This is a genomic window from Arthrobacter sp. RT-1 (assembly GCF_003367205.1).
GTDB lineage: Bacteria > Actinomycetota > Actinomycetes > Actinomycetales > Micrococcaceae > Arthrobacter.
In genome coordinates, this window is sequence record NZ_QRGQ01000012.1 from 227,807 (window position 1) to 433,351 (window position 205,545).

Annotated in this window: 201 protein-coding genes and 4 tRNA genes; 79 read left to right on the forward strand and 126 right to left on the reverse strand. The window is 65.2% G+C overall.

Translation table 11 applies throughout. From position 1 onward, the window contains the following. Window positions 1-80 precede the first annotated feature (80 nt). Window positions 81-584, forward strand: a complete 504-nt coding sequence (locus DXK94_RS12165) for an Lrp/AsnC family transcriptional regulator (RefSeq protein WP_079597362.1) — start codon at window positions 81-83, stop codon at window positions 582-584. Window positions 585-596: 12 nt separating this feature from the next. Here DXK94_RS12165 and DXK94_RS12170 read toward each other — a convergent pair whose 3' ends face one another. Further along, on the reverse strand, window positions 597-1,847 hold the full coding sequence (locus DXK94_RS12170; protein WP_115525158.1) for an MFS transporter: 1,251 nt from the start codon (window positions 1,845-1,847) through the stop codon (window positions 597-599). A gap of 152 nt (window positions 1,848-1,999) precedes the next feature. On the opposite strand from DXK94_RS12170, the gene DXK94_RS12175 reads away from it, so the two are divergent. The 3 genes from DXK94_RS12175 (at window position 2,000) to corA (ending at window position 4,018) form a co-directional block, all read left to right on the forward strand. Beyond that, the gene (locus tag DXK94_RS12175; RefSeq protein ID WP_115525159.1) at window positions 2,000-2,497 is read left to right on the forward strand and encodes an Lrp/AsnC family transcriptional regulator; all 498 of its coding nucleotides are present in this window, start codon (window positions 2,000-2,002) and stop codon (window positions 2,495-2,497) included. 65 nt (window positions 2,498-2,562) lie between these two features. Beyond that, the gene (locus DXK94_RS12180) at window positions 2,563-2,988 is read left to right on the forward strand and encodes a DUF1761 domain-containing protein (protein WP_079597365.1); all 426 of its coding nucleotides are present in this window, start codon (window positions 2,563-2,565) and stop codon (window positions 2,986-2,988) included. Window positions 2,989-3,022: 34 nt separating this feature from the next. After that, window positions 3,023-4,018, forward strand: a complete 996-nt coding sequence (gene corA, locus DXK94_RS12185) for a magnesium/cobalt transporter CorA (RefSeq protein ID WP_079597366.1) — start codon at window positions 3,023-3,025, stop codon at window positions 4,016-4,018. Between the two features lie 7 nt (window positions 4,019-4,025). On the opposite strand, the gene DXK94_RS12190 is transcribed toward corA, so the two are convergent. From DXK94_RS12190 to galU, 5 genes are all read right to left on the reverse strand, one after another. Then, on the reverse strand, window positions 4,026-4,706 hold the full coding sequence (locus tag DXK94_RS12190; RefSeq protein WP_115525160.1) for an HNH endonuclease family protein: 681 nt from the start codon (window positions 4,704-4,706) through the stop codon (window positions 4,026-4,028). Window positions 4,707-4,771: 65 nt separating this feature from the next. After that, window positions 4,772-4,844: transfer RNA gene (locus tag DXK94_RS12195), tRNA-Ala, on the reverse strand. 171 nt (window positions 4,845-5,015) lie between these two features. After that, complete coding sequence (locus DXK94_RS12200; protein WP_258868535.1) at window positions 5,016-5,954, reverse strand: hypothetical protein; 939 nt, start codon at window positions 5,952-5,954, stop codon at window positions 5,016-5,018. Window positions 5,955-6,035: 81 nt separating this feature from the next. Continuing rightward, window positions 6,036-6,656: a GNAT family N-acetyltransferase gene (locus tag DXK94_RS12205; RefSeq protein WP_115525162.1), complete on the reverse strand. Its 621-nt coding sequence runs from the start codon at window positions 6,654-6,656 to the stop codon at window positions 6,036-6,038. Between the two features lie 4 nt (window positions 6,657-6,660). After that, window positions 6,661-7,566 carry a UTP--glucose-1-phosphate uridylyltransferase GalU gene (galU, locus tag DXK94_RS12210; protein WP_079597370.1) on the reverse strand — a complete coding sequence of 302 codons (906 nt, stop codon included), beginning with the start codon at window positions 7,564-7,566 and terminating at the stop codon, window positions 6,661-6,663. 110 nt (window positions 7,567-7,676) lie between these two features. Between galU and DXK94_RS12215 the strand changes: the two genes are divergently transcribed. From DXK94_RS12215 to DXK94_RS12225, 3 genes are all read left to right on the forward strand, one after another. Further along, the gene (locus tag DXK94_RS12215) at window positions 7,677-8,318 is read left to right on the forward strand and encodes a 5-formyltetrahydrofolate cyclo-ligase (protein ID WP_115525163.1); all 642 of its coding nucleotides are present in this window, start codon (window positions 7,677-7,679) and stop codon (window positions 8,316-8,318) included. Window positions 8,319-8,434: 116 nt separating this feature from the next. Further along, a complete protein-coding gene (locus tag DXK94_RS12220; protein WP_115525164.1) occupies window positions 8,435-8,707 on the forward strand; it encodes an FmdB family zinc ribbon protein in 273 nt (90 codons plus the stop codon). Window positions 8,708-8,828: 121 nt separating this feature from the next. Further along, on the forward strand, window positions 8,829-9,566 hold the full coding sequence (locus DXK94_RS12225) for an RcpC/CpaB family pilus assembly protein (RefSeq protein WP_115525165.1): 738 nt from the start codon (window positions 8,829-8,831) through the stop codon (window positions 9,564-9,566). A gap of 38 nt (window positions 9,567-9,604) precedes the next feature. Here the strand turns inward: DXK94_RS12225 and DXK94_RS12230 are convergent, their stop codons facing one another. The 7 genes from DXK94_RS12230 to DXK94_RS12260 all read right to left on the reverse strand — a co-directional run bounded on the left by DXK94_RS12230 (window position 9,605) and on the right by DXK94_RS12260 (window position 20,610). After that, a complete protein-coding gene (locus DXK94_RS12230) occupies window positions 9,605-13,837 on the reverse strand; it encodes a DUF4011 domain-containing protein (RefSeq protein WP_115525166.1) in 4,233 nt (1,410 codons plus the stop codon). A gap of 130 nt (window positions 13,838-13,967) precedes the next feature. Next, the gene (gene guaA / locus DXK94_RS12235) at window positions 13,968-15,557 is read right to left on the reverse strand and encodes a glutamine-hydrolyzing GMP synthase (RefSeq protein ID WP_079597375.1); all 1,590 of its coding nucleotides are present in this window, start codon (window positions 15,555-15,557) and stop codon (window positions 13,968-13,970) included. 107 nt (window positions 15,558-15,664) lie between these two features. Beyond that, a complete protein-coding gene (locus DXK94_RS12240) occupies window positions 15,665-16,168 on the reverse strand; it encodes a DUF3817 domain-containing protein (protein ID WP_115525167.1) in 504 nt (167 codons plus the stop codon). Continuing rightward, window positions 16,165-17,016: an SURF1 family protein gene (locus DXK94_RS12245; RefSeq protein WP_115525168.1), complete on the reverse strand. Its 852-nt coding sequence runs from the start codon at window positions 17,014-17,016 to the stop codon at window positions 16,165-16,167. The genes DXK94_RS12240 and DXK94_RS12245 overlap by 4 nt, the downstream gene beginning before the upstream one ends. 79 nt (window positions 17,017-17,095) lie before the next feature. Beyond that, a complete protein-coding gene (locus tag DXK94_RS12250; protein ID WP_079597378.1) occupies window positions 17,096-17,584 on the reverse strand; it encodes a PTS sugar transporter subunit IIA in 489 nt (162 codons plus the stop codon). A 40-nt stretch (window positions 17,585-17,624) separates the two neighbouring features. After that, the gene (locus DXK94_RS12255) at window positions 17,625-19,364 is read right to left on the reverse strand and encodes a glycerol-3-phosphate dehydrogenase/oxidase (protein ID WP_115525169.1); all 1,740 of its coding nucleotides are present in this window, start codon (window positions 19,362-19,364) and stop codon (window positions 17,625-17,627) included. Between the two features lie 109 nt (window positions 19,365-19,473). Further along, window positions 19,474-20,610: a GuaB3 family IMP dehydrogenase-related protein gene (locus tag DXK94_RS12260; protein ID WP_115525170.1), complete on the reverse strand. Its 1,137-nt coding sequence runs from the start codon at window positions 20,608-20,610 to the stop codon at window positions 19,474-19,476. Between the two features lie 109 nt (window positions 20,611-20,719). Between DXK94_RS12260 and DXK94_RS12265 the strand changes: the two genes are divergently transcribed. The 3 genes from DXK94_RS12265 to DXK94_RS12275 all read left to right on the forward strand — a co-directional run bounded on the left by DXK94_RS12265 (window position 20,720) and on the right by DXK94_RS12275 (window position 22,613). Beyond that, the gene (locus DXK94_RS12265) at window positions 20,720-21,364 is read left to right on the forward strand and encodes a hypothetical protein (RefSeq protein WP_115525171.1); all 645 of its coding nucleotides are present in this window, start codon (window positions 20,720-20,722) and stop codon (window positions 21,362-21,364) included. 3 nt (window positions 21,365-21,367) lie between these two features. Then, window positions 21,368-21,979 carry a hypothetical protein gene (locus DXK94_RS12270; protein WP_115525172.1) on the forward strand — a complete coding sequence of 204 codons (612 nt, stop codon included), beginning with the start codon at window positions 21,368-21,370 and terminating at the stop codon, window positions 21,977-21,979. Between the two features lie 88 nt (window positions 21,980-22,067). Beyond that, complete coding sequence (locus DXK94_RS12275) at window positions 22,068-22,613, forward strand: hypothetical protein (protein WP_115525173.1); 546 nt, start codon at window positions 22,068-22,070, stop codon at window positions 22,611-22,613. 16 nt (window positions 22,614-22,629) lie between these two features. Here the strand turns inward: DXK94_RS12275 and DXK94_RS12280 are convergent, their stop codons facing one another. The 7 genes from DXK94_RS12280 to DXK94_RS12310 form a co-directional block, all read right to left on the reverse strand. Continuing rightward, window positions 22,630-24,489, reverse strand: coding sequence for an ABC transporter ATP-binding protein (locus DXK94_RS12280; RefSeq protein ID WP_115525174.1), 1,860 nt, complete (start codon window positions 24,487-24,489; stop codon window positions 22,630-22,632). 135 nt (window positions 24,490-24,624) lie between these two features. Continuing rightward, complete coding sequence (gene guaB / locus DXK94_RS12285; RefSeq protein ID WP_115525175.1) at window positions 24,625-26,136, reverse strand: IMP dehydrogenase; 1,512 nt, start codon at window positions 26,134-26,136, stop codon at window positions 24,625-24,627. A 227-nt stretch (window positions 26,137-26,363) separates the two neighbouring features. Continuing rightward, on the reverse strand, window positions 26,364-28,436 hold the full coding sequence (locus tag DXK94_RS12290) for an acyltransferase family protein (RefSeq protein WP_395929256.1): 2,073 nt from the start codon (window positions 28,434-28,436) through the stop codon (window positions 26,364-26,366). Window positions 28,437-28,522: 86 nt separating this feature from the next. After that, window positions 28,523-29,641, reverse strand: coding sequence for an NAD(P)/FAD-dependent oxidoreductase (locus tag DXK94_RS12295; RefSeq protein WP_115525176.1), 1,119 nt, complete (start codon window positions 29,639-29,641; stop codon window positions 28,523-28,525). Continuing rightward, the gene (locus tag DXK94_RS12300; RefSeq protein ID WP_115525177.1) at window positions 29,638-29,982 is read right to left on the reverse strand and encodes a hypothetical protein; all 345 of its coding nucleotides are present in this window, start codon (window positions 29,980-29,982) and stop codon (window positions 29,638-29,640) included. The genes DXK94_RS12295 and DXK94_RS12300 overlap by 4 nt, the downstream gene beginning before the upstream one ends. A gap of 94 nt (window positions 29,983-30,076) precedes the next feature. Continuing rightward, window positions 30,077-31,711 carry a helix-turn-helix transcriptional regulator gene (locus DXK94_RS12305; protein ID WP_115525178.1) on the reverse strand — a complete coding sequence of 545 codons (1,635 nt, stop codon included), beginning with the start codon at window positions 31,709-31,711 and terminating at the stop codon, window positions 30,077-30,079. Between the two features lie 84 nt (window positions 31,712-31,795). Continuing rightward, on the reverse strand, window positions 31,796-33,319 hold the full coding sequence (locus DXK94_RS12310) for an ATP-dependent DNA ligase (RefSeq protein ID WP_115525179.1): 1,524 nt from the start codon (window positions 33,317-33,319) through the stop codon (window positions 31,796-31,798). Window positions 33,320-33,387: 68 nt separating this feature from the next. Between DXK94_RS12310 and DXK94_RS12315 the strand changes: the two genes are divergently transcribed. Both DXK94_RS12315 and DXK94_RS12320 read left to right on the forward strand, forming a co-directional pair. Next, complete coding sequence (locus DXK94_RS12315) at window positions 33,388-33,999, forward strand: dihydrofolate reductase family protein (RefSeq protein WP_115525180.1); 612 nt, start codon at window positions 33,388-33,390, stop codon at window positions 33,997-33,999. Next, window positions 33,999-34,598, forward strand: coding sequence for a dihydrofolate reductase family protein (locus tag DXK94_RS12320; protein ID WP_115525181.1), 600 nt, complete (start codon window positions 33,999-34,001; stop codon window positions 34,596-34,598). The genes DXK94_RS12315 and DXK94_RS12320 overlap by 1 nt, the downstream gene beginning before the upstream one ends. A gap of 62 nt (window positions 34,599-34,660) precedes the next feature. Here the strand turns inward: DXK94_RS12320 and groL are convergent, their stop codons facing one another. Both groL and groES read right to left on the reverse strand, forming a co-directional pair. Continuing rightward, a complete protein-coding gene (groL, locus tag DXK94_RS12325) occupies window positions 34,661-36,277 on the reverse strand; it encodes a chaperonin GroEL (RefSeq protein WP_115525182.1) in 1,617 nt (538 codons plus the stop codon). A 77-nt stretch (window positions 36,278-36,354) separates the two neighbouring features. Beyond that, window positions 36,355-36,648: a co-chaperone GroES gene (groES, locus tag DXK94_RS12330; protein ID WP_003805290.1), complete on the reverse strand. Its 294-nt coding sequence runs from the start codon at window positions 36,646-36,648 to the stop codon at window positions 36,355-36,357. 225 nt (window positions 36,649-36,873) lie between these two features. Here groES and DXK94_RS12335 point away from each other — a divergent pair, with 225 nt between their 5' ends. Beyond that, on the forward strand, window positions 36,874-37,791 hold the full coding sequence (locus DXK94_RS12335) for a DMT family transporter (protein ID WP_115525296.1): 918 nt from the start codon (window positions 36,874-36,876) through the stop codon (window positions 37,789-37,791). Here DXK94_RS12335 and DXK94_RS12340 read toward each other — a convergent pair. After that, window positions 37,731-38,111, reverse strand: a complete 381-nt coding sequence (locus DXK94_RS12340) for a hypothetical protein (RefSeq protein ID WP_115525183.1) — start codon at window positions 38,109-38,111, stop codon at window positions 37,731-37,733. The genes DXK94_RS12335 and DXK94_RS12340 overlap by 61 nt on opposite strands. Window positions 38,112-38,164: 53 nt before the next feature. Here DXK94_RS12340 and DXK94_RS12345 point away from each other — a divergent pair, with 53 nt between their 5' ends. Continuing rightward, window positions 38,165-39,403 (forward strand): class I SAM-dependent methyltransferase, encoded by a 1,239-nt coding sequence (locus DXK94_RS12345; RefSeq protein ID WP_115525184.1) that lies wholly within the window; start codon window positions 38,165-38,167, stop codon window positions 39,401-39,403. Window positions 39,404-39,408: 5 nt separating this feature from the next. On the opposite strand, the gene DXK94_RS12350 is transcribed toward DXK94_RS12345, so the two are convergent. Beyond that, complete coding sequence (locus tag DXK94_RS12350) at window positions 39,409-40,227, reverse strand: shikimate 5-dehydrogenase (protein WP_258868537.1); 819 nt, start codon at window positions 40,225-40,227, stop codon at window positions 39,409-39,411. A gap of 88 nt (window positions 40,228-40,315) precedes the next feature. Further along, window positions 40,316-41,749, reverse strand: coding sequence for a glycoside hydrolase family 3 protein (locus DXK94_RS12355; protein WP_115525186.1), 1,434 nt, complete (start codon window positions 41,747-41,749; stop codon window positions 40,316-40,318). 386 nt (window positions 41,750-42,135) lie between these two features. Here DXK94_RS12355 and DXK94_RS12365 point away from each other — a divergent pair, with 386 nt between their 5' ends. Next, window positions 42,136-43,287, forward strand: coding sequence for a glutamate--cysteine ligase (locus DXK94_RS12365; protein ID WP_115525188.1), 1,152 nt, complete (start codon window positions 42,136-42,138; stop codon window positions 43,285-43,287). A gap of 110 nt (window positions 43,288-43,397) precedes the next feature. On the opposite strand, the gene tsaD is transcribed toward DXK94_RS12365, so the two are convergent. From tsaD to DXK94_RS12395, 6 genes are all read right to left on the reverse strand, one after another. Next, window positions 43,398-44,501 carry a tRNA (adenosine(37)-N6)-threonylcarbamoyltransferase complex transferase subunit TsaD gene (tsaD, locus tag DXK94_RS12370; RefSeq protein WP_115525189.1) on the reverse strand — a complete coding sequence of 368 codons (1,104 nt, stop codon included), beginning with the start codon at window positions 44,499-44,501 and terminating at the stop codon, window positions 43,398-43,400. Next, on the reverse strand, window positions 44,498-45,004 hold the full coding sequence (rimI, locus tag DXK94_RS12375) for a ribosomal protein S18-alanine N-acetyltransferase (protein WP_395929153.1): 507 nt from the start codon (window positions 45,002-45,004) through the stop codon (window positions 44,498-44,500). Before rimI ends, tsaD begins: the two co-directional genes overlap by 4 nt. Further along, on the reverse strand, window positions 45,001-45,672 hold the full coding sequence (tsaB, locus tag DXK94_RS12380; RefSeq protein WP_115525190.1) for a tRNA (adenosine(37)-N6)-threonylcarbamoyltransferase complex dimerization subunit type 1 TsaB: 672 nt from the start codon (window positions 45,670-45,672) through the stop codon (window positions 45,001-45,003). The genes rimI and tsaB overlap by 4 nt, the downstream gene beginning before the upstream one ends. Next, window positions 45,672-46,361: a tRNA (adenosine(37)-N6)-threonylcarbamoyltransferase complex ATPase subunit type 1 TsaE gene (tsaE, locus tag DXK94_RS12385; protein WP_115525191.1), complete on the reverse strand. Its 690-nt coding sequence runs from the start codon at window positions 46,359-46,361 to the stop codon at window positions 45,672-45,674. The genes tsaB and tsaE overlap by 1 nt, the downstream gene beginning before the upstream one ends. Further along, window positions 46,358-47,578, reverse strand: a complete 1,221-nt coding sequence (gene alr, locus DXK94_RS12390) for an alanine racemase (protein WP_115525192.1) — start codon at window positions 47,576-47,578, stop codon at window positions 46,358-46,360. The genes tsaE and alr overlap by 4 nt, the downstream gene beginning before the upstream one ends. A 149-nt stretch (window positions 47,579-47,727) precedes the next feature. After that, window positions 47,728-48,819: a carbohydrate kinase family protein gene (locus tag DXK94_RS12395; RefSeq protein WP_115525298.1), complete on the reverse strand. Its 1,092-nt coding sequence runs from the start codon at window positions 48,817-48,819 to the stop codon at window positions 47,728-47,730. A 91-nt stretch (window positions 48,820-48,910) separates the two neighbouring features. On the opposite strand from DXK94_RS12395, the gene DXK94_RS12400 reads away from it, so the two are divergent. From DXK94_RS12400 to DXK94_RS12415, 4 genes are all read left to right on the forward strand, one after another. Continuing rightward, entirely contained in the window at window positions 48,911-50,317 is a 1,407-nt protein-coding gene (locus DXK94_RS12400; RefSeq protein ID WP_115525193.1) for a 6-phospho-beta-glucosidase, read from the forward strand. Between the two features lie 93 nt (window positions 50,318-50,410). Next, complete coding sequence (gene mshA, locus DXK94_RS12405; protein WP_115525194.1) at window positions 50,411-51,676, forward strand: D-inositol-3-phosphate glycosyltransferase; 1,266 nt, start codon at window positions 50,411-50,413, stop codon at window positions 51,674-51,676. A gap of 95 nt (window positions 51,677-51,771) precedes the next feature. Continuing rightward, a complete protein-coding gene (locus DXK94_RS12410; RefSeq protein ID WP_115525195.1) occupies window positions 51,772-53,448 on the forward strand; it encodes a formate--tetrahydrofolate ligase in 1,677 nt (558 codons plus the stop codon). A gap of 151 nt (window positions 53,449-53,599) precedes the next feature. Beyond that, window positions 53,600-54,559 (forward strand): DUF559 domain-containing protein, encoded by a 960-nt coding sequence (locus DXK94_RS12415; protein ID WP_115525196.1) that lies wholly within the window; start codon window positions 53,600-53,602, stop codon window positions 54,557-54,559. Window positions 54,560-54,907: 348 nt separating this feature from the next. On the opposite strand, the gene DXK94_RS12420 is transcribed toward DXK94_RS12415, so the two are convergent. The 8 genes from DXK94_RS12420 to glmS form a co-directional block, all read right to left on the reverse strand. Next, on the reverse strand, window positions 54,908-55,993 hold the full coding sequence (locus tag DXK94_RS12420; RefSeq protein ID WP_079597409.1) for an inositol-3-phosphate synthase: 1,086 nt from the start codon (window positions 55,991-55,993) through the stop codon (window positions 54,908-54,910). A 158-nt stretch (window positions 55,994-56,151) separates the two neighbouring features. Further along, entirely contained in the window at window positions 56,152-57,192 is a 1,041-nt protein-coding gene (gene mgrA, locus DXK94_RS12425) for an L-glyceraldehyde 3-phosphate reductase (protein ID WP_115525197.1), read from the reverse strand. A 98-nt stretch (window positions 57,193-57,290) separates the two neighbouring features. Then, window positions 57,291-59,060 carry a malto-oligosyltrehalose trehalohydrolase gene (treZ, locus tag DXK94_RS12430; RefSeq protein WP_115525198.1) on the reverse strand — a complete coding sequence of 590 codons (1,770 nt, stop codon included), beginning with the start codon at window positions 59,058-59,060 and terminating at the stop codon, window positions 57,291-57,293. Next, complete coding sequence (gene treY, locus DXK94_RS12435; RefSeq protein WP_115525199.1) at window positions 59,057-61,387, reverse strand: malto-oligosyltrehalose synthase; 2,331 nt, start codon at window positions 61,385-61,387, stop codon at window positions 59,057-59,059. Before treY ends, treZ begins: the two co-directional genes overlap by 4 nt. Then, window positions 61,384-63,639: a glycogen debranching protein GlgX gene (gene glgX, locus DXK94_RS12440; protein WP_115525200.1), complete on the reverse strand. Its 2,256-nt coding sequence runs from the start codon at window positions 63,637-63,639 to the stop codon at window positions 61,384-61,386. Before glgX ends, treY begins: the two co-directional genes overlap by 4 nt. Before the next feature lie 69 nt (window positions 63,640-63,708). After that, the gene (locus DXK94_RS12445; protein ID WP_115525201.1) at window positions 63,709-65,304 is read right to left on the reverse strand and encodes an NAD(P)H-hydrate epimerase; all 1,596 of its coding nucleotides are present in this window, start codon (window positions 65,302-65,304) and stop codon (window positions 63,709-63,711) included. A gap of 34 nt (window positions 65,305-65,338) precedes the next feature. Next, window positions 65,339-65,686 carry a holo-ACP synthase gene (locus DXK94_RS12450; RefSeq protein ID WP_018760400.1) on the reverse strand — a complete coding sequence of 116 codons (348 nt, stop codon included), beginning with the start codon at window positions 65,684-65,686 and terminating at the stop codon, window positions 65,339-65,341. Window positions 65,687-65,865: 179 nt separating this feature from the next. Then, window positions 65,866-67,758, reverse strand: a complete 1,893-nt coding sequence (glmS, locus tag DXK94_RS12455; protein WP_115525202.1) for a glutamine--fructose-6-phosphate transaminase (isomerizing) — start codon at window positions 67,756-67,758, stop codon at window positions 65,866-65,868. A 109-nt stretch (window positions 67,759-67,867) separates the two neighbouring features. Between glmS and coaA the strand changes: the two genes are divergently transcribed. The 3 genes from coaA to mscL are packed head-to-tail and all read left to right on the forward strand — an operon-like array spanning window position 67,868 to window position 70,166. Next, window positions 67,868-68,863, forward strand: coding sequence for a type I pantothenate kinase (coaA, locus tag DXK94_RS12460; protein ID WP_181884819.1), 996 nt, complete (start codon window positions 67,868-67,870; stop codon window positions 68,861-68,863). A 5-nt stretch (window positions 68,864-68,868) separates the two neighbouring features. Continuing rightward, the gene (locus DXK94_RS12465) at window positions 68,869-69,738 is read left to right on the forward strand and encodes a D-alanyl-D-alanine carboxypeptidase family protein (RefSeq protein ID WP_115525204.1); all 870 of its coding nucleotides are present in this window, start codon (window positions 68,869-68,871) and stop codon (window positions 69,736-69,738) included. 23 nt (window positions 69,739-69,761) lie between these two features. Next, window positions 69,762-70,166, forward strand: a complete 405-nt coding sequence (mscL, locus tag DXK94_RS12470; protein WP_115525205.1) for a large conductance mechanosensitive channel protein MscL — start codon at window positions 69,762-69,764, stop codon at window positions 70,164-70,166. 68 nt (window positions 70,167-70,234) lie between these two features. On the opposite strand, the gene glmM is transcribed toward mscL, so the two are convergent. Next, on the reverse strand, window positions 70,235-71,596 hold the full coding sequence (gene glmM, locus DXK94_RS12475) for a phosphoglucosamine mutase (RefSeq protein ID WP_115525206.1): 1,362 nt from the start codon (window positions 71,594-71,596) through the stop codon (window positions 70,235-70,237). 182 nt (window positions 71,597-71,778) lie between these two features. Between glmM and DXK94_RS12480 the strand changes: the two genes are divergently transcribed. Then, window positions 71,779-73,002, forward strand: a complete 1,224-nt coding sequence (locus tag DXK94_RS12480) for a bifunctional glycosyltransferase family 2/GtrA family protein (RefSeq protein ID WP_115525207.1) — start codon at window positions 71,779-71,781, stop codon at window positions 73,000-73,002. 102 nt (window positions 73,003-73,104) lie between these two features. Here DXK94_RS12480 and DXK94_RS21240 read toward each other — a convergent pair whose 3' ends face one another. Beyond that, complete coding sequence (locus DXK94_RS21240; protein WP_147294373.1) at window positions 73,105-74,541, reverse strand: hypothetical protein; 1,437 nt, start codon at window positions 74,539-74,541, stop codon at window positions 73,105-73,107. A 136-nt stretch (window positions 74,542-74,677) separates the two neighbouring features. Between DXK94_RS21240 and DXK94_RS12485 the strand changes: the two genes are divergently transcribed. Both DXK94_RS12485 and DXK94_RS12490 read left to right on the forward strand, forming a co-directional pair. Next, a complete protein-coding gene (locus DXK94_RS12485) occupies window positions 74,678-75,529 on the forward strand; it encodes a glycosyltransferase family 87 protein (RefSeq protein ID WP_181884820.1) in 852 nt (283 codons plus the stop codon). A 35-nt stretch (window positions 75,530-75,564) separates the two neighbouring features. Next, the gene (locus DXK94_RS12490) at window positions 75,565-77,427 is read left to right on the forward strand and encodes a glycosyltransferase family 39 protein (protein ID WP_115525209.1); all 1,863 of its coding nucleotides are present in this window, start codon (window positions 75,565-75,567) and stop codon (window positions 77,425-77,427) included. Between the two features lie 66 nt (window positions 77,428-77,493). On the opposite strand, the gene rpsI is transcribed toward DXK94_RS12490, so the two are convergent. Together rpsI and rplM are read right to left on the reverse strand one after the other, a co-directional pair. Beyond that, the gene (rpsI, locus tag DXK94_RS12495; protein WP_050054349.1) at window positions 77,494-77,997 is read right to left on the reverse strand and encodes a 30S ribosomal protein S9; all 504 of its coding nucleotides are present in this window, start codon (window positions 77,995-77,997) and stop codon (window positions 77,494-77,496) included. Between the two features lie 38 nt (window positions 77,998-78,035). Beyond that, on the reverse strand, window positions 78,036-78,479 hold the full coding sequence (gene rplM, locus DXK94_RS12500; protein WP_015937805.1) for a 50S ribosomal protein L13: 444 nt from the start codon (window positions 78,477-78,479) through the stop codon (window positions 78,036-78,038). A 387-nt stretch (window positions 78,480-78,866) separates the two neighbouring features. Between rplM and DXK94_RS12505 the strand changes: the two genes are divergently transcribed. From DXK94_RS12505 to DXK94_RS12595, 19 genes are all read left to right on the forward strand, one after another. Continuing rightward, window positions 78,867-79,442 carry a prepilin peptidase gene (locus tag DXK94_RS12505; RefSeq protein WP_115525299.1) on the forward strand — a complete coding sequence of 192 codons (576 nt, stop codon included), beginning with the start codon at window positions 78,867-78,869 and terminating at the stop codon, window positions 79,440-79,442. Between the two features lie 278 nt (window positions 79,443-79,720). Further along, window positions 79,721-79,915 (forward strand): Flp family type IVb pilin, encoded by a 195-nt coding sequence (locus tag DXK94_RS12510; protein ID WP_115525210.1) that lies wholly within the window; start codon window positions 79,721-79,723, stop codon window positions 79,913-79,915. Window positions 79,916-79,938: 23 nt separating this feature from the next. Next, window positions 79,939-80,142 (forward strand): Flp family type IVb pilin, encoded by a 204-nt coding sequence (locus DXK94_RS12515; protein WP_115525211.1) that lies wholly within the window; start codon window positions 79,939-79,941, stop codon window positions 80,140-80,142. Window positions 80,143-80,336: 194 nt separating this feature from the next. Further along, window positions 80,337-80,780: a TadE/TadG family type IV pilus assembly protein gene (locus DXK94_RS12520; protein WP_115525300.1), complete on the forward strand. Its 444-nt coding sequence runs from the start codon at window positions 80,337-80,339 to the stop codon at window positions 80,778-80,780. After that, window positions 80,768-81,802: a Tad domain-containing protein gene (locus tag DXK94_RS12525; RefSeq protein ID WP_115525212.1), complete on the forward strand. Its 1,035-nt coding sequence runs from the start codon at window positions 80,768-80,770 to the stop codon at window positions 81,800-81,802. The genes DXK94_RS12520 and DXK94_RS12525 overlap by 13 nt, the downstream gene beginning before the upstream one ends. Before the next feature lie 104 nt (window positions 81,803-81,906). Next, entirely contained in the window at window positions 81,907-82,617 is a 711-nt protein-coding gene (locus tag DXK94_RS12530; protein ID WP_115525301.1) for a Flp pilus assembly protein CpaB, read from the forward strand. Beyond that, window positions 82,614-83,810 (forward strand): AAA family ATPase, encoded by a 1,197-nt coding sequence (locus DXK94_RS12535; protein ID WP_115525213.1) that lies wholly within the window; start codon window positions 82,614-82,616, stop codon window positions 83,808-83,810. Before DXK94_RS12530 ends, DXK94_RS12535 begins: the two co-directional genes overlap by 4 nt. Beyond that, the gene (locus tag DXK94_RS12540) at window positions 83,807-85,249 is read left to right on the forward strand and encodes a CpaF family protein (RefSeq protein WP_115525214.1); all 1,443 of its coding nucleotides are present in this window, start codon (window positions 83,807-83,809) and stop codon (window positions 85,247-85,249) included. Before DXK94_RS12535 ends, DXK94_RS12540 begins: the two co-directional genes overlap by 4 nt. A gap of 128 nt (window positions 85,250-85,377) precedes the next feature. Continuing rightward, window positions 85,378-86,193: a type II secretion system F family protein gene (locus tag DXK94_RS12545; protein WP_258868538.1), complete on the forward strand. Its 816-nt coding sequence runs from the start codon at window positions 85,378-85,380 to the stop codon at window positions 86,191-86,193. A gap of 9 nt (window positions 86,194-86,202) precedes the next feature. Then, window positions 86,203-87,105: a type II secretion system F family protein gene (locus tag DXK94_RS12550; protein WP_115525216.1), complete on the forward strand. Its 903-nt coding sequence runs from the start codon at window positions 86,203-86,205 to the stop codon at window positions 87,103-87,105. Between the two features lie 265 nt (window positions 87,106-87,370). Beyond that, complete coding sequence (locus DXK94_RS12555) at window positions 87,371-87,577, forward strand: Flp family type IVb pilin (protein WP_115525217.1); 207 nt, start codon at window positions 87,371-87,373, stop codon at window positions 87,575-87,577. 108 nt (window positions 87,578-87,685) lie between these two features. Next, window positions 87,686-88,060 carry a TadE/TadG family type IV pilus assembly protein gene (locus DXK94_RS12560; RefSeq protein ID WP_115525302.1) on the forward strand — a complete coding sequence of 125 codons (375 nt, stop codon included), beginning with the start codon at window positions 87,686-87,688 and terminating at the stop codon, window positions 88,058-88,060. Next, window positions 88,048-89,088 carry a pilus assembly protein TadG-related protein gene (locus DXK94_RS12565; RefSeq protein WP_115525218.1) on the forward strand — a complete coding sequence of 347 codons (1,041 nt, stop codon included), beginning with the start codon at window positions 88,048-88,050 and terminating at the stop codon, window positions 89,086-89,088. The genes DXK94_RS12560 and DXK94_RS12565 overlap by 13 nt, the downstream gene beginning before the upstream one ends. 28 nt (window positions 89,089-89,116) lie before the next feature. Further along, on the forward strand, window positions 89,117-89,866 hold the full coding sequence (locus DXK94_RS12570; RefSeq protein ID WP_115525219.1) for a Flp pilus assembly protein CpaB: 750 nt from the start codon (window positions 89,117-89,119) through the stop codon (window positions 89,864-89,866). Beyond that, the gene (locus DXK94_RS12575) at window positions 89,863-91,059 is read left to right on the forward strand and encodes an AAA family ATPase (RefSeq protein WP_115525220.1); all 1,197 of its coding nucleotides are present in this window, start codon (window positions 89,863-89,865) and stop codon (window positions 91,057-91,059) included. Before DXK94_RS12570 ends, DXK94_RS12575 begins: the two co-directional genes overlap by 4 nt. Then, window positions 91,059-92,579 carry a CpaF family protein gene (locus DXK94_RS12580; RefSeq protein ID WP_115525221.1) on the forward strand — a complete coding sequence of 507 codons (1,521 nt, stop codon included), beginning with the start codon at window positions 91,059-91,061 and terminating at the stop codon, window positions 92,577-92,579. The genes DXK94_RS12575 and DXK94_RS12580 overlap by 1 nt, the downstream gene beginning before the upstream one ends. Before the next feature lie 8 nt (window positions 92,580-92,587). Then, window positions 92,588-93,520, forward strand: a complete 933-nt coding sequence (locus tag DXK94_RS12585) for a type II secretion system F family protein (protein WP_115525222.1) — start codon at window positions 92,588-92,590, stop codon at window positions 93,518-93,520. Window positions 93,521-93,527: 7 nt separating this feature from the next. After that, complete coding sequence (locus DXK94_RS12590; protein ID WP_115525223.1) at window positions 93,528-94,412, forward strand: type II secretion system F family protein; 885 nt, start codon at window positions 93,528-93,530, stop codon at window positions 94,410-94,412. A 91-nt stretch (window positions 94,413-94,503) separates the two neighbouring features. Then, a complete protein-coding gene (locus DXK94_RS12595; RefSeq protein WP_115525224.1) occupies window positions 94,504-94,965 on the forward strand; it encodes an Hpt domain-containing protein in 462 nt (153 codons plus the stop codon). Between the two features lie 7 nt (window positions 94,966-94,972). Here DXK94_RS12595 and DXK94_RS12600 read toward each other — a convergent pair whose 3' ends face one another. Continuing rightward, the gene (locus tag DXK94_RS12600; RefSeq protein ID WP_115525225.1) at window positions 94,973-95,773 is read right to left on the reverse strand and encodes a response regulator transcription factor; all 801 of its coding nucleotides are present in this window, start codon (window positions 95,771-95,773) and stop codon (window positions 94,973-94,975) included. A gap of 253 nt (window positions 95,774-96,026) precedes the next feature. Here DXK94_RS12600 and DXK94_RS12605 point away from each other — a divergent pair, with 253 nt between their 5' ends. Then, window positions 96,027-97,691 (forward strand): cell wall metabolism sensor histidine kinase WalK, encoded by a 1,665-nt coding sequence (locus tag DXK94_RS12605; RefSeq protein ID WP_115525226.1) that lies wholly within the window; start codon window positions 96,027-96,029, stop codon window positions 97,689-97,691. A gap of 56 nt (window positions 97,692-97,747) precedes the next feature. On the opposite strand, the gene DXK94_RS12610 is transcribed toward DXK94_RS12605, so the two are convergent. The 8 genes from DXK94_RS12610 to DXK94_RS12645 form a co-directional block, all read right to left on the reverse strand. Then, a complete protein-coding gene (locus DXK94_RS12610) occupies window positions 97,748-98,641 on the reverse strand; it encodes a tRNA pseudouridine(38-40) synthase TruA (protein WP_181884821.1) in 894 nt (297 codons plus the stop codon). 32 nt (window positions 98,642-98,673) lie between these two features. Next, complete coding sequence (gene rplQ, locus DXK94_RS12615; protein ID WP_079596685.1) at window positions 98,674-99,249, reverse strand: 50S ribosomal protein L17; 576 nt, start codon at window positions 99,247-99,249, stop codon at window positions 98,674-98,676. 68 nt (window positions 99,250-99,317) lie between these two features. Continuing rightward, on the reverse strand, window positions 99,318-100,328 hold the full coding sequence (locus DXK94_RS12620; RefSeq protein WP_013601812.1) for a DNA-directed RNA polymerase subunit alpha: 1,011 nt from the start codon (window positions 100,326-100,328) through the stop codon (window positions 99,318-99,320). A gap of 130 nt (window positions 100,329-100,458) precedes the next feature. Further along, the gene (gene rpsK / locus DXK94_RS12625) at window positions 100,459-100,860 is read right to left on the reverse strand and encodes a 30S ribosomal protein S11 (protein ID WP_009358720.1); all 402 of its coding nucleotides are present in this window, start codon (window positions 100,858-100,860) and stop codon (window positions 100,459-100,461) included. A gap of 54 nt (window positions 100,861-100,914) precedes the next feature. Further along, the gene (rpsM, locus tag DXK94_RS12630; RefSeq protein WP_003803743.1) at window positions 100,915-101,289 is read right to left on the reverse strand and encodes a 30S ribosomal protein S13; all 375 of its coding nucleotides are present in this window, start codon (window positions 101,287-101,289) and stop codon (window positions 100,915-100,917) included. Between the two features lie 174 nt (window positions 101,290-101,463). Continuing rightward, window positions 101,464-101,577: a 50S ribosomal protein L36 gene (gene rpmJ, locus DXK94_RS12635; RefSeq protein ID WP_009358722.1), complete on the reverse strand. Its 114-nt coding sequence runs from the start codon at window positions 101,575-101,577 to the stop codon at window positions 101,464-101,466. A gap of 69 nt (window positions 101,578-101,646) precedes the next feature. Beyond that, complete coding sequence (gene infA, locus DXK94_RS12640) at window positions 101,647-101,868, reverse strand: translation initiation factor IF-1 (RefSeq protein WP_009358723.1); 222 nt, start codon at window positions 101,866-101,868, stop codon at window positions 101,647-101,649. Window positions 101,869-102,040: 172 nt separating this feature from the next. Further along, window positions 102,041-103,018, reverse strand: a complete 978-nt coding sequence (locus DXK94_RS12645) for a P1 family peptidase (protein WP_115525227.1) — start codon at window positions 103,016-103,018, stop codon at window positions 102,041-102,043. Between the two features lie 109 nt (window positions 103,019-103,127). On the opposite strand from DXK94_RS12645, the gene DXK94_RS12650 reads away from it, so the two are divergent. Further along, window positions 103,128-103,619: a DUF2975 domain-containing protein gene (locus DXK94_RS12650; protein ID WP_115525228.1), complete on the forward strand. Its 492-nt coding sequence runs from the start codon at window positions 103,128-103,130 to the stop codon at window positions 103,617-103,619. Continuing rightward, window positions 103,619-103,840, forward strand: a complete 222-nt coding sequence (locus tag DXK94_RS12655) for a helix-turn-helix transcriptional regulator (protein ID WP_115525229.1) — start codon at window positions 103,619-103,621, stop codon at window positions 103,838-103,840. The genes DXK94_RS12650 and DXK94_RS12655 overlap by 1 nt, the downstream gene beginning before the upstream one ends. Before the next feature lie 76 nt (window positions 103,841-103,916). Here the strand turns inward: DXK94_RS12655 and map are convergent, their stop codons facing one another. The 23 genes from map to rpsJ all read right to left on the reverse strand — a co-directional run bounded on the left by map (window position 103,917) and on the right by rpsJ (window position 117,178). Next, window positions 103,917-104,744: a type I methionyl aminopeptidase gene (gene map / locus DXK94_RS12660; protein WP_115525230.1), complete on the reverse strand. Its 828-nt coding sequence runs from the start codon at window positions 104,742-104,744 to the stop codon at window positions 103,917-103,919. A 70-nt stretch (window positions 104,745-104,814) separates the two neighbouring features. Continuing rightward, on the reverse strand, window positions 104,815-105,384 hold the full coding sequence (locus tag DXK94_RS12665) for an adenylate kinase (RefSeq protein ID WP_176156829.1): 570 nt from the start codon (window positions 105,382-105,384) through the stop codon (window positions 104,815-104,817). Window positions 105,385-105,389: 5 nt separating this feature from the next. After that, window positions 105,390-106,700 carry a preprotein translocase subunit SecY gene (secY, locus tag DXK94_RS12670; protein WP_079596679.1) on the reverse strand — a complete coding sequence of 437 codons (1,311 nt, stop codon included), beginning with the start codon at window positions 106,698-106,700 and terminating at the stop codon, window positions 105,390-105,392. 217 nt (window positions 106,701-106,917) lie between these two features. Further along, window positions 106,918-107,409 carry a 50S ribosomal protein L15 gene (rplO, locus tag DXK94_RS12675; protein WP_079596678.1) on the reverse strand — a complete coding sequence of 164 codons (492 nt, stop codon included), beginning with the start codon at window positions 107,407-107,409 and terminating at the stop codon, window positions 106,918-106,920. Then, entirely contained in the window at window positions 107,410-107,616 is a 207-nt protein-coding gene (gene rpmD, locus DXK94_RS12680) for a 50S ribosomal protein L30 (protein WP_028269574.1), read from the reverse strand. It lies immediately after the preceding gene. A 3-nt stretch (window positions 107,617-107,619) separates the two neighbouring features. Further along, window positions 107,620-108,348, reverse strand: a complete 729-nt coding sequence (gene rpsE / locus DXK94_RS12685; protein WP_079596677.1) for a 30S ribosomal protein S5 — start codon at window positions 108,346-108,348, stop codon at window positions 107,620-107,622. Beyond that, on the reverse strand, window positions 108,345-108,728 hold the full coding sequence (gene rplR / locus DXK94_RS12690) for a 50S ribosomal protein L18 (protein ID WP_079596676.1): 384 nt from the start codon (window positions 108,726-108,728) through the stop codon (window positions 108,345-108,347). Before rplR ends, rpsE begins: the two co-directional genes overlap by 4 nt. A gap of 2 nt (window positions 108,729-108,730) precedes the next feature. Then, window positions 108,731-109,267, reverse strand: coding sequence for a 50S ribosomal protein L6 (rplF, locus tag DXK94_RS12695; RefSeq protein WP_079596675.1), 537 nt, complete (start codon window positions 109,265-109,267; stop codon window positions 108,731-108,733). Window positions 109,268-109,285: 18 nt separating this feature from the next. Continuing rightward, window positions 109,286-109,684, reverse strand: a complete 399-nt coding sequence (rpsH, locus tag DXK94_RS12700) for a 30S ribosomal protein S8 (RefSeq protein WP_079596674.1) — start codon at window positions 109,682-109,684, stop codon at window positions 109,286-109,288. Window positions 109,685-109,772: 88 nt separating this feature from the next. Continuing rightward, window positions 109,773-110,354: a 50S ribosomal protein L5 gene (rplE, locus tag DXK94_RS12705; protein ID WP_050054317.1), complete on the reverse strand. Its 582-nt coding sequence runs from the start codon at window positions 110,352-110,354 to the stop codon at window positions 109,773-109,775. Beyond that, window positions 110,354-110,716, reverse strand: a complete 363-nt coding sequence (rplX, locus tag DXK94_RS12710) for a 50S ribosomal protein L24 (protein ID WP_013601824.1) — start codon at window positions 110,714-110,716, stop codon at window positions 110,354-110,356. Before rplX ends, rplE begins: the two co-directional genes overlap by 1 nt. A gap of 3 nt (window positions 110,717-110,719) precedes the next feature. Beyond that, entirely contained in the window at window positions 110,720-111,088 is a 369-nt protein-coding gene (gene rplN / locus DXK94_RS12715) for a 50S ribosomal protein L14 (RefSeq protein WP_009358299.1), read from the reverse strand. 737 nt (window positions 111,089-111,825) lie between these two features. Next, window positions 111,826-112,131 carry a 30S ribosomal protein S17 gene (gene rpsQ / locus DXK94_RS12720; protein WP_013601827.1) on the reverse strand — a complete coding sequence of 102 codons (306 nt, stop codon included), beginning with the start codon at window positions 112,129-112,131 and terminating at the stop codon, window positions 111,826-111,828. Then, window positions 112,128-112,457, reverse strand: coding sequence for a 50S ribosomal protein L29 (gene rpmC, locus DXK94_RS21835; RefSeq protein WP_013601828.1), 330 nt, complete (start codon window positions 112,455-112,457; stop codon window positions 112,128-112,130). The genes rpsQ and rpmC overlap by 4 nt, the downstream gene beginning before the upstream one ends. A gap of 2 nt (window positions 112,458-112,459) precedes the next feature. Then, a complete protein-coding gene (gene rplP, locus DXK94_RS12730) occupies window positions 112,460-112,876 on the reverse strand; it encodes a 50S ribosomal protein L16 (protein WP_013601829.1) in 417 nt (138 codons plus the stop codon). Then, on the reverse strand, window positions 112,877-113,707 hold the full coding sequence (gene rpsC, locus DXK94_RS12735; protein ID WP_079596673.1) for a 30S ribosomal protein S3: 831 nt from the start codon (window positions 113,705-113,707) through the stop codon (window positions 112,877-112,879). It abuts the gene before it with no gap. Beyond that, complete coding sequence (gene rplV / locus DXK94_RS12740) at window positions 113,708-114,073, reverse strand: 50S ribosomal protein L22 (protein WP_009358304.1); 366 nt, start codon at window positions 114,071-114,073, stop codon at window positions 113,708-113,710. It lies immediately after the preceding gene. Between the two features lie 38 nt (window positions 114,074-114,111). Next, window positions 114,112-114,393, reverse strand: coding sequence for a 30S ribosomal protein S19 (gene rpsS / locus DXK94_RS12745; RefSeq protein ID WP_003803803.1), 282 nt, complete (start codon window positions 114,391-114,393; stop codon window positions 114,112-114,114). A 12-nt stretch (window positions 114,394-114,405) separates the two neighbouring features. Continuing rightward, a complete protein-coding gene (gene rplB, locus DXK94_RS12750) occupies window positions 114,406-115,245 on the reverse strand; it encodes a 50S ribosomal protein L2 (protein ID WP_066293289.1) in 840 nt (279 codons plus the stop codon). A 29-nt stretch (window positions 115,246-115,274) separates the two neighbouring features. Further along, window positions 115,275-115,580 carry a 50S ribosomal protein L23 gene (rplW, locus tag DXK94_RS12755; RefSeq protein WP_009358306.1) on the reverse strand — a complete coding sequence of 102 codons (306 nt, stop codon included), beginning with the start codon at window positions 115,578-115,580 and terminating at the stop codon, window positions 115,275-115,277. Next, window positions 115,577-116,197, reverse strand: a complete 621-nt coding sequence (rplD, locus tag DXK94_RS12760; RefSeq protein WP_079596672.1) for a 50S ribosomal protein L4 — start codon at window positions 116,195-116,197, stop codon at window positions 115,577-115,579. Before rplD ends, rplW begins: the two co-directional genes overlap by 4 nt. Window positions 116,198-116,201: 4 nt before the next feature. Beyond that, entirely contained in the window at window positions 116,202-116,852 is a 651-nt protein-coding gene (rplC, locus tag DXK94_RS12765; protein ID WP_013601833.1) for a 50S ribosomal protein L3, read from the reverse strand. 17 nt (window positions 116,853-116,869) lie between these two features. Then, complete coding sequence (rpsJ, locus tag DXK94_RS12770) at window positions 116,870-117,178, reverse strand: 30S ribosomal protein S10 (RefSeq protein WP_003803825.1); 309 nt, start codon at window positions 117,176-117,178, stop codon at window positions 116,870-116,872. A 398-nt stretch (window positions 117,179-117,576) separates the two neighbouring features. Here rpsJ and DXK94_RS12775 point away from each other — a divergent pair, with 398 nt between their 5' ends. Beyond that, entirely contained in the window at window positions 117,577-119,016 is a 1,440-nt protein-coding gene (locus DXK94_RS12775) for a GH1 family beta-glucosidase (protein WP_079596671.1), read from the forward strand. A 27-nt stretch (window positions 119,017-119,043) separates the two neighbouring features. On the opposite strand, the gene DXK94_RS21660 is transcribed toward DXK94_RS12775, so the two are convergent. The 9 genes from DXK94_RS21660 to DXK94_RS12815 all read right to left on the reverse strand — a co-directional run bounded on the left by DXK94_RS21660 (window position 119,044) and on the right by DXK94_RS12815 (window position 136,509). Further along, entirely contained in the window at window positions 119,044-119,169 is a 126-nt protein-coding gene (locus tag DXK94_RS21660) for a protein BatD (protein WP_139386233.1), read from the reverse strand. Window positions 119,170-119,198: 29 nt separating this feature from the next. Then, on the reverse strand, window positions 119,199-123,233 hold the full coding sequence (locus DXK94_RS12780) for a hypothetical protein (protein ID WP_115525231.1): 4,035 nt from the start codon (window positions 123,231-123,233) through the stop codon (window positions 119,199-119,201). A 152-nt stretch (window positions 123,234-123,385) separates the two neighbouring features. Then, window positions 123,386-124,576: an elongation factor Tu gene (tuf, locus tag DXK94_RS12785; protein ID WP_050054308.1), complete on the reverse strand. Its 1,191-nt coding sequence runs from the start codon at window positions 124,574-124,576 to the stop codon at window positions 123,386-123,388. A gap of 249 nt (window positions 124,577-124,825) precedes the next feature. After that, on the reverse strand, window positions 124,826-126,940 hold the full coding sequence (gene fusA / locus DXK94_RS12790) for an elongation factor G (RefSeq protein ID WP_079596669.1): 2,115 nt from the start codon (window positions 126,938-126,940) through the stop codon (window positions 124,826-124,828). A gap of 69 nt (window positions 126,941-127,009) precedes the next feature. Then, complete coding sequence (rpsG, locus tag DXK94_RS12795; RefSeq protein WP_026531948.1) at window positions 127,010-127,480, reverse strand: 30S ribosomal protein S7; 471 nt, start codon at window positions 127,478-127,480, stop codon at window positions 127,010-127,012. 1 nt (window position 127,481) lies between these two features. Further along, window positions 127,482-127,856 (reverse strand): 30S ribosomal protein S12, encoded by a 375-nt coding sequence (gene rpsL / locus DXK94_RS12800; protein ID WP_009358312.1) that lies wholly within the window; start codon window positions 127,854-127,856, stop codon window positions 127,482-127,484. Between the two features lie 379 nt (window positions 127,857-128,235). After that, entirely contained in the window at window positions 128,236-132,135 is a 3,900-nt protein-coding gene (locus DXK94_RS12805) for a DNA-directed RNA polymerase subunit beta' (protein ID WP_079596668.1), read from the reverse strand. 106 nt (window positions 132,136-132,241) lie between these two features. Then, window positions 132,242-135,751 (reverse strand): DNA-directed RNA polymerase subunit beta, encoded by a 3,510-nt coding sequence (gene rpoB, locus DXK94_RS12810; protein WP_079596667.1) that lies wholly within the window; start codon window positions 135,749-135,751, stop codon window positions 132,242-132,244. A gap of 287 nt (window positions 135,752-136,038) precedes the next feature. Next, a complete protein-coding gene (locus tag DXK94_RS12815) occupies window positions 136,039-136,509 on the reverse strand; it encodes a hypothetical protein (protein WP_115525232.1) in 471 nt (156 codons plus the stop codon). Window positions 136,510-136,742: 233 nt separating this feature from the next. Between DXK94_RS12815 and DXK94_RS12820 the strand changes: the two genes are divergently transcribed. Together DXK94_RS12820 and DXK94_RS12825 are read left to right on the forward strand one after the other, a co-directional pair. Next, window positions 136,743-137,942, forward strand: a complete 1,200-nt coding sequence (locus DXK94_RS12820; RefSeq protein WP_115525233.1) for an acetyl-CoA C-acetyltransferase — start codon at window positions 136,743-136,745, stop codon at window positions 137,940-137,942. Next, entirely contained in the window at window positions 137,942-138,439 is a 498-nt protein-coding gene (locus DXK94_RS12825) for an aminoacyl-tRNA deacylase (protein WP_115525234.1), read from the forward strand. Before DXK94_RS12820 ends, DXK94_RS12825 begins: the two co-directional genes overlap by 1 nt. A gap of 140 nt (window positions 138,440-138,579) precedes the next feature. Here DXK94_RS12825 and rplL read toward each other — a convergent pair whose 3' ends face one another. The 9 genes from rplL to DXK94_RS12870 form a co-directional block, all read right to left on the reverse strand. Next, window positions 138,580-138,957, reverse strand: a complete 378-nt coding sequence (rplL, locus tag DXK94_RS12830; RefSeq protein ID WP_079596663.1) for a 50S ribosomal protein L7/L12 — start codon at window positions 138,955-138,957, stop codon at window positions 138,580-138,582. Between the two features lie 78 nt (window positions 138,958-139,035). Next, the gene (rplJ, locus tag DXK94_RS12835; protein WP_079596662.1) at window positions 139,036-139,617 is read right to left on the reverse strand and encodes a 50S ribosomal protein L10; all 582 of its coding nucleotides are present in this window, start codon (window positions 139,615-139,617) and stop codon (window positions 139,036-139,038) included. Between the two features lie 293 nt (window positions 139,618-139,910). Further along, the gene (locus DXK94_RS12840) at window positions 139,911-141,029 is read right to left on the reverse strand and encodes a GNAT family N-acetyltransferase (RefSeq protein WP_079596661.1); all 1,119 of its coding nucleotides are present in this window, start codon (window positions 141,027-141,029) and stop codon (window positions 139,911-139,913) included. Between the two features lie 8 nt (window positions 141,030-141,037). Further along, on the reverse strand, window positions 141,038-142,183 hold the full coding sequence (locus DXK94_RS12845) for a GNAT family N-acetyltransferase (RefSeq protein WP_115525235.1): 1,146 nt from the start codon (window positions 142,181-142,183) through the stop codon (window positions 141,038-141,040). A gap of 109 nt (window positions 142,184-142,292) precedes the next feature. Next, window positions 142,293-143,000 (reverse strand): 50S ribosomal protein L1, encoded by a 708-nt coding sequence (gene rplA / locus DXK94_RS12850; RefSeq protein ID WP_115525236.1) that lies wholly within the window; start codon window positions 142,998-143,000, stop codon window positions 142,293-142,295. 181 nt (window positions 143,001-143,181) lie between these two features. Further along, a complete protein-coding gene (gene rplK, locus DXK94_RS12855) occupies window positions 143,182-143,613 on the reverse strand; it encodes a 50S ribosomal protein L11 (RefSeq protein WP_003803853.1) in 432 nt (143 codons plus the stop codon). Window positions 143,614-143,741: 128 nt separating this feature from the next. Beyond that, window positions 143,742-144,563, reverse strand: a complete 822-nt coding sequence (gene nusG / locus DXK94_RS12860; RefSeq protein ID WP_115525237.1) for a transcription termination/antitermination protein NusG — start codon at window positions 144,561-144,563, stop codon at window positions 143,742-143,744. 114 nt (window positions 144,564-144,677) lie between these two features. After that, window positions 144,678-144,962 (reverse strand): preprotein translocase subunit SecE, encoded by a 285-nt coding sequence (gene secE, locus DXK94_RS12865; protein WP_079596657.1) that lies wholly within the window; start codon window positions 144,960-144,962, stop codon window positions 144,678-144,680. An 82-nt stretch (window positions 144,963-145,044) separates the two neighbouring features. Further along, a tRNA-Trp gene (locus DXK94_RS12870) sits at window positions 145,045-145,117 on the reverse strand. 275 nt (window positions 145,118-145,392) lie between these two features. On the opposite strand from DXK94_RS12870, the gene DXK94_RS12875 reads away from it, so the two are divergent. Then, on the forward strand, window positions 145,393-146,610 hold the full coding sequence (locus DXK94_RS12875) for a pyridoxal phosphate-dependent aminotransferase (RefSeq protein ID WP_115525238.1): 1,218 nt from the start codon (window positions 145,393-145,395) through the stop codon (window positions 146,608-146,610). A gap of 135 nt (window positions 146,611-146,745) precedes the next feature. On the opposite strand, the gene DXK94_RS12880 is transcribed toward DXK94_RS12875, so the two are convergent. Then, on the reverse strand, window positions 146,746-147,429 hold the full coding sequence (locus DXK94_RS12880; RefSeq protein WP_181884822.1) for a response regulator transcription factor: 684 nt from the start codon (window positions 147,427-147,429) through the stop codon (window positions 146,746-146,748). After that, on the reverse strand, window positions 147,426-148,862 hold the full coding sequence (locus DXK94_RS12885) for an ATP-binding protein (protein ID WP_115525239.1): 1,437 nt from the start codon (window positions 148,860-148,862) through the stop codon (window positions 147,426-147,428). Before DXK94_RS12885 ends, DXK94_RS12880 begins: the two co-directional genes overlap by 4 nt. Before the next feature lie 124 nt (window positions 148,863-148,986). Between DXK94_RS12885 and DXK94_RS12890 the strand changes: the two genes are divergently transcribed. The 5 genes from DXK94_RS12890 (at window position 148,987) to DXK94_RS12915 (ending at window position 153,173) form a co-directional block, all read left to right on the forward strand. After that, the gene (locus DXK94_RS12890; protein ID WP_115525240.1) at window positions 148,987-150,597 is read left to right on the forward strand and encodes a PspC domain-containing protein; all 1,611 of its coding nucleotides are present in this window, start codon (window positions 148,987-148,989) and stop codon (window positions 150,595-150,597) included. Window position 150,598: 1 nt separating this feature from the next. Beyond that, entirely contained in the window at window positions 150,599-150,898 is a 300-nt protein-coding gene (locus DXK94_RS12895) for a hypothetical protein (RefSeq protein WP_115525241.1), read from the forward strand. A gap of 3 nt (window positions 150,899-150,901) precedes the next feature. Beyond that, window positions 150,902-151,159, forward strand: coding sequence for a PspC domain-containing protein (locus DXK94_RS12900; protein WP_079596651.1), 258 nt, complete (start codon window positions 150,902-150,904; stop codon window positions 151,157-151,159). A gap of 226 nt (window positions 151,160-151,385) precedes the next feature. Continuing rightward, complete coding sequence (locus DXK94_RS12910; RefSeq protein ID WP_079596650.1) at window positions 151,386-152,411, forward strand: ATP-dependent 6-phosphofructokinase; 1,026 nt, start codon at window positions 151,386-151,388, stop codon at window positions 152,409-152,411. Between the two features lie 45 nt (window positions 152,412-152,456). Then, the gene (locus tag DXK94_RS12915; protein ID WP_079596649.1) at window positions 152,457-153,173 is read left to right on the forward strand and encodes a GNAT family N-acetyltransferase; all 717 of its coding nucleotides are present in this window, start codon (window positions 152,457-152,459) and stop codon (window positions 153,171-153,173) included. Here DXK94_RS12915 and DXK94_RS12920 read toward each other — a convergent pair. From DXK94_RS12920 to DXK94_RS12945, 6 genes are all read right to left on the reverse strand, one after another. After that, window positions 153,135-154,652 (reverse strand): DHA2 family efflux MFS transporter permease subunit, encoded by a 1,518-nt coding sequence (locus DXK94_RS12920; RefSeq protein WP_115525242.1) that lies wholly within the window; start codon window positions 154,650-154,652, stop codon window positions 153,135-153,137. The genes DXK94_RS12915 and DXK94_RS12920 overlap by 39 nt on opposite strands. Before the next feature lie 48 nt (window positions 154,653-154,700). After that, complete coding sequence (locus DXK94_RS12925; RefSeq protein WP_115525243.1) at window positions 154,701-155,105, reverse strand: ankyrin repeat domain-containing protein; 405 nt, start codon at window positions 155,103-155,105, stop codon at window positions 154,701-154,703. Then, complete coding sequence (locus DXK94_RS12930; RefSeq protein ID WP_181884823.1) at window positions 155,105-156,187, reverse strand: folate-binding protein YgfZ; 1,083 nt, start codon at window positions 156,185-156,187, stop codon at window positions 155,105-155,107. Before DXK94_RS12930 ends, DXK94_RS12925 begins: the two co-directional genes overlap by 1 nt. 124 nt (window positions 156,188-156,311) lie before the next feature. Continuing rightward, on the reverse strand, window positions 156,312-157,040 hold the full coding sequence (locus tag DXK94_RS12935) for a flavodoxin family protein (protein WP_115525245.1): 729 nt from the start codon (window positions 157,038-157,040) through the stop codon (window positions 156,312-156,314). An 18-nt stretch (window positions 157,041-157,058) separates the two neighbouring features. Then, window positions 157,059-157,667 carry an FABP family protein gene (locus DXK94_RS12940; RefSeq protein WP_079596644.1) on the reverse strand — a complete coding sequence of 203 codons (609 nt, stop codon included), beginning with the start codon at window positions 157,665-157,667 and terminating at the stop codon, window positions 157,059-157,061. Window positions 157,668-157,836: 169 nt separating this feature from the next. Then, complete coding sequence (locus tag DXK94_RS12945; RefSeq protein WP_115525246.1) at window positions 157,837-158,604, reverse strand: permease; 768 nt, start codon at window positions 158,602-158,604, stop codon at window positions 157,837-157,839. 340 nt (window positions 158,605-158,944) lie between these two features. On the opposite strand from DXK94_RS12945, the gene DXK94_RS12950 reads away from it, so the two are divergent. The 14 genes from DXK94_RS12950 to asd all read left to right on the forward strand — a co-directional run bounded on the left by DXK94_RS12950 (window position 158,945) and on the right by asd (window position 172,225). Continuing rightward, the gene (locus tag DXK94_RS12950; RefSeq protein ID WP_079596642.1) at window positions 158,945-159,643 is read left to right on the forward strand and encodes a response regulator transcription factor; all 699 of its coding nucleotides are present in this window, start codon (window positions 158,945-158,947) and stop codon (window positions 159,641-159,643) included. 33 nt (window positions 159,644-159,676) lie between these two features. Next, window positions 159,677-160,660 (forward strand): mycothiol synthase, encoded by a 984-nt coding sequence (mshD, locus tag DXK94_RS12955; protein WP_115525247.1) that lies wholly within the window; start codon window positions 159,677-159,679, stop codon window positions 160,658-160,660. Window positions 160,661-160,776: 116 nt separating this feature from the next. Next, on the forward strand, window positions 160,777-163,026 hold the full coding sequence (locus tag DXK94_RS12960) for an RNA degradosome polyphosphate kinase (protein ID WP_079596640.1): 2,250 nt from the start codon (window positions 160,777-160,779) through the stop codon (window positions 163,024-163,026). An 11-nt stretch (window positions 163,027-163,037) separates the two neighbouring features. Next, entirely contained in the window at window positions 163,038-164,006 is a 969-nt protein-coding gene (locus DXK94_RS12965; protein WP_115525248.1) for an NUDIX hydrolase, read from the forward strand. 76 nt (window positions 164,007-164,082) lie between these two features. After that, window positions 164,083-165,699 (forward strand): hypothetical protein, encoded by a 1,617-nt coding sequence (locus DXK94_RS12970; RefSeq protein ID WP_258868539.1) that lies wholly within the window; start codon window positions 164,083-164,085, stop codon window positions 165,697-165,699. Beyond that, entirely contained in the window at window positions 165,696-166,085 is a 390-nt protein-coding gene (locus tag DXK94_RS12975; protein WP_115525249.1) for a GntR family transcriptional regulator, read from the forward strand. The genes DXK94_RS12970 and DXK94_RS12975 overlap by 4 nt, the downstream gene beginning before the upstream one ends. A 37-nt stretch (window positions 166,086-166,122) precedes the next feature. Further along, window positions 166,123-166,926: a thymidylate synthase gene (locus tag DXK94_RS12980; protein WP_079596638.1), complete on the forward strand. Its 804-nt coding sequence runs from the start codon at window positions 166,123-166,125 to the stop codon at window positions 166,924-166,926. Further along, window positions 166,923-167,507, forward strand: coding sequence for a dihydrofolate reductase (locus DXK94_RS12985; protein ID WP_079596637.1), 585 nt, complete (start codon window positions 166,923-166,925; stop codon window positions 167,505-167,507). Before DXK94_RS12980 ends, DXK94_RS12985 begins: the two co-directional genes overlap by 4 nt. 4 nt (window positions 167,508-167,511) lie before the next feature. Then, window positions 167,512-167,730, forward strand: a complete 219-nt coding sequence (locus tag DXK94_RS12990) for an NF038396 family protein (protein ID WP_115525250.1) — start codon at window positions 167,512-167,514, stop codon at window positions 167,728-167,730. A 119-nt stretch (window positions 167,731-167,849) separates the two neighbouring features. Then, the gene (locus DXK94_RS12995) at window positions 167,850-168,821 is read left to right on the forward strand and encodes a WXG100 family type VII secretion target (protein WP_147294374.1); all 972 of its coding nucleotides are present in this window, start codon (window positions 167,850-167,852) and stop codon (window positions 168,819-168,821) included. 28 nt (window positions 168,822-168,849) lie between these two features. Further along, complete coding sequence (locus DXK94_RS13000; protein ID WP_115525252.1) at window positions 168,850-169,509, forward strand: hypothetical protein; 660 nt, start codon at window positions 168,850-168,852, stop codon at window positions 169,507-169,509. Window positions 169,510-170,117: 608 nt separating this feature from the next. Continuing rightward, window positions 170,118-170,552 carry a hypothetical protein gene (locus tag DXK94_RS13005; RefSeq protein WP_115525253.1) on the forward strand — a complete coding sequence of 145 codons (435 nt, stop codon included), beginning with the start codon at window positions 170,118-170,120 and terminating at the stop codon, window positions 170,550-170,552. A 15-nt stretch (window positions 170,553-170,567) separates the two neighbouring features. After that, window positions 170,568-170,984: a hypothetical protein gene (locus DXK94_RS13010; RefSeq protein WP_115525254.1), complete on the forward strand. Its 417-nt coding sequence runs from the start codon at window positions 170,568-170,570 to the stop codon at window positions 170,982-170,984. A 110-nt stretch (window positions 170,985-171,094) separates the two neighbouring features. Beyond that, window positions 171,095-172,225: an aspartate-semialdehyde dehydrogenase gene (gene asd / locus DXK94_RS13015; protein ID WP_115525255.1), complete on the forward strand. Its 1,131-nt coding sequence runs from the start codon at window positions 171,095-171,097 to the stop codon at window positions 172,223-172,225. Between the two features lie 85 nt (window positions 172,226-172,310). On the opposite strand, the gene DXK94_RS13020 is transcribed toward asd, so the two are convergent. After that, window positions 172,311-173,423, reverse strand: a complete 1,113-nt coding sequence (locus DXK94_RS13020) for a winged helix DNA-binding domain-containing protein (protein ID WP_115525256.1) — start codon at window positions 173,421-173,423, stop codon at window positions 172,311-172,313. A gap of 54 nt (window positions 173,424-173,477) precedes the next feature. Here DXK94_RS13020 and DXK94_RS13025 point away from each other — a divergent pair, with 54 nt between their 5' ends. Then, complete coding sequence (locus DXK94_RS13025) at window positions 173,478-173,969, forward strand: hypothetical protein (RefSeq protein WP_147294375.1); 492 nt, start codon at window positions 173,478-173,480, stop codon at window positions 173,967-173,969. Here DXK94_RS13025 and DXK94_RS13030 read toward each other — a convergent pair. From DXK94_RS13030 to DXK94_RS13070, 9 genes are all read right to left on the reverse strand, one after another. Next, entirely contained in the window at window positions 173,950-175,017 is a 1,068-nt protein-coding gene (locus DXK94_RS13030) for a UDP-N-acetylmuramate dehydrogenase (protein WP_115525258.1), read from the reverse strand. The genes DXK94_RS13025 and DXK94_RS13030 overlap by 20 nt on opposite strands. Window positions 175,018-175,067: 50 nt before the next feature. After that, a complete protein-coding gene (locus DXK94_RS13035; protein ID WP_079596626.1) occupies window positions 175,068-176,345 on the reverse strand; it encodes a sugar MFS transporter in 1,278 nt (425 codons plus the stop codon). A 7-nt stretch (window positions 176,346-176,352) separates the two neighbouring features. Next, on the reverse strand, window positions 176,353-176,790 hold the full coding sequence (locus DXK94_RS13040) for a MaoC family dehydratase (RefSeq protein WP_079596625.1): 438 nt from the start codon (window positions 176,788-176,790) through the stop codon (window positions 176,353-176,355). Window positions 176,791-176,792: 2 nt separating this feature from the next. Next, complete coding sequence (locus tag DXK94_RS13045; protein WP_079596624.1) at window positions 176,793-177,254, reverse strand: MaoC family dehydratase N-terminal domain-containing protein; 462 nt, start codon at window positions 177,252-177,254, stop codon at window positions 176,793-176,795. A gap of 53 nt (window positions 177,255-177,307) precedes the next feature. Then, window positions 177,308-177,532, reverse strand: a complete 225-nt coding sequence (locus DXK94_RS13050; RefSeq protein ID WP_079596623.1) for a DUF3188 domain-containing protein — start codon at window positions 177,530-177,532, stop codon at window positions 177,308-177,310. Window positions 177,533-177,552: 20 nt separating this feature from the next. Beyond that, window positions 177,553-178,494 carry a DUF2797 domain-containing protein gene (locus DXK94_RS13055; RefSeq protein WP_115525259.1) on the reverse strand — a complete coding sequence of 314 codons (942 nt, stop codon included), beginning with the start codon at window positions 178,492-178,494 and terminating at the stop codon, window positions 177,553-177,555. Window positions 178,495-178,523: 29 nt separating this feature from the next. Next, the gene (locus tag DXK94_RS13060) at window positions 178,524-179,387 is read right to left on the reverse strand and encodes a CoA ester lyase (RefSeq protein WP_079596621.1); all 864 of its coding nucleotides are present in this window, start codon (window positions 179,385-179,387) and stop codon (window positions 178,524-178,526) included. Between the two features lie 166 nt (window positions 179,388-179,553). After that, the gene (locus DXK94_RS13065; protein ID WP_079596620.1) at window positions 179,554-180,495 is read right to left on the reverse strand and encodes an aldo/keto reductase family oxidoreductase; all 942 of its coding nucleotides are present in this window, start codon (window positions 180,493-180,495) and stop codon (window positions 179,554-179,556) included. Between the two features lie 16 nt (window positions 180,496-180,511). Further along, window positions 180,512-182,224 carry a glycoside hydrolase family 13 protein gene (locus tag DXK94_RS13070; RefSeq protein WP_079596619.1) on the reverse strand — a complete coding sequence of 571 codons (1,713 nt, stop codon included), beginning with the start codon at window positions 182,222-182,224 and terminating at the stop codon, window positions 180,512-180,514. Between the two features lie 98 nt (window positions 182,225-182,322). Here DXK94_RS13070 and DXK94_RS13075 point away from each other — a divergent pair, with 98 nt between their 5' ends. Beyond that, window positions 182,323-183,528, forward strand: a complete 1,206-nt coding sequence (locus DXK94_RS13075) for an ROK family protein (protein WP_079596618.1) — start codon at window positions 182,323-182,325, stop codon at window positions 183,526-183,528. On the opposite strand, the gene DXK94_RS13080 is transcribed toward DXK94_RS13075, so the two are convergent. The 8 genes from DXK94_RS13080 to DXK94_RS13115 all read right to left on the reverse strand — a co-directional run bounded on the left by DXK94_RS13080 (window position 183,521) and on the right by DXK94_RS13115 (window position 190,777). Beyond that, window positions 183,521-184,180 (reverse strand): SDR family oxidoreductase, encoded by a 660-nt coding sequence (locus DXK94_RS13080; protein WP_079596617.1) that lies wholly within the window; start codon window positions 184,178-184,180, stop codon window positions 183,521-183,523. The genes DXK94_RS13075 and DXK94_RS13080 overlap by 8 nt on opposite strands. A 16-nt stretch (window positions 184,181-184,196) precedes the next feature. Then, window positions 184,197-184,754: a dihydrofolate reductase family protein gene (locus tag DXK94_RS13085; protein ID WP_079596616.1), complete on the reverse strand. Its 558-nt coding sequence runs from the start codon at window positions 184,752-184,754 to the stop codon at window positions 184,197-184,199. Then, window positions 184,747-185,562 (reverse strand): membrane protein insertase YidC, encoded by an 816-nt coding sequence (gene yidC, locus DXK94_RS13090; protein ID WP_079596615.1) that lies wholly within the window; start codon window positions 185,560-185,562, stop codon window positions 184,747-184,749. Before yidC ends, DXK94_RS13085 begins: the two co-directional genes overlap by 8 nt. Window positions 185,563-185,700: 138 nt before the next feature. After that, on the reverse strand, window positions 185,701-186,648 hold the full coding sequence (locus DXK94_RS13095; protein ID WP_147294376.1) for a hypothetical protein: 948 nt from the start codon (window positions 186,646-186,648) through the stop codon (window positions 185,701-185,703). Between the two features lie 297 nt (window positions 186,649-186,945). Beyond that, window positions 186,946-187,019, reverse strand: a tRNA-Met gene (locus DXK94_RS13100). A 61-nt stretch (window positions 187,020-187,080) separates the two neighbouring features. Beyond that, a tRNA-Thr gene (locus DXK94_RS13105) sits at window positions 187,081-187,152 on the reverse strand. Between the two features lie 437 nt (window positions 187,153-187,589). Continuing rightward, window positions 187,590-189,716: a DEAD/DEAH box helicase gene (locus tag DXK94_RS13110; RefSeq protein ID WP_115525261.1), complete on the reverse strand. Its 2,127-nt coding sequence runs from the start codon at window positions 189,714-189,716 to the stop codon at window positions 187,590-187,592. 404 nt (window positions 189,717-190,120) lie between these two features. Continuing rightward, window positions 190,121-190,777, reverse strand: coding sequence for an MOSC domain-containing protein (locus DXK94_RS13115; protein ID WP_115525262.1), 657 nt, complete (start codon window positions 190,775-190,777; stop codon window positions 190,121-190,123). Between the two features lie 159 nt (window positions 190,778-190,936). Between DXK94_RS13115 and DXK94_RS13120 the strand changes: the two genes are divergently transcribed. From DXK94_RS13120 to DXK94_RS13135, 4 genes are read left to right on the forward strand one after another with little or no spacing between them, the layout of a single operon-like run. Further along, window positions 190,937-191,545: a Tat pathway signal protein gene (locus tag DXK94_RS13120; RefSeq protein WP_079596584.1), complete on the forward strand. Its 609-nt coding sequence runs from the start codon at window positions 190,937-190,939 to the stop codon at window positions 191,543-191,545. Between the two features lie 2 nt (window positions 191,546-191,547). Further along, on the forward strand, window positions 191,548-192,759 hold the full coding sequence (locus DXK94_RS13125) for a glutathionylspermidine synthase family protein (protein ID WP_115525263.1): 1,212 nt from the start codon (window positions 191,548-191,550) through the stop codon (window positions 192,757-192,759). Continuing rightward, a complete protein-coding gene (locus tag DXK94_RS13130; protein ID WP_115525264.1) occupies window positions 192,756-194,279 on the forward strand; it encodes an APC family permease in 1,524 nt (507 codons plus the stop codon). Before DXK94_RS13125 ends, DXK94_RS13130 begins: the two co-directional genes overlap by 4 nt. 7 nt (window positions 194,280-194,286) lie before the next feature. Beyond that, on the forward strand, window positions 194,287-195,486 hold the full coding sequence (locus tag DXK94_RS13135) for an acyl-CoA dehydrogenase family protein (RefSeq protein WP_115525265.1): 1,200 nt from the start codon (window positions 194,287-194,289) through the stop codon (window positions 195,484-195,486). Window positions 195,487-195,585: 99 nt separating this feature from the next. Here the strand turns inward: DXK94_RS13135 and DXK94_RS13140 are convergent, their stop codons facing one another. The 6 genes from DXK94_RS13140 to DXK94_RS13165 all read right to left on the reverse strand — a co-directional run bounded on the left by DXK94_RS13140 (window position 195,586) and on the right by DXK94_RS13165 (window position 201,379). Further along, complete coding sequence (locus DXK94_RS13140) at window positions 195,586-196,356, reverse strand: SDR family oxidoreductase (protein WP_115525306.1); 771 nt, start codon at window positions 196,354-196,356, stop codon at window positions 195,586-195,588. A gap of 25 nt (window positions 196,357-196,381) precedes the next feature. Next, window positions 196,382-197,728 carry an MFS transporter gene (locus tag DXK94_RS13145; RefSeq protein ID WP_115525266.1) on the reverse strand — a complete coding sequence of 449 codons (1,347 nt, stop codon included), beginning with the start codon at window positions 197,726-197,728 and terminating at the stop codon, window positions 196,382-196,384. Next, window positions 197,725-198,234, reverse strand: coding sequence for a helix-turn-helix domain-containing protein (locus DXK94_RS13150; protein ID WP_115525267.1), 510 nt, complete (start codon window positions 198,232-198,234; stop codon window positions 197,725-197,727). Before DXK94_RS13150 ends, DXK94_RS13145 begins: the two co-directional genes overlap by 4 nt. A gap of 120 nt (window positions 198,235-198,354) precedes the next feature. Continuing rightward, complete coding sequence (locus DXK94_RS13155; RefSeq protein WP_115525268.1) at window positions 198,355-199,518, reverse strand: cystathionine gamma-synthase; 1,164 nt, start codon at window positions 199,516-199,518, stop codon at window positions 198,355-198,357. A 38-nt stretch (window positions 199,519-199,556) separates the two neighbouring features. Then, window positions 199,557-200,942, reverse strand: a complete 1,386-nt coding sequence (locus DXK94_RS13160) for a cystathionine beta-synthase (protein ID WP_079596577.1) — start codon at window positions 200,940-200,942, stop codon at window positions 199,557-199,559. 17 nt (window positions 200,943-200,959) lie between these two features. Then, window positions 200,960-201,379, reverse strand: a complete 420-nt coding sequence (locus DXK94_RS13165; protein WP_181884825.1) for a VOC family protein — start codon at window positions 201,377-201,379, stop codon at window positions 200,960-200,962. 151 nt (window positions 201,380-201,530) lie between these two features. Here DXK94_RS13165 and DXK94_RS13170 point away from each other — a divergent pair, with 151 nt between their 5' ends. From DXK94_RS13170 to DXK94_RS13180, 3 genes are all read left to right on the forward strand, one after another. Further along, window positions 201,531-202,529: a DNA-3-methyladenine glycosylase gene (locus DXK94_RS13170; RefSeq protein WP_115525270.1), complete on the forward strand. Its 999-nt coding sequence runs from the start codon at window positions 201,531-201,533 to the stop codon at window positions 202,527-202,529. Window positions 202,530-202,642: 113 nt separating this feature from the next. Next, on the forward strand, window positions 202,643-203,611 hold the full coding sequence (locus tag DXK94_RS13175; RefSeq protein ID WP_115525271.1) for an ATP-binding cassette domain-containing protein: 969 nt from the start codon (window positions 202,643-202,645) through the stop codon (window positions 203,609-203,611). After that, window positions 203,611-204,417, forward strand: a complete 807-nt coding sequence (locus DXK94_RS13180) for an ABC transporter permease (protein WP_115525272.1) — start codon at window positions 203,611-203,613, stop codon at window positions 204,415-204,417. The genes DXK94_RS13175 and DXK94_RS13180 overlap by 1 nt, the downstream gene beginning before the upstream one ends. 77 nt (window positions 204,418-204,494) lie before the next feature. Here the strand turns inward: DXK94_RS13180 and DXK94_RS13185 are convergent, their stop codons facing one another. Continuing rightward, window positions 204,495-205,337: a hypothetical protein gene (locus DXK94_RS13185; RefSeq protein ID WP_309544324.1), complete on the reverse strand. Its 843-nt coding sequence runs from the start codon at window positions 205,335-205,337 to the stop codon at window positions 204,495-204,497. Window positions 205,338-205,545: the final 208 nt, after the last annotated feature.

Genomic DNA, 205,545 nt, shown 5'->3' on the forward strand with positions numbered 1-205,545 from the left:
CGGCCGTGCACGCTCATTCGGGCGTGAAAGCGCGGTATCCGCGGTCTAGGATGAACGCACCACCCTTGGAAGGAACCGCAGTGAGCACGAATCCCAGGAACACCAGGCCGGGAGCCCACCTGGAGCCGCTGGACGCCATCGACGAACGCCTGCTGGCTGCCCTCGTGGAGGACGCGAGGATCTCCAACAAGCAGTTGGCCGAACTGGTGGGCATAGCCCCCTCCACCGCCCTGATGCGGACGCGCGCCCTCTCGGAGCGGGGCATCGTGCAGGGCTACGAGGCCAAGCTCAGCCTCTCGGCCATCGGCAGGTCGGTGCAGGCGCTGGTTGCCGTGCGGCTTCGGGCCCACGACCGGGACCAGATTGACCGTTTCACCGCCCGGGTGCCGCACCTGCCCGCCGTGTTGTCCACTTTCCACACCTCCGGCTCCGTGGATTACCTGCTGCACATTGCCGTCGGAAGCACGGAGGACCTGCGGGACTGGGTGCTGGACAACCTCGCAACGGACCCCGTGGTGGGGCATACCGAAACCACGCTCGTCTTTGAGCACATCCAGGGCAACCACGGGCCACTTCCGGAGTAGTGGAGAGTTCGGCTAGCCCCTTCCGGGGTGGCGGCGCACCGTGTGCGCCAGTGTCACGACGGCCAGGGCAAGCGCCGCCGTACCGCACACGGCGACGAAACCGCCCACGGCAGCAACCTGGCCGAATACCCCTGTTGCCCAGCCGAGCCCCAGGACCGGGACGGCACTGCCGAGGTAGGTGATGACGTACACCGTGCTGACAATCTGGGCGTGGCGGGCAGGCTCCACCCGGGCAGCCACCTCGTTGAAGACGGTGCGGAATGCCAAACCCTGGCCGGCACCGGCCGTCGCCGCCGCAAGCACCAGCAGCACAGGACTGTGCCACGCGCCGGCGGCCCCGAGCAGGAAGACTGATCCGCCAAGCACGGCCAGTCCAGCCGGAACGACGTAACGGCCGCGGACAGCCAGCAGCTGGCTGAGGGCTGACGTGCCCAGTGGGAGGCCTGCGAGCAATCCAATAAGGGGCCGGGATTCCGTCCCCAGCACCTGGGCGAAGTAACCGGGAGCCAGCGAGAGGCAGAACCCGAAAACAGCAAAGCTGAGGAAGCCGACGGCGGATGCCAGCCAAAATGCTGCCCGTGCGTTCTGCGACACGGACGGCCGCCGCGGCGCCAGTGCCTGCAGCGGCCTGGACGGCGAGGGCAGCATGATCGCCGGACGGGCCCGGATCAGGTACAGCGGCACCAGAAGCGCGGCCAGCACCACGGAGTACACGGCGTAGGGAGCAGTGGTGGCCGCGGGCAGCAGGGACAGCAGCCCGCCGATGACCGGGCCGGCAGCTACTCCACCGGCCGAGGCCAGCAGGGTGAAGCGGGACGCCCATTCCGGGCGGGACGGCAGCAGTTCGCGCAGGGCCGCCGCGCTCGCACCCGTGGCCAGCGCAACAGCCACCCCTTGGAGCGCGCGCCCGGCACACAGCCCTGCCAGCGACCCCGCCCCGGCGAAGACCCAGCCGCCCGCCAAACCCGTGAGCACGGCGAGAAGGAGTGCAGCGCGGCGTCCGATGTGGTCCGACCAGTGCCCGGCCAGCATCAGCGTGGCCACGAGGGCAAGGACGTAGCTGGCAAAAGCAGCCGTCACGTCCAGGGCGGAGAGCCCCAACCCGGCCTGCAGGAGTGGATAAAGCGGGGTGGCAAGGTTGGCTCCCACAAGAAGGACAAAAATGACAGCGCCCGCCATCACCAGCCGTGCCGTAGTGGAGGCATCCCATCCCGCAGCTGCGGACGGAGCGGGGCGCATACGGAGTTCGCTGAAGACCGTCATGATGCCGCCTTCCGGTTTTGCCTCGGCGGGTGGTCCTTGTGGGAGCCCGGCGCGGCGTGAATAGGTGATGGCTCCAGAATGGAGCACTACTGCTCGTTTGAGCGGAAATACATGGAAGAATTGAGCAGGATCGTCAAAACCTGCACCCGCCGATGATGGAGAGTGACCATTTGGACAAGCTGGACCCTACCGACCTGAAGATCCTCCTGGCGCTGATCCGCGATCCCCGGATCCAGGTGGGCGAGCTGAGCGACTCGGTGGGCGTTGCCCGCAATACCGCCCAGTCCCGGGTCCGGCGGCTCATCCGGGCCGGAGTGCTGCGCCCGGGCGGGCGGGAAGTTGACCTGGAGGCTGTGGGCTATGACGTGGTGGCCTTCGTCACCATCGAGGTGTCCCACCGCGAGCTGGACGGCGTGGTGGCGGCGCTGCGGCTGATCCCCCAGGTCCTGGAGGTCCACGAGATATCGGGCCGCGGCGACGTCTGGTGCCGGGTGGTGGCCACGGATACACACAACCTGCAGGCGTCCCTGCGGCAGGTCCTGCGGATCAAGGGCGTCATCCGGACTGAAACTGTCCTGGCACTGCACACGCACATCCCCTACCGGACCGAGCCCTTGATCAGCGGCCTCGCCAAGGCTGCGGGCAGCTGACCACTCCATGCCCGACGACGCTCCGCATCCCGGCCGGCGGCGGCCGGACGGCTAGGATTTCGAGAATGGATTGGCTCTCTTACGTTTCACAGATCAACTGGCTTGCGGTGCTGCTTGCCTTCGCGGCAACGATGGCCATCGGCTTCGTCTGGTACATGCCGGCGGTGCTGGGCAACCGGTGGATGGCCGCCATTGGCAAGACCGAGGACGACCTGAAAAACATCAGCGGCGGTGCCGGGATCTGGCTGCCCATGATGGTGGCCGCGGCGCTGACTGCCATCCTCCTTGCCGTCCTGATCAGCAAGCTGGGGCTGGACAACGCCCTGGCCGGCGCCTGGTTCGCGCTCGTCGTGGGGCTTGTCTTCAGGGCGGGCGGCCACGCCATCCACAATGGTTTCGCCGGGCGCCCGGCCGCCGTGACGCTGATCGACTCCGGCCATGACCTGGTAGCCATGACAGTCTCAGGGGCCATTATCGGAGCCATGTCCTGAGCATGCGGCCTATGCAGACAGGAGGCACCCGCCCATGACCATCATCGACAACGCTGTTTACGTGGACGGCGTGCGCCATGCCGAACCCGAAAACCTGGAGCAGACGTTCGAGACCCTGGCGCACCACGGCGGTATGGCCTGGATCGGACTGTACCGCCCTACCGCCGAAGAGATGGCGGCAGTGGCCGCTGAGTTCGGGCTGCACTCCCTTGCGGTGGAGGACGCCATCTCCGCACACCAGCGCCCCAAGATGGAGCGCTACGAGGACAACCTGTTTACCGTCCTGCGGCCCGCCCGGTACCTGGATGCAAGCGAGACAGTGGAATTTGGGGAACTCCATATCTTCACCGGAAAAAACTTTGTGGTCACGGTGCGGCATGCGGAAATGGCCGGCGTGGCCCGTGTCCGGAAACGTCTGGAGGCACGTCCGGATCTTCTGCGGCATGGCCCGGAGGCCGTGCTGTATGCCCTCCTGGACAGGGTGGTGGACGACTACGCTCCCGTGGTGGCCGGGCTTGAGAACGACATTGACGAGATCGAGGACCAGCTCTTCAGCGGTGACACAACGGTGTCGCGGCGGATCTACGAACTGGCCCGTGAAGTGATCCAGTTCCAGCGTGCCATCCACCCGCTGCCGGACATGATGCACCAGCTGAAGCGGGGGTTTGCGAAATACGGTGTTGAGACCGAGCTCCAGCACAGCCTCCGGGACGTGGAGGACCACGTGGAACGGGTGATTTCCCGGGCAGACTCCTTCCGGGACCTCCTGCAGAACGCCCTCACCCTGGACGGAACCCTGACGGCCAACCGGCAGAACGAGGCCAGCGCGGAGCAGAACGAGCAGGTGAAGAAGATTTCCTCCTGGGCTGCAATCCTGTTTGCGCCGTCGTTCGTGGCCGGCATCTACGGCATGAACTTCGACCACATGCCCGAGCTGCACTGGGACCTGGGCTATCCGATGGCCATCGGCCTCATGGCGGCGACGGCCTTGGCCATGTACGCCATCTTCAAGAAGAAGGGCTGGCTGTAGCCGGCACCTAAACGCAGCCGGCCAGGATTCCGGCAATGGCGTCGCGCTCCGCCGGGGTCACCCACAGCCGGTACTTCGCCTTCACCGAGGTCTGCCGGGCAACATACTCGCAGCGGAACGCCTTGTTCGGCGGAAGCCACGTCGCGGCGTCCTTGTCACCCTTGGCACTGTTGGTGGGCCCGTCCGCGGCCATCAGGTTCAAGGGGTCATTGGCGAGCTGGCGCCGCTCTTCGTCGTTGAGTTGCCGGGCGCCCTTCTGCCAGGCATCGGAGAGGGCAACGATGTGGTCGATCTGGACCGCGGTGCTGGTGTCCTGGCCGCGGACAAAACTGATGGTGGTGCCGGTGTACTGGTCGGCCAGCGTGCCGGTGGCCACCACACAGTTCCGGGTGCCGGGCTTGAACGTCTCACCCTCCAGGTCGCGGGCGAGGATGTCGTTGCGGGTATCGCAGCCGTTGCGGTCCACATCCGCCCATGCGGGCCCGAACTCGTCGCGGCTGTAGCCGGTCTTCGGTGCCCGGCCCTTGACCGGAATGGTTTCCAGCCGGGCCAGCGCGGCAGCGGCTTCTTCAGGGTTGGATGACGACGGCGATGCCTGGGCTGCAGCATCACAGCCGGCGAGAGTGCCTGCAAGGAGAAGGCTGGTAAGAACGGCTATGGATTTGGCAGCGGAGAAATTAATCGTCATGTTCCTTCACGGGTGCGGCGCGCCCGTGGTGTGGACCGTGCTTTGTGTGGAGACCGTGCATTGTGTGGAGCTAAGGAGATTCGAACTCCTGACCTCTTCGATGCGAACGAAGCGCTCTACCAACTGAGCTATAGCCCCGGAACTGGCCGCCCTCGCGAGTGCGTGCGGAACCGGTGACCCTAGGCTACAAATTTTCCCCGCTCAATGCCAACCGGCGCGCCTACGGATACGCATCCAAGGTGATTGCCGGCGTCGGGCATTGCATCGGGCCCCGCTGCATTTGCATCGGGGGCCCGCGGCACGTGCTTCCTAGGCGCGGCGGCGCTGCAGGACGTCGTCGAGGTTGCTGAGTGCGCTCTGCGCCTTGGTGAGCTGCTGGTCCTCTGCTGCCGCCGGGGCAACAGGCGAAGCGGCTGCGGCACCCTGTTTAAGGGAGGGCTTGCCCACGGCTTTGGGGGCCGCCGGCAGCTCAAGCGGTTCGGGCTCCGGGCGCTCGGCCTTGGCAGCTTCCACGTACACGGGCTTGGGAACCTCAACGGGCTCCCAGGGAGTGCTTGAAGGAGTTTTCGACGCCGCTGCTGCCGCACTGGCATCACCTGCAGCCACGGCTACAGCCAGTGCCGCCGCGCGAAGTTCCTGTGCTGTCAGCTGCTGGGCCTTGGGCTGGTGCGCCTCGGCGTCAAAAAGGGGGCTTTCCGGGCGGGCAGGAGCAGCTTCAGGCTTGGGCGGGATGTGCTCGGTGGCATCAGGGCGCCGTGCCGGTGCACTCATTGCCGAGCGAAAGGCCGCATCGACTTTCGCCTTGCGGTCCCGGATAGCCAGCCAGCGGAGGATGGCGACGGATGCCGCGGTCAGCGCTGCGCAGGTCAGCGGGAGGACGGGCGAGCCGAGCCCGAAGGGCAACAGCACTCCGGAGACAAACGCCGTCAGCAGGGACAGAAACCCGACGAGAGCCAGCGCGGTACGGCCGTAGCGGATACGGAAACGGCCCGCAGGTGCGGGGCCGCCGGCATTGGAAGCCGGTCCGGCGCTCTTCCTGGTTTCCATTGCTTTCTCCTGCTGGGCGGCGATTTTCAGTACCAAACCGGCTGGTGGTTCAGGTCTTTCATCGGCTGGTGCGTCTGCCGGAAAGTCACCGGCGGGCTGGAACTGGTGCCGGCGGTTCCGGAGGACGTACGGGGCAACCCACACAATCCAGAGCACGACGGCAACCACAAGGATCACTGAGCTGCTAAGGGGGAAGTCCACACTCAAAACCGTATGAGCATCACATGGTATGGCGCGGCATTAGCTTCGGTGTGTCGCGGCCCGGCTCGCAAATGAGTGGATTTATGACGGGCGGGACGCCAGCCAGGGGCGGAGCAGGCCGTCCGGGACTTCCTCGGACGTCAGTGCGAAGGACCGGTGGTCAGCCCAGTCGCCGTTGATGTGCAGGTAGCGGGGACGGTACCCCTCGTCCCGGAAACCCAGTTTCTCCACCACCCGCAGGCTGGGCCCGTTTTCCGGCCGGATATTGATTTCCATCCGGTGCAGCCCCAGCGACTGGAAACAATGGTCGGTGACGAGCGCCACCGCAGTTGGGGCGATGCCCCGCCCGGCTTTCGCCTGGTCCACCCAGTACCCCAGCGTTGCCATCATGGCTGATCCCCACACGATGGACGAGACGGTCAGCTGGCCGATGATGACCGGATTCCTGCTGCCGGGCACGCGCTCGGTAATGACGAACGGCAGCGCAGTGGCCTGGGCCGCCTGCGCATTCAGGGAGCGGACCATCTGCCGGTAGTCCGGCAGGCCTCCGCGCGGATCAGGATTGGACGCTTCCCACGGCGCCAGCCACTCGGTGTTACGGGAACGGACTTCAGTCCACTCTTTTTTGTCCCGGTACCTGATGGGGCGCAGGACCAGGTCGCCGCACTCCAGGGTCACGGGCCAGACAGGGCCAAGGCGCATGGTGCTACTTGGAAAGGCCGCTGGTGAAGCCCGGCAGCCACTCCCGCAGGCCGGGACCCAGATCGTCGCTGTCGATGGCGAGCTGGACGCACGCTTTCAGGTAGCTCAGCTTGTCGCCTGTATCGTAGCGGCGGCCGCGGAACACCACGCCGTAGACGCCGTGGCCTTCGCCGTCACCGGTGGCCAGTTCCTGCAGGGCGTCGGTCAGCTGGATCTCGCCGCCACGCCCCGGACCGGTGCGCTCAAGGACGCCGAAGACGGCCTGGTGCAGCACGTAACGGCCAATCACGGCCAGGTTGGACGGTGCTTCGTCGGCGGTGGGCTTCTCCACCAGCCGGTTGATGCGCACGTATCCCTCGCCGTCGATCTCCTGGATATCAGCGCAGCCGTAGGCGCTGATCTGTGAGGGTTCCACTTCGATAAGCGCGACGACGGAGCCCCCGGTTTTGGCCTGCACGTCGATCATGGTGCTGAGCAGTTCGTCCCGGGCATCGATGAGGTCGTCGCCCAAAAGGACGGCGAATGCCTCGTCGCCAACATGCTGCTTGGCGCGAAGCACTGCGTGGCCCAGGCCGTTGGGGTCCCCCTGGCGCACATAGTGGATGTCACCGAGGTTGCTGGCCGCCTGGATGGACGCGAGCTTCTCGGTGTCACCCTTGTCCGCCAGCGTGGACTCCAGCGCCGGGACGCGGTCGAAGTGGTCCTCCAGCGCCCGCTTGTTCCGTCCCGTGATCATCAGGACATCGTTGAGACCTACGTGGACGGCTTCCTCAACCACGTATTGGATGGCAGGCTTGTCCACCACGGGAAGCATTTCCTTGGGCATGGCCTTGGTGGCAGGAAGGAACCTGGTACCCAGCCCGGCAGCGGGGATGACGGCTTTGCGAACTCTCGGGTTACTGGTACTCACCGGACTAATCTAACGTCAGCGTCAAGCATTCAGTAATCTAAGGACCGGCCGCCACCTGCTTGGGGGCGCCACGGAAACCGCCAAACGGCGGGCAACGGAGGACATGCACCATGCCTGAAAAGACGAACACGAGGCACGCCTTCGACGCTGCCGCCAAGGACGGCATCCGCACAGCGCACCGGCGGCGCAGGGCAACACTGACTCCCGCCGATCTGGAGGCCGCCGGGGCTGCCCTCGCCGTCCACGGTGCGGCGTGGGCGGAATCCCTCTCCGGCGGGAAGCCGGCCACGTTCTGCGTGTACTTGGGCATAGGTGTGGAACCGCCCACCCTTCCCCTGATCACCGCCCTCCACGGCAACGGCCACCAGGTCCTGCTTCCCGTCTGCGAACCCGGCAGGGAACTCAGCTGGGTTTTCTGGAGCCCGGAGGCCGGATTCGAGCGCAGCAAGTATGCGCCCATCCTGGAACCTGCCGGGCCCCGGCACGGACCCGATGTGGCGGGCGAAGCGACGGCCCTGTTCATCCCGGCAACCGCAGTGGATCTTGAGGGCAACAGGGTGGGCCAGGGCGGTGGCTATTACGACAAGTTCCTTGGTCATCTTGCGACCGCCGGGAAGGAAATTCCGCTGGCCGCTGTTATCTACGACGATGAACTGCTTCCGGCCGGGCACATTCCCGCTGAAGAGTTCGACCGTCCCGTACCCGCCGTCCTGGCACCGTCCGGGCTCAGGTCGCTCGCCAGCGGAGTTTGAGTCCAGGTGGCGGGGGCGCCGGAGGATGATAGAATTAGCACTCAGGCCCTGCGACTGCTAATGGATTACCAGGTGGCAGCACGGGACCTCTCGTTTGCCCAAGAGGAGGAGCACCAGTGCCAACATATGCTTACGCCTGCAAGGATTGCGGCCATGCCTTCGATATTGTCCAGTCTTTCTCGGACAGCTCATTGACGTCCTGCCCCGAGTGCGAGGGCACCCTGCGCAAGAAGTTCAACAGCGTGGGCGTCGTGTTCAAGGGCTCGGGCTTCTACCGCACCGACTCCCGCGACTCCAAGGGCAGCACCGTGTCTGCAGCGCCTGCGTCCACCGCACCGGCTCCCGCAGCTGCCCCCGCGGCCTCCGTTCCGGCGGCTGCCGCCAGCTGATTCAGCGTCCGCCATTTCGACGGCGGCCCCGCGCCTTGTGACTGGACGTCCCCATGGGACGTTGTCCACATAGGCGCGGGGCCGCTGTCGTTTGCTTTTGCAACGCCCTTAGCGTGGGTTCATGCCTGCACACCCGTTTCGCGCCCGCCGGGACACCCCCCTGTTCCTCCACCGCAACCGGAGGCCCCGTTCTTCCGGCCGTTCCGGGACCAGCCGCCCGGCTGCGAGATTCGCGGGATGGCTGAGCCGCAACCGGCGCCTTGCCGTCGCACTGCTTCTGTGCGCGGCGGCAGCACTCACGGTCCATCAGCTGACTCCGGCACCGGTTTACACCGTGAGCGCACTGGCTGCCGCCCGGGACCTGCCTGCCGGGTCAGCCATGGCGGCGGCAGACCTTGCCCAAGTACAGGTGCCTCCGGGCATGCTGGCGGACGGGTTCCTCCGCGACCAGGCCGAGGCGGCCGGGAAACAACTGGCAGCTCCGCTACGCAAGGGCCAGTTGCTGACGGACGCCCAGCTGGTGGGTCCCGGCCTGCTGACGGGCAGCGCGCCGGGTTCAGCTGCCGTTCCCTTGAGGATGGCCGACCCCTCGTCCATCCAGCTGGTGTCCCCGGGCCAGCTGGTCAACGTGGTACTGACAGCAGCCAACGGCTTCGACCAGCAGGAACCGTCGGAGGTCCTTGCCTCCGGTGTGCCGGTGCTGTGGACGTCCACAAAGGGCGGCCAGGGCGGGCAGTGGCTCGGAACCCAGGAGACCGACGGCCTGATTGTGGTGGCCGCCGATGCGGCACAGGCAGCCCGGCTCGCCGGGGCGTCAACCAAGGGCAAACTGTTTTTCGTCCTGGTGGGACCTCCCTGACCGGCCGCAGAAAACTACTCCCGAGCTACCGCTCGGAGTCAGCCCCAGTGCGGCGGTTTCTGTTCCTTCAGCCAGGCGTCGTGGTCATCCTCGCGGTCGCCCCAGGCGCGGGGATCGTCTTCCGACGCCGTCCTAGGCAGGATTCCTTCGGTACCACCCTGCGCGGGCCCGGGAGCTGGAGCGGCCGCGGTGTCAGCCGATGCCGGCCCGCCGTCGGCAGCGCTGTTGTTCTTCTCTTCGATGGTCATGTGGCCCGCCTCCTTGCTGCTGTCCGTTTCACCCGGTACCGGCTCACCCTGCACCGGCTCACCCTCTACGGGCTCAATCCTGGCGTGCCCGCCGGCAGGCTGCCCAACCTGGGCGTCGGCCATGTCGCCGGCCCGGCGTCCTGAAGCCGGGCGGGTGGAATGCCTTACGTAGGAAACCGGGGCGGGCTGAGCGGCGTCAATATCATTGAGCGCCTGATCAACGTCGTCGTCAAGGAAACCGACAGACGCCGGCCGCGACGGAAGCGCCATCTTTTCCAGGCCCAGGTACCCTGCGATCCGGTCAGCGCAGGCTGACGGATCGGTGAACACCTCAATGGTCCACAGCGGCATGTACCGCCAGCCCAGGCGCTCCAGCAGCTGCGGCCGCAGCCGGCTCCGCTCCCGGACACTCATGGTGCGGTACTGTTCGGTGCCGTCGGACTCAATGGCCACAGGCCACGGGAGGTCGGCGTCGTCCTGGCCCATGGTGTTGAGTGGATCAGCGGCTGCCACCACATCAATGGCGCCGTCGTACTGATGCCACACCCGTGCACCGCGTGCACGCAGGCGGTCCCCCAGGTCCGCAACCAGCGGGTCTGCGCCAAGGGCCTGCTCGCTGGCCGCGGCGCGCGACGCGGGAGTGCCGAGATCGGTGTTGCCCGAAATCTCCCGGTCCAGGAGTGCGTACAGGTCCACGGCTCCGTGCGTCAGCCGGGTGTGGTCCAGGTCCTCCGGCCGGAAGCACGTCAGGACATGCATGGAGCGCCGGGCGCGGGTCATGGCCAGGGCAAACTTTTCGCGGCCTCCCTCGGCCGAGAGCGGCCCGAAGCTGTGCAGGGCACGCCCGTGCGGGGTCCGGCCGAAGCCCGGCGAGAAAATGACATGGTCGCGCACCAGGCCCTGCGCCCGTTCCAGGTCGACCACCCGGAAGGACTCGGGGCCGGCGCCGAAGAATCCGGCGAGGCCCGGATGGTTGGGCAGCTGGAGGCGGATGGACTCACCGATCCGGGCGGCGTGCCGCAGGCTGGCAGTGACCACGGCGAGGGAGGTACGCGGCCGCAGCCGTGCGTGCTCAAAGACCAGCTCCACCACCCGGTTGACTTCTGCCACCACGGACTCGACGCCTTCGTGGTCCGCACTGGGCAGCCCTGTTCCGTCCGGCAGGTATTCCACCAGCAGGGACCGGTCCAGCCCTGTGGCGGACTGGCCCTCCGGCAACCGGCGCAGGCCGCCGTCGTAAAAGTTCTTGCTCAGCTGCAGGACCAGGTCCTCGTCCACCGCACGGTAGACGAAGTTCAGCCGCCACACCGGCAGCACGGCCGACAGGGCAGTGAACGCGCTCTCAACGCGGTGGTGCGCCGACTCCCCCGGGGCCAGGCGTTCCACCCCGACGGTGAAGGTGCGCGGGCTGGCAATCCGGGAGTCGCCGAAGGCGATCACCTGGCGGGCGCGGGCGATGGACGGCAGGACGGCCTGCAGCGAGGTGGCTTCTGCGTCGAGGATGACCACCGCGTCAAAATGCTGTTCGGCCGGAAGCAGTCCGGTCATCAGGTAGGGACTCACGGACCAGACGGGAACCAGGGTCCCGATCAGGTCAGGCGCCTGTGCCGTCAGTGCCGGCAGGGACACCCGGCCGTCCTTGAGCAGGCTGCGCAGGAGGTCGGCCTGGCGGGGCTGGTCCGCGATGGCTGACCGCCACCGCTCTGCGAGGTCCCAGCGAAGACGTGCGGCGCCGCTGGCAATGTGCGCGTTGTCGGCCAGCCGGTACTCGGCTTCCAGTTGCCGGAGGGCATCGCCGTCGGACATCGCCAGGTAGTCATCGCCGCTGATCATCGCTTCGAGGGCAGACTGCCACCAGGCCAGTTCCAGCTCCGCTGCCACGGAGCCCGCGGGAACTTCCCGTTCGGCGAGGTCGGCCAGGAGCTCCCCCAGCCCGTGCTCGCGCATGTTCTCCACCAGGAGCGTGCGTTCCGGCAGGGTCTTGAGCGTGTCGCTGTCCGCCACCAGGCGCTCGAGGCGCTCCATGAGCTCTTCATAGCGGACGCGGGACAGTGCGCCGCCCGCTTCCGTGTGCTTCAGGGCCTCCCCCAGCTGGGTGAGCTGGCGGTCCAGTTCCCGGTACATCGCGTTCATTTCGGCGAGCCCCGAGGGAACAGCAGGATGCCTCTGGGTGGTGGCATAGCCGGCCCACAGTGCCCGCTGCTCCTGCACCAGCACCAGCGAGCTGTGAAGGTCGGCGATGTGGACACCCGGCCGGACGTATTCCTTGGCCACCCTGCGCAGGCGCGACCGCTGCATGGACGTCATCTCGATGCCGCGTTCCCGCCGCCATGCGGACGGAGCGGTAGCGGAGATCAGGTCAGTGACAGGCCTGTCGAAGATGTCCGGAGTGAACTTGTCCAGGCTCCCGCGGACGGCCACCAGCAGCTCGAGCTGTTCGCCCCACTCGGCGAAGGAAGCACCCAGCCGGATTTCCGCGTGCTCGGCGACGGCGTTCATGCGGTCCCGCAGGAGGGGCAGGCTCTTCTCCACGGCGCGGACAAGATCCTGGGCTTCCTCGGTTTCCTTGCGGGTGAGGAGCCGGGCGCCGTGCCACGGGCTGGTGGTGGAGGCTTTGCTGAAGCTGCCCAGCTCTGCCGCCCGGCGGAGCCTGCCGGCGAGCTCGTCGCGGTCGCGGATATTGTCCAGGACGCTCCGCTTCAGCCGCACGGTGGTGGCGGGGGCCGGATGGATGGACGTGAGCTCGGCCAGGGACTGCATGGCCTGGTAGGGCGAGCATCCCCAGCGCTGGCGGACGTTGTGCAGCGATGCCACATGGTCCATCAGGGCGTGGCGGTGTTCGGTCAGCGTGGTGTGCAGGTTCCCAAGCTGGGGCTCCAGGGACTTCTCGTTGCGGACGATGGCCCGCACCAGCTGGGCCTTCAGCTGCTGGGCCGTGACGTTCCCGGACAGCTGGAACAGGATGGACTCGAGGCCGAGGGACTCCAGCTGGCCGGAGACCTCGTTCAGGCTGGCGCGGCGGTCCCCCACCACCAGCACGGTCTTGCCGGCATCCACCAGGGCACCGATGGTGTTGATGGCGGTCTGCGTCTGTCCTGTTCCCGGGGGGCTGCTCACCACCAGGGAGTCGCCGGCGCGGGCGGCGTCGATGACGTACTGCTGGTCCGTGTCTGCGTCCAGCAGGAGGAGTTCGTCCTGGGGGTGCCTGCTGTCCAGGGGCGGGAAGCGGGACGGATCCGGTTCCTCGACGTCCACCACTTCGCCACCCGCGGCGGTGGCCAGGGCGGACACGAGCGGGTTGGTGTCGTTGATCCAGGGATCGTCGAGGTTTCCCGAGAGGTCAGCGAAGGTGGAAACCAGCAGGTTGTGCTGCGCCTCGGCTCCGTGGATGGGCCTGATCAGGGTGCCCAGCCGGTCCAGCACGGGCTGCGGATCGAAGCGGGCGGTGCTGTAGGCAAGGCGGGTGACGGCGTTGACGTCAAAAACGATGCCGTGCACATTTTTGAGGTGCCGCACCAGGGCCGGGTTGATGTGGGCCTGTTCGGTCAGCTGGAGTTCGTAGTCGTCCTCCCCCGGCCGGACGGTCAGGGAGATGGCCGTCAGCATCACCGGCGCCGAGACGCGCTGGGGCTTGCCTCCGACGGCGGATGTCCACACCACGGTGCCGGCGGAGAGGTAGCCGGCGTCGATCCCGCGGTCGTTGGCGAGTTCGAAGATCTTGGACCTGATGTTGCGCGAGGCCCTGGCAGCCACCACGTATTGCTGCCGGTCCCGGATGAGGGTGGACAGCCGGGTGCGGCGCCCGGCCATGAGCTGCGCCAGGCCTGAGGGGTGGGCGTGGGTCAGGTCGATGGAGCCTTCGGGGGTTTTGGTAAAGCGCAGCATCGTGTCTGCCCCGGTGACGGGTTTAAGCCCGGACAGCCATTTGCGAAGCTCTTCCGAGCCTTCCGGGTGGCCTTGACCAACTGACACTACTGCCTTCTTTTCTGCGTTTGCACGTGACGCCCTGGACCATACCGGCATAGGTTCGAGCGTAGCCGCTTCCTAGCCCGGACTGAGAGACCGCAACACTGCAGTGCCCTAATTTGCAGGAGATTTCACCCCGGAACAGCAGTGGCCGGCCTCCTTTGACGGAGGCCGGCCACTCAAAATGCTATTCCCACTCGATGGTTCCCGGCGGCTTGCTGGTGACATCGAGCACCACGCGGTTGACGCCTTCTACCTCGTTGGTGATCCGGTTCGAGATCCTGGCCAGGAGCTCGTAGGGAAGACGCGACCAGTCAGCCGTCATGGCGTCCTCGGAGGAGACCGGGCGGAGGACGATGGGGTGGCCGTAGGTGCGGCCGTCGCCCATGACGCCGACGCTGCGGACGTCCGCCAGCAGGACCACGGGCATCTGCCACACTTCGTTGTCCAGCCCGGCGGCGGTCAGCTCGGCGCGCGCGATGGCGTCCGCCTTGCGCAGCAGGTCCAGCCGCTCCTTGGTGACTTCACCGACGATGCGGATTCCCAGGCCGGGGCCGGGGAAGGGCTGGCGTCCGACGATTTCCTGCGGCAGGCCGAGCTGGGCACCGACGGCGCGGACCTCGTCCTTGAAGAGGGCGCGCAGGGGTTCCACCAGTTCGAACTGGAGGTCCTCGGGAAGGCCGCCCACGTTGTGGTGGCTCTTGATGTTGGCTGCACCTTCCCCGCCGCCGGATTCGACGACGTCCGGGTACAGGGTGCCCTGGACCAGGAACTTGATCTTCTCGCCGTGCGCGGCGGCCTCGGCGATGATGGCCAGTTCCGCTTCCTCGAACGCGCGGATGAACTCGCGGCCGATGATCTTGCGCTTGGTTTCCGGGTCGCTGACGCCTGCGAGGGCGGACAGGAAGCGTTCCTGCTCGTTCGCGACGTAGAGCTTCACGCCGGTGGCGGCAACGAAATCGCGCTCCACCTGCTCCGCTTCGCCTTCACGCAGCAGGCCGTGGTCCACAAAGACACAGGTGAGCTGGTCACCCACGGCGCGCTGGACGAGGGCTGCTGCGACGGCGGAATCCACGCCGCCGGAAAGGCCGCAGATGACGCGGGCGTCGCCGATCTGCTTCCGGATCCGCTCCACCTGCTCCTCGAGGATGTTGCCGGTGGTCCAGTTGGGTTCGATCTTGGCGCCCTTGAAAAGGAAGTTCTCAAGGACCTGCTGGCCATAGGCGGAGTGCTTGACCTCCGGGTGCCACTGCACGCCGAACAGGCCCTTTTCCTCGTTGGCGAAGGCAGCCACTTCGGCGCCCGCCGTCGTCGCGAGGACCTCAAAGCCGTCCGGCGCCTCGTGGACGGAGTCGCCGTGGCTCATCCATGTGTTCTGGTGCTGGGGCATGCCCTCAAGAACGGAACGTCCCTCGCCCAGGATGGTGGTTTCCGTGGAGCCGTACTCCCGCAGCCCGGTCTTGTCCACTTTGCCGCCGAGGGCGTTGGCCATGGCCTGGAAGCCGTAGCAGATGCCGAAGACGGGAACGCCGGCTTCAAAAAGGTCGGCACCCACGCTCGGAGCGCCGTCGGCGTAAACGCTGGACGGGCCGCCGGACAGGATGATGGCGGCGGGGTTCTTGGCGAGGAGCTGCTCGGTGGAATAGGTATGCGGAACCACTTCCGAATACACATTTGCTTCCCGGACGCGGCGGGCAATCAGCTGCGCGTACTGGGCACCGTAGTCAACAACCAGCACCGGCTTCTGGGAAGTCTGGGATGCAGTGGGAGTAGTCACCGTAATAGCCTACTTTGCGCCGTTGCACCGGCGCACCTTGAGAGGCCGTGCTGTGACGCACCAAACGTTGGCGGCACCGCAGAGGCGCCCGGACGCGGGACCGCGGTTCAGTAGCGCTGCGGCGCCTGCGGGTTGGCTGCGAGCTCGGCCTCCACCTCGGCGTGGAACTTCTTCTCCACGATGAAGGACAGGAACGGAACCACGCCGCCCAGCGCCAGCAGGATCAGCTTGAGGAACGGCCAGCGCATGAGCGCCCACAGCCGGAAGTTGGAGATCAGGTACACCACGTACATCCAGCCGTGCACGATGAGGACTGCGACGGAGAGGTTGACCCCGCCCAGCACGCCGTGGGGTTCAGCGTCCGCAAAACCGAAGCCGAAGGGCTGGCCGGTGACCGCGTTGGTGCCACCCGCGAACAGGTACTGCCCGAAGCCGTAGCGGGCGATCAGCTCGGCGCAGAGCAGCAGCAGCATAGCACCGGTGAGGTAGGCCAGGACTTTGTAGAACTTCAGGGCTGAGCGGATCTGGGCCTCGGTACCGCCGAAGCGGCGCTTCTTGCCGGCCGTCTTGCCGGTGGCCTGCGTGGGGGTGGCCGGTTTTGGATCGATCATGGCTGTACCTTTTGCTGGTTCTGTTCAGGGTGCTGGGGCTGCTCTGGGGAGATGGCATCGTGCTCTTCGTCGAGGATGTCCTCGAGGTCCCGGTGGTAGTCGTCCTTGACCAGCCGCCACCAGATGAAGAGGGCGAAGCCGGCGAACACTACCCACTCCAGGGAGTAGAAGAGGTTGAGCCAGTTGATCTGCTGTGCTGGAGGCTGGGGGCCGATGTTCAGTGGCAGCAGGTCGCCCGGCACAGCGGCGGGGCTGACGTCCGCTCCCCCGGCCACCTCGGCGGTGGCGGCCACGAAGCCCGGGTAGCTGCTGACTTCCCAGTAGTTGATCAGTTCCGCCACCGAGACGGCGGTGGCCTCCCCGGATGCGGGTGCCTTGCCGGGCAGCGGGGCTTCGGAGGGCAGGAGCCGTCCGGTCAGCTCGATAACGCCCGACGGCGGTGCTGCCGCGTCACCGGGTTCCGCCACCCAGCCGCGGGCCACGGGGATCCACGTCCGGGGCGAGGCGGCGGCGCCGCTCAGTGCCGGGGCTCCGTCGACGGCGAAGGCGGAGACAACCCAGTAGCCGGTCTTTCCGCCGTGCAGCCGTCCCGGGACCAGGACCTGCTTGTCCGGGTCATAGGTGCCCTGGGCACTGACCATCTGGTCGGCGTCGGTCCCGTGGAAGAATTCGCCCGGCTGCAGGGTGTCCGTCAGCGGCTGGACCTGCTCAGTGGCGGGGTTGATCGGCACCTCGGGCGATGTGGAGCGCCCGAACTGCCACTGGCTGAGCAGCACGAAGACCCCGGAAATGGCGATCGCGAAGACGAAGCCTGCGATCCATCGGGGCTTAAGGGCAGTTTTCCACACGTCTTAACCGTACTTCGTACTTCTGTAGAACAACTAAACGCCGGCCCTGGAAGGTACCCTCGGCCGGCCCGGTACCGGCTCAGTGGTCGAAGAACACCAGGCTGGAGTTGATGAGTTCGGCGATGACCTCGGCGTCGTAGGCGCGGCGCAGTGACTCGCGGAACGATTCCTTGGACAGCGACCGGGCAAGGGTTGCCAGGACCTCAAGATGGTCGGAGAACGAACTGGCCGGGGTGGCGATGAGCAGGATCACGGTGGCAGGCCCGTCCGCCGCGCCGAAGTCCAGCGCGTGGCCGTACTTGGCGATTCCTACGGCGATGGACGTGCGGGAGACGAACTCACTGCGGGCATGCGGCAGGCCGATGCCGCCCGGCAGTCCGGTTGCCAGCTGGTGTTCCCTTGCGTTGACGTGTTTGAGGAACCCCTCCAGGTCCGAGACGCGCCCGGCGGCGAACAACCGCTCTGCCAACTGCGTGGCGGCGTCGGCCTTATCGGATGCCTCAAGTTCCAGGATCACCATCTCGGGGGTGGTGAGGTCGGCATCATACGGGTCAAGTGGTTCCGCCAAGGCGTATCCCTTCGGTCAGCAGTGCTGGGCTATCAGCCCCTCAGCGCAAGGGCACGATGTCTTCCACGCCCAGGCGGGCGGCGTCTGCGGATTCGTCGTCCGGCTGTTGCTGGCTGAGGCGTTCGGCCTCTACACGCGCAATGTAGTGCCGGACCTCATTTTCACGCTGTGCGTCGCTCCAGCCAAGGACGTCACCCATCAGTTTAGCGACAACCGGAACGGCGGACACACCCCGGTCCCAGGCCTCGATGGAGATCCTGGTCCTCCTGGTCAGGACGTCATGGACGTGGCGGGCACCCTCATGGGTGGCGGCGTAGACGGCCTCGGCTTGGAGATAATCGTCCGCGCCCGGGATCGGTTCCGCCAGGGACGGGTCCTCTTCGATGATGGCCAGCACCTCGGGCGTCATGGACCCGTACCGGTTGAGCAGGTGTTCGATCCGGGCCACGTGCACACCGGATTCCTCCGCCGTGCGGTTGCGCCGGTTCCAGGCGGCCCTGAAGCCCTCGGCGCCGAGCAGCGGGATAGTTTCCGTGCAGCTGGGCGGAACCCGTTCGTCCATGGTGCGGGTTGCCTCGTCCACGGCGTCCTTGGCCATGACCCGGTAGGTGGTCCACTTTCCGCCGGCCACCACCACGAGGCCGGGGACGGGGTGGGCCACCACGTGTTCGCGGGACAGCTTGGCGGTGGAGTCGTTTTCGCCGGCGAGCAGGGGCCGCAGCCCGGCATACACGCCCTCCACGTCTTCCCGGGTGAGCGGCCGCTTGAGGACCTGGTTGACGTGCTCAAGGATGTAGTCGATGTCCTTGCTGGACGCCGCGGGGTGGGCTTTGTCCAGGTTCCAGTCGGTGTCGGTGGTTCCGATGATCCAGTGCCGGCCCCAGGGGATGACGAACAGCACGGACTTCTCGGTCCGCAGGATCAGCCCCACGGTGGACTGGAACCGGTCCCGCGGCACCACCAGGTGGATGCCCTTGGATGCCCGGACCTTCAGCTGGCCGCGATCCGTCACCATGGCCTGGGTTTCATCCGTCCAGACCCCGGTGGCGTTGATGACCTGCTTGGCGCGGATGTTGAACTCCGTTCCGTCCTCGCGGTTGACCACCTTGGCCCCCACCACCCGTTCGCCCTCGCGCAGGAAGTCCACCACGGCCATCTGGTTCACGGTGTGTGCACCGTAGTAGGCAGCAGTCCGGATGAGGTTGGCAACGTACTTGGCGTCATCCACCTGGCCGTCGTAGTACCGGATGGACCCCACGAAGGCATCGTTTTTCAGGCTCGGGGCGGCCCGCAGGGTGCCGCGCCTCGTGAGGTGTTTGTGGAAGGGAACACCGCGGCTGTGGCCGCTGGAAATCGACATGGCGTCGTACAGCGCGATGCCCGCGCCCACATAGGGCCGCTCGATGAAGGGCTTGGTCAGCGGGTAAAGGAAGGGTACCGGGCGGGCGAGGTGGGGCGCCAGCTCGGAGAGCAGCAGTCCGCGTTCCTGCAGGGCTTCCTTGACCAGCCCGAAGTCGAGCATTTCGAGGTAGCGCAGGCCGCCGTGGATGAGTTTGGAGGACCGCGAGGACGTGCCGGCTGCCCAGTCGCTCGCTTCAACAATGCCGACGCTCAGCCCGCGGGTCACGGCGTCGAGGGCCACTCCCGTGCCGACGATGCCGCCGCCGACAATGAGGATGTCCAGTTCCTGGCCAGGCTGGGAGGTGTCCCGGAGCCGCTGGATGGATGCTTCCCGGGCTGCCGGGCCGAGGGCTCCTCCGTTTGCAGGAACAGTCTTCATTGAACGCCTCCAGTGCCACTCGTGCCGGTCGTAAAACCACAGTACTTGCTTGCAGCACGCTTGGGCAGGCTGGCCAGGGGCATGTGCAGCCCCTGGCCAACCGCAGGCATCAGTTCCCTGAGTAAGGGGAAACGACGACGTCGACCCGCTGGAATTCCTTCAGGTCCGAGTAGCCGGTGGTCGCCATGGAGCGGCGGAGCGCGCCGATGAGGTTGGACGTTCCGTTGGTGTGGTGGCCCGGGCCGAAGAGGACTTCCTCCAGCGGTCCGACGGTCCCGACGTTGGCGCGGTCGCCGTGGGGAAGTTCCAGGTGGTGGGCTTCCTGGCCCCAGTGCCAGCCCTTGCCGGGGGCCTCTTCGGCGCGCGCCAGCGCGCTGCCCAGCATGACGGCGTCGGCGCCCATCGCGATCGCCTTGACGATGTCGCCGGAGGTGCCCATGCCGCCGTCGGCGATGACGTGCACGTAGCGGCCGCCGGACTCGTCCATGTAGTCGCGGCGGGCGGCCGCGACGTCGGAAATGGCGGACGCCATCGGCGAGTGGATGCCCAAGGCGCGGCGGGTGGTGGTGGTGGCGCCGCCGCCGAAGCCGACCAGCACGCCGGCTGCACCGGTGCGCATGAGGTGGAGCGCGGGCGTGTAGCCGGCGGCGCCGCCCACGATCACCGGAACATCCAGCTCGTAGATGAACTGCTTGAGGTTCAGGGGCGCGTGGTCCTTGGACACGTGCTCGGCGGACACGGTGGTGCCGCGGATGACAAAGATGTCGACGCCGGCGGCGAGGACCGTCTTGTAGTGCTCCTGGGTGCGCTGCGGGGTGAGGGAGCCGGCAACGGTGACGCCGGCTTCGCGCATCTCGGCGAGGCGTGAAGTGATCAGTTCAGGCTGGATGGGTGCCTTGTACAGTTCCTGCATCCGTCCGGTGACGGCAGGGCTGTTGGTCTCGTCCTGCAGCGCGCCGATCTCGTCCAAAATGGGCTGCGGGTCCTCGTAGCGGGTCCAGAGGCCTTCGAGGTCCAGGACGCCCAGGCCGCCCAGCTTGCCCAGGGCAATTGCAGTGGCCGGGGACATGGCGGAATCCATCGGCGCTGCGATGACGGGCATGCTGAACTGGTAGGCATCGATCTGCCAGGAGACGGAGACGTCCTTGGGGTCGCGGGTACGACGGTTAGGGACGATTGCAATGTCATCCAGGGAGTAGGCACGACGCCCACGCTTGCCACGGCCGATCTCGATCTCGTAAGTCACTGCTCTAGGTTATCCCAGCCGTCCTGCTGTTCCGGGACCATGGCAGCTGTCCGCAGGACTCAGTAACCTGAGGTCAACGCCTATAGCAAGGAGCTGGCCTTCAGCCGCCATGACAAGTCAACCCCTTTACCACGCCCGGCCCGCCCATCCCCTCGAGTACTGGCTCTCCCCCGACCTGGCCCGGGTGAGCCAACCCAACGCACCGTCCCGATTGCGGCAACTGGCCGACGCCCAGGGCACCGTGGCAGCAGGCTGGAGCAGCGCGATCGCCGGCGGACCTGTCCTTGCCTTGGCCGGCGCGTTCTACTCAGCTACGTCAGGTAATCCTGCCGCCCTTGCTGTCCTCGGCCCCTTGGGTGCAGCCCTGGCGGCGCTCGGCCTGTTCTTCTGGAAGCGGGTACGCACAACGCTGCCCAATACCGATAAGAGCCTCATTACCCGCGGACCTGGATCAGCCCGGGGCGGCATCGTCATGGTGTCAGTACTGTCGGCCATCATTGGCGGGATCCTCTTGACGCCCCTGCCGGCGGCCGCTGACAGGGGAGAGGGCACTGTGCTGGTACTGGCCGGCACCTTCCTGCTGATCGTGGCCCTCCTGGTGGCCTGCATCCTCGTCCCCTCCGTGGTACTGGGCCGGGCACGGCAATCCTTCCGGCTGCGGATCCAATCGAACCCGGAACTGCGCAGCGCTGTGGAACAGGACCTGGCCGTGTGGCGCGATCCCTACGGCAATGCCGGCTACGGTCCGCTCTGAAACATGGTTAACCGCTGGATTTTTGACGGGCACATTGCCGGCATCGGCACCGCCTCCGGTCTCCGGGCCGTAGCAGGGATCTGGCAGCACTCCCCTTTCGGAGCCTTCGCGGACGTTATGCTCCAGCAGCCTTCCGGGCACCGGCTGCTGTTGGCGCCCACCGGGGAAACGGCTGACTTCATTTCGACCACCTATAGCTTCGACGAAGTCCAGGTTCTGGACATGTCAGCGGAGCTGGACCGTCATCGGCTCACTGTCGACGCCGGGCCCCTGGTGATCCGCGCGGAAGTAGGAGGCAGAACCTTGCTGGGGACCGCGCTGCGGGCAGTCCCGCGGCGCCTCGCTGTGCATCCGCGGTGGCTGAGCAGCGTCAGCCCGCTGGCGGCTTTAGCCGCCCCGGGTGCCCGCACGTTCGGCACCGCCGGCAATGGCAGGCGCGAGTATTACGGGGTGAGCGACCTGCACCACGTCACCTCCGCCGTCGTGACCTGGGCAGGGTCCGACGCCGGGACCCTGGCGCCCATCCGGTCGGCGGTGACGTTTGGGTTCAGCAGTGTCCCGCCGCGTCCCAGCCTGGCGCGGGTGCGCACCACCGTTCTCGACGGGCGGCCCTGAGGGGACAAGTCCCCATCGCCCCGGTTTGAAAAGTGAAATAAGTTTGTCCAGGACTGCTGGACCGCTGCGAACAATATTGGGGGAAACTTTGGCGCCAGGATTTTATGGGGCTGATAGCGATGAGCTCCGGACGCTGTCCCGGGGCAGCCTTGATGCACCGGAATTTGCACTGGGATACGCGCACCGCCGCGCCCGGGTCTTCTGGTTCTGGTGGATGGGAATCATCTTCGCAGTACCCGGCGTGGCGCAGGCAGCCGCATTGGCAGCAACGGGTCAAGACCCGGAAAACGGCCTGATACTCGTAGCCTTCGGCCTCGCCACGTCCGGGATTGGCTGGCTGTTGGCAGTGGGTCCCCGCTTCACCCGCAAGCCTCCGCGCCCGGCAGATGACGTGGCCCGCACGGAACAGTACATCCGCGTTGTTCCAAGTTCCGCCGTCACCATGGTTGTCATCATGCTGGTGGTCGTCGCAGCTTTGAGCTTCCTCACGCCCAAGGGGACATCCCCCGAGGCTCTTCCCATCTCGGCAGTCCTGGCCGTCTTTCCCCTCCCCGTTGCGGCAGGCATGCTTTACTCCAGGCACCTGCACCGTAACCGTGACCGGCTCTATACCGCCTGGCTGCGGCTCCGCTGACCCTGGTTCTGCAAGATCAGACGCCTTCGGCTTCCTCTACGCTGAGCTGGGATTCGAACATCCGGAAGTAGCGGCCGCGGAGCGCCACCAGCTCCCGGTGCGTGCCCTGCTCCACGATCCTGCCGTCTTCGAGCATGTAGACGATGTCCGCCTTCTCAATGGTGGCCAGGCGGTGGCTGATGGCGATGATGGTGCTGCTGCGGTCCGCGAAGAGCCGGGTGAAGATCCGGTGTTCGGCGAGGGCGTCGATGGCTGATGTTGGTTCGTCCATCACCATGAACGAGGCGTCCCGGTAGAAGTTGCGGGCCATGGCCAGGCGCTGCCACTGGCCGCCGGACAGTCCGCTGCCCTTCCGGCCCCGCGGGTCCTCCATCCAGTTGCTGACGTGGTTCTCCAGCCCGTTCGGCAGCTTGTTGATGAAGTCGAGGGCTTCGGCGTCACCTGCGGCCTTTCGAATCCGCGCGTCGTCCCTGGGTGCGTCGACGTCGCCGAAGTAGATGTTCTCCGCGGCCGTGGCGAACTCGTACTTGAGGAACTCCTGGCTCAGCACCGCCAGGTGGCGGTGCCAGGAGGTGACATCGACGGCGGCGAGGTCCACGCCGTCGAGCATGACCTGCCCTGAGTCTGGCCGGTACAGGCCGGCGAGGATGCGGATCAGCGTGGATTTTCCGGCACCGTTCTCCCCCACGATGGCGATGTGCTGGCCTTCGCGGATGGTCATGCTGATCCCGCGGATCACCTCGATGTCACTGCCCGTGTAAGTGAAGCGGATGTCCTTCAGCTCCACCACTTTCGGGGGTCCCAGCAGCGGAGGTGCGTGCTCGGAATGGACCGGCAGGGCCATGAACAGCTCGTAGTCCTTGAGGTTCGCCAGATCCTCGTCGATCGAACTGAGCGAGGACACCAAATTGTTGGCGGTGGACAGGGCCCGGCTGACGATCTGCTGGACGTAGAGGAACTGGCCCACCGGCTGCGCCCGGGCGATGATCTGCCCCACCACCCAGATCAGCGAAACCACCTCGGCGCCGTACTGCAGGGCGTCGGCGGCCAGCTGTTTAGGGATGTACCGCCGCTGGAAATCAAGACGGCGGCGCTCGTCCGCGTCCCGCAGCCGCGAGCGGAGGTCCATCAGGAAGCCGACGATGCCGTAGAGGCGCATCTCGGCAATGTGCTGCGGCCGGAGGAGGTTTTGTTCGATCATCCGCCGCTGCCGCCGGGAGTCCACCTGGGTGTTCCAGTGCGCAATCTGCTCCCGCGACAGCTTGAACTGCAGGTAGACGCTGGGCACGATGGCCACCAGCACAATCACGGCGATCCACCAGCTGACCAGGAGCAGGGCGCCGACGGCGAGGATGACCGAGACCAGCTGCGTGAAGATCGCCGCGATCCGGTCCAGGACCCGCGCGTAGGAGTCGGAGAACCGCTTGGCGCGGTCGTAGAGGTCCACGGTTTCTTTGTCGTCGTACCGCCAGAACTCCAGGGCGAGGAACCGTTCGTACATCTGGTCCCCGACGATGGCGCCCACCTTGAAGCTCATCAGTTGCTGGATGTAGCGGTCAACGCTGGTGAAGGCACCCCAGAAGAGGCCAAGCGCGGCGGTGATGATGACGTACACGATGGCCAGCTGCCCTGCACCGGCGTCCCCTGAGTAGGCGGCCGCGAGTGCCGTGGTGGTGAGGGCCGCAAAGTAGGTGGTGACCAGCGGAAGCACGGCCGAGATCAGCGAACCGAGCACCTTCATGACCACCGCGCCAGGTGACGCGCGGAAACTGACCCGGAGGACCTGTGCGACCGCGCGGGCATAGGGCCGCAGGGCAAGGCGGCGTGAGGGTTCCCGCTTGGGGATCAGTTCCGCCGGATGGCGTGATGGGGGCATGGCTTCAGCCTAGTTGCGGCAGACGCCTGCGGTTGAGCTTGCCGAAATGGGTTTCGACAAGCTCAACCATCGGCTGGGCCCACGGCGCCCGGGTTCCCTGGCCGCAGCGAAGCAAGGTCAGGGAGGCGCCGGGGATTAGCGCGAACCGTAGTTCGGCGCCTCGACCGTCATCTGGATGTCGTGCGGGTGCGATTCCTTGAGCCCGGCCGGGGTGATCCGGACGAACTTGCCCCGGGCCTTGAGCTCGCCGATGGTGGGCGCGCCCGTGTAGAACATGGTCTGGCGGAGACCACCCACCAGCTGGTAGGCCACCGACGCCAGCGGACCGCGGTACGCCACGCGCCCTTCGATGCCTTCCGGGATCAGTTTGTCGTCACCGGACACGTCCGCCTGGAAGTAGCGGTCCTTGGAGTAGGACGTGTTCTTGCCGCGGGACTGCATGGCACCGAGGGAGCCCATGCCGCGGTAGGACTTGAACTGCTTGCCGTTGACGAAGATGAGCTCGCCCGGCGACTCGTCGCAGCCGGCCAGGAGTGAACCAAGCATCACGGTGTCGGCGCCGGCAACCAGCGCCTTGCCGATGTCGCCCGAGTACTGCAGGCCGCCGTCGGCGATCAGCGGAACACCGGCAGGGATGGCTGCCTTGGCGGATTCGTAGATGGCGGTGATCTGCGGGACGCCCACGCCGGCCACCACGCGGGTGGTGCAGATGGAGCCCGGGCCCACGCCCACCTTGATGCCGTCGGCGCCGGCGTCGATCAGGGCCTGGGCGCCTTCACGGGTGGCTGCCTGGCCGCCGATGATGTCCACATGGGCCGCAACAGGATCGGACTTGAGGCGGCGGATCATGTCCAGCACGCCCTGGGAGTGGCCGTTGGCAGTGTCAACAAAGAGGGCGTCGACGCCGGCATCAACAAGTGCCATGGCGCGCTCCCAGCCGTCCCCGAAGAAGCCGATGGCGGCACCCACACGGAGCCGGCCTTCGTCATCCTTCGTGGCCAGCGGGTACTGCTCGGCCTTGGTGAAGTCCTTGGTGGTGATCAGGCCCTTGAGCCGGCCCTGCTCATCAACGAGGGGAAGCTTCTCAATCTTGTTCGTGGCCAGCTTGTGCGAGGCTTCCTCGCGGCTGATGCCCACGTGCCCGGTGACCAGCGGCATTTTGGTCATGACGTCGCTGACCAGCCGCAGCGGGAAATCGGACTCCGGGACAAAGCGGGTGTCGCGGTTGGTGACGATGCCGAGGAGGCGGTTTTCCTCGTCCACCACGGGCAGGCCGGATACCCGGTACTGGGCGCACAGGTTGTCCAGCTCCAGCAGCGTTGCTTCGGGACGGATGGTCAGCGGGTTGGTGATCATGCCCGACTCGCTGCGCTTGACGCGGTCCACCTGGTCCGCCTGGTCGGCGATGGACAGGTTGCGGTGCACCACGCCCAGGCCGCCCTGGCGTGCCATGGCGATGGCCATCCGTGACTCGGTCACGGTGTCCATGGCGGCGGACAGCAGCGGGGTCTGCACGGTGATCCGCTTGGAAATCCGCGAGGAGGTGTCGGCCTCGGACGGAATGACGTCCGTGTGGCCCGGCAGGAGCAGGACGTCGTCGTAGGTCAGGCCGATGAAGCCAAAGGGGTTGTGTTCGGGCTCGGTCATGAGTGCGCCTCTTACCTTGGTTGCTGGGGCGGGCAGGGGTTGCAGCCGATGACCAGCCCGTCATTACGGAACTGGCCTGTGCAGAAGATGGGGACACCGCGATGAACGGCGTTCCGGGGCAGAAAGTGTTGAGTAAATATTAGAACCTCCGCGCCGATCCCCCTATTCCACGGCTGCAATGTGAGCAACCGCACGGCCCGGGCTGTGCAGGCCGGGCCAGCGGCGGCTCAGCTCCAGCCCGTGGCGGCCAGCAGCCGCTGCTCGAACATGGGGATCATGCTTTCCACATAGGTCCGGGTCAGATGGTTGTCGTCCTTGTAGACGTAGACGTTCCCCACCACGGCCGGGCAGACTCCGCGGGCGCAGATGAAGTCGCTCAGGTCCATCAGGTGCAGGCCGTCGAGTTTGCCCCGGTAGCTTTCCAGGGGTGAAGGCTCCACGAGTGACTCGCTCAGGGCAGGGTTGCATTCGGGCGCTTCGGCACCGTTCCGCTGGACGCACTCGGGCATGTTGAACGTGAAGCGCGGGTTGTCCCGGATGCCCACCACCTCGATGCCTGCCTCGGTGAACGGGCGGACGCCGTCCAGGTAGCCGGGAACTTCGGTTTCGAACGGTGCCTCTTCGTGGGTCAGCGAGGCCACGGTGAAGACCGCATCCGGCCGGTGTTCCAGCACGTACGCGGCGCTGGCGCGGTTGTAGGCGTTGCATTCGGCATTCCTGGTTTCCGACTCGGCCCCGAACCGGCAGGCCGGCATCAGCAGGGTGACCAGTTCCCAGCCCCGGGCTTCAGCGATGGGTGCCAGCGCGCCCAGGTACTGCTGGGAATGGGAATCACCGAGCACCACAATCCGCTTGGTGGCACCTTCATCAGGGACCGCCTGCCGGCACCCTTCCAGGATGGGGTCGGCGGTGGCGTTCGCGCCCGCGCAGGGGGCGTGGATGCCGGCCCAGTCATTGTCCAGCGCGGACGGGCCCGGAATGATCTTCGCGTCGGGGGCGGGCAGGGCGGCGTTTTCCGGGCTGAGTGCCGCGGCCCCGGGCGTGAGCTCGCGCGGCTGCGCCGCCGTCGCTGCTTCCTCTGCCGTGAGCGTCGTCTGCCATACGGCCACGGGTCCGGCAAGGACGGCACCGCAGGCAACAATGACGACGGCGGTGCGCCACGCCCGCAGTTTGGGCCAGTGCCAGTCGCGCAGCGGCTTTTCCACGAAGCGCGTGGTGAGGACGGCAAGCACGATGGAGGCCCCGACGATGGCCAGGCCCTGGACAAGGTTGGGCGCCTCGACGCCGGTGGCGGCGAGCGCCAGCACCAGGACCGGCCAGTGCCAGAGGTACAGCGCATAGGAGTTGTCGCCCAGGGCCACGGCCGGCTTGCTGCCCAGGAAGCGGTCCACGCCAAACCGGCTGCCGGTCTGTCCCGCCACGATAATGGCGGCCGCCGCCAGGGTTGGCCACAGCGCCACGAAGCCGGGGAACGACCGGTCCACCGTCAGCAGCAGGCCGCAGGAGACCATGGCCGCAAGGCCCGCCCAGCCCAGGGCCACGCGCAGGGCCCGGCCGGGTTTGAGGTACGGCAGTGCAAGGGCGAGCAGGGATCCCAGGGCGAACTCCCAGAGCCTGGCCCGGGTATCGAAGTAGGCGTATGCCTGGTTGGTGGCCGTCTGCTCCACGGAGTATGCCAGCGAGACCGCGAAGACCGCGCCGAAGGCCAGCGCCAGCAATCCCCGGTAGGTCAGTACGCTGAAGGCCGGCATGCGGTGCAGCAGCGCCAGCAGGACCGCGGCGCCGGCGAAGACCAGCGGCCACAGGATGAAGACCTGGCCCTGGATGGACAGGGACCAGAAGTGCTGCAGCGGGCTGGCGCCGGCATGGTCCTGCGCGTAGTAGTCCACAGCGGTGTTGGCGAGCACCCAGTTCTGGCTGTACAGCAGCGAGGCCCACGCTTGGTCCAGCACCTGCGGCCAGCGGCTTTGCGGAATGATGAGCCACGTCCCGGCCAGGACGCCGAGGATGACAACGACGGCGGCCGGCAGCAGCCGCTTGAACAGGTGCAGCCAGTGCCGCAGGAGGTTGAGCGGGGTGCCGGCTTCGACCTTCCGGACGAAGGACAGGGTGAGCAGGAAGGCCGAGATCAGGAGGAAGATGTCCACTCCGCCGGACACCCGGCCAAGCCACACGTGGTAGGCCACCACCATCAGTACTGCGAGCGCGCGGAGGCCCTGGACTTCGGGACGGAACGTGGGTTTCCGGCGGGAGCCGGCAGTGTCCGCCGGACGGCCCGGTGCAGCCTCTGTTCGCGCAATCAACACAAATGACCCCTCAAAACCGGCTGGCAAAAACATCAAGCCTACGGGCCTGCTGCGCCGTATGCCCAATCATGAGAGACCGGTCACGCTTCCTTTTCTCCTGCGTGGGCACTTTCGCGGGCTGCCATCGGGGGCCGCGGGATTCTGTGGGCCAGGTGGCGCGCGTCACGGGCTGTGCCGGGAAGGGTGGCGGACGCCGCCGCGTACTGGAATTCCTGTCCGAGGAAGAACAGACCCGGCGTCCGCAGGGCGACGCCGCGGTGCTGAGGGGGCAGCGCGCCGCCGTCGAGCATTCCCGGATCGATCCAGCTGAAGTCCTCCCGGTAACCCGTGCACCACACCACGTTGGACACTTCCACACGGGTCCCGTCCGCCAGGACGGGCATCCCGTCCTGCACTCCGGCCACCCGCGGCACGAACTGGACGCCGGCCGCGGCCAGGTCCTTGGACTTGGTCCTGATCAGCGGCGTGGCGTGCGCCTTGAAGGCGGGCGCAGCCTTGCGGCCGAGGGGTGTGCTGAGGGTCAGGACGTGGAGCCCCAGGAACCGCACGATCGGCAGGAAGTAGCGTGCCGCCGTCGGGCCGTGCTTTACCGGGAACTCTCCTCCGGGCTTGCCGGCAACACTTGTGGAATGGGTGCGGCTTACCTCGAGGGCGATTTCTGCCCCGGAGTTCCCCAGCCCCACCACCAGCACCGGGCCGGCCTGCAGTTGCCCGGCGTTCCGGTACTGGCTCGAGTGCAGCTGCACGATGGAAGCGTCCAGGTCAGCGGCATAGCCGGGGACCTTGGGCGCCTGGCTGCAGCCGGTGGCTACGACCACGTTGTGGGCCTCCCAGCGTTGGCCGTTGGAGGCGGCGACGAAACGGTCCGCCTCCCGCCACAGCCGCTCGACGCGGACGCCCCGGATGACAGGCAGCGTGAACCGTTCCGCATAGCCTTCCAGGTACCCTGCCACTTCGTCCTTGGTGGGAAAGGACAACGGATCCGCCGGGAAGGGCACCCCTGGCAGGCCGTCGTACTTGGCGGGGGTGAACACCCGGAGTGAATCCCACCGCTGCCGCCAGGCGTCGCCGGTGCGCGGGTTGGCATCCAGGATGAGGAATGTCCGGTTCTGTTCCTTCAGGTAATGGCCCATGGCGAGGCCGGCCTGGCCGCCGCCGATGATCATGGTGTCCAGTGTTCCTGTCTGGTTGGTGTTCATGACTGTGCTCCTTGATGAATTGCGGGGATATCTGCAGCTGAACCGTCAAGCTGTCCGGCGTCCGCACCTGGTCCTTCATGCCCGTCCTCCCGGTACCGCAGCCACCAGGCGAGCATCAGCGCGGATGCCACGATGTAGGCCAGGTGAAGGACCCAGATGGGACCGGCCGGAAGGTTGAAGACGTAGATGGAATGCACGGCGTTGGCAACGTTGCTCAGGACCAGGTTGCCGAGGCTGTAGGAGGCGAGGTCCCGGGTACGGGCGGCCTTCACCAGCATGGGCAGCATTCCCAAGGCGAACAGCACCGTGGAGAGGGTGCCGGCAAGGACTGGAAGGTTCATGTTTTGAGGCTATGGCCGCGGCCTTCCAGTCCGCGTCGGCCGGATTATGCAAGTGTCCGGCCTGGTCCGGATGGGTAATTATGTGCAGAACCCGTCAGCCCGCGAGTCCGTGCTCAAAGGCGTACCTGGTGGCCGCGGCCCTTGAGGAGAGGCCAAGCTTCAGGAAGATGTTGCTGATGTGCCGGGCCACGGTTTTCTCGCTGAGGAAGAGGTCTGCCGCGATGGCCCGGTTCCCCTGGCCGGACGCCACGTGCCGAAGCACCTCCGCCTCCCTGGGCGTCAGCGGCCCTGGAGTCCCGCCGTCGTCCTTCCGCATGAGCGTGGCAGCCCAGGCAGCGGCCGGAGCCGCCCCCAACTCCAGCAATTCCACGTGCGCCGCCTCGAATTCCATCAGGGCAGACGCCTCGTCGCCGAGCTCGCGGCAGGCCCGCCCGATGAGGACCCGGCAGCAGGCGGCTTCAAAGGGGACACCGAGTCCAACCCACAGGTGCCATGCCTGGCGCAGCGTCTGCGATGCCCCGGTTAAGTCCCCCTCCTCAAGCCGGACAGCGCCGTCGGCCTGTTTCGCTACCGCGCGGATCATGCGCCTGGGGCATTCCCGGGCAAAGGTGATCAGCTCCTCGGCACCCTGCCGGGCCGCGGGCACGTCAGGCACTGCCAGTTCGATCTGCACGAGTGCCGGCAACAAGTGGCGGCGGGTGGCCGCGTCAGCCACCCCGGCCGCCCGCCGGATCATCGACTGCGCCTGCTGTGCGTCCCCGCGTGCCAACTGCAGGAGTGCCAGGCCCGGCTGGGGTTCGTAACCGCTGCGGGCAGCATGGCTGTAGGAAGCTTCGGCGGCATCCAGGTCGCCGCTCAGCCTCTGCACTTCAGCCTGCTGGTAATAGCCGCCGTAGAGCGCCCACGGATCACCCCTGGTGGAGCGCTCCTGGGCGACGGCGGCGGCCTGCAAAGCTTCGGTCCACGCCCCGTGCAGCCGGAAGAGTTCAGCGCGGTGTGCCTGGCATTGGCCGCTGAAGGCCACAGTGTCCGGGCGTGCACGGCACCAGCGGTCCAGCTCCGCGGTCCATTCCAGGGCCCGCTCAAGGTCGAAGGCGATCTGGCAGTTTCCGATGACTGCGCAGTAGATGATGCCCGACGGCACCGCGGACAGTTCGCCGGCAGTGACGGCCACCATGACCTCGTCGAACATCCCAAGGCCTTCTTCGGCACGGCCCAGTGCCAGCGTCGCCTGGCCTGATCCAAGCAAAGCAAGCGCTGACAGGTCCTTGTTCCGGAATTGCCGGCCGAAGTCCGCAGCCTGGGAGAACAGCTCGAGGGCGGCCTGAGGATCCCCGCCGTAGAGTTTGCCCAGTGCAACAGGCACGAGCATAAAGCCTTGCACCGCGTCGGGTTCGGGGAGTTCGCTCAACAGTTTCTGGCCACGGGCCAGCCATCCCCCGGCACGCGCCGCCTCTCCGGCGTTCGCCAGGTGCAGCACCATCCAGGCGGCGCACCGTGCCGCACCCACCACATCGCCAACCATCAGGTATTCCTCGTGGGCACGGGTGAGGGTGTCCAGGCCGGTGCTTGTATTGCCTGTCAGGATCTCCGCCGTTGCCAGCCGTTCAAGGTCCGCCGCCGGCAGTCCGCCCTGCTGGTCCGCGTCACGGAAGTTTTGGAAGGCCTCGGTCCAGCGGTGCTCCTGGAACGCTGACCGGCCCCTGTCAATGCCCGTTTCCGCTGACACCTGGCCTCCTTCCGGATACGCCCGCCCAGCCGGTTAAGCGCCACGGTACGCCCGCTGGGGAACCGGCACAAGCGGCCCTCAGGGCTATGAACGCAGCAGCCCGCGCAGCGCCTGGATGGTGTCAGCCTCCGCCGCCGTCTTGTCATCGCGGTAGCGTTTGACGCGCGCGAACCGGAGGGCGATGCCGCCCGGATAGCGCGTGGAACGCTGGACGCCGTCGATCGCGATCTCCACCACGCTGACAGGCTCCACCCATACGGTGTTCGACGTTCGCCGCACCTCGATCTCCTGGAACCTCTCCGTCTGCCAGCGCAGCAGCTCGTCGGTGAGCCCCTTGAACGTCTTGCCCACCATGACGTAGCCGCCGGGTTCGCCGAACTCGCCGGAAGGGTCGAGGGCGCCGAGGTGCAGGTTCGACAGCAGACCCGTGCGCCGTCCCGAACCCCACTCACAGGCGAGCACCACCAGATCGTAGGTGAGCACCGGCTTCACTTTGATCCAGTTGGAACCGCGCCGCCCGGCTGCGTAGGCCGATCCGACCGCCTTCACCATCACACCCTCGTGGCCCGCGGCGAGCGCCTCGCGTGCCACCCTTTCGGCAACGGCGGGATCCGCCGTGACCTCCCCCGGGATCCGGTGCCCGGGGGCAATGCGCTCCAGCACGCCGATGCGCTCGGACAGCGGTTCCTCCAGCAGGTCCCGCCCGTCGATATGCAGAACGTCGAAGAACCACGGATGCAGCAATGTGGTGCGCACCGCGTCCGCCCCGAACCGGGACATCGTCTCCTGGAAGGGGCGGGGTCCGCCGTCCTCATCGAGCGCGAGGGTCTCGCCGTCGAGGATGACATCGCTCACCGGCAGGCCGCGCACTACGTCCACCACCTCGGGCAGCCGGTGGGTCACGTCGGCCAGGGTGCGGGTGAAGATGCGCACCTCACCGCCGGTGCGGTGCACCTGGATGCGTGCGCCGTCGAGCTTGTATTCCACGGAGGCTTCCCCGGTGACCTCCAGCGCCGCACTGGCGCTGGCCGCAGTGGCGGCGAGCATGGGCTGCACGGGACGTCCGACGACGAGGCCTACCTCCTCGAGTTCCGCTGCCGTACCCGTGAGCGCCAGCAGGGCGGTCGCGCCTAGGTCGCCGGAGAGCATTGCCGCGCGGCGCACGGAGTCCACCGGCCGGTCGGCGGCGCGGGCGATGGCATCCGTCAGCACACCCTCGAGTGCACCGGTGCGCAGTTCACCGAGCAGCACTCCGGCGATGAATGACTGCTCGCGTTTGGTGGCTGCCGCGGTCAGCTCGCGGAGTGTCGCGGCGCGCTCGGCCGCAGATCCGGCGCCTGCGGCGGCGAGCAGCCGGTCCAGTGCAGCATCCACGTCGGCGACGGTAAGGCCCGGCTCGGCGGCCGGCTCCCCCATGGCCGCGGTCATTCCGCGCCAGCCAATCCCTACCCGGCCCTGCCGCGGCCTGGCAATGAGCAGTCCCACGGCAGCCGGGATTTCAGCGGGCTCGAGGCGGCGCAGGAGGCCGGCCAGGAGGTCCACCTTCGCGAGCCGGGAGCGGGTGGACGCGACGGCGTCCGTGGTTGTCACGAGCTCGTCGAGCAGCATGGCACCAGTCTGCCACGCCCATCCCGTCCACTATGGACAGCTCCGGAAGGCAGTTCCAGACTGGACGCATGGGAATCATCGTCGCGAACCTGTTCATCACGCTCGACGGCGTCTACCAGGCGCCCGGTGGCCGCGAAGAGGACACTGAAGGCGGTTTTGGCTTCGGCGGCTGGCAGGCCCCGGTGTCCGATGACGAGGCCGACGCAGCCATCGGAGCGGAGATCGGCCGCATCGACGCCCTGCTTCTAGGCCGGAAGACCTACGACATTTTCGCGGGGTATTGGCCGCAGCAGTCCGACATGGTCGGCACCACGTTCAACCGGGTGCCCAAGTTCGTCGTTTCCAGCAGCCTGACCGCTCCGGGGTGGGTCGGCACCACCGTGCTGCCTGATGCCGCGGCCGCGGGCCGGCTTCGTGAGGATTACGGCGAGGTGCACATGTTCGGCAGCGGCGTCCTCATCCGTTCACTGCTCAAAGACAACGTGATCGACCGCCTCCACCTTTGGCTCTATCCGGTCACCCTGGGGCAGGGCAAGCGCCTCTTCGACGGCGGAACCATCCCCGCCTCCTTCCGCCTCGCCGAGCCGGCGCGAACCTTCCCCAAGGGATCGGTGTCGCTGGTCTACGAGCGGGCGGGCGACGTCAGGACGCAGGACATGCCAGCCACCCAGGGCGCCTGATGGCCAAGGTCATCGCAGCCATCAGTACGTCAGTTGACGGTTACATCACCGGCCCCGACGACGGTCCCAGGTACGGCCTGGGCAAGGGCGGGGAACGCCTGCACTACTGGGTGATGGGCGGCCCCTGGACCTACGACGGCGGACATGACTTCGCGATGCAGGGCCCCGACAAGGATTTCTATGACGAGCTGGAAGCCGGCCTGGGTGCCGGCATCGTCGGCCGGGGCATGTATGACGCTGCAGGGGCATGGGGAGGAACCAACCCGTTCGGCGGGCCGCTGTTTGTGCTCACCCACCGGGTACAGGACCAGCCGGCGGCGGCGTCCGGGTTCACTTTCGTGTCCGGGCTCGATGAAGCCCTGGCGCGGGCGGTTGAGGCGGCAGGGGACAAAGACGTATCGATCGGCGGCGGTGCGGACGTGATCCGGCAGGCACTTGCCGCCGGGAGGGTGGACGAACTCGTGCTCTCGACGGCACCGGTGATCCTCGGTGCCGGTAAGCGGCTTTTTGACGGCTTCGGCCAGGACATCAACCTCGGCATCATCAAGACGGTGAGCTCGGCGTTCGCCACGCACGTGCGCTACGCGGTCAAGAAGTAAAGGGGCACAAAAAACCGGCCCGGCAGATGCCGGACCGGTCTTTGTGGGTGAAACGACGGCAATCAGTGGCTGTGGCTGTGGCCTGCGTGCTCGTCTTCCTCAGTGGGCTTTTCCACAACCAGGGTCTCGGTGGTGAGAACCAGGGCAGCGATGGAGGCTGCGTTGCGGAGGGCTGCGCGGGTGACCTTGACGGGGTCGATGACGCCGGCAGCGATCAGGTCCTCGTACTCGCCCGACTTGGCGTTGAAGCCGTTGTTGGTTTCGAGTTCGGCAACCTTGGCGGTGATCACGTAGCCGTCGAAGCCTGCGTTCTGGGCGATCCAGCGCAGCGGCTGGACCAGCGCGCGGCGGACGATGCCCACTGCAGCGGCGGCGTCGCCTTCGAGTGCCTTGACGGCCGGGTCCTCGTCGAGGGCCTTCAGCGCGTGGATCAGGGCGGAACCGCCACCGGCCACGATGCCTTCTTCGAGGGCGGCGCGGGTGGAGGAAACAGCATCTTCGATGCGGTGCTTCTTTTCCTTCAGCTCAACCTCGGTGGCTGCGCCGACCTTGATGACGCCGATGCCGCCGGCCAGCTTGGCCAGGCGCTCCTGGAGCTTTTCGCGGTCCCAGTCGGAGTCGGTGCGGGTCAGCTCGGCACGGAGCTGGGCAACGCGTGCAGCAACGTCCTCGGCAGCGCCGGCGCCGTCCACAATGGTGGTGTTGTCCTTGGTGACCGTGATGCGGCGGGCGGTACCCAGCACCTCAAGGCCAACGGAGTCCAGGCTCAGGCCCAGTTCCGGAGAGACAACCTGCGCACCGGTGAGGGTGGCGATGTCCTGCAGCATGGCCTTGCGGCGGTCGCCGAAGCCCGGAGCCTTGACGGCCACCACGTTGAGGGTGCCGCGGATGCGGTTGACGATCAGCGTGGACAGGGCCTCGCCGTCGACGTCCTCGGCGATGATGAACAGCGGCTTGGAGCTCTGCAGCGCCTTCTCCAGCAGCGGCAGGAATTCCTGCACCGAGGAGATCTTGCCCTGGTTGATCAGGATGAGGGCGTCCTCGAGGACTGCTTCCTGGCGTTCCGCGTCGGTGACGAAGTACGGGGACAGGTAGCCCTTGTCGAACTGCATGCCCTCCGTGAGGACCAGTTCGGTCTGCGTGGTGGAGGATTCCTCGATGGTGATCACACCATCCTTGCCCACCTTGCCGAAGGCCTCGGCCAGGAGCTCGCCGATCTCTTCGCTCTGCGCGGAGATGGCCGCAACGTTGGCAACCTGGGTGCCTTCAACGGGACGGGCGTTCTCCAGCAGGCGTGCAGCGACGGCTTCGACGGAAACCTCGATGCCGCGCTTGATCTGGCCGGGAGCAGCGCCGGCAGCTACGTTGCGCAGGCCTTCCTTGACCAGTGCCTGGGCCAGGACCGTGGCGGTGGTGGTGCCGTCGCCGGCAACGTCGTTGGTCTTGGTGGCTACTTCCTTGGCCAGCTGTGCGCCAAGGTTTTCGTACGGGTCGTCCAGCTCGACTTCGCGGGCGATGGTGACGCCGTCGTTCGTGATGGTGGGCGCGCCCCACTTCTTGTCCAGGACAACGTTGCGGCCGCGGGGGCCGAGCGTCACCTTGACGGTGTTGGCGAGCTTGTCGATGCCGGCTTCAAGAGACCGGCGGGCAGCGTCGTTAAACGCAAGCTGCTTTGCCATGGTTTTGTCCTTTCAAGACAGAACCCCGCGCAGCTGACCAGCAGTAAGCATGACCAGCGGCACGGGGATCCGGAGAGTTACTTTACGACGATCGCCAGGACGTCGCGGGCGGACAGCACGAGGTACTCGGTGCCGCCGGTCTTGACTTCGGTTCCGCCGTACTTGGAGTAGATGACGACGTCGCCGACGGCTACGTCGACAGGAACGCGGTTGCCATCCTCAAAGCGGCCGGGGCCAACTGCAACAACTTCGCCTTCCTGCGGCTTCTCCTGTGCGGAGTCCGGGATGACCAGGCCGGAAGCCGTGGTCTGCTCGGCTTCGAGCGGGCGGACAACAATACGATCCTCAAGAGGCTTAATAGAGACCGACACTCGGACCTCTCCTTTTCGTCAGCAAATTCGTGGACTGGAAAGCTTTCCGCCGTGGCTGGCAAACCGTCGTCGCGGTGCCGGCAGCAGCCTGGCTGGCAGCTCTTCATGTGTTAGCACCCTCCTAGGGAGAGTGCTAATGAAGACTCTATGTGCGGGTTAGCACTCGGTCAAGGCGAGTGCCAGCGTTTCGTCATCCGCGTACACGGTGGCGTGTACATTGAAGCGGTGCGAGCCGCCGTATACCTGATCCTTGCGAACCTGTTCTGGGCCGGAAACTTCGTGGTGGGCCAAGCCGCGATGCAGACCATGGAGCCGTTGCAGCTGACCTTCTGGCGTTGGGCCCTGGCCGCGGTGCCGCTGCTCCTGCTGGCGCAGGCCGTTGACCGGCCGGACTGGCGCGCCGTGCTGCGCCGCTGGCCGGTACTGCTGCTGCTGAGCGCTCTGGGCATGAGCGGCTACACCCTGCTGCTGTACAGCGCACTGCAGCACACGTCGGCCCTGAACGCTTCCCTGGTGACGGCCGCCAACCCGGCCCTGATCATGGTGCTCGCCGTGGTCCTGCTCAAGGACCGGCCGCGCCCGGTGAGCTGGCTGGGGATCGCACTGGGCCTGGCCGGCGTGCTGATGGTTTTGTCAGGCGGCGACCTGTCCCGCCTGCTGACCTTTTCCATCAACACCGGAGAGCTGCTGATTGTGGCAGCCATCACCGTCTGGGGTTTCTACACGATCATCGCCAGGCGGCTTGCCCTCCCCGCGATCACCGCAACGGCCGTGCAGGTGGCCATGGCTGCAGTGGTCCTGGCACCCATCGCGGCAGCAACCGGGGCCGGGCTGCCGTCCACTCCGGCCGAAGGCTGGTCCCTGGCGTTCATCGCCCTGTTCCCCTCGCTGGGCTCCTACCTGCTGTGGAACCTGGCACTCAAGCGGACTTCTGCGGCCAACGCCGGCAACTACCTGAACCTGATCGCCGTCTTCACCGCCATCATCACCGTGCTGCTCGGCCAGCCCATCACCGCGGCACAGGTGCTGGGCGGAATCCTGGTGATATCCGGGGTCCTGCTGACCAGCGCCGGCCAGCGGCCTCAGCGTCCCAGGTCGTCGAAGTCCACGTCCTCGCCGCCGTCGGAATCCCGCCTTCCCTGATTCCTGCCGCGGTAGAGCACCACGGCCGCAACGGCGGCAGCGAGCAGGGACGCCACCAGGAACACGATGCTTCCCGCCCGTGCGCCGGCATACAACCCGCGGATGTCGCTGGCTTCCTGGGTGTCGTCCTGGATGTCGTTGCCCCCCACGGAATAGACGGTGGCGTTGAAGGTATCCAGGAAGAAAATGATCACCAGCAGCGCGATGCACACCACTGCCACCAGGGAAGCCGCAATGAGGGCGGGACGGGCATACCTGGCGGGACCCCGGTCCGTGGGTTGCTGTTCTCCGGACTGCTGGGGGCCTGCGCTGTCTTCCATGCTTTCAACACTATCGGCATAGCGCCGGGCCCTCCTCCACTAGGCTGGAACCCATGCCCCACGCTCCCCAGGACCAGATCGCACCGCTGCTCACCCCGGAAGGCTGGGAGCTGCTGGCGTCCCTGGGCCCCTACCAGGAGGACTCCTCCTTCGAGCTCAATTCGGCCCTCCGGAAGGCCGGCCACTCCCCCGACCTGGTCTCCGCCGTCCTGACCCAGTCCAGGCTCCGCACCAAGGCCGAAGCAAAATTCGGGGAGTTTTCCCGGCAGATGCTCTTCACCCAGGCAGGTCTGGAACAGGCCACCCGCCTGAACGTTGCCGCCCGGCACGCGCAGCGGTTTGCCGGCGCGGGGATCAGCCATGTGGCAGACCTGGGCTGCGGGCTGGGCGCCGATTCGCTCGCCCTGGCGTCCCTTGACGTGACCGTCACCGCCGTCGAAATGGATGAGACCACGGCGGCCTGCGCCACCGTGAACCTCATCCCGTTTCCGAACGCCACGGTGGTCCATGCGGACGCCACCGCGGTTCCGCTGGACGGCATCGACGGCGTCTGGCTGGACCCCGCCCGCCGGGTCACCTCCACCTCGGGCACCAAGCGCATCTGGGATCCAGAAGCCTTTTCGCCGCCGCTGTCCTTCGTTGAAGCCCTGGCCGCGTCCGGCAAGGCCGTGGGGGTGAAGATGGGGCCCGGCATGCCGCATGACTCCGTCCCGCACAACTGCGAGGCACAGTGGGTCTCGGTGGCCGGCGACGTCACCGAGGTGGCACTGTGGTTCAACGCCGTGCGGCGGCCCGGCGTCCGCCGCGCAGCCCTGGTGCTTGGGCCCAGCGGCGCCGCCGAGCTGACCAGCGGCGAGGACTTCGGGGCCGGGCCGGAAGCGCCGGTGGGTCCCGTGGAAGGCTACCTGTACGAACCCGACGGCGCGGTCATCCGCGCCGGGCTCGTTGCCGACGTCGCACTTGGGCTCGGTGGCCACCTGGTGGACGAGCACATCGCCTACATCTGCGCCCCCGCCCTCGTTGACACCCCCTTCGCGCGGGCCTACAAGGTGCTGGACGTGATGCCCTACAACGTCAAGGTGCTCAAGGCGTGGGTGAAGGCCGAAGGCATCACGGTGCTGGACATCAAGAAGCGCGGCACCGCCGTTACTCCCGAGGAACTCCGGAAGCAGCTCCTGCCCGGCGGAAAAAACCCTGCGAAAAAGGGCGGCACCAAAACGGCAACCCTGGTCCTCACCCGCATCGGGGAGGACCGGGTGGCCATCGTGGTGGAACCCGTTACTGCCTTGTAAGGCCGTTACTGCGCCCGCATGAACTCCTCGGCCGCGCGCACCTGCCCAGGGCTTGGCCGCACTCCGGTGTACAGGACGAACTGTTCCAGCGCCTGGATGGTGGCCACCTCCGCTCCGGTGATCACCGGCTTTCCGGCGGCGCGGGCGGCGCGGATCAGCGGGGTCTCGGCGGGCAGTGCCACCACGTCGAAAACGAGCCGCGCGGCGTCAATGGCCTCGGCCGGGAAGGACAGCGCGTCCGATTCCGCCCCGCCGGCCATCCCCACGGGGGTGACGTTGATGATCACGTCCGCCGTGCCGCCGTCGAGCGCGGCACGCCACCGGAACCCGTATTGCTCGGCCAGCGCCCGCCCTGTCGCTTCGTTCCGTGCAATCACCGTGACGTCGGTGAACCCGGCATCCCGCAGCGCCGCCACGGTGGCCTTGGCCATGCCGCCCGCACCCTGGACCAGGACCGAGTAGCCGGTGGGCACCGGATTGGTGGCAAGCAGCTGTTCGATGGCGGTGTAGTCCGTGTTGTACGCCTTGAGGTGGCCGTCGGTGTTGACGATCGTGTTCACGGAATCGATGGCCTTGGCGGAGGGGTCCATCTCATCCACCAGCGCGATGACGTCTTCCTTGTAGGGCATGGAGATGGCGCACCCGCGGATGCCCAGGCCGCGGACTCCGGCAATGGCCTGCTCCAGGTTGGTGGGGGCAAACGCCTTGTAGATCCAGTTGAGCTCCAGCTGTTCGTACAGGTGGTTGTGGAACCTGGTCCCGTTGTTGCTGGGACGGGCCGAGAGCGAGATGCAGAGAGTCATGTCTTTATTCAGAATGGGCACCCGACCATTAAACCCGCACTCCCCCAACTGGGTAGCGCCAACTGTCGTTTTCAGCCGCCAGAACGACAGTTGACGCTACTTACTTGGGTCAGGCGCAGCCGGTGCCTGCCGGGACGCTTCCGACGGCGGCAGGCAGCTTCCCGGGTGCCGTCGCCTTGCCTGCCAGCACGGCCGCGAGCGCGTCGAAGGCAGCGTCGGTGCGGCCGTACAGCGCCAGCCTGACCGGCGCCGGCGAACCCTGCAACGGCCAGGGGGCGTCCAGGGCCACCTCGATGTCCCCTCCGGCGGGACGCCCGCCGAACCCGATCAGGTTCACCAGCGGCCCTGAGCCCAGGGCAAGACCAGCGCGGGCGGCGGCCGCCTCGAACCGTTCCCGGTCTCCGGGCCCGCCGCCGGCCACCCGGACCGCTCCGGGAACCAGTGGCCCGGTGCACGGCCCGGAGACGACGGTGACGGCGGAGGCCGAGACCCGGGCGGACACGGCGGCGCTGCTGCCTGCGGGGATACCAGCCGCGGGACCCCGCCTGCCCTGCCAGACCATCATGGTGGCCACCCGCCGGGCGGCCTCGTCCAGCCTTTCCGGGGGCAGGCTTCCGGACTTGACCGCCCCCACGATGGCCGCATGCGCCTGTGACACGTCGGCTGGCATCAGCAGCAGGTCCGCGCCCGCCTGGAGCGCCATCACCGCAGCAGACCCGCTGGGGTACTGCTTGGCCACCGCGCCCATGTTCAGCGCATCCGTGACCGCCACGCCCTTGAATCCCAGGCCGCGCAAGGCGGCATAGGTGGGGGCAGAGAGCGACGCCGGGACGCCGGGTTCCAGCGCCGGCACGGCAATGTGCCCGGTCATCACCATGGGTGTCCCGGCGGCGATGGCGGCCTGGAACGGTTTCCAGTCCCTGCCCCGGAGTTCCTCGACGCCGGCCGGCTGCACCGGCAGGCTGAGGTGGGAATCGGCCGTCACTGATCCGTGGCCCGGGAAGTGCTTAACGACCGGAAGGACTCCTGCCGCGAGCATGCCCTGGGAGAACGCCACCCCGTGCACAGCAACGGCGGCGGGGTCCGCGGACATGGCCCGCGCCCCGATGGTGGGGTCCTTGGGCCCCATGGTGACGTCCGTGTCCGGTGCAAAGTCGGTGTTGAAGCCCAGCGGTACCAACTCGCCGGCCAGGCCCTGCCCCGCCTCCCGGGTGAGGCCCTCATTGCCGGCCGCACCATAGCTCATGGGAGCGGGCCACTCCGTCAGCGGCGTGCCCAGTCGCACCACAAGGCCGCCTTCCTGGTCCACCGCGATCATGCCGGGCCAGGGGTCGCCGTCCGCAACGGTGGCCTGCGCGAGCCGTTGGTTGATGGCGGCCATGCCGGCAGCGTCCACCCTTCCCTGCGGGTCCCGCGGAACGTTGTCTCCCATGATGATGGATCCCGCAAGGTGCAGCCGCTCGATGGTGGCCGCGTGGGCCTCCACGTCCTTGCCCGTGAAAAACGGCAGCAGGACCTGCCCGGCTTTTTCCTCGGTTGTCATGCCGGCCACGGCCGCCGCGGCGGCGTCCTGGTCCCGCTGGAGCGGGCCCCAGCCCAGGGGCCGGGAACCCGGATCAGGTGATGGGGACGCGGCGGTGGGGGACGGCGTCGTACGCGGTGTTGGGGTGGGCGACGCGGACGGTGAAGGTGACGCGGTGGTGGCGGGCGACGACGGCCCGGGCGCCGGGGCGGGGGTGCAGGAGGCGAGGGCCAGGGCGGATACTGCCGCGAGGAGGGGAAAGGTTTTGTGGGTACTGTCACGCAGGTGTTGGAACGGGACCATCAATACGATGCTACCCCTGCACTAGACTTGAACCACCCGTTCGCCTGCCGGCAGCAGCCCGTGAGCGGCGTCAGCCAGCGGCAAACCGGACAGTAAGGAAACGCGTGAAGATTGACTTCGCTTCATCGAGGCAATCAACCCTTGGTGTTGAATGGGAGCTCGCGCTGGTGGACGGCAGCACCGGTGAGCTCGCCTCTGTAGCCAACGAAGTGCTCCGCGGCGTGGCCTCCCGCCATCCGGAATTGAACGAGGACGACGAACACCCCCACATCAAGCAGGAACTGCTGCTGAACACGGTGGAGCTGGTCACGGGCATCTGTGAAACGGCCGCCGAAGCCAAGGAGGACCTGAGCCGGTCCCTGGCAGCCGTCCGGGAGATCACGGACCCGATGGGCGTGGAACTCTTCTGCGCGGGCAGCCACCCGTTCAGCCCGCCGCAGCTGCAGCCCGTGACGGACAAGGCCCGCTACGCGAAGCTGATCGACCGTACCCAGTGGTGGGGCCGGCAGATGGTCATTTACGGCGTGCACGTGCACGTGGGGCTGGACCAGCGGGAGAAGGCCCTCCCGGTACTGGACGGGCTGGTCAACTACTTCCCGCACTTCCAGGCGCTCTCCGCGTCCAGCCCGTTCTGGGGCGGCGAGGACACCGGCTACGCATCGCAGCGCGCCCTGATGTTCCAGCAGCTGCCCACGGCCGGCCTGCCGTTCCAGTTCCAGTCCTGGGCTGAGTACGAGTCCTACGTCCAGGACATGTTCACCACCGGCGTGATCGATACCCTGTCCGAGATCCGCTGGGACATCCGGCCGGTCCCGAACCTGGGCACCATCGAAATGCGCATCTGCGACGGCCTGGCCACCCTGGAGGAAGTGGGCGCCATCGCCGCGCTCACCCAGTGCCTCGTGGACGAATTCTCCACCACCCTGGACAACGGCGGCAGCATCCCCACCATGCCGCCCTGGCACATCCAGGAGAACAAGTGGCGGGCCGCCCGCTACGGCATGGACGCCATCATCATCCTCGACGCCGCGGGCAAGGAACAGCTGGTGACGGACCACCTGCTGGAGACCCTGAACCGGCTGGAGCCTGTGGCGGCCAAGCTGGGCTGCGCCGACGAACTCGCGGATGTGGAGAAGATCATCCGCCGCGGGGCCGGGTACCAGCGCCAGCGGAAGGTGGCCGCCGAGCACGGCGGGGACCTCCAGGCCGTGGTGCTGGACCTCGTCAAGCAGATGCGGAACGGCCCCACCGCCTGACCTCCCCCACCGAAACGGGGCACTTCAGCACGGACACGCCGGCCGCCGTCGTGATGTACGACGGCGATGCCCCCAAAGTGCCCCGCGACGGGTCGCCTGGCCAGCAGGCTTCAGGCGGGGAGCGACACCGAGGTGACCGGCATGGACGAGTCCGGCGCGAAGCCGATTCCGCTCGGTTCCACTCCGGCCATCACCAGCTGCGCGCCCAGAGCGGCCACCATGGCGCCGTTGTCCGTGCACAAATCCAGGGGCGGCACGTGGAGCCGGATGCCGGCCGAGGCGCAACGCTGGCCGGTCAGTTCACGCAGGCGTGAGTTGGCCGCAACGCCCCCGCCCAGCAGGACGTCCTTGATGCCGTGCTCCCGGCAGGCCAGGACGGCCTTGGAGGAGATGATGTCCACCACGGCTTCCTGGAATGCGGCGGCGATGTCGGCCACCGGGATGTCCTCGCCCCGGGCTTCGAACTGCTCCACGCACCGGGCCACGGCCGTTTTGAGTCCGCTGAAGGACCAGTCGTAGCGGTGCTTGCCCGGCTCTTCCGCGGTGCCCATGTACTTGGGCTGGCTGAGGCCCCGGGGGAAGCGGATGGACTTCGGGTTGCCGGTGCGGGCCACCTTGTCGATGGCCGGCCCGCCGGGGTAGCCCAGGCCCAGGATGCGGGCCACCTTGTCGTAGGCCTCTCCCGCGGCGTCGTCGATGGTGGAGCCCAGCAGCACGACGTCGTCGGTGATGCTGTTGATCCTGAGGATTTCGGTGTGTCCGCCGGATACCAGCAGGGCGCCCAGGTTTTCCGGGAGCTGCGGGGCCTCGTTGCCGTTACCGTCTTTCCATTTGCCGTCCAGCAGCCCCACGCCCACATGCGCCACCAGGTGGTTGATGGCGTACAGCGGCTTCCCGGTGGCCACCGCCAGTGCCTTGGCGGCGCAGACTCCCACCATCAGTGCGCCTGCGAGTCCGGGGCCGGAGGTGACGGCGATGGCGTCCACCTCGTCCAGGCTGACGCCGGCGTCGGACAGTGCCTGCTCCAGTGTGGGCACGAACGCGTCCAGGTGGGCCCTCGAGGCGATCTCCGGGATGACGCCGCCGAAGCGGACGTGCTCGTCCATGGATGAGGACACGGTGTTGGTCAGGAGCGTGGTCCCGCGGACGATGCCAACGCCGGTCTCGTCGCAGGATGATTCAATGCCCAGGACCAGTGGCTGGGAACGGTTCATGGCTGGCCTCCTTCACGTGTTTCCTCGTCGCCGGTGAGCTGGAGCCTCATGATCAGGGCATCGACGCCGTCGCGGTAGTACCGGGGGCGGACGTGGATCTGCTCGAACCCGAAGCGCAGGTACAGACGTTGCGCCCGCGGGTTGTCCGCGCGGACTTCGAGGAGGAGGTCCGCGGCGTACCGGCGACGGGCTTCATCGATGAGGGCGGTCAGCAGCGTGGTGCCGATCCCCCGGCCTTCATAATCAGGGACGACGGCGATCGTCTGGACGTCCGCGATGGGTTCGATGCACATCAGGCCGGCGTACCCCACGATGCCGTCGGCGCTTTCGGCCACCAGGTAGCGCCGGGTTTCCGGCTGGGCCAGCTCATCCAGGAACATCTGCAGGGGCCAGGCGTCGATGGGGAACAGTTTTTGCTCAAGGACGCTGACGGCGGTTACGTCGTCGAGGGTCATGTCCCGCACGGTAATTCCTGCAGTTCGCGGATCCGGGGTGGTGCTCACAGTGCCCTCTTCCTCGGTCCGGGCACCTGCGCGTCGGATTCGCGCAGGTACAGCGGCGTGGAATCCAGGAGGCCGTTGCCGGAGGCCAGCCGGGCAAGCGCGAACTGGCCCAGATAGAGCGCGTCCGGCTGCTCCTGGGCGAATTCGGGATCTGCGCGCAGCGTGTCGGCGTAGAGCCCGGCGCCGGCCCCAAAGGCGGGAAGGTCCGGCAGGTCCGCGGCGAAGCCGACGTGCGGACCGTCCTCGAGCCGGGGCAGCTTCCCCTCGGCAAGGCTGTAGCGGGCCCAGTAGACCTCCTTGCGCCGCGCGTCGGTCACCACCAAAAATTCGGGGACGGCGGCGGTGGACTCAGCCACTTCCAGGGCCACGGCGTCCAGGCTCATCAGGCCGTGAAGGGGCTTGCCCCAGACAAAGGACAGGGTGCGCGCCGTTGCAATTCCGGAGCGCAGGCCGGTGAACGGGCCGGGCCCCACGCCCACCACCAGGGCGTCGATGTCCTGTCCGGTGACGCCGGCGTCGGCAAGCATGTCCGCGATGCCCGGAGCCAGCACTTCGGCATGGCTGCGGGTGTCCTCGGTGGAGAAGCTGGCAACCACGCCTTCCAGCGCGTCATCCGAAACCAGCGCGGCGCTGGAAACGGCGGAGGTGTCAATGGCGAGGATCAGCATCAGTCTTTCCCTTCCGGGGCGCCGGGCTCTGCTGTCCCGATTTCCGGGGTTCCCGGTTCCGGGGTTCCCAGTTCGGGGGCTGCCGGCCATCGCGGACCGTACCCGCGCATCACAATGGTGCGCGGCTCGTCGGTGTCTTCGGTGTCGAAGTCCAGGGTTCCGGCTCCGTTGCCGGAGGACGTGCCGGCAGCGACGTCGCCCAGGCCAGTGCCGCCCAATCCAGCGTCGCCCAACCCAATGGCGCTGAGTCCGACGGCACGGTGCAGGTCGATCTCGATCCGGCTGTCGCTCAGGTGCTCCACCCGGTCATGTCCCCACTCGACCACCGTCACGGACGAGTCCATGGTGTTTTCCAGGTCAATGTCGTCGATCTCGGCGGCCGAGCCCAGGCGGTAGGCGTCCACGTGCACCAGGTCGGGGCCGCCGGGGCGCGGACCGTCGGGCAGGTTGGGATGGATGCGGACCAGGACGAACGTGGGTGAAATGACTCCGGCACGGACGCCGAGCCCCTCCCCCAGCCCCTGGGTGAAGGTGGTTTTCCCGGCCCCCAGCTCGCCGGACAGCACCAGCAGGTCCCCGGCTTCAAGCACCCCGGCGAGGGCGGCGCCAAACGCGTGGGTCTGGTCCGCCGTCGTCGCCGTGAAGGTCTTTTCCCAGTTGGGCACGGCCGGCGGTTCGAAGGCGTTCACGCTGCTCCCTCCGTGTTGAGGGCGGCGGACGCGTCCTGTTCGTTGACGAAGCGACGCGGGACCCGGGGACTGATGCGGGTGACGATCTCGTAGTTGATGGTCCCGGCGGCGCGCGCCCAGTCATCGGCGGTGGGGCCGCCGTCGTCACCGTTCCCGAACAGTTCGGCCTCGGCACCCAGCAGTCCCGCGCCGGCCGGACCGGCGTCGCCGAGGTCGATCACCATCTGGTCCATGGCGATCCGGCCCACCACGGGGTATGTCCTGCCGGCAACCCGGACGGGGCCGCCGGTGGCAACGCGCGGCACGCCGTCGGCGTAGCCCGTGGGGATGAGGGCCAGGGTGCTGCGCCCGCTGGTGTGATAGCGGAGGCCGTAGGACACCCCTTGCCCGTCCGGTACTTCCTTGCACTGGGACACCAGGGTCCGGAGCGTCATGGCGGGCCGGAGCCCGAGTTCCGCGGAGGTTTGGCCGTCGAAGGGCGAGAGCCCGTAGATGCCCAGGCCTGCGCGGACCAGGTCGAAGTGCGTGTCCGGCCGGGAGAGCGTGGCGGGAGTGTTGGCCAGGTGCCGGACTTCCGGGTCCACGCCCGCGTCTTCGGCAACAGCCAGGGCTTCGCGGAATGCCGCCAGCTGCTGGTCGGTTTCGGGCCGCTCCGGCTCATCCGCGACGGCCAGATGCGAGAAGATGCCCACCACGCGCAGCAGCCCCTGGTCCTGGTACTCCATGGCTTCGCCCACCAGGTGGTCCCAGGTATCGAGGGTGGCGCCGTTGCGTCCCAGGCCGGTGTCCACTTTCAGGTGGATGCGGGCGGGGCGCTCCTGCTCCCGGGCTGCCGCCACAATGCGTTCGAGCTCCCACCCTGAACAGCCAATGTCGACGCCGGCGGCCACCGCGGCCCCGAAGTTGCTGTCCACGGTGTGCAGCCAGGCGAGCAGCGGCGCGTCGATGCCGGCGGCCCGCAATGCAAGGGCTTCGGAGATGTGCGCAACGCCCAGCCAGGCGGCGCCGGCTTCGATTGCTGCCCGCGCCACGGGAACGGCGCCGTGCCCGTAGGCATCGGCCTTGACGACGGCCATGACTTTCGCCGGGGACGCGGCGGCGGCGAGCCGGCGGACGTTGTGCCGGATGGCCTCAAGGTCGATCACGGCGGACCGCTCGTAGCGGGGGTCCTGTCCGGGGGCAGCGCTGAATTCACCGGTTGTTGCGGGGTAAGTCACCTTAGTGATTCTAGTGCGGGCACTTCTTGCCGAATAATCACGGCCGGGCAGCCCGGATTCCGGAACAGGCGGCTGGCCTGAGGCCGTTGCCGAGGGCGCCTCCTGACTGGGATGTTGTCCCGGGCGGCACGGCGCGGCACGTACGTCGGTCAGGCATCCGAAAGGTGCGCGATGGTGGCAGCGGCCCTGCGCTGCGCTGCCAGCGGGACGTCCTGGATAATCTCCGCGAGGAACCCGAAGCGCCGCAGCCACTGGCTCATCTGCCGTTCGGGCCGGGCGTTGGCGCGTTTCCACCAGTCGGCGATGTCCCCCCAGCCGGGTGCTGCAAGCGACCCGCCCACCTCCTGCACTGCCAGCGAGGCGCACAGGTTGGCAAAGCGCAGCCTGTTGCCCAGCGGCCAGCCGGCCAAGCTGCCCACAATGAACGCGGCGTCGAAGCAGTCACCGGCTCCGGTGGGATCGAAAGCCTTCACGGGCAGGGACGGCACCCACTCCTCCTCCCCCGTCTCCGAATCCACCGCCATGGCGCCCTGCGGCCCGAGTGTCACCACGGCCACCGGGACCCGGTCCGCCAGCGCGTACAGGGCGCTCCACGCATCGTCCTTGCCGGTGAAGGCCATGGCCTCGCGCTGGTTGGGCAGGAACGCGTGGAAGTACTGCAGGTTCTCGAGCCGGACGGGCGCCCATTCCCCGGTGGGATCCCAGCCAACGTCGCCGAACAGCTTCACCCCTGCCTGGTGCGCCGCTTTCGCCCAGGGCTCCACCTCAACCCCCACCTCCGCAATGCCGGCGAGCGCGGGAGGAGGGATGCCGATCAGTTCCGAGGACGTCACCGGAGCGGCGTGCCCGTGGGTCACCATGGACCGGTCCTTCTCCACGCAGAGCGAGACGGTTACCGGCGAGTGCCAGCCGGGGACGCGCCGGGACAGGCTGAGGTCCACGTGTTCCTGGCTGGAAAGGATTTTCCAGTTGAAGTCGCCGTAGCCGTCGTCGCCAAACGCGGCAGCCAGGCCGGTCCGGAGTCCCAGGCGGGCGGCGGCGATTGCCTGGTTGGCCACGCCGCCGGGACAGCTGCCCATGCCGTCGCTCCAGATTTCGGTGCCGGGCTCCGGGCTATGGGGAAGGCCCGTGAAAATGATGTCCTGGAACACCGTTCCGGCCAGGAGGAGGTCAAACCCGGGTTCGGAGGGCGAGCGGACGCCGGCCAGGGGATCGAAAGGCCGGGCTGGGATCGCTTCCATGTCCGGCACGATACGCCCTGCCGCTGACATCCGATAGTGGACGCCCTGCTTTGCGCCAGGGACAAGCCAATCCGGGCCTAGACTGCTGGTTATGCGGCTTCTGATTGCCGGCGGCGGGGGTTTCCGGGTGCCGCTTATCTACCGGGCACTGGTCTCGGGCCGCTTTGCCGGCCTGGCCACCGAACTGGTGCTGTACGACGTCGACCCCGCCCGCCTCGACGCCGTCACCGCCGTGCTGCGGAGTATGCCCGCCGGACCGGGTTCCCGTCTTCCGATCCGGGCCACCACCAGCCTTCCGGACGCCCTCGCCGGAACGCAGATGGTGTTCGCTGCCATCCGCCCCGGCGGCACCGCGGGCCGGGTTGCGGATGAACGGGTGGCCCAGGACCTCGGGCTGCTGGGTCAGGAAACCACCGGGGCCGGGGGCATCTCGTACGCCCTGCGGACCATCCCGCGCATGCTGGAACTTGCCCGGCTGATGAAGGACCACTGTCCCGAGGCGTGGCTGATCAACTTCACCAATCCGGCCGGCATGGTCACCGAGGCGCTGCTTCCCGTGCTGGGCCGCCGGGCCATCGGCATCTGCGACTCGGCGGGCGGCCTGGTGTACCGCGCCGCGCATGCGGCCGGATTGGCGCTGCCTGAGGGACGGCTCGACGGCGTGGGCTACTACGGGCTGAACCACCTGGGCTGGCTCTACCGGCTGGAGTCCGCCGGGCGGGACGTGCTTCCGGACCTGCTCGCCGACCCCCGCGCCCTGCAGTCCTTTGAGGAAGGAAGGTTGTTCCCGCAGCCCTTCCTGGCGAGCCTTGGCGCGCTGCCCAACGAATACCTGTACTACTACTACCGTGCAGGGGAAGCACGGCAGGCAATGCAGGCGATGGCCAGCACCCGCGGAGAGACCATCCACAGCCAGCAGCAGGAGCTGTATCCGCGGCTGGCCGCTGCCGGTGGGGAGGCGTACCGCCTGTGGGAAGAGGCACGGCGCTCCCGTGAGGAAGGCTACCTGGCCGAGGCCCGGGCCGAAGGCGAACACCGGGACGAGGACGATCTGGCCGGCGGCGGCTATGAACGCGTTGCGCTGGCCGCCATGAGCGCGCTCTGCGGTGGTGGCATCACGCAGCTGATCCTCAACACCCGGAACTCCCTGCCCGAGGCAGCCGAGCCCGCCGCGGCCGAAGCAGCCGAACCGCGGGCCGCCATCCCGGGACTGCCGGCGGACGCCGTCGTCGAACTTCCCTGCACGGTAACCCCCGACGGCGCGCTGCCGCTGCCCCAGCAGGCACCGCCGGAATCGAAGCGTGAGCTGCTTAACCGGGTCAAGGACGTCGAACGGCTCACGGTCCGGGCCGCCACGGACGGCAACCGGGATGCCGCCCTGCAGGCCTTCGCCCGCCATCCGCTGGTGGACTCGGCGGACCTGGCCGGACAGCTCCTGGCCGGTTACGAGCGCGCTTTCCCTGCCCTGCGGGAGCTGTGGGGCGGGGCCCGGAGTTAACACACATCGGCCGGCGGGAGGGGAGGGAGTAGTGTTTTATCGAATGCGCACTGAACCGGCACCCACTCGCGCCGGCGGCCGGAAGGAGGTCCCGTGGCATTGATCCGCAGGGTCGCTTTGCTCTCCCTCCACACCTCCCCCATGGAGCAACCCGGGTCCGGTGATGCGGGCGGGATGAACGTCTACATCCGGGAACTGGCGTCCGCCTTGGCCGAGGCGGGCGTGGAAGTCGAGATCTTCACCCGCGCCACCTCCGCGGGGCAGCCCGCCGTCGAACATCCCGATCCAGGGGTCTGCGTGCACAACGTCCTGGCCGGCCCGCCGAAAAAGATTCCCAAGGAAGAACTTCCCGGACTGCTGCACAGCATGGTGGCCGAGATTGAACAGATCCGCCGCCGGCAGCCGCACGGCCGGTACGACGTCATCCATTCGCACTACTGGGTGTCGGGCATCGCCGGCCTGGAGCTGTCCGAACTGTGGGGCGTGCCGCTGGTGCATACCATGCACACCATGGCGAAGGTCAAGAACCTGCTGCTGGAGTCCGGCGAGCAGCCCGAGCCGCGGCGGCGCGAGCTCGGGGAGCACCGCATCGTGGACGGCGCGGAGCGGCTGATCGCGAACACCAGCTCGGAGGCGGCGGAGCTGGTGTCGCACTACGGAGCCACGTACGACCGCATCGATATCGCCCCGCCGGGTGTGGACCTCAGTACTTTCACGCCGGCATTCCGGACCCGGTCACGGGCGGAGCGCGGCATCGCACCGGGCACCTTCCACCTGCTGTTCGCGGGGCGCATCCAGCGGCTGAAGGGTCCCCAGATCCTGGTCAAGGCCGCCGCCCTGCTCCGGCGACGGCGGCCGGACATCGACCTCCGGCTCACCATTTTGGGGTCGCTGAGCGGAAACAAGGAGTTCAACCTGCGGCGGCTGGTTGCCGAGGCGGAAATGGACGACGTCGTCACGCAGCTTCCGCCGGTGAAGGCACCGGAGCTTGCGGCCTGGTTCCGCGCGGCTGACGTTGTGGTGATGCCTTCCTTCAGCGAATCCTTCGGACTCGTGGCCCTGGAGGCCCAGGCCTGCGGCACGCCCGTGGTGGCCACCCGGGTGGGCGGACTGTCGCGGGCCATCTTCCACGGCCGGACCGGGCTGCTGGTGGACGGGCACCACGCCGCCGACTGGGCCGACGCACTCGAGGCCCTGTACGACGATCCCGCCACCCGCGAGGACATGGGACGCGCCGCCGCCATCCGTGCCCAGAACTCCGGCTGGGCCCGCACCGCCGCCATCACGCTCGAAAGCTACCATGCCGCCGTCGACCGCCACGTGGGGCCCCGGCTCGTCCCGGCCGTTCCCGCATCCTGATTTTTTCTTGCGGGTGCTGGTGCTGCGGGGCTGTTAGTTTTGGGGCAGGTGCTCCGGCAGGTTCGTGGCGCCAGCCGCTCCAGGAAAGGACAAGGATGTCTGATTTCCCTACCGACCTCGAGATCGCCCGCGCAGCCCGTATCCGGCCCATCGGGGAGATCGCTGCCGCTGCCGGGATCAATGCCGAAGCCGTTGAACAGTACGGGCGGTTCAAGGCGAAGATCGATCCCGCCCGGCTGGACGCCCCGCCTCCCGCCGGGAAGGTAGTGCTGGTCTCGGCCATGTCCCCCACCCCGGCCGGTGAAGGGAAATCCACCACCACCGTTGGCCTTGCCGATTCCCTGGCCCGGGCCGGACACAGCGTGATGATCGCGCTCCGGGAGCCCTCGCTGGGCCCGGTCCTCGGCATGAAGGGCGGTGCCACCGGAGGCGGCTACTCCCAGGTGTTGCCAATGGACGAGATCAACCTGCACTTCACCGGCGATTTCCATGCCATCACGTCGGCCAACAATGCGCTGATGGCCCTGGTGGACAACCACATCTACCAGGGCAACCAGCTGAACGTCGATCCCCGGCGCATGACGTTCAAGCGCGTGCTGGACATGAACGACAGGGCCCTGCGCGAGGTGGTCATCGGCCTTGGCGGGCCCACCCAGGGAGTCCCCCGGCAGGACGGTTTCGACATCACGGTGGCATCCGAAATCATGGCGGTGTTCTGCCTCGCCACGGACTTGGCCGACCTCCGGGAACGGCTGGGACGGATCACCTTCGGCTATACGTTTGACCGCTCTCCCGTCACCGTGGCTGACCTCGGCGTCCAGGGTGCCCTGGCACTGCTGTTGAAGGAGGCCATCAAGCCCAACCTGGTGCAGACCATCGCGGGCACGCCGGCCCTGGTCCACGGCGGTCCGTTTGCGAACATCGCGCACGGCTGCAACTCGCTGATCGCCACGCAGACGGCGCGCCGGCTGGCGGACATCGTGGTGACCGAAGCCGGCTTCGGCGCTGATCTTGGTGCTGAAAAGTTCATGGACATCAAGGCCCGCGTTGGCGGCCTGGCGCCGTCCGCCGTCGTGGTGGTGGCCACGGTGCGGGCTCTGAAGATGCAGGGCGGGGTGGCCAAGGATCAGCTCACGCGGCCGGACCTGGCGGCCCTGGAGGCGGGAGTGGCGAACCTGCGCCGGCATGTGCGGAACGTGGAGAAGTTCGGCGTCACCCCCGTGGTGGCCATCAACCGGTTCTCCTCCGATTCGCAGGAGGAGCTCGACTGGCTCCTGGCGTGGTGTGCCGCCGAAGGGGTTCCCGCCGCTGTTGCAGACGTTTGGGGGCGCGGTGGCGGTGGGGACGGTGGTGATGAGCTGGCCGCGCTGGTGGCGCAGGTGCTGTCCCGGCCCAACAGCTTCCGGCACCTTTATTCACTGGAGCTGTCTGTGGAGGACAAGATCCGGACCATCGTGCAGGAGATCTACGGGGCGGACGGGGTGGATTTTTCGGTCCCGGCTCTGAAGCGGCTGGCCGATATCGAGCGGAACGGCTGGGGCGGCATGCCGGTGTGCATGGCCAAGACCCAGTACTCCTTCACCGACGACGCCTCCCGGCTGGGCGCCCCCAAGGGCTTCACCATCCACGTGCGCGACCTGCTGCCCAAGACCGGAGCCGGGTTCATCGTGGCGCTGACCGGTGCCGTGATGACGATGCCCGGCCTCCCCGCCGTCCCGGCTGCCCTGCGCATGGACGTGGACGACGCCGGCAACCCCGTAGGCCTCACCTAACCCAACGCCCCATCACCTCCCGCCCCCACTCCACCAACGCCCCATCACCTCCCGCCCCCACCCCACCAACGCCCCATCAGATTTCGCAGCTGTCCGCTCCACCTGTTGATAACTTCTGCAGGGATTCGCATTTTGGGCAACACTGGCCAACATGCACAGGCCCATTGATCTGCCACCGCTCTTGGCTGGCGCACCATTCACCTTTACCGCTGCTCAGGCCCTGGGCGTCAAGGCCAGCAGACTTCGGGCCAGTGACCTAGCTCATGTGAGCCGGGGACTCTATCGTCCGGCGGGCTGGAGCTTTGATCTCGAAACAGCCGCACGGGCTCTATCCGAGGTGTCACCTGGAGCTTGGATTTCCCACGTCACGGCGGCGCGGCTCCATTGCCAGCTGCTGCCGCCTTGGCTATCCGACTCGACCGAGCTGCATCTGAGCAAGCCCAAGAGTCTGCCGCAAGTGCGCAGGAAAGGCGTCATTGCACATTCCGTCATAGCAACGGGTGAGGAAATTGAGTGCGTTGGAGGTATCCGCATCAGTACGCGTTCGCGAACTTGGCTCGATCTGGCCCGCCGATTGTCCTTAACGGACTTGATCTGTCTGGGAGATCAGATCATTCGCGTCCCCCGTGCACAATTCGAAGGCAGGTCAGAGCCTTTCGACACACTGGACGGGCTCCGCGCCTTGGTTGGACGACACCCCAACCTTCAAGGCGTCGTCCGCGCCCGGGAAGCCCTTGAGCTGATGCGGGTTGGAGCTGATTCGGCGCCGGAATCCATGCTCCGACTAGCCCTAGCTGATGCACATCTGCCGGAGCCTGACCTCCAAATTGCGCTTCGGCCGGATGAAGTCGCCTCGCCCACTGCCGATCTTGGTTACCGTCACCATCGCCTCGCCATACAGTACGACGGCGGGCATCATCTGCTCGATGCCCAGCAATTTAGCGACAGACGGCGTGACAAGGCCTTCGAATCGGCAGGCTGGACGGTCCTAGTGCTGAAGTCAGAGGACCTCGCTGAGGGTTTCGAGCGAGCCGTAGGGCTAATCAAGAGGCACCTTCGCACGGGGTGGGTGGATCATCCGTTCGCAGCAGGTTTCGTCAGTACCGGGTGAGGAAGCGCGGCGGCACACCTGGTAGAGCGTTCTGGAAGAACCAGCAGGAGGTGAAGGGGCGTACCAGGAAACCCTGCAGAAGGTGATGGGGCATCCCAGAAAACCCCACAGGAGCTGATGGGGCATCCCGGAGAAACCCACAAGAGGTGATGGGGCATCCCAGAAAACCCCGCAGAAGCTGATGGGGCATCCCAAAAAACCCGCAGAAGGTGATGGGGCGTCCCGGGAAAACCTGCAGGAGGTGAGAGGGCGTCCCGGGAAAAGCTGCAGGAGGTGAGAGAGCGTCGGATACGGCAAACGCTCCCCCACCCGAAGGTGAGGGAGCGTTGTGGCACCGGCAGGAGGGGGTTAGCGCTCCAGGTCGCCGCGGATGAAGGCTTCCACCTTTTCGCGGGCGAGGTCGTCGTTGAACTGCTCCGGCGGCGACTTCATGAAGTAGCTCGAAGCGGAGAGCAGCGGGCCGCCGATGCCGCGGTCCAGGCCGATCTTTGCAGCGCGGATGGCGTCGATGATCACCCCGGCGGAGTTGGGCGAGTCCCAGACTTCCAGCTTGTACTCCAGCGAGACAGGGGCATCGCCGAAGTTGCGGCCCTCGAGGCGGACGAAGGCCCACTTGCGGTCGTCGAGCCACTGGACGTAGTCGGACGGGCCGATGTGGACGTCCTTGGCGGCCAGTTCGGCCTCGACGTTGGAGGTGACGGCCTGGGTCTTTGAGATCTTCTTGGACTCGAGGCGGTCGCGCTCCAGCATGTTCTTGAAGTCCATGTTGCCGCCGACGTTCAGCTGGTACGTGCGGTCCAGGGTGACGCCGCGGTCTTCGAAGAGCTTTGCCATGACGCGGTGGGTGATTGTGGCGCCGATCTGGCTCTTGATGTCGTCGCCCACGATCGGGACACCGGCGGCGGTGAACTTGTCAGCCCACTCCTTGGTTCCGGCGATGAAGACGGGCAGGGCGTTGACGAAAGCCACGCCGGCGTCGATGGCGCACTGGGCGTAGAATTCGGCTGCTTCCTGGGAGCCAACGGGCAGGTAGCAGACCATGACGTCAACCTTGGCGTCCTTGAGGGCCTGCACCACGTCAACGGGTTCCTCGGTGGACTGCTCGATGGTCTCGAGGTAGTACTTGCCCAAGCCGTCGAGGGTGTGGCCGCGCTGGACGGTGACGCCGGTGGGCGGGACGTCGGCGATCTTGATGGTGTTGTTTTCGCTGGCCAGGATTGCGTCGGCGAGGTCGTTGCCGACCTTCTTGCCGTCCACATCGAATGCTGCGACGAACTCGACGTCACCCACGTGGTACTGGCCGAACTCAACGTGCATCAGGCCCGGGATGGTGGCCTTGGGGTCAGCGTCCTTGTAGTACTGGACGCCCTGGACCAGCGATGCGGCGCAGTTGCCTACGCCGACGATTGCGACACGGATCGGATGTGAAGACACGGAACTCCTTTAAAGACAAATGTCAGCCGGCCGGGTGCGTCGGGGAGAGTGCGACGGCGGCCGGCTGGTACGGCGCCGCGCGGCGCCTTTTCATAGTACCTAACAGAGCGGGACCGGGCTTTGTTCCGCCGGTCCCGCCCCGTAACGATTCCCAGGTGTCAGACGGGCTGCTTCCACAGGTTGATGTCAGATTCCACGGCGAATTCGTCGATGGCCGCCAGTTCCTCAGCTGAGAAGTCCAGGTTCTTGATGGCGGACAGCGTGTCCTCGAGCTGGCGGACGCTGGATGCACCGATCAGCGCCGATGTCACCGGCGACCCCTTCGGCTGGGGACGCAGGATCCATGCGACGGCCATCTGCGCCAGCGACTGCCCACGGCCTTCGGCGATGGCGTGCAGCCCCCGGATCCGGGCGAGCTTGTCGTCGGTGATGGCTTCCTCGGAGAGGAACCGGGCCTTCGCGGCGCGCGAGTCGGTGGGGATGCCGTTGAGGTACCGGTCGGTGAGCATGCCCTGCGCCAGCGGCGAGAACGCGATGGAGCCAGCGCCCACCTGGTCCAGTGCCTCATACAGGTTCGGCGACCCGTCCTCCGTCCACCGGTTGAGCATGGAGTAGCTGGGCTGGTGGATGAGCAGCGGCGTCCCGAGTTCCTTCAGGATGCGGGCCGCCTCGATGGTCTGCTCCGGGGTGTAGGACGAGATGCCGGCATAGAGGGCCTTGCCGGAGCGGACGGCATAATCCAGGGCGCCCATGGTTTCTTCCATCGGAGTCTCCGGATCCGGGCGGTGGCTGTAGAAGATGTCCACGTAGTCCAGGCCCATCCGCTGCAGCGACTGGTCCAGGCTGGAGATCAGGTACTTGCGGGAGCCCCATTCGCCGTACGGGCCGGGCCACATGTAGTAGCCGGCTTTGGTGGAGATGACGAGTTCGTCGCGGTAGGGCTTGAAGTCATCCTGCAGGTGCCGGCCGAAGTTCGTCTCAGCGGAACCGTCCGGCGGACCGTAGTTGTTGGCCAGGTCGAAGTGGTTCACGCCAAGGTCGAAGGCGCGGCGGAGAATGGCGCGCTGTTCGTCGAAGCGCTTGTCGTCGCCGAAGTTGTGCCACAGGCCCAGGGAGATGGCCGGAAGTTTCAGTCCGCTGCGGCCAACGCGGCGGTAGGGCATGGATTCGTAGCGGTCCTCCGCTGCAGAAAAAGTCATACGTTCCATCCTGCCAGTTGTGACCGGCACTACATTACAACGTGAGAGAAGTTACGCCGCGGGCTGACAATCAACCCGCGGCGCGACTTCCGAAAATGTCAGGACTTGAGAATTGCCGCGCTCCACGGCGCGAGGGCCAGGGACTCACGCTCCAGGGCGGTACCGTCGTCCGTTGCCAGCAGGACAGTCCCGCGGGCATCGTCCAGACGGACCTTCGCGTCGGAGAAGTTCAGCAGCACCTCCACCGTCCCGCGGCGGAACCGCAGCCAGCGCTCGTCGTCGTCGAACGCCACTTCCGTCTCCTCGAAGCCGAGCCCGGCAAGCTCCGCATGTTCGCGGCGGAGCGCGGTCAGGGACCGGTACAGCTCCAGCAGCCGGGCGTGGTCGCCAACGGAGGCTTCGTCCCACTTGAGTTTGGACCGGCGGAAGGTTTCCGGGTCCTGGGGATCGGGTACGACGGCGGGGTCCCACCCCATGCGTTCGAACTCCTTGATCCTGCCCTCGGCGGTGGCTTTGCCGAGTTCGGGTTCCGGGTGGGACGTGAAGAACTGCCACGGGGTGCTGGCCGCGAATTCCTCGCCCATGAACAGCATCGGCGTGAACGGCGACGTGAGCGTGAGCACCGCGGCCAGGGCCAGCTGCCCGTGGGACAGCGACTGCGAAAGCCTGTCCCCCGTGGCCCGGTTGCCGATCTGGTCGTGGTTCTGGTTGCAGACCACCAGCGCCGCGGGGTGCACCAGCGATGTGTTGATGGGCCGTCCGTGGTGCCGCCCCCGGAAGCTGGAGTAGCTGCCGTCATGCAGGAAGCCGTCCTTGAGGACCTTGGCCAGGACCGCCAGCGACTCAAAGTCCGAGTAGTATCCGGTGGTTTCGCCGCTGACGTTGACGTGGACCGCGTGGTGGTAGTCGTCGCTCCACTGCCCGGCCAGCCCGTAGCCGTTGACGTCCCGCGGGTACAGTAGGCGGGGATTGTTCAGGTCGGACTCTGCGATCAGAGTCTTGGGCAGGCCCGTTTCCGCTGACACCGCGTCCCCCAGGGCACCGAATTCCTCCAGGATGTGCACGGCGCGCTCGTCCTTCAGGGCGTGCACCGCATCGAGGCGGAGCCCGTCCACGTGGTAGTCCCGCAGCCACAGGGCCGCGTTGTCCAGGATGTACTCCCGGACCACGTCGGAGCCGGGTCCGTCCAGGTTGACGGAGTCGCCCCAGGTGTTGGCGTCGCCCTGTTTCAGGTACGGGCCGAACTTCGGCAGGTAGTTGCCGCTGGGACCGAGGTGGTTGTAGACCACGTCCTGGATGACGCCGAGCCCCGCCGCGTGAGCGGCATCGACGAACCGCTGGTACGCGGCCGGTCCGCCGTAGCCCTCATGGACGGCGTACCACTGCACGCCGTCGTAGCCCCAGTTGTGGGTGCCGTTGAAGCCGTTGACGGGGAGCAGTTCCACGAAGTCGACGCCGAGGTCCGCCAGGTAGCCCAGCTTCTCCGCCGCGGCATCCAGGGTTCCTTCCGGCGTGAAGGTGCCGACGTGGAGTTCATAGATGACGGACCCCTTCAGCTCCTTGCCGCGCCAGCCAGTGTCCTGCCACGAGTGGCTGGCCGGATCGAACGTCCTGGACAGCTCATGGACGCCGGACGGAAGGCGCCGGGACCGCGGATCGGGCACCGGGGTGGTGTCGCCGTCGAGCAGGTAGCCATAGTCCACCTCGCCGCCGGCCGGGGCGTCGGGCGCGGACCACCACCCTTCGGTGCCCGGCGCCGTCTCCTTTTTCTGCATGGGGTACTGCCGGCCGTCTGCCAGCAGGATTACGGACGTGGCGTCGGGGGCCCAGACGTCGAAGCGTTCGGGTCCAACGTTGACCAGGGTCATGCCTTCTCTCCATCCACCGGTACCAGCAAAGCCACGGGGTAGGTACCCAGGACGTCCGCTACCGAAACGGTTCCTGGTCCGTAGCCGGCTCCGGTCAGTTCGTCACGCATGGGAGCGGAAAGTTCGACGGCGGTGTCCCGCCAGCCGCCGTCCGCTTCCAGTCCGGCGGGGAGCCGGGTGGCCAGCGTCAGGGCGCCGACGGAGCCTTCGGAGGCACCGCGGTGGAACGCCAGGAGGTGGCCCGCCGCCGCGCCTGTGACCGAGACGGGGGTGTAGCCCTGGAACAGTTCCGGCCGGTCCCGGCGGAGGCGGAGCGCCCGGGAGGTGGCCAGGAGCTTGCTGGCCTCCGTCCCGGCTTCCGGCAACGTCCCGCCGTCGATCCTTGCCAGCTCTTCCCGGCGGAGCGCGAAGTCCACGGGCCGCCGGTTGTCCGGGTCGGTCAGGGACCGTTCCCAGAACTCACTGCCCTGGTAAACGTCGGGCACACCCGGCATGGTGAGCTGGACCAGCTTCGCCGAAAGCGAGTTGGAGGCGGCGTACGCGTCGATCCGTGCCACGAACTCCTCCACCGCCTTGGTGACCCGGGCGTCGTCGAACGCAGCGTCAACGGCGGCCTTGACGGCGGACTCAAAGTCCTCGTCCGGCTGCGTCCACATGGTGGAGTTGCCGGCTTCCCGGGCTGCCTTCTCCGCGTATCCCTGCAGCCGTTCACGGCTGGCGGGCCATGCCCCAATGACGGCCTGCCACAGCAGGTTCTCGTAGGGGCCGTCCGGGATTGGTGCCAGTTCCCGCAGCCTGCTCAGGGTGGCGGTCCACTCCTGCGGAACCTCCGCGATGACGGAGATCCGCGCCCGGGCATCCTCGCTGCGCTTGGTGTCGTGCGTGGACATGGTGGTCATGGACAGCGGCAGGTCCTCCTGCCGCCGCCGCATCCGGTGGTGGAACTCCTCCGTGGACACCGCGAACTCGGTGGGTTCTGCCCCCACCTCGGTGAGCGTGCCCAGCCGGGTGTACCGGTAGAAGGCAGTGTCCTCCACGCCTTTGGCCATTACCATTCCGGAGGTCTGCTGGAACCGGACGGCGATTGCGTTCGAGGGGTCCAGGAGCAGCGGCAGCAGCGTCCCCACCGCAACAGCAAGGTCCGGCCGGTGTTCAGCCGCGGACTCGCACGCTTCCTTCAGAACCTCGGCGCCGGTGGGCAGGTAGGTCCGGTACACCGGGAAGGACGAGATGATCTCGGCGATGGCATCCGCCGCCTGCTCCACAGAAAGGCCGTGGGACTCGGGCACCAGGCGGGCCAGGCGGAGCACCTCGGACCGCAGGATGCCGTCGGCGATCATGCGCTTGGTGCCGCGGATCATCTCCGCGTAGTCCGTCGGACTATCGGTTCCCCGCAGGGCTGCGTCCAGCGCATCCAAAGCGGCCTGCCCGGCCGGGTCCACGAAGACCCGGTCCACATCCGCCAGGGCGTCATACCCGGTGGTTCCCTCGCAGGAGAACTCGCCCGGCAGGACCTCCCCCGGCTCCAGGATCTTTTCCACCAGGACGTAGGACCCGCCCGTGAGGTCCTTGAGCCAGCGCAGGTAGCCGGCGGGATCGGCGAGCCCGTCCGGGTGGTCCACGCGGAGCCCGTCAACCAGCCCGTCGCGGAACCAGCGGCCAACCTCGGCATGGGCTTCCTCGAAGACCTGCGGGATCTCCACCCGGATGCCTGCCAGCGTGGTGACGGCGAAGAAGCGCCGGTAGTTGAGCTCGGCATCGGCGCGGCGCCAGTCCATCAGCTCGTAGTGCTGGCGGCTGTGCACCTCCTGCGGGGAGTCCCCTTCGGTGTACGTGCCGGCCGCGAGCGGAAAGCGGTGGTCGTAGTAGCGGAGTTCGCCATCCACCACTTCCAGCTTGTCCAGGTCCGCATCGGAGCCAAGCATGGGCAGCCGGATCTTTCCGCCGCCCAGGTCCCAGTCGACGTCAAAGGCTTCGGCGTAGCGCGAGCCGCGCCCTTCCTTCAGCAGGGACCACCACCACGGGTTCTGCGCCGGAGTGGCAACGCCCACGTGGTTGGGGACGATGTCCACCAGGACACCCATGCCGTGCTCGCGGGCAGCCTTGGACAGCGCAAGGAGACCATCGGGGCCGCCGCGGTCCGGGTCCACCGCGGAGGGGTCGGTCACGTCATAGCCGTGGTCCGAGCCCTTCTCCGCGGTGAGGATGGGCGAGAGGTACACCCAGTCCACGCCAAGCGACTTCAGGTACGGGACCTGCTCCGCGGCGTCGAACAGGGTGAAACCCTGGCGGATCTGCAGCCGGTAGGTGGATGCCGGGACCCTCACTTCTTCGAAGCCTTCCGCTCCCCGATCTTGGTGGTCTTTCCGGGTTCCGCCACTGCCGGGGTACTGATGGTCTCCGTCTCGCTGCTGGAGGTCTGGGTCAGCGCGGCAAGGGAGGCTGCCACGGAGTGGTCGGGCTCCACCTCGGGAACGGTGTGCGCCCGGAGGACCACCAGCGACTTGGCCTCAACGGGCAGCGGCTGCCCGGCGGAGACGGGCTCGGTGTCCGCGTTCTGCCCGGCCGTGTCGATGATGACGTCCCAGGCCGGGGCGAACTCGTCGGAGGGAAGCGTGAACTTCACCGTGTCATCGTGGGCGTTGAAGTACAGCAGGAAGTTCACGTCGGTGATCCGGCGGCCGCGGCTGTCCTTGCCCTGGATGCCGTTGCCGTTCAGGAACACGCCAACAGAGCGGCCGAACCCGCTGTCCCAGGCTTCGGGCTTCATGGTTTCGCCGTCGGGATCGAGCCAGACGATGTCCGGCAGCCGTTCGCCCTGGCCACGCAGGACGGGCCGGCCGTCGAAGAAGCGGCTGCGGCGGAAGGTGGGGTGCTTGGCGCGGAGGGCGTTAACGGCGGCGGTGAACTCGACCAGCGGCTGGTCGATGGTCTCCCAGTTGATCCAGGTCAGTTCCGAGTCCTGGCAGTAGCCGTTGTTGTTGCCCTGCTGGGTACGGCCCATCTCGTCGCCGTGCAGGAGCATGGGCACGCCCTGGGACAGCAGCAGCGAGGCAATGAAGTTCCGCTGCTGGCGGGCCCTCAGCGACAGGACCTCGGGATCATCCGTGGGGCCCTCAACGCCGCAGTTCCAGGAGCGGTTGTGGGATTCGCCGTCGTTGTTGCCCTCGCCGTTGGCGTCGTTGTGCTTCTCGTTGTAGGACACCAGGTCCGACAGGGTGAAGCCGTCGTGCGCGGTGACGAAGTTGATGGACGCCACGGGGCGGCGGCCGGAGTGTTCGTAGAGGTCCGCCGAACCGGTGATGCGGGAGGCGAATTCGCCCAGCGTTGCAGGCTCGCCGCGCCAGAAGTCGCGGACGGTGTCGCGGTACTTGCCGTTCCATTCGGTCCACTGCGGCGGGAAGTTGCCCACCTGGTAGCCGCCGGGGCCAACGTCCCACGGCTCGGCGATGAGCTTGACCTGCGAGACAACCGGGTCCTGCTGGATGAGTTCAAAGAAGGTGGACAGCTTGTCCACGTCGTAGAACTCGCGGGCCAGGGTGGAGGCGAGGTCAAAGCGGAAACCGTCAACATGCATCTCGGTGACCCAGTAGCGCAGCGAGTCCATAAGCAGCTGCAAGGAGTGCGGCTGGCGGACGTTCAGCGAGTTGCCGGTGCCGGTGTAGTCCATGTAGTGCTTTTCGTCGCCCTCCATCAGCCGGTAGTAGGCGGCGTTGTCGATGCCCTTGAAGGACAGCGTGGGGCCCAGGTGGTTGCCTTCGGCGGTGTGGTTGTACACCACGTCCAGGATGACTTCGATGCCGGCCTTGTGCAGCGAGCGGACCATGGCCTTGAAGTCCTGGACCTGCTGGCCGGTGTCGCCGGTGGAGCTGTAGGTGTTCTGCGGCGCGAAGAAGCCAATGGTGTTGTAGCCCCAGTAGTTGTTCAGGCCCTTGTCCTGCAGCGTGCCGTCGTTGACGAACTGGTGCACGGGCATGAGCTCGATGGCGGTGACGCCGAGCTTCTGCAGGTGGGAGATGACGGCGGGATGCGCCACGCCGGCGTAGGTTCCGCGCTGTTCCTCGGGGATCTCCGGGTGCAGCTGGGTGAGGCCCTTGACGTGGGCTTCGTAAATCACGGACTGGTGGTAGGGGATCCGCAGGTTCTGGTCGCCGTCCCAGTCGAAGAACGGGTTGATGACCACGCCGAGCATCATGTGGCTGGCGGAGTCCTCGTTGTTGACCGAGTCCTCTTCGCCCAGGTTGTAGGTGAACAGGGACGGGTGCCAGTCAACCTGGCCGTGGATGGCCTTGGCGTAGGGGTCCAGCAGGAGCTTGTTGGGGTTGAAGCGGTTGCCGGACGCGGGGTCGTAGGGCCCGTGGACGCGGTAGCCGTACTTCTGGCCGGGCTGGATCTGCGGGATGTAGCAGTGCCACACGTAGCCATCCACTTCATCCAGCGTGATGCGGGTTTCCTTGCCGTCATCGTCGAAGAGGCACAGTTCCACTTTTTCTGCTCGTTCGCTGAACAGGGCAAAGTTGGTGCCGGTTCCGTTGTACGTGGCGCCAAGGGGGTAAGCCGATCCGGGCCAGACTTCCATAATGCTCCTCATTTCTTGGTCGGCAACAGGGGACATCGGAACGTCCCTGCCGCCCATGCGAACTAGTGCCTACCGTAACGGGTGGCTGTGACTATTACGTTTCCGGAGTCCAGAGTTACTAAGCATGCTGACATTACCCCACGTTTCAGCTATGGCATCGGCAATTCCGCCAGCAGCGATCGGCCCGCCAAAGGAAGCGTCCGACGCCGCCGTCCCGGCTTTACCGTGCAGCGCCGCCCCCAGCGCGGCAATCGCAGCCCACCGGCCGTCGTCGTCATTGTCCAGTGAACGGAAGCGCGCGACGTCGGGACCTGCCTGGGCGAGCAGCGCACCGATGACGCCGGCCAGGACGTCGCCGCTGCCGGCGGTGGCGAGCCACGGGGTCCCGTCCGCCTGGCTGTATACGTCGCCGCCGGGCGTGGCCACGAGGGTGGTGGCGCCCTTGAGCAGGACGGTTGCCCCGGTGACGGCGGCGGCGCGTCGGGCGGCGTCCAGAGCCCGCGCTTCCACGGATTCCCGGTCATCTTCGCCTCCCAGCCGTTGCAGGAGTGAGGCGAGTTCGCCGGCGTGCGGGGTCAGGATGACATGCGGGGCCAGCCGGTTGGGCAGGGCGGGCAGGGCGCCGGCGTCCGCCACGGTGGGCAGGCCGGAATCGACGGCGTCCCGCGCACGCGCCAGCTGGTCAGAGTCTTCCGGGCCCATGCCGGAGCCCACCAGCCAGGCCTGCACCCGGTTGTCAGCCACGGAGCCGGTACTGCAGACAACTTCCGGGCACGATTGCCGCACCAGGTCCGCCACGTCGGGAGGGCCGAGGTACCGCACCATGCCCACTCCGGCGGCGAGGGCGCCCCGGCAGGCCAGGACAGCGGCGCCGGGGTATTGGACCGAGCCCGCCACCACGCCCAACACGCCGCGGGAGTACTTGTGTGCGCGGCGTTCGGGCTGCGGCAGGAGCATTGCGAGGTCTGCTGCCTCGAGCCGGCGCAGCAACGGGCGCGGCAGGTGTTCCTCAATGCCGATGGGCACCACATGCACGCGGCCGGCGTAATCGGCGCCGGGGTCCGCAAGCAGCCCGGTCTTGGCGCCCCCGAAGGTGACGGTCAGGTCAGCCGGCAGCACAGCCAGGGCGGCCGCGCCGGTATCGGCGTCCACGCCGCTGGGGAGGTCGCAGGCCACCACGAACCCCTCTGAATCCATGGAACTGCGGGCCTTGGTGACGGCGTCGATAAGCGCGGCGGCACTCCCCCGCAGCCCGCCCTTGGCGCCCGTCCCCAGCACCGCATCAATCACGACGTCGGCGCGGGCGGCTTCCGAGGCCAGCCCGCCGAGTGCCTCCTCGGTCAGTTCCTCCGCACGTCCGCCGGCGCGTTCAAAAGCAGCCAGCGCAGCGGGATGTCCCGCGCCGGAGGTGAGGACCGCCGTCGTACGCATTCCTCTCGCGGCAAGGAAAGCGGCGGCATACAGGCCGTCGCCGCCGTTGTTGCCCTTGCCGGCCAGCACCACGAGCCGTGCCCCGTAGATGCGCCGGCCGCGGGCGCGAAGCTCGGTGATGACGGCGTTCGCCAGGCCGTGGGCGGCGCGCTGCATCAGGACATCGCCGAGCCCGGCAGCCAGGAGCGGTTCCTCGGCTGCCCGGACCTGCGTTCCGGTGTAGGCGGAGATCATGTTGGTCAGGTCCAGGGGCGAGCCCGGGGCCGGGTCAGCCCTCGGCCAGGACCGTGGCGGTGGCGATTCCGCCGTCGTGGCTGATGGAGAGGTGCCAGCGCTTGACGCCCTTGGCTTCGGCAACCGCCAGCACGGTGCCCTTGACCTGGACGGTGGGGCCGTTCTGGTCCAGGCCGATCCAGCAGTCCTGCCAGTTCATGCCGGCCGGTGCACCGAGGACCTTGGCCACAGCTTCCTTCGCAGCGAACCGCGCGGCCAGGGAGCGGGTGTTCAGCTCACGCTCCGCGGGGACGAACAGCCGGTCCCGGAGGCCCGGGGTGCGCTCAAGCTGGCGGCCGAACCGCTCGATGTCTACTACGTCTACGCCAATGCCAACGATCATGTGGCTTAGTCTACGGTGGCGATCCCGGCCTCCCGCGCAGAGCTCGCCGGGCCCGTTTAAAGCAGCAGCCCCGAGCCGGAGTGAACTGCTCCCCGGAAGTCGGAACTGAATTTCTCAGTCCAACTTTCGGGGAGCAGTTCAGAGGGGCTCGGGGCTGCTTGTGCTTAGTGCCGGAAGGCTTACTCGACCGTGACGCTCTTGGCGAGGTTGCGCGGCTGGTCCACGTCGTAGCCCTTGGCGGCGGCCAGTTCGGCGGCGAAGATCTGCAGCGGGACGGTGGTCAGCAGCGGCATCAGCAGAGGTGGTGTTTCCGGGACGTAGAAGACGTGCTCGGCGTAGGCCTTGACGGCTTCGTCGCCTTCCTCGGCGATCACCAGGGTGCGGGCGCCGCGGGCACGGATTTCCTGGATGTTGCTGATGACCTTGGCGTGCAGCGATTCGCGGCCGCGGGGGGACGGGACGATCACGAACACCGGCTTGCCTTCATCGATCAGGGCGATGGGGCCGTGCTTGAGTTCACCGGCGGCGAAGCCCTCGGCGTGGATGTAGGCGATTTCCTTCAGCTTCAGCGCACCCTCCAGGGCCACCGGGTAGCCGACGTGCCGGCCCAGGAACAGCACGGACGTTTCGTCCTTCATGCTGCGGGCCAGTTCGCGGAGCGGTTCGGCGTTGTCCAGGATGGTCTGGATCTTGGCCGGGATCTTGTTCAGGTCCGCCAGGACGTCCTTGATCTGCCCGGAGAAGATGTTGCCGCGCAGCTGTGCCAGGTACATACCCAGCAGGTACGCCGCGGTGATCTGGGCCAGGAACGCCTTGGTGGAAGCCACCGCGATTTCCGGGCCGGCGTGCGTGTAGAGCACGGCGTCGGATTCGCGCGGGATGGTGGAGCCGTTGGTGTTGCAGATCGAGATCGTCTTCGCGCCCTGTTCCCGGGCGTACCGGACGGCCATCAGCGTGTCCATCGTTTCGCCGGACTGGCTGATGGAAACCACCAGGGTGTTCGCGTCCAGGATCGGGTCGCGGTAACGGAACTCGTGCGCCAGCTCCACCTCGGTGGGGATCCGGCACCAGTTCTCGATCGCGTACTTGGCCACCGTGCCCGCATAGGCGGCGGTGCCGCAGGCCAGCACGATGATCTTGTTGACCTGCTTGAGCAGTTCCGGGTCGATCCGGATCTCATCCAGGGTCAGCTTCCCGTCCAGGTCCGACCGGCCCAGCAGGGTCTGCGCCACGGCGTCGGGCTGGTCATGGATTTCCTTCTCCATGAACGAGGAGAAGCCGCCCTTTTCCGCCGAGGCCGGGTCCCAGTCCACGTGGTATTCCTTGCCCGCGGCCGGGTTCCCGAAGAAGTCCGTGATGTCCACGGTGTCCGCGGTGATCGTGACGATCTGGTCCTGGCCCAGCTCCACAGCCCGGCGGGTGTAATCAATAAAGCCGGACACGTCCGAGCCCAGGAAGTTCTCCCCCTCGCCCAGGCCCACCACCAGCGGTGAGTTCCGGCGGGCGGCAACCACCACGTCGGGCTGGTCCGCGTGGACCGCGAGCAGCGTGAAAGCACCCTCGAGGCGCTGGCACGCCAGCTCCATGGCACGGGTCAGGCCGCCGTTGGACGCGTCGCCGCCCAGCTTGTTCCGGAAAATGTCCGCCAAAAGCGCCGCGGCCACCTCGGTGTCCGTCTCGGAGAGGAACTCCACGCCCTTTTCGAGCAGCTCGAGCTTCAGCTCGGCAAAGTTTTCGATGATGCCGTTATGGATCACGGCGAGCTTGCCGCCGTCGGCCAAGTGCGGGTGGGCGTTCCGGTCCGTCGGGCCTCCGTGCGTGGCCCAGCGGGTGTGACCGATCCCGGTCACCGTCTCCGGCAGCGGCCTGGCCTCCAGCTCGGCAATCAGGTTGCTCAGCTTCCCCGACTTCTTCCGCGACTCGATAGCGCCCCGAGACACCACAGCCACCCCGGCGGAGTCGTAGCCCCGGTACTCCAGGCGGCGCAGCCCCTCCAGGACAACATCCAAAGCACTGTGACCGTCAATTACACCGTCAACAGGACGGCCCACATATCCCACGATTCCACACATAGCCCCAAGACTATCGGCTGGGAGCCGCCAGCTGTAAACCGTGCGGTCCGCCCGCGCGTGCCTTGTATGTTGCGGGACCAGCCGGGCGCCCGGCGGCCTGCATTTCGCTATGTGCCGGGCGCGGGGCAGAATCTCTAACGTGACTTTGCAACGCAATGAGGCGAATGGAGAGGGTGTCTCCCCGTTCGTCGAGCTGGACCGGCAGACCTGGTCCCGGCTCGCAGACGAGATGGAACAGCCTCTTAACGAAGAGGACATCATCCGCCTGCGCGGCCTCGGGGATCCCCTCGATATGAAGGAAATCCGTGAGGTCTACCTTCCGCTGTCCAGGCTTCTGCACCTGTATGTCGAGGCTGCGGGACAGCTGCATGCCGCCACCACCACGTTTCTTGGCGAGCACACCCAGCGCACGCCGTTCGTGATTGGCGTGGCCGGTTCCGTGGCGGTGGGCAAGTCCACCATTGCCCGTGTGCTCCGCGAGATGCTGCGCCGCTGGCCGGGCACCCCGAATGTGGAGCTGATCACCACCGACGGGTTCCTCTATCCACTGGCCGAGCTCAAGCGCCGCCAGCTGCTGGACCGCAAGGGCTTCCCGGAATCCTACGACCGCCGCGCGCTGCTGCGTTTCGTGAGCGAGATCAAGGGCGGCGCCGAGGAAGTCCGCGCGCCCTGGTACTCCCACGTCACGTACGACATCGTTCCGGACAAGGAAGTGGTGGTCCGCCGCCCGGATGTCCTCATTGTTGAGGGGCTGAACGTGCTGGCTCCGGCCCGCCCGCGGCACGACGGCAAGCAGGGCCTGGCGCTGAGCGACTTCTTCGACTTTTCCATCTATGTGGACGCCAAGACCTCCTACATCGAGGAGTGGTACGTGGAGCGGTTCCGCAAGCTCCAGAGCACCGCGTTCGCGCAGCCGGAGTCCTACTTCCACCGCTACGCCACCTTGTCCGAGGAGGAGGCGGAGAGCACCGCCCGGGACATCTGGAAGCGCATCAACGAGCCCAACCTGGAGGAGAACGTCCTTCCCACCCGGGGGCGGGCGCAGTTGGTGCTGACCAAGGACGCTGACCACTCCATCCGCCGCATGCTGCTGCGGAAGGTGTAGCACGGGTGTGCCACGATTGCGCAGCTGAACCGGGCCCGCCTGTCGCCAGCCGCCGCAGCTTCGCGCGGTTCCTCGCGGCGGGGGCCGGACTGACTGTCCTGACGGCATGCACGCCGGAGGCACCCACGGCGGCCCCACCGTCGTCGGCCTCTCCTTCTGCGCCTCCCTCCCCCGTTGCGGCCACCGCATCGGCAACCCCGACGCCGGACCTCACCTCGGCGGCCGCCGCACCTTCCGAGCCAGCACCGTCGCCCTCCGCAGCGCTGCCGGGGCAGTTCTCCCTGACCGACCCGGCGAGCCCGTGGCTTATCGTCAACAAGCACCGGCCGCTGGTCCCCGCGGCCTACGCGCCGGCTGACCTGGTGCGCCCCGCCGTCGCCACGACCGTCTCCGGGGAGGCTGCGCTGTTGAACAGCACGACGGCGGCTGCGGCGGAGGCGATGTTCGCGGCTGCCGCGGCGGACGGCGTGTCCATGGTGCTGGCAAGCGGGTACCGCTCGTACACCACCCAGGTGGCCACGTACAACGGCTACGTCGCCTCGCGGGGACAGGCCGACGCCGACACGGCCAGCGCGCGCCCGGGGTACTCCGAGCACCAGACGGGGTGGGCGTTCGACATCGCCGACGGCAACGGCGTGTGCGGTTTCCAGCCGTGCTTCGCGGACCAGCCCGCCGCGGTGTGGGCGAAGGCGAACGGGCACCGATTCGGCTTCGTGGTGCGGTATCCGTGGATGTTCCACCCGATCACCGGGTACTACTACGAGCCGTGGCACCTGCGGTACATCGGGGTGGAGGCCGCCACGGACATGGCTGCGCGTGGGATTTTCACGCTGGAGGAGTATTTCGGCGTGGAAGCGGCGCCGGGATACCCGTAGGGCGATGGGTTAGCGTGGTTCCTATGCTGACTGGATTCAAGAATTTCATTATGAAGGGCAACGTCGTTGACCTTGCCGTGGCCGTCGTCATCGGCACCGCCTTCGGCGCGGTGGTGACGGCGCTGGTCAACAAAGTGCTGATGCCCTTTATTGCAGGGCTGGTAGGCTCGCCCAACTTCGACAGCTTCGCCAAGGTGGACTTGAACGGAAACGCCATTGAATTCGGTGTCCTGCTGACGGCAATCGTCAATTTCCTGCTGATTTCCGCGGCGATTTACTTTGTGGTGGTGATGCCGATGAACCTGATGATTGAACGGCGCAACCGCAGGCTCGGGATCAACCAGGACGTCAAGAAGGAGTCCGCGGAGGACCCGCAGATTGCCTTGTTGACGGAGATCCGTGACGCGTTGAAGGACCGTGCCGTCTAAGTTTTCCCGGAGTGCCAAAATGGTCCGCCTTTCCTTCTTGGAAAGCGGACCATTCTTGTTTTGGTGCGTTATTCGCTGACGAGTTCCAGCGCGAGCTCTGTCCGGACTACCTGGGCGAGGTGCTCGGCGATGGACTGCGCCGTCTCCTCGTCGGCGGCCTCCACCATGACGCGGACCACGGGCTCGGTGCCCGAGGGCCGGAGCAGGACGCGGCCCGTATCGCCGAGCGCGGCTTCCGCTGCTGCGACGGCCTGGGCAAGGACCTCGTTGCTCTTGACCCCGGCGCGGTCCACACCCTTGACGTTGATCAGGACCTGCGGAAGCTTGGTCATCACGGTGGCCAGTTCTTTCAGCGGCTTGCCGGTCAGGGCGATCTGGGCGGCGAGCTGCAGACCGGTGAGGACGCCGTCGCCGGTGGTGGCGTGGTCGGCGAAGATCACGTGGCCGGACTGTTCGCCGCCAAGGTTGAAGCCGCCGTCGCGCATTTCCTCGAGGACGTAGCGGTCGCCCACGGCCGTTTCGCGGATGCTGATGCCTGCGTTGCGGAGAGCGATCTTCAGGCCGAGGTTGCTCATAACGGTGGCCACCAGGACGTCGTCCTTGAGCTTGCCGGAGGCTTTGAGGGCGACGGCGAGGATGGCCATGATCTGATCGCCGTCCACCTCGTTGCCCTCGTGGTCCACGGCGAGGCAGCGGTCAGCGTCGCCGTCGTGGGCGATGCCGAGGTCGGCGCCGTGCTTCACTACGGCTTCTTTGAGGGCGCCGAGGTGGGTGGATCCGACGCCGTCGTTGATGTTGTGGCCGTCCGGGTCAGCGCCAATGACGATGACGTCCGCGCCGGCATCCTTGAAGACCTGGGGTGAGCAGCCGCTGGCGGCGCCGTGGGCGCAGTCGAGGACCACCTTGAGTCCGTCGATGCGGTGCGGAAGGGTCTGGAGGAGGTGGACGATATAGCGGTCCTCAGCGTCGGAGAAACGCTGGATGCGGCCGACGTCGGCGCCGACCGGGCGGACGGCCTCCTTGGACATCTGCGCCTCGATGGCGTCCTCCACCTCATCGGGGAGTTTCTGGCCACCGCGGGCGAAGAACTTGATGCCGTTGTCCGGTGCAGGGTTGTGGGAGGCGGAGATCATGACGCCGAAGTCCGCATCCAGGTCAGCCACCAGGTAGGCGGCTGCGGGCGTGGGCAGGACGCCGGCGTCGTAGACGTCCACACCGGAGCTGGAGAGCCCGGCCTCCACCGCTGCGGCGATGAACTCGCCGCTGGCGCGCGGGTCACGGGCCACCACGGCGCGTGGCCGGCTGCCGTTGGAATTGCGGTCATGGCCGAGCACGACGGCCGCCGCCTGGGCCAGCTGCATGGCCAGCTCTGCTGTCAGCAGGCCGTTGGCCAGCCCCCGGACACCATCAGTTCCAAATAATCTAGACACCGGACAAGTCTAGAGGATGGGGCGCTAGCACCCGCGTTCGAAGTCTTCTACAGCCGCACCTACTTGTTCAGTACCCGAGTTATGGCAGGGGCAATTACTGGGACTACTTGGTTTATCTGGCCGTTACCTGTCTTTGCTTCAAAGCCTCGCCATGGCTATTTCGGCACCCCTACGATCCATGCATGACACCTAGCTATGGGGGCTTGGCGCTCGAAATTGTTGTACCGGTCTTCAATGAAGAAGCGGTACTCGAAAACAGCATCACAAGGCTCGCCGAATATTTGACGCACGAAATGCCGTCGACGTGGAAAATCACCATCGCCGATAATGCAAGCACCGACCGGACTCCGGTGATTGCCGCTCGACTCAGCGAGAACATGCCGAATGTCGAGTATCGCCGTCTCGAGGTCAAAGGTCGCGGGTTCGCGCTTCGGGATGCTTGGGGCGCCTCGGAGGCGAAAGTCCTTGCCTACTTGGACGTGGATCTCTCCACTGATCTGGCCGCCCTGCCTCCGTTGGTGGCTCCCCTACTGTCGGGCCATTCCGACATATCAATCGGTACACGCCTCGGGCAGAGTTCCCGCGTGAGCCGGGGCCCGAAACGTGAATTCATTTCAAGGTCATACAATTTCCTGCTTCGCAGAACAATGCAGGTGCGCTTTTCCGATGCCCAGTGTGGTTTTAAGGCGATTCGCGCAGACGTTGCGAAGCGGCTTGTTCCGCACGTGGAGGATAACAGCTGGTTTTTTGATACCGAGCTGCTGATTATTGCGGAACGATCCGGGCTTCGCATTCATGAAATTCCGGTCGACTGGGTAGATGACCCGGACAGCCGCGTAGATATAAAGCAGACGGCACTCGATGACCTCCGCGGCATGGTGCGGGTTGCGGGATCCCTGATGAAAGGCGTGATCCCTGTAGCAGCGATCTATGCCGAGCTCGGGCGTCGACCTATAGTTCCGTTGGGCAGGCCCAGCTTTTTTGGTCAGGTGCTCAGGTTTGGACTTGTAGGCGTGGCTTCGACGCTTGCATTTGCTCTGCTATATCTCGTTCTCCAAGGCCCATTCGGCGCCCAAGAGGCAAACTTCCTGGCCTTGCTGCTGACTGCCATAGGAAACACGGCGGCCAACCGCCGGTTCACCTTCGGCATCAGTGGTCCGGAAAAATTGTTCACGCAACAGTTCCAGGGTTTGATTGTTTTTCTGCTGGCTTGGACAATTACTTCCGTGTCCCTAGGGGTGCTGCATGCCGCGAACCCTGAAGCCGCACCCGCCCTAGAACTACTCGCCCTTACTGCCGCGAATATCTTTGCCACACTAATGCGTTTTGTACTTCTGCGACTTTGGGTCTTCCGGGTATGGCAACATCACCGGCACGCTGAGCTCACGGAAGTAGCCCATGCTTGACCGATCGCAGCGTTTGCAGGGGACAAGTCTCTATTCTGCCCCTGGATTCACCTACCGTTATGCGCCTCAATATGCCCGAGCGGCTGCTGCAACGTCGAGATGTTATGAGACAACACGGACGAATAATTCAGCGGTCTGTTCAACGTGGGTCCTTTTCCACGCAGGACTGCTGCGAAGAAACTGGGCAAGTCCAGTTTCCGGCGGTACCAAGACGCAGTCGGCTCCCTGCAGTTGAGCGTTGAGGTCACCATGACCGGCAACGGTTTCGAGTGACTTGTCAACCCGCGCAGCTCCATATAAATCGTTTCTTGAATCTATTGATACCTTCACATCCGGTCGCTCTAAGATCACCAGTCCACCGAGTTGATAGTCATTGTACAAATTACATCCAGACGGTATCTGTTGAATCGCGGAGGCGGGAAAATGCGCAGGATCGGGACGACCCAGATTGTGAGAATTGACAAGGGCAGTAACCGTCGCTATCAGGATCGCCGCCGCGGCCCCTTGTCGGAGCATTCTACGTCGGCTTCGAAAGTAAGCGAGAACCGCCAAGGGAGCACCCGCGGCTAAAACAGGAAGAGCGAGTACGAGAAATATGGGAAGTATTCTGTACGCGGCTAATGATCCACAAAGCAAGGCTGCCAGCACTGCCACTCCTACTGGATCTCTACGCCTTGCTGAAATTGCAATGGCAAGGAGCCCAGCCACCATCACCGTCAGCTGCAAAGGATCAGTTGGGTCGAATGACTGCCACTCTTTTATGTTGTTTGACTGGTCCTTCACCTGCAATGCTTGGGCAACAATTCCCGCGCCGTATGGATTTATGAGACAACATAAGCTCACCACCAGAGTAGCTAAGACAAAACGTCCAGTTTGTTTGCGATGCCTCGAGCTTACAAGGACGCCGACAGTGGCCGCTCCACACACGTATGCACCAAGCGGCGCTGCAGCATGCAAGTTGACCCAAACTAATGTCAGCAGTGCAAGCCCGGTGAGCACCCACGCAGGACGGGATGCGGAGTGCAACCGATGTAACAGCAGAACTATCGCCACGATAGCCACGTAATCGGCTATTTGAGGTCTCGCCGAGATCCAAGTGGTCATGGTGGCACCACCGAGGACAAGCACCCATCCGGCAATAACGGGCGTAGCACCTAGTTGACGGGCCCGCAGCAGAACTAAAGCGCCAAGTGTCGCAACAAAAAGGGAAGAAGCTATGGCAGAACCAGCGAGTCCCCACACAAGGTATGCCGCTCCGAGGATGACGTTGAACCCCCATGCATTCAAGGTCCATGGTTCACCGTCAACGGTCCAAGAAAACGGATCCTCCGTGGGAATGGCCCCACGGGCGATGGTTACGGTTCCAGTACGGATTGCCCAGAAAGTATCCGATTCAGCAAAGTTTTCTGCGCGAATCATCACCAAAGGCAAAAATGCAAGCCAGGCGAGTACCCAGAGACTGCGCTTCGCCGGTGGCAATGCCGCGCCTTCCCAGGTTTCTCGTGGGCAGCTTCCATTACCCAACATTTCCCGCATCACGAAACCCCCTACATCCTTGTTTCAGGTAGTCAAAATTCTTGGCCAAGCCTCCCAGTCCCTGTGCATATCGCCCTGGAAATCCGCCTGCATGTTGAATGCCACGCTCTCTGATCGGATTTGAACGATGGTTTGGGCGATGAGTAAAGAAGAGTTTGCAACAACCTTTCCGGTCTTCATGAAAGGTGCGCTTTTTCTGACTTGGCTGTTAGGAGCTTTCATGGTCGGCCATAAGACATGGCTTGTGGTGTCCACGGGTTGGTATGGCTGGGATGCCCATGCCTACTGGCTAGCCGCCCGGGGTGACTTGAGCTACTCCCGTCCGGGCGGTGAGATTGACGCATACCTTTACTCACCGGCCTTTGCAACGGTCATCCGCCCTATTGCCCTTCTGGATTGGCAAATCTTTTTCGTATTCTGGGTCATCCTACAGGCGTCCGTATTGGTTTGGCTCCTCATGCCACTCAAAATGCGGTGGTCCGTTCCCCTATTCCTCGCAAGTGTGCCGGAATTGATCAATGGCAACATATTCATCCTCCTCGCAGCTTGTGCAGTCCTTGGCTTGACTCGACCGCGTGTGTACTGCATCGCTCTCTTGACCAAAATCACCGCCGCGGTGGGCCTGCTATGGTTTGCTGGACGTCGACAATGGGCTCAATTGATCAAGTCACTGTCGATGGCCGCCATCGTTGCCTTTACCTCTTATCTACTTTCACCAGGAGAATGGCAGACATGGCTACGTTTTCTTCTAGGTCACCGTGACGAAACCCCGGACGGATTCGCCGGCTTGGTCATCCGCTGCCTGGTAGCCACCGCTGTCGTCTTGTTCGGGGCGAGAACCGGATGGGCCTGGCTAATCGCACCTGCGATGGTCATAGCCTCGCCGATATTCGATCTTCCCGTTCTGACCCTTTTGACGGCAATTCCTAGATTATCGATGTTTCCTTTTACTGACATTGCTAGCAAAAATGAGAAAGGTGCATCACGGTGAGTGCTATTCCGCCCGTTTGGACACCAACAAGCGCAATGACCACTGTAAGCATTATCGCTGCAAGGGTCCGGGGCGTCAGTCTCGAAAATCGCCTTATTACTACACTGCTGACTGCAACGGCCCTGCTCTACTGCTGGGGCCTAGACAAGAACGGCTGGGCCAACTCTTACTATTCTGCTGCCGCAATGGCTGGAGCTCAGGATTGGACAGCTTTTCTCTTCGGTTCCTCAGACCCTGCCAACGCCATCAGCGTTGATAAGCCGCCTCTGAGCTTGTGGGCAATGTCGCTGGCCGTTCGAATTTTCGGCTTAAATTCGTGGAGCCTTTTATTACCTCAAGCGCTCTTCGGAGTCCTTAGTGTGTACCTGCTCTTTAAAACGGTCCGTGCTTACACTGACTCTTTGACTGCATTCACTGCAGGTGTGCTCTTCGCACTCACGCCAGTTGCAACTGTCATGTTTCGTTACAACAATCCTGATGCAATGTTGTGCCTCCTAATGATCGGAGTGGCGCATGCTACGCTAAAATCAATCCGTGAGCGCAAGGTGGCCTGGCTTATACTCGCCGGCGGACTGGTCGGCGCCGGTTTCCTGACGAAGCAACTGCAAATAGTTTTGATCATCCCGGCGATCATCATTACGTATCTGGGGTTTGCCAATAGCAACTTCAAGCGCAAAGTGCTAAACCTTTGTATGGCAGGGTTGACTGCTGTCATAGCCGGTGGTTGGTGGCTACTCATCTTGCAATTTACCGATCCCGGCTCCCGACCGTACGTGGGCGGATCGATGACGAACAGTGCGGCTGAGCTTACACTCGGCTATAACGGAATCGAACGACTTACCGGACAGGATGCAGCCACCAGCTCATCGTCCAGCGATTTGGCGACCTTAGCAACTCTCGCCCCCGGTTTTCAGCGTTTCCTGCAGCCAGGCTTCACAGGACAGTTTGGGTGGTTCCTTCCCCTTGCTGCAGCCGGATCCCTCATCGTATTGATGCAGTTCCACCAGCGGCGCGGAAGATTGCAAGGACAAAGTTTGGCAGTTCTCAGTATCGTCTGGTTTGTTGTGTCCGTGTCCCTCATAGCCTTCATGTCAGGGATCGTTCACCCCTACTACGGTCTCTCGGCGGTGCCGCCAATGTGCAGCCTAGCCGCGATCGCACTTGTCTCCTTCCTTCGGTCAACGGCGACTTGGCGATGGAGGCTTCTCCTAACTATCACACTCCTGGCAAGCGCCATGATGGCGTATGTATCAGCCGCAAGATCAACAGACGACTTTCCAGGTTTGCCTCAGATTCTTCTAGGTCTCTGGGCTGTAACCATCGCGCTTGGTGCCTTGCCGCTCCCCCATCGTCATCTTCGACGCATCTTCGCGTTGCTTCTTGTGTTTGCCGTCCTGCTTGGCCCGACCGCGTGGTCTTTGTACACAGTCTCAACCGGACATATTGGTGCTGCGGTGTCAGCTGGACCCTCTACACTGGGCATCCGCGCCGACGACCCGGGCAGGCAGCACCTCAACAAGAAAGATCCACCCAGCGTTACGGCCGCAATGCTCGGTGATATGCCCGTTGCGGCGGTCACTCAACAATTGCGCAGTTCACCGAGCGAAATTACGTGGCCAGGGGCGATTGTTGGTTCAGAATCCGCCGCCAACTACCAATTAGAAACGGGCCGACCAATCCTTGCCATCGGAGGCTTCAACGGATCAGATCCCTTCCCAACCCTGGAACAGTTCATTGCTTTGGTGGAAGAGCAGAAGATCGGCGCCATGGTCATACAGACTTTGCCTCCTGTCCCAGCCGAAGGCAGAGGCGAAGCTGCGCGAATCGTCGCGTGGGTTAGGGCGAACCATACTGCACAAGTTTTTGGGGGCGCCGAGTTGTACAAATTGGCACCGTAGGAAAGGCCTCAACCAAGGCAAAAGCCCGCCCCGCCAATGGCGGGACGGGCTTCTGTGCAAGCGGATTTAGCGCTTGGAGTATTGCTGAGCCTTGCGGGCCTTCTTGAGACCGGCCTTCTTGCGCTCGATGACGCGTGCGTCGCGAGACAGGTAACCGGCCTTCTTCAGGGTGGCGCGGTTGTTCTCGACGTCGATCTCGTTCAGCGAACGGGCGATGCCGAGGCGCAGCGCACCGGCCTGGCCGGAGATGCCGCCGCCATGGATGCGGGCGATAACGTCGTAGGCGCCTTCGAGATCAAGGATCTTGAAGGGCTCGTTGACGTCCTGCTGGTGCAGCTTGTTCGGGAAGTAGTTGTCCAGCGCGCGGCCGTTGATGGTCCACTTGCCGGAGCCGGGAACAACGCGGACGCGTGCAACGGCTTCCTTGCGGCGGCCAACAGCTGCGCCGGCAACGGTCAGGGCCGGGCGTTCCTTCTTCGGCGCAGCTTCGGCAGCTGAGCTTTCAGAGGTGTAGCTGGTCAGGGTTTCCTCAGCCTCAACGGCTTCGGTGGTCTCTTCGTTCTGAGCCACGATTCTCCTTGTATAGATAAGTTGTTTGGTGGCCAGGACTACTGGGCGACCTGGGTGATTTCGAAAGTCTTGGGCTGCTGGGCGGCGTGCGGGTGCTCAGCACCGCGGTACACCTTCAGCTTGCCCAGCTGCTGTGCAGCGAGGGAGTTCTTGGGGAGCATGCCCTTGATGGCCTTCTCAACGGCGCGGACCGGGTTGGATTCCAGCAGTTCCGCGTAGTTGACGGAGGTCAGGCCGCCCGGGTAGCCGGAGTGGCGGTAAGCGCGCTTCTGCTCCAGCTTGGCGCCGGTCAGGGCAACCTTTTCAGCGTTGATGATGATGACGAAGTCGCCCATGTCCATGTGGGACGCAAAGGTGGCCTTGTGCTTGCCGCGCAGCAGGATTGCGGTCTGGCTCGCGAGACGACCAAGGACAACGTCTGTGGCGTCAATGACGTGCCACTGGCGGTTGATATCGCCGGGCTTCGGGGTGTACGTACGCACGGTGTTTGCCTCGTTCTTATTCTGGCGTTCTGGTTTAGGTGCCGCTCAGGGGCGGACACCTACTATCTGCGCGCTACCGGAACAGAGGTGAGGGCTCCATGTAACCAGTCATCCTGTGTTTCCGAATGTGCACGTTGAGTAGTCATCCTGCAACCGGATTCTCAAGCGGGCACGCACCATCGGAATAGGACACGCACAACGACTACCAAGATTAGCGCGTTAAGGGGTTCAGGGTCAAAATGGGGTAGCCGGCTGCCAGCACAGGACCTGCCGGCCTTACCGACGCAGGGGGTCGCGGTGTTTGCAACGGGCAATGAGAGTTCCACAGGGTGGCTCCTACTCATCGGCATCAGCTTATTAGGGTCGGCGCTCTCCCCTGTGGCCGAGATGCTCATCGCCAAGCATCTTCCTAGACTCGGCGGGCTCCCCGCCCTCCCCGTAAGGATCACGACGGCGGCACTCACCGGTCTCGCGTGCGCAGCCTTTACCTTGCGCTTTGGAATAAGCCCTGCCCTGCCGGCTTTCATATTCCTGGCCGCGTTGGGCGTACAGCTGGCCCGCATTGATGTCGCTCTGCATTTATTGCCGAACCCGCTTGTGCTAATGCTGCTCACGGGTGGTTTTGCACTCTTTTTATTGCCCGGGCTGCTTAATAAGCAAGCTGATGAACTCCTGCGTGCCGCGCTAGGGGCCGTTATTTTGTTTGCTGGGTACCTCATTTTGGGCCTAATTTCCCCCGGGGGCATCGGAATGGGCGACGTGAAGCTAGCAGCGCCTGTCGGCCTTTACCTCGGGTACCTAGGCTGGACCCACCTGCTGTACGGGGGCCTCCTCGGCTTCGTCCTGAACGGCCTTGTCACCACAGTGGTCTTAGCTAGAAAAGGCCGAGATAGGGCGTCAGAAGTGGCCCACGGACCCTCGATGCTCGGTGCCACCGCGGCTGCCACACTCTTCCTCTTGTAGCTTCTAGCGGCGGTCTGGCGGGGCCTTGCCTAGATAAAAGGACCTTGCCTCCAAGTAGTGGGCTTGTGTACTCGCTTCCCGTAGCGAGTACCTGCCACAGTTTCCGAGTACGTACTTTTTGCACCCTCAGAAAAAGTCGAGTACCACTACGCATTGTTGCCCCTACCCCTCGAATGACAATCTCTTCTTAGCGAAATCCAGCCGCTAAAGATTTATGGGGGCAGCTGGAAATTCGTTGAAATCAATTCAACCCATTTCACCGAATTAAGGAATCCAAAATGACTTCTCTCATGGTCTCGATGATGGCTTACGTTGCTGGCGTCAAGGATCGCTTTACTCGCGAAGAGAATGGTGCCACGGCCGTTGAATACGGCCTGCTGGTTGCCCTTATTGCAGCGGTCATCGTTGCCGTTGTTGTCCTTCTCGGAGGCAAAATCAACACCGCCTTCGTCACCGTCAACAGCGCCATTTAGTCGTTGAAGAAAAGGCAGATCCGATGAGCTCTCTGATGGTCTCGACTCTTGCTTTCTTGTCCGGTTTCCAAGGACAGCTCAAGGAACGCTTCCATGCAGAACGTGGTGCCACTGCAGTGGAGTACGGTCTCTTGGTGGCCCTGATCGCCGCCGTCATCGTTGCCGTTGTAGTTCTCCTTGGCGGAAAGATCAACGACGCTTTTGTCGCTGTCAACACCGCGATCTAGCTGCACAGACACGCTGTGAGCCCAGGGGCGGAGCGGGACCTTGAGCAATTGCTCGCCGGCTCCTCTCCCCCTTGGGCCGCCAGCGTTAAGACTCAGCTCGACAAGTTGAGTTTGCTGCCGCAGCCACATCATCACGACCCATATCTCGGCCGGCAGTTCGAGTAAGCCGGTCTTCGTAGAACTCGGACACAATGATGCAAAAAATCAGTCGCCGCAGCGAGCGGCCTCGAAGCACCCGGGAGGCTGGCGCAGTCGCGGTTGAATTTGCCCTTATTCTGCCCATATTTCTGGTTCTCGTCCTGGGGATCGCTGAAATGGGACGGGCCTTCAACATCCAGGTCTCTCTCACGCAGGCGGCTCGCGAAGCTGCCCGTCACGCCGCTATACACAACGCTGAATCTTCATACACAACCGCTAGTGCGCAGGCCGTGGGTGTGGCAGCAGCCCCCTCCGTAGCTTTGACTGCAGCCAACGTCGGAGTCAGCTACTCCTCTGGCGCTACTTGTACCACCACCGGCAACGCGGTGGTCACAGTCAATTATTCAACAGCCTGGATGACAGGATTTCCCAATCTTATTCCGGGAATGCCTGCCACCCTCTCCATGCAAGGCAAAGGTGTAATGCGATGCGGTGGTTAGATTCCCGAAACAAAGAACGCGGCGCCATAGCTCCCATCGCAGCGTTTAGCATGGTGGCTCTTCTTGGCTTTACCGCCTTTGCCGTGGACGTTTCCACGATGTACGCCGAGCATGCGCAACTTCAGAGTGGTGCCGATGCGGCAGCACTCTCGATTGCCCAAGGCTGTCTGGCAACACCTCCAGCGGCCGCTTGTTCTGCACCTTCCGTCGAAGCCACCAACATGGCGAATCAAAATGCTCTAGACGCCCACACCAATATTCTTAACGCAACCGTCGGTGCAGGCGTAGTCAACGTAACTACTCAGTCCAGGGACAGTTCAGGAAACAATCACTTTTCCTTAACCTTCGCGCGGGCCCTCGGAATCCAGACGTCCGATATTCGTGCTTCTGCCCAAGCTAAGTTTGGTGGTTTCGCCGCGGGAAATGTCATCCCGCTCACCTTCTCGAAATGCGAATCGGATCCCTTCTTCACAAAGGACCTGCAGTTCTTCCCGGCACATGGCAGCTCCCTCGCTTCGGACCCGTTATACGAATGCACTACACCGTCATCCTCTGGACTGGAAGTCCCAGGCGGCTTTGGCTGGCTCGACGATCCGGCCAACAACTGCAGTGTCCGGGTGGACATTGCCAATCCTTGGGTAGGCACAGATACGGGCAACGACTTCAACGGTGCTTGTTCAACAATGATGAGCCAGTGGGGTGCTGTTCTGGCGAACCCATCAAAGACCGTGGAGATCTTGGTTCCCATCTTCGACAACAGACGGGGCACCGGTGCCGGCGCCGAGTTCCACATCGAAGCCTTCGCGCAGATTTCGCTCCGCGGGTGGGCACTGAAAGGCGGCAGTGGCCTGCCGGAGAACTTTATGACTGCTGAAGCGACCGCTCTTTCCGACTCCCTCAATTTGAAGAACAGCGACCTTGGAATCTTCGGCCGGTTCATCAAGAAGGTCTCTCTGGCCGAAGCCATGACTTTGGGGGGACCAACAACCTACGGGGCCACCGGCGCCCAGCTCAGTAACTAAGGCTTTGATGATTCACCTGGGCCTGGAGCAGCCAGCTCAGTCGAGAATGAACTAAAGGAGATAGACAAGTGAAGAACCGCCTTCTGGGAGGCATCGTAGCGCTTGTGCTCGCGGTAGTTGGCACAATGCTCCTGGTCTCATATGTCCAGGGTTCCGAAGCCAGGGCCCAAGCCAACTTACAGCCAGTACAAGTACTAGTGGTCGAAAAAGAAATTCCTCAAGGTGCCACTGTGGATCAAATACAGTCGTCCGTGCGGCTAGCGTCCTTGCCTGCCGCATCTATACCCAATGGAGCGTTGAAAAGCCTCGACGGCTTGAACGGTAAAGTAGCCGCGGCCGACTTGGTGCCCGGCGAAGCTCTCCTAGGCGTTCGTTTGGTGGATCCCACGAGCCTTGCGGCCCCCGGTTCCGTCCCGGTGCCCGAGGGCATGCAGGAAGTTTCAGTCCAGCTCGAGGCGCAGCGCGTTGTTGGCGGCCGTATTGCCGCTGGTGACACCGTGGGCATCGTTGCCCTGTTTTCAGCTGGTGCCGGCACGGCCGCAGGTGAGGATAGCGGGCAGCAGATCTTCCACAAGGTCCTGGTCACCAGCGTCCAGCGTTCCACAGCGAAGGCGTCATCCTCCGGCAACGAGGCAGAGCAGGCAAATACCCAATTGCCCGAGGGCCAACTGCTGGTCACTTTCGCCCGCAATGACCTGGATGCATCAAAAATCGCCTTTGCCGCAGAATTTGGGAAGCTTTGGCTCACTAAGGAACCCGGCTCGGCCACGGAAAGCGGCCCGACAACCGTGAAAAAGACGGAGCTGTTCAAATGAGCAGGTTTGTAGTGGTCACCGCGGATACCGGGTTCTCCGAGAGGGCCCAAGAAGCCGCTAAAGGGCTTCACGGCCAGATCCAGGTACTGCCAGCCAACTATCTTCCCCCAAGTCCAGAAGATATTCTCCGGACGGTCAGTGCAGAGCCCGCAGAGGTAGTTCTCTTGGGGCCAGGCCTACCAACAGAGGATGCCATCCGGATAGCCAGCCTCTTCGACCTGCAATTTCCGGAGGTCAGCGTTGTCCTGGTCACGGTGGCCGATGAGGGCATCGCGCTTCCGGCCATGCGAGCCGGGATCCGTGATCTACTGCAGCCGGATGCGTCGAGCGAAGACATTAAGAGGATGCTGGAGCGAGCCAGCCTCGCCTCCGCCAGTCGCCGTCGGGGTCTGGGAGCCACTCTTCCCGAAGGCAAGGTCGGGGGCCGGGTCATAGCCGTGATGTCGCCGAAAGGAGGCGTAGGCAAGACTACAGTCACAACCAATCTGGCAGTGGCGCTGGGCAAGGTTGCCCCGATGGGTGTGGTGATTCTTGACCTCGACTTGCAGTTCGGCGACGTTGCCAGTGGTTTACTGCTCGAGCCAGAGCGGACCCTGGCTGACGCGGTGACGGGAGCGGCCGTTCAGGACTCCCTGGTACTCAAGTCGTACTTGACGCTGCACAACAGCGGCATATATGCACTCTGTGCTCCGCTCAACCCAGCGCAAGCTGATCAAATCACCGGCGAGCAGGTGGGGCATCTGATTAGACAGTTGGCTGACGAATTCCAGTATGTTGTCGTAGACACGGCGCCGGGGCTGGGAGAACACTTGCTGGCCACCCTCGACTTAGCGACCGATGCGGTATGGGTCTGCGGCATGGACGTACCGAGCATTCGAGGTCTACGAACAGGCTTCCAGATCCTTACGGAACTCGACCTTATGCCGGACACCCGCCATGTGGTGTTGAATTTCGCTGACCGCAAGAGCGGGCTGTCAGTGCAGGATGTGGAAGCCACCATCGGCCGGCCGGTGGATATTGTCCTGCCGCGATCCCGCGTTGTTCCCTTTTCAACCAACAAGGGCGTGCCTCTGCTTCAGGAGGGCAGCCGTGATGGCGTGGCACGCGGACTCGGACAACTAGCCGAAAGGTTCAAACCGGGTTGGGAAGAACGACCCCACAAGAAGCTGCACAGAAGGGCACTGGTCTCATGAGTCTTACACGTAGGTTGGATGCCGCACGCGGTGCAGCTGCCGGAGAAGCGGGCACACCAGCGCCCGCCAACCCATGGAGCGCCGTGGGTCAAGACACGTCAACATATGTAGCGGCCCCCCAAGAAGTCCGCAACCACAGCAATGAATCGAACGAAGCGTTGACCGCCGTCAAGGACCGCGCCGGTGTGGCACTCTACGAGCGCATGGGAAGCCGCATCACAGACAACTCCCTGGAGGATTCTGAGCTCCAGCAGTATGTCAAGGATGAACTCCGCAAGATCATTGAGGAAGAAGAAATTCCGCTCACGCTTACCGAACGCGCGCGCCTGGTCCAGGAGATTATTGATGACGTACTTGGGCTGGGTCCTCTAGAGAAGTTCCTCCTCGATAGCGACATAACTGAAATCATGGTGAATGGACCAGAAAAGATTTACGTTGAACGCCAAGGAAAACTCACACTCAGCGGGTCCCGCTTTACAGATGAGGAGCACCTGCGCCGTGTGATCGAACGGATTGTCACCAAAGTCGGCCGTCGCATTGACGAATCATCGCCAATGGTAGACGCCCGACTCCAGGATGGATCCCGGGTCAACGCGATCATTCCGCCGCTGGCGGTGAGTGGTTCGTCGTTGACCATCCGAAAGTTTGGCCAGGTACCGCTCACCGTCAACAACCTCATCTCCCTCGGGTCCATGTCGCCCGAAATGGCCGAGCTCCTGCAAGCATGCGTGAGGGCCCGTCTCAACATCATTGTCTCGGGAGGCACTGGCACCGGGAAGACCACCATGCTCAACGTGCTCTCATCGTTCCTGCCGTCCGACGAACGCATCGTGACGATTGAAGACGCAGTGGAACTTCAACTTCAACAAGACCACGTCATCCGGCTGGAAAGCAGGCCTAGGAACATCGAGGGCAAGGGCGAAATTACCATTCGGGATCTGGTTCGGAACTCCTTGCGGATGCGTCCCGATCGCATAGTGATCGGCGAAGTCCGTGGCGGGGAATCCTTGGACATGCTGCAGGCTATGAACACCGGCCACGACGGCTCAATTTCAACAGTCCACGCCAACTCACCAAGGGATGCCATTTCACGCTTGGAAACGCTGGTCCTTATGGCTGGCATGGACCTCCCGCTGAGGGCCATTCGCGAGCAAATTGCCTCAGCCATAAATGTCATCGTACATATCTCCCGGCTTCGCGACGGGACTCGACGAGTCACGCACGTTACCGAAGTGCAGGGAATGGAAGGGGAAGTCGTTACTCTCCAGGATGCCTTCACGTTTGACTACAGCGCGGGGATCGACGCCAACGGCAGGTTCCTGGGTCGGGCGATACCCACAGGTGTCCGCCCCCGGTTTGTCGACCATTTCGCTGAACTCGGCATTCCAATCTCACCAGCGGTGTTCGGCGCCACACCCACCGGGGGTAGATTCAGGTGACAGTCACACATCCTTTGTTTCTGGCAGCAGGACTTGCTCTCTGTTTCGGTTCCATCGCTGTGCTCGTGCTCATAACTTTTCGCAGTAGCAGAGGCCAGATCGCTTTGTCGCGACGGCGCCCAGGAGTGGTGGCGGGCCCGTCCCTTTTAACCCGCGCCACGGATACCGCGACCGCTTACCTGGAACGGAACGTCAGCCGGAACGCTGCCTTCGGCAGCAGGGCTTCCCTTGAGCAGGCAGGCCTCAAGATGCGTCAGGCCGACTTTATACTTCTGGTGGCGTGCATCGCTGTAACAGCCGGTGTAGTTGGCTTCATTCTGTACGGCTTCATAGCAGCACTCCTCATGACTGCTTCCACCCCGTTGTTGGCAAAGCTAACCCTGAACGTCCTTTCGGGTCGTCGACGGTCCCAGTTCGACGCCCAACTCGGCGACACATTACAAATGCTGGCCGGGGGTCTCCGTGCGGGGCACAGTTTGATGCGCTCCGTGGATGCGGTGGCTCGGGATGCCGATGCGCCTACCTCCGAGGAATTCGCGCGGCTGGTGAACGAGTCACGCCTGGGACGTGACTTGCAGGAGTCCATGCAGGATGCTGCAGTACGCATGCGGAGCGAGGATTTCAGCTGGATTGGTCAGGCCATCGAGATTCACCGGGAGGTTGGCGGGGACCTTGCCGAGGTTCTGGATCAGGTGGGTGAGACTATTCGGGAACGGAGCCAAATTAAGGGTCAAGTAAAAGCCCTAAGCGCAGAAGGCCGCCTCTCTGCTTACATCCTGATTGCCTTGCCGGTGGGAATGTTCCTGTACATGTCGATTGCAAGCAGTGCCTATATTTCAACTCTTTACACCACCACGATTGGGTGGGTCTTAATCGGCGTGGCGGCGGTCCTTTTGGCAGTCGGATCTTTCTGGCTCAGCCGTGTCGTCAAGATCAAGTTTTAGGAGGCGACCATGAATACCATGGCGTGGCTTTTCATTGGTCTGATCGTGCTTCCTATCGGCTTCATGGCTTGGCTGTTAGTAGCCGTGGACCGGCGGGGATTCGCTGCTGTTCAAGCGAATCTTAGTCGGGGTCGTTTCGGCAATGCTGGCTCTGAAGGCTCTCAGACATCAAAGACGAATGCGAGCGATTCGCCCCAGCTTGGCTTGCGCATCACCCCCAGTCGTTACGCTGCCTGGCTCGACAAGCTTCTGGCACGTGCGGGACGGCCGGCACAGATGCCCCTCGACAGGCTGCTGATGGCCAAACCTGCCCTAGCGCTTATTGTCTGCTTCCTGGGGATCCTGGTGATCAGCAAGGACGTAACAACGCCCGCAGTAACGTACGTTGCGCTCGCGGCTGCACTGGCATACTTTATCCCGGACATCCTAATTCACGGCCGCGGCGCGGAACGGCAGAAAGCCATGGAATTGGAACTGCCCAACACTCTGGACCAGATGCTCATTTCTGTAGAAGCAGGCCTTGGGTTCGAGTCCGCGATGGCTAGGGCGGCACAAAATGGGAAGGGACCACTTGCCTTTGAACTGACCCGCACTCTACAGGATATGCAGGTTGGTAGGAGTCGCCGCGAGGCATATCTGGCCTTGGCCTCGCGGACGGATGTACCAGATCTCCGGACATTTGTTCGGGCAGTGGTCCAGGCCGACATCTACGGCGTTGCCATCGCCGGCGTCCTCCGGATTCAGGCCAAGCAGATGCGAGTCAAGCGTCGGCAAAGGGCCGAAGAGAAGGCCATGAAACTGCCCATCAAAGTGCTGTTCCCCCTAATGTTCTGCATACTGCCGGTGCTCTTCATCGTGATCATTGGGCCAGCGGTCATCAACGTCGCGAACAGTTTCTCCGGAAATCTCTAGGTTCCCAAGCCCAATCGCCCGCCCAAGCGGCGCCCCATAGACCGGACCCCCTCGGCACCCAGAACCGAGGGGGTCCTTTTGCGTGCCCGGAAGCAATAATCCCAGTGTTAGCGCACCGAAAACCAAGTGAAAGCGCAGGAAAAATACACCCCAGAAAGCCTTTGCGCAGGATGTCCGAAGATATCGATCTTGGCCCTTTTCCGGTTGCTAACTTCGTATCAGTGCTGGTGCAGGACCAGCCATCCGTCTCGCTCAGGAGTACAAAATGCTTTCTCTTTACACCAACCTCATGGCACGCCTCCGCACCGACGAAAAGGGCGCCACCGCCGTTGAGTACGGCATCATGGTAGGCCTCATCGCCGTCGTCATCATCGTTGCTGTCAGCACTCTGGGCGGCACTCTGGACGGGTTCTTCGACTCAATGAACACCGAGCTTGCCAAGAAGACCACAACAACGACCACGACGCCATAAGTATCGGCGTCTAGTTCAAGAACGTCCGGTTCCGGCCCCCATATCGGAACCGCACCGCCTCACGCAGCAGAAGCCCAAACACGAGTCATTCAAGAGGAGGTGCAGCAGGTGCAGCCCAATTCGGAACGCGGTGCAGCCGCCGTCGAATTCGCACTCCTGTTGCCCCTCCTCTTGATGCTGGTACTGGGAACCATCGAATTCGGCCGCGCCTACAACGCCCAGATCACCCTCACCAACGCAGCCCGCGACGGCGTCCGGGTCATGGCCATAGCCAACGATCCAACCGGCGCCAAGAATGCGGCGAAAAACGCAGCAGCATCGGTCAGCACCACCATTCCCACCACTGACATCACGCTCAGCACCAACGCGTGCAGCACGGGAAACCAGGTAACGCTCACCATCAACTACAACCTGCCCACCATCACCGGCATCGCGGGCCCGTTCCCGCTGTCGGGCAAGGGGGTCATGCTGTGCGGCGGTTGACCAGCGACCAAGCCACAAACGAACGCGGCGCCGTCTCAGTCATCGTTGCCATCCTCCTGGTGACCCTCCTCGGCTTCGTGGCGATCGCCGTCGACGTCGGCGTCATCTACTCCGAGCGCGCACAGCTGCAAAGCGGCGCAGACGCCTCGGCCATCGCTCTGGCGCAGAAATGCGCCCGCGATGCCACGGATTCAGAGTGTTCGACGACGTCAACGCTGGCCACAAGCCTCGCCAACCAGAACGCGCTGGACGGCATGAGCAAGGTGCACGGCATCCAGCTGGATAAAACAGCCCGCACGGTCTCGGTCACCACCAGCGCGAAGGAAACGGGTGGCGAAGACAACTCTGTCTCCCTCTTCTTCGCGGACGTCCTCGGCATCCCCACCAAGGAAGTCGGCGCCCAGTCCAAGGCCACATGGGGCAGTCCGAAAGCCGGCCGCACCGCGTTCCCCCTGGCGTTCTCCATCTGCCAGGTTAAGGACAATATCGGCGGTTCCCTCCAGCTCCTCCAGGAGCACGGCAAGAACCAGAACATTGACTGCAACTATGGCCCTTCCGGGGCTGCTGTCCAAGGCGGCTTCGGCTGGTTGGTCCAGGATCCCGGCGTCTGCGGCGGCACCATCGACCTCGCCGTGAGCGAGGGCGGCAGCGACCCCGGCAACAACGCCCCGGGCAACTGCTCCACCGAACTCAACCGCTGGGCCAGCGAAATCACGGCAGGCCGGAAGATCATCGTTCTCCTGCCCGTCTTCAACAAAGTCACGGGAACCGGGGCCGGCGCCGTCTACGGCATGGTGTCCTTCGCAGCTTTCGAAGTCACCGGCTGGAAGTTCAGCGGCGGCACCGGCCTGCCGTATGAGTTCCGCAGTGAAAAGTCGACGACGACGGGCGTCACCGTTGCGACCGAATGCAAAGGCGAGTGCCGCGGCATCATCGGCAAGTTCGTCAAATACGTCTCGCTCGCCGACGGCTACACGCTGGGACCGGTGGACCAATACGGCGCCACCATCGCCCGCCTCACCCTCTGACCACACATCCAAACCACGGAGTAACACTGTGAAGTCTCGCCTGCTCGCCGGAACGGCCGCGGTCGCTTTGGCGCTCGTGGGAGCCCTCCTCATCATCTTCTACGCCAACGGCGCGGACCAGCGTGCCCTGGCATCAACAGAACCGGTGGACGTCCTGGTGGTGAAGACCGCCATCCCGGCCGGCACCCCCGTGAATGACTTGGCAGCCTCACTCGTCATTGAGACAGTCCCCGCGGCCGGCAAGTCCAAGTCTGCACTCAGCACGCTGGACAACAAGGACGGAACCGTTAGTGCTGTGGACCTCGTGCCCGGTGAACAACTCCTGGCAGAAAGGCTGGTGCCACCGGTAGAGGTAGAGGATCAGAACACTACGAAGGTCCCGGCAGGTTTCCAGGAGGTCTCGTTCCAACTGGAGCCGCAACGCGTTGCCGGTGGACGTATCAACGTCGGTGACCATGTTGGCATCTTCATGTCCTTTGAGGATGGCGCCTACAAAACGAAACCCGAGGATGCAACAAGCCAGCTCACTCTTCGCAAAGTTCTCGTAACAGCTATCCAAAGAGCGGCGAGTCCAGAACAGGCAGCCGAGGGCGAAGCCAATCCCCAGGACACCACACTCCCGGCGGGAGCGCTCATGCTCACCGTGGCAGTGAACGATATCGACGCCGGCAAGATCGTTTTCGCCTCCGAATTCGGCAAGCTCTGGCTCACCAAGGAACCCCTGGACGCCCAGGACAACGGACCGCGCGTCGAGCGCAAGGAAGTGGTGTACAAGTGAGCCGCTTCGTCCTCCTTTCCCCCAACGGCGACTTCGACCAGAAGCTGCGCGCCGCCGTCGCGCACGGCCTCCGCGGCACCGTGCAGACCATCGCCTCGGACATCCTCCCCGCCGGCCCCGCAGAACTCTTCGCCCTCCTCAACCAAGAGCAGCCAGAAGTCCTGATCATCGGACCGGACGTCCCCTACGAGGAAGCGCTCCGGTTCGCCAAGGTCTTCGACGTTCAGCTTCCCGGCCTCAGCCTGGTGCTAGTCAGCGACGTGGACCCGTCGTTCCTGCTGCACGCCATGCGCGCGGGCATCCGGGACATCCTCAGCCCCAACGCCGACGCCGCGGAAATCCGTGTCCTGCTCGAGCGCGCATGCCAGTCCTTCGCCACTCGGCACCGCAACCATGAAACACCGCCGGCGGAGAACGCCGGCAAGGGCCTGGTGATCGGCGTCTTCTCTCCCAAGGGCGGCGTGGGCAAGACCACCCTGGCCACCAACATCGCCATCGGCCTGGGCCAGATCGCGCCCATGAGCGTGGTGATCGTGGACCTGGACCTGCAGTTCGGCGACGTCGCCTCCGGCCTCTACCTCAACCCCGAGCACACGGTTACGGACGCCGTCACGCCCGCGGCCAGCCAGGACTCCCTGGTCCTCAAGGCCTTCCTCACGGTGCACCCGGCCGGGATCTACGCCCTGTGCGCGCCGCCCAACCCGGTGGACGCCGACCACATCACCCCGGAACAGATCAGCCGGCTGCTTGAGCAGCTGGCCCAGGAATTCCAGTACGTGGTCCTGGACACCGCCCCCGGCATGCCCGAGATCGGCCTCGCCGCCATGGAGCAGTGCACGGATGTTGTGTGGGTCAGCGCCATGGACATCCCCAGCCTCCGCGGCCTGCGGGGTGGGCTGGACGTCCTCCGACAGCTGGACATCATGCCCGAATCCCGCCACGTGGTCCTGAACATGGCCGACGCCAAGGCCGGCCTCAGCGTCCACGACGTCGAATCCACCATTGGCGCGCCCGTGGACGTCAGCGTCCCCCGCTCCCGCGCCGTTGCCCTCTCCACCAACCGGGGCATCCCCGTCCTCCAGGAATCAAAGAAGGACCCCGCCGTCAAAAGCCTCCGCCAGCTGGTGGAGCGCTTCAACCCGGCGTGGCGTACCCAGACCCAGCGCAAGCTTCACCGAAGGGTGGTCATCTGATGAAACTCTCCGAGCGCATCAGCGCCGCTCAGGATCGAAACCAGCCGTCCGGCGCGGCCACGGCCGTGCTTGAGCGGCCCCGCGCCGCCGCCGCAGCCATCCCCTCCCCGCGCCCGACGGCGGAGGCGCACCTTTCCGAGCCAGCCGCCGTCGTGATTCCAGCGCACGACGGCGGCATGCAGCAGGTGCCCAAGGCACCCGGCGTGGACGTCTTCGCCGCCATGAAGCTTCGGGCGGCCACCGCCCTTTTCGAGCGGATGGGCACCCGCTTCAACGACGCTGCCGTCACCGAACAGGAACTCCGGGCCACCGCCAAGGAGGAACTGTCCCGCATCATCGACGCCGAGCAGGTCCCCCTCACGCCCGAGGAGCGGACCCGCCTGGTGCGGGACGTTGCCGACGACGTCCTGGGCTACGGCCCGCTCCAGCGCCTGCTGGACGATCCCGCCGTCACCGAAATCATGGTGAACCGGATGGACCAGATTTATGTGGAGCGCAAGGGCAAGCTCACGCTCACCGAGTCCCGGTTCAGCTCAGAGGAGCACCTGCGCAAGGTCATTGAACGCATCGTGTCCAAGGTGGGCCGCCGCATCGACGAGTCCTCCCCGCTGGTGGACGCCCGCCTCGAGGACGGCTCCCGTGTCAACGCCGTCATCCCGCCGCTGGCCGTTGGCGGGTCCTCGCTGACCATCCGTAAATTCAGCAAGGTCCCCCTGACCGTCCGCAACCTGATCGACTTTGGAACGCTGACGCCGGAAATGGCGGAGCTGCTGAACGCCTGCGTCAAAGCCAAGCTCAACATCATCGTGTCCGGCGGTACGGGGACGGGCAAGACCACCCTCCTCAATGTCCTGTCCTCCTTCCTTCCCGCGGACGAGCGGATCGTCACCATCGAGGACGCCGTGGAACTGCAGATCCAGCAGCAGCACGTGGTCCGCCTCGAAAGCAGGCCGCCGAACACCGAGGGCAAAGGCGAGGTGACCATCCGCGAGCTGCTCCGGAACTCGCTGCGTATGCGCCCCGACCGGATTGTGGTGGGCGAGGTCCGTGGCGGTGAATCGCTGGACATGCTGCAGGCTATGAACACCGGCCACGACGGGTCCCTCTCCACCGTGCACTCCAACTCGCCCCGTGACGCCGTGGCTCGACTCGAAACCCTGGTGCTCATGGCGGGCATGGACCTGCCGCTGCGGGCCATCCGGGAACAGATCGCGTCCGCCGTCCACCTGATCGTGCAGATCTCCCGCCTCCGGGACGGTTCACGCAGGATCACCCACGTCACTGAAGTCCAGGGAATGGAAGGGGACATCGTGACCCTCCAGGACGCCTTCGTCTTCGACTACTCCGCCGGAGTGGACGCCCAAGGCCGATTCCTGGGCAAGCCCGTGGCCACCGGCATCCGGCCGCGATTCATCGACAGGTTCGAGGACCTGGGCATCCACGTCTCGCCGGGCGTCTTCGCCGGACCGCAGGCGCTCACGGGCCAACCACACGCTGCACCGAACCAGACCGGAAGATAGGTACCGCCGTGATCCTTGCTGCCGGAGCAGTCATCCTGCTGGTGGCCGTCTGCCTGCTGGGCGTTGCCGTGATCCTGCCGGGCGCCCCCTCGGTGCCGCTGGACCGCCGTCGCCCGTTTGAAGCCGAGCCGCCGTCCTCAATTTCCCGGCTGGCGCTTTCCGCCGTCCGCTCCTTCGAGCGGCCCCTGGCCGGGCGCAACGTGAAGCTGTTCGCCCGGGCGGAGCTGGAGGACGCCGGGCTGCGCCTGAGCCAGGCCGAGTTCTTCCTGCTGGTGGGCATCGGCGCCGGCGTCGGAATGCTGGTGGGTACTGTCACGGTGGGACCGCTGGTGGGGCTGCTCCTGGCATTGCTGGCGCCCTTCGTCGGGAAACTCGTTTTGGGATTCCTCGCCGGGAAACGCCGGGCTGCATTCGACGGCCAGCTCGGCGATACCCTGCAGCTGCTCTCCGGCGGCCTGCGCGCCGGCCACAGTATCCTTCGTGCCATCGACGCCGCTGCCACCGAGTCGCAGAAGCCGACGTCCGAGGAAATGCGGCGCGTCATCACCGAGACGAGCCTGGGACGGGACCTCCTGGCAGCCCTCAATGACACCGCGGACCGGATGAAAAACGAGGACTTCGTCTGGATCTCGCAGGCCATCCAGATCAACCGTGAAGTGGGCGGCAACCTCGCGGACGTCCTGGACCAGGTCAACGAAACCATCCGCGAGCGCGCCGAAATCAAGGGCCACATCAAGGCGCTGGCGGCGGAAGGCAAGTTCTCGGCCTACATCCTTATCGCCATGCCGTTCGGCATCGTGGCCATGCTCCTTGCCGTCAGCCCGACCTACATGAACTCCATGTTCACCCATCCCCTGGGCTGGGCCATGATCGGGGCGTCCTTTGTCCTCATGACCATCGGCGCGCTGTGGATGCGCAAAATCATCGACCTGAAGTTCTGAGGACGCCATGAACCTGATTGTGCTTCTGTCCGTCCTGCTGGTCTGCGCCCCCCTGGGAGTGCTGGCCTGGTCCGTGCTCACGGTGGACCGGCAGGGCCGGCTCGCCGTCAGCGAACTCCTGTCCCGCGGCGCCGCCCCGATCGCTGTTGCCTCCGACGGAAAGCCGGGGCTGCTGGACGGTGTGGGCCGGCGCCTCACTCCCCCGGCGTACGTGGCGTTCCTGGACCGCCTGCTCTCCCTCGCAGGCCGGCCGGCGTCCATGCCGCTGGGCAAAGTCCTGGGCTCAAAGCTTGCCCTCGGGCTCACGGGCGCTGTGCTGGGCTTCTACCTGACCGCCATCGGCAGTACCCCGCTCATGAAGCTGGCCGGGCTCTTCGTGCTGTTCCTGGGCTACTTCATCCCGGACCTCCTGCTCTACAGCAAGGGCCTGGAGCGCCAGAAGGTCATCCAGCTGGAACTGGCCAACACCCTTGACCAGATGCTCATCTCGGTGGAGGCGGGCCTGGGCTTCGAAGGTGCAATGGCACGCGCCGGCGAAAACGGGAAGGGCCCGTTGGCCGAGGAGCTGGTGCGCACGCTGCAGGACATGCAGGTGGGCCGCAGCCGCCGGGAGTCCTACATCGCGCTGGCCGAACGGACCAATATTCCGGAGCTGCGCAGTTTTGTGCAGGCCGTGGTCCAGGCGGACACTTACGGCATCGCCATCAGCCGGGTGCTCCGCGTCCAGGCAAAGGTCATGCGCGTCAAGCGGCGGCAACGCGCCGAGGAAAAGGCCATGAAACTGCCCGTCATGATCCTTTTCCCGCTGCTCTTCTTCATTTTCCCGGTCCTCTTCATCGCCATTCTGGGACCGGCCGTTGTTAATACCGTGATGACGTTCAGTGGCCAATAAGGCCGCAGGTCCGGCTGAAGGATCGCTCAAGGTTGTCAAAGGATCACCCCAAACAGCACAATTCAAGAAATTCAGGAAGTAGCCTTGAACAATGCACAGTCCAGCTCCCGGCTCCAGCGACGAGGCGGCACCTGCGGCCTTCGAGCCAGGGACCATGCCAGCCGGCCTCGCCGCATCTTCACAGGAAGCGGCCGGGCTCTTGCCGCTCGTTGACGCCGCTGTCCTGGAGGAGCTGGAGGACGAGCTGGCCGGCTCGGGGCTAGCCCAGCGCTTTGCCCGTGACTACGCGGCCATGTGGCACCAGCGGTACTCCCGCCTGGCGGCAGCGGTGCACAGCCAGGACAGCGCCTCTGCCCTGGATGCCGCCATCAGCCTGAAGATCAGCTCCACCATGGTTGGCGGGATGCGGCTGGCCAAGCTGGCCGAGCTGCTCGAAGCAGTGATCCGCCAGGGTGATTTCGGCAAGGGCCAGATGCTGATGGAAAGAGTGGCCCAGGACGGTGGCCAGACCATATCCGAGCTTCAGGCCACCTACATCCTGGAAAACGACTAGTCCTTCCCTACCGCTCGTGCGGGCGGCTCGGAGCCAGCCGGTAGCCCACCCCGCGCACGGTCTGCAGCCACCGCGGCGACAGCTGGTCCTCCTTGAGTTTCCGGCGCAGGTTGCCGATGTGGACTTCGACGGCGCGCTCGTCCGCTTCGCTGATGTACGTGTCTTCGTCGTAGAACTCACCCCGCACCGCCCGCACCAGGTCGGCCCGGGTGCACACCGCCCCGCCGCCGCGCAGCAGCACGTGCAGCAGGTCGAACTCGCTGCGGGTGAGCGCCAGCGGCTCCCCCTGTACTTCCACAGTCCGCGTCCGGTGGTTCAAAACTAGGCCGTTGTGCTGCAGGACGGCGGTATCGTGCTGGCGCGGCGCGGCCGCAGCGGGGGCAGCCGGAGCAGCTGGCCACATGGCCTGCGCCGGTTTGTGCCCGCTGGTTTCATGGCGGGGCCGGCGCATCATCGCCGCCACCCGCGCCCGCAGTTCCCGTGGCCGGAATGGCTTCGCGATGTAATCGTCCGCGCCGGCGTTGAGCGCGGACAGCAGGTCCGGCTCCTCTGTCCTGCCGGTCAGCATCACCACATAGGCATTGCTGAAATGCCGGATCCTCCGAAGGACTTCAAACCCGTCAATATCAGGCAGGCCGATGTCCAGTGTCACCACGTTCGCCTGCTTGCTGCGGACCACTTCAACCCCGGCCCGCCCGTCAACCGCTGTATGAACCTCGAAGCCGGCCTGGCTCAAAACCCCTTCGAGGAGGTTCCGAACGTCAGCGTCGTCCTCGATGACTACAGCCACACCAAGATCGTCGTCCATGTACTATCCCTGAGCCAGGCGGACATGACCCCCCATCGGCCCAGCGCCAATGCCATATCCGCTCCAACTCTTTATACGCTACAAGCAAGCCGCTTTAATGACATCTGTTTCAACTTTGCATTTGAAAAGTCAATTATTATGACAAGGATGTGGATTACGAGCCGGAAAGGATGCGCCACGTTGCCCAGAAGGAATTCGGAGGCACAGACGGCGGCTGTTCATGTGATGATCCACCACCGCCATAGCCTGTGTCATGGCTGAGCGGCTTTTTCCGCGTGGGCCTGCCCGCTTCTTCCAGGCGCTCGGGCCGCGGTCGCAAGTTGCCCTCTGCCAGCTTCCCCTGACCTTGATCGTGTCGGCACTGGCCGTTGCCACACCGTTCGCGTGGCCGGAGCTTTTGCACAGTCCGCTGTACCTGGGCGGTATTCTCCTGCACGCGGTCCTGATCCTGGCCTGCTTCGTGGTCCCGTGGGAGCGGCTGGCGCACCGCCCTTACCTGCTGATCCCCATCCTGGACTTCGTGGCGATCGGCCTGCTGCGCAACGGGGCAGCGCCCCTGCTCCCCGGCCTTGCGGTCCTGGCGGTCTTCCCGGTGATCTGGCTCTCGGCCTCCGGAATGCTGACCCGCAGCAGCCTGGTCCTCAGCTTCGCGGGCCCGTTCTTCATCATGGTCCCGTCCGTGGCCGGAAAAATCCCCAACCTCACGGCCTCGGACATCACCACCGTGTTCCTCTTCCCGCTCATGATGCTCTCCGTGTCGCTGGCCATCAGGTTTGCGAGTGTCCATCTGCGCATGCAGCAGCGGGAGCTGGCGGAAAAGGACCGGGAGCTCCGGAATCTGCTGGGCGAAAGCCGGGAACGGGAAAAGCTGCTGCAGACGGTACTGGACGCCACCGACGTCGGCATCGTCGCCGTCGATACGGCCGGGAACCATCTCCTGATCAACGACCGGCAACGCCTGTTCCGGGAGATCGCCAGCGGACCGGAGGACCGCGACGAAGCACAGCAGGCCATCTTCGCCCTGGACAAACAGACCGCCCTGCCCGAGGACAAACGCCCCGTCCGGCGGGCTGTGCACGGCGAGTCCTTTGCGGACTACCTCATCTGGATCGGCGAGGGAACCGACCAGCGGGCCATCTCCACTGGCGCCCGGCAGCTCGCCGGCGACGACGGCAGCCCCAGCGGCGCCGTCGTCGTGTTCAGTGACGTGACCGGACTGGTGGAGGCGCTGACCGCGAATGAGGAACTGGTGTCCAACGTTTCCCACGAATTCCGGAGCCCGCTGAATTCGATCATCGGCAACGTGGACATGGTGCTCGACGACGCGGCGGACCTCCCGCCGCACGTGGCCCGGCGGCTGATGGTGGTGCAGCGGAATTCGGAACGGCTGCTGGCGCTGGTTTCCGACCTGACGGCGTCAGCATCAGCTGCCCTGAACGTCCACCCGAAACGGACGGACCTGGCGGGCCTCGTGGAAACGAGCGTGGGCTCCGCACAGGCACAGGCCGAGCGGGCGCACATCGAGCTCACCGCGGACGTTCCATCCCCTCTCTGGGCCTACGCCGATCCGCTGAGGATCGGGCAGGCGCTGGACAACCTGGTGTCCAATGCCATCAAGTATTCGCCCGGCGGCGGGAAGGTCAGCATCAGCGCCAGCACCGGCAACGACTGGATCCAGCTGAGCGTCAGCGACACCGGGATGGGAATGACCAGCGAGGACGCCGCCCGGGTGTTCAAGCGGTTCTACCGCACCGAGGCCGCCCGCAAAGCGGCCATCTCCGGTGCCGGGCTGGGGCTGTCCATCACCAAGCTGATCGTGGAACGGCACGGCGGCACCATCACCTGCCAAAGCGGCCACGGCGAAGGCAGCACCTTCACCCTGACCCTGCCCGCGGACGAACCGCCGCCGTCGTTCTAGGTTTCGACAGGCTCAACCACCGGTGGTTGAGCCTGTCGAAACCCAACCACCCGGGACTACGTCTCCCGCAGCGCCCGGGTCAGCTCGGCCCGGGCCAGCAGCTCGTCGTCGGACGGGTAGGCCACTTCCTCCAGCACCAGGGGGTGCGGCGCGGCGAGCACGGACTTCGCGTCACGCTTCTTCGCCAGCAGCCGCTCATGCAGCCAGCCCGGTTCCACCACGCCCTCCCCCACGTACAGGGCAGAGCCGATGAGGGCGCGCACCATGTTGTGGCAGAACGCGTCGGCCTGCACGGTGGCGACGATGACGCCGTCCTCCGCACGCGTGAACTCGAAGCGCTGTAGCTCGCGGATGGTGGTTGCCCCCTCCCGCGGCTTGCAGAAAGCCAGGAAGTTCTGGAGCCCCAGCAGCTTGGAGGCACCTTCGTTGAGCAGGGCCACATCCAGCGGGTTCTTGTGCCACAGGGTGGAGTAGCGGCCCAGAGGGTCCCAGAGGGCGGGGCCGTCGGCGATCCGGTAGCTGTAGCGCCGCCAGAGGGCCGAGAAGCGGGCGTCGAAGCCGGGAGGCGCCAGCGAGATCCGATGCACCTCGACGGCCCCGGTGAGGTCTCCGAGGATGCGGCTCAGTGCCCCGCGGATCCTGCGGAGCATGGCGACGGCGGGATCGAGTTCGTGGCCGCGCGGAAGTCCGAGCCACTCGGCTTCGGTGAGGTCCAGGTGGACCACCTGCCCGCGCGCGTGCACGCCGGCGTCGGTCCGCCCGGCAACGGTGACGCGGACGGGCCGGCGGACCAGGAGCTGCAGTGCTTCCTCGAGCACACCTTGGACTGTCCGCAGGCCCGGCTGCAATGCCCACCCGCTGAAGGGGCCGCCGTCGTAGGACAAATCAAGCCGGACACGCAAAAACCCGCCGCCCCCCAAAACGGGGGCCGCGGGTTTTTGGTCGTTCATAGACTTAAGTCTATGCGAAGAAAATCAGCGAATTACTTCGCGTCCTTTTCCTCGGCAGCGGGAGCTTCAGCAGCTTCCTCAGCGGCCGGAGCCTCTTCGGTGGCAGCTTCTTCAGTCGCAGTTTCTTCAGCGGCGGGAGCCTCAGCAGCTTCGGTCTCGGCGACCTCGGCCTCGGGAGCTTCCTCGGCAGCCGGAGCAGCCTTGGCAGCAGCCTGGGTAGCCTCGGCGACTACAGCCTGCTTGGCGGAAACCGGCTCGAGAACCAGTTCGATGACAGCCATGGGAGCGTTGTCGCCCTTGCGGTTGCCGATCTTGGTGATGCGGGTGTAGCCGCCGTCGCGGTTCTCCACTGCCTGGGCAATGTCGGTGAACAGCTCGTGGACGACGCCCTTGTTGCTGATCAGGCCCAGGACGCGGCGGCGGGAAGCCAGGTCGCCGCGCTTGGCGAAGGTCACCAGTCGCTCTGCGTACGGCTTCAGGCGCTTGGCCTTGGTCACCGTGGTGGTGATCCGCTTGTGCTCGAACAGGGATGCTGCCAGGTTCGCGAGCATGAGGCGCTCGTGAGCCGGGCCGCCTCCGAGGCGCGGACCCTTAGTGGGGGTAGGCATAATTGTTTCTCCTCATGTGGAAGCCGTGGACCGCACACCATGGTGCAGCCCGCCGGCCAAGGTCTGGTTTAGAGTTCGTCGTCGCCGAAGGCGGCGTCGTCCTCTTCGATTGCTGCGGCGCGTGCTGCGAGGTCAAAACCGGGAGGCGAGTCCTTGAGGGACAGGCCCAGTTCAACCAGCTTTGCCTTGACCTCGTCAATGGACTTTGCACCAAAGTTGCGGATGTCCATCAGGTCAGCCTCGGAGCGTGCAACGAGTTCACCCACGGTGTGGATGCCCTCACGCTTGAGGCAGTTGTAGGAACGGACGGTGAGGTCCAGATCCTCGATCGGCAGTGCCATGTCGGCTGCCAGGGCAGCGTCGGTGGGCGACGGGCCGATCTCGATACCTTCAGCTGCGGTGTTCAGCTCACGGGCCAGACCGAACAGTTCCACCAGGGTGGTGCCTGCGGAAGCGACGGCATCGCGCGGGGCGATGGCCTGCTTGGTCTCGACGTCGACAATCAGCTTGTCGAAGTCGGTGCGCTGCTCAACACGGGTTGCTTCCACGCGGAAAGTAACCTTCAGCACCGGCGAGTAGATGGAGTCGACCGGGATACGGCCGATCTCTGCGTCGCCGGACTTGTTCTGAGCTGCCGAAACGTAGCCGCGGCCGCGCTCGATGGTCAGTTCGAGTTCGAACTTGCCCTTCGAGTTCAGCGTGGCAATGTGCAGATCCGGGTTGTGGAATTCGACGCCGGCCGGCGGAGCGATGTCCGCGGCGGTGACGACTCCGGGGCCCTGCTTGCGCAGGTAAGCGACAACCGGCTCGTCGTGCTCGGAGGAAACCGAGAGGCTCTTGATGTTCAGGATGATCTCAGTGACATCTTCCTTGACACCCGGAACCGTGGTGAACTCGTGCAGCACGCCATCGATCCGGATGCTGGTTACGGCAGCACCGGGGATGGAGGAGAGCAGGGTACGGCGGAGGGAGTTTCCGAGGGTGTAGCCGAAGCCCGGTTCCAGCGGTTCAATGATGAAACGCGAACGGTTTTCGGAGACTACCTCTTCGGAGAGGGTGGGGCGCTGTGCAATGAGCACTTAGGTTTCCTTTCGGCGAGCATCCGCTATATGACGCAACACAGGTGGTGGAAATTCGGTCTGAAGACTTAACGCGCTGGGCTTGCCCGGACCATCGACGGTCCGGGCAAGCTCATGCGGCGGGAAAGCCTTAGACGCGGCGGCGCTTCGGCGGGCGGCAGCCGTTGTGTGCTGCGGGGGTGACGTCCTGGATGGAGCCAACCTCGAGGCCAGCGGCCTGCAGCGAACGGATTGCCGTCTCGCGTCCGGAACCCGGACCCTTGACGAAAACGTCTACCTTGCGCATGCCATGCTCCTGCGCACGCTTGGCAGCGGCTTCAGCAGCCATCTGGGCAGCGAACGGGGTGGACTTACGCGAGCCCTTGAAGCCAACCTCACCTGAGGAAGCCCAAGAGATAACAGCGCCGGTCGGATCCGTGATGGAAACGATGGTGTTGTTAAACGTGCTCTTGATGTGCGCCTGGCCAAGCGCGATATTCTTCTTGTCCTTCTTACGCGGCTTGCGAACCGCGCCACGAGTCTTCGGGGGCATTTTTTCTCCTACAGAAAGTTATTGGGGAAAGCTCCGTTAATCCCGGCGGGGATTTTAACGGGCCTTCTTCTTGCCGGCGACGGTACGCTTCGGGCCCTTGCGGGTACGTGCGTTGGTCTTCGTACGCTGACCGCGTACGGGCAGGCCCTTGCGGTGGCGCAGGCCTTCGTAGCTGCCGATTTCAACCTTGCGGCGGATGTCAGCTGCTACTTCGCGGCGAAGGTCACCCTCAACCTTGTAGTTGCCTTCAATGTAGTCACGCAGCTCAACCAGCTGGGCATCGGTGAGGTCCTTAACGCGGACGTCAGCGCTGATGCCAGTGGCAGCCAGGGTTTCGTGTGCACGGGTCTTGCCCACGCCGTAGATGTAAGTAAGCGCAATTTCCAGCCGCTTTTCGCGGGGAATGTCTACGCCAGCGAGACGAGCCATAGTGGCAGTACTCCTTGATAAACCGGAGGTCGTAGGCAGTACACCCGCACGTTCTGTGCGGCCCCAGCCTCCGACCGGGGGTTAGCTGCCCGGGCTCCATACGTCCCAGATCAGCTTGTGCTGCCTTTATTTACTTGCGTGGGTTAGCAACCCAGGATTTCCCGATGAAGGGAATTAGCCCTGGCGCTGCTTGTGGCGCGGGTTCTCGCAGATCACCATGACCCGGCCATTACGGCGGATCACTTTGCACTTTTCGCAGATCTGCTTGACGCTCGGCTTGACCTTCATGGCATTCCTTTGCGTGTAACAGTTGGTCAACTGGAGCGGCAGCAGCTCGCGCTGAAGCCGCCCAGCAATTTACTTGTAGCGGTAGACGATACGACCACGGGTGAGGTCGTACGGGCTCAGCTCCACCACTACGCGGTCCTCGGGGAGGATCCTGATGTAGTGCTGACGCATCTTTCCAGAGATGTGTGCCAGAACGATGTGCTTGTTGGTGAGCTCAACGCGAAACATCGCGTTAGGCAGCGCCTCGGTCACAACGCCTTCGATCTCAATGACCCCGTCCTTCTTGGCCATACCCTCCGCTAACTGTTGTTGCCGCAGCCCTGCCGGATTGCACCGCGCATGGCCACGAACGTTTTTGTTGGATCGATTGCCGGCTCCAGGCCCAAAGAGGGCGCGGCAGTCCAGACAACCAACAAACAACACTACTCTGTCTCGCCGTAAAAGTTAAATCGGCAATAGTAACCTACTCGGCACCGTACACACCATAATCCCCGGCCGGTGTGCTGACGGGTTCGGCGCTGGCCACGCCGTCCAGGATGGCCAAGCGGACGACGTCGGCTGCCGCGCTCTGCAGCGTGATGAGACTGATCTGCCGAGCTGTTTCGTCGCTGCGGTCGAGCGCCACGCCGCCGGTTGCCAGGCAGAAGACGGTGTCCCCGTCAGCGAGGGTGTGGCTTGGATTCAGAGCCCTGGCGATCCCGGCATGCGAAGCAGCGGCAGTCCGTTTGCACTCCGCCACGTCCAGAACGGCATTGGTCGCGACCACAACAAGGGTTGTGTTCAGCGGCGCCGGACCCTTGAGCTTGTCCTCCCGGTGATTGAGCCTGTCGAAATCCAGGGTTTTGGCAGGCTCAACCACCGGGCTGGGGTGAACTATCGGCAGCCCAAGCGCATTTACGACGGCCAGCGCCGCAACGACAACTCCACTGTCGAGGGTGACGGACGCCGTGCCTACTCCGCCTTTGAAGGTCCTGCCAAGAAGCGCCCCGGTGCCGGCGCCCACGTTGCCGCGTCCGACGTCGTGCCCTTCCTTCTCCCCCGCAGCCGCCGCCGTCGCCGCGTAGCCCATGTCCGGCGTCGGACGTGCGGAGAAGTCGCCGCCGCGGCCCAGGTCGAAGATCGCTGCTGCGGGGACGATGGGAACCACTCCCCCGGGCACGGCGAAGCCTCTGCCGTTCTCCTCGCACCACCGCTGGACGCCGCCGGCGGAGGCGAGGCCGTAGGCGCTGCCGCCGGTCAGCACCACGGCATCCACAACACTGACAAGACTGGTGGGATCCAGCGCATCGGTCTCGTGCGTGGCCGGCCCGCCGCCCTGGACATCAACTGAGCCCACAGTGCCCGGCGGCGGCAGGACCACCGTCACTCCGGTGAGCCAGCCGGCATCGTGCCGTTGAACATGGCCAACCCGGATACCGGGCACATCAGTGAGGGATCCCATGCGCCCATTCTGCCCCGCCCCGCACCGGCGTCCAGCCGCGGCAGCACGGCATTGTTTAACCTATTGAATATCGATAGAATCCGACTGTTGCCCGATAAAGGAGAAGTTCATGGGAAAGCTAACGGTCCTGGCGCTGCGCATTGTTATAGCGCTGGTCCTCGCCGGTTCACTGTTCGTGCAGGTATGGATGGTGCCGCTGTTGTCCATTGACATGGAGGAAGCGGGCGCACCCACCGGCCCCCGCATCGCGCTGCTGGCGATTGTCGTCCTGGGCATCGTCTGCGTCCAGGTAACGGCGGTATGCGTCTGGCGGCTGCTGACCATGGTGCGCAAGGGGACGGTCTTCTCCCACGGCGCGTTCCGCTACGTTGACGTGATCTTCGGCGCCATTGCAGTGGCGTCGCTGCTGATGTTCGGGATCGCCGTGCTGCTGGCTCCGGGAGAGGTGGCTCCGGGCGTCGTCCTGCTGATCTGCGGTGCTTCACTCATGATTGCCGGTGTGGCACTGATCGTGCTGGTGCTCCGGACGCTGCTGGCGCAGGCGGTGGCCCGTGATGCCGAGGCCAAGCACCTGCGCTCCGAGCTGGACGAGGTGATCTGATGGCGATCATCGTGGATATCGATGTGGCGCTGGCCAAACGGAAGATGCCGGTCGGCGTGCTCGCCGAGCGCGTGGGAATCACGCCGGCAAACCTGGCGGTGCTTAAGAACGGGCGGGCCAAGGCAGTCCGGTTTACAACGCTCGAGGCCCTGTGCGAGGTGCTGGAGTGCCAGCCCGGCGACCTGCTGCGGTGGGTGCCGGACGGCGCTGCGGAAGACTAAGAGGGCCTTCCCCAACTAGGTCGCAGTAGTTGTCGTTTTGGGGCGCCATAACGACAACTACTGCTACTTACATGGGCTAGGGGATGGGCACGGGGGTGACGCCGAGCGGCACAAGGTGCTCCGCTCCGCCGTCGGGCGCTGAAAGCACCCAGATGCCCTTCTCATGGACGGCCACGGAATGCTCCCACTGGCAGGACCGCTTGCCGTCGGTGGTCACCACGGTCCAGTCGTCCTCCAGCACGGCGGTCTCAATGCCGCCGCGCACCAGCATGGGCTCGATCGCGAGGCACAGGCCGGGCTTGATCTTGGGCCCGCGGTGGCTGGTCCGGTAGTTCAAAACGTCCGGCGCCATGTGCATTTCGGAGCCGATGCCGTGGCCCACGTAGTCCTCCAGGATGCCCAGTGGTTTCCCGGGGACGGAGGAGACGTAGTCGTCGATGGCCGCGCCGATGTCGCCCACGTGCGTGCCCGTGGCCAGCGCCGCGATCCCCCGCCACATGGCAGCGTTGGTGACGTCCGAGAGCCGCTGGTCCTCGGGGTCGGCGGTTCCCACGATGACGGTCCGCGCCGAATCGGAGTGCCAGCCGTCAACGATGGCACCGCCGTCGATCGAGATGATGTCACCGTCCTGCAGCACGCGGCTGCCCGGGATGCCGTGCACCACCTCGTCGTTGACGGACGTGCAGATGGTGGCCGGGAAGCCGTGGTATCCGAGGAAGTTGGACTTTGCGCCGGCTTCGCTGAGGACGGCGGCGAACACGTCGTCGAGGTGCTTGGTGGTCACACCGGGCACCGCGGCGGCAACAGCAGCGTCCAGAGCACGGCTCAGGACCAGTCCTGCCTCGTGCATGGTGCGCATCTGGGCGTTGTTCTTGTATTCGATGCGGGGCTGGCCAAAGGCCATGGTGTGTTCCTTTCAAATGGCTGAGGCTCCTCCCGTGTACCGGGAGGAGCCTCGGAAATCAGTGCCTGGATCAGGCCGCCTGTGCCGCCTTGATGGCCTGCATCACGCGGTCGGTCACTTCATCGATCGGGCCGATGCCGTCAACCTGGGTGAGGATGCCGCGCTCGGCATACTTCGCCACCACGGCTTCGGTCTGCTCGTGGTACAGGTCAAGGCGGTGGCGGATGACGGCTTCGTTGTCGTCGCTCCGGCCCGTTTCCTTGGCCCGGCCCAGGAGGCGGTGCACCAGCTCCTCATCGTCGGCAGTCAGCTGCAGGACGACGTCGAGCTTCTCGTCGCCCTTGGCGAGGATCTCGTCGAGGTAATCCACCTGCGCGGTGGTGCGCGGGTAGCCGTCCAGCAGGAAGCCGCTTTCGACGTCGGCCTCGCTGAGGCGGTCACGCACCATCTTGTTGGTGACGCTGTCCGGAACAAAGTCGCCCGCATCCATGTACTTCTTGGCTTCAATGCCAAGCGGCGTTTCGCCCTTTACATTGGCGCGGAAGATGTCGCCGGTGGAGATCGCAACAACGCCGAGGCGCTCCGAGATCCTTTCCGCCTGCGTACCCTTGCCCGAACCGGGAGGTCCAATAATCAGCATTCTCGTCATCGCAAAAGCCCTTCGTAGTGACGTTGTTGTAGCTGCGCATCAATTTGCTTGACGGTCTCCAGGCCAACGCCCACCATGATCAGGATCGAGGTGCCACCGAACGGGAAGTTCTGGTTTGCGTTGATCAGTACCAGTGCCACCAGCGGAATCAGTGCCACGAAGCCCAGGTAGAGGGCGCCGGGCAGGGTGATCCGGGAGAGCACGTACTGCAGGTAGTCAGCGGTCGGTTTACCGGCGCGGATACCTGGAATGAAGCCGCCGTACTTCTTCATGTTGTCGGACACTTCTTCAGGGTTGAAGGTGATCGCGACATAGAAGTAGGTGAAGAACACGATCATGGCGAAGTACAGGACCATGTAGATCGGTTGGTCGCCGCGGACCAGGTTGTTGTTGATCCATTCGACCCACGGCTGGAGCTGCTCACCGGCGGCGGGCTGGTTGAACTGTGCAATCAGGCCGGGCAGGTAGAGCATGGAGGAAGCGAAGATCACCGGGATAACACCGGCCATGTTCACCTTGATGGGAATGTAGGTGCTGGTTCCACCCACGGTGCGGCGTCCGATCATCCGCTTGGCGTACTGCACCGGAACACGGCGCTGTGACTGCTCCACGAAGACCACCAGTGCCACGGTCAGCAGGCCGACGGCCAGGACGGTGAAGAACGTTGCCGGTCCCTGCGAGCTCCAGATGGCGCCGAGGGAGGTGGGGAACGTCGCTGCGATGGAGGTGAAGATGAGCAGGGACATGCCGTTGCCCACGCCCTTCTCGGTGACGAGCTCGCCCATCCACATGATCAGGCCGGTGCCGGCCGTCAGGGTAATGATGATCAGGATGGTGGTGATGACGCTGTCGTCAGGGATGATCGGGAGCGCACAGCCGGGAAGCAGCTGACCGGAGCGGGCCAGGGACACCAGAGTGGTGGCGTTCAGCAGGCCCAGGGCAATGGTGAGGTACCGGGTGTACTGGGTCAGCTTGGACTGGCCCGAAGCGCCCTCTTCGTACAGCTGCTGGAAGCGGGGTATGACCACCCGGAGCAGCTGGACGATGATGCTGGCCGTGATGTACGGCATGATGCCCAGGGCGAAGATGGACACCTGGAGCAACGCGCCGCCGCTGAACAGGTTAACGAGCTGGTAGAGCCCGCCTGCCGTCTGACCGTTCTGCAAGCATTGCTGGACATTCTGGTAGTCCACACCAGGCGAGGGAATGAAAGCACCCAAGCGGAAGATGGTGATGATTCCCAGCGTGAACAACAACTTGCGTCGCAGATCAGGCGTGCGAAAGGCCCGGCCAAATGCGCTAAGCAAGCGTCCTCCTGTGGTGTTTATAAGAATGGTGTGATGGGGCTCAATAATCCCAACAACCGAGTCTAACGGTTGGATGCGCCATGCGAACAATCCGCGGCGGCGCCCGTGCGCCCGGTGGCGGGAAAAATACGGCGGGTGGATGTGAAAAACTCCCGGTGACCAGGGCCTTGGCCCCGGTCACCGGGAGTTCAACAACGGGCTTTCGCGCCCACCGGCTCTAAAGAGCGGTGGTGCTTCCGCCTGCTGCAGCAATCTTTTCAGCGGCGCTGGCCGAGAATGCGTGGGCGGTGACGTCAACCTTGACGGTGATGTCGCCGGTGCCCAGCACCTTGACGGGCTGGTTCTTGCGAACTGCACCCTTTTCGACCAGGTTCTCCACGGTGACTGCGCCACCTTCCGGGAACAGCTCGTTGAGCTTGTCCAGGTTTACAACCTGGAACTCGACCCGGAACGGGTTCTTGAAGCCGCGCAGCTTCGGCAGGCGCATGTGCAGCGGCAGCTGGCCGCCGGCAAAGCCAGCCTTGACCTGGTAGCGGGCTGCAGTACCCTTGGTGCCACGACCGGCGGTCTTACCCTTGGATGCCTCACCACGACCAACACGGGTCTTGGCGGTCTTGGCACCCGGAGCGGGACGCAGGTGGTGAACCTTCAGGGCGTTCTGCTTGTCAGCAGCGGCGCTCTGTGCCTTGTCAGCAGTGTTCTCTGCCATTTACTTCGCCTCCTCTACCTTTACCAGGTGCGGAACCGTGTTGAGCATTCCGACGGTGACGGCGTCGGCGGTGCGGACAACGGTGTGTCCGATCCGCTTCAGGCCGAGGGACCGCAGGGTGTCGCGCTGGTTCTGCTTGCCGCCAATGGCGGACTTGATCTGAGTGATCTCCAACTGGGTGTCGGAGGGGATCAGGTTCTTAGCCATAACTTAGACACCTGCCTTCGGGTTCAGGAGGGCCTTCACCAGTGCCGGCGGAGCGATCTCGTCGAGGGGCAGGCCGCGGCGTGCTGCCACTGCTGCCGGCTCTTCGAGGCGCTTCAGGGCATCAACGGTCGCGTGAACGATGTTAATGGCGTTGGAGGAACCGAGCGACTTGGAGAGGATGTCGTGGATGCCCACGCACTCCAGTACTGCACGGACCGGGCCACCGGCGATAACACCGGTACCGGCGGAGGCCGGACGCAGCATTACGACGCCTGCAGCAGCCTCACCCTGAACGCGGTGCGGGATGGTGTTGCCAACGCGGGGAACGCGGAAGAAGGACTTCTTGGCCTCTTCAACGCCCTTCGCGATTGCGGCAGGAACTTCCTTAGCCTTGCCGTAGCCAACGCCGACCATGCCGTTGCCGTCACCGACGACGACCAGAGCGGTGAAGCTGAAGCGACGACCACCCTTGACCACCTTGGAAACGCGGTTGATGGTGACGACGCGCTCTACGAACTGGCTCTTCTCGGCTTCGCGGCCGCCGTCGCGGCCGCCACGGCCACCACGCTCGCCGCGGCCCTGGCCACGGTCGCCACGCTCGCCGCGACGAGCGCCGCCACGGCGGTCGTCACCAGCTGCGGGGGCAGTGGTCTCAGTGGCCGGAGCAGCTACGGCTTCAGTCGCCTTCTGATCTGCAGACACAGTGTCCTTTTCCTTGTTTGCTTCCGTCACAGTGACAGCCCACCTTCACGTGCACCGTCAGCGACGGCGGCGATCCGGCCGTGGTACTTGTTACCACCGCGGTCGAAGACAACAGCTTCGATACCGGCAGCCTTGGCACGCTCGGCGACGAGCTCGCCAACGCGCTTGGCCTTGGCAGTCTTGTCACCGTCGAATGCACGAAGGTCGGCTTCCAGAGTGGACGCGCTCGCTACGGTCAGGCCCTTGGTGTCATCGACAACCTGGACGAATACGTGGCGTGCGGAGCGGTTGACGACCAGACGAGGACGTACAGCCGTACCGGAGATGCGCTTACGGATACGAAGCTGGCGGCGGCTGCGCGAAGCAGACTTGCTCTTGTTCGTACGCTTCTTGTTAATTGAGATGGCCATGGTTACTTACCAGCCTTTCCGACCTTGCGGCGGATGACTTCGCCGGCGTAACGGATGCCCTTGCCCTTGTAGGGGTCCGGCTTCCGCAGCTTGCGAATGTTGGCAGCAACCTCGCCGACCTGCTGCTTGTTGATACCTGAAACAGAGAGCTTGGTCGGGGTCTCAACTGCAAAGGTGATGCCCTCCGGTGCGGAGACGTTAACCGGGTGGCTGAAACCGAGAGCGAACTCAAGGTCAGATCCCTTGGCCTGAACGCGGTAACCGGTACCGACGATTTCAAGCTTCTTCTCGTAGCCCTTGGTGACACCCTCGATCATGTTGGAGATCAGGGTACGGGTCAGGCCGTGGAGAGAGCGGGATGCGCGCTCATCGTTCGGGCGGGCGACGGTCAGGGTGTCTGCTTCCAGGGAAACCTCGATCGGGCTGGCCACAGTGTGGTTCAGCTCGCCTTTGGCACCCTTGACGCTGACGACAGAGCCGTCAACCTTGACCTCAACGCCGGCAGGAACGGTGATGGGGAGACGTCCAATACGTGACATTATTCTCTTCCTTTCCCGTTACCAGACGTACGCGAGGACTTCGCCGCCCACGCCCTTCTTGCCGGCCTGCTTGTCAGTCAGGAGGCCGGAAGAGGTGGACAGGATTGCGACACCCAGGCCACCGAGCACGTGCGGCAGGTTGGTGGACTTTGCGTAAACACGCAGGCCCGGCTTGGAGATACGGCGAACGCCAGCGATGGAACGCTCGCGGTTCGGTCCGAACTTGAGCTCGATGGTCAGCTTCTTGCCGACCTCCGCGTCTTCTTCCTTCCAGCCGGCGATGAAGCCTTCGGCCTTGAGGATGTCGGCGACGCGTGCCTTGAGCTTGCTGTACGGCATGGACACGGTGTCGTGGTATGCCGAGTTTGCGTTGCGCAGACGCGTGAGCATGTCTGCGACAGGATCTGTCATTGTCATTGTGGGCTCTTGCCCTTCCTCATAACGGTTTCCGCGGTGCCGCTTCCACAGGTGGGAGCCGTACCGCCGGACCTTTTACGTAGTTAGATTAGTCTTCGGCCTTGAACGGGAAGCCAAGCGCCTTCAGCAGCGCGCGGCCTTCGTCATCGGTCTTTGCAGTGGTAACAACCGTGATATCCATACCGCGTGTGCGGTCGATCTTGTCCTGGTCGATCTCGTGGAACATAACCTGCTCGGTCAGACCGAAGGTGTAGTTGCCGTTGCCATCGAACTGCTTGCCGGACAGGCCGCGGAAGTCGCGGATACGGGGCAGTGCGAGGGTGACCAGGCGGTCCAGGAATTCCCACATGCGGTCGCCACGCAGGGTAGCGTGTGCACCGATGGGCATGCCTTCGCGCAGCTTGAACTGTGCGATCGACTTGCGGGCCTTGGTTACCTGCGGCTTCTGGCCGGTGATCTGGGTCAGATCGCGGACAGCGCCGTCGATCAGCTTGGAGTCCTTGGCGGCATCTCCAACACCCATGTTCACAACGACCTTGACGAGGCGCGGAACCTGGTTGACGTTTTCGTACTTGAATTCCTCAATGAGCGTGCTCTTGATGGATTCGGCGTACTTGGTCTTCAGACGAGGAACGATCTTCGTTGCCGGAGTCTCGAGAGTCTCAGTCATTAGATGTCCTTCCCTGAGCTCTTGGCCACGCGGATGCGGACTTCGCGCTGCTTGCCGTTGCGCTCAACGGTCTCAGTGCGGAAGCCAACGCGGGTGGGCTTCTTGGTGGACGGGTCAACCAGGGCCACGTTGGAGATGTGGATCGGGGCTTCAACAACCTCGATGCCACCGGTCTTGGTGCCGCGCTGCGACTGACCGACCTTGGTGTGCTTGGTTACGCGGTTGATGCCTTCGACCAACACTCGGTTGGTGTCGGTGAACACGCGCAGGACCTTGCCCTGCTTGCCGCGGTCGCCGCCGCGCTCAGCCTTGGCGCCAGTGATGACCTGAACGAGGTCACCCTTCTTGATCTTTGCAGCCATGGACTAGAGCACCTCCGGAGCCAGAGAAACGATCTTCATGAACTTCTTGTCACGGAGTTCACGACCAACCGGTCCGAAGATACGGGTACCGCGGGGGTCACCGTCGCCCTTCAGGATCACAGCTGCGTTCTCGTCAAACTTGATGTAGGAACCATCCGCACGGCGGCGTTCCTTCTTGGTACGGACGATGACTGCCTTGACAACATCGCCCTTCTTTACGTTGCCGCCCGGAATTGCGTCCTTGACGGTGGCGACAATGACGTCACCGATGCCTGCGTAGCGACGGCCGGATCCACCGAGAACGCGAATGGTAAGGATTTCCTTAGCACCCGTGTTGTCGGCGACCTTGAGTCGCGACTCCTGCTGAATCACTATTTACTCCTTGCGTCGCGCCGGTTCTCAGACCGAAAATCTTCCTACGGAATGAGCCTTGCGGAACGGTTGATCGGGGTGTCTCTTGACCTGCCTGGATTTTGCCAGACCAGGCCTAAACGCCCGTGCCAACAGCAGTTGCTCCCATCCGGTCCGGGACGGATCCCGGGCGCAAGGGGGCACTATGCCTTGGCACGCTTGTTTACGAGGTTTGATGACGGCGCACGAAAGGCGCCATACAAACTCAAAATCTTAGCACAGTTTGGCGCAGTCTCCATATCACCTGGCGCCACTCCCCCGCAAGACGGACGACGGCGTCACCCAGGGCAGCCTTTTGGCCCGCCAGGCGCACCACTCCCCCGCAAAGCCGCGGCCCCGCCGTCGCACGCTCTCTCACCTGATGCGCATTTTCAACCGACGCTCTCTCACCTCATGCAGACTTTTCACCGACGCTCTCTCACTTTCCTGAGGGAAGTGAGAGAGGGTCCTCTCAAAACCTGCATCAGGTGAGAGAGCGTTGCCAAAATGACGGCGAAAGGTGATGGGGCGTCCGGCCAGGCGGACGACGGCGGCACACAGCGCAGCCTTTTGGCCCAACTTTGGTGCCGCTCCCCCACAAAGCCGCGGCGCCGCCGTCGTAAACTCCTCAAAAGCGGGCTGCCCGTAACGGCCCCGGCTGTTAAACGAGGAAGCCCCCGCTCCGGGGGGAGCGAGGGCTTCCAGCTAAGCAGCAGGTGCTACTTGGCCTTCTCGAGGATTTCCACGAGCCGCCAGTTCTTGGTGGCGGACAGCGGACGGGTCTCGGCGATGACAACGAGGTCGCCGATGCCGGCGGTGTTGTTCTCGTCGTGAGCCTTGACCTTGGAGGTACGGCGGATGACCTTGCCGTACAGGGCGTGCTTCACGCGGTCCTCAACCTGGACAACGATGGTCTTTTCCATCTTGTCCGAGACCACGTAGCCGCGACGCGTCTTGCGGTAACCGCGCTGCTCAGCCGTGGCTGCGGTAGCAGTTTCCGTCACGTTCTCGTCCTTTTCACTCACTTGGCATCCTCCTCGGTCTCAACCGTTTCAGCCGGCTCGGCCTTCTTGGTTGCTGCCTTCTTGGACTTCTTCTCTTCCTTGGCTTCCACAACCGGTGCGGCAACCTCGGCACGAATGCCCAGCTCGCGCTCACGGAGAACGGTGTAGATGCGGGCGATGTCCTTCTTTACCGCGCGCAGACGACCGTGGTTCTCCAGCTGTCCGGTGGCGGACTGGAAACGCAGGTTGAACAGCTCTTCCTTGGCCTTGCGGAGTTCTTCAACGAGACGCTCGTTGTCGAAACCGTCCAGCTGTGCGGGAGCCAGATCCTTGGATCCTACTGCCATTTCTATTCACCACCTTCGCGACGCAGAATGCGTGCCTTCAACGGGAGCTTGTGGATTGCCAGGCGCAGGGCCTCGCGTGCTACCGATTCTTCGACACCGGAGATCTCGAAGAGAACCCGGCCCGGCTTGACGTTTGCGACCCACCATTCCGGTGAACCCTTACCGGAACCCATACGGGTTTCGGCAGGCTTCTTGGTCAGGGGACGGTCCGGGTAGATGTTGATCCAGACCTTGCCGCCACGCTTGATGTGGCGGGTCATCGCGATACGTGCAGACTCGATCTGACGGTTGGTGACGTATGCCGGGCTCAGGGCCTGGATGCCGTACTCACCGAAGGAGACCTTGGTGCCGCCCGTAGCAGCGCCGGAGCGACCCGGGTGGTGCTGCTTACGGTGCTTGACTCGACGTGGGATAAGCATTTAAGCCTGTCCTCCTTCTGCAGCAGCAGGTGCTGCTTCAACTGCCGGTGCTTCTGCAGCAGGAGCTGCGTCAGCGGCCGGGCGGTCGTTGCGACGGCGGCGGTCACCACGGTCAGCGCCACCCGGACGGCCCGGACGGTCGCCGGAGCGGCCGCGGGACGGGGCGGAAGCGGCCTGCTGGGCCAGTTCCTTGGCGGTGACGTCACCCTTGTAGATCCAAACCTTCACGCCGATGCGGCCGAAGGTGGTCTTGGCTTCGTAGAAGCCGTAGTCGATGTTCGCGCGGAGGGTGTGCAGGGGCACACGGCCTTCGCGGTAGAACTCCGAGCGGGACATTTCAGCGCCGCCCAGTCGACCGGAGCAGGCGATACGGATGCCCTTGGCACCTGCACGCTGTGCGGACTGCATGGCCTTCTTCATCGCGCGGCGGAAAGCCACACGAGAAGTCAGCTGCTCTGCAACGCCCTGGGCAACAAGCTGGGCTTCCATCTCGGGGTTCTTGACCTCGAGGATGTTCAGCTGGACCTGCTTGCCGGTGAGCTTTTCGAGCTCGCCGCGGATGCGGTCTGCTTCTGCTCCACGGCGGCCGATGACGATGCCGGGACGGGCCGTGTGGATGTCCACGCGGACGCGGTCACGGGTGCGCTCGATCTCAACCTTGGCGATACCGGCGCGCTCCATGCCCGTGGACATGAGCTGGCGGATGCGGATGTCTTCGCGAACGAAGTCCTTGTACCGCTGGCCGGCCTTGGTGCTGTCAGCGAACCAGTGCGATACGTGATCGGTGGTGATGCCGAGTCGGAACCCGTGCGGGTTTACTTTCTGTCCCACTTAGCGAGCCTCCTCTTTCTCCGGGGTAGCGACTACCACGGTGATGTGGCTGGTGCGCTTCTTGATCTGAAATGCACGACCCTGGGCACGCGGCTGGAACCGCTTCATGGTCGGGCCTTCATCAACAAACGCTTCGCTGATGATGAGGTCGCCTTCGTCAAACGCCACGCCGTCGCGGTCCGCGAGGACCCGGGCGTTGGAGATTGCCGACTGTACTACCTTGAATACCGGCTCCGAAGCTGCCTGCGGGGCAAACTTCAGAATTGCCAGAGCCTCATTCGCTTGCAAACCACGAACAAGGTTGACGACGCGCCGGGCCTTCATAGGCGTTACGCGGATGTGGCGCGCAATTGCCTTGGCTTCCATTGCTTTCCTTCTCTCGTCTTTGACGTAAGTGCAGGCGCCTAGCGGCGCTTGCCCTTACGGTCGTCCTTGACATGGCCGCGGAATGTCCGCGTGGGAGCGAATTCGCCGAGCTTGTGCCCGACCATCGACTCAGTGACAAACACCGGGATGTGCTTGCGTCCGTCGTGTACGGCGATCGTGTGTCCGAGCATGTCGGGGATGATCATCGAACGGCGGGACCAGGTCTTGATGACGTTCTTGGTGCCCTTTTCGTTTTCCCTGGCTACCTTCACAAAGAGGTGCTGGTCAACGAAAGGACCTTTTTTCAGGCTGCGTGGCATGTGTCCAGGCTCCTATCGCTTGTTCTTGCCAGTACGACGGCGACGCACAATAAGCTTGTCGCTCTCTTTGTTGGGGCGGCGCGTGCGGCCTTCCCGCTTACCGTTCGGGTTGACGGGGTTACGTCCACCGGACGTCTTACCCTCACCACCACCGTGCGGGTGGTCAACCGGGTTCATGGCGACACCACGGACGGTCGGGCGGACGCCCTTCCAGCGCATGCGGCCGGCCTTGCCCCAGTTGATGTTCGACTGCTCGGCGTTGCCCACCTCGCCGACGGTTGCGCGGCAGCGCACGTCAACGTTGCGGATTTCGCCGGAAGGCAGACGCAGCTGGGCGAAGCGGCCTTCCTTGGCAACAAGCTGGATGGATGCACCGGCGGAGCGGCCCATCTTGGCGCCGCCACCCGGACGCAGTTCAACTGCGTGGATAACGGTACCCACGGGGATGTTGCGCAGGGGCAGGTTGTTGCCAGGCTTGATGTCAGCGTTGGCACCTGCCTCTACAAAGTCACCCTGGGACAGCTTGTTCGGGGCGATGATGTAACGCTTGGTGCCATCAACGTAGTGCAGGAGGGCGATGCGAGCCGTGCGGTTCGGATCGTACTCGATTTCGGCAACGCGGGCGTCAACGCCGTCCTTGTCGTGGCGACGGAAGTCGATCAGACGGTACTGGCGCTTGTGTCCGCCACCCTTGTGACGGGTGGTGATCTTACCGGTGTTGTTACGGCCGCCCTTTTTGGGCAGCGGACGTACCAACGACTTTTCCGGCGTCGACCGCGTGATTTCGGTGAAGTCCGCTACGCTCGAGCCACGACGGCCCGGGGTAGTCGGCTTGTATTTACGGATTCCCATAATTTATTTCCTCGTTAAAGTGGTCTCCGCTACGAGAGCGGACCGCCGAAGATGTCGATGGTGCCTTCTTTGAGGGTGACAATCGCACGCTTGGTGTTCTTGCGGGTACCCCATCCGAATTTGGTGCGCTTGCGCTTACCGGCACGGTTGATGGTGTTGATCGATTCGACCTTGACGGAGAAGATCTTCTCCACGGCCAGCTTGATCTCGGTCTTGTTCGACCGGGGGTCCACCAGGAAGGTGTACTTGCCCTCGTCGATCAGGCCGTAGCTCTTTTCCGACACGACGGGTGCAAGCACGACGTCGCGGGGATCCTTGATGGTGGCTGCGCTCACTTGGCATCCTCCTCGTTCTTAGCTGCCTTGGCGGCAACGAATGCTTCGTAGGCAGCCTTGGTGAAGACAACGTCATCAGACACGAGAACGTCGTAGGTGTTCAGCTGGTCTGCGTACAGAACGTGAACACCGGCGAGGTTACGCACGGACAGTGCAGCAACATCGTTGGCGCGCTCGATGACGACCAGCAGGTTCTTGCGGTCGGAAACACCGCGAAGCGTTGCCAGTGCGTTCTTGGCCGAAGGCTTGTCGCCTGCAACCAGTTCAGCGACAACGTGGATGCGTCCGTTGCGGGCCCGGTCAGAGAGTGCGCCGCGCAGTGCAGCAGCAATCATCTTCTTGGGGGTGCGCTGGCTGTAGTCACGCGGGGTGGGACCGTGGACAACGCCACCGCCGGTCATGTGAGGAGCACGGATGGAACCCTGACGGGCGCGGCCGGTGCCCTTCTGCTTGAACGGCTTGCGTCCTGCACCGGAAACTTCAGCGCGGGTCTTGGTCTTGTGGGTACCCTGGCGAGCAGCAGCGAGCTGGGCAACGACAACCTGGTGCAGCAGCGGCACGTTGGTCTGGACGTCGAAGATCTCTGCAGGCAGGTCAACCTGGACAGTGTTAGCCATTGAACTAGGCTCCCTTCACGGCGGTGCGTACGAGTACGACCTGGCCGCGGGCGCCGGGGACGGCGCCCTTGATCAGGAGCAGCGACTTCTCGACGTCAACCGCGTGGACCGTGAGGTTCAGCGTGGTGTGACGAACGGCGCCCATGCGGCCGGCCATTTTCATGCCCTTGAAGACGCGGCTCGGGGTGGATGCGCCACCGATTGAACCGGGCTTACGGTGGTTCTTGTGGGCACCGTGGGAAGCTCCAACGCCATGGAAGCCGTGACGCTTCATAACACCGGCGAAGCCCTTACCCTTGGTGGTGCCGATGACGTCGATCTTCTGGCCGGCTTCGAAGACCTCTACGGAGAGCTCCTGGCCCAGCTCGTACTCAGCAGCATCTGCGGTACGGAGTTCGACGACGTGGCGGCGAGGCGTGACGCCTGCCTTCTCAAAGTGACCAGCCAGCGGCTTGGTGACCTTGCGGGGATCGATCTGGCCGTAGCCGATCTGAACGGCGACGTAGCCATCAGCTTCTGCGTTGCGCAGCTGGGTGATGACGTTCGAGTCTGCCTGGACCACAGTGACGGGGATGAGCTTGTTGTTCTCGTCCCAGACCTGGGTCATGCCGAGCTTCGTGCCCAGCAGGCCCTTTACGTTACGGGTTGCGGTCATAGTTTCTCAGCACCTCCCTACAGCTTGATTTCGATGTTCACGTCAGCCGGCAGGTCGAGACGCATGAGCGAGTCAACAGCCTTCGGCGTGGGATCGATGATGTCGATAAGACGCTTGTGCGTGCGCATTTCAAAGTGCTCGCGGCTGTCCTTGTACTTGTGCGGAGAGCGGATAACGCAGTACACGTTCTTCTCCGTCGGCAGCGGCACGGGGCCGACTACCGTTGCGCCTGCGCGCGTGACCGTCTCAACGATCTTCCGTGCTGAAACGTCAATGACCTCGTGGTCGTATGACTTCAGCCGGATGCGGATTTTTTGTCCCGCCATGTCGCCTGACTCTCTTTCAGTCTGTGCTTCCCCTGGTTGGGGCTGCCCTGTTCACTTACTCGTTGTATGGCTGCCGAAGCAATTGAGGTCGTAACCACCATCCGCCGCACAAACTGAATCCGGATGAATCCGGGTTCCTCACCTTGCCGGCGTAACCGACCCCCGCGGTCGGGCGTGTCGCGCTCAGCACGCATACAAATCCGCAGTTCCATTGGGGTGGGTTATGTTTGGTCTTCCACTTGGACCCTGACACCCGGCATTATCCGGATCGGGACACGAAGAAGCGCTTGAACAACTCATCTAGTATGCCGGAAAACCCCGGCAGATGCGAATCGCCCCCTTCAGGGCGCCGCAGCGGGGTCATTGCCCTCTGTTCCTTCCGAATGGATGATAAGGAGATGACGCTGGAAAGCACTGAATCGGTGACGGAACTGGCCAACCGCATGCCGCCGTCGTTCACCCTGGGCGTCGCGGCAGCGGCGTTCCAGATTGAAGGCGCCCTGAGTGAGGGGGGCCGCGGACCGTCCGGCTGGGATGCGTTCGCCGAGAAACCCGGGGCTATCGTGGACGGGCACTCTCCCGCAGTGGCGTGCGACCACTACAACAGGCTGCCCGAGGATGTGGCCCTGCTGCAGGAGCTCGGCGTGGATTCCTACCGTTTCTCGCTGTCCTGGCCGCGGATCCAGCCGGACGGCCGGGGAAGCTTCAACCAGGAGGGCCTGGACTTCTACGACCGGCTGATCGACCAGCTGCTGGCCGCCGGCATTTCCCCTATGGCCACGCTGTACCACTGGGACACTCCCCTGCCCCTGGAACATAAGGGCGGCTGGATGAACCGCGAAACCGCGGAACGCTTTGGCGACTATGCTGCGGCGGCGGCCGAACGCTTCGGAGACCGGGTGGCCCAATGGGTCACACTCAATGAGCCCGTCTCGGTAACCCTGAACGGCTATGCCCTGGGTGTCCACGCCCCCGGCCACGCGCTGATGTTCGACGCCCTTCCCTCCATCCACCACCAGCTCCTCGCCCACGGGCTCGGCGCCCAGGCGCTGCGTGCGGCGGGCGTCACCGGCACGGTGGGAGTCACCAACCTCCATGCGCCCATCCGGCCCGCGTCCCGGAAGATCGGTGACCGGCTCGTGGCGCATCTCTACGACCTGCTGATGAACCGGATCTACGCCGACCCTGTCCTGCTGGGCCGCTATCCCACCCTGCCCGTGTACGCCCGGCCGTGGCTGCGTTCCATCGGCCGGATCTCCGACGCGGACCTGCGCACCATCCACCAGCCACTGGATTTCTACGGCCTCAACTACTATTTCCCCGTCAAGGTGGCGATCGGCCGCGGCGTGGCTCCCATCCCCGCGGATATGCATAAGGCCGTGGCCCGCCTGCCGTTCCATGAGGTGGGCTACCCGGAGTTCGACAGCACGGGGTTCGGCTGGCCGGTGGCTCCCGAACACCTGGGCATCCTGCTCAAGGAGCTCAAGGACCGCTATGGGGACGCCCTCCCGCCGGTGTACATCACTGAAGGCGGCGCCAGCTTCCCCGAACCGGACCAGGTATCCGGCACGCTCCAGGATGACGAGCGGGTGCAGTACCTGGCCACCCATCTGCGCGCCGCCCTGGACGCCACGTCCCCGGGCGGAATCGCCTCCGGCGTGGACCTGCGCGGCTACTACGTGTGGACCCTGATGGACAACTTCGAATGGGCCGCCGGCTATTCGCAGCGGTTCGGCCTGGTGCACGTGGACTTTGAAACCCAGGAACGCACTCCCAAGCAGTCCTACTACTGGTACCAGGCCCTCAGCCGGGCACGCAAAGCCAAGGCGGGCCAGTAGTCCGCCCGGGAATTCTGCTGAAGCGGGCTACTGGTTCTTGTTGGCCCGGTTGATGCGCTTGGCGCGCTCAATCTCGTGACGGAAATGCCTCTTGGCCCAGAACACTCCGGCCACCACTGCAACCGCGATAATCAGGAAAATAAGCCATCCCATGATGAACTCCTCTCAATGCTGCAACAGTATCAGGGGAGGTTCCGGGCCGGCCTGTCCTTGCTGCCGGCTGCTGCGGTTTCCGTGCTGCGGTTGAGCCGCCACACGGCAAAGGCAATGAGTCCGACGGCGATCAGCGCCAGCAGCGCGAACGTGTACTCCCGCATTGCCCACAGGATGCAGGCAGCCACGCCGCCTGCGCCCCAGCGCACGAAGAGCCGGTCACCCAGTGCGAGGCCGGCCACCAGCATCACGGCCAACAGGACCAGGAGCCAGAGCTGCTGGCCCCCTGTGCCCCCGAAAACCACGCCGGCACCGGACAGCGTGAGCAGGATGCCCGAAGCTCCGGCGATGGTACGGCCCACGGCCTCATGTCCGGACCGATAACGCAGGGCGGCAAGTATCGCGCCCAGTACTACGTACCACTGGGCCACCCAGAACGGGTGGGGCAGGTCCCATGTGTCCAGCTCGAAGATGGCAGCCCGCTGTACCGCCGCCACGACAGCGAGGACACCCAGTTCCGCAACCAGCCGGCGCAGCGTGGGTGGCGCTTCGAGGAGTGCGACGGCGGCAGTGCAGGCAAGTACGGCAGCGCCAACCCATGCCGTCGCGTCCGACTGCAGCCCGGCCGCTGCGGTGGCGCCGAGCCCCAGGAGGGTGGCTCCGGCCAGTGACCACCGCCGTACCGGATCCTGCACCAGCCCGCCGGCACGGACCCGCCGAACAGCATAGAGCCCAACGGCCGCCACACCCGGCCCGCTCAGCCACGGAAGATAGCGGCCCCACTCCCCCTCGTAGGCCCCGGCCACTACGGCGGCGAGCATAAAGGCGCCCACCATCACACCCAGTGCTGCGGGCGGATAGAGGGCCGGGGTCCGCTCGACGTGTGAGGCGGTGAAAAGCACTGCCGCAAGGGCAAGGACGGCCGCCCCGGCAACCCAGTCGGCCGCCCTCGGCGCAACAACCCATGCGGCGAGGGTGAAGGACAGGGCGGCAACCAGCCATAGCCAGCGCTCAATGCCGGGGAGCTCGATATTCCGACGCCTCCACAGCGCACCGATTGCTGCCGCCGAAAGTCCCGGCAGCAGCAGGGCGATGGCCGTTCCCGTGTAGGTGAACAGGGTCGCCTCGCCGAAGGATACGAACGGGCTCAGCGTGAACACGGCAAACAGGAGCGCCCAGACGCCGAAGTACAGCGCCCCGCGGGCTGCGAACAGGCGCCGGGCCACGGCAGCCGATGCCAGCAGCAGAGCGAGTTCGAGGAGCACCACCCAGCGGCCGCCGTCGTCATTGCCGTTCCGGCTGTACTGCAAGGCATAAAAGAGCGGAAGAACTGCTTGGCTGCCCAGGGTTATCCACACAGCCGCCTGCTGGAAGGGGACGGCCTGCAGGCGGAAGCGCATCACCCAGCGCACGGCATGCTGCGCCACAAGGACCCCGGCGAAGGTCACTGACACCGCTGCGGGGGACGCCGTAATGTCGTAGCTGAAGACCACGGCCAGGGCGGCTGTGAGCACCCTTGCTGCCACGAAGTACCAGCCCTTAAGCACCGGCTGAGGGGCGGCGGCCACCATCACAGCGGCAAAAAGAGCGAAGATGGCCAGCAGCAACTCCACGAGCGTCAGGTTGCCCGCGGACAGGAATATCAGGACAACGAACGACGCCGGAGCGAACCACGGTGCGCCCGCTTCCCGCCGCAACACATAGCCTGCACCTGCCGTGGAAACGGCGGCAACGGCCGGGACCATGAGGTTCTGCCAGCTTCCTTCACCCAGCGGGGCGAGGAAGGCGCATGCTGCCACCTGCAAAAGGATGAAACAGCCGGCGTCGATGACCGCGCCCCGCGGCGCCCGGTGCAGCAGGTAGGCTGCCAGGACCAGTGCCACCTGGAGCCCTAGCACCAACCCCAGGACGGCAGCCGGTTGAACATCCTCACCGCCCAGGACAAGAGCCCCTGCAGTCCGGGTCAGCTGCTCAAAAGCTGTGATGGCCAGGAGCGTTCCCGTTGCGCGGCCCATCCACCAGTAGCTCCAGCGGTGCAGGCGTGCAGGAAGCCGGAGCCCGGTTCCGGCCAGGTAGGCCAGAAACAGCAACAAGACCGTGTTTCCGGCGCCCAGCGACACCCACTGGAAGGCGAACCCCACCATCACGGCCACGATCACCGGCGGCACCACTTCACCCACGCTGGCGCGCCAGCCACCGTCCTCCACAGGGCGAGGGACCAGCAGCAGGCCAACGGCACAGGCTGCCGCCACCTGCAGCAGGATGGAACCCCAGGTCAGCCAGCTGCCCGGTCCACCCTCAACAGACGCCAGAACAGCAACCGCTGCCACGCCCAGGCCGGAGTAGCCAATGAGTGTGGCCTGCGGCGCCAGCACCGAACGTCCGGCGCGCTGAGGTGCCGCAGAGAGGACTTGCTGTCCGGCCGCCGCGGCTACGAGGCTGAACCACACGGCCTGGTCCTGCGCCCGCCCCTCCGTAAACGCTGCCACCACCGAGGGCACCGCCAGGGTAACCGCCACCCTGGCATTGAACATCACCAGGGGCCGCAGTTCATCGTCCGCACGGCGTCCCTGGACCAGCCAGACGACCGACGCCAGGACCAGCATCACGGCGAAAGCCCCCTCCCCCAAGGTCGGGAGTACCAGCCCTGCAAGCGCCAAAGCCGTGAACGGCAGAAACTGCGCAGCTGCTCCCAACCTGGCACCCACCACAAAGCTGGTCAGCAGCAGAAGGAACAGAGGGAGCCATAGCGGGGCCGGCCCACCGCTTTCTGTTCCGGGAGCATACGCGGCCTCAAGAATGACGCTCCCAGCGAAGGCCGCCGTGAGTACAAACTGGGCCGAAAAAGTTACCAGGGCGTCACGATGCCAGCGGCCCCGCCTCGGCCAAGGGGCGCCGTCGGACGTCTTTGTCCGGCTGCCCAGGCGGGAGGCCTGGGCGGGCACAGGCGGGAACCAGGCGTCCAGCCGCTTTCCGTTGTAAGCGACGGCGATGGCCTGGACTGCAAGCGCTGCTCCTGCTGTGAACAGGGCATCAGCTGTGTACCCGGTCAGCTCCCAGGCGGCAATGGCGGCTGTCACCGTGAGGGCAGCCCTCGCAGCATAGAAATTGCGCACCCGGTACTGTGCAGCCGGCACAGCCGCGACAACACCAAAGTACGTACCGCATAGTCCCATCACCAGTGCGTACTCCCCACGCGTCAGAAGCAGCGGGAAGAAGGTCACCGCCACGGCCACTGTTGGAACCACAACCGGATGCAGGGTGGCCAGTGGCCTCGCGAATAAGGGCGGGAGCCAGCCCGGCTTCACCAGGGACAGCACCGTCAGGATCACAGCCACGCCAATGAGCGCAACGAAGTACCAGACCAGGGCCGCCCCCAGCACTGCAATTCCCGACCATGCCGTGGAGATGACGAAGGTCAGGGAGAGATACGCCAGGACCCGGCTCTCGAGCCGAAGGGCGGCCACGATGTAGGCAACGGTTCCGATGATGGACGTGGTCAGCCACGCAGCAGGCCCGTTGTGCCAGGCGAAGTTGTACAGCGCCAGGCCGATCACGGGAACCAGCGCGAGTCCGGTGCCGGCGAAGGCCACGGCAGCAGGCTTCAGCCGGGGCACCTTGCTTTGGAGGACGAACCCGGAGGCATAGAACAAGGAGGCAACAGCGAAGACCCCTGCGAAGCGGAGCGTCGGCGGGAGGCCGGTCCCTACAAACAACGCGGCAGCCGCCACGAGAAGCAGGCTGGCCACGTACAGGGTGACGTTGATGTTTTGCCGGTCGCGGCGCTCACGGCGTGCCTGCCGTTCCGCCGGAGTTTCGGACGGGCGGGCCGGTTTCTGTGGGGCTGGTTGTTGAACGACTGGCCGGGGTTTCGGCAGCGGCCGCCCCTGGACAACCCGGGGCAACACGGACCGGGGCATAGTTGGCGGAACGGTTTGCGGCACGGCAGCCGCCTGCTGGACAGCGGCTCTAGGCGGCTGGTCCTGGACGACTTTTGCCATAGCGTCCAGCCAGCCCTGCAGGTGGCCGGCCCGGTACCCGGCTTCGTATGATTCGTCCCGCATGCCAGGGCCCTTTCAGGAAGCAGCAGCGTGTGGCTGCCATTAATCCAATGAGTGGATTAATAATAGCAAAAGAAAACCCCGCTGCACACAGCAGCGGGGTTTTCCGTGGACTACGCGGGACTACATCCCGGACATCCGTTGATCAGCAAGGACTACTTGATGATCTTGGTAACGCGTCCTGAACCAACGGTGCGGCCGCCTTCGCGGATTGCGAAGCCGAGGCCCTCTTCCATAGCGATGGGCTGGATGAGCGCAACGGTCATCTCAGTGTTGTCGCCAGGCATAACCATTTCCGTGCCCTCGGGCAGGGTGATAACGCCGGTTACGTCCGTGGTGCGGAAGTAGAACTGCGGGCGGTAGTTGGAGTAGAACGGGTTGTGACGTCCGCCTTCGTCCTTGGACAGGATGTAGACGTTGGCCTCGAAGTCGGTGTGCGGGGTGATGGAACCCGGCTTGACGACAACCTGGCCACGCTCGACATCGTCGCGCTTCAGGCCACGGAGCAGCAGGCCACAGTTCTCGCCGGCCCATGCTTCGTCGAGCTGCTTGTGGAACATCTCGATACCGGTAACCGTGGTCTTCTGGACCGGGCGGATGCCAACGATCTCGACCTCGGAGTTGATGGCGAGGGTTCCACGCTCGGCGCGGCCCGTAACAACGGTGCCACGGCCGGTGATGGTGAAGACGTCTTCAATCGGCATCAGGAACGGCTTGTCGCGGTCACGTACGGGGTCCGGAACGGACTCGTCGACAGCTGCCATCAGGTCCTCAACGGACTTGACCCACTCGGGGTCGCCTTCCAGGGCCTTCAGGCCGGAAACGCGAACAACCGGAGCCTCATCGCCATCGAAGCCCTGCGAGCTGAGGAGCTCACGAACTTCCATTTCGACGAGGTCGAGGAGCTCTTCGTCGTCAACCATGTCGGACTTGTTCAGCGCGACCAGCAGGTAGGGAACACCAACCTGGCGGGCGAGCAGAACGTGCTCGCGGGTCTGAGCCATGGGGCCATCGGTAGCAGCAACCACCAGGATTGCGCCGTCCATCTGGGCAGCACCGGTGATCATGTTCTTGATGTAGTCAGCGTGACCGGGAGCGTCTACGTGTGCGTAGTGGCGCTTCTCGGTCTGGTACTCAACGTGGGAGATGTTGATGGTAATGCCGCGCTGACGCTCTTCGGGTGCAGAGTCGATCGACGCGAAGTCACGCTTCTCGTTGAGAGTCGGGTACTTGTCGTACAGCACCTTGGAAATGGCGGCCGTCAACGTCGTCTTACCGTGGTCAACGTGACCAATGGTGCCGATGTTAACGTGCGGCTTAGTCCGCTCGAACTTTGCCTTTGCCACAGGTTCCTCCTAGAACGTTTTCAAATGACATACCCTTCAGCCGCGCTTGTCGCGGCGGAAACTCAGGTAAGTCTACTTGGGGGGCTTTGGATTGGTGAAATTGCAGATTCAGGAACTAATACTAGTCCCTCGAGCCTGTTCGTGCAGATGGCCGGAAACCGCCTTGACCGTACCCGGCCACCTGCACCGGCTGTGCTTTCCGTTGCCGGCAAGCGCACCCGAGTTTGTTCGCTTCGAACGTCCGAAGGACTATTCGCCGCGGGTCTTCTGGATGATCTCGTCGGCAACTGCCTTCGGGACCTCGGCGTAGCTGTTGAACGTCATGGAGTACACAGCGCGGCCCTGGGTCTTGGAGCGCAGGTCACCGATGTAGCCGAACATGCCGGACAGCGGGACGTGTGCACGGATGACCTTGACGCCCTGTGCATCTTCCATGGACTGCATCTGGCCACGGCGGGAGTTGAGGTCACCGATAACTTCACCCATGTATTCCTCAGGGGTGCGGACCTCGACATCCATCAGCGGTTCGAGCAGAACGGGGTTCGCCTTGCGTGCAGCTTCCTTGAAAGCCATACGGCCGGCGATCTTGAACGCCATTTCCGAGGAGTCAACATCGTGGTACGCGCCGTCAACCAGCGTGGCCTTGATGCCCACAACCGGGTAACCGGCCAGGACGCCGTCGTTCAGTGCATCCTGGATACCAGCGTCAACAGACGGGATGTACTCGCGGGGAACGCGGCCACCGGTGACCTTGTTCTCGAACTCGTACAGCTCGCCCTCGGCAGTGTCCAGCGGTTCGATCGCGATCTGGATCTTTGCGAACTGACCCGAACCACCGGTCTGCTTCTTGTGCGTGTAGTCGTGGCGTTCCACGGCACGCTTGATGGTTTCGCGGTAGGCAACCTGCGGCTTACCAACGTTGGCTTCGACCTTGAATTCGCGGCGCATGCGGTCCACCAGGATGTCCAGGTGGAGCTCGCCCATGCCGGCGATGATGGTCTGGCCGGTGTCTTCGTTGAGGGACACCTGGAAGGTGGGGTCCTCAGCGGAGAGCTTCTGGATAGCCGTGGAGAGCTTCTCCTGGTCACCCTTGGTGTTCGGCTCGATGGCAACCGAGATCACGGGCTCCGGGAAGCTCATGGACTCGAGGACGATCTGGTTGGCGGAGTCGCACAGGGTGTCACCCGTGGTGGTGTCCTTCAGACCGATGGCTGCGTAGATGTGGCCGGCGGTAGCGCCCTCAACGGGCATTTCCTTGTTGGCGTGCATCTGGAACAGCTTGCCGATGCGCTCCTTCTTGCCCTTGGTGGAGTTGACCACCTGGGCGCCTGCTTCCACGTGACCGGAGTACACGCGGATGAAGGTGAGCTGGCCGAAGAAGGGGTGGGCCGCAATCTTGAATGCGAGGGCCGAGAACGGCTCCTCAGCGGAAGGCTTGCGGGTCAGTTCCTTCTCTTCGTCGCGGGGGTCGTGACCGACCATCGGCGGGACGTCGAGCGGGTTCGGCAGGTAGTCCACCACTGCGTCGAGCATCGGCTGAACGCCACGGTTCTTGAATGCAGAACCGCAGAAGATCGGGTAGAGCTCGGAGTTGATGGTCATCTTGCGGATGCCGGCCTTGAGCTCGTCGATCGAGATCTCTTCGCCCTCAAGGTACTTCTCCATGAGTTCTTCAGAGGACTCGGCAACGGTCTCAACGAGAGCTGCGCGGTACTCTTCAGCCTTTTCCTGGAGGTCAGCCGGGATCTCGCGGATCTCGTACTTGGCACCCATGGTCACGTCACCCTTGGCATCGCCAGGCCAGACGAGTGCGCGCATGTAGAGCAGGTCCACGACGCCGATGAAGTCGTTCTCGGCACCGATGGGCAGCTGCATAACCAGCGGCTTGGCACCGAGGCGGCTGATGATGGTGTCTACGGTGAAGTAGAAGTCAGCACCCAGCTTGTCCATCTTGTTGACGAAGCAGATACGCGGAACGTTGTACTTGTCAGCCTGACGCCATACGGTCTCGGACTGCGGCTCAACGCCTTCCTTGCCATCGAAGACGGCAACGGCGCCGTCGAGGACGCGCAGGGAGCGCTCAACCTCAACGGTGAAGTCAACGTGGCCGGGGGTGTCGATGATGTTGATCTGGTTGTTTTCCCAGAAGCAGGTCACGGCGGCAGACGTGATGGTGATGCCGCGTTCCTTTTCCTGTTCCATCCAGTCAGTGGTCGAAGCGCCGTCGTGCGTTTCGCCGATCTTGTGGTTCACACCCGTGTAGAACAGGATGCGCTCGGTTGTGGTGGTCTTGCCGGCATCAATGTGGGCCATGATGCCGATGTTGCGGACCTTACTAAGGTCGGTAAGCACGTCCTGTGCCACGGGGTCTCCTTTTGGGATGGACTACACGTTCGCCGCCGGCTCGGTTGAGCCAGCGGCGTCCGGGGAGTATTACCAGCGGTAGTGTGCGAAGGCCTTGTTGGACTCGGCCATCTTGTGGGTGTCTTCGCGACGCTTCACAGCGGCACCGAGACCGTTGGAGGCATCCAGGATTTCGTTCTGGAGGCGCTCGGTCATCGTCTTCTCGCGGCGGGCCTTGGAGTAGCCAACCAGCCAGCGCAGGGCGAGTGCGGTGGAGCGGCCCGGCTTCACTTCAACCGGAACCTGGTAGGTGGCGCCACCGACACGGCGGGAGCGGACCTCGAGGGAAGGCTTGACGTTGTCCATGGCCTTCTTGAGGGCTGCAACGGGGTCGCCGCCGGACTTGGCACGGGCGCCTTCGAGGGCGCCGTAAACGATGCGCTCTGCGGTGGACTTCTTGCCGTCAACAAGAACCTTGTTGATGAGCTGGGTCACCAGCGGTGAGCCGTAAACGGGATCTAGTACGAGCGGCCGCTTGGGGGCCGGACCCTTGCGAGGCATATTACTTCTTCTCCATCTTTGCGCCGTAGCGGCTGCGTGCCTGCTTACGGTTCTTGACACCCTGGGTATCGAGGGCGCCACGGACGATCTTGTAGCGGACACCCGGGAGGTCCTTCACACGACCACCGCGAACGAGCACAATGGAGTGCTCCTGCAGGTTGTGGCCAACACCGGGGATGTAGGCGGTTACTTCAACGCCGCCGTTGAGGCGCACACGTGCCACCTTACGCAGAGCCGAGTTCGGCTTCTTCGGGGTGGTGGTGTAGACGCGGGTGCAAACACCGCGGCGCATGGGGCTGCCCTTAAGCGCGGGAGCCTTGGTCTTTGAGACCTTAGGCGTGCGGCCCTTGCGGACCAGCTGGTTAATCGTAGGCACTCTCGTGTTCTCCGTTTTATCCGGAGTGGCCGCTTCCGGCCACTCTCTTGTTGCGTTGCCCCGCCGCCCGGGCCTCGAAGAAGATCTCCAGGGCGGTGAAGGCGAAGCCTTAATAGTCGGATCGCACACCGGGACACGACTGGCGTCTTCAACAGTCCCTAGGCATGCAAAAATGTGGCATACGTTGCACAAGAACCCTGCAAACCGGAAACGTCGCTCTGGTTCAGCCTTTCAGCTGGAACCGGCGCACTCATCCACTGCCACAATAACAATTGGTAACAAGTCTAGCATGGACGGTCTCCATGCCTTAATCGGCGGGTTAAACGGGGATGGTCCCCCACCTTGCGGTGCGGGACCATCCCTTGGTCAGACTCCGTGCCTAGCGGAAGTCGTTGCCCAGGTCGTAGTCATCCAGGGGGATGGCGTGGAACTCGGGAGCTCCGTCACCGCCCAGGGTGTCGTACGAGAAGTCGCTGAATGCGCTGGGGCCGGTGAACAGGTTGGCCTTCGCTTCTTCAGTGGGCTCCACGGTGACCTCGGTGTAGCGCGGGAGGCCGGTTCCGGCCGGGATCAGCTTACCGATGATCACGTTCTCCTTGAGGCCAAGCAGCGGGTCGCTCTTGCCTTCCATAGCCGCCTGCGTCAGGACGCGGGTGGTCTCCTGGAAGGAAGCTGCGGACAGCCAGGACTCGGTGGCCAGCGACGCCTTGGTGATACCCATGAGTTCAGGACGTCCGGAAGCCGGAGTCTTGCCCTCGGACACAACGCGGCGGTTGGCGTCCTCGAAGCGGCTGCGTTCGGCGAGTTCGCCGGGGAGCAGGTCCGATTCGCCGGACTCGATGACCGTGACGCGGCGCAGCATCTGGCGGACGATAACCTCGACGTGCTTGTCGTGGATACCGATGCCCTGGCTGCGGTACACGCCCTGGACCTCGTCCACCAGGAACTTCTGTGCCGCACGGGGACCCATGATGCGCAGAACCTGCTTGGGATCCACCGGACCGTTGATCAGCTTCTGGCCGACGGTGACGTGGTCGCCGTCTTCGATCAGCAGGCGTGAACGGCGAAGGACCGGGTAGGCGATCTCTTCGGTTCCGTCATCCGGGGTGATGACCAGGCGCATCTGGCGCTCGGACTCTTCGATGGTGATGCGGCCGGCTGCTTCCGCAATCGGTGCAACACCCTTCGGAGTACGGGCTTCGAAGAGCTCCTGGATACGGGGCAGACCCTGGGTGATGTCGTCGCCACCGCTGGCGGAGACTGCACCACCGGTGTGGAAGGTACGCATGGTCAGCTGGGTACCGGGCTCACCGATGGACTGTGCGGCGATGATGCCCACGGCCTCACCGATGTCCACGGTCTTGCCGGTGGCCAGCGAACGGCCGTAGCACAGGGCGCAGGTACCGACGCTGGACTCACAGGTGAGTACGGAGCGGACCTTGACCTCGGTGATGCCGGCCTTGAAGAGCTCGTCGATGACGACGTCTCCGCAGTCGGTGCCGGCGGCTGCGAGGACGTTGCCCTCGGAGTCCACGACGTCGACAGCCAGCGTACGTGCGTACGCGCTGTTCTCGACGTTCTCGTCCAGTACCAGCTCGCCGTTGGAATCGGCGACGGCGATGGGCGTGACCAGGCCACGCTCAGTGCCGCAGTCCTCTTCGCGGACGATGACATCCTGCGAGACGTCCACCAGACGACGGGTCAGGTAACCCGAGTTGGCGGTACGCAGCGCGGTGTCAGCCAGACCCTTACGGGCACCGTGCGTGGCGATGAAGTATTCCAGCACCGACAGGCCCTCACGGTAGGAGGACTTGATGGGACGCGGGATGATTTCACCCTTCGGGTTGGCCACCAGGCCACGGATACCCGCGATCTGGCGGACCTGCATCCAGTTACCACGTGCACCGGAGGACACCATGCGGTTGATGGTGTTCATCGGGGACAGGCTGTCACGCATGACCTGGGCGATCTCGTTGGTTGCCTTGTTCCAGATCTCGATCAGTTCCTGGCGGCGCTCGTCGTCGTCGATCAGGCCCTTGTCGTACTGGCCCTGGATCTTGGCGGCGCGCTCCTCGTAACCGGCGAGGATCTGCGGCTTTGCGGCCGGCACCTCGATGTCGGAGATAGCGACGGTGACGCCTGAACGGGTAGCCCAGTAGAAGCCGGCATCCTTCAGGTTGTCCAGCGTTGCCGCGGTGACGACCTTGGGGTAGCGCTCGGCGAGGTCGTTGACGATGCGGGACAGTTCGCCCTTGTCGGCAACAGCCTCAACCCAGGGGTAGTCCTCGGGCAGGGTCTCGTTGAAGAGGACCTGGCCCAGGGAGGTCTGGACGAGAGCGGGCTGACCCGGCTCCCAGCCTTCGGGAGCTTCCCAGCCGGCGTACGGAACAAAGCCTTCGAGACGGATCTTGACCTGCGAGTTCAGGTGCAGCTCGCGGGCGTCGAACGCCATGATGGCTTCCGAAACCGAACCGAAGATGCGGCCTTCACCGGCTGAACCAACACGCTTGGTGGTCAGGTGGTAGAGGCCGATGATCATATCCTGCGAAGGCAGGGTGACCGGGCGTCCGTCGGAGGGCTTCAGGATGTTGTTCGAGGACAGCATCAGGATGCGGGCCTCAGCCTGCGCCTCGGGGCTCAGCGGCAGGTGGACTGCCATCTGGTCGCCGTCGAAGTCGGCGTTGAAGGCGCCACAAACCAGCGGGTGCAGCTGGATTGCCTTGCCTTCAACAAGCTGCGGCTCGAACGCCTGGATGCCCAGGCGGTGCAGGGTAGGTGCACGGTTGAGCAGCACCGGGTGTTCGGTGATGATCTCTTCGAGCACGTCCCAGACCTGGGGACGGTAACGCTCCACCATGCGCTTGGCCGACTTGATGTTCTGGGCGTGGTTGAGGTCAACCAGGCGCTTCATCACGAACGGCTTGAAGAGCTCCAGGGCCATCTGCTTGGGCAGGCCACACTGGTGCAGCTTCAGCTGCGGGCCGACGACGATGACCGAACGGCCGGAGTAGTCGACGCGCTTGCCGAGGAGGTTCTGGCGGAAACGGCCCTGCTTGCCCTTCAGCATGTCGCTCAGGGACTTCAGCGGACGGTTGCCCGGTCCGGTGACCGGACGGCCGCGGCGGCCGTTGTCGAAGAGGCTGTCAACAGCTTCCTGAAGCATGCGCTTCTCGTTGTTGACGATGATCTCCGGAGCACCCAGGTCAAGCAGTCGCTTGAGGCGGTTGTTGCGGTTGATCACACGGCGGTACAGGTCGTTGAGGTCGGAGGTCGCGAAGCGGCCACCGTCCAGCTGGACCATGGGGCGCAGTTCCGGCGGGATCACCGGGACGGCGTCGAGGACCATGCCAAGCGGGCTGTTGTTGGTGGTCAGGAACGCGTTGACCACCTTCAGGCGCTTGAGGGCACGGGTCTTGCGCTGGCCCTTGCCGTTGGCAATGACGTCGCGCAGCAGGTCGGACTCTGCCTGCATGTCGAAGTTCTCAAGGCGCTTCTTGATGGCTTCGGCACCCATGGAGCCTTCGAAGTACATGCCGTAGCGGTCGCGCAGCTCGCGGTACAGGCCTTCGTCACCTTCGAGGTCGGCGACCTTCAGGTTCTTGAAGCGGTCCCAGACCTGCTCGAGACGCTCGATGTCGGCGTCGGCGCGCTTGCGCACGTTGGCCATCTGGCGGTCGGCGGAGTCGCGTGCCTTCTTCTTGTCGGCAGCCTTGGCGCCTTCGCCCTCGAGGCGTGCAATTTCGCCTTCGAGGTCGCGGGCGATGGCAGCGATATCGGAGTCGCGGTTGTCGATGAGCTGCTTCTTCTCGATGTCGTGCTCAACCTGCAGGTTGGGCAGTTCCTCGTGGCGGGCAGCCTCGTCGACGCTGGTGATCATGTAGGCAGCGAAGTAGATGACCTTTTCGAGGTCCTTCGGTGCCAGGTCAAGGAGGTAGCCCAGGCGGGAGGGAACACCCTTGAAGTACCAGATGTGCGTGACCGGTGCGGCCAGCTCGATGTGGCCCATGCGTTCGCGGCGGACCTTGGCGCGGGTGACTTCAACGCCACAGCGCTCACAGATGATGCCCTTGAAGCGCACGCGCTTGTACTTGCCGCAGTAGCATTCCCAGTCCCGGGACGGGCCGAAGATCTTCTCGCAGAAGAGTCCGTCCTTCTCGGGCTTGAGCGTGCGGTAGTTGATGGTTTCCGGCTTCTTAACCTCGCCGTACGACCAGCCGCGGATGTCTTCCGCGGTGGCGAGGCCGATCTGCATGAGGCCGAAGGAGGATTCGCTGGACATATGGTCCCTGTTCTCTCTTGTTCTCTAAATTCTGAAGTCTTGGGTTACGGGAAGAGGGAGGTGGGGTACGACGGCGGGTGGGCACCCGCCGTCGTACGCCCGCCTGCTAGACCTCTTCTACGGAACTGGGCTCTGCACGAGACAGATCGATGCCCAGTTCTTCCGCAGCCGTGAAGACTGCGTCATCAGAGTCACGCATTTCAATTGTGGTTCCGTCCGTGGAAAGTACTTCCACGTTCAGGCACAGCGACTGCATTTCCTTGATCAAGACCTTGAAGGACTCAGGAACGCCCGGCTCGGGGATGTTCTCGCCCTTGACGATTGCTTCGTAGACCTTCACACGACCGTGGATGTCATCGGACTTGATCGTGAGGAGTTCCTGGAGCGTGTAGGCGGCGCCGTAAGCTTCGAGCGCCCACACTTCCATTTCACCGAAGCGCTGGCCACCGAACTGTGCCTTACCACCCAGCGGCTGCTGCGTGATCATGGAGTACGGGCCGGTGGAGCGGGCGTGGATCTTGTCGTCCACCAGGTGGTGGAGCTTCAGGATGTACATGTAGCCGACCGAGATCGGATCCGGGAACGGCTCGCCGGAGCGGCCGTCGAAGAGGCGGGTCTTGCCTGAGGAGTTGATCAGGCGCTCACCGTCGCGGGTCACGTTGGTGGAGTCCAGCAGGCCCGTGATTTCCTCTTCGCGGGCACCGTCGAACACCGGCGTTGCAACAGTGGTCTGGCCACTCTCGCGCGGCAGGTTCGGCAGCTGCTTGACCCACTCGGGCTCGCCTTCGATCTTCCAACCGGTCTTGGCAACCCAGCCGAGGTGCGTTTCGAGCACCTGGCCCACGTTCATACGGCCCGGGACACCCAGCGGGTTCAGGACGATATCAACGGGGGTGCCGTCGGCAAGGAAGGGCATGTCCTCAACGGGGAGGATCTTGGAGATAACACCCTTGTTGCCGTGGCGGCCGGCGAGCTTGTCGCCGTCGGTGATCTTGCGCTTGGCAGCCACGTACACGCGGACCAGCTGGTTCACGCCCGGGGGCAGCTCGTCGTCGTTGTCGCGGTCGAAGACGCGCACGCCGATGACTGTGCCGGACTCGCCGTGGGGCACCTTCAGGGAGGTGTCGCGCACTTCGCGGGACTTCTCACCGAAGATGGCGCGCAGCAGGCGCTCTTCCGGAGTCAGTTCGGTTTCACCCTTCGGGGTGACCTTTCCGACCAGGATGTCGCCTGCTTCAACCTCGGCACCGATGTGGATGATGCCGCGCTCGTCCAGGCCGGCCAGGACTTCCTCGGACACGTTGGGGATGTCACGGGTGATTTCCTCGGCACCAAGCTTGGTGTCGCGGGCATCGATCTCGTGCTCCTCGATGTGGATGGAGGAAAGGACGTCCTCGGCAACGATGCGCTGCGAGAGGATGATGGCGTCCTCGAAGTTGTGGCCTTCCCATGACATGAATGCCACGAGCAGGTTCTTGCCGAGTGCGAGTTCACCCTGGTCCGTTGCCGGGCCGTCGGCGATGATGCCGCCGACTTCCAGGCGCTGGCCTTCATTTACCAGGACGCGGTGGTTGTAGCAGTTGCCCTGGTTGGAGCGGGCGAACTTGTTGATGCGGTAGTTGGTCTCGGTGCCGTCGTCGTTGAGCATGATGACGAGCTCGGCCGAAACCTCGGTGACCACACCGGCCTTCTTGGCGATGACAACGTCACCGGCGTCGACGGCTGCGGCGCGCTCCATGCCGGTGCCCACGAAGGGGGCCTCGGAACGGACCAGCGGCACGGCCTGGCGCTGCATGTTGGCACCCATGAGTGCGCGGTTGGCGTCGTCGTGCTCGAGGAACGGGATCAGGGCGGTAGCCACGGACACCATCTGGCGCGGGGAAACGTCCATGAACTCGACGTCTTCGGCGGGAACGAGCACAGGCTCGCCTCCACCACCACGGGCACGGACCAGGACGGTCTCTTCGGCGAACTTCTTGTTCTCGTCCAGCGGCGCGTTGGCCTGGGCGATGAGCACCTCAGCCTCGTCGTCGGCCGTCAGGTACTGGACGTCGTCGGACACGACGCCGTTCTTGACCAGGCGGTACGGGGTCTCGATGAAGCCGAACGGGTTGATGCGTCCGTAGGATGCCAGCGAACCGATCAGACCAATGTTCGGGCCTTCAGGGGTTTCGATGGGGCACATACGTCCGTAGTGGGACGGGTGCACGTCACGGACTTCCATGCCGGCGCGGTCACGGGACAGACCACCGGGACCAAGGGCCGACAGGCGGCGCTTGTGGGTCAGGCCCGAGAGCGGGTTGTTCTGGTCCATGAACTGCGACAGCTGGGAGGTTCCGAAGAACTCCTTGATGGCTGCAACCACGGGGCGGATGTTGATCAGGGTCTGCGGCGTGATGGCCTCGACGTCCTGGGTGGTCATACGCTCGCGGACAACGCGCTCCATGCGGGACAGGCCGGTGCGGACCTGGTTCTCGATGAGCTCGCCGACGGCGCGGATGCGGCGGTTGCCGAAGTGGTCGATGTCGTCGATTTCGACGCGCAGGTCCACTTCCTGGCCATCGCGGGTGCCCTTGATGGTCTTCTCGCCGGCGTGCAGCGCAACGAGGAACTTGATCATGGCGACGATGTCTTCAACGTGCAGGACAGAGGCTTCCTTGTCGCCAAGGGAGCGGTCGATGCCCAGCTTGCGGTTGATCTTGTAACGGCCAACCTTGGCCAGATCGTAGCGCTTGGAGTTGAAGTACAGGTTGTCCAGCAGGGACTGGGCAGCCTCGACGGTGGGCGGCTCGCCCGGGCGCAGCTTCCGGTAGATGTCCAGCAACGCGTCTTCGCGGGTCTCTGTGGCGTCCTTCTCGAGGGTGGCCCGCATGGAGTCGTACTGGCCGAACTCTTCGAGGATCTGGCCTTCGGTCCAGCCGAGGGCCTTCAGCAGAACGGTGACGGACTGCTTGCGCTTGCGGTCAAGGCGGACGCCGACCTGGTCGCGCTTGTCGATTTCGAGCTCGAACCATGCACCGCGGGACGGGATGATCTTTGCGGTGAAGATGTCCTTGTCGCTGGTCTTGTCGGCGGCGCGCTCGAAGTAGGCGCCCGGCGAACGGACCAGCTGGGAGACGACGACACGCTCGGTGCCGTTGACCACGAAGGTGCCCTTTTCGGTCATCAGCGGGAAGTCGCCCATGAACACGGTCTGCTGCTTGATTTCGCCCGTGTTGTTGTTCATGAACTCGGCCTTGACGTACAGCGGAGCGGAGTACGTTGCGTCCCGGTCCTTGCACTCGGCCATGGTGTACTTGGGGTCAGCGAACTCCGGATCGGAGAAGCTCAGGGACATGGTGCCCTGGAAGTCCTCGATCGGGGAGATCTCTTCGAAGATGTCCGACAGGCCGGACGTGGTGGCGACGCTGAGATCGTTTTCTTCGACAGCCTTTGCTACGCGTGCCTGCCAGCGCTCGTTGCCGACCAGCCAGTCAAAGCTGTCCGTCTGCAGGGCAAGCAGATTCGGAACGTCAAGAGGTTCGTGAATCTTTGCGAATGAGAGCCGGCGAGTGGCACCATCAGTGCTGTCGGCGGTGTTAGCGGTTTCGTTATTAGAGGTGCTCGAGGCGACCAAGAGGGATCCTTCCACAGACCTTCAGGCGTTTTCAGATCTCCCCCGCTGTGCACCCTGCAGAATGAATCCGCAGTGCTACCATCCGGTTCCGCTATATGACCCGGGGCCGGTGCTGACCATGCTGTGACGTTGTTGACGGCACGTTGATTGTCAGCTGCCAGGCAAAGCCCACCGCTATATGAAGGCTGAAGGTAAACAGGGAAGACGCAAATATCTACGATACGGCAAAATAACCTACGTGTCTACCCCACATCCGGCAGGATTGCAAGCACCACTTTCCTTGCCGGTTAGAGCCGCAGGGTGACTCCCGCGGCGGTGCAGGTTCCGGAGTTGGCGAAGACGGCGTCACGGACCAGGTCCTTGGACGCCTGGTCCACAGGCTCGCCGGTTTCCACTTCGCTCGAGTAGTCCAGGGCGAGGACGCCGATGGACGCGAACAGGCCCGACAGGTCCCCGGAGACCCTGCCCTTGGCATCCGCAGCTTCCCGGTAGACGTCCTCGAAGGCATTGGCGTCGTTCCCTGCCGCCCGCAGGTCTGCATGAAGTGAATTGAACAACGCACATGCCGCCTTGGCGCCGCTCGCCTCGGCGCCGGCTGCTGCCTCGGACGCGCCCGACGGCGGCACCGGGGTGGCTGCCGAAGTGGACGTTCCAGGGGCGGAAGGTGAGGTGCTGCCGCCCGGCGCAGGCGCGGCTGTGGAGCATGCCGCCAGTCCGGCAAGACTTGCCGCGGCCGCCGCGGCGAGGATCTTCTTCACGATACTGCTTCCCGTGGTTTGTGTTCGGAGCGCGTTCCGCGACGCAGTTCCCTCCGCCGCCCACCCTACGCACGCCGCCGCCGTCGTGCATCCCGCTGCGATGGGGACCTCTCCCCCCTTGCAGGAAGCCCGTGCACGGAATGCACATAGCGGTTCCGGCGTTTGAATAGATAGGTGACGAGGGTCACGATAGCCTTGGTGGCGTACAGCGGATCAGAGCGGAAGAGATAACCATGGGCAACTCCCCTGACAACAGTGACGTTGTCATCCTCGCGGCAGCACGCACTCCGCAGGGAAAAATCAACGGGCAGCTGGCAAGCTTTACGGCGGTGGACCTCGGCGCCCACGCGATCAAGGCCGCCCTGGATGCCAGCGGCGTGGACGTCGGCGACGTGGAGGCGGTGATCATGGGCCAGGTCCTGCAGGCGGGAGCGGGCCAGAACCCTGCCCGGCAAAGTTCCATCGGCGCCGGAATCGGCTGGAACGTCCCGGCCGTGACCGTCAACAAGGTGTGCCTCTCGGGTCTGACTGCGGTCATCGACGCAGCCCGGATGATCCGCGGTGGTGAGGCCTCGGTGGTGGTGGCAGGCGGGCAAGAGTCGATGACCAGGGCGCCGCACCTGCTGCCCGGGTCCCGGCAGGGCTGGACGTATGGATCCATCCAGGCACTGGATGTCGCCGCCCATGACGGTTTGACGGACGCGTTCGATGGCCAGTCGATGGGCCTCTCCACGGAAACCCGCAACCTCACGCTGGGGATTGACCGCACCTCGCAGGACCACGTTGCCGCCCAGTCGCACCAGCGCGCTGCCCTCGCGGCCAAGAATGGAACGTTCGACGACGAGATCGTCCCCATCAGCGTGAAGCAGCGCAAGGGCGACCCCCTCGTGGTGGCGACGGATGAGGGGGTCCGGCCCAACGCCTCCGTTGAGTCGCTGGCCGGCCTGCGGGCAGCCTTCGTCACGGACGGCACCATCACGGCGGGCAACTCCTCGCCCCTGTCCGACGGCGCTGCCGCCCTGGTGCTGGCATCCCGCGGTTACGCGGAGGCACACGGCCTGGAATACCTGGCTGTTGTTGGAAAGCCCGGACAGGTTGCGGGGCCGGACAACTCACTGCACTCCCAGCCCTCGGCCGCCATTTTCAAGGCCCTCGACCGGGCAGGCTGGACCCCCTCGGACCTTGACTTCATCGAGATCAACGAAGCGTTCGGCTCCGTTGCCGTGCAATCGCTCAAGGACCTGGACTACCCGCTCGAGAAGTGTAATCTCCATGGCGGGGCCATCGCCCTGGGCCATCCGATCGGCGCCTCCGGGGCACGCCTGGCAGTTCATGCAGCGCATGAACTCAAGCGCCGTGGGTCGGGCAAGGCCGCAGTGTCGCTGTGCGGGGGCGGCGGGCAGGGCGAAGCGCTCCTGCTGTACCGCGACTGATGGCGGGCGTATCCGCAAACGGAAGGAACGGCGTCGGACGGGAGCGGTTTCTGGCCGACGCCGCGGCCCGCGGCCTGCAGGTGGAGGTAGTGGAACGCCCTGCCGCAAAGAGCCTCGAGGAGGCGGCCGGGATCCTGGGCATCAGCCCCGGGGACATCGTCAAGTCCCTGGTGGTCAAGCACAAGGACGGCTCGTTCCTGTTCGCCCTCATCCCGGGCGACCGCCAGATCTCGTGGCCGAAGCTGCGGACCCTCGTGGGCGTGAACAAACTGTCACTGCCCCCGGCTGACGTGGCGCTCGAGGCCACCGGATATGAACGCGGCACCATCACACCGCTGGGCAGCACCAAACCCTGGCCGGTCTACGCGGACGCCACCATTACCGGCCGGCGTATCTCGATGGGCGCGGGAGCCCACGGCTACAGCGCCTTCGTTGACGCCGACGCCTTGACCACAGCACTGGACGCCGTGGTTGCCGACATCTCCGAGCCCTCCTAGACGCCCCGGGGAAGGCCGGCCCAACTGGGTAGCGCTAACTGTCGTTTTCAACCGTCACAACGGCAGTTGGCGCTACCCAGTCGGGTTAAAGCAGAAAACCCCGCCCACCGGAGTGGACGGGGTTTTCCAGGAAAACGCTGTTACTTGAGGGTAACGGTAGCGCCGGCAGCCTCGAGCTGCTCCTTGGCCTTCTCGGCAGCTTCCTTGTTGGCGCCTTCGAGAACAGCCTTGGGTGCGCTGTCAACCAGGTCCTTGGCTTCCTTGAGGCCGAGGGAGGTGATGGCGCGAACTTCCTTGATCACTGCGATCTTCTTGTCGCCGGCAGATTCGAGGACGACGTCGAAGTCGGTCTTCTCTTCGGCCTCTTCAGCAGCTGCGCCACCGGCGGGGCCGGCAACTGCAACAGCAGCAGCGGTAACTTCGAAGGTCTCTTCGAAGAGCTTGACGAACTCGGAGAGCTCGATGATGGTCAGTTCCTTGAAAGCTTCAATGAGCTCTTCGTTGCTGAGCTTCGCCATGGTAGGCGTCCTTCCTGTTGTGGTGTTCGGCGGCACGGGGCCGGGCCTTACACCGGAGTCTTGTGGGGTAAAGAGAAATTAGTTCTCTTCGGCTGCGGGAGCTTCGGCCGGGGCTTCAGCTTCGGCAGCGGGAGCTTCTTCAGCGGCGGGTGCTTCGGCAGCTGCCGGTGCACCGTTCTCTTCTTCAAGCTTGAGGCGCAGTGCGTCAATGATGCGTGCAGCTGCGGCGGCGGGTGCCTTGAGGACCCCTGCAACCTTGGCGAGCTGCAGCTCGCGGGACTCGAGCGCTGCCAGTTCGGCAACTTCGCTGGCGTTCAGTGCCTTGCCCTCGAAGTAACCGGTCTTGATAACCAGCTGCTTGTTGGTCTTGGCAAAATCCGTCAGGCTCTTGGCAGCGGCAACTGCGTCACCCTTGATGAACGCGATTGCAGTGGGGCCGGCAAGCTGGCCGTCGAATGCTTCGACGCCGGCTTCCTTGGCTGCAATGGCGGTCAGGGTGTTCTTGACGACCGCGAACTTGGTGTCCTGGCCGAGAGAAACACGCAGCTGCTTGAGCTGTGCAACGGTGAGCCCGCGGTATTCGGTCAGGACAGCGGCGTTCGATTCCTTGAAATCGTTAGTGATCTCAGCTACTGCTGAAACCTTGGTAGGCGTTGCCATAACCCTCCTTCCGGGGATAGTGCCGGTATTCGACGGTCCCCGCTCAGGTGAGCTAAAACTAAAAACGCCCCGCGCAGATGCACGGGGCTTGGCTCAACACGGGAATCCGTGGAGCGTTGCTTCGTTCACCTGCGCCGGCCGCCCTATGTCAGGGTCCTTCGTCCGGAAAGCCACTGGATCTTCCGCGCACAACTGCAGAGTTGAGCTATGTTCAGGAGAGTGGATTTCCAACAACCGACGGTCTTTGGTCATCCCAGTCTACGGGAGGACGCACTGCACCACCAAATCGGAGCTCAGCTGGTCCTGGTGTGCAGCTGCGGAAGCTCCTTTTGCCAGATCCCGGTCACACCGGCTGTGTGGAATCCCAGCTGCTGGTTGACGGTCAGCAGGTAGCGGTTTTCCGGGGCATTCCACGTGTAGATCACGCGGGCATCCGGGAACTGCTCGGTCAACCGCTCCATGTTGGCCACCTTGATGAGCAGCCCCAGTTTGTTGCCCCGGTGCTCCTGCAACACAATCGTGTCGTCCTGGAAGACAACGTCGGCGCGGTGCGCCAGGACCGTGATGGTGGTCAGTCCCACGAGCGAACCTGTGGCGAGGTGCTCGACGGCGGTGACCACCGTCCGCCTGCCCTGCGCAATGGCCACTTCCTCGGCCTCGCGGAGGATGCCGCCGTCGAACACCATGTCCTGCTCCACCGGCACGTCGAGGGACGGGTCCACGTCCGCTCCGGCCTGGTTCTCCAGGGTGGCCACGGCTTCCAGCCATTGGTCCGGGCAGCGGTCCGTCCAGTGGTGGAGCCGGTACCGGCCGTTGTTGGCCTCGTCCGCCTCGGCCTGGAGGTCCGCCACGAGCTTGGTGTCCAGCGGCAGGGAGCAGGAGCTGAACTGCTCAATGTGCTGGAGCGTGTACCCGGTCTTTTGCGCGAACTCGACTTCCCGGCTCTCCAGCGGGACGAAGCCCTGCCCCGATCCCGGCACGAGCTGCGCCTGTTCGAACTCGTGGAGGGAAGCGCCGGGATGGTTCGTGTCCACCAGGATCATGGTGCGCCCTTCAGCGCGGGCGAGGTGTTCTGCGGCTTCGAGCAGGCGCCGGCCAACACCCTGGCGCTGATACTCAGGAAGGATGTCGAGGGTGAATTCGGCGAGGTCCAGGTGGTCCGTGAGGGGCAGTGCGATGTCCACGGTGCCCACGATTTCGCCGTCCACCTTGGCAACGAGGATCAGCTGCCGCTCGTAGGGGTCCTCAAACTCGAGGAGCTTTTCAAGCGGGCCGTAGGCGAGGTCGTCACTCCCCCACGTCTGCATCCTCACCTTGCGGCCCACCTCGACGGCGGCGAGGAAGTCCGTTGCGTCCGGCGCGTCCACTGAGTCGGGAATCCATAGCTGCTCGATCTTCACGTCTTTTGCCATTGGGGGCATCATCCCAGCCGTTTCTGCCACTCACCTTCAAGGCCTGCGGGCTTGAATCCAAGCGCGATATTTATCGCCAGCATATGCTGGTTTTCGCTGGCGTTCCACGTCAGGACCGCGCGCGCCGAGGGCCATCTGGCCTGGGCACGGCGCAGGTTGGCGATCTTGATCAGCAGGCCCAGCCGCTGGCCGCGGTGTTCCCCCGACACCAGGGTGTCCTGCTGCGAGATGGACGCCGGAACCCCCGGCCGCCAGTTCAGGACCGTGTAGGCAACCAGTTCCCCCGTGCGGCTGTGCAGGGCTGCCGCCACCGCTGACTGCACGCCGCTGCGGGCAAACGTGCGCTCTTCCTCCCGCACGCGGGCTGCATCCCAGTCCTCACGCTCCCAGTCGAGTCCTGCGGTGGGGACATCCACGCTCATCCGCGCCTTCAGATCCGCATACGTGTGGACCAGATCCTCGGGGCAGCGGTCGTCCCAGCCGGTGACGGCGTAGTCCACGGCCAAGGCGGAGGCCTCGGCTTCGAGCCCGGCCAACAGGTCCGCAGGGACGGGCAGGGCCAGCCGGCTTGACCGCTCCACCTGCTCCAGCTGATACCCCGCGGCGGAGGCAAAAGCGGTGGCCAGGTCATTCAGCGGCAGTTCCCCGGCGCCGGACCTGGCGGGAACCATAACGGAGTCAGTCCGTACCAGCTCCAACGGCACCTCGTGATACGCATCCAGTGACGTGCGCCCCCGTTCCACCGCCCTGCCCTCCGCATAGTCCAGAAGAGCCCTGCCAAGGCCCTGCCGCCGGTATGCGGGGTCAACCAGGACATCGATTCCGGCAGTGGACGTGTTCTCCCGCAGGGGAAGGGTCACCGAGCACAGTCCAGCGGGCATCCCGCCAACGCGGGCCAGGTACAGGTGCCGCTCCTCGTACTCGTTGCCCCGCCAGAACTCCAGAGCCTCCTGCAGGGTGGGACACCGGTCCAGGTTTCCCCAGAGCGACAGTTCGTGGGCCACCCGCATGGCATGGCATATAAAGAAGTCTGATGAAGGCGCGACGGCGGCCGACTGGGTGTCACTGCCGGGCTCCGGGATCTCCACAGCGGCGATGTCCAGCACGGCGGACGCAGGAGGACCTTCTGGGGCGGGGGGCTCCGGTTCGGCCATTGCCCCAGCTTAGGCAGAAGGGAAAGACAAGTTAAGCAAAAACCGCCCGGCGCAGGCGCCGGGCGGTTTTTGTTATTCCGGACGGATCCGGAAGAGGAACTTCGAGGACTTACGCCTCGGTCAGAACCTTGGTGACATTGGGGTCAACGGAGATGCCGGGACCGAAGGTGGTGGCAACCGTGGCCTTCTGGATGTAGCGGCCCTTGGAAGCGGAAGGCTTCAGGCGAAGCACCTCTTCCAGTGCTGCGGCGTAGTTCTCGGCCAGCTTGACGGCGTCGAACGAAACCTTGCCGATGATGAAGTGCAGGTTGGAGTGCTTGTCGACGCGGAAGTCGATCTTTCCACCCTTGATGTCGTTGACGGCCTTGGTGACGTCGGGGGTCACGGTGCCCGTCTTCGGGTTCGGCATCAGGTTACGGGGACCAAGGACCTTACCGAGGCGGCCAACCTTACCCATGAGGTCAGGGGTGGCAACGGCGGCGTCGAAGTCGGTCCAGCCGCCGGCGATCTTTTCGATCAGGTCATCGGAACCAACGAAGTCGGCGCCGGCAGCGATTGCTGCTTCAGCCTTGTCACCCGTGGCGAAAACCAGGACGCGGGCAGTCTTACCGGTGCCGTGGGGCAGGTTGACCGTGCCGCGGACCATCTGGTCAGCCTTACGGGGATCGACGCCGAGGCGGAATGCAACCTCAACGGTGGCGTCGAACTTGGACGGGTTGGTGTCCTTGGCGAGCGTTACTGCCTCGAACGGCGCGTAGAACTTCTCCGCGTCGATCTTGGCGGCTGCTGCCTCATATGCTTTGCTGCGCTTTGCCATGCTGCTTATTTCTCCTTGTGCAGTTGTGGTCTGCGGACCGCGCTGGGCCCTGCCACAGTCGGTGGTCCGGTTCGTTATCCGGCCCGGATGCCCGACATTTCAATGTTTCGATGGTGCCGGTTTCCCGGCGGTGCCGCCCGTCGTCGTCAATTGCCCGACGCCCGGAAGGCTGCGGGGGTTACTAGCCCTCGACCGTGATGCCCATGGAGCGGGCGGTGCCGGCGATGATCTTCGCTGCGCCTTCGAGGCTGGTGGCGTTGAGGTCTTCCATCTTGGTGGAGGCGATCTCGTTGACCTGGGCCTGGGTCAGCTTGGCAACCTTGACGGTGTGCGGGGTAGCCGAACCCTTGGCGACGCCTGCAGCCTTCTTGATGAGCTCTGCAGCCGGCGGGGTCTTGGTGATGAACGTGAAGGAACGGTCCTCGTAGACCGTGATTTCCACGGGGATGACGTTTCCGCGCTGGGCTTCCGTCGCAGCGTTGTACGCCTTGCAGAATTCCATGATGTTGACACCGTGCTGGCCAAGTGCAGGACCGATCGGCGGAGCCGGGTTAGCGGCACCTGCCTGGATCTGCAGCTTGATGAGGCCGGTGACCTTCTTCTTGGGAGCCAATGTAGGGTCCTTCTCTCAATAACGTCCTGGGACACAGGAGCGTGCCTCAGGTTTTTGGCCGCCATGGCGAGGCGGCCGGCCGTTCCGGTGCTGCTAAGCGGGCAGCGCCGGGACGAATTCTTGGGAAATCAGATCTTGGTGACCTGGTTGAACGCCAGGGTGACGGGCGTTTCGCGCTCGAAGATTGAAACCAGGACCACGAGGGTCTGGGATTCGACCTTGATTTCGGAGATGGTGGCGGGAAGGGTCTCGAAGGGGCCTTCCTTGACGATGACGGACTCGCCAACTTCGAAGTCCACGTCCACGGGGGCCTGGTTCTGCTTGTTGACCGGCTTGCCCTTCTCGGCCTGCTCTTCTTCGAAGACCGGAGCCAGCATGGAGAAGACCTCGTCCAGGCGCAGCGGCACGGGGTTGTGGGCGTTGCCCACGAAGCCGGTGACGCCGGGGGTGTGGCGGACGGCACCCCAGGAAGCGTCGGTCAGGTCCATGCGGACCAGGACGTAGCCAGGAATGCGGACGCGGTTGATGACCTTGCGCTGGGCGTTCTTGATCTCCACGACCTCTTCCATGGGCACCTGGATTTCGAAGATGTAATCTTCCATGTCCAGGGTCTGGATGCGGGTCTCCAGGTTGGCCTTCACGCGGTTCTCGTACCCGGCGTAGGAGTGGATGACGTACCAGTCACCCTCCTGGCGGCGCAGCTTGGCCTTGAATTCCTCAGCCGGGTCAGAGGCTGCGGTGGCGGCTGCAGCGGCGAGGGCGTCCGTGGACTCGCCGGAAGCGGCGTCCCCTTCCGCCTCGGCAGCGTCGTCGAAGTCGGCGTCGTCAGAGTCGGCGTCGTCGGATTCGGGCGCGGAGGACTCAACCTCAGACTCGTCACCGGCTTCTGCCGTGATGTCCGCGGACTCTTCCAGCTCAGTCTCGGTTACCTCGAGCTCCTGCTCAGACACTTGGTCTCCTGCTTCCTCATTGCCTAACATGCCTATTTAAATGGCTCAATTCCGCACGCCACTGTTCCCTCCGGTTTTCCCGGATGGAACACGCAGCCTGCGGACCCTGCAGCCTTAGCTGTCCGTGGAGCCGGTCCCGCCGAAGATCCAGCTGACAGCGGTTCCAAAACCGATGTCCAGCAGGCTGACGATGACCATCATGATGGCCACGAACACCAGCACCACGAGCGTGTAATTGATCAGTTCCTTGCGGGTTGGTGCAACAACCTTCTTCAGTTCGCCGATGATCTGGCGGATAAAGAGTGCAATGCGGGCGAAGAAGTTTGCCTTGGCGTCCTTCTTAGCTGGCCGGCCCTTGGAGCTGCTGGCAGCTGTTTCGGTCACCTGGTCCTCGCTCATCTTTGCAATGTTGGATTACCCGGCCCTGATCAGAACCATGGTTGCTGCGCTTGCCCCGGATTTTCGCCCGGGGCAGCTTGCGCAGGGCAGACAGGACTCGAACCTGCAACCTGCGGTTTTGGAGACCGCTGCGCTACCAATTGCGCCACTACCCTATGGAGTGAATGTCACTCTCCGACGACGAACAGCCAGCTTGCACTGGGGCGCACGTCATCATCCGTGTTTTCAACACCGGTGAACCAGTCTACGCAAGAACTGCGCGTTCGTAAAACCAGACTGTTCCGGCCCTTCCGCAAGCCTGTTTGAGCCGTCCTGCAAGGCAGTCACATTTCAAAACCGGCAACCCGGAGGGTCCGGTGAACAGCATAGAGTAGAACTCGTCGAATCCCACATTCCAGCCTCCTGGCTGCAAGCGAAGAACGGACCTGCCATGTCTGCCGCCCGCGTTTCCCAACGCATATCCGCTATTGCCGAATCCGCCACCCTTGCCGTTGACGCCAAGGCGAAGGCGCTGAAGGCAGCTGGCCGGCCGGTTATTGGGTTCGGGGCGGGCGAGCCCGACTTCCCCACCCCGGACTACATCGTGCAGGCAGCCATCGGCGCCGCCACCCAGCCGAAGTACCACCGCTACTCCCCCGCCGGCGGGCTCCCCGAGCTGAAGAAGGCCATCGCGGAGAAGACGCTGCGGGACTCAGGCTACGCCGTCGACCCTTCCCAGGTGCTGGTCACCAACGGCGGCAAGCAGGCCGTCTACAACACCTTCGCCACCTTGGTGGACCCGGGCGACGAAGTCATCGTCCCCACCCCTTTCTGGACCACGTACCCGGAGGCCATCCGGCTCGCCGGCGGCGTGCCCGTCGAGGTGTTCGCCGGCCCGGAGCAGGACTACCTGGTGACCGTGGAGCAGCTTGAAGCAGCCGTCACGGACCGGACCAAGATCCTGCTCTTCGTCTCGCCGTCGAACCCCACCGGCTCTGTCTACTCCCCCGAGCAGGTGGCGGAAATCGGCAAGTGGGCGGCGGCAAAGGGCCTCTGGGTGGTCACGGACGAGATCTACGAGCACCTGACGTACGACGGTGTTCCCTTCACCTCGATCGCCACCGCCGCCCCTGAGCTGGGCGACAAGGTGGTCATCCTCAACGGCGTGGCCAAGACGTACGCGATGACCGGCTGGCGCGTGGGGTGGATGATCGGCCCGGCCGACGTCATCAAGGCCGCCACCAACCTGCAGTCGCACGCCACGTCCAACGTGTCCAACATCCCGCAGATCGCGGCCCTCGCCGCCGTGTCCGGGCCGCTGACCGCGGTCGATGAAATGAAGGTGGCCTTCGACCGCCGCCGCAAGGCCATCGTTGCCGGTCTGAACGCCATCGAAGGCGTGGAATGCCCGACGCCGAAGGGCGCCTTCTACGTGTACGCGGACGTCCGGGGGCTGCTGGGCAAGGAATTCCCGACGGCGGCCGGTACCGCCACCCCGCAGACGTCGGCCGAGCTTGCGGCGCTGATCCTGGACGAGGTTGAGGTGGCAGTTGTTCCCGGCGAGGCGTTCGGCCCGTCCGGCTACCTGCGCCTCTCCTACGCCCTGGGTGACGAGGACCTCGCCACCGGCGTGCAGCGCCTGCAGGCCTTCCTGGGCAAGGCCCAGTAGGACGCTCTCTCACCTTTCGCAGGTAAAACCCAAACGCTCTATCCCTCTCTTCAGGAGAGTGATAGAGCGTTTGGGTTTAAGGCGCCAAACGTGATGGAGCGTTTGGGTTTAAGGCGCAGGAGGTGATGGGGCGTCCTAGAGGAGGCGGCGCTCGGCGGCCCACTTGGTGAGTTCGTGCCGGCTGGAGAGCTGCAGCTTCCGCAGCACGGCGGAGACGTGGGTCTCCACGGTCTTGATGCTGATGAACAGTTCCTTGGCCACTTCCTTGTAGCTGTAGCCGCGGGCGATGAGGCGCATGACCTCCAGTTCCCGGGCCGAGAGCTTGTCCAGTTCGTCGTCCGCGATGTCCGCCGGTGCGGTGCCAAAGGCGTCCAGGACGAAGCCGGCGAGCCGGGGCGAGAAGACGGCGTCCCCGCCGGCCACCCGGAACACGGCGTCGGTGATCTCGGCGCCGGAAATGGTCTTTGTGACGTAGCCGCGGGCACCGGCACGGATGACGGCCACAACATCCTCGGCAGCGTCGGAAACGCTGAGGGCAAGGAACCGCGTGGACCCCAGGAGCGGGCTGGATCCCGCGATAACCTCCCGGCCCCCGCCGCCCAGGCCGCCCGGAAGGTGCACATCCAGCAGCACGACGTCGGGGCGCTGCTCGGCGATGACGGCGATGGCCTGCTCCACGGTGGCGGCCTCGCCCACCACCTGGATGCTGGCGTCCAGGTCAGCCTTCAGCCCGGAACGGAAGATGGCATGGTCGTCCACAATGACCACGCGGACGGAGTTTGCCGGGCGGCTTGCCGCCGCCCCCTGGTTCGCGTTCATGATTTCCCTTCCACGTTGTCCGTCCCCGCCGCCTGCAGCCGCAGACGGACTTCCGTCCCGCTCCCGGTGTTGAGGATGGTGGCCGTGCCGCCGTGCCGTTTCATCCTGCCGATGATCGATTCCCGCACGCCCAGCCGGTCCTCAGGGACATCCGAAAGCTCAAAGCCGGGGCCCCTGTCCTTGATGAAGATTTCCGTCTGCGCGTCCGCTGCCTCGAGGTAGACGGAGACGGTCCCACCGCCATGCCGCGAGGCGTTTAGCATCGCTTCGCGGCTGGCCTGGACCAGTGCCTCGTGCGCTTCGGTCATGGCGGCATCGCCCACGCTGACCACTTCCACCGCGTTGCCCAGGAGGTCCTCCACCTCTGCGGCCACTGCCTTGATCCGGTCCGAGAGCTGCCCGGCTTCCCGGCCGGGATCCTGGAACAGCCAGCCGCGCAGCTCACGCTCCTGCGCCCGGGCCAGCCGGACGACGTCGTGCTCGTTGCCGGCGCGCCGCTGGATCAGGGCCAGCGTCTGCAGGACGGAATCGTGGAGGTGGGCGGCGATCTCAGCGCGTTCCGTTTCCCGGATCCGGCCGGCGCGCTCGGACTCCAGGTCCCGCCAGAATTTCAGTGCCCACGGAAGGAGGACCAGGACCACGCCGCCCAGAACTGCCACCGAGGCCAACAGGGCAAGCCAGGTCTGCTCCCATGATCCCGATCCGGACACCATCACCAGCACTCCGGCCACCACCAGCGCCAGGCCGGCCGCAAGGCGCGCCCAACCGCCTGCCTGGTCTGCCTTGGTTTTGTCTACAAGACCGGCACGGCGGGTTTCATCGAGCTGCATCCAGGCGATGGAGGCGCCGCCCAGGACGGCGGCTGCCGGGATGAGGGTTCCGAGGGGAACGTCCACTCCCAGGAGCTGGGCGATCATGATTCCCGCCACCAGCAGGAGTCCGCTGCCCAGCAGGATCTCTTTGCCGTACCTCATGCTGCGGACCCGGAACCAGGGCGGGGCTGTGGCCTCGGCGGACGCGGCTGGGCCGCCACCGCGTGCGCCGGCGTCCAGCGGCGGTGTTCCAAAGACCGGAGGGGCGCCTGCTGTGCACGGGAAACCGGCAGTGGCGGCGCCCTGTGCGGGCATGCCCACGTACCCGCCTGCGGGTGCGGGCGGCTGGGGTCCGGAAGGCGGCGGCTGGCTTACGGCAGGAGCAATGGGCGACGCTGGGCGGCGGGCGCTGCGCCGCGCTGCCTCGTCCGCGGTGGGAACCATGATCCACAGCCAGGCATAGAAGACCAGGCCGGCACCACCGGCGAGGGTTGCGAGGGCCATACCAACCCTGACGTTTTTTACCGGCCAACCCAAATGCACCGCCAGGCCCGAGCACACGCCGGCTATCACGCGGTCGCTGCTGCGGGCCAAAGGTGGCCTTGCGGGGACGGTTGTCATGGTTCAATCCAAGCACGGATCAGGGTTCCCCGGACCGCAATCGGGTGCCAACCGGGGGTAACTCAGGGATAGCTCAGGGTGTCCCCCAGTAGAGCCCGCGCAGGCCTAACGGGAGGATTTAGGTATGAACTCGCAGACCCCCTCCCCCGACGACGACCAACCCACCGAGCCACTGCCCAGGCCGGGCAGCCAGCGGCCCACCGAGCCCCTGCCGTCCTCCGCACCAACACTTCCGGACCCGTCCGCTTCGTCCGAGGCGACCCCGGACGACACCGTCCCGAACAACACCAGCCAGGACAGCGCCGGCCAGAGCTACAGCGGCCAGCCCGGTGGCAACCAGGACGCGTCATCCGGCCAGAGCTACCCCGGCCCCCGCTACGGCGTCCCCGCCGCTGCCCCTTCAACGGACTTCTTCACCTGGGTCCGGAGCCACGGAATCCACCGCGGCAGCGACCGCTGGATAGGCGGCGTTTCCAGCGGTATCGCCAACCGGCTGGGCATCGATCCGCTCATCATCCGCGGCGTCTTTATTGTCCTCACGCTCTTCGCGGGCATCGGCGTCCTGGCCTACGGGCTCGCCTGGGCCTTCCTTCCCGAACCGGACGGACGGATCCATGTGCAGGAAGCCGGAGCAGGCCGCTGGTCCTCCGGCATGACCGGTTCGCTGATCGCCACGATCTTGGGACTCACGGGCCTGGGCGGCGGATTCTGGGGCTGGAGCCACAACGGCTTCGGCGGATTCCTCTGGACCGTGTTCTGGGTGGGCGGCGCGATTTACCTGGTCTACTACCTCTCCCAGCGCAACAAGGGCGCCCGGCCCGCCATGGCAGGACAGCAGCGGGGCGGCACGTACGGCAGCACGTACGGCAGCACGTACGATACGGGCTATCCCGGAACAGCCTCCACATCATCCTTTGCCGCGACCGGCACAAGCTACGGCACCAATCCGGCCTCGGGTTCCATGCCGTCCTACGGCGGCGGATACGGCGGCAGCTCCTTCGGTGACGGCACCGTCGGAGGCGGCGGCAGCAGCGGTTCCTATCCCGGCGGCCCGACCGGCGGAGCCCCTTATGGCGGTACCACCCCGCCTCGGCCACCAAAGCCCCGGCCCGCAGGTCCCGGCACACCGGCCGTTGCCATCGCAGCGGGGTCAGCCCTGCTGGTAGGCGGCGGACTCAAGGCCCTTGACGCCGGCAACGTGATCAACCTGGGCGACTCCGCTAATGCCATCGTCTGGGCCAGCGCCGCCGCCGTCCTTGGCCTGGGGATCCTCATCTCCGGAATGCGTGGCCGGACCGCAGGAATCCTCAGCCTGTTCGCAGTGATTGCCCTGATCGCCGGCGGCGTGTACAACGTGGTGGGCAACGGTGACCGGGTGCGGTTCCAGCAGGTGAACTGGAGCCCGGCCAGCATCGCTGAGGCCCGCGACGGCTTTGACGTCACCGCCGGCCGGGGAACGGTGGACCTCACCAACCTGGCCGTCAACGCTCCGCTGCCATCCGACGTCGTCATTCCCCTGGACATCACGGCGAGCAACGTCACAGTAGTTATCCCTGACAATGTGCCGGTCGATATCAAGGCGGACATGACCATGGGAAACCTCAACGAGGTCAACGGGCAGCGGGGCGGCACCACCACCCGCGAAAGCAGCTACAACACCGACGAGCCCGGCAGCCGCCTCGTGGTCCAGATCGACGGCACCTTCAGCAACGTCACCATCCAGGAAGGCAACTGAAATGAGCAACAACAATCCGGCGCCGGAGCCGCACGCAGCCGGCACCTACTCCACGGACATCCCGACGGCGGCGGCCACGGACCTTGCCGGCCCGGCACCTGCGAGGGTGGGAACGGTGGTGTGGGGACTGATCGTCCTGGCGCTCGCCGCGCTCATCATCGTGGCCCAGCTGGGATTCGTGACCCTGAACGGCACCTATGTCCTGATCGGCCTCATGATCGGAGCCGGCGCCGCCCTGGTGGTGGGCGGCGTGCTCTCCGCCCGCAAACGTGACAACGAACCTACAACAGGGAAGTCTTAGGCCATGGACAAGTTTTTCAGCATCGTCAGGGGCTTCGGCCTGAAACGCGGCCCGCAGCGCTGGCTCGGCGGGGTCCTCGGCGGCATCGCTGCCAAGCTGAACGTGGATGTTGCCTACGTCCGCATCGCTTTCCTCCTGTTCTGCCTCCTCCCCGGCCCGGCCGTCATCTTCTACCTCCTGGCATGGGTGGTCCTTCCGGACCAGCGGAACGTCATCCCGCTCCAGGAATTCCTGGACCGGCGGTCACTGAACCGTCCCTGACGTCGTCACCCCAGCGGCCCCGCCCCTCCCGGGCGGGGCCGCTGGTTTGTGTGCTGCGGGTTTAACAAACTTGATGTGGACGACAGGACAAGGGCAGTGGTGGTCGCCATGGAACGCGGCCTTTTGTAACCGGTTTGTGTCGTACCCCACACATCGCACTACACTTCTAGGTGAGCTCAGCGTGGCGCTCTGCCAGTAAACCCTCTCCCAGGATTTGAGCCGAAACATGAAAATTGGAATCCTCACCAGCGGTGGCGACTGCCCCGGACTGAACGCGGTCATCCGCGGCGCCGTACTCAAAGGCATCGCCATTCACGGCCACGAGTTCGTCGGATTCCTCGACGGCTGGCGCGGCGTGGTGGAGGGCGACATCATCGACATCCCCCGCACGATGGTCCGCGGCATCGCCAAGCAGGGCGGCACCATTCTTGGCACCTCCCGCACCAACCCCTTCGACAACGGCGGCGGCCCCGAGGTCATCAAAGCCCACATGGAACGCCTGGGCATCGACGCCATCATCGCCATCGGCGGTGAAGGAACCCTCGCCGCCGCCAAACGCCTCACCGACGCCGGACTGAAAATCGTCGGCGTACCCAAGACCGTGGACAACGACCTCGACGCCACCGACTACACCTTCGGCTTCGACACCGCCGTCCAGATCGCCACCGAAGCCATCGACCGGCTCCGCACCACCGGCGAATCCCACCACCGCTGCATGATCGCCGAAGTCATGGGCCGCCACGTAGGCTGGATCGCCCTGCACGCCGGCATGGCCGCAGGCGCCCACGCCATCCTCATCCCGGAGCAAAAGGTCAGCATCGACCAAATCACGGAATGGGTAAATGAAGCCCACGCCCGCGGCCGCGCACCCCTGGTGGTCGTCGCCGAAGGGTTCGTGCCCGAGCACATGGAAACCCCGCACTCCGAACGCGGCCTGGACACCTTCGGCCGGCCCCGCCTGGGCGGCATCGCCGACCAGCTCGCCCCGGAACTGGAAGCCCGCACCGGCATCGAAACCCGCGCCACCATCCTGGGCCACATCCAGCGCGGCGGCGTCCCGTCCGCCTTCGACCGCGTCCTGGCCACCCGGCTCGGCATGGCCGCCATCGACTCCGTAGTGGAAGGCTTCTGGGGCACCATGGTGGCCCTGAAGGGAACGGACATCGAGCACGTCGGCTTCCAGGAAGCCCTGGGCCAACTCAAGACCGTCCCGCAAAAGCGCTACGACGAAGCCGCCGTCCTGTTCGGCTAAGGTGTCCTGTTCGGTTGGGGTTCCGGCCCGTCCTAGGCTGGGAACATGACACTTGACCCCGGTTCTGCTGCTATCATCCAGCTCGCCTGGGCGCGCCGCCTGGGGCTTGCGGATGACGCTTTCAGCACCGCGCTGGCCTCCGGAGAACGCATTGTGCGGGCGGACGAGTCGGCGCGGACCGTGGAGTTCGTGCGGCTGTTTGGCAGTTCAGCGCTGATCGGGCCGCAATGGGTCATCGACGCGGCGGACCGCATCCCCGATGAGGAGATGGCGCAGCATGTCACGCTTCTGACCCTCACCCGGTCCCATGGCGGGCACGGCCTGGGGGCTGCTGCCCTCTTCTTTGCCGACGACCTGCCCCTGCAGCAGCCGTCCGAGGAGATGACCGTTTCGCACGGCAACCCCGAGGCCATTGAGCTGGAGGGCCGGTGCCCGCCGGACGACGTCAACGAGGTGGGCCTCTCAGACCTGGAGAACCGCTACACCATCGTCCATGAGGTGGACGGACGGCGGGTCCCCCTTGCCTGCGGCGCGTACTCCGAGTGGGAAGGCCTGCTGGCGCACCTGGGCGTCCTGGTGGATCCGGAGTGGCGGCGGCAGGGGCTGGGGTCCCTGGCTGCATCCATTGCAGCCCACGAGGCCCTTGCCGCAGGGCTGACCCTGCAGTGGCGCACGGACGTGAGCAACACAGGCTCCCTGGCTTTGGCCAGGAAGCTGGGCCTGTCAGCCGGCGGAATCCAGACCAGCGTCCACCTTGGCTGACGCGGGCGCACCGCCGCCCCAGCCCTGGACCGGCTGGGGTTTGGCGAAGAACAGCGCAACCGCCGCGCCCACCAAAACCACCGCCGCGGGCAGCAGGATGGACTGGCTCATCGCCGTCGAAAATCCGCTGTGCAGGGCCTCAGGCAGTGTCCCGCCCAATGCCATGCCCTCACCGGCGGGTCCGCCAGGTCCTCCGGCGGGAAGCTCGGCCGCCAGCCGTGCCTGGATCAGCACGGCGATGGCCGCGCTGCCCAGCACCGCACCGAACTGCCGGGTGGTGTTGTAGACGCCGGAGCCTGCACCGGCCTGGCGCGGCGGAAGGTTCCGGGTGGCTGTGGTGCTCAGCGGAGCCCAGATCCCGGCGTTGGCGAAGCCCAGGACGGCGCTGGGCAGCAGGAACAGCAGGATGGGCGTCCCGGGCTGCATCAGCAGGGCGTTCCAGGACAAGGCCACTGCCATGAGGACAAGGCCTCCGGCCGCGAGGTACTTGGGGTTGACCCGGTCCACAATCTTTCCCACCACCGGCGCCAGGCCTCCCGAGATGAGGGCCATGGGCACCATCAGGAGGGCAGACTGCGTGGGAGTCAGGCCCCGGACCATCTGGTAGTAGAAAATCAGCGGCAGGCCGAACGAAGTCACGGTGAAGCCCACCATGGTGATCCCGAGGTTGGCGAGGGAGAAGTTCCGGTCCCGGAACAGCCCCAGCGGCAGCAGGGGTTCGCCCTTGTTGAACCGCTGCCACACCACAAAGCCCGTCAGCACCACCAGGCCCGCGATGATGAGGCCCCAGACGCTGACCGGCCCGGCGATGATGCCCCAGTTGTAGGTCTCGCCTTCCTGGATGCCGAACACCAGCAGGAACAGCCCGACGGCGCTAAGCACCACGCCGGGGATATCGAACCTGTGCGGGTGGGTGCTCAGGGTGGGAACGTTGCGCAGCGCCAGGAGGAAGCCGGCGATGCCGATGGGCACGTTGATGAAGAAGATCCACTCCCAGCCCAGCCCGTCCACCAGGACGCCGCCCAGAATGGGCCCGACGAGCGTCGCCATGCCGGCGGTGGCACCCCAGATGGACATCGCCGCGCCGCGCCGGTCCGGCGGGAAGATCCGCGTGATGACAGCCATGGTCTGCGGTGTCATGATGGCCGCGCCGAGGCCCTGCAGGACGCGGGCGGCGATGAGGGTCTCCACGTTTCCGGCAAGACCACACCACAGCGATGCCAGGGTGAACACCACCAGGCCCAGGAGGTAGAGCTTCTTGGGCCCGAACCGGTCGCCGAGCCTGCCGGTGATCAGCAGCGGAACCGCGTACGCCAGCAGGTAGGCGCTGGTCACCCAGATCACCGAGTTGATGTCCGCGCCCAGGCCCTCCATGATCACAGGATTTGCCACGGACACAATGGTGCTGTCTATCAGGATCATGAAGAACCCGATCACCAGTGACCACAGGGCCGGCCAGGGCTTTGCTACGTTTTCCACTCGGTCATCCTTCAAAAGTCGTCGGCTGCCGGGCGGACCCGGGAAAGGCTAGCCCAGGAGGTCGAGGATCTCCTGGCGGGCGAACATCTGTGCCGCCGCCCGTGCGGACGGCGACCCGGCGTCAGGATCAGCACCGGCATCGAGCAGCACCCGGGCCACGTCCGTGTAGCCCTTGAACGCGGCTCCGGCAAGGGGCGTCTGCCCCCGGTCGTTGGCCGTATCGGCTTCGGCGCCATGCTGCAGGATCAGCTGCACCGTGTCCACGTGGCCGTGGTAGGCGGCGAGCATCAGGAGGGAATCCCCCGCGGCGTTGGTCATGGTGGCCGGGGCCCCCGCTTCGAGATAGGCGCGGAGCAGCTCCGTGTTGCCTTCCCTGGCCCCCTGGAAGAGCGTGTGCGCGAGGGCGACGGCGTCGTCGTCGGGCCCTGCCGTTGGTGCGGCGTTGTCAGTCATCAGCGTGGCCCCCTGAGGAATCCGGTCTGGCGCCCCACCACCTGGCCGGCGTCGGGGGCGACGATGAGTTCTTGGCTGGCGGTGTACGGCTCGTCCCCGTCCAGGACCGTCAGTATCTCATCCGAAGCGACGGAACGCTTTATGACCGCCAGGGCCACCGGGCCCATTTCGTAGTGCTGGGCCACGGATGTGACGGCGCCCACCTTGCGGTCGCCCACCAGGACCGCGCTTCCGGCGGCGGGCATGGTGTGCTGCGATCCGTCCAGCTGCAGGAAGACGAGGCGCCGCGGCGGGTGCCCCAGGTTGTGGACCCGGGCGATGGTTTCCTGCCCCTTGTAGCAGCCCTTGGCCAGGTGCACTGCCGTGCGGAGCAGGTCCAGCTCGTGCGGAATGGTCTTGTCGTCCGTTTCCGCGCCGATGCGGGGACGCCACGCCGCGACGCGGAGCGCCTCGGCGGCCAGGACGCCGGCAAGCGGCCGCCCGGCAACCGTCTCTTCCAGGGCGGAGGAGGGAACGAGGTATTCGAACCAGGGCCGCTCCAGGCCGGGGTGGCGTTCCTCGGAGACGGTGGCGTAGGAAAAGCCACCGGCGCTGACGTGCGGCCACGGGTCCTGCCAGGCCAGCAGGCCGGACCATTCGGGAACGGCCTTGGTGCTGCCCACCACGGCCCAGTCGTTCGAAACGTCAGCCACCTCCACCCGCAGCATGAACTTCATCCTGTTGAGGAACTCTGCCAGCGGCGCTGCTTCGGCGCCCTCGACGATCAGCCAGGTGGTCCCGCCGTCGTCCACCACCCGGGCGTCGAAGTCGATGCGGCCCTGCACGCTCAGGAGCAGCAGTTCGCTGGACTCCCCCGGCGCCAGGTTGGTGACCTGCTGGGAGGACAGGGTGTTGAGCCAGCTCAGCCGGTCCGGGCCGCTGACGGTGACCACACCGCGGTGGGAAAGGTCGACGACGGCGGTTCCGGCTGCGAGTGCCCGTTGCTCGCGCAGGGGCTCGCCGTAGTGGGAGGCGACGCCGGCGTCCGCGCCGGCCGCCTCAACGGCACCAGGGCGCGACAACAGAGGGCTGGGGATAGTCATACTTGGGGCAACGTCCTTCGGTCAGTGGGTATTCCGGCTTTGGCAACGGGGTTTCGACAGGCTCAACCACCGGGGTAATCGGCTTTGGCAACGGGGTTTCGACAGGCTCAACCACCGGCAGCAGTTATCGGTATTCCGGGTTTTCGAAATCGAACCGGGTTCCGGCGGCCCATTCGTTGGGCAGGTTGCCGTAGGCCGGCAGCCCGCCGGCGTCCTTGAGGATGCGGGCCAGGTGCAGGAGGTTCCAGGTCATGAAGGTGGCGTTGCGGTTGGTGAAGTCGCTTTCGGGCCCGCCGGAGCCCTCGTCCAGGTAGCTGGGGCCGGGGCCCACCGGCCCGATCCAGCCGGCGTCGGCCTGCGGCGGGATGCTGAAGCCGATGTGCTGCAGGCTGTAGAGCACGTTCATGGAGCAGTGCTTGATGCCGTCCTCGTTGCCGGTGATCAGGCAGCCGCCCACTTTAGGGTAGAACGCCCACTGGCCCTTGTTGTTGAGTTCGCCGGAGTGGGCGTAGAGGCGTTCGATGAGCTTTTTGGTCTGCGAGGAATTGTCGCCGAGCCAGATGGGTCCGGCGACCACCACGATGTCCGCTTCCTGGACGGCCGGGTAGAGCTGTGGCCATTCATCGGCCTGCCAGCCGTACTGGGTCATGTCCGGGTACACGCCGCTGGCGATATCGTGGTCCACGGTGCGGATCACCCGGGTTGTGACGCCCTGCTTTTCCATGATCAGGCGGCTGATGTTGATCAGGCCGTCCGTGTTGGAGGTCTGCGGGGATCTTTTCAGGGTGCCGTTGAAAAAGACAGCCTTGAGGTCGCTGTAGTCCTTGGGGCTTTGTGCTGCGTCTTTTTCCACGGTGCCGCGCCTTCCGGGTCAGGTAACTCTTTTCAGGAAGGCTGAGGCATGCGCTTCCAGGCCCTTGCCTCCTTCTCCCCCTGTCGCGACATCCCAGCGCCACAACAAGTTCCCGTCCACCAGGCCGAAGATGCGGGTAGCCGCGCTGTAGTCCTTGGAGTGGCTGCCGCGCATCACCATGTCGGTGGTGAGCTGGATCTGCGGACCCTTGATCTGCCCGTAGTACAGCTCAGTGATACCGCCGGGGTGGGCGATGGACACCGAGATGTCGAAGCCGCCTTCGCTGTTGCGCAGGGCTTCGACCTCGTCGGCGCTCTTCAGCACCGGCACGATGTCCGCAGGCACCAGGCCCGGGCCACCGTCAGCATCCAGCTGTTTGCGCTCCAGTGCCCAGAAACCGGTCTCGACGGTGAGCGGCCGCAGGCGCGTGCCGTCGTCGTCCGTCAACCAGCTCTCGGCGCGGTACTGGAGGTACGGCAGGCCGTTGTGCGTAAAGGAGACGTGCTGCAGGAAATGCTCAGAGTCCTCGTCTCCGCTGCCGAGCCGGCCGCGGCCCTCCCACTCACCAATGAGCCAGGAAAGCGGAACAAGTTCCGGGGTCAGGTCTGTAGGGATCTCAATGGGCACAGCTATTTACCTCGGGATTACAGGTAGCTGGAGAGCGGTCTACTTCTGGCCTTTGAAGAGGCGGTACACCACGAAGCCTGCGAACCAGGCCATGGACAGGCTCGCGATGCCGAGCAGGACAAGGAAGAAGATTTCAAATGCAAGTACGGACATGATGCCATCCTAACCGTTAGTAGATGAGTAGTTTGTCTATGAAGTAAGCAAGGGAACCCACGGCTGAAACAGGCGCCAGCCCCATGGCAAGGGCCGCGGGAATGTTAAGGGGAGCACCCCGGAGGGTGACCAGGCGGCGGAAGCTGGCCAGCACAGCGCCCACCACCACGCCGAAAATGGCGGCAGGGAGGACTGCGATGTCCGAAAGCACCAGCCCGGCCAGCGGTCCTGCCAGCCCGGCCAGGACGATGCCCAAAGGTGCCACCACACTGTCCGGCCACCGGATGAGCCCCGCGAGCAGGGCCACCGCTGCGCTGATGGCTGCCACCAGGAGCATCTCCCGGATACTGTCCAGGCGGGCCCCTGCTATCCATCCCGCTCCCAGGCAGGACAGCAGGACCCCCACGCAGCAGCCGAGGGTTGATTCGAGCCGCTGCGCCTGCCCGGTTCCGCGGATCAGCTGCACAACAAAAACCGCCATCATTCCCAGCGCCAGGAACCTCGGCGTCCAGTCCAGGTACCCCGGAGCCGGAGCCAGGGCTGCGGCGAGCGCCGAGCCAGCGCCCGGCAGGGCAATGACGGCGGCAAGCGTTTTTTTGGCGGGGATGCGGAGGAAGTGCGGCCAGCCAATGCCGACGGCGGCGGCGATCAGGACGGCGACGGCCACCAGGACCTCGCGGGAAGTGTAGACCCCGGCGATGATCGCTGCGAGTCCGGCGATTCCCACCAGCCCGATGGTCCAGGAGCCGAGCGAACGCGCGGGCGCCTGCAGATCTGCCGTCATTCGGAGCCCGGCCTGTGCTTAGTCTCTGCACTCACTGCGCTGCAATCCCATCCTGGCGTAGACCGAGGGCGGAGTCCGCCCCTTCGTGGCAGGGCATGCCGCCCTGCCCCAATCCTGCCCTATATGAACGGGATATGTCGCAAAACGTACCGGTGCGGAGCGGGAATCTCTGGCTCAGAAGGGGGTGCCGGGTATACTCAAGGTTCAGCTAAACTCCCTGCGGGGATGGCGGGCCGGCAGTTGTTTTTGCCGGCCTCACGTCCACGATGGGAGCCAGTACCGGCCGGTGAGAATCCGGTTTTAGTCGCCCAACGATGCGCGGACGGCCCTTGGAGGAACAATGTCGCACATCCTGTTATTGACGAACAGCACCGGCTCTTCGGTTGACATCCTGCCTGCCTTGGAACTGCTGAACCACCGGGTGCACATCCTCCCCGCCGAGCCCACGGCCCTGCTCGAGACGGATCCCTGTGACATCGTTCTGCTGGACGCCCGGAAAGACCTCGTGGGGGCGCGTTCCCTCACCCAGCTCCTCAAAGCCACAGGGCTGAGCGCCCCGCTGGTGCTGATCCTCACGGAGGGCGGCATGGCCGCCGTTTCCTCCGCCTGGGCAGTGGATGACATCGTGCTGGATTCAGCCGGCCCCGCGGAAGTGGAAGCCCGCATCCGGCTCTCTGTCGCCCGGGCGGTGCCCGAGCAGGAAGACACCCCCAGCGAAATTCGTGCCGCCGGCGTGGTCATCGATGAGGCAAGCTACACCGCCCGCGTCAACGGAGCGCCGCTGAACCTGACCTTCAAGGAGTTTGAACTCCTGAAGTACCTGGCCCAGCACCCCGGCCGCGTTTTCACCCGCCAGCAGCTGCTCACCGAGGTGTGGGGCTACGACTACTACGGTGGCACGCGCACGGTGGACGTCCATGTCCGGCGCCTTCGCGCCAAGCTGGGCGTGGACCACGAGAACCTGATCAGCACTGTCCGCAACGTGGGCTACCGGCTGACGCTGGTGCGGCAGCAGGAAGACGAGCTCACCGAAGCCTGAGCCCCGGGGCGCCAACCCGTATAGCCTTGCCTCATGACTTCAGCGCACCCTGAGAAGTGGCCCGTCCATGTTGTCCGAGGCGGGGTTGACCAGCAGCTTCTGAAAGACTGCCGCGACCTGCTGGCTGCGGCCGAGGAGTCCGACGGGAATCCGTCCATCTCGGAGCAGACCCTGGTCACCATGCGCGCCGGAGATTCAGCCGAGCACTCACTGCTGACCCTGGCGCTGTACGCCCCCGATGAGGACTCCGACCCCTCCACCGGGCAGGACCTGGCCGGCTTCGCCGCCGTGGTCGACGAACAGGACGGCAGCGGAATCCTGGAGATTGCCGTACACCCCTCCTACCGCAACCAGGGCGTCGCGGACCGCCTGGTGGGCGCGCTGAAGGAAACGCGGGGCTTTGACGGGCTGAAGGCCTGGTCCCACGGAAACCACGAGGCCGCCGCAGACCTTGCCGCCCGCTACGGCTACGCGCCCGTGCGCGAACTGTGGAAGATGCGCATGACGACCGCGGGCGCCGATCTTCCCGACGCCGGTTTTCCGGAGGGTGTTTCCGTCCGGGCTTTTGTGCCGGGACAGGACGAGGACGCCTGGCTGGCAGTGAACCGCGCGGCGTTTTCGCACCACCCGGAGCAGGGCAACCTGACCCGGGCGGATCTGGAAGCCCGCATGGCCGAGGAATGGTTCGACCCGGCCGGCTTCCTCCTCGCTGAGGACCGTGACGGGCGGCTGCTGGGCTTCCACTGGACAAAGGTGCACCCGCGGCACGGTTCGCATCCTGCCATTGGCGAGGTTTACGTGGTGGGTGTGGCGCCGGAGGCCCAGGGCATGGGTCTTGGCAAAGCCCTCACGATTGCGGGCATCAAACACCTCCAGGATCTGGGGCTGCACGCGGTCATGCTGTACACAGATGCAGAGAACGCCCCGGCCGTTTCCCTGTACCGCCGGCTGGGGTTCACCCGGTGGGACATGGACGTGATGTATGGACCGGTGCCAGCGGTTAGTCCAATCGGCTGACACACGGGCCGGGAGGCCCGAAATCGAGGGCCTGCGCGAACTGAATGCTTGTAAGGTTGAAACAGAACCCCGCGGGCCGGAAGCGCCAGCATCAAGCGCCAGGTAAAGGAGATGCCATGAACCCGGAACCTTCCGGAACAGCTACGTCCCAGGATGTGGCTGTACCAGTGCGCGCCCGCTTCGGTTCCTCGGAGGTGCCGGCGTCCCGCGCCACCCAGGACCGCATCGACATTCCGGAGTTCGCGCCGAACCTTCAGCCCGAAGGCGACATCCGGCCGGACCGCTTCCTGGACCGTGAACTGAGCTGGCTCAGCTTCAATTCCCGGGTCCTGGAACTTGCCGAAGACCCCACCCTGCACCTCTTGGAACGTGTCAGTTTCCTCTCCATCTTTGCCTCCAACCTGGACGAGTTCTTTATGGTCCGGGTGGCCGGCCTGAAGCGCCGCATCGCCACGGGCCTTGCCGTTCCCTCACCCGCCGGCCTGAGTCCGGTTGAGGTGCTGGAAAGGATCAGCGAGGAAGCCCACCGGCTCCAGCAGCGGCATGCGCAGGTGTACGCGGAGCAGATCCGCCCGGCCCTGGCTTATGAGCACATCCACCTCATGCACTGGGATGAGCTGGACGACGCCGCCAAGCAGCAGCTCAGCGTCATGTTCGCCGAGAAGGTGTTCCCCATCCTCACGCCGCTGGCGGTGGACCCGGCCCACCCCTTCCCCTACATCTCGGGCCTCTCACTGAACCTGGCCGTCGTGGTCCGGAACCCCATCAGTGACAAAGAGCTCTTCGCCCGCGTCAAGGTACCGGACCAGCTGCCGCGCCTGATCTCCATTGACGGTCCCCGCGCCGGCGCGGTCGCAGGCCGCGTTGCCCGCTTCATCGCGCTTGAGGAAGTCATTGCCGTCCACCTGGACAAGCTGTTCCCGGGCATGGAGGTCCTGGAGCACCACACCTTCCGTGTCACCCGGAACGAGGATGTGGAGGTGGAAGAGGACGACGCCGAAAACCTCCTGCAGGCACTCGAGAAGGAACTGCTGCGCCGCCGCTTCGGCCCGCCCGTGCGGCTCGAGGTCACCAACGACATCAACCCCAATATCCGTGCGCTCCTGATCCGCGAGCTGGGCGTGGAGGAATCCGAGGTGTACTCGGTGCCCGCCCCGCTGGACCTCCGGGGCCTGTCCGTCATCGCCGGCATCGACCGGGCGGACCTGCACTACCCCAAGCATGTTCCGCACACGTCCCGGTACCTCAACGAGTCCGAGACGTCCAAGGCTGCGAACGTCTTCGCCGCCATGCGCCGCCGCGACATCCTGCTGCACCACCCGTACGACTCGTTCTCCACCTCTGTCCAGGCGTTTCTTGAGCAGGCCGCCGCGGACCCCAAGGTGCAGGCCATCAAGCAGACCTTGTACCGCACCTCGGGCGACTCGCCCATCGTTGACGCCCTGATTGATGCAGCGGAGGCCGGCAAGCAGGTCCTCGCGCTGGTGGAAATCAAGGCGCGGTTCGATGAGCAGGCGAACATCTCCTGGGCCCGCAAGCTTGAGCAGGCCGGCGTGCATGTGGTCTACGGCATCGTGGGCCTCAAGACGCACTGCAAGCTGTCCCTGGTGGTCCGCCAGGAAGTGGACGGACTGCGCCGGTACTGCCACATCGGAACCGGCAACTACCACCCCCGCACGGCGCGGTACTACGAGGACCTGGGCCTCCTGACCGCCAACGAGCAGGTGGGCGAGGACCTGTCCAAGCTGTTCAACCAGCTCTCCGGCTATGCCCCGAAGTCCACGTTCAAGAGGCTGCTCGTTGCGCCGCGTTCGGTGCGGTCCGGGCTGATTGACCGGATCGAGACGGAGATCCGCAATGCCCGTGCCGGGGTGCCCGGGCGGGTGCAGATCAAGGTGAACTCCATGGTGGATGAGGCCATCATCGATTCGCTGTACCGTGCCTCGCAGGCGGGTGTGAAGGTGGACGTGGTGGTCCGCGGCATCTGCTCGCTGCGCCCCGGCGTTCCCGGCCTCAGCGAAAACATCACGGTCCGTTCCATCCTGGGCAGGTTCCTGGAGCACTCCCGGGTGTTCGCCTTCGCCAACGGCGGTGACCCCGTGGTGTACATCGGCTCCGCGGACATGATGCACCGCAACCTGGACCGCCGGGTGGAAGCCCTGGTCCAGCTGGCGAGCGCCGACGACATCGCCTATGTCCTTGACCTGCTCAAGCGCTACATGGCGCCGGAAACCGCCAGCTGGCACCTGGACAACGAGGGAGCATGGAGCCGGCACCACTTGGCGGAGGACGGCAAGCCGCTGGAGGACGTCCAGTCGTGGCTGCTGGCGTCCCGGCCCCGGCAGCGCAGCCTGAGCCGGCGTTAAGGGCAGCTGTTTTGTCGAGCGATGCACTCGTAGCAGACCAGACAGACCATCCGGGGGAACCAGTAGCAGTTACTGCTGCCGGCGCCCTGCCATGGCGGGTCAGCAAGGACAAGCTTGAAGTCCTGCTGATCCACCGCCCCCGCTATGACGACTGGTCATGGCCCAAGGGCAAGATTGACGACGGCGAGACCGTCCCCGAATGCGCCGTCCGGGAAGTCCGGGAAGAGATTGGCCTGGACGCGCCCCTGGGGATTCCCCTGCCGCCCATCCACTACCACGTGGCGTCCGGCCTGAAGGTGGTCTACTACTGGGCGGTCAAGGTCAACGGAGCCACGCTTGTTCCCGACGGCAAGGAGGTGGACAGCGTGATGTGGTGCGACCCGGAGAAGGCGGCCACGCTGCTGTCCAACCCCTCCGACGTCGTACCCCTGCAGTACCTGCGCGAAGCCCACGAACGCGGCGAGCTGAACACCTGGCCGCTCGTGGTGGTCCGCCACGCCAAAGCCAAACCGCGCTCGTCCTGGACCAAGGCCGAAGGCGAGCGGCCGCTCGCAGCGACCGGAACGCGGCAGGCGCAGGCAGTCGGCCGGCTGCTGCAGGCGTGGAAGCCGCCGCGCGTGGTGACCAGTCCCTGGCTGCGGTGCGTGGCCACGGTGGCACCCTATGCGAAGGCCGCCGGTGCCAAGGTCAAGATGGCCGAGGCACTGACGGAACACCGACATGAGCGCAGCCCGAAAAAGACCGCGGCGGTCATCGAGTCGCTGTTCGACAAGCAGCGGGCGGTGGCCGTCTGTACGCACCGCCCGGCACTTCCCACGGTGTTCGCGCAGCTTGCGAAGCACATGCCCGGAGCCCTGAGCAGCCTCCTGCCGTCCGAGGAGCCGTACCTATCGCCGGGTGAACTGGTGGTGTGCCATGTGGCGTCCGGCGGGAAGAACCGGATCGTGGCCGTCGAGCAGTTCAGGCCGTTCGACGACTAGCACCCCCAAGCCTGCTTGACGCGTCCGGCTTTGTCTCAAATACTCGATACAAAGTTGCACGAATCTGGGGGATGATGTGCCGGGCAGCGACGCCATTGCCGTTCTTACCAACGTTCCACCGGTGGCGGTCCTGTGGCCGTTCCTGCTGGCAGCGGGGACCTATGTGCTGCTTCGCTGGGTCATTCGGGCCCCGGGCGGCGGAGCCACGCCCGTATCGGCTGCGCAGCACGCCTATTGGGTGGGTTTTATCGGCTGGCTGGCGAGCTCGCTGCAGCCCGCTGCCAATGCCGGCATCCTGCCGGTTCCCTCGCCAGGTTCCACAGCCGGCACGGTGGATATCCTTCCAGCTCTGGCCTGGCCGGTACTGGGCTGCCTGGCCGTCCACGCCATCGGCCAACTGAGCTATCCCGGCCCACGGCTCCCCCGCCGCCGGGCAACCCTGGACGTGCGGGGGGTGCAAGACTTCCTGCCCCGGCCCCTTGCCTGGACGGTCCTCGCAATTTTCGTCGCCGCCGCTGGGCAGATCGCCTGGACTGCCACCCTTCCCGGCTTCGCACCGGTCCCTTATGAATACCGCCCCGCCCCGGACAACCAGTACGTCACCTACGGCGCAGACGGCCGCATCCCCGGTGTCGAACTGGCCGCCTACCTGGGCAGCGCCCTGATCATCGTGGCCGCGGGAACCCTGCTGGTCCTTGCGCTGATCACGCACCGCTGGCAGCTTGAGCCGCTGACGCCTGAGGACAATGGCCTCCTGCGGACCATCGCCATGAACCGCCTGCTGCGCACAGTGGCCACCATCGCCTCCGGACTCGGGGCCATCGCGGGCAACCACGCGGCGCGGCCGGACCCCTTCGACGGTACCGGCAGCTGGTTCAACCCGGCCGGCCTACTGAACCTAGCTGTCCTGCTGGCCATGTGGTGGTGGGCGCCGCCCAAGCTGTCCGGCGGGGTACGGGGCCGGGTCCTGCGCATCGACCGGCACCCGGCCACCAAATTTTCGGTGTCGATCGGCCCGGCCATGGGGCTCGCGGTGCTGGTTCCGGTGCTGGCCGCGTTGCTTATTCCGGGTGCCGTGACCGACCGTCCCGCGATGTTCGTTGCAATCTCCGCCGCCGCAGTCCTCGCTGTTGTTGCTGCGGGCGAGCTGCTTCTCCACCGCAACTACGGAGACCCTGGCGAGCCACGCCACTGGCCGCGGCAGCCGGTGTCGCCTGCCATGCTCAGCACGGCGATTGCGGCCGCTGCCGTCCTGGTGGGCGTGACAATAATTGTCGCGGTCCGCCAGTCCGAACTCACCCTGCCGGCGTCGTGGGGCGCAACAGCCTGGACCAGCGCAGCCGTTGCCGTATTCTCCGTGCTCCCGCTTGCCATGGTCCGGCAGCGCCGCAGTTTCCCCGATGCAATTCCCGGCCTGGACGCCGCCCTCCGCGCAATCACGCTGCACCGCGTGGTCCGGACGCTGGCCGCGTTCTTCACGGTGCAGGCGGGCGTGCTGCTGACGGCCAACGGACACAGGCTTCAGTCGGCGTACCCGTTGGGCCCGGGGCCGTGGGACGACGCATGGCAGGCGGCCCCGGGCATCGGAGTCCTCCTGGCAGCCGCGGGCGCGGTGATTGCCGTGATTCCCGTCCGCGGTATCGCCGCCACGGGGGCCGCCAAGCCCGCCCCCGCACCGGAACCGGTGACGTGAGCGCCGGCATCATCATCGACCTCCGGTCCGCCACGCCGCCCTACGAGCAGATCCGGTCTCAGATCAGCTCGTTGGTGGCAATCGGCGACCTGGCGCCCGGCAGCCGGCTGCCGACGGTCAGGAGCCTGGCTGCGGATCTTGGCGTTGCCGTGGGAACGGTGGCCCGGGCGTACAAGGAACTTGAGGCCGCCGGTGTTGTTGAATCACGACGGCGGGGCGGCACCATTGTTGCCGGTGTCGCCGCGGGCGCCGGGGACGCCTCCCCGGCACCCGTCCCGGAGGAGGTGGCTGCCGCCGTCGACCGTTACATCGACGCGGGGCGGAAAGCGCAACTCAGCGACGAGGTCCTGCTGGACCTTCTTCGCGGCAGGCTCAGACGGAAATGATGCAGGCGAGGCAGGACCACCCCGATAGACTTGGGGCGTGAGCATTCCAACGCCTTATGAAGACCTCCTGCGCGATGTCCTGGCCTCAGGCACGCACAAGTCGGACCGCACGGGGACCGGAACCACAAGTGTTTTCGGACGCCAGCTGCGCTTTGACCTGACGAAAAGCTTCCCGCTGATCACCACCAAGCGGGTCCACTTCAAGTCCGTGGCGGTGGAGCTCCTGTGGTTCCTGCGCGGCGAAACCAACGTGAAATGGATGCAGGACCAGGGCGTCACCATCTGGAATGAGTGGGCCGACGCGGACGGCGACCTGGGTCCCGTATACGGCGTGCAGTGGCGCAGCTGGCCCACTCCCGACGGCGGCCACATCGACCAGATCGCCGAGCTCGTGGAGAACCTCAAGTCCAACCCGGACTCGCGCCGGCATATCGTGTCCGCCTGGAATGTCTCCGAACTGAACGACATGGCACTTCCGCCGTGCCACGCGTTCTTCCAGTTCTACGTCGCCGACGGCAAGCTGTCCTGCCAGCTGTACCAGCGCTCCGCAGACATGTTCCTGGGTGTGCCGTTCAACATCGCCTCCTACGCCCTGCTCACATGCATGGTGGCCCAGCAGGTGGGACTGGAGCCCGGCGAGTTCATCTGGACCGGCGGCGATGTGCACATCTACGAAAACCACATGGACCAGGTCCTCAAGCAGCTGGAGCGGGAGCCGTACGATTACCCTCAGCTGAAGATCAACCGCAAGCCGGCCTCGATCTTTGACTACACCCTGGAAGACTTCGAAGTGGTGGGCTACCAGCACCACCCCACGATTAAGGCGCCGATCGCAGTATGAGCACCGAAAACTTCACGGATCCGCAGTCCTTCACCGAAGAGCTGGCCGCCTCGGTCACCGGCGTTGGGCTGGTGTGGGCCCAGACCCCCGACGGCGTCATCGGCAAGGACGGGGACATGCCCTGGCACCTTCCGGAGGACCTCAAGCACTTCACCCGGCTGACCACCGGGCACCCGGTCATCATGGGCCGCAAGACCTGGCTGTCCTTCCCGGAGAAGTACCGCCCCCTGCCCGGGCGCACCAACATCGTCATCACCCGGCAGAAAAGCTGGGCCGACACGCCTGAGGCGGAGGGCGCCGTCGTGGTTCCTTCCCTCGATGACGCGCTGCTGGAATCCCAGTTCGTCGACGGCGGCGACACGGTCTGGATCCTGGGCGGCGGGGAGATTTTCCGCCAGTCCACCGATCTCGCCAACGTCGCGGTGGTCACCACCATCGATGTGGAGGCCGACGGCGACACTTTCGCCCCCGAGCTTGGCACCAGTTGGGAGGCTTCGGCCTCCGTTCCGCCGGACGGCTGGCTGACCGCAGCCAACGGCACCCGCTACCGATTCACCAAATGGTCAAGGACCGAGGGCTAGGAACGTGCTGAAGAAACCTGAAACCCTCTTTGTCCTCGGGTACATGCTGCTCCCGCTGCTGGCGCTCCTGTCCGCAATCGTTGGGCTCACCATGATCCTGGGCGGCAACAAAATCGCCGGGGCGATCGTGCTGGTGGTGGTGACGCAGGTGTTCGCCTTCGGCGCCTTCTTCGCGCTGCGCGCCCGGAAAGCGGCTGTGCTGGAGGAGACCAAGCGGGGCTGAGCCGGTCTGCGCTGCAGGCCCCATGGGGAGCTCACCCCATCGCGGCTGGTCTGATGCTGTCCTAGGCTGGGTGCTGCCGCGCTACGGGACGGCGGTTCAAAATATTGGGGGGATGCCTGGTGGCAGGAACTTTGTGGGGCGCCGACGTCGAGCAACTGCGCAATCTGGCGCGGGAGCTGGGACGAACGTCGGATTCGCTGCTGCAGCAATCAACATCGCTGGGCAGCGCCATCAACAACAATTCGTCCTGGAAGGGCCAGGACGCCGTCAGGTTCCGGTCAGATTGGAATGGCACGCACCGTACGCTCCTCCAGCAAACGGCATTGGCGCTGAAGCAGGAGTCCGCGAAGCTGCTGGAACACGCCAATCAGCAGGAGAATACGAGCAACAGCGGCGGTTCACCAGCCGGAATATCGGGCGGCGGTGGAACCGGCGCGGGAAACTCGGGGCCCGCGGGTCCTTGGGGTCCGGAGTGGCTTTCCAACGATGATTCGCCCTTCCGCCGGGGCTGGGATGCGTACAACGGTGTGCTGGGCCTAAAAACCGTTCCACTAGGTGTCCGCGACATCACGAACTTCGTAAGTGTCTATGGAGACGAGGTTGCGGACGCTCCCGGCAAGATCTGGCAGAGAGCACTTTGGGATACGGCTGAACGACAAGACGCCCTGCGGGGCTTCTTCTCAGGCACGCCGGATCTTCTGAGCGCAAAATTCGGCGATTTCGCTCAAATGACCCGTGGTATGGACGGGGCCGAAATTGGAAAATACGCCAAGTTTGGACTCAATTCCGCCGGCCATGCGCTGGGTGTGGTGAGCGTCGGACTTGATGGGCTGGACACCGTCAATGCCATCCAAGCAGGTGAAACCGGCGATGCAATTCGTTCGGGAACGAAGGCAGTATTAGGTGCTCTATCCTTCGCACCTCCACCCATTGGCGTCTCATGCATGGTGATCAGCGGGGCCTGGGCGGCAGTGGAGCTGATCCCCGGTGCCGAGGATGCCATCGACGATACTTTCGACGGTCTCGGCAACTTCTTCGAGGACGGCGCCAAGAACGTCAGCGATGGCGTGAAAAACTTCTTCGGCTGGTAGAGATGGCCGTGTTGAGAGGAAAGCAACAATGACGGAAATACGGAATGCCGAAGATTACTCGTTGGGGTTCGGCATCGCAGACATGGCCTACGTTCTACAACTCCAGGACACACCAGCTTCGCTAACCAGCACAGAGCAGTTCCGGCTTCTCGATGAATCCAAAGACGCTGGACTCGTTCGGGCCGGGCTGTCCTCCCTGATTGCCCGAGGGCTCGCCGAGGTGGGGCAGGATTCCGTCGTCACCTTTGATCCCCGTGTCGACGCTGTCGCCTACACGGTGGCCAATGCCGTGCGGTGGACCCAGTTGGATCTCCTTCGATCCAGCGAACTGGGTGACAGCGTACTGCATGTGGAGTCCGACAGAACCAGGTTGCTCTTTCAGCCGCGGACCATGCTGACGTGGTTTGCAGTGCCTCAGGATTCCACTGTGTCGGCGGAACGGGCTGAAGTGTTTCTGATCAGCGAGCACCTTCGGGAACACCCGGACGGCGGGGTTCGCATCAGGACTGCAGGCCCGGGCGGAACCGCCGAACTCCTTGTTCGACGGGATGAGGACAACTGGGTATGCGCCTCGGTTGAAGGAGGCGTCGTTGGCGACCAGACATCCGTTGAGGATGAAGCGGGCCTAATTAACGTTCTCGGTGCAGTGCGCGCCTCCTCTGCTGGATGGGATGGCAATGGAAAGTAAGACGGCAGGACGAATAAGAAGCGATCGCAAGTATTTCTTCGCCCAAGATACGGACCGCAGAATTTTCGCGTACACGGAAGCAGAATGGGGCGCTGGCGGGGCCCAGCCTTTCGGCAATTACACCGCACGCAGCATCGCCAGCATGTCGTTGCTGGTTGCCGTGTTAACGGTCCCGGCTCTCTTGGGTCCCGTTTTGCTGATCATAAGCGTCGCTGGCCTACACCTCGGTGCCATGCTGTTTTCGTTGGTATTCACCGTCCTGTGCACCGGCGGTTGGCTTCTCACGATCCGGTCCCTCCGGGGAGAACTGCGTGCACGTCGGCTTCGCAGGGAACGTGGCTTGCCCCGTCCCTCTGTAGTTGTCACCGACGACCAGGCGCGTGAATGGTTTACTGCCCACCCCGGTTCCGTCGCGGTCACCCGAGATAACTTCCCTGAAAGTACATACCCCTTTCCAGGGGAACCCACCTAAGCCTCGTCTGCTCCATCATCTTCACTGGCGGCTGGTTCTGGGTGTTGTACAGCTGACCAACCGCCTTGCTCTCGCCGCGGCGAGGTGCAGGTTTCAACGGTGCTGAACCGCATTCAATCGATTCGACAGGACTCGCGTGCAGAACGGCATTCCAGGCAGCAATGCGGGTAGCGGCCCCAACTCGGACGGCCAAGTCCGTGCCTACCACGAACAGGCGCTGGCACGCGGGGAAAAGAGGGTCCTGTTCCGGACCGTGGAGGGCAGACTTCACAGCTACGCCAAAGATGAACTCGGAGTGGTTACTGCCAGTTCCCACGCCCAAGTGCGGTCCGCCGTCGGCTTCCTTGTGATGGCGATTGTCTTCGCTGCCGTCGCGGTCTTTTCCATCCTGCTGGTGGCTGGACCTACCAGCCAAGGCCAGGATCCGATGTGGAGCGCCCTGTTCCTGACCGCGGCCGGGGTGGGTGGCACCCTTTACGCTATTCGGATGGCGAAGGTGGCCTCGACGGCCAAGCGCCTTCGGGCGGAGCGGGGAATCCCGGAACCAACAGCCAAGCAATTCGACTGGTAAGGGGACAGCCTGCTGATGGTTTTCAATCAAGAAGCTGAGCGGCGAAACGACGCCGTGTATGCCGAGCACAAGGAGGCGCTGTCACGGGGAGAAAAACGCGTCCTCCGGAGGACGGCAACGGGCGAACTGCACAGTTATCCCGCGGACGAGATCGGTTTCTCGCCCGGCCGAGGCCAAGCGCAGGTCCGGACATGGTGGGGCATGGGAATTGTGTCTGCCGTCTTAGGGCTTTTAGTCATCCTTTCATTGGTAATTCTTCTGGTCCCGGCGGGAAGCGGCGAGCAGCCCTTCTGGGGCGCCTTGTTCCTCACCGCGCTGGGAGGATTCGGCGCGTGGTACGCCTTCAGCATGGCCCGCGACGAGTACCGGGCCAAGAAGCTGCGGAAAGAGCGGAAGGCGCCCGAACCAGGCGCAGGACACGTCTCACGGTGACCCGCTGGCCGGGCATTGGTAGGCAGTCGGTGCGTGCCGCCGTCGTCTGTTCCGTTCAGGAGTGACGTAACCGACTGCGCCCAGCCGGTTCCAAAGTCTAAACTGGACGGATGACTACAGCAGCTACCCCTTCCGTCGGCCTGGTCGGATGGCGCGGCATGGTCGGTTCCGTCCTCATGCAGCGCATGCAGGACGAGGGCGACTTCGCCAACATCAACCCGGTGTTCTTCTCCACCTCCAACGCGGGAGGTGCCGCGCCGTCCTTCGCTGACGGTGCCGGCAAGCTCGAGAACGCGTTTGACATCGACACGCTCGCGAAGCTGCCCATTATTGTCACCGCCCAGGGCGGCGACTACACCAAGCAGGTCCACGGCGAACTCCGCAGCCGCGGCTGGGACGGCCTCTGGATCGACGCCGCCTCCACCCTGCGCATGAACGACGACTCGATCATCGTCCTGGACCCCATCAACCGCGACGTCATCGACAAGGGCCTGGTCAACGGCACCAAGGACTTCATCGGCGGCAACTGCACCGTGTCCTGCATGCTGATGGGCCTAGGCGGCCTGTTCAAGAACAACCTGGTGGAGTGGGGCACCTCCATGACCTACCAGGCTGCTTCCGGCGGCGGCGCCCGGCACATGCGTGAGCTGCTCAGCCAGTTCGGCACGCTCAACTCCCAGGTCAGCACGGAACTGGACGACCCGGCGTCGGCCATCCTGGACATCGACCGCAAGGTCCTCGCCCACCAGCGCACGGACATCGACGCCACCCAGTTCGGCGTCCCGCTGGCCGGTTCCCTGATCCCCTGGATCGACGCGGACCTCGGCAACGGCCAGTCCAAGGAAGAGTGGAAGGCCGGGGTTGAGACCAACAAGATCCTGGGCACCTCCGAGGAAAACCGCGTGATCATGGACGGCCTCTGCGTCCGCATCGGCGCCATGCGCTCGCACTCCCAGGCCCTCACCCTCAAGCTCCGCGAGGACTTGTCCGTCGCCGAGATCGAGAAGCTCCTGGCTGAGGACAACGAATGGGCCAAGGTGGTTCCCAACACCAAGGAAGCCTCCATGGCCGAGCTCACCCCGGTGGCAGCCTCCGGCACCCTGGACATCCCGGTGGGCCGCATCCGGAAGATGGAGATGGGCCCGGAGTACATCAGCGCCTTCACCGTGGGCGACCAGCTCCTCTGGGGCGCTGCCGAGCCGCTGCGCCGCATGCTCAACATCGCCACCGGCAACCTGTAACCCTCCAGCACAGCAACGCGGGGTCACTTACCGCCCGATCCGCGCCGGCGGATGGGCATCTAGTGACCCCGCGTTGTTTTTGTCATCAGGTGTCGAGGAACTCCAGGTAGCGCTCGGCGGCTTTGGTGAAGGCAGCCTGGGCTGCCGGGCCGAGCGGCCGGGACGGGTCAAAGAGTTGGGGTACGACGGCGGCGCGCTGGCCTTTGCCCTCGACGACCCAGGTGCCAACCACCTCTCCCCCGGACACCAGGGCTTTCTTGAACACGCCGTTCCCGCCCGGAACGATCTTGTTGGCATGCTCCGGCGGGAGGACCAGGCTCCGGTCCGTGTACCCGAGCAGGAACTCGTCGAAACCGGGCAGCAGCAGGACCGAGCGCGAGCCCGGGACGCCGGTATCCAGCAGACCCGCCGTCTCATGCGACATCCAGTAGCTGGCACCCTCGAACTCGAGTTCCACCAGCCCGCCCCGGATCGTTTCGAGGGCAGCCCGGACCTCGGTCAGCGGAATCTGCGTCCACCAGGCGAAGTCACGGACAGTCGCCGGGCCGTGACTGTGGAAGTAGCGGAGCAGGAACTCGGCGACAGCCTCTGCCCGGCCGAGGCGGCGCGAAAAGGGAATCCAGTCGTCGAAGGCCACGATCAGCTGCTGGTTCCCGGCCAGCGGTCCCTGCACCAGCCACCCGTGCCGGCACAGCGTTCCCAGGATGTGGATGCCCCGCTGCCCCTGGGTGGGCTGCCCGCCGTCGTCGAACACCTTGAACAGACCGTTGCGGCTGAGCGGGCCTTCAGTGGAGATCGCGGCCAGGGCGACGTCACGGCACTTCTCAACGTCGGCCCACGTGATTCCCAGTTCGCGGTGCCTGGCGGCGATGCCCTTGGTAAGGCGGTCCGCGGTCAGCTCCAGCATCCAGCGCAGGTCCTCCGGTGCCACCAGGTGCAGCGTGCCCCGCATCGGCCACGAACGCACGATCGTCCCCGCATTGATGGCAGCCCCCACGTCGCTGACACCGGAACCGGTGAGCCGCACGCCCACCGCCCACAGGGCCGCCTGCAGATCCTGCGCCTGCATCGCCGTCATCCAGCGCACCACGCCGCCTGCTGAGTCCGGCCGTTCCCCCGCACCAAGCAGCCCCTGCGAGGCCAGGCGCAGCCTGCCCAACACCTTGCGGTCAAGACGCTTCCCCACCTGTGCAGCCATGCCCTCATCCTAGGGTCGGGGCGGGGTCCGCAAAACGACGGTTAGGGTAGGAGCATGACTTTGGGGAGTTTGTGGCAGTTGCTCGCGCGTAAAACCAGAACATGGATGATCGGCGGGACCGTCTGCGTCCTGGCAGGAACCGCGGTGGGCCTGCTCTCCCTCGCGGCGTTCCTGGACAGCGGCCAGTCCGAGCCCCTGCTGCTGCTCCCCTCGCTCACGCTGAGCCTGGGCGGCGGATATGCCGTACTGTTCCCCGGCATCGGTGTCAGCCCCGGCGGCGTCCGTATCCACCGGGACTGGCGCCGGCACCCCCGTGCAGGTCAGGTCCTCTGGGTCCTGTCACTGGCCGTCGCCGTGGCGGGCCTGGTGACCTGCATCGTTTCGGGTGCATCCAATCCCCTGGCGCCCGGGCTGCTGGTCTGGCTTTTCATGGGGATCTACCTGGTCCTCACCGGGTGGGCCTCGGCCCTCATGGGAGCAGCCGAGGTCCTGCGGCACAAGGCAGCCCCGGACAAGCCGCTGGAGGCTACAGCTGCAGGCCGATAAGCAGCGGTTCCGGATGCAGCTCGATGCCGAAGCGGCGTACGACGCCGGCACGCACCTCGCGTGCAACGGCCACCACGTCCGCGGCGCTGGCTGAGCCGCGGTTGGTGATGGCGAGCGTGTGCTTGGTGGACAGCGAAGCCCGCCCCCCGGACACACTGTCCGCCGCCAGGCCAAAGCCCTTGGCGAAGCCGGCCTGGTCAATCAGCCATGCTGCGGAAAGCTTCACCAGCCCGTCAACACCCGCCGGGTACCGCGGCGCGGACTCCGGCAGCGCCTCGGCCACCTCGGCCGGAACGATGGGGTTGGTGAAGAACGAGCCCGTGGAGTAGGTGTCCCTGTCCGCGGAATCCCACACCATGCCTTTGGAGGCGCGCAGCCTCAAGACCTCGCGGCGCACGTCATTGGCGTAGGCGCGTTTTCCGGGCTCCACACCCAGCGAGCGTGCCAGCTCCGCATAGCGGATGGGGGCACTCATCCGGCCCAGGGGAAGCTGGAACTCCACGGTCAGCACCACGTAGCGGGGCGAGCCGTTGACGGTGGTCTGCTTAAGGATGGAATCCCGGTACCCGAACTTGAGCTCGGAGTTGGTGAACGTCTTCACCGCATTCCGCTCGCGGTCCCACGTGCGCACCGCGGCGATGGTCTGGGAAACATCGGCACCATAGGCACCAACGTTCTGCACGGGTGTGGCACCGGTGGAACCCGGGATGCCGGCCAGCGCTTCAATCCCGGACCAGACGTGCAGCACCGCATGCTCAACCAGCTTGTCCCAGTTATGGCCCGCCTGGACTACCACGGCCACGCCGCCGCAGGAGTCCTCCGCATTCACGGTGAACCCTTCGGAGGCGATCTTCACGACTGTACCGGGGAACCCGTCGTCGGAAATCAGGAGGTTGGACCCGCCGCTGATGATCAGGACCTGTTCGCCTGCCGCATCAGCCGTGCGGACGGCGTCGATGATTTCGGCCTCGGTGCGCGCCTCGATGAAGGAGCCGGCAGGGCCTCCGACGGCGGACGTGGTCAGGGAGGAGAGCAGGGTGGAATTCACCGGAACTACAGTACTTGAAAATACTTATCTAACGCAGCACCTTTAAGTACCTAGGCAAGCTTCCGGGCCACCGGCGAGAGCAGGAAGCTCACCACCAGCATCACCATCACGGCCAGCAGGGAATGCAGGATGCCCACATGTTCTGCGAGCAGGCCCAACAGCGGCGGCCCGCAGAGGAACGCCCCGTACCCGATGGTGGACACCACCGACACCCGGGCAGCGGCCTTGGCGGGATCATCCGCCGCAGCGGACATGCCTACCGGGAAACCGAGGGACGCCCCCAGGCCCCACACCGCGAGTCCGGCAAAAGCCAGCCAGGGAACCGGCGCGAAGACAAAAACGCCGAGCCCGAACACGGCAAGGGCGGCGCACCAGCGCATCACCGGCACCCGGCCGAAGCGGTCCAGGACCAGGGTCCCGGCAAAGCGCCCGATGGTCATGAACGTGACGAAGAGGCCATAACCGGCAGCGCCGGCGGCGTCGGTCTGGCCGTGCCCGTCAGCCAGGGCCAGCGCCACCCAGTCCCCCGCCGCGCCTTCCGCCAGGGCGAGGCCCAGCACCAGCACACCCAGGAGCAGGGTCCGCCGGTCCCGCCAGGCCTGGGCGATCTTGCGTTTGTTGTCCAGCGGAGCGTCTTCCGGGCCAGCGCCTGCCGGAATTACGGGGATGGGGCCGGTGGTCGGATCCTCGAAGTTGTCCGGGGCGTAGGTCCGCTCCCCTGCCACGGGGGTGACGTCCGCGCGGAACCAGGCTGCCGCCGTCGCCACCGAGACGGCGACCACCACCCCGGCTGCGCCCAGATGCCAGGACACGGGAACGGACAGCGCGGCGGCTCCCGCGCCCAGTCCTGCCCCGGCCACTGTCCCCAGGCTGAAGGCGCCGTGCAGCCGGGGCATGATGTGCCGGCCAACGGCCCGCTCCACCGCGGCGCCCTCAACGTTGGACGCCGTGTTCCAGCTGCCGGTCCCCAGTCCGATGACGGCCAGTCCGATAGCAGTTGCCACCGGGCTGGCCAGGACCGAGGTGCCAAGCCCGGCCAGCAGCAGGCCGGTCCCCACCAGGATGCTGCCGGTCCTGATGGTCCTCTTGGATCCCAGCCGGAGCACGATCAACCCGGACGCGGAGACGGAGGCAAACGACCCCAGGGTCATGCACAGCAGGAGGACCCCGATGTTGCCCGGGGTGAGGTCCAGCGCGTCACGGATGGCCGGCAGCCGGGAGACCCATGAGGCAAACGCCAGGCCGCTGGCAGCGTAGGCCACCACCACGGCGTTGCGCCAGTGCGTCACTTCGGCGGTGGTGGCCCCTGTTGTTGCCCGTGAGGTCAAGGGGCGCTCAGGAAAGCTTGACGACGGCCTGGGCCTTCATCAGGACTTTTTGCCCGGCCGAGACCACGGTGAGGTCAACGCGGGCGGTGCCGGCATCGGCGTCGAGCTTGCCGATGGTGCCGCTGACCTCGATGGTGGCCCCCGGTTCTTTGGTCCCGGTGGTGTCGGTGACCAGGACGGGCTTGGTGAAGCGGGTCTGGAAGTCGACGACGGCGGCCGGGTCGCCGGCCCAGTCAGTGACCAGCTGGACGGCCGAGCCCATGGTGAACATGCCGTGGGCGATGACGCCGGGCAGTTCCACGCCGGTGGCGAAGGCCTCGTTCCAGTGAATGGGGTTGAAGTCGCCGGAGGCACCGGCGTACTTGACCAGGTCCGTCCTGGTGACCTCGATGGTGCGGCTGCCGATCTCCTGGCCGGCACTGAGTTCGTGGAAACTGGGGCTCATGGCTACTGTCCCTCTCCGCGGACCAGGATGGATGACGTGGTGGTGGTGACCGGTTCTTTGGAATCGTCGGCCGCCAGGGCAAAGATTTCGGAGCGGGTGGTGATCATCGCACCGCCGCCCATGGCCCGCACGCCGTCCACGTGCAGTTCGGCCACGAGCCGGTCGCCGGCGACGATGGGCCGGTGGTGGGTGAAGCGCTGGTCCGCGTGGACCACGCGGGAGAAGTCGATGCCGGCGTCCGGATCCTCGATGAGCTGCGCGTCGGCGCGCTGGGCGATGATGATCGCGAAGGTGGGCGGGGCCACCAGGTCGGTGTGGCCCAGGGCCTTGGCTGCATCCACGTCGAAGTGTGCAGGGTGGGTGGCTTTGACGGCGCGGGCAAACTCGCGGATTTTCTCGCGGCCAACGTCGTACACCTCTGCGGCAGGGTAGCTTCGGCCCTGCAGATCCGGATTGATAGTCATGGCTTCAACCCTATCGCCCGCCTGTCAGGGGGCAGAAAACCGGGTAGAAACAGCTACCGGCGCAGGTTCTTGCGGATGGCCTGGCCGCGGACCACGATGCCGGCGATGTGCAGGAGCAGGCCCAGCCCGATCAGCGGCAGCGAGGCGGTGGCCATTCCCTGGTTGCCGCTGGTGTTGCCCACCAGGTTCAGGATGATGCCGACGGCGATCAGGCCCATCGCGCTGAAGACCAGGACTTTGTAGCGGGTTGGCGCGGTGGCCCAGAATTCGTTCAGCACCGTCCCAGTTTACCGGCTGCCTAGAACAGGGCTTCCTGCACGGCCGGCACGTCCGAGGCGAAGTCGCCCAGGACGATGGTGCGTGCCGCCAGTTGGCCCAGGTTCACCACGAACTCAGCATCGGTCCCGTCCAGACGGGCCAGCGCGTTGGGTCCGCTGAGCGCCGCAATATGGAAGCCGTGCCGCCCGCTGTCCAGCGGATAGGGGTAGGCGTGGCGGGCCGCGGGGACGCAAAAGCGGGAGGCCTGTGCCGGACGCACCCACTGCTCATCCACAACGGAAAAGCCCTCGACGGCGGTGCGCGCCAGCAGGCCGCGGACCCGGCCGGCATGCCGGGCGTTGAGGGCGTCCACTTCGGCTGGCGCTAGCGGCTGCAGCAGCGCCTCCGACTTCGTGGCGGACCGCACCTGCTGCGCCAGCCCGGCTTCGGCCGTCACCAGGTCCTCCAGGATCCGCACCACGCGGCCGTCCTGTGCCCTGGCCACGTACCTGGCCGTCACGGCGCCCTGCTCTGCGAGCCGGTGCCATTTCCGGGGCCCGGACGCCGTTCCCACCTTGCTGCTGCCGCCGGCGAAGGTGGCCACATACAGCCAGTGCTCCTGCATCAGGTAGTCCCGCAGGCCGGGGGTGACGCGGCCGCCGCGGTGAAAGTCGTGGATCAGCCGGGACTCGTCGAGCATAAAGCAGCGTTCGCACTGCTTGCCCCTGGACGCCGGGGCGCCGGCCGTACATAGGATATGGTCACGGCGCGTGGACGAGTGGACGCGAAGGTGCCCCAGGCAGGACCTGCCGTGCTCAACGACGTGGAAGCCGAGCCGGGCACCCGGGTGGAGACTGAGCTGCCGGAAGTCCCCGGAAGGTGACTGAAGGCGCAGCACCGGGGCGCCGCCGTCGTACTCCGTTGCGGAAGCCGGCGGCCCATCCCAAAAGACCCCGTGGACCAGATAGCGGGTATCGGTCACGGGGTCTCCTGGAGTGGAAAGCGGGGCGGCTACAGCGCCGGCTGCACGCCGAAGGCTACCGCGAGCTTCATGATCTTTTCGGCGCGGCCCAGGCGGGGCAGGTCGGAGCCGTCGCGGATGACGCGGCCGTTGGCTTCGAAGTCGGCCATGAAGTCGGTGGCCCAGGCGACGTCGGACGGCGTGGGGCTGATGACCTCGTTGATGACGGGGGTCTGGTCGATGGCCAGGCAGAGCTTGCCGGTCATGCCCATCATCACCGTGATGCCGGTCTGCTCGCGCAGGATGGGGTGGTTGGTGCCGACGGTGGGACCGTCGATGGGGCCCGGCAGGTTGCCGACGCGGCTGGCGACGACAAGCTTGGCGCGGGGGTAGGCCATGGCCTCGGCGGTGGCGGCCATGCCGGTGTCGCGGCGGAAGTCGCCGGAGCCGAAGGCCAGGCGGAAGGCGCCCTGGGCCTTGGCGATGTGGTTGGCTTCCTCGATGCCCAGGGCGGACTCCACCAGCGGGATGACGGGGGTCTTGCCGTCCATGCGGTGGAAGCTCTCGGTCACCTGGTCCGCCGATTCGGTCTTGGCGAGCATGACCCCCAGCAGGCCGGGCGTGCCGCGCAGGCCGGCGAGGTCGTCAGCCCAGAAGCGGCTGGTGGCATCGTTGATGCGGACCCAGGCCTTGCCGCCGGCCGTGAGCCAGTCCACCACGTTGTTGCGCGCCTGGTCCTTCTGCGACGGGTCCACGGCATCTTCAATATCCAGGATGATCGAGTCGGCGCGAGAGACTGCCGACTGGTCGAAGAGCTCGGGCTTCATGGCATTGACCAGGAGCCAGGAGCGGGCGATCTCTGCGGGGATATTGCGTTCGGGCCGTACAGTTTCGGCGGCGATGGTAGACGTCATGTATCTACCGTATCCGCCCGGCAAGCAGCACGTCGAAGAAAACGGCCGGCATGTGAGGTTCAATACGAACTAAACCCCATATGACTCAATCCTGATGAAAGGCAGGTAGCGGCAAGTGTCGTTATGGGGTTCCATAACGACACGTGCTGCCACCCGGTTGGGGAGGTCAGGGGATGTTGCTGCCCCGCGCCGTCACCCAGAGCCGGTACCAGTCGGCGCGCGTCAGCTCCCGGGCCACCCGGGAAGCGTCGGCACAGGCACGGATGCGCGCCGGGTTGACCGTCCCGATCACCGGGGCGATGCCCGCCGGGTGCTTCATCAGCCAGCCGAGCAGCACGGCCTCCCCGGAGGTGCCATGCTCCCCCGCCAGCCGGGCCACCAACTCGGAGGTGGCGGACTCCGCCGAGGTGGGGCTCTCCGGTTCCGCGCCGGTATAGAGCCCGCGGGCCAGCGAGCCGTACGCCTGCAGGGTAATGGAGTTGCGGGTGCAGTACTCCAGCGTGCCGTGCGGAAAGCTGTAGTCCAGGTGCTCGGGATGGTTGACCAGCACCTGGCTTTCCAGCCAGGCCCGCTTGAGCAGGCTCATCTCCAGCTGGTTTGCCACCACGGGCGTCTCCAGCCGGTCCTGCAGCACCTCGATCTGCACACCGGACATGTTGGACACACCCAGCTGCCGGACCTTACCTTCAGCCATGAGCTGCCCGACGGCGGACGCCACCTCCGCCGGGTCCGCCAGCGGATCCGGGCGGTGCAGCAGGAGGATGTCCACGTAGTCCGTCCGCAGCCGTTCCAGGCTCCCGTTGACGCGTTCAAGGATGGCGCCACGGCTCAGGTCGTAGTGCGTCTGCAGCCCGCGTTCGTTCAGCCGGATTCCGCATTTGGTCTGGAGCCTGATCCGGTCCCGCAGCCCCGAAGTGCCGGCCAGCACTTCACCGAAGACCGCCTCGGACTTGCCGCTGCGGTAAATGTCCGCATGGTCGAAAAGCGTGATGCCGGCGTCCAGGGCCGCGTGGACGGCGGCAGCGGCCTCATCCACATGGCTGCTCCCATGCGGCTCGTCGGACCAGCTGCCGCCCAGGCCCATGCAGCCATAAATCAGCTCCTGCAACGGATGACTTCCCGCATCAGCGCAGCCACGCGGTGGTGTTGGCCGGCAGCTTGCCGTCCTCGAGCGGGGCACTGCTGACCAGCACGGTTCCGGCAGGAAGGTCGACGGCGGTGTCCCCGAAGTTGGTCACTGACTGCCAGCCGTTCGGGCGGCGGAAGTGCAGGACCTCCGGGTTGCCGGCCTCGACCCATTCGAGTTCCTCGTCCGTCTGCAGTTCATGGCGCAGCTTCAGCGCGGTGCGGTACAGCTCCAGGGTGGAGCCTTCCGTCCCGTCCTGTGCCTCGACCGCGTACTTGCTGAACCAGTCCGGCTGGGGCAGGTGCGAGCCGCCCTCGCCGAACCCGAACGAGGTGCCCTCCACCTTCCAGGGCAGCGGCACGCGGCAGCCGTCGCGGCCGATTTCCACTCCCTTGTTGCGGAAGAAGGACGGGTCCTGGCGCTCCGATTCCGGGATGTCCGCCACTTCCTGCAGCCCGAGCTCCTCGCCCTGGTACAGGTACGCGGATCCCGGGACGGCGAGCATCAGCAGTGTGGCCGCGCGGGCCCGGCGTTCGCCGAGTTCAATGTCCAACTCCTCCGCGGGTCCGCCGGCGAGCAGCCAGTCCTTGCCGTCCTGGCCCTTGGTGCGCCCCTTGCCCTTGGACACCTGCGGCAGCCCGTAGCGGGTGGCGTGGCGGACAACGTCGTGGTTGGAGAACACCCAGGTGGACGAGGCGCCGGTCGCGGCCGCTTCTGCGAGGTTGCGGGTGATGATCTCCTGGTATTCGGCGGCATCGAAATCGGCCTGCAGCAGGTCGAAGTTGAACGCCTGGCCCAGGCCCTGCGGGCTGGCGTAGCGGGCGCGCCGGGTGGCGTGGACCCAGGCTTCCGCGACGGCCGTGCGGGGCGGGTTGTACTCGTTGAACACCTCGCGCCATTCGGCGTAGATTTCGTGGACTTCGTCGCGGTCCCAGAACGGGTGGGTGCCGTCGTCGAACCCGTCCACGCCGGTGTTGGCTGCACTCAGTTCGAGCTTGGAGAGCAGCGGCTCGGTGAGGTCCTTAGTGAGGGCGTGGGCCACGTCCACGCGGAAGCCGTCCACGCCGCGGTCCGACCAGAAGCGCAGGGTCTTGAGGAAGTCGTCCCGGATCTCCCGGTTGGACCAGTTCAGGTCCGGCTGCTCCTTGGCGAAAATGTGCATGTACCACTGGCCGGGGGTGCCGTCCGGCTCGGTGATGCGCTCCCACGCCGGTCCGCCGAACACCGAGTCCCAGTCCGACGGCGGGAACTCGCCGTTGGGGCCCTTCCCGTCACGGAAGATGTAGCGGTCGCGGGCCGGGGAACCCTTCGGGGACGCGAGGGCTTCCTGGAACCACTGGTGCCGGTCCGAGGAGTGGTTGGGCACGATGTCCGCGATCAGCTTGATGCCGGCGTCGTGCAGGGCCTTGGCCATCTCGTCGAAGTCGTCCAGGGTACCGAGCTTGGGATCCACATCGCGGTAGTCGTCAACGTCGTAGCCGCCGTCGGCGAGCGCTGACGGGTAGAAGGGGCTCAGCCACACGGCATCGATCCCCAGCGACTTCAGGTACGGGACCTTGGACGTGATGCCCTTCAGGTCGCCGATGCCGTCACCGTTCGAATCGGCGAAGCTGCGCGGATAGATCTGGTAGACGGACGCCTGGCGCCACCAGTTGGGATCGGCCGGACGGTCGGAGTCGGACAGGGTTGCCAGGGTGGCAGTGGTGGACAAGGGGTGATCCTTTTCTTCTGGTTCGGCGTATATTTATTTTGACTCTAAATTTACTTCCTCAAATATTATCTGGTGTGGTCCGCAGAAAGGTCAACAGCATGCCTGAAATGCCCCTTGCCACTCCCAGCCTGCTGCGGCGGGTCAGTGCCGGCGCCGTGCTGGAGTTCATGCGCCTCTCCGGCGCGGTGACGGTTACGGAGGTCATGGACGCGACCGGCCTAACGAGGGCAACGGCCATTTCCGTGTGCGAGGACCTGAAGGACCGAGGGTGGATCCGCGAGCTGGAAAACCAGCGGGCCTTCGGGGACTACCAGAAGGGGCGGCCGGCCCGCAGGTTTGAACTGAACCACCGCGCCGGCGTGGTCCTGGGCCTGGACATCGGCTATTCCAAGGTGACGGCGGTTGTTGCGGACTTGCGGGGCAAGACCGTGGCCAGGTTCAGCCGGCGTTTTGATGTCGCCGACCTTACTGCCGTCCAGCGCATCAGCTTTATCGACCAGGTGGCCATGACGGCGCTGGAGAGCGCTGCTGCCGGGCCGGAGGAAGTCCTCGCTGTCTGCGCAGGTGTTGCCGCCCCCGTGGACCGGCACGGCGACGTCCTCGCAACGCAGAAATTCTGGGGCCTGTTCGATATCGACCTGCGGGCGTCCCTGAAGGACCTTCGGGGCTGGACGGTGCTGCTGGAGAACGACGCCAACCTGGCGGCGCTCGGGGACCGCTGGCTAGGCGCGGCCGCCGGCGTGGATGACGTGGTGGTCATCCTCGCCAGCGAACGCCTGGGCTCTGGGGTCATCGACGGCGGCCGGCTGCTGCACGGCAGCCGCGGCAGCGCCGGTGAGCTGGCCTTCCTGGACCTGGTTCAGGGTGTGGGCGACACCTATGGCATCGCCCACCTAGCACGGACCTGGGCAGCGGAAGCCGTGACCGGCGCGGCAAGGACGTCCCTGCGCGCCCACGCCCGCGATGGCGCCGAGGCAGAACAGGTCTTCGCGGCCGCGGCATCCGGCGATGCCGTGGCACAGGACATCCTGGAGCGCCTGGCAGACAGGATGGCCCGCGTCATTGGCACCGTGGCCACCATGTACAACCCGGAGCTTGTGGTCATTGGCGGCGCGGTGGCCAACTCGGCCGGTGTGCTGCTGGACCCTATCGCCGCACGGCTGCCGGAATTCACGGCCACTCCCCCGCGCATCGCCGTCTCCCCGCTGGGCGACGCCATGGTGACTGTCGGAGCGGTCCGCGCGGCGCTGGACTACGTGGAGAAAAATTCCCTCGACCTGGAACTGTCCACAACGGTCAGTTAAGCGACTCCAGGGCGGCAGCAACCGGCAGCGAGCCGTCGCAGAACTCGATCGTCCGGCCCGCCGTCTCCGGCAGGTCCAGCACGGCTGCGGCCACGATGGCCGTGTTGCTGCGCGACGTTCCCCGTCCGTCCTCCCCCGCAGAGGGGTTGACCTTGATCATGCCCGTGCCGGGTTTATCGGTCAGGGTGCCCGGCCCCAGGATTGTCCACGCGAGGTCCGTCGCGCGCAGGTACTCATCAGCCGCGGCTTTCGCCTCGGCGTAAGCAAAAAAGCCGTTGTCCTCCGGCACCCCATGGTCCTTGCGCGCCCCGAGGTAGGACACCATCACGTAGCGGTTCACGCCGGCCTGCGCTGCGGCGTCCATCGACCGGATGGCCGCGTCCCTGTCCACGGCATAGGTCCGCGAAGGGTTGCCGCCGCCGGCACCGGCAGACCACACCACGGCGTCGTGGCCCTGCAGCGCGGCCGCGATGTCCGCCGTCGTGGCGTTTTCAATGTCAAGGACCGACGGCGATGCACCGGATTCCGCGACATCGGACGCATGGTCCGGGTTGCGGATGAACGAGGTGACGCTGTGGCCTTCCTCCGCGAGGAGGGTGGACAGGTGGAGGGCCACTTTGCCGTGGCCGCCGATGATTGCGATTCGGGTCATGGACCCATTCTGCCCCTCAAGCCAGGCAGCGGTAGCGCAGGTAGACCACGCCGTTCCGGAACGTGCGCTCATCCATGAGTTCCAGCCGGAGGTTCAGGCCGTCGGGCAGGAACCGCAGGCCCCCGCCCACCGATACCGGGTTGAGGAAGATCCGGCACTCATCCACCAGCCCGGCCCGGAGCGCGGCGGCGGCCAGGGTGGACCCGCCGATGCCGATGCTGCCTTCCGTCTTCTCCTTCAGGTTCCGGACGGCACCGGCATCGAAGGAGCGCTCGACCCGCGTCCTCGGAGCCGGCGGCGCGTCCAAAGTTTCCGAGTAGATAATCTTGTCCGCGTGGCGCCAGATGCGGGCGTAGTCCTGGATCACGGGCGGATCGTCGCTGCCGCCAAGGGTTTCCCAGACGGCCATGACCTCGTACATGCGCCGCCCCAGCAGGTACGTGGTGATCTCGCGTTCCAGATCGTTGACGAAGGCGTGCACTTCCTCATCCGGGGCGCTCCAGTCGAAGTTGCCGCTGCTGTCTGCGACGTAGCCGTCCAGGGAGGCGATGCCGGTGTAGATGAGCTCAGCCATGCGCCCCATTCTGCCCCGCCTGCCGGTCACTGACGAGGAACTGCTGCACCATGGTCCAGAGATTGGTGACCGTCCAGTAGACCAGGACACCGATGGGAAACAGGACGCCGCCCACAGCGAAGACGACGGGCAGCGCGTAAAGCAGCATCTTTTGCTGCTTCACAAGGGGGCTTTCAGGAGCCCCCGGGACCGCCGTCCGGGCCATGATCCTTCGTTGCGTCAAAAACTGCGCAGCGACCATCACCAGGATCATCAGGACGGTCAGCAGCGCAACGGCGGCCGGGTCACCGGCACCGCCATGAAGCACCGACGCGGTCAGGGACGCCCCGAAGATGCTGGATTGGTCAAACTGCACCACGTGGCCGGCGCTCATCGCCCCGATCCCCTCCCCCTGCCGCGCCCGTGTACTGATGCCGGAGAGGACCTGGAACAGTCCCAGGAAGAACGGGACCTGGACCAGCACGGGAAGGCAGGCCGAAAACGGGTTGGTCCCGTGCTCCCGGTACAGCGCCATCTGCTCCTGCGCCATTGCCTGGCGGGACAGCGGGTCCGTTTTGCCCTGGTATTTTTCCTGGAGCTTCTTCAGGTCCGGCTGCAGGAGCCGCATCCGGCGCTGGGCATCGAGCTGCTTCAGGAACACGGGAATCAGCGCCGCGCGGATCAGCAGCACCAGCCCGATGATGGACAGCGTCCAGGTCCAGCCGCTGGCTGCCGGCATGCCGGCAGCGCTCAGCCCGTCGTGGATTCCGACCATAATGACGGACACAAGCCACTGGAACGGAGCCATGATTTCGTCAAGAACGTCCATGCGGCGGTCCCCCAATGTCTGATGCCGCAAAGCTACGGCGAAACGGGGAACTTGTCACGCAACGAAAAAGCGGGGGCCGGCGAATATCGCCGGCCCCCGCAGGGCCACCAGTTGACGCTGGTGGCCATGTCCGTTTGGTTACTGCTGTACGAGCGTGTTGCCGTAGCCGGCATCGCACTTGCCGTCGTGGATGACTCCTGCCCCCGGTGCCACAACGTAGTTGCTGGCCGGGTTGAAGACGGCGGTGTTGACGTTGGTCACCTTGCTGGCGCAGGCGTTGGCGCCGTCGGCGCTCATGCTCTGGCCGCCGATCCACATGTCGATCCAGATGGTGGAGTTGGTGCCATGGACGTTGACGCCCTGGTGGCACGGGCCGCCCTGGGGATCGTTGCCGTCACCGCAGGTGTCTTCGACGATGAAGTAGCGGCGGACGTCCGGAAGGTAGATCCGCGTGCCGGCCGGGAAGTCGAGGACGTCCTCGCCGGTAGCGAGCGAGTGGCCCACGGCAATGGTGATGGGGTCTTCGTAGGTGCCGGTGCCCCCGGCGGTCTTGTGCAGTACCGGGTGGCTGATGGCGGACGAGCCTGCCGGGGTGTTGTCGTACCAGGTGTACGCCGTGGTGTAGGCGGTGGTGACGATCCGTTCGGAGGACGACGCCGGCAGGACAGGCGCGGGGGCCGCGGCAGGGGCTGCCGGTGCCGGGACAGCCGAGGGCACCGGGCGCACGGCCTGCAGCTTTTCAGCTGCCTTCTGGGCGGTTGCCGCTGCAGCCGCCTGGGCCTTCTCGGCCTCTGCTTTTTCGGCCGCGGCTTTGGCGGCCTTCTCAGCTTCGGCTGCTGCCTGGGCCTTCTCGGCTGCGGCAGCTTCCTCGGCCTTCTTGGCAGCAGCGGCCTTTTCGGCGGCAGCGCGCTGGGAGGCCCCCACCTCTGCGGACGACTTGTCGTGGACGGTGCTGGAGCTGGCTTCAATACCGGCGTTCGCCGAGGACTGTGCGGATGAGTTTGCGTCGCTGCTTACGCCGCTGCACGCCGACGTGGCGAGCAGGACCGAGAGCATGCCGACGGCCAGCAGATTGTTTCTGCGCATGGAAAACAAAGCCTCTTCATGGGAGTGCGGAACGGGCAGTCCCAGGGGGATCCTGCCCGGAGTTGGGTGCGGCTGCGGAACGCAAGGGCGCTGCCACCTGGGGGCTTACCACACGCAAGCATCAACGACGCTCTTTGGGAGGCGTGTGCGCCAGCCGGTGACCTAAACGTTACCTTGGCCGCCGGGCAGGAAGCCAATCGGCGACATGCCGGCCCCAGGACCTGCACCGGGGGCACCCTATGAGGGAGTTAAACAGGAAAACCCCCGGAACCTTGCAGATTCCGGGGGCTTGTCCTGTAGCGGTGGGGAGGCTCGATCTCCCGACCTCACGATTATGAGTCGTGCGCTCTAACCAACTGAGCTACACCGCCACGAATGAGAAAAACCTGCGCCAAGCCGGTCAAAACCGCCTTGACACAGGCCCTCATTCAGAGCCCCCCACCGGAATCGATCCGGTGACCTCGTTCTTACCAAGAACGCGCTCTACCACTGAGCTAGGGGGGCAACGAGTAAATACTCTACCGGAAGATTTTCCCACCAACAAATCGGCTCCGCGGGCGGCCGGGAGGCGGCGCAAGAGTTGCACTTCTACCCTTCATGGGGTCGCTTTTCCGCGCCATTACAGGGATTCCCGGGCCACCAGCCGGCACCGCCCAGGCGCCAAGGGCCGCGCGCAGACCCGCCAGATGCGTGAAGTGTGGCGAGTCCCACACCGAAAACTTTTTGTCCGCGCACGGCAACAACGCGGGGTCACTTCCGGCCCAATTCCAGGCCGCGGAACGGGCCACGACTGACCCCGCGTTGTCCTGGCCAGCCGGCGACGTCACCCGCTGCGGGAAAGGCAAGGACCGGACGACGCCGGGGGCCACCCGAGTCGTGCGTTAAATGCCGATGGGCCGGCTCGAAAGCCGGCCCATCGGGGATGTCAGACTAGCTGACGGTTACCACTTGCCCTTGCGGTTGAAGTCGCGGTGTCCGCCCTCGTTGCCGCGGGGCTTGCGGGAGCCGTCGCCGTGGCCGCCGAAGCGGGAGTCGCTGGACTGGCCACGGTCGCCGAAGGAGCGCTCGGAACGTTCGCTGTAGGAGCGGCCGCCGCGGTCCGCGGAGGTGCGCTCGCCGTCGTTCTTGCGGAACTCCTTCTTGAACCCGCCGCTGCCCTTGAAGTTGCCGCCGCGGTCACCGCCACGGTCGCCGCCGCGGTTGCCCTGGTAAGCGCCGCGTTCGCCCGAGGGCTTGCGGCCGTTGTCCAGCTCGAGGTGGATCAGCTCGCCGCCGATCCGGGTGCGGGACAGGGCACGCAGCTGCTCGGGGCTCAGGTCCGCGGGCAGCTCCACCAGGGAGTGGTCCGAGCGGATGTCGATGCCGCCGATCTGCGCCGAGGAGATGCCGCCCTCGTTGGCGATGGCGCCCACGATGGAACCGGGCATGACGCGCTGGCGGCGTCCCACGGCGATCCGGTAGGTGGCGTTGCCCTCGGTGAGCGCACGGGTGGGGCCGCGGGAGCCGAAGCCGTCCTTGGAACGCTCGCGCTTCTGGAACTCGGGAGCTGCGGGGAGCTCCTTGACCAGCAGCGGCTGTCCGCCCTGGGCCATCACGGCAAGCGCGGCAGCGATCTCCGAGGCCGGAACGTTGTGCTCTTCCTCGTAGGACGCGATGAGGTCGCGGAACGGAGCCACGTCCTCGGAGGCCAGGGTCTCCGTGATGCGCTCGGCGAACTTGCCCAGGCGCAGCGTGTTCACGGTCTCCGCCGTGGGCAGGTGCATCTGCTCCACCGGCTGGCGCGTGGCCTTCTCGATGGAACGCAGCAGGTACTTCTCGCGCGGCGTCATGAAGAGGATCGCGTCACCCGAACGGCCTGCACGGCCGGTACGGCCGATGCGGTGCACGTAGGACTCGGTGTCATGCGGGATGTCGTAGTTGATGACGTGGCTGATGCGCTCCACGTCAAGGCCACGGGCTGCGACGTCGGTGGCCACGAGGATGTCGATGCGGCCTTCCTTCAGCGCGTCCACAGTGCGTTCACGCTGCTGCTGCGGGATGTCACCGTTGATGGCGGCCGCCTGGAAACCGCGGGACTTCAGCTTGTCGGCGAGGTCCTCGGTGGCCATCTTGGTCCGCACGAAGGCAATAACGCCGTCGAACTCTTCAACCTCGAGGATGCGGGTCATGGCGTCGAGCTTGTGCGGGCCCATGACCTGCAGGTACCGCTGGCGGGTGTTGGCGCCGGTGGTGGTCTTCGACTTCACGGAGATCTCGGCCGGGTTGTTCAGGTACTGCTTGGACATGCGGCGGATCTGGCTCGGCATGGTGGCAGAGAACAGCGCAACCTGGCGGTCCTCGGGCGTCTGCTGGAAGATCTGCTCAACATCGTCCGCGAAGCCCATGCGGAGCATTTCGTCGGCCTCGTCCAGCACCAGGTACTGGAGCTCGGACAGGTCAAGGGAACCCTTGGCGATGTGGTCGATCACGCGGCCGGGGGTACCCACAACCACCTGGGCGCCGCGGCGCAGGCCTGCGAGCTGGGGGCCGTAGGCGGAGCCGCCGTAGACGGGAAGGACGGTGAAGTCGTCGATGTGCTTGGCGTAGGAAGTGAAGGCCTCGGCAACCTGGAGCGCGAGCTCACGGGTAGGAGCGAGCACCAGGGCCTGCGTCTTGCGGGACGGGCCGTTGAGGTCGTGGAGCTCTGCCAGGCGGGACAGTGCCGGTACTGCGAATGCTGCAGTCTTACCGGTGCCGGTCTGGGCGAGGCCCACAACGTCGCGGCCTTCAAGCAGCAGCGGGATGGTTGCTGCCTGGATGGGGGACGGCTTTTCGTAGCCGACGTCCTGCAGGGCGGCCAGGACGCGGCCGTCGATGCCGAGGTCGGCGAACTTGATGCCTTCTTCGTCGTCTTCCTCGACCTTGGCGGCGGGAGCGGACGCCTCTGCGGCGGGTGCTGCTGCCGGGGCGGCGGCTTCTTCAGCGGGCTCTGCTGCCGGGGCAACGGCCTCGGTGAATTCGACAGCCGCGGTGGGGGCGTCGTTCACGGTGTTGGGGGTGTCGACGGAGTCGTTCTGATTTTCGGGCATAGGGAAATATTCCTCATCCATAGGGGGCCAGGCGGCACTACCCGAGGTGAGCGGAGCCGCAGTACGTGTGCCGTGGATGCCGGGCAAACATTGACCGGCCGGTCACAGAAGTCCGGCGCTTTCGCAATCCCGTGGCAGGACTTCGCGCTGCATCTCTTGGCTGCTATCCCAGCAGTCTGTACAGCGTTTTCTTTAGCCGGCTCTCCCTATGAAAATGCCCGCATCGCTTGTGCGGGCCCCAACACTTGCCAGTCCTGCCTCAAAAATTGGGCAGGAATAAGGGATTTCCGGAGTGGGGGATGTTTCAAGTGTACGGTACGGAAGGTGCGGACCGGAAATCATGCGGGCGACGGCGGCGGTGAGCTTGCGCACATGGCGCGCCTCCGCCGTCGTACTTTCCCCCGCTAGCCGCGGAGCTGCCGCTGGAGCGCCTCGAACTTCTTGGTGAATTCCGGCTGCTGTAGGCGGATCTCGCCGTCGGCGTCCGCATCCTTGAGCGCTTCCATGGCCTCCACGTCCGGCTCGCTGAACCACCGGCCAATCGTGACGCCGTGCCGGGGAACGAAGGTCCGGTGGATATGGTCGCCGGCCTGGATGGTTCCGGTGCGGATTACCCGGAGGTAGGCGCCCACCCTGCCCTCATCGGTGAAGCGCTTGACGAATCCGCGCTCCCCCAGCCGCCGTTGGAAGGTGGCACAGGGGGTGCGGGGGGACGTGACTTCCAGTTCGACGTCGAGCCCGATCTTCCAGCGCTCTCCGATCACGGCGGAAGTGGCGTCGATGCCTGTTACCCGGAGGTTCTCGCCGAAGGTGCCCGGCGGCACGTCACGCTGGAGCTCGGCGGCCCAATAGTCGGCGTCGGCCTGGGAATAGGCGTAGATGGCCTGGTCCGGGCCGCCGTGGTGGACCCGGGTTGCCTGGATGTCTCCCTGCAGGCCCAGCCGGTGCACCTTGATTGGCCCTTCGACGGGTCGCTTGTCAATCGCCGTCACGCCCACGTTCGAGGCGTCGGGCAGGAGTTGGTGGACACGGCAGACGGCAAGCACGGACGCGGTTTCCATGGCTCCAGTGTAGGGTCCCGGACCCGTGCCGGACCGGATGGGCAGCGCTCCCCTGGTTCCCGCTCGCAGCCCCGGCCGGCAAGGACTACGCTGAATTGAAGATTTGCAGTGGGGGTGCAGCGCTGTGCCCAATTTCCGTGGACAACAGAGGGGGACACCGTGGACCCGAACACCGGGGATCCGAAGGATCCGGAGCGCGAGCCGGGCAGCGCCCAGGGCGCCGGCGGGGGCAGCAGCCCCAAGCCTCCCCCATGGCAGGTACCCAAACCGGAACTCCGCCCGGAACTGCTCAACGAACCCGTCACCCCGGTGGACCCGTTTGCCCGGGACCGGGAGAAGCAGCTCAACGAGGCGGCGGCCCGGAAGAAGCGATCCCAGCGGCGCACCGTCGTCGTTGGCCTTGGCGTGACCGCCCTGCTGGCCGGCACCATCACCGCAGTGGTTGCCAGCAACCAGGACGAACCCGAGTACGCGCAGGTGTGCTTCAACGATGAAACCGGCGAGCGCGTCGAGGATGCCAGCTGCGACAGTTCTGCAGGGAGGGCCGGCGGCATCTACGCCTGGTACTTCTTCTCCCGTGGCGCCTACGTTCCGGCAGTGGGACAGAACCGGTCCACGGCTCCCAACTACACCCGGACCGTGCCCAGCGGCGCGAAAGCCTCAACGGGCTACACCACCCAGGGCGGCACCGTCAGCAGGGGCGGCTTCGGCACCAGCGCCAAAAGCGGAACCAGCGGTGGCGGCGGCGGCAAAGTCTCGGGGGGCTGAGCGTGAAGCGGTTGCCCTCTGAACCCCGGCCGGGCTGGAAGCAGAAGATCGAAGAGCAGGGCCTGGTTTTCTCCACAACCACCATGGATGACGGACGGAAGATCGAATACTGGAACGAATCCGCCTACTACGAGTTCACCCTGGACGAGGTGGAAACCCTCGAGGAGACAGCCGAAGAGATGCACCGGATGTGCATCGAGGCGGCAAAATTCCTTGCCACCGGAGCCATGGGCACCATCGGCATCGGTCCGCAGGCATTGGAGCTGGCCGCTGAATCCCTGCAGGCCGGCGACGTGGACGTCTATGGCCGGTTCGACTTCATCTACGACGGGCAGGGCGGCCCGGCGAAGATGCTCGAATACAACGCCGACACCCCCACCGGCCTGATCGAGGCCGCAGTGGCGCAGTGGTTCTGGCTGCAGGACGTCTTCCCGGAGAAGGACCAGTGGAATGGCATCCATGAAGCCCTGATCCGGCAGTGGAAGAAGTTCCAGTACCGCACCGGCATGAGCACCCTCCACGTGGCGCACTCGGAGGTGGAGGAATCCGGTGAAGACTGGATGACCGCCGCCTACATGCGGGATGTCGCCAGCCAAGCCGGATGGACCACCATCGGGATCAACATGTCCGATATCGGCTGGGACCCCAACCTCAACCGCTTCGTGGACCTGGATAACTTCATGATCAGCACCATCTTCAAGCTGTACCCGTGGGAGCTGATGATGAAGGAGCCGTTCGGGCACCGGCTGCTGGAACGCGCGCACAACCCCCGCTGGGTGGAGCCTGCCTGGAAGATGCTGCTCTCCAACAAGGCCCTCCTGGCCGCCCTCTGGCACCTGTACCCGGAGCACCCCAACCTGCTGCCCGCCTACCTTAACGAGCCGGGGCCGCTGAAGGAATGGGTGGCCAAGCCGCTGCACGGCCGTGAAGGCGACAACATCAAGATCCATGCCGAAGGCATCAGCCTGGAACAGCCGGGCGGGTACGGCCGCGAGGGCTGGTGCTACCAGCAGTACCACCCGTTGCCGGACTTTGACGGCAACCATCCCGTCCTGGGCCTGTGGGTGGTGGACGGCGAATCCGTAGGCTGCGGCATCCGCGAATCCGACGGCCCCGTCACCGACTACTTCTGCCGCTTCGTGCCCAACACCATCGACGCGCCGGCACCCCTTTCGGCTGCGGCCTCCTCCAGCAAAGCAGGTATCCAACTATGAGCACAGACACCACGACGGCGGGCGGCCAGGGCGGAGCGCCCGGCACCCTGGTCCCCGCCAAGGGACTGCGCGCCGGAATCCTGGACCTTGGTGACTCCGTCATGCTGGGCCTGGCCTCCACGGCGCCGGTGTACTCGCTTGCCGCTACGCTGGGCCTCATCGTGGCGGTAAACGGGAACTACACTCCGCTGATCCTGCTCATCGGGTTCATCCCTGTCCTGTTCATCGCCTACGCCTTCCGCGAGCTGAACAGCGCCATCCCGGACTGCGGCACCACCTTCACCTGGTCCCGCCGCGCCTTCGGGCCCTGGGCCGGCTGGCTGGGCGGCTGGGGTGTGGCGCTCGCCGGCATCGTGGTCCTGGCCAACCTCGCGCAGGTGGCCGGCCAGTACCTCTGGCTTCTGGTGGGCGACGGGGCGCTGGCGGAAAACAAGATCCTGGTCACCGCCACCGGCGTGCTGTTCATCGCCGTGATGACCCTGGTCAACTACCGCGGCATCAGGCTGGGCGAGCACGTCCAGCGGGTACTAACCTACGTGCAGTACATCGCCCTGGGAATTTTCGCGCTGGCCATTGTGGTCCGGATCGTCGGCGGGGCGCCGGAGGGGCAGGCGTTCGACCTTGAATGGTTCAACCCGGCCGGTGCCTTCGCGGATCCCGGGGCGGTGGTGCATGGGGCGCTCCTGGCACTGTTCATCTACTGGGGCTGGGATACCTGCCTGGCCGTGAACGAGGAAACGGAGAACCCGTCCGTCACACCGGGCCGCGGTGCCGTCATCTCGGCCTTTGTCCTGGTAGCCATCTACGTCTCCGTGGCCCTGCTGGTGATGATGTACGCCACCGTGGGCAGCGAAGGCATCGGCCTGGGCAACGAGGCCAACCAGGACGATGTGTTCGTGGCCATGAAGGACGTCGTGCTCGGCCCGTGGGGCTGGCTGATCGTCGTCGCTGTCCTGGCATCGGTGCTGTCCTCCACGCAGACCACCATCCTGCCCACCGCCCGCGGAACGCTGTCGATGGGCGTCCATGGTGCCCTGCCTGCCAGGTTCGGCAGGGTCCATCCACGGAACCAGACTCCCGGCTTTTCCACGCAGGTGATGGGCGCGGCAGCCATCGCCTACTACGTGGCCATGAGCTTCATCAGCGAAAACCTGCTCTCGGATTCCATCAGCTCCATCAGCCTCTTCATCGCCTTCTACTACGCCCTCACCGGTTTCGCCTGCTTCTGGTACTTCCGGGGCACCCTGCGCGAGTCGGCCCGTAACCTCTGGTTCCGCGGGATCCTGCCGCTGGTTGGCGCGCTGCTCCTGACAGGCGCGTTCTTTGTCTCGGCCGTGCAGATGTGGGACCCGGCCTACGGCGATACCGAGATCTTCGGTGTCGGCGGGGCGTTCATCAGCGGCGTGGTGTTGCTGGCGCTGGGTGTGGTGCTGGCCGTCGTCTGCCGGTTCCTGCCCTCCACCCGCGGCTACTTCACGGGCAAGCCCACAGCAGTGGCCTCCGCCGCGACCACGGCATAGGCCCCTGATGACGGACGCAGCCGACCTGTCAGCCAGCCCCGACCCGTCCGATGTCCTGGACCTCGACGGACTCCTGACCCCGGAAGAACTGGCAGTGCGCCAGAAGATCCGCGAGTTCACCGACCAGCGGATCCGGCCCGGAATCGCCGCCTGGTACGACGCCGCTGTGTTCCCGCTGGAGCTTGCCCCTGAACTTGGCCGGCTGGGCGTCCTGGGGATGCACCTGCAGGGCTATGGGTGCCCCGGGAGGTCCGCCGTCGAATACGGCCTGGCCGCGATGGAACTGGAGGCGGGCGATTCCGGGATCCGCACGTTCGTTTCGGTTCAGGGTTCCCTGGCCATGACTGCCATCCACAAGTGGGGTTCCGAGGAGCAGAAACAGGAATGGCTGCCCCGGATGGCGGCCGGCGAAGTCATCGGATGTTTCGCCCTGACCGAACCGACGGCCGGTTCCGACCCGTCCTCCATGACCACCGTCGCCCGCCGGGACGGCGACGGAGACCAGGCAGGCTGGGTGCTGGACGGCGCCAAGCGATGGATCGGGCTGGCGTCAGTGGCGGGCGTCATGGTGGTGTGGGCCAGGACCGACGACGGCGTCCGCGGGTTCCTGGTCCCCGCCGGTACCCCGGGCGTGACGGCCACTCCCATCACGCAGAAATTGTCCATGCGGGCCTCCATCCAATGCGATGTGGTGTTCGACGGCGTCAGGCTGGGACCCGAGGCCCTGCTGCCGGCCGCCCGTGGCCTGCGCGCTCCGCTCACCTGCCTGAACGAGGCACGGTACGGCATCGCCTGGGGCGCGATGGGGGCTGCGCGGGATTCCTACCAGGCGGCACTGGCGTACTCGCAGGAGCGGCTGCAGTTCGGCAAGCCGCTGGCCGGATATCAGCTGACCCAGGAGAAGCTGGTCAACATGCTGGTGGAGATCCAGAAGGGCACGCTGCTGGCACTGCACCTCGGACGGCTCAAGGACGCGGGAACGCTGAGGCCCGAGCAGATCTCGCTGGGGAAGCTGAACAACGTCCGGGAGGCGTTGGCCATCGCCCGCGAAGCCCGCTCCATCCTCGGCGGCAACGGCATCACACTGGACTACCCGCCGCTGAGGCACGCCTCCAACCTGGAGTCGGTGCGAACCTATGAGGGTACCGACGAAGTCCACACCCTGATTCTCGGCCAGCACATCACCGGCATCGGCGCCTTCCGCTGACCCACCCCAAGTAAGTAGCGCCATCTGTCGTTTTGAGTGGTCAAAACGACAGATAGCGCTACCTAGTTGGGCGGGAACCGTGGAAGGTGGGACGGGCACCTAGGCCGAGAAGCCGCCGTCGGACTTGATCAGCTGGCCGGACACCCAGCGGCCAGCCGGCGAGAGCAGGAAGGCTGCAGTGCCGGCAACGTCTGCGGGAGTGCCCAGCCGGCCGGTGGGCTGGCGTTCGACGACGGCCTGCCGGATGTCGTCCGTCATCCAGCCCGTGTCCACCGGACCCGGGTTGAGGACGTTGGCGGAAATTCCCTGCGGACCCAGTTCGCGGGCCGCCGCGATCACGATCCTGTCCAGCGCGCCCTTTGACGCGCCGTAGGGAAGGTTGAACGCTGTGTGGTCACTGGTCAGCGCAACGATTGCGCCGCCGTCGTCCGTTGCCTGCCGCGCGAACGCGGCAATCAGCTGCCAGCTGGCCCGGGTGTTCACGGCGAAATGCCGCTCGAAGGATTCCAGGCTGGTGTCCAGGATTCCTGAGTCCACGGACTCCGCGTGGCTGAGCACCATCCCCTGCAGCGGTCCCGCAAGCGAAACGGCCTCCGCTACCAGCCGGTCCGGGACCCCGGGGTCCTGCAGGTCGGCGGACAGGACGTGGACCCGGGCGCCGATGGCTTCGAGCTCGGCGGTCAGCCGGATGACATCCTCGGGTTCACTCCCCCACGGCATCCGCTCGTCGTACTCCTGCCAGTAGGACAGGACCAGGTCCCAGCCGTCGGCCGCGAGCTGGCGGGCAATGCCGGCGCCGATGCCCGCCAGCCGTCCGGCACCCGTGATCAGGGCAGTGTTGCGCACAGCGCCTTGCGAAGGGGTTTCCATGGCACCAGCGTAATAGGCCATTCGCCTAGGGCACCGGGACCGGCTCTTCCCGCGGGGCGGAATGCCGGCGGATGGTGGCGCTGATGACCGCCGCGATGGTGCACATGGCCGCCGCACCGAACCACGCGTACGTGTACTGGCCCGTCGCGTCCCGGATGAACCCGGCGCCCAGGGCGGCCGCGGCCGCTCCGAGCTGGTGTGCTGCGAAGACCCAGCCGAAGACCACGCTGCCGTCCGCTCCGAAGGTTTCCCGGCAGATGGCGGCCGTCGGCGGGACGGTGGCAACCCAGTCCAGGCCGTAGATCACCACAAACACAATCATGCTGGGCTGCACTTCGGCGCTCAGCAGCAGCGGCAGCACCAGCAGGCCGATGCCCCGGAACTGGTAATAGACGGCAAGCAGGATGCGTGGGTTGAAGCGGTCGGTCAGCCAGCCGGACGCGATGGTCCCCACGATGTCAAAGATCCCGACGACGGCGAGCAGGCCAGCGGCGGTGGTTTCAGGCATGCCGTGGTCATGGGCGGACGGGATGAAGTGGGTGCCGATCAGCCCGTTGGTGGTTGCCCCGCAGATCGCGAAGCCCGCCACCAGCGCCCAGAAGGTCCGGACCCGGCTGGCCCGCCGGAGTACCTGCAGCGCGCGCATCGCCGCATTGCCGCGCGGGGCTGCGTCTCCGGCGGTGGCTTCAGTGGCCGCCGCCGTGACAGCTGGTTCCGCTCCGTAGGGCAGGACGCCGACGTCGGCCGGGGAGTTCTTGAGGAACTTCAGCACCAGCGGGACTACTGCCAGGGCGCCTGCGGCGATGAGCAGCGAGGCCTGCCGCCAGCCGGGATCCTGGGCGAGCATGGCGATGAATGGCAGGAAGACCAGCTGGCCTGCCGCGCTGCCGGCCGTCAGGATGCCGATCACCAGGCCCCGGCTCTTCACGAACCAGGTGTTGGCGATGGTGGCGGCGAAGACCAGTGCCATGGACCCGGTTCCCAGCCCGATCAGCAGCCCCCAGGTGAGGAGGATCTGCCAGGACTGGTTGACCAGCACGGTCAGGGCACTGCCGGCCCCGATCAGCACCAGCGCCGTGGCCGTGACCTTCCGGATGCCGAAGCGTTCCATCAGGGCAGCGGCAAAGGGAGCCGTGAGGCCGAAGAGGACCAGGTTGATGCTGACCGCCGCAGACAGCACCGTGGTGGACCAGCCGAACTCCTGCTGCAGCGGGACCATCAGGACGCCGGGCGCGGCGCGGAAACCGGCGGCTCCCACCAGGGCGAGGAACGCCACGCCCGCCACAATCCAGGCCGGGTGCAGCCGGCGCCGCTGGTTTGGGCGAACGCTTGTTTCGTCCGGCACAGCTGCCTCATCGGGAAGGGTGCTCATGCTGCAGCTTCCTTCCGGACCCCGGCGGTCGAGAGCGGGACGGGCTGCTCCGACCTGGACTGGCTGTGCCAGCTGGTGTTTGCGGCGGTGAGCCGCTCGCCGCACCCGGTGCAGGTGTCCGCGGAGCTGGTCCGTTTCCCGCAGCCCGAATGGATCACGTACATATGGGCCTTGTCCGAGGGGGCCGGAAGATGCTTTTCCGCCCAGATGGTCACGGCATTCAGGACCGGCAGGGCATCCTCGCCCATGGGGGTGAGGATGTACTCCTGGCGGGTGCGGCCGCCGTCGTCGTACGCCTTCTTCTCCAGGAGCCCGGACTCCACCAGGCCGGCCAGGCGTTTGGTGAGCACCGAGTCCGCAACTTCCAGGCGGGCCTTGATGGCGTCAAAGCGCCCGTTGCCAAAGAAGACTTCGCGGAGGACCAGGATGGTCCACGGGTCGCCCAGGATGTCCAGGCCCCGGGCCATGCTGCAGGTGCGCCGGGACCAGTCAGATCGAAGTGCCATACGGGCACCTTAGCTGACTTCTTTGAAGAAAGCCAGGCACTCGCCGAAATGGCACTTCGCGGCAATCTCTGCCGGAAACATTGCCGTGAAGTGCAATCTCGCGGGGCGAGGAATCACCACTTACGGGATGGAGGTGAAGGCCTGCTCCAGGTCCGCGATCAGGTCCTCCACGTCCTCGATGCCGCAGGACAGGCGAAGCAGGTTGACGGGAACGGCCAGCTCGGTGCCCTTGACCGAGGCGTGGGTCATTTCGGACGGGTAGTTCATGAGCGACTCGATGCCTCCCAGGGACTCCGCCAGGACGAACACGGACGTGGACTCGGCCACCTTCCGGGCCGCCGCCTCGCCGCCCTTGAACTGCACGGAGACCATGCCGCCGAAGCTCCGCATCTGCCGCTTGGCCAGCTCGTGGCCCGGGTGGCTGGGCAGCCCGGGGTACAGGACTGCCTCCACTTCCGGGCGTTCCAGCAGCCATTCGGCAACGGCCTGGCCGTTAAGGCTGTGGCGGTCCATCCGTACACCCAGGGTCTTCAGGCCGCGGGTGGTCAAGAAGGCGTCCATGGGGCCGGACACCGCGCCCACCGCGAACTGGACGAAGCCGATCTTCTCGGCCAATTCGGCGTCCTTGACCACCACGGCGCCGCCCACCACGTCGGAGTGCCCGCCGATGTATTTGGTGGTGGAGTGGACCACAACGTCGGCACCCAGGGCGAGCGGTGTCTGCAGGTAGGGGGACGCGAAGGTGTTGTCGACCACCAGGAGGGCCCCGGCGTCGTGCGCTATGTCCGCGAGCGCTGCGATGTCGGTGATCTTCATGAGCGGGTTGGACGGGGTTTCCACCCATACGAAGCGGGTCTTGTTGGCGGCGACGGCCTGCCGGACAGTATCCAGGTTGGCCATGTCCACGGGAGTGTTGCCGATCCCCCAGTCGCCGAGGACCCGGCTGATGAGCCGGTAGGTTCCGCCGTAGGCGTCGTTGCCCAGCACGATGTGGTCACCGGGCCGGGTCAGCGCCCGGATCAGCGCATCCTCCGCCGCGAGCCCCGAGCTGAAGCTGTAGGCGTGGGTGCCCAGCTCCAGGGCGGCCAGCTGTTCCTGCAGCGCGTCCCGGGTGGGGTTGCCGCCGCGGCCGTACTCATAGCCGTCGCGGAGCCCGCCGATGCCGTCCTGCGCATAGGTGGTACTGAAGTGCAGCGGCGGAACCACAGCCCCGGTGCGGGGTTCGAATGCCTGGCCGGCGTGCACGGCGCGGGTGTTGAAACCTTGGTTTTCAGAGGCGGACATGATGCTCCTTATCGGGTGAGCAGTTCAGGGAAGCAGGTTCAGTTGCTGAGGTAGGCCAGCAGGTCGTGCCTGGTGAGGATGCCCACCGGCGCGCCCACGAACGTGACCATGACGGTGTCCACATCCGAGAGGAGCTCCCTGGCCGCGGAGATGGTTTCGAGCGATCCGATCACCGGCAGTTTGGGCCCCATGTGTTCGGAGATCTTGTCCGTCAGCTTGGCCTCGCCGCGGAAAAGCTTGGCGGTCAGGGTGCGTTCGTCCACCGCGCCCAGGACCTCGCCCATGACCACCGGCGGTTCCTGCGACAGGACAGGGATGTGGCTGACGCCGAACTCGTTCATGATGTTGATGACATCGCGGACGGACTCGTTCGGGTGGATGTGCACCAGGTCCGGCAGTTCGCCGTTCTTGGACTTGATGACCTCACCCACGGACGTCTCTTCACCGCCGGAGAGGAAGCCGTAGGAGCGCATCCACTGGTCGTTGAAGATTTTGGCCAGGTAGCCGCGGCCGGAGTCCGGCAGGATAACGACGACGACGGCGCTCTCCGGCAGGTCCCGTGCCGCCTGCAGCGCGGCCACCACGGCCATGCCGGAGGAGCCGCCCACCAGTAATCCCTCTTCACGGGCGAGGCGGCGGGTCATGGCGAAGGAGTCGGCGTCGCTGACGGCGATCACCTGGTCCGGGACGGACTTGTCGTAGTTCGCGGGCCACATGTCCTCACCCACGCCTTCGACGAAGTACGGGCGCCCGGTGCCGCCGGAGTAGACCGATCCTTCGGGGTCGGCGCCGATGATCCGGACCAGGCCGCCGTCGGACTCCGGCCTGTCAGCGGAGACCTCCTTGAGGTAGCGGCCGGTGCCGGTGATGGTCCCGCCGGTGCCGGCGCCGATCACGCAGTGGGTGACTTTGCCGTCGGTGTCGCGCCAGATCTCCGGACCCGTGGTGCGGTAGTGGCTGGCCGGGGCGGCAGGGTTGGAGAACTGGTCCGGCTTGTAGGCGCCGGGGGTCTCGCGGACCAGCCGGTCCGAAACGCCGTAGTAGCTTTGCGGGCTGTCTGGTGGCACCGCGGTGGGCGTGACCACGACTTCGGCGCCGTAGGCCTGGAGTACGGCGCGCTTGTCCTCGCCCACCTTGTCCGGGACCACGAACACGCACTTGTAGCCCTTCTGCTGGGCCACGAGCGCCAGGCCCACTCCGGTGTTGCCCGAGGTGGGTTCCACGATGGTGCCGCCGGGCTGCAGCCTGCCCTCCCGTTCGGCATCCTCAATCATCTGCGCCGCAATGCGGTCCTTGATGGAACCGCCCGGGTTCAGGTACTCCAGCTTGACCAGGACGGTGGCCTTGACGCCGTCGGTCACGTGGTTGAGTTTGATGAGCGGGGTATTGCCGATGAGGTCCAGGATGGACTGGGCGTACTTCATAGGTACAAAGCTACCGCTTACTGCCCGGTGGCCTGCCCCGCCTGCCCTGCCTCCTCCGGCGGAAGGTTTTCCCACAGGCCCATCACGTTGCCCTCGGTGTCCTTGAAGTACGCGAAGGAGCCCATCCCGGGAATGGTTTCCCTGGGTTTCACCACGGCTCCGCCCATCGATTCAATGGTTTGCAGGGTGGCGTTGATGTCCGGCACGTCAATGGTGATGACCGGGTTCTTGAGGTCCGGTTCCCGGGCCATCAGGCCTCCGTTGATGGCGCCTGCTTCCGTGGGCTGCCCGGTGGACTCGTCCATCGGAGTAGTGACCACCATGTTGTAGTCCATGCCGGGGACGGGATCGATCCGCCAGCCGAGGGCCTCCTGGTAGAACTTCCTGGCCCGCTCCTGATCGTCCGCGGGGATTTCGAAATGTACCACTGCACCCAATGCGCTCACCTGCCGGCTTGTAGGAAAGGCGCAGCGATTCCGCGCCACACGGTGGAGTCTAGTCCCGGATGGAGCGTTGGATAAGGGTGTTTTTGCCGGTTGCCGAAGCACGTCCGGCAGCGTTGTCGGCCCCGCGTGGGACGATGGAGGCATGACCATCGCAGAGGCACCTCCCCGGCTGGCCGCTGCCGCCGACGTCTCCCTGCGCTGGTATCCGGGTGGCCCCTTCAGCCTGGGCCGGACCCTCGGACCACTCCTGCGCGGCACCAGCGATCCGTCGTTCAGTATCCAGGGCGATGTCATCTGGAATGCGTATACAACGCCGGACGGTCCGGCCACGCTGCGGCTCAGCCCGGCGGGCGGTGGCGACGGCCCCAGTGCAGTGGCTGAACCTTTCGTGGACGTCCAGGCGTGGGGTCCGGGTGCTGCCGCCGCAGTGGAGGCAGTCCCACGGCTCCTGGGGGCTGACGATGACTGGCGCGCCTTTGACGAGCCCGCCTTCCACGCCACCCTCCCTCTCATGGTCCGGGAAGCACGGCGCCGGAGCCTGGCCCTGCGCCTTCCCGCGAGTGGCCGCATGGTGGACCAGCTGGTGCCCATCATTCTCGAGCAGAAGGTGACGGTGATCGAGGCGAGGCGGGCCTACCGGTACCTGGTGCACCGGTACGGCACACCGGCTCCGGGGGCCGGCGCCTCCACCCCTGCCGGCCTGGTGGTCGCACCCACCGCCGCGCAGTGGCTGCAGATCCCCAGCTGGGAATGGCACAAGGCAGGTGTAGGACCCCAGCGCTCGGCAACGGTCATGCGCGCGCTGCGTTCCGCCGTCGCGCTTGAACGCCTGGCAGTCTTGCCGGCCCATGAGGCCTCGGCGAAGATGCAGACCATCCCCGGCATCGGCATCTGGACCGCCGCGGAAGTGGTGCAGCGGACGCACGGCTGCCCGGACTCCATATCCGTGGGTGACTACCATCTGGCCGCTTATGTGGGGGCGGCTTTGACCGGGCGCAGGACTGACGACGCCGGCATGCTCCGGCTGCTGGAACCGTGGACGGGGCAGCGGCAGCGCGTGGTCCGGATGATCCAGAGCACCGGCTTCCGCAAACCCGCCTTCGGCCCGCGGATGACCATCCAGGACCACCGCCGGCACTAAGGCCCGGCAGAACGTCCTGCCTGGACGGGAATGCGTGGACGGGCACGTCCTGCGGGAGTAGCGTGGCGCAAGGAGCCCGTCCCGGAGCCCCGCCCCGCACCTCTGGAGTCAGCATGATCCACACGGAAAAGCTCACCAAGACCTTCACGGTGAAGAAGGAAACAGTAGAAGCCGTCAAGGGCGTCAATATCGATGTTGCCCGGGGCGAACTGGTGGCCTTCCTGGGTCCCAACGGCGCGGGAAAGTCCACCACGCTGCGGATGCTCACCACCCTGCTTCGGCCCACCTCCGGCATGGCCACCGTCGCCGGCGTAAACGTCACCGCAGACCCGGCGGGAGTGCGCGCGCGGATCGGGTACATCGGCCAGGGCAACGGCGGAGGGCACAGCTTCCGCGTCATTGACGAGCTGGTGATGCAGGGCCGCTTCTACGGGATGAATTCCGCGGATGCCATGGCCCGCGCCCAGGAGCTGTTGAAATCCCTTGACCTCGCCGACCTGGCAAAACGCACCGTGGTGAAACTGTCCGGCGGCCAGCGGCGCCGGATGGACGTGGCGCTGGGCCTGATGCACTCCCCCCAGCTGCTGTTCCTGGACGAGCCGTCCACGGGCATGGACCCGCAGAACCGGGCCAACCTGTGGGAGCACATCATGCGGATGCGCGAGGAGAACGGCACAACCATCGTCCTGACCACGCATTACATGGACGAGGCGGATTCGATGTCAGAGCGGGTGATCGTCATAGACCACGGCCAGATCATCGCCGACGACACCGCATCCCGGCTGAAGGCCAACCTGGCAGGTGACCTGCTTGCGGTGGAGGTCGCCGCGGACGCAGCGCCTGACGTGCGGGGGCTGCTGGGGCGTGCTGCAGCGGGCGGCGAGGTACAGGAAAACCGGCTCGACGGCGTGGTGACGTTCCGGCTCCGACTGCCGGAGGGTGCCCGTCTGGCACCTGCGCTCCTGAAGGAAATGCACGACGCCGGCGCTCCCGCCCAGTCCCTGGAGCTGAAACCGCCCACACTGGACGACGTGTTCCTGGAACTGACCGGCCGCAACCTGAGGGAAGGGGCGAACCGCTGATGACTTCGCTTGCCACATCGGAGGTCCGGGAGAAGCCCGGCCTCGGCCGGATCCTCCGCGACACCAAATACGTGTTCTGGCGCGAGATGCTGCTGCCCCTGCGGGACCCGTTCTCGCTGATCTTCTCGCTGATCCAGCCGCTGGTGTTCCTGGGGCTGTTCGGTCCGCTGCTGGGAGCGGCCGTGGGCGCGCCGGCATTCGGCGGCCAGTCCACGCTCCAGTGGTTCCTGCCCGGCGTGGTGGTGATGATTGCCCTGTTCGGCACGTCCATGACCGGGTCCAACCTGCAGTATGAACTGATGACAGGCTCCTACGAGCGGATCCTGGCCACGCCGCTGTCCAGGTCGTCGCTGATGATCGGCCGGGCCCTGAAGGAGTGGGCGCCGCTGGTGGTCCAGGGGCTGCTGATAGCGCTGGTGTGCATTCCGTTCGGTTTCGTCTTCTACCCCCTGCACGTGCTGATCGGCCTGGTGATCCTGGGGATTTTCGGGATCGGACTGGGCGCCCTCTCCTACGCCCTGGCGCTCGTGTCGCAGAACAAGGAGTGGATCTTCTGGGGTGTGCAGCAGACACTGCTGTTCCCGCTGATGATCCTCTCCGGCATCATGCTTCCCATCGAAGCCGGGCCGGCCTGGATGAAGACCGCAAGCCTCTTCAACCCCTTGACCTACCTGGTCAACGCTGAACGGGAACTCTTCGCCGGCAGCTTCGGGACGGACACCCTCCTTGGCCTGCTCGCCGCCTCGGTGACAGCCGCCGTCGGCCTCGCTGTTGGCGTGAAGGCCATCAACCGGAACATCAAGTAAGCACCTCTAAGAGCAACGCGGGGTCACTCCTGGCCCAATAGACCCTGGTTTTTGGGCTAAACCTGACCCCGTGTTGTTCAGGAGGAACGGTTTTGGGAAGAGCGGCGTGCCCGTTTGATCCTGGCGATGAGCTGTTGAAATTGGTCGGCGAGATCGTCTGCGTTCGGTTTGAAATAGGACCAGCCGGCGTTGATGAAGAATTCATCGCGGCGGTTATCGCGTGACTGCTGCTCCCGTGAGCGGTGATGTTCGCCGTCGTACTGTACAGCGATCCGGTACTTCCGGTACCCAAGGTCGGCTGCCGGCGATCGTGGATCATCGGGGTCAAGGCGCAGCTGCAGTTCCGGCTCGGGCAGGTGCGCGTCCAGCAACGCCAGCCGAAGAAACGTCTCCGGAAAGGAATCAGACCCCACCCGCATCTCATCAATGGCCAGGCGCGCCTTCTCCACCCCCTTCATGTTGGGATGTTGCCGGATCAGCAGGCGCAACCCGTCCTTGTAGGCAAATGGCGCGCTGCGGGACTCCAACTCCGGCCGCGGAATCCGGATCAGCTGGTCGCCCATGGCCACGAGGTATTTCAGGGGCAGCTGGTGCGCCAGGTCAAGCCATGTCCTGGCAGGCCCACTGACCCTGATTCCGTCCACCTCCACGACTTCACCAGGAATCACATGCACGCGGTGACCGATGATGCCGGACCGCCGAACACGCGGCAACCCGTGCGGCTTACTGAGGTGGATCCGCGGCTCGATGCCCAGCCAGGGAGGAAGTCCCAATCCCGATAGGATGGCCGCTGTCTCGTGGGAAACCCAGGCATCCGGGGTTGCCGCGCAGAGCACACGGGCCCGCTCGGCCAGGTCAAGATCCCGCCCCGCATGGGCGCGAATCAGCCGGCCCGAACCAACCAGGTCCTTGGCGCGCAAGCGCTTTTGTGTAACGCCAAGGTCGCGTGCCTGATAGATCGTAAAAGGCTGCTTTGCGAGAGTCTCGGGAAGTGGCCTGGCAGTAACCATGGCACCAAGTGTGCACCCCCAAAGGAATACCTTCTGGAGTTATCCACAGGTATAGGCGCACCCACCCAACCCGGGGTCAGATCCGGCCCGAAGAGACCCGGTTTTTGGGCCAGATCTG

Excerpts from the sequence above, each read along its gene's own strand:
- DXK94_RS12310 (WP_115525179.1), bottom strand. The coding sequence starts at position 33,319 with ATGCTGCTCGACGAGCTCGTGACAACCACGGACGCCGTCGCGTCCACC.
- DXK94_RS12225 (WP_115525165.1), top strand. The coding sequence starts at position 8,829 with ATGCCTGCACACCCGTTTCGCGCCCGCCGGGACACCCCCCTGTTCCTC.
- DXK94_RS12535 (WP_115525213.1), top strand. The coding sequence starts at position 82,614 with ATGAGCAGGTTTGTAGTGGTCACCGCGGATACCGGGTTCTCCGAGAGG.
- DXK94_RS12175 (WP_115525159.1), top strand. The coding sequence starts at position 2,000 with ATGATGGAGAGTGACCATTTGGACAAGCTGGACCCTACCGACCTGAAG.
- DXK94_RS12875 (WP_115525238.1), top strand. The coding sequence starts at position 145,393 with ATGTCTGCCGCCCGCGTTTCCCAACGCATATCCGCTATTGCCGAATCC.
- DXK94_RS12525 (WP_115525212.1), top strand. The coding sequence starts at position 80,768 with ATGCGGTGGTTAGATTCCCGAAACAAAGAACGCGGCGCCATAGCTCCC.
- DXK94_RS12490 (WP_115525209.1), top strand. The coding sequence starts at position 75,565 with ATGACCACTGTAAGCATTATCGCTGCAAGGGTCCGGGGCGTCAGTCTC.
- DXK94_RS12590 (WP_115525223.1), top strand. The coding sequence starts at position 93,528 with ATGAACCTGATTGTGCTTCTGTCCGTCCTGCTGGTCTGCGCCCCCCTG.
- rplX (WP_013601824.1), bottom strand. The coding sequence starts at position 110,716 with ATGGCTGCAAAGATCAAGAAGGGTGACCTCGTTCAGGTCATCACTGGC.
- DXK94_RS12240 (WP_115525167.1), bottom strand. The coding sequence starts at position 16,168 with ATGATCGATCCAAAACCGGCCACCCCCACGCAGGCCACCGGCAAGACG.
- rplQ (WP_079596685.1), bottom strand. The coding sequence starts at position 99,249 with ATGCCTACCCCCACTAAGGGTCCGCGCCTCGGAGGCGGCCCGGCTCAC.
- tsaB (WP_115525190.1), bottom strand. The coding sequence starts at position 45,672 with ATGCTGATCCTCGCCATTGACACCTCCGCCGTTTCCAGCGCCGCGCTG.
- DXK94_RS13175 (WP_115525271.1), top strand. The coding sequence starts at position 202,643 with ATGATCCACACGGAAAAGCTCACCAAGACCTTCACGGTGAAGAAGGAA.
- DXK94_RS12595 (WP_115525224.1), top strand. The coding sequence starts at position 94,504 with ATGCACAGTCCAGCTCCCGGCTCCAGCGACGAGGCGGCACCTGCGGCC.
- rpsK (WP_009358720.1), bottom strand. The coding sequence starts at position 100,860 with ATGCCCCCGAAGACTCGTGGCGCGGTTCGCAAGCCGCGTAAGAAGGAC.
- DXK94_RS12445 (WP_115525201.1), bottom strand. The coding sequence starts at position 65,304 with ATGATCTCCGCCTACACCGGAACGCAGGTCCGGGCAGCCGAGGAACCG.
- rplA (WP_115525236.1), bottom strand. The coding sequence starts at position 143,000 with ATGGCAAAGCGCAGCAAAGCATATGAGGCAGCAGCCGCCAAGATCGAC.
- rpsS (WP_003803803.1), bottom strand. The coding sequence starts at position 114,393 with ATGCCACGCAGCCTGAAAAAAGGTCCTTTCGTTGACCAGCACCTCTTT.
- glmS (WP_115525202.1), bottom strand. The coding sequence starts at position 67,758 with ATGTGTGGAATCGTGGGATATGTGGGCCGTCCTGTTGACGGTGTAATT.
- DXK94_RS12600 (WP_115525225.1), bottom strand. The coding sequence starts at position 95,773 with ATGGACGACGATCTTGGTGTGGCTGTAGTCATCGAGGACGACGCTGAC.
- DXK94_RS12410 (WP_115525195.1), top strand. The coding sequence starts at position 51,772 with ATGTCTGATTTCCCTACCGACCTCGAGATCGCCCGCGCAGCCCGTATC.
- rpsJ (WP_003803825.1), bottom strand. The coding sequence starts at position 117,178 with ATGGCGGGACAAAAAATCCGCATCCGGCTGAAGTCATACGACCACGAG.
- DXK94_RS12265 (WP_115525171.1), top strand. The coding sequence starts at position 20,720 with ATGACAAGTCAACCCCTTTACCACGCCCGGCCCGCCCATCCCCTCGAG.
- DXK94_RS12845 (WP_115525235.1), bottom strand. The coding sequence starts at position 142,183 with ATGGCCGAACCGGAGCCCCCCGCCCCAGAAGGTCCTCCTGCGTCCGCC.
- DXK94_RS12960 (WP_079596640.1), top strand. The coding sequence starts at position 160,777 with ATGAACCCGGAACCTTCCGGAACAGCTACGTCCCAGGATGTGGCTGTA.
- secE (WP_079596657.1), bottom strand. The coding sequence starts at position 144,962 with ATGAGCGAGGACCAGGTGACCGAAACAGCTGCCAGCAGCTCCAAGGGC.
- DXK94_RS12355 (WP_115525186.1), bottom strand. The coding sequence starts at position 41,749 with ATGACAACCGAGGAAAAAGCCGGGCAGGTCCTGCTGCCGTTTTTCACG.
- DXK94_RS12400 (WP_115525193.1), top strand. The coding sequence starts at position 48,911 with ATGCGGCTTCTGATTGCCGGCGGCGGGGGTTTCCGGGTGCCGCTTATC.
- rplJ (WP_079596662.1), bottom strand. The coding sequence starts at position 139,617 with ATGGCAACGCCTACCAAGGTTTCAGCAGTAGCTGAGATCACTAACGAT.
- DXK94_RS13135 (WP_115525265.1), top strand. The coding sequence starts at position 194,287 with ATGACGGACGCAGCCGACCTGTCAGCCAGCCCCGACCCGTCCGATGTC.
- tsaD (WP_115525189.1), bottom strand. The coding sequence starts at position 44,501 with ATGAACCGTTCCCAGCCACTGGTCCTGGGCATTGAATCATCCTGCGAC.
- rplB (WP_066293289.1), bottom strand. The coding sequence starts at position 115,245 with ATGGGAATCCGTAAATACAAGCCGACTACCCCGGGCCGTCGTGGCTCG.
- rplF (WP_079596675.1), bottom strand. The coding sequence starts at position 109,267 with ATGTCACGTATTGGACGTCTCCCCATCACCGTTCCTGCCGGCGTTGAG.
- DXK94_RS12655 (WP_115525229.1), top strand. The coding sequence starts at position 103,619 with ATGGCGATCATCGTGGATATCGATGTGGCGCTGGCCAAACGGAAGATG.
- DXK94_RS13115 (WP_115525262.1), bottom strand. The coding sequence starts at position 190,777 with ATGGAAACCGCGTCCGTGCTTGCCGTCTGCCGTGTCCACCAACTCCTG.
- rplD (WP_079596672.1), bottom strand. The coding sequence starts at position 116,197 with ATGGCTAACACTGTCCAGGTTGACCTGCCTGCAGAGATCTTCGACGTC.
- DXK94_RS13045 (WP_079596624.1), bottom strand. The coding sequence starts at position 177,254 with ATGACTATCAATCCGGATCTGCAGGGCCGAAGCTACCCTGCCGCAGAG.
- DXK94_RS12540 (WP_115525214.1), top strand. The coding sequence starts at position 83,807 with ATGAGTCTTACACGTAGGTTGGATGCCGCACGCGGTGCAGCTGCCGGA.
- DXK94_RS12315 (WP_115525180.1), top strand. The coding sequence starts at position 33,388 with ATGGGAATCATCGTCGCGAACCTGTTCATCACGCTCGACGGCGTCTAC.
- DXK94_RS12985 (WP_079596637.1), top strand. The coding sequence starts at position 166,923 with ATGAGCACCGAAAACTTCACGGATCCGCAGTCCTTCACCGAAGAGCTG.
- DXK94_RS12780 (WP_115525231.1), bottom strand. The coding sequence starts at position 123,233 with ATGCGGGACGAATCATACGAAGCCGGGTACCGGGCCGGCCACCTGCAG.
- mshD (WP_115525247.1), top strand. The coding sequence starts at position 159,677 with ATGACTTCAGCGCACCCTGAGAAGTGGCCCGTCCATGTTGTCCGAGGC.
- asd (WP_115525255.1), top strand. The coding sequence starts at position 171,095 with ATGACTACAGCAGCTACCCCTTCCGTCGGCCTGGTCGGATGGCGCGGC.
- DXK94_RS12885 (WP_115525239.1), bottom strand. The coding sequence starts at position 148,862 with ATGACAACCGTCCCCGCAAGGCCACCTTTGGCCCGCAGCAGCGACCGC.
- mgrA (WP_115525197.1), bottom strand. The coding sequence starts at position 57,192 with ATGACTTTTTCTGCAGCGGAGGACCGCTACGAATCCATGCCCTACCGC.
- treZ (WP_115525198.1), bottom strand. The coding sequence starts at position 59,060 with ATGACCCTGGTCAACGTTGGACCCGAACGCTTCGACGTCTGGGCCCCC.
- DXK94_RS12650 (WP_115525228.1), top strand. The coding sequence starts at position 103,128 with ATGGGAAAGCTAACGGTCCTGGCGCTGCGCATTGTTATAGCGCTGGTC.
- DXK94_RS13025 (WP_147294375.1), top strand. The coding sequence starts at position 173,478 with ATGACTTTGGGGAGTTTGTGGCAGTTGCTCGCGCGTAAAACCAGAACA.
- DXK94_RS12910 (WP_079596650.1), top strand. The coding sequence starts at position 151,386 with ATGAAAATTGGAATCCTCACCAGCGGTGGCGACTGCCCCGGACTGAAC.
- rpsM (WP_003803743.1), bottom strand. The coding sequence starts at position 101,289 with ATGGCTCGTCTCGCTGGCGTAGACATTCCCCGCGAAAAGCGGCTGGAA.
- DXK94_RS13160 (WP_079596577.1), bottom strand. The coding sequence starts at position 200,942 with ATGAAGTACGCCCAGTCCATCCTGGACCTCATCGGCAATACCCCGCTC.
- DXK94_RS12840 (WP_079596661.1), bottom strand. The coding sequence starts at position 141,029 with ATGGCAAAAGACGTGAAGATCGAGCAGCTATGGATTCCCGACTCAGTG.
- DXK94_RS12205 (WP_115525162.1), bottom strand. The coding sequence starts at position 6,656 with ATGCGCCTTGGCCCTGTCTGGCCCGTGACCCTGGAGTGCGGCGACCTG.
- DXK94_RS13080 (WP_079596617.1), bottom strand. The coding sequence starts at position 184,180 with ATGACCCGAATCGCAATCATCGGCGGCCACGGCAAAGTGGCCCTCCAC.
- coaA (WP_181884819.1), top strand. The coding sequence starts at position 67,868 with ATGTGCCGGGCGCGGGGCAGAATCTCTAACGTGACTTTGCAACGCAAT.
- DXK94_RS12340 (WP_115525183.1), bottom strand. The coding sequence starts at position 38,111 with ATGGAAGACAGCGCAGGCCCCCAGCAGTCCGGAGAACAGCAACCCACG.
- rplO (WP_079596678.1), bottom strand. The coding sequence starts at position 107,409 with ATGGCAGAGAACACTGCTGACAAGGCACAGAGCGCCGCTGCTGACAAG.
- rplV (WP_009358304.1), bottom strand. The coding sequence starts at position 114,073 with ATGGAAGCCAAGGCAATTGCGCGCCACATCCGCGTAACGCCTATGAAG.
- DXK94_RS12505 (WP_115525299.1), top strand. The coding sequence starts at position 78,867 with ATGCTCATCGCCAAGCATCTTCCTAGACTCGGCGGGCTCCCCGCCCTC.
- DXK94_RS12825 (WP_115525234.1), top strand. The coding sequence starts at position 137,942 with ATGGCGGGCGTATCCGCAAACGGAAGGAACGGCGTCGGACGGGAGCGG.
- DXK94_RS12805 (WP_079596668.1), bottom strand. The coding sequence starts at position 132,135 with ATGTCCAGCGAATCCTCCTTCGGCCTCATGCAGATCGGCCTCGCCACC.
- rpsH (WP_079596674.1), bottom strand. The coding sequence starts at position 109,684 with ATGACAATGACAGATCCTGTCGCAGACATGCTCACGCGTCTGCGCAAC.
- DXK94_RS12555 (WP_115525217.1), top strand. The coding sequence starts at position 87,371 with ATGCTTTCTCTTTACACCAACCTCATGGCACGCCTCCGCACCGACGAA.
- DXK94_RS13145 (WP_115525266.1), bottom strand. The coding sequence starts at position 197,728 with ATGAGCACCCTTCCCGATGAGGCAGCTGTGCCGGACGAAACAAGCGTT.
- DXK94_RS12415 (WP_115525196.1), top strand. The coding sequence starts at position 53,600 with ATGCACAGGCCCATTGATCTGCCACCGCTCTTGGCTGGCGCACCATTC.
- DXK94_RS12300 (WP_115525177.1), bottom strand. The coding sequence starts at position 29,982 with ATGAACCTTCCAGTCCTTGCCGGCACCCTCTCCACGGTGCTGTTCGCC.
- DXK94_RS12280 (WP_115525174.1), bottom strand. The coding sequence starts at position 24,489 with ATGCCCCCATCACGCCATCCGGCGGAACTGATCCCCAAGCGGGAACCC.
- DXK94_RS12665 (WP_176156829.1), bottom strand. The coding sequence starts at position 105,384 with ATGCTGATTATTGGACCTCCCGGTTCGGGCAAGGGTACGCAGGCGGAA.
- rpmJ (WP_009358722.1), bottom strand. The coding sequence starts at position 101,577 with ATGAAGGTCAAGCCGAGCGTCAAGCAGATCTGCGAAAAGTGCAAAGTG.
- DXK94_RS12295 (WP_115525176.1), bottom strand. The coding sequence starts at position 29,641 with ATGAACACCAACCAGACAGGAACACTGGACACCATGATCATCGGCGGC.
- glgX (WP_115525200.1), bottom strand. The coding sequence starts at position 63,639 with ATGGAAGTCTGGCCCGGATCGGCTTACCCCCTTGGCGCCACGTACAAC.
- DXK94_RS12450 (WP_018760400.1), bottom strand. The coding sequence starts at position 65,686 with ATGATCGTTGGCATTGGCGTAGACGTAGTAGACATCGAGCGGTTCGGC.
- DXK94_RS13170 (WP_115525270.1), top strand. The coding sequence starts at position 201,531 with ATGACCATCGCAGAGGCACCTCCCCGGCTGGCCGCTGCCGCCGACGTC.
- DXK94_RS12890 (WP_115525240.1), top strand. The coding sequence starts at position 148,987 with ATGAACTCGCAGACCCCCTCCCCCGACGACGACCAACCCACCGAGCCA.
- infA (WP_009358723.1), bottom strand. The coding sequence starts at position 101,868 with ATGGCCAAGAAGGACGGGGTCATTGAGATCGAAGGCGTTGTGACCGAG.
- DXK94_RS13075 (WP_079596618.1), top strand. The coding sequence starts at position 182,323 with ATGCCTGAAATGCCCCTTGCCACTCCCAGCCTGCTGCGGCGGGTCAGT.
- DXK94_RS12345 (WP_115525184.1), top strand. The coding sequence starts at position 38,165 with ATGCCCCACGCTCCCCAGGACCAGATCGCACCGCTGCTCACCCCGGAA.
- DXK94_RS13110 (WP_115525261.1), bottom strand. The coding sequence starts at position 189,716 with ATGCCCGAAAATCAGAACGACTCCGTCGACACCCCCAACACCGTGAAC.
- guaB (WP_115525175.1), bottom strand. The coding sequence starts at position 26,136 with ATGACCGAGCCCGAACACAACCCCTTTGGCTTCATCGGCCTGACCTAC.
- DXK94_RS12485 (WP_181884820.1), top strand. The coding sequence starts at position 74,678 with ATGAGTAAAGAAGAGTTTGCAACAACCTTTCCGGTCTTCATGAAAGGT.
- DXK94_RS13150 (WP_115525267.1), bottom strand. The coding sequence starts at position 198,234 with ATGGCACTTCGATCTGACTGGTCCCGGCGCACCTGCAGCATGGCCCGG.
- DXK94_RS13130 (WP_115525264.1), top strand. The coding sequence starts at position 192,756 with ATGAGCACAGACACCACGACGGCGGGCGGCCAGGGCGGAGCGCCCGGC.
- rpmD (WP_028269574.1), bottom strand. The coding sequence starts at position 107,616 with ATGGCTAAGAACCTGATCCCCTCCGACACCCAGTTGGAGATCACTCAG.
- DXK94_RS13020 (WP_115525256.1), bottom strand. The coding sequence starts at position 173,423 with ATGGCTGCACAGGTGGGGAAGCGTCTTGACCGCAAGGTGTTGGGCAGG.
- rplR (WP_079596676.1), bottom strand. The coding sequence starts at position 108,728 with ATGGCCATCTCAATTAACAAGAAGCGTACGAACAAGAGCAAGTCTGCT.
- DXK94_RS12775 (WP_079596671.1), top strand. The coding sequence starts at position 117,577 with ATGACGCTGGAAAGCACTGAATCGGTGACGGAACTGGCCAACCGCATG.
- DXK94_RS12895 (WP_115525241.1), top strand. The coding sequence starts at position 150,599 with ATGAGCAACAACAATCCGGCGCCGGAGCCGCACGCAGCCGGCACCTAC.
- DXK94_RS13000 (WP_115525252.1), top strand. The coding sequence starts at position 168,850 with ATGACGGAAATACGGAATGCCGAAGATTACTCGTTGGGGTTCGGCATC.
- DXK94_RS12510 (WP_115525210.1), top strand. The coding sequence starts at position 79,721 with ATGACTTCTCTCATGGTCTCGATGATGGCTTACGTTGCTGGCGTCAAG.
- DXK94_RS12605 (WP_115525226.1), top strand. The coding sequence starts at position 96,027 with ATGGCTGAGCGGCTTTTTCCGCGTGGGCCTGCCCGCTTCTTCCAGGCG.
- rpmC (WP_013601828.1), bottom strand. The coding sequence starts at position 112,457 with ATGGCAGTAGGATCCAAGGATCTGGCTCCCGCACAGCTGGACGGTTTC.
- DXK94_RS13155 (WP_115525268.1), bottom strand. The coding sequence starts at position 199,518 with ATGTCCGCCTCTGAAAACCAAGGTTTCAACACCCGCGCCGTGCACGCC.
- rplE (WP_050054317.1), bottom strand. The coding sequence starts at position 110,354 with ATGACTGAGACTCTCGAGACTCCGGCAACGAAGATCGTTCCTCGTCTG.
- DXK94_RS12880 (WP_181884822.1), bottom strand. The coding sequence starts at position 147,429 with ATGAACGCGAACCAGGGGGCGGCGGCAAGCCGCCCGGCAAACTCCGTC.
- DXK94_RS12580 (WP_115525221.1), top strand. The coding sequence starts at position 91,059 with ATGAAACTCTCCGAGCGCATCAGCGCCGCTCAGGATCGAAACCAGCCG.
- DXK94_RS12550 (WP_115525216.1), top strand. The coding sequence starts at position 86,203 with ATGAATACCATGGCGTGGCTTTTCATTGGTCTGATCGTGCTTCCTATC.
- DXK94_RS12820 (WP_115525233.1), top strand. The coding sequence starts at position 136,743 with ATGGGCAACTCCCCTGACAACAGTGACGTTGTCATCCTCGCGGCAGCA.
- DXK94_RS12480 (WP_115525207.1), top strand. The coding sequence starts at position 71,779 with ATGACACCTAGCTATGGGGGCTTGGCGCTCGAAATTGTTGTACCGGTC.
- DXK94_RS12395 (WP_115525298.1), bottom strand. The coding sequence starts at position 48,819 with ATGGAAGCGATCCCAGCCCGGCCTTTCGATCCCCTGGCCGGCGTCCGC.
- yidC (WP_079596615.1), bottom strand. The coding sequence starts at position 185,562 with ATGGACGTTCTTGACGAAATCATGGCTCCGTTCCAGTGGCTTGTGTCC.
- DXK94_RS12230 (WP_115525166.1), bottom strand. The coding sequence starts at position 13,837 with ATGCCGGTATGGTCCAGGGCGTCACGTGCAAACGCAGAAAAGAAGGCA.
- groL (WP_115525182.1), bottom strand. The coding sequence starts at position 36,277 with ATGGCAAAGCAGCTTGCGTTTAACGACGCTGCCCGCCGGTCTCTTGAA.
- DXK94_RS12215 (WP_115525163.1), top strand. The coding sequence starts at position 7,677 with ATGCCTGAAAAGACGAACACGAGGCACGCCTTCGACGCTGCCGCCAAG.
- rplP (WP_013601829.1), bottom strand. The coding sequence starts at position 112,876 with ATGCTTATCCCACGTCGAGTCAAGCACCGTAAGCAGCACCACCCGGGT.
- DXK94_RS12900 (WP_079596651.1), top strand. The coding sequence starts at position 150,902 with ATGGACAAGTTTTTCAGCATCGTCAGGGGCTTCGGCCTGAAACGCGGC.
- DXK94_RS21660 (WP_139386233.1), bottom strand. The coding sequence starts at position 119,169 with ATGGGATGGCTTATTTTCCTGATTATCGCGGTTGCAGTGGTGGCCGGA.
- DXK94_RS12610 (WP_181884821.1), bottom strand. The coding sequence starts at position 98,641 with ATGAACGACCAAAAACCCGCGGCCCCCGTTTTGGGGGGCGGCGGGTTT.
- DXK94_RS13085 (WP_079596616.1), bottom strand. The coding sequence starts at position 184,754 with ATGGCTGAGCTCATCTACACCGGCATCGCCTCCCTGGACGGCTACGTC.
- DXK94_RS12180 (WP_079597365.1), top strand. The coding sequence starts at position 2,563 with ATGGATTGGCTCTCTTACGTTTCACAGATCAACTGGCTTGCGGTGCTG.
- DXK94_RS13095 (WP_147294376.1), bottom strand. The coding sequence starts at position 186,648 with ATGCGCAGAAACAATCTGCTGGCCGTCGGCATGCTCTCGGTCCTGCTC.
- DXK94_RS12645 (WP_115525227.1), bottom strand. The coding sequence starts at position 103,018 with ATGGGATCCCTCACTGATGTGCCCGGTATCCGGGTTGGCCATGTTCAA.
- rpsG (WP_026531948.1), bottom strand. The coding sequence starts at position 127,480 with ATGCCTCGCAAGGGTCCGGCCCCCAAGCGGCCGCTCGTACTAGATCCC.
- DXK94_RS12255 (WP_115525169.1), bottom strand. The coding sequence starts at position 19,364 with ATGAAGACTGTTCCTGCAAACGGAGGAGCCCTCGGCCCGGCAGCCCGG.
- DXK94_RS12170 (WP_115525158.1), bottom strand. The coding sequence starts at position 1,847 with ATGACGGTCTTCAGCGAACTCCGTATGCGCCCCGCTCCGTCCGCAGCT.
- DXK94_RS13010 (WP_115525254.1), top strand. The coding sequence starts at position 170,568 with ATGGTTTTCAATCAAGAAGCTGAGCGGCGAAACGACGCCGTGTATGCC.
- DXK94_RS13180 (WP_115525272.1), top strand. The coding sequence starts at position 203,611 with ATGACTTCGCTTGCCACATCGGAGGTCCGGGAGAAGCCCGGCCTCGGC.
- DXK94_RS12190 (WP_115525160.1), bottom strand. The coding sequence starts at position 4,706 with ATGACGATTAATTTCTCCGCTGCCAAATCCATAGCCGTTCTTACCAGC.
- mscL (WP_115525205.1), top strand. The coding sequence starts at position 69,762 with ATGCTGACTGGATTCAAGAATTTCATTATGAAGGGCAACGTCGTTGAC.
- rplC (WP_013601833.1), bottom strand. The coding sequence starts at position 116,852 with ATGACCGCAACCCGTAACGTAAAGGGCCTGCTGGGCACGAAGCTCGGC.
- rplL (WP_079596663.1), bottom strand. The coding sequence starts at position 138,957 with ATGGCGAAGCTCAGCAACGAAGAGCTCATTGAAGCTTTCAAGGAACTG.
- DXK94_RS12320 (WP_115525181.1), top strand. The coding sequence starts at position 33,999 with ATGGCCAAGGTCATCGCAGCCATCAGTACGTCAGTTGACGGTTACATC.
- map (WP_115525230.1), bottom strand. The coding sequence starts at position 104,744 with ATGGCCTTTGGCCAGCCCCGCATCGAATACAAGAACAACGCCCAGATG.
- corA (WP_079597366.1), top strand. The coding sequence starts at position 3,023 with ATGACCATCATCGACAACGCTGTTTACGTGGACGGCGTGCGCCATGCC.
- DXK94_RS12515 (WP_115525211.1), top strand. The coding sequence starts at position 79,939 with ATGAGCTCTCTGATGGTCTCGACTCTTGCTTTCTTGTCCGGTTTCCAA.
- DXK94_RS12925 (WP_115525243.1), bottom strand. The coding sequence starts at position 155,105 with ATGACTGACAACGCCGCACCAACGGCAGGGCCCGACGACGACGCCGTC.
- DXK94_RS12945 (WP_115525246.1), bottom strand. The coding sequence starts at position 158,604 with ATGACGGCAGATCTGCAGGCGCCCGCGCGTTCGCTCGGCTCCTGGACC.
- DXK94_RS13040 (WP_079596625.1), bottom strand. The coding sequence starts at position 176,790 with ATGAGCCCCAGTTTCCACGAACTCAGTGCCGGCCAGGAGATCGGCAGC.
- DXK94_RS12520 (WP_115525300.1), top strand. The coding sequence starts at position 80,337 with ATGCAAAAAATCAGTCGCCGCAGCGAGCGGCCTCGAAGCACCCGGGAG.
- DXK94_RS12930 (WP_181884823.1), bottom strand. The coding sequence starts at position 156,187 with ATGACTATCCCCAGCCCTCTGTTGTCGCGCCCTGGTGCCGTTGAGGCG.
- DXK94_RS13140 (WP_115525306.1), bottom strand. The coding sequence starts at position 196,356 with ATGGAAACCCCTTCGCAAGGCGCTGTGCGCAACACTGCCCTGATCACG.
- DXK94_RS12915 (WP_079596649.1), top strand. The coding sequence starts at position 152,457 with ATGACACTTGACCCCGGTTCTGCTGCTATCATCCAGCTCGCCTGGGCG.
- DXK94_RS13060 (WP_079596621.1), bottom strand. The coding sequence starts at position 179,387 with ATGACGTCTACCATCGCCGCCGAAACTGTACGGCCCGAACGCAATATC.
- DXK94_RS12270 (WP_115525172.1), top strand. The coding sequence starts at position 21,368 with ATGGTTAACCGCTGGATTTTTGACGGGCACATTGCCGGCATCGGCACC.
- DXK94_RS12950 (WP_079596642.1), top strand. The coding sequence starts at position 158,945 with ATGTCGCACATCCTGTTATTGACGAACAGCACCGGCTCTTCGGTTGAC.